At 44.8% G+C, this 230686-nt stretch carries 194 protein-coding genes, 4 tRNA genes, 1 pseudogene and 1 other annotated feature (2 of these 200 running past the window's edge); of the genes and pseudogenes, 156 read left to right on the top strand and 43 right to left on the bottom strand.

Features of this window, described 5'->3' with window-relative positions; genetic code table 11:
• The 24 genes from NST94_RS22545 to NST94_RS22430 form a co-directional block, all read left to right on the top strand.
• Positions 1-918, top strand: partial view of a penicillin-binding transpeptidase domain-containing protein gene (locus NST94_RS22545; RefSeq protein WP_076129051.1) — the end only. The gene continues 1317 nt to the left of window position 1, outside the view; only the last 918 of its 2235 coding nucleotides appear in the window; its start codon lies off the left edge, out of view; it ends in the stop codon at positions 916-918.
• Positions 919-997: 79 nt separating this feature from the next.
• Positions 998-2923, top strand: coding sequence for a stage V sporulation protein D (locus NST94_RS22540; RefSeq protein ID WP_076185250.1), 1926 nt, complete (start codon positions 998-1000; stop codon positions 2921-2923).
• Positions 2924-2978: 55 nt separating this feature from the next.
• A complete protein-coding gene (locus tag NST94_RS22535) occupies positions 2979-4466 on the top strand; it encodes a UDP-N-acetylmuramoyl-L-alanyl-D-glutamate--2,6-diaminopimelate ligase (protein WP_280753440.1) in 1488 nt (495 codons plus the stop codon).
• Positions 4463-5869, top strand: a complete 1407-nt coding sequence (gene murF, locus NST94_RS22530; protein WP_036683655.1) for a UDP-N-acetylmuramoyl-tripeptide--D-alanyl-D-alanine ligase — start codon at positions 4463-4465, stop codon at positions 5867-5869. Before NST94_RS22535 ends, murF begins: the two co-directional genes overlap by 4 nt.
• A gap of 21 nt (positions 5870-5890) precedes the next feature.
• A complete protein-coding gene (gene mraY / locus NST94_RS22525; RefSeq protein WP_036683653.1) occupies positions 5891-6856 on the top strand; it encodes a phospho-N-acetylmuramoyl-pentapeptide-transferase in 966 nt (321 codons plus the stop codon).
• A gap of 3 nt (positions 6857-6859) precedes the next feature.
• Complete coding sequence (gene murD, locus NST94_RS22520; RefSeq protein WP_280753439.1) at positions 6860-8281, top strand: UDP-N-acetylmuramoyl-L-alanine--D-glutamate ligase; 1422 nt, start codon at positions 6860-6862, stop codon at positions 8279-8281.
• A 49-nt stretch (positions 8282-8330) separates the two neighbouring features.
• Complete coding sequence (gene spoVE, locus NST94_RS22515; protein ID WP_036683647.1) at positions 8331-9428, top strand: stage V sporulation protein E; 1098 nt, start codon at positions 8331-8333, stop codon at positions 9426-9428.
• A 5-nt stretch (positions 9429-9433) separates the two neighbouring features.
• Positions 9434-10546, top strand: a complete 1113-nt coding sequence (gene murG, locus NST94_RS22510) for an undecaprenyldiphospho-muramoylpentapeptide beta-N-acetylglucosaminyltransferase (protein WP_339281315.1) — start codon at positions 9434-9436, stop codon at positions 10544-10546.
• Between the two features lie 205 nt (positions 10547-10751).
• Positions 10752-12035: a UDP-N-acetylglucosamine 1-carboxyvinyltransferase gene (gene murA, locus NST94_RS22505; protein ID WP_036683642.1), complete on the top strand. Its 1284-nt coding sequence runs from the start codon at positions 10752-10754 to the stop codon at positions 12033-12035.
• Positions 12036-12100: 65 nt separating this feature from the next.
• Positions 12101-12856: an FtsQ-type POTRA domain-containing protein gene (locus tag NST94_RS22500; protein WP_076129061.1), complete on the top strand. Its 756-nt coding sequence runs from the start codon at positions 12101-12103 to the stop codon at positions 12854-12856.
• Between the two features lie 343 nt (positions 12857-13199).
• The gene (gene ftsA, locus NST94_RS22495) at positions 13200-14462 is read left to right on the top strand and encodes a cell division protein FtsA (RefSeq protein WP_076136520.1); all 1263 of its coding nucleotides are present in this window, start codon (positions 13200-13202) and stop codon (positions 14460-14462) included.
• A gap of 61 nt (positions 14463-14523) precedes the next feature.
• Positions 14524-15645 (top strand): cell division protein FtsZ, encoded by a 1122-nt coding sequence (gene ftsZ, locus NST94_RS22490; RefSeq protein WP_076129065.1) that lies wholly within the window; start codon positions 14524-14526, stop codon positions 15643-15645.
• Positions 15646-15912: 267 nt separating this feature from the next.
• Positions 15913-16860: a sigma-E processing peptidase SpoIIGA gene (gene spoIIGA, locus NST94_RS22485; protein ID WP_076217866.1), complete on the top strand. Its 948-nt coding sequence runs from the start codon at positions 15913-15915 to the stop codon at positions 16858-16860.
• 92 nt (positions 16861-16952) lie between these two features.
• Positions 16953-17675, top strand: coding sequence for an RNA polymerase sporulation sigma factor SigE (gene sigE, locus NST94_RS22480; RefSeq protein WP_036683937.1), 723 nt, complete (start codon positions 16953-16955; stop codon positions 17673-17675).
• Positions 17676-17753: 78 nt separating this feature from the next.
• The gene (gene sigG / locus NST94_RS22475) at positions 17754-18536 is read left to right on the top strand and encodes an RNA polymerase sporulation sigma factor SigG (protein ID WP_036683631.1); all 783 of its coding nucleotides are present in this window, start codon (positions 17754-17756) and stop codon (positions 18534-18536) included.
• Between the two features lie 130 nt (positions 18537-18666).
• Positions 18667-19011, top strand: a complete 345-nt coding sequence (locus NST94_RS22470; protein WP_036683628.1) for a YlmC/YmxH family sporulation protein — start codon at positions 18667-18669, stop codon at positions 19009-19011.
• 104 nt (positions 19012-19115) lie between these two features.
• Entirely contained in the window at positions 19116-19973 is an 858-nt protein-coding gene (pgeF, locus tag NST94_RS22465) for a peptidoglycan editing factor PgeF (protein ID WP_339281314.1), read from the top strand.
• A 3-nt stretch (positions 19974-19976) separates the two neighbouring features.
• Positions 19977-20663 (top strand): YggS family pyridoxal phosphate-dependent enzyme, encoded by a 687-nt coding sequence (locus NST94_RS22460; protein ID WP_076302471.1) that lies wholly within the window; start codon positions 19977-19979, stop codon positions 20661-20663.
• 11 nt (positions 20664-20674) lie between these two features.
• Positions 20675-21115: a cell division protein SepF gene (sepF, locus tag NST94_RS22455; protein ID WP_036683619.1), complete on the top strand. Its 441-nt coding sequence runs from the start codon at positions 20675-20677 to the stop codon at positions 21113-21115.
• Positions 21116-21122: 7 nt separating this feature from the next.
• Positions 21123-21389, top strand: coding sequence for a YggT family protein (locus NST94_RS22450; protein ID WP_036683616.1), 267 nt, complete (start codon positions 21123-21125; stop codon positions 21387-21389).
• A gap of 9 nt (positions 21390-21398) precedes the next feature.
• Positions 21399-22181, top strand: coding sequence for a YlmH/Sll1252 family protein (locus tag NST94_RS22445; protein WP_076129071.1), 783 nt, complete (start codon positions 21399-21401; stop codon positions 22179-22181).
• A gap of 227 nt (positions 22182-22408) precedes the next feature.
• Positions 22409-22921, top strand: a complete 513-nt coding sequence (locus NST94_RS22440) for a DivIVA domain-containing protein (protein WP_051491297.1) — start codon at positions 22409-22411, stop codon at positions 22919-22921.
• A 185-nt stretch (positions 22922-23106) separates the two neighbouring features.
• Positions 23107-23381, top strand: a binding site (T-box leader).
• Positions 23382-24210: 829 nt separating this feature from the next.
• The gene (ileS, locus tag NST94_RS22435; RefSeq protein WP_076128823.1) at positions 24211-27303 is read left to right on the top strand and encodes an isoleucine--tRNA ligase; all 3093 of its coding nucleotides are present in this window, start codon (positions 24211-24213) and stop codon (positions 27301-27303) included.
• Positions 27304-27632: 329 nt separating this feature from the next.
• The gene (locus tag NST94_RS22430) at positions 27633-27929 is read left to right on the top strand and encodes a DUF5665 domain-containing protein (RefSeq protein WP_051491300.1); all 297 of its coding nucleotides are present in this window, start codon (positions 27633-27635) and stop codon (positions 27927-27929) included.
• 92 nt (positions 27930-28021) lie between these two features.
• Here the strand turns inward: NST94_RS22430 and NST94_RS22425 are convergent, their stop codons facing one another.
• The gene (locus NST94_RS22425; RefSeq protein ID WP_076098553.1) at positions 28022-28744 is read right to left on the bottom strand and encodes a TraR/DksA C4-type zinc finger protein; all 723 of its coding nucleotides are present in this window, start codon (positions 28742-28744) and stop codon (positions 28022-28024) included.
• A 246-nt stretch (positions 28745-28990) separates the two neighbouring features.
• Here NST94_RS22425 and lspA point away from each other — a divergent pair, with 246 nt between their 5' ends.
• The 14 genes from lspA (at position 28991) to NST94_RS22355 (ending at position 45642) form a co-directional block, all read left to right on the top strand.
• The gene (gene lspA, locus NST94_RS22420) at positions 28991-29503 is read left to right on the top strand and encodes a signal peptidase II (protein WP_036683603.1); all 513 of its coding nucleotides are present in this window, start codon (positions 28991-28993) and stop codon (positions 29501-29503) included.
• Positions 29496-30467, top strand: coding sequence for an RluA family pseudouridine synthase (locus tag NST94_RS22415; protein WP_076128826.1), 972 nt, complete (start codon positions 29496-29498; stop codon positions 30465-30467). Before lspA ends, NST94_RS22415 begins: the two co-directional genes overlap by 8 nt.
• Before the next feature lie 205 nt (positions 30468-30672).
• Positions 30673-31926, top strand: a complete 1254-nt coding sequence (locus NST94_RS22410; RefSeq protein ID WP_076098555.1) for an LL-diaminopimelate aminotransferase — start codon at positions 30673-30675, stop codon at positions 31924-31926.
• Between the two features lie 1003 nt (positions 31927-32929).
• Positions 32930-33493 (top strand): bifunctional pyr operon transcriptional regulator/uracil phosphoribosyltransferase PyrR, encoded by a 564-nt coding sequence (gene pyrR / locus NST94_RS22405; RefSeq protein ID WP_036683379.1) that lies wholly within the window; start codon positions 32930-32932, stop codon positions 33491-33493.
• 4 nt (positions 33494-33497) lie between these two features.
• Positions 33498-34403: an aspartate carbamoyltransferase catalytic subunit gene (locus NST94_RS22400; protein WP_036683376.1), complete on the top strand. Its 906-nt coding sequence runs from the start codon at positions 33498-33500 to the stop codon at positions 34401-34403.
• A gap of 109 nt (positions 34404-34512) precedes the next feature.
• Positions 34513-35796 carry a dihydroorotase gene (locus NST94_RS22395; RefSeq protein ID WP_076128828.1) on the top strand — a complete coding sequence of 428 codons (1284 nt, stop codon included), beginning with the start codon at positions 34513-34515 and terminating at the stop codon, positions 35794-35796.
• A gap of 115 nt (positions 35797-35911) precedes the next feature.
• A complete protein-coding gene (carA, locus tag NST94_RS22390; protein WP_051491286.1) occupies positions 35912-37093 on the top strand; it encodes a glutamine-hydrolyzing carbamoyl-phosphate synthase small subunit in 1182 nt (393 codons plus the stop codon).
• Between the two features lies 1 nt (position 37094).
• On the top strand, positions 37095-40322 hold the full coding sequence (gene carB, locus NST94_RS22385) for a carbamoyl-phosphate synthase large subunit (protein ID WP_076128830.1): 3228 nt from the start codon (positions 37095-37097) through the stop codon (positions 40320-40322).
• A 111-nt stretch (positions 40323-40433) separates the two neighbouring features.
• On the top strand, positions 40434-41180 hold the full coding sequence (gene pyrF, locus NST94_RS22380) for an orotidine-5'-phosphate decarboxylase (protein WP_339281313.1): 747 nt from the start codon (positions 40434-40436) through the stop codon (positions 41178-41180).
• A complete protein-coding gene (gene pyrE, locus NST94_RS22375; RefSeq protein ID WP_280753434.1) occupies positions 41177-41815 on the top strand; it encodes an orotate phosphoribosyltransferase in 639 nt (212 codons plus the stop codon). The genes pyrF and pyrE overlap by 4 nt, the downstream gene beginning before the upstream one ends.
• Positions 41816-43600: 1785 nt before the next feature.
• Positions 43601-45088, top strand: coding sequence for an extracellular solute-binding protein (locus NST94_RS22370; protein WP_076128836.1), 1488 nt, complete (start codon positions 43601-43603; stop codon positions 45086-45088).
• A 112-nt stretch (positions 45089-45200) separates the two neighbouring features.
• On the top strand, positions 45201-45365 hold the full coding sequence (locus NST94_RS22365; RefSeq protein ID WP_167347621.1) for a hypothetical protein: 165 nt from the start codon (positions 45201-45203) through the stop codon (positions 45363-45365).
• A gap of 82 nt (positions 45366-45447) precedes the next feature.
• Positions 45448-45524, top strand: a tRNA-Met gene (locus tag NST94_RS22360).
• 44 nt (positions 45525-45568) lie between these two features.
• Positions 45569-45642, top strand: a tRNA-Ile gene (locus NST94_RS22355).
• A gap of 439 nt (positions 45643-46081) precedes the next feature.
• On the opposite strand, the gene NST94_RS22350 is transcribed toward NST94_RS22355, so the two are convergent.
• Together NST94_RS22350 and NST94_RS22345 are read right to left on the bottom strand one after the other, a co-directional pair.
• Positions 46082-47218 (bottom strand): sialidase family protein, encoded by a 1137-nt coding sequence (locus tag NST94_RS22350; RefSeq protein WP_256717195.1) that lies wholly within the window; start codon positions 47216-47218, stop codon positions 46082-46084.
• A gap of 115 nt (positions 47219-47333) precedes the next feature.
• On the bottom strand, positions 47334-47699 hold the full coding sequence (locus tag NST94_RS22345) for a hypothetical protein (protein ID WP_042191062.1): 366 nt from the start codon (positions 47697-47699) through the stop codon (positions 47334-47336).
• Between the two features lie 506 nt (positions 47700-48205).
• Between NST94_RS22345 and NST94_RS22340 the strand changes: the two genes are divergently transcribed.
• Complete coding sequence (locus NST94_RS22340; RefSeq protein WP_076192030.1) at positions 48206-48709, top strand: hypothetical protein; 504 nt, start codon at positions 48206-48208, stop codon at positions 48707-48709.
• 725 nt (positions 48710-49434) lie between these two features.
• Here NST94_RS22340 and NST94_RS22335 read toward each other — a convergent pair.
• From NST94_RS22335 to NST94_RS22305, 7 genes and pseudogenes are all read right to left on the bottom strand, one after another.
• Positions 49435-50424, bottom strand: a complete 990-nt coding sequence (locus tag NST94_RS22335; protein ID WP_339281312.1) for a hypothetical protein — start codon at positions 50422-50424, stop codon at positions 49435-49437.
• The gene (locus NST94_RS22330) at positions 50421-50915 is read right to left on the bottom strand and encodes a sigma-70 family RNA polymerase sigma factor (RefSeq protein WP_076220021.1); all 495 of its coding nucleotides are present in this window, start codon (positions 50913-50915) and stop codon (positions 50421-50423) included. The genes NST94_RS22335 and NST94_RS22330 overlap by 4 nt, the downstream gene beginning before the upstream one ends.
• 333 nt (positions 50916-51248) lie before the next feature.
• Positions 51249-51386 (bottom strand): annotated as a pseudogene (locus NST94_RS22325) (phosphomethylpyrimidine synthase ThiC); the annotation flags it as partial.
• Between the two features lie 96 nt (positions 51387-51482).
• Positions 51483-51818, bottom strand: a complete 336-nt coding sequence (locus NST94_RS22320) for a DUF3139 domain-containing protein (protein ID WP_076192025.1) — start codon at positions 51816-51818, stop codon at positions 51483-51485.
• 365 nt (positions 51819-52183) lie between these two features.
• On the bottom strand, positions 52184-52345 hold the full coding sequence (locus tag NST94_RS22315) for a hypothetical protein (RefSeq protein ID WP_155288176.1): 162 nt from the start codon (positions 52343-52345) through the stop codon (positions 52184-52186).
• A gap of 66 nt (positions 52346-52411) precedes the next feature.
• Positions 52412-52963: an ImmA/IrrE family metallo-endopeptidase gene (locus NST94_RS22310; RefSeq protein WP_036683410.1), complete on the bottom strand. Its 552-nt coding sequence runs from the start codon at positions 52961-52963 to the stop codon at positions 52412-52414.
• Between the two features lie 163 nt (positions 52964-53126).
• Entirely contained in the window at positions 53127-53303 is a 177-nt protein-coding gene (locus NST94_RS22305; protein ID WP_076098563.1) for a YjfB family protein, read from the bottom strand.
• 149 nt (positions 53304-53452) lie between these two features.
• Here NST94_RS22305 and NST94_RS22300 point away from each other — a divergent pair, with 149 nt between their 5' ends.
• A complete protein-coding gene (locus tag NST94_RS22300; protein WP_155288175.1) occupies positions 53453-53602 on the top strand; it encodes a hypothetical protein in 150 nt (49 codons plus the stop codon).
• A gap of 81 nt (positions 53603-53683) precedes the next feature.
• Here the strand turns inward: NST94_RS22300 and NST94_RS22295 are convergent, their stop codons facing one another.
• Positions 53684-54121, bottom strand: coding sequence for a NucA/NucB deoxyribonuclease domain-containing protein (locus NST94_RS22295; RefSeq protein ID WP_339169277.1), 438 nt, complete (start codon positions 54119-54121; stop codon positions 53684-53686).
• Positions 54122-54221: 100 nt separating this feature from the next.
• On the opposite strand from NST94_RS22295, the gene NST94_RS22290 reads away from it, so the two are divergent.
• Together NST94_RS22290 and NST94_RS22285 are read left to right on the top strand one after the other, a co-directional pair.
• On the top strand, positions 54222-54638 hold the full coding sequence (locus tag NST94_RS22290; RefSeq protein WP_076103796.1) for a cytidine deaminase: 417 nt from the start codon (positions 54222-54224) through the stop codon (positions 54636-54638).
• A gap of 169 nt (positions 54639-54807) precedes the next feature.
• On the top strand, positions 54808-56283 hold the full coding sequence (locus NST94_RS22285; RefSeq protein ID WP_339281311.1) for a glycosyl hydrolase: 1476 nt from the start codon (positions 54808-54810) through the stop codon (positions 56281-56283).
• A 72-nt stretch (positions 56284-56355) separates the two neighbouring features.
• Here the strand turns inward: NST94_RS22285 and NST94_RS22280 are convergent, their stop codons facing one another.
• Complete coding sequence (locus NST94_RS22280; protein WP_076128858.1) at positions 56356-56844, bottom strand: PH domain-containing protein; 489 nt, start codon at positions 56842-56844, stop codon at positions 56356-56358.
• Positions 56845-56961: 117 nt separating this feature from the next.
• On the opposite strand from NST94_RS22280, the gene NST94_RS22275 reads away from it, so the two are divergent.
• Together NST94_RS22275 and NST94_RS22270 are read left to right on the top strand one after the other, a co-directional pair.
• Positions 56962-57522, top strand: a complete 561-nt coding sequence (locus NST94_RS22275) for a hypothetical protein (RefSeq protein WP_076128860.1) — start codon at positions 56962-56964, stop codon at positions 57520-57522.
• Between the two features lie 214 nt (positions 57523-57736).
• A complete protein-coding gene (locus tag NST94_RS22270) occupies positions 57737-58072 on the top strand; it encodes a YolD-like family protein (protein WP_076142249.1) in 336 nt (111 codons plus the stop codon).
• On the opposite strand, the gene NST94_RS22265 is transcribed toward NST94_RS22270, so the two are convergent.
• Complete coding sequence (locus NST94_RS22265) at positions 58069-58233, bottom strand: hypothetical protein (protein WP_169744799.1); 165 nt, start codon at positions 58231-58233, stop codon at positions 58069-58071. The genes NST94_RS22270 and NST94_RS22265 overlap by 4 nt on opposite strands.
• A gap of 117 nt (positions 58234-58350) precedes the next feature.
• On the opposite strand from NST94_RS22265, the gene NST94_RS22260 reads away from it, so the two are divergent.
• From NST94_RS22260 to NST94_RS22250, 3 genes are all read left to right on the top strand, one after another.
• Entirely contained in the window at positions 58351-59037 is a 687-nt protein-coding gene (locus NST94_RS22260) for a M15 family metallopeptidase (RefSeq protein ID WP_339281310.1), read from the top strand.
• Between the two features lie 75 nt (positions 59038-59112).
• A complete protein-coding gene (locus NST94_RS22255) occupies positions 59113-59589 on the top strand; it encodes a WGxxGxxG-CTERM domain-containing protein (protein ID WP_248549351.1) in 477 nt (158 codons plus the stop codon).
• Between the two features lie 159 nt (positions 59590-59748).
• Positions 59749-59834, top strand: a tRNA-Leu gene (locus tag NST94_RS22250).
• A 162-nt stretch (positions 59835-59996) separates the two neighbouring features.
• Here NST94_RS22250 and NST94_RS22245 read toward each other — a convergent pair.
• The 3 genes from NST94_RS22245 to NST94_RS22235 form a co-directional block, all read right to left on the bottom strand.
• Positions 59997-60191: a hypothetical protein gene (locus tag NST94_RS22245; RefSeq protein WP_339281309.1), complete on the bottom strand. Its 195-nt coding sequence runs from the start codon at positions 60189-60191 to the stop codon at positions 59997-59999.
• The gene (locus NST94_RS22240; RefSeq protein WP_339281308.1) at positions 60188-61357 is read right to left on the bottom strand and encodes a tyrosine-type recombinase/integrase; all 1170 of its coding nucleotides are present in this window, start codon (positions 61355-61357) and stop codon (positions 60188-60190) included. Before NST94_RS22240 ends, NST94_RS22245 begins: the two co-directional genes overlap by 4 nt.
• A gap of 80 nt (positions 61358-61437) precedes the next feature.
• Positions 61438-61638 (bottom strand): helix-turn-helix domain-containing protein, encoded by a 201-nt coding sequence (locus NST94_RS22235; protein WP_076103801.1) that lies wholly within the window; start codon positions 61636-61638, stop codon positions 61438-61440.
• Positions 61639-61988: 350 nt separating this feature from the next.
• Here NST94_RS22235 and NST94_RS22230 point away from each other — a divergent pair, with 350 nt between their 5' ends.
• The 3 genes from NST94_RS22230 to NST94_RS22220 all read left to right on the top strand — a co-directional run bounded on the left by NST94_RS22230 (position 61989) and on the right by NST94_RS22220 (position 64227).
• Positions 61989-63053: a hypothetical protein gene (locus tag NST94_RS22230; RefSeq protein WP_339281307.1), complete on the top strand. Its 1065-nt coding sequence runs from the start codon at positions 61989-61991 to the stop codon at positions 63051-63053.
• Between the two features lie 146 nt (positions 63054-63199).
• Positions 63200-63865, top strand: a complete 666-nt coding sequence (locus NST94_RS22225; protein ID WP_339281306.1) for a hypothetical protein — start codon at positions 63200-63202, stop codon at positions 63863-63865.
• A complete protein-coding gene (locus NST94_RS22220; protein WP_339281305.1) occupies positions 63862-64227 on the top strand; it encodes a hypothetical protein in 366 nt (121 codons plus the stop codon). Before NST94_RS22225 ends, NST94_RS22220 begins: the two co-directional genes overlap by 4 nt.
• Before the next feature lie 49 nt (positions 64228-64276).
• On the opposite strand, the gene NST94_RS22215 is transcribed toward NST94_RS22220, so the two are convergent.
• From NST94_RS22215 to radC, 6 genes are all read right to left on the bottom strand, one after another.
• A complete protein-coding gene (locus NST94_RS22215; RefSeq protein WP_339281304.1) occupies positions 64277-64405 on the bottom strand; it encodes a hypothetical protein in 129 nt (42 codons plus the stop codon).
• Positions 64406-64433: 28 nt separating this feature from the next.
• A complete protein-coding gene (locus NST94_RS22210; RefSeq protein ID WP_339281303.1) occupies positions 64434-64613 on the bottom strand; it encodes a hypothetical protein in 180 nt (59 codons plus the stop codon).
• Between the two features lie 74 nt (positions 64614-64687).
• Positions 64688-64915, bottom strand: a complete 228-nt coding sequence (locus tag NST94_RS22205) for a hypothetical protein (RefSeq protein ID WP_339281302.1) — start codon at positions 64913-64915, stop codon at positions 64688-64690.
• 35 nt (positions 64916-64950) lie between these two features.
• Positions 64951-65895 (bottom strand): hypothetical protein, encoded by a 945-nt coding sequence (locus NST94_RS22200; RefSeq protein ID WP_339281301.1) that lies wholly within the window; start codon positions 65893-65895, stop codon positions 64951-64953.
• A 14-nt stretch (positions 65896-65909) separates the two neighbouring features.
• The gene (locus NST94_RS22195; RefSeq protein WP_339281300.1) at positions 65910-66269 is read right to left on the bottom strand and encodes a helix-turn-helix transcriptional regulator; all 360 of its coding nucleotides are present in this window, start codon (positions 66267-66269) and stop codon (positions 65910-65912) included.
• Between the two features lie 189 nt (positions 66270-66458).
• Positions 66459-67067, bottom strand: coding sequence for a DNA repair protein RadC (gene radC, locus NST94_RS22190; RefSeq protein WP_339281299.1), 609 nt, complete (start codon positions 67065-67067; stop codon positions 66459-66461).
• Positions 67068-67547: 480 nt separating this feature from the next.
• On the opposite strand from radC, the gene NST94_RS22185 reads away from it, so the two are divergent.
• The 4 genes from NST94_RS22185 to NST94_RS22170 all read left to right on the top strand — a co-directional run bounded on the left by NST94_RS22185 (position 67548) and on the right by NST94_RS22170 (position 72102).
• Positions 67548-68897: an AAA family ATPase gene (locus NST94_RS22185; RefSeq protein ID WP_339281298.1), complete on the top strand. Its 1350-nt coding sequence runs from the start codon at positions 67548-67550 to the stop codon at positions 68895-68897.
• Positions 68884-69834, top strand: coding sequence for a DUF4435 domain-containing protein (locus NST94_RS22180; RefSeq protein WP_339281297.1), 951 nt, complete (start codon positions 68884-68886; stop codon positions 69832-69834). Before NST94_RS22185 ends, NST94_RS22180 begins: the two co-directional genes overlap by 14 nt.
• A gap of 313 nt (positions 69835-70147) precedes the next feature.
• A tRNA-OTHER gene (locus NST94_RS22175) sits at positions 70148-70240 on the top strand.
• A gap of 269 nt (positions 70241-70509) precedes the next feature.
• Positions 70510-72102, top strand: a complete 1593-nt coding sequence (locus tag NST94_RS22170; RefSeq protein ID WP_339281296.1) for a sensor domain-containing diguanylate cyclase — start codon at positions 70510-70512, stop codon at positions 72100-72102.
• Positions 72103-72364: 262 nt separating this feature from the next.
• Here the strand turns inward: NST94_RS22170 and NST94_RS22165 are convergent, their stop codons facing one another.
• On the bottom strand, positions 72365-73033 hold the full coding sequence (locus NST94_RS22165) for a hypothetical protein (protein ID WP_036683328.1): 669 nt from the start codon (positions 73031-73033) through the stop codon (positions 72365-72367).
• 303 nt (positions 73034-73336) lie between these two features.
• Here NST94_RS22165 and NST94_RS22160 point away from each other — a divergent pair, with 303 nt between their 5' ends.
• The 8 genes from NST94_RS22160 (at position 73337) to NST94_RS22125 (ending at position 77473) form a co-directional block, all read left to right on the top strand.
• Entirely contained in the window at positions 73337-73705 is a 369-nt protein-coding gene (locus NST94_RS22160) for a BlaI/MecI/CopY family transcriptional regulator (protein WP_036683325.1), read from the top strand.
• Between the two features lies 1 nt (position 73706).
• Positions 73707-74831 carry a M56 family metallopeptidase gene (locus NST94_RS22155; RefSeq protein ID WP_339281295.1) on the top strand — a complete coding sequence of 375 codons (1125 nt, stop codon included), beginning with the start codon at positions 73707-73709 and terminating at the stop codon, positions 74829-74831.
• Between the two features lie 175 nt (positions 74832-75006).
• Positions 75007-75504: a sigma-70 family RNA polymerase sigma factor gene (locus tag NST94_RS22150; protein WP_076187414.1), complete on the top strand. Its 498-nt coding sequence runs from the start codon at positions 75007-75009 to the stop codon at positions 75502-75504.
• Positions 75505-75682: 178 nt separating this feature from the next.
• Positions 75683-75883, top strand: a complete 201-nt coding sequence (locus NST94_RS22145) for a hypothetical protein (RefSeq protein ID WP_339281294.1) — start codon at positions 75683-75685, stop codon at positions 75881-75883.
• Between the two features lie 59 nt (positions 75884-75942).
• On the top strand, positions 75943-76239 hold the full coding sequence (locus NST94_RS22140; RefSeq protein WP_339281293.1) for a hypothetical protein: 297 nt from the start codon (positions 75943-75945) through the stop codon (positions 76237-76239).
• A 62-nt stretch (positions 76240-76301) separates the two neighbouring features.
• On the top strand, positions 76302-76724 hold the full coding sequence (locus NST94_RS22135; protein WP_076187410.1) for a hypothetical protein: 423 nt from the start codon (positions 76302-76304) through the stop codon (positions 76722-76724).
• Entirely contained in the window at positions 76718-76978 is a 261-nt protein-coding gene (locus tag NST94_RS22130; RefSeq protein WP_256717515.1) for a hypothetical protein, read from the top strand. Before NST94_RS22135 ends, NST94_RS22130 begins: the two co-directional genes overlap by 7 nt.
• A 204-nt stretch (positions 76979-77182) precedes the next feature.
• Complete coding sequence (locus NST94_RS22125; protein ID WP_076317110.1) at positions 77183-77473, top strand: helix-turn-helix transcriptional regulator; 291 nt, start codon at positions 77183-77185, stop codon at positions 77471-77473.
• Between the two features lie 141 nt (positions 77474-77614).
• On the opposite strand, the gene NST94_RS22120 is transcribed toward NST94_RS22125, so the two are convergent.
• Positions 77615-77902 (bottom strand): hypothetical protein, encoded by a 288-nt coding sequence (locus NST94_RS22120; RefSeq protein WP_076187406.1) that lies wholly within the window; start codon positions 77900-77902, stop codon positions 77615-77617.
• A 200-nt stretch (positions 77903-78102) separates the two neighbouring features.
• On the opposite strand from NST94_RS22120, the gene NST94_RS22115 reads away from it, so the two are divergent.
• The 13 genes from NST94_RS22115 (at position 78103) to ascB (ending at position 94593) form a co-directional block, all read left to right on the top strand.
• Complete coding sequence (locus NST94_RS22115; RefSeq protein ID WP_036683317.1) at positions 78103-79911, top strand: sensor histidine kinase; 1809 nt, start codon at positions 78103-78105, stop codon at positions 79909-79911.
• A 3-nt stretch (positions 79912-79914) separates the two neighbouring features.
• On the top strand, positions 79915-81546 hold the full coding sequence (locus NST94_RS22110) for a response regulator (protein ID WP_339244442.1): 1632 nt from the start codon (positions 79915-79917) through the stop codon (positions 81544-81546).
• 172 nt (positions 81547-81718) lie between these two features.
• Positions 81719-83101 carry an extracellular solute-binding protein gene (locus NST94_RS22105; protein WP_036683312.1) on the top strand — a complete coding sequence of 461 codons (1383 nt, stop codon included), beginning with the start codon at positions 81719-81721 and terminating at the stop codon, positions 83099-83101.
• Between the two features lie 104 nt (positions 83102-83205).
• A complete protein-coding gene (locus NST94_RS22100) occupies positions 83206-84108 on the top strand; it encodes a sugar ABC transporter permease (RefSeq protein ID WP_036683309.1) in 903 nt (300 codons plus the stop codon).
• A gap of 14 nt (positions 84109-84122) precedes the next feature.
• On the top strand, positions 84123-84959 hold the full coding sequence (locus NST94_RS22095; protein ID WP_036683306.1) for a carbohydrate ABC transporter permease: 837 nt from the start codon (positions 84123-84125) through the stop codon (positions 84957-84959).
• A 56-nt stretch (positions 84960-85015) separates the two neighbouring features.
• Entirely contained in the window at positions 85016-86026 is a 1011-nt protein-coding gene (locus tag NST94_RS22090; protein WP_036683303.1) for a glycoside hydrolase family 130 protein, read from the top strand.
• 330 nt (positions 86027-86356) lie between these two features.
• On the top strand, positions 86357-88315 hold the full coding sequence (locus NST94_RS22085; RefSeq protein ID WP_339281291.1) for a carbohydrate-binding protein: 1959 nt from the start codon (positions 86357-86359) through the stop codon (positions 88313-88315).
• 88 nt (positions 88316-88403) lie between these two features.
• Entirely contained in the window at positions 88404-88862 is a 459-nt protein-coding gene (locus tag NST94_RS22080; RefSeq protein ID WP_254857128.1) for a hypothetical protein, read from the top strand.
• Between the two features lie 352 nt (positions 88863-89214).
• The gene (locus NST94_RS22075) at positions 89215-91137 is read left to right on the top strand and encodes a BglG family transcription antiterminator (protein ID WP_076128885.1); all 1923 of its coding nucleotides are present in this window, start codon (positions 89215-89217) and stop codon (positions 91135-91137) included.
• A gap of 29 nt (positions 91138-91166) precedes the next feature.
• The gene (locus NST94_RS22070; RefSeq protein ID WP_038572728.1) at positions 91167-91505 is read left to right on the top strand and encodes a PTS lactose/cellobiose transporter subunit IIA; all 339 of its coding nucleotides are present in this window, start codon (positions 91167-91169) and stop codon (positions 91503-91505) included.
• Between the two features lies 1 nt (position 91506).
• On the top strand, positions 91507-91812 hold the full coding sequence (locus NST94_RS22065) for a PTS sugar transporter subunit IIB (protein ID WP_036683292.1): 306 nt from the start codon (positions 91507-91509) through the stop codon (positions 91810-91812).
• A 3-nt stretch (positions 91813-91815) separates the two neighbouring features.
• The gene (locus tag NST94_RS22060) at positions 91816-93114 is read left to right on the top strand and encodes a PTS transporter subunit EIIC (RefSeq protein WP_076302552.1); all 1299 of its coding nucleotides are present in this window, start codon (positions 91816-91818) and stop codon (positions 93112-93114) included.
• Between the two features lie 18 nt (positions 93115-93132).
• Positions 93133-94593, top strand: coding sequence for a 6-phospho-beta-glucosidase (ascB, locus tag NST94_RS22055; RefSeq protein ID WP_076191832.1), 1461 nt, complete (start codon positions 93133-93135; stop codon positions 94591-94593).
• A gap of 158 nt (positions 94594-94751) precedes the next feature.
• On the opposite strand, the gene NST94_RS22050 is transcribed toward ascB, so the two are convergent.
• Positions 94752-95405: a GntR family transcriptional regulator gene (locus tag NST94_RS22050; RefSeq protein ID WP_076128891.1), complete on the bottom strand. Its 654-nt coding sequence runs from the start codon at positions 95403-95405 to the stop codon at positions 94752-94754.
• Between the two features lie 219 nt (positions 95406-95624).
• Between NST94_RS22050 and uxuA the strand changes: the two genes are divergently transcribed.
• The 3 genes from uxuA (at position 95625) to NST94_RS22035 (ending at position 98875) form a co-directional block, all read left to right on the top strand.
• Positions 95625-96701, top strand: a complete 1077-nt coding sequence (gene uxuA, locus NST94_RS22045) for a mannonate dehydratase (RefSeq protein ID WP_076128893.1) — start codon at positions 95625-95627, stop codon at positions 96699-96701.
• The gene (locus NST94_RS22040) at positions 96702-98312 is read left to right on the top strand and encodes a mannitol dehydrogenase family protein (protein ID WP_280753427.1); all 1611 of its coding nucleotides are present in this window, start codon (positions 96702-96704) and stop codon (positions 98310-98312) included. It abuts the gene before it with no gap.
• Positions 98313-98536: 224 nt separating this feature from the next.
• Positions 98537-98875 carry a hypothetical protein gene (locus NST94_RS22035; RefSeq protein WP_339281290.1) on the top strand — a complete coding sequence of 113 codons (339 nt, stop codon included), beginning with the start codon at positions 98537-98539 and terminating at the stop codon, positions 98873-98875.
• Between the two features lie 780 nt (positions 98876-99655).
• Here the strand turns inward: NST94_RS22035 and NST94_RS22030 are convergent.
• Complete coding sequence (locus tag NST94_RS22030) at positions 99656-100492, bottom strand: DNA-binding protein (protein WP_339281289.1); 837 nt, start codon at positions 100490-100492, stop codon at positions 99656-99658.
• A gap of 371 nt (positions 100493-100863) precedes the next feature.
• Here NST94_RS22030 and NST94_RS22025 point away from each other — a divergent pair, with 371 nt between their 5' ends.
• From NST94_RS22025 to NST94_RS21985, 9 genes are all read left to right on the top strand, one after another.
• A complete protein-coding gene (locus tag NST94_RS22025; protein WP_339281288.1) occupies positions 100864-104796 on the top strand; it encodes a X2-like carbohydrate binding domain-containing protein in 3933 nt (1310 codons plus the stop codon).
• Positions 104797-105133: 337 nt separating this feature from the next.
• On the top strand, positions 105134-107344 hold the full coding sequence (locus NST94_RS22020; RefSeq protein ID WP_339281287.1) for a helix-turn-helix domain-containing protein: 2211 nt from the start codon (positions 105134-105136) through the stop codon (positions 107342-107344).
• A gap of 272 nt (positions 107345-107616) precedes the next feature.
• Complete coding sequence (locus tag NST94_RS22015) at positions 107617-108549, top strand: ABC transporter permease subunit (RefSeq protein WP_339281286.1); 933 nt, start codon at positions 107617-107619, stop codon at positions 108547-108549.
• Positions 108550-108564: 15 nt separating this feature from the next.
• A complete protein-coding gene (locus NST94_RS22010; RefSeq protein WP_036683268.1) occupies positions 108565-109467 on the top strand; it encodes a carbohydrate ABC transporter permease in 903 nt (300 codons plus the stop codon).
• 136 nt (positions 109468-109603) lie between these two features.
• Positions 109604-111229: an extracellular solute-binding protein gene (locus NST94_RS22005; RefSeq protein ID WP_339282156.1), complete on the top strand. Its 1626-nt coding sequence runs from the start codon at positions 109604-109606 to the stop codon at positions 111227-111229.
• 96 nt (positions 111230-111325) lie between these two features.
• Complete coding sequence (locus NST94_RS22000; protein WP_339281285.1) at positions 111326-112459, top strand: SGNH/GDSL hydrolase family protein; 1134 nt, start codon at positions 111326-111328, stop codon at positions 112457-112459.
• A gap of 66 nt (positions 112460-112525) precedes the next feature.
• The gene (locus NST94_RS21995) at positions 112526-114241 is read left to right on the top strand and encodes a right-handed parallel beta-helix repeat-containing protein (RefSeq protein WP_339281284.1); all 1716 of its coding nucleotides are present in this window, start codon (positions 112526-112528) and stop codon (positions 114239-114241) included.
• 11 nt (positions 114242-114252) lie between these two features.
• On the top strand, positions 114253-116637 hold the full coding sequence (locus NST94_RS21990; protein WP_339281283.1) for a glycoside hydrolase family 95 protein: 2385 nt from the start codon (positions 114253-114255) through the stop codon (positions 116635-116637).
• A gap of 249 nt (positions 116638-116886) precedes the next feature.
• Positions 116887-118941 carry an alpha-galactosidase gene (locus tag NST94_RS21985; protein WP_339281282.1) on the top strand — a complete coding sequence of 685 codons (2055 nt, stop codon included), beginning with the start codon at positions 116887-116889 and terminating at the stop codon, positions 118939-118941.
• A 55-nt stretch (positions 118942-118996) separates the two neighbouring features.
• On the opposite strand, the gene NST94_RS21980 is transcribed toward NST94_RS21985, so the two are convergent.
• On the bottom strand, positions 118997-119866 hold the full coding sequence (locus NST94_RS21980) for an AraC family transcriptional regulator (RefSeq protein ID WP_339281281.1): 870 nt from the start codon (positions 119864-119866) through the stop codon (positions 118997-118999).
• A 214-nt stretch (positions 119867-120080) separates the two neighbouring features.
• Here NST94_RS21980 and NST94_RS21975 point away from each other — a divergent pair, with 214 nt between their 5' ends.
• The 3 genes from NST94_RS21975 to NST94_RS21965 all read left to right on the top strand — a co-directional run bounded on the left by NST94_RS21975 (position 120081) and on the right by NST94_RS21965 (position 129572).
• Positions 120081-122402: a glycoside hydrolase family 95 protein gene (locus NST94_RS21975; protein WP_339281280.1), complete on the top strand. Its 2322-nt coding sequence runs from the start codon at positions 120081-120083 to the stop codon at positions 122400-122402.
• 242 nt (positions 122403-122644) lie between these two features.
• The gene (locus NST94_RS21970) at positions 122645-124186 is read left to right on the top strand and encodes a response regulator (RefSeq protein WP_076191788.1); all 1542 of its coding nucleotides are present in this window, start codon (positions 122645-122647) and stop codon (positions 124184-124186) included.
• A gap of 382 nt (positions 124187-124568) precedes the next feature.
• Positions 124569-129572: an S-layer homology domain-containing protein gene (locus NST94_RS21965; RefSeq protein ID WP_339281279.1), complete on the top strand. Its 5004-nt coding sequence runs from the start codon at positions 124569-124571 to the stop codon at positions 129570-129572.
• A 1347-nt stretch (positions 129573-130919) separates the two neighbouring features.
• On the opposite strand, the gene NST94_RS21960 is transcribed toward NST94_RS21965, so the two are convergent.
• On the bottom strand, positions 130920-132788 hold the full coding sequence (locus tag NST94_RS21960) for a sensor histidine kinase (protein WP_339281278.1): 1869 nt from the start codon (positions 132786-132788) through the stop codon (positions 130920-130922).
• A 113-nt stretch (positions 132789-132901) separates the two neighbouring features.
• On the opposite strand from NST94_RS21960, the gene NST94_RS21955 reads away from it, so the two are divergent.
• The 3 genes from NST94_RS21955 (at position 132902) to NST94_RS21945 (ending at position 136527) form a co-directional block, all read left to right on the top strand.
• Complete coding sequence (locus NST94_RS21955) at positions 132902-133858, top strand: ABC transporter permease subunit (protein ID WP_051491272.1); 957 nt, start codon at positions 132902-132904, stop codon at positions 133856-133858.
• 26 nt (positions 133859-133884) lie between these two features.
• Complete coding sequence (locus NST94_RS21950) at positions 133885-134775, top strand: carbohydrate ABC transporter permease (protein WP_036683186.1); 891 nt, start codon at positions 133885-133887, stop codon at positions 134773-134775.
• A 138-nt stretch (positions 134776-134913) separates the two neighbouring features.
• Positions 134914-136527 (top strand): extracellular solute-binding protein, encoded by a 1614-nt coding sequence (locus NST94_RS21945; RefSeq protein WP_038574721.1) that lies wholly within the window; start codon positions 134914-134916, stop codon positions 136525-136527.
• 71 nt (positions 136528-136598) lie between these two features.
• Here NST94_RS21945 and NST94_RS21940 read toward each other — a convergent pair whose 3' ends face one another.
• A complete protein-coding gene (locus tag NST94_RS21940; protein ID WP_076128941.1) occupies positions 136599-137450 on the bottom strand; it encodes a helix-turn-helix domain-containing protein in 852 nt (283 codons plus the stop codon).
• Positions 137451-137584: 134 nt separating this feature from the next.
• Between NST94_RS21940 and NST94_RS21935 the strand changes: the two genes are divergently transcribed.
• Entirely contained in the window at positions 137585-140050 is a 2466-nt protein-coding gene (locus NST94_RS21935) for a glycoside hydrolase family 2 protein (RefSeq protein ID WP_339281277.1), read from the top strand.
• Between the two features lie 235 nt (positions 140051-140285).
• A complete protein-coding gene (locus NST94_RS21930) occupies positions 140286-142475 on the top strand; it encodes an alpha-galactosidase (RefSeq protein ID WP_248548350.1) in 2190 nt (729 codons plus the stop codon).
• A 1002-nt stretch (positions 142476-143477) separates the two neighbouring features.
• Here NST94_RS21930 and NST94_RS21925 read toward each other — a convergent pair.
• From NST94_RS21925 to NST94_RS21915, 3 genes are all read right to left on the bottom strand, one after another.
• On the bottom strand, positions 143478-144356 hold the full coding sequence (locus tag NST94_RS21925) for an AraC family transcriptional regulator (protein ID WP_076130289.1): 879 nt from the start codon (positions 144354-144356) through the stop codon (positions 143478-143480).
• A gap of 75 nt (positions 144357-144431) precedes the next feature.
• Positions 144432-145787 carry a response regulator gene (locus NST94_RS21920; RefSeq protein ID WP_076186950.1) on the bottom strand — a complete coding sequence of 452 codons (1356 nt, stop codon included), beginning with the start codon at positions 145785-145787 and terminating at the stop codon, positions 144432-144434.
• Positions 145768-147498, bottom strand: coding sequence for a histidine kinase (locus NST94_RS21915; RefSeq protein WP_076130287.1), 1731 nt, complete (start codon positions 147496-147498; stop codon positions 145768-145770). The genes NST94_RS21920 and NST94_RS21915 overlap by 20 nt, the downstream gene beginning before the upstream one ends.
• A 228-nt stretch (positions 147499-147726) precedes the next feature.
• Here NST94_RS21915 and NST94_RS21910 point away from each other — a divergent pair, with 228 nt between their 5' ends.
• From NST94_RS21910 to NST94_RS21890, 5 genes are all read left to right on the top strand, one after another.
• A complete protein-coding gene (locus NST94_RS21910) occupies positions 147727-148683 on the top strand; it encodes an ABC transporter permease subunit (RefSeq protein ID WP_081382600.1) in 957 nt (318 codons plus the stop codon).
• A gap of 36 nt (positions 148684-148719) precedes the next feature.
• Positions 148720-149595: a carbohydrate ABC transporter permease gene (locus tag NST94_RS21905; protein WP_036683169.1), complete on the top strand. Its 876-nt coding sequence runs from the start codon at positions 148720-148722 to the stop codon at positions 149593-149595.
• A 41-nt stretch (positions 149596-149636) separates the two neighbouring features.
• Positions 149637-151310: a hypothetical protein gene (locus NST94_RS21900; RefSeq protein WP_339244414.1), complete on the top strand. Its 1674-nt coding sequence runs from the start codon at positions 149637-149639 to the stop codon at positions 151308-151310.
• Between the two features lie 86 nt (positions 151311-151396).
• Positions 151397-152821: a family 43 glycosylhydrolase gene (locus NST94_RS21895; protein WP_339281276.1), complete on the top strand. Its 1425-nt coding sequence runs from the start codon at positions 151397-151399 to the stop codon at positions 152819-152821.
• A gap of 50 nt (positions 152822-152871) precedes the next feature.
• Positions 152872-154851, top strand: a complete 1980-nt coding sequence (locus tag NST94_RS21890) for a beta-galactosidase (protein WP_339281275.1) — start codon at positions 152872-152874, stop codon at positions 154849-154851.
• Between the two features lie 76 nt (positions 154852-154927).
• Here the strand turns inward: NST94_RS21890 and NST94_RS21885 are convergent, their stop codons facing one another.
• The gene (locus tag NST94_RS21885) at positions 154928-157216 is read right to left on the bottom strand and encodes an AraC family transcriptional regulator (protein ID WP_339281274.1); all 2289 of its coding nucleotides are present in this window, start codon (positions 157214-157216) and stop codon (positions 154928-154930) included.
• A gap of 293 nt (positions 157217-157509) precedes the next feature.
• On the opposite strand from NST94_RS21885, the gene NST94_RS21880 reads away from it, so the two are divergent.
• The 22 genes from NST94_RS21880 to NST94_RS21775 all read left to right on the top strand — a co-directional run bounded on the left by NST94_RS21880 (position 157510) and on the right by NST94_RS21775 (position 185635).
• Positions 157510-158460, top strand: a complete 951-nt coding sequence (locus NST94_RS21880) for an ABC transporter permease subunit (protein WP_339282155.1) — start codon at positions 157510-157512, stop codon at positions 158458-158460.
• A 15-nt stretch (positions 158461-158475) separates the two neighbouring features.
• On the top strand, positions 158476-159345 hold the full coding sequence (locus NST94_RS21875) for a carbohydrate ABC transporter permease (RefSeq protein ID WP_076147925.1): 870 nt from the start codon (positions 158476-158478) through the stop codon (positions 159343-159345).
• A 44-nt stretch (positions 159346-159389) separates the two neighbouring features.
• On the top strand, positions 159390-160952 hold the full coding sequence (locus NST94_RS21870; protein ID WP_076279230.1) for an extracellular solute-binding protein: 1563 nt from the start codon (positions 159390-159392) through the stop codon (positions 160950-160952).
• A gap of 46 nt (positions 160953-160998) precedes the next feature.
• Entirely contained in the window at positions 160999-161778 is a 780-nt protein-coding gene (locus NST94_RS21865) for a glucosamine-6-phosphate deaminase (RefSeq protein ID WP_339281273.1), read from the top strand.
• A complete protein-coding gene (locus tag NST94_RS21860) occupies positions 161775-162935 on the top strand; it encodes an amidohydrolase family protein (RefSeq protein WP_339281272.1) in 1161 nt (386 codons plus the stop codon). The genes NST94_RS21865 and NST94_RS21860 overlap by 4 nt, the downstream gene beginning before the upstream one ends.
• 26 nt (positions 162936-162961) lie before the next feature.
• Entirely contained in the window at positions 162962-164767 is a 1806-nt protein-coding gene (locus NST94_RS21855; protein ID WP_339281271.1) for a DUF4838 domain-containing protein, read from the top strand.
• 167 nt (positions 164768-164934) lie between these two features.
• Complete coding sequence (locus NST94_RS21850; RefSeq protein ID WP_339281270.1) at positions 164935-167076, top strand: S-layer homology domain-containing protein; 2142 nt, start codon at positions 164935-164937, stop codon at positions 167074-167076.
• Between the two features lie 71 nt (positions 167077-167147).
• Entirely contained in the window at positions 167148-170078 is a 2931-nt protein-coding gene (locus NST94_RS21845) for an insulinase family protein (RefSeq protein ID WP_339281269.1), read from the top strand.
• A 156-nt stretch (positions 170079-170234) separates the two neighbouring features.
• On the top strand, positions 170235-170666 hold the full coding sequence (locus NST94_RS21840; RefSeq protein WP_036683144.1) for a MarR family transcriptional regulator: 432 nt from the start codon (positions 170235-170237) through the stop codon (positions 170664-170666).
• A gap of 18 nt (positions 170667-170684) precedes the next feature.
• Entirely contained in the window at positions 170685-172067 is a 1383-nt protein-coding gene (locus NST94_RS21835; protein WP_076130275.1) for an MATE family efflux transporter, read from the top strand.
• Between the two features lie 190 nt (positions 172068-172257).
• A complete protein-coding gene (locus NST94_RS21830; protein WP_036683142.1) occupies positions 172258-173163 on the top strand; it encodes a sugar ABC transporter permease in 906 nt (301 codons plus the stop codon).
• A gap of 63 nt (positions 173164-173226) precedes the next feature.
• The gene (locus NST94_RS21825; RefSeq protein WP_052097522.1) at positions 173227-174009 is read left to right on the top strand and encodes a carbohydrate ABC transporter permease; all 783 of its coding nucleotides are present in this window, start codon (positions 173227-173229) and stop codon (positions 174007-174009) included.
• A gap of 140 nt (positions 174010-174149) precedes the next feature.
• Positions 174150-175514: an extracellular solute-binding protein gene (locus NST94_RS21820; protein WP_076130274.1), complete on the top strand. Its 1365-nt coding sequence runs from the start codon at positions 174150-174152 to the stop codon at positions 175512-175514.
• A gap of 104 nt (positions 175515-175618) precedes the next feature.
• Complete coding sequence (locus NST94_RS21815) at positions 175619-177418, top strand: sensor histidine kinase (protein ID WP_076279224.1); 1800 nt, start codon at positions 175619-175621, stop codon at positions 177416-177418.
• The gene (locus NST94_RS21810) at positions 177393-178991 is read left to right on the top strand and encodes a helix-turn-helix domain-containing protein (RefSeq protein WP_280753412.1); all 1599 of its coding nucleotides are present in this window, start codon (positions 177393-177395) and stop codon (positions 178989-178991) included. Before NST94_RS21815 ends, NST94_RS21810 begins: the two co-directional genes overlap by 26 nt.
• A 24-nt stretch (positions 178992-179015) precedes the next feature.
• Positions 179016-180881: a DUF2264 domain-containing protein gene (locus NST94_RS21805; RefSeq protein ID WP_280753411.1), complete on the top strand. Its 1866-nt coding sequence runs from the start codon at positions 179016-179018 to the stop codon at positions 180879-180881.
• The gene (locus tag NST94_RS21800; RefSeq protein WP_280753410.1) at positions 180871-181986 is read left to right on the top strand and encodes a glycoside hydrolase family 88 protein; all 1116 of its coding nucleotides are present in this window, start codon (positions 180871-180873) and stop codon (positions 181984-181986) included. Before NST94_RS21805 ends, NST94_RS21800 begins: the two co-directional genes overlap by 11 nt.
• 220 nt (positions 181987-182206) lie before the next feature.
• Positions 182207-182872, top strand: coding sequence for an amino acid ABC transporter permease (locus tag NST94_RS21795; protein WP_076186917.1), 666 nt, complete (start codon positions 182207-182209; stop codon positions 182870-182872).
• A complete protein-coding gene (locus tag NST94_RS21790) occupies positions 182853-183530 on the top strand; it encodes an amino acid ABC transporter permease (protein ID WP_076130269.1) in 678 nt (225 codons plus the stop codon). The genes NST94_RS21795 and NST94_RS21790 overlap by 20 nt, the downstream gene beginning before the upstream one ends.
• A gap of 22 nt (positions 183531-183552) precedes the next feature.
• Positions 183553-184308 carry an amino acid ABC transporter ATP-binding protein gene (locus NST94_RS21785; RefSeq protein ID WP_076304644.1) on the top strand — a complete coding sequence of 252 codons (756 nt, stop codon included), beginning with the start codon at positions 183553-183555 and terminating at the stop codon, positions 184306-184308.
• Between the two features lie 19 nt (positions 184309-184327).
• Positions 184328-185203 carry a cysteine ABC transporter substrate-binding protein gene (locus tag NST94_RS21780; protein WP_036683125.1) on the top strand — a complete coding sequence of 292 codons (876 nt, stop codon included), beginning with the start codon at positions 184328-184330 and terminating at the stop codon, positions 185201-185203.
• A 120-nt stretch (positions 185204-185323) separates the two neighbouring features.
• Complete coding sequence (locus NST94_RS21775; protein ID WP_076304685.1) at positions 185324-185635, top strand: hypothetical protein; 312 nt, start codon at positions 185324-185326, stop codon at positions 185633-185635.
• An 85-nt stretch (positions 185636-185720) separates the two neighbouring features.
• On the opposite strand, the gene NST94_RS21770 is transcribed toward NST94_RS21775, so the two are convergent.
• Positions 185721-185933, bottom strand: coding sequence for a hypothetical protein (locus NST94_RS21770; protein ID WP_038572647.1), 213 nt, complete (start codon positions 185931-185933; stop codon positions 185721-185723).
• Between the two features lie 247 nt (positions 185934-186180).
• The gene (locus NST94_RS21765; RefSeq protein ID WP_076218438.1) at positions 186181-187626 is read right to left on the bottom strand and encodes a hypothetical protein; all 1446 of its coding nucleotides are present in this window, start codon (positions 187624-187626) and stop codon (positions 186181-186183) included.
• 85 nt (positions 187627-187711) lie between these two features.
• Here NST94_RS21765 and NST94_RS21760 point away from each other — a divergent pair, with 85 nt between their 5' ends.
• The 6 genes from NST94_RS21760 (at position 187712) to NST94_RS21735 (ending at position 192755) form a co-directional block, all read left to right on the top strand.
• Positions 187712-188323, top strand: a complete 612-nt coding sequence (locus NST94_RS21760) for a DedA family protein (protein ID WP_076130264.1) — start codon at positions 187712-187714, stop codon at positions 188321-188323.
• 160 nt (positions 188324-188483) lie between these two features.
• On the top strand, positions 188484-188837 hold the full coding sequence (locus tag NST94_RS21755; RefSeq protein ID WP_076186911.1) for a VOC family protein: 354 nt from the start codon (positions 188484-188486) through the stop codon (positions 188835-188837).
• A 292-nt stretch (positions 188838-189129) separates the two neighbouring features.
• Positions 189130-189849 carry an SDR family NAD(P)-dependent oxidoreductase gene (locus tag NST94_RS21750; RefSeq protein WP_076130262.1) on the top strand — a complete coding sequence of 240 codons (720 nt, stop codon included), beginning with the start codon at positions 189130-189132 and terminating at the stop codon, positions 189847-189849.
• A gap of 256 nt (positions 189850-190105) precedes the next feature.
• Complete coding sequence (locus NST94_RS21745) at positions 190106-190609, top strand: DinB family protein (protein WP_076186909.1); 504 nt, start codon at positions 190106-190108, stop codon at positions 190607-190609.
• Between the two features lie 322 nt (positions 190610-190931).
• Positions 190932-192077, top strand: a complete 1146-nt coding sequence (locus NST94_RS21740) for a hypothetical protein (RefSeq protein WP_076279220.1) — start codon at positions 190932-190934, stop codon at positions 192075-192077.
• 327 nt (positions 192078-192404) lie between these two features.
• Positions 192405-192755, top strand: coding sequence for a DUF6678 family protein (locus tag NST94_RS21735; RefSeq protein WP_217696514.1), 351 nt, complete (start codon positions 192405-192407; stop codon positions 192753-192755).
• A gap of 567 nt (positions 192756-193322) precedes the next feature.
• Here the strand turns inward: NST94_RS21735 and NST94_RS21730 are convergent.
• Complete coding sequence (locus NST94_RS21730) at positions 193323-193730, bottom strand: VOC family protein (protein ID WP_076279218.1); 408 nt, start codon at positions 193728-193730, stop codon at positions 193323-193325.
• 80 nt (positions 193731-193810) lie between these two features.
• Entirely contained in the window at positions 193811-194671 is an 861-nt protein-coding gene (locus NST94_RS21725) for a LysR family transcriptional regulator (RefSeq protein WP_339281268.1), read from the bottom strand.
• Between the two features lie 183 nt (positions 194672-194854).
• Here NST94_RS21725 and NST94_RS21720 point away from each other — a divergent pair, with 183 nt between their 5' ends.
• From NST94_RS21720 to NST94_RS21640, 17 genes are all read left to right on the top strand, one after another.
• Complete coding sequence (locus NST94_RS21720; protein ID WP_339281267.1) at positions 194855-196036, top strand: MFS transporter; 1182 nt, start codon at positions 194855-194857, stop codon at positions 196034-196036.
• A 276-nt stretch (positions 196037-196312) separates the two neighbouring features.
• On the top strand, positions 196313-197236 hold the full coding sequence (locus NST94_RS21715; RefSeq protein WP_076302675.1) for a helix-turn-helix transcriptional regulator: 924 nt from the start codon (positions 196313-196315) through the stop codon (positions 197234-197236).
• Between the two features lie 249 nt (positions 197237-197485).
• Positions 197486-198463 carry a phosphotransferase gene (locus NST94_RS21710; RefSeq protein ID WP_076302676.1) on the top strand — a complete coding sequence of 326 codons (978 nt, stop codon included), beginning with the start codon at positions 197486-197488 and terminating at the stop codon, positions 198461-198463.
• A 1120-nt stretch (positions 198464-199583) separates the two neighbouring features.
• Positions 199584-200402 carry a helix-turn-helix domain-containing protein gene (locus tag NST94_RS21705; protein ID WP_076194965.1) on the top strand — a complete coding sequence of 273 codons (819 nt, stop codon included), beginning with the start codon at positions 199584-199586 and terminating at the stop codon, positions 200400-200402.
• Positions 200403-200425: 23 nt separating this feature from the next.
• Positions 200426-201601 (top strand): MFS transporter, encoded by a 1176-nt coding sequence (locus tag NST94_RS21700; protein WP_339281266.1) that lies wholly within the window; start codon positions 200426-200428, stop codon positions 201599-201601.
• A gap of 253 nt (positions 201602-201854) precedes the next feature.
• Positions 201855-202313, top strand: a complete 459-nt coding sequence (locus NST94_RS21695) for a hypothetical protein (protein ID WP_339281265.1) — start codon at positions 201855-201857, stop codon at positions 202311-202313.
• Between the two features lie 735 nt (positions 202314-203048).
• On the top strand, positions 203049-203903 hold the full coding sequence (locus NST94_RS21690; RefSeq protein ID WP_339281264.1) for a hypothetical protein: 855 nt from the start codon (positions 203049-203051) through the stop codon (positions 203901-203903).
• A gap of 178 nt (positions 203904-204081) precedes the next feature.
• Entirely contained in the window at positions 204082-204525 is a 444-nt protein-coding gene (locus NST94_RS21685; RefSeq protein ID WP_076279211.1) for a GNAT family N-acetyltransferase, read from the top strand.
• Between the two features lie 95 nt (positions 204526-204620).
• Positions 204621-205061 carry a DUF6678 family protein gene (locus tag NST94_RS21680; protein ID WP_081383389.1) on the top strand — a complete coding sequence of 147 codons (441 nt, stop codon included), beginning with the start codon at positions 204621-204623 and terminating at the stop codon, positions 205059-205061.
• Positions 205062-205244: 183 nt separating this feature from the next.
• Entirely contained in the window at positions 205245-205826 is a 582-nt protein-coding gene (locus NST94_RS21675; RefSeq protein ID WP_076184227.1) for a TetR/AcrR family transcriptional regulator, read from the top strand.
• Between the two features lie 23 nt (positions 205827-205849).
• Positions 205850-206473: an HXXEE domain-containing protein gene (locus NST94_RS21670; protein ID WP_339281263.1), complete on the top strand. Its 624-nt coding sequence runs from the start codon at positions 205850-205852 to the stop codon at positions 206471-206473.
• 224 nt (positions 206474-206697) lie between these two features.
• The gene (locus NST94_RS21665) at positions 206698-207882 is read left to right on the top strand and encodes a glycosyltransferase (RefSeq protein WP_339281262.1); all 1185 of its coding nucleotides are present in this window, start codon (positions 206698-206700) and stop codon (positions 207880-207882) included.
• A 202-nt stretch (positions 207883-208084) separates the two neighbouring features.
• On the top strand, positions 208085-209149 hold the full coding sequence (locus NST94_RS21660; RefSeq protein WP_076184224.1) for a serine hydrolase domain-containing protein: 1065 nt from the start codon (positions 208085-208087) through the stop codon (positions 209147-209149).
• A 114-nt stretch (positions 209150-209263) separates the two neighbouring features.
• Positions 209264-210373, top strand: coding sequence for a hypothetical protein (locus tag NST94_RS21655; protein WP_339281260.1), 1110 nt, complete (start codon positions 209264-209266; stop codon positions 210371-210373).
• Between the two features lie 154 nt (positions 210374-210527).
• Positions 210528-210986 (top strand): GNAT family N-acetyltransferase, encoded by a 459-nt coding sequence (locus tag NST94_RS21650; RefSeq protein ID WP_076184222.1) that lies wholly within the window; start codon positions 210528-210530, stop codon positions 210984-210986.
• A 28-nt stretch (positions 210987-211014) separates the two neighbouring features.
• Positions 211015-212487, top strand: a complete 1473-nt coding sequence (locus NST94_RS21645) for an amidase family protein (protein ID WP_076184221.1) — start codon at positions 211015-211017, stop codon at positions 212485-212487.
• A 199-nt stretch (positions 212488-212686) separates the two neighbouring features.
• The gene (locus NST94_RS21640; protein ID WP_339281259.1) at positions 212687-213262 is read left to right on the top strand and encodes a dihydrofolate reductase family protein; all 576 of its coding nucleotides are present in this window, start codon (positions 212687-212689) and stop codon (positions 213260-213262) included.
• Between the two features lie 140 nt (positions 213263-213402).
• Here the strand turns inward: NST94_RS21640 and NST94_RS21635 are convergent, their stop codons facing one another.
• Positions 213403-213600 carry a hypothetical protein gene (locus NST94_RS21635; RefSeq protein ID WP_076130220.1) on the bottom strand — a complete coding sequence of 66 codons (198 nt, stop codon included), beginning with the start codon at positions 213598-213600 and terminating at the stop codon, positions 213403-213405.
• Between the two features lie 97 nt (positions 213601-213697).
• Between NST94_RS21635 and NST94_RS21630 the strand changes: the two genes are divergently transcribed.
• From NST94_RS21630 to NST94_RS21610, 5 genes are all read left to right on the top strand, one after another.
• Positions 213698-214321: a hypothetical protein gene (locus NST94_RS21630; RefSeq protein WP_339281258.1), complete on the top strand. Its 624-nt coding sequence runs from the start codon at positions 213698-213700 to the stop codon at positions 214319-214321.
• A gap of 23 nt (positions 214322-214344) precedes the next feature.
• A complete protein-coding gene (locus tag NST94_RS21625; RefSeq protein ID WP_076130222.1) occupies positions 214345-214695 on the top strand; it encodes an MmcQ/YjbR family DNA-binding protein in 351 nt (116 codons plus the stop codon).
• 77 nt (positions 214696-214772) lie between these two features.
• A complete protein-coding gene (locus NST94_RS21620) occupies positions 214773-214964 on the top strand; it encodes a hypothetical protein (RefSeq protein WP_339281257.1) in 192 nt (63 codons plus the stop codon).
• Between the two features lie 311 nt (positions 214965-215275).
• Positions 215276-215845: a GNAT family N-acetyltransferase gene (locus tag NST94_RS21615; RefSeq protein WP_339281256.1), complete on the top strand. Its 570-nt coding sequence runs from the start codon at positions 215276-215278 to the stop codon at positions 215843-215845.
• Between the two features lie 172 nt (positions 215846-216017).
• Positions 216018-217157: a 5-methyltetrahydropteroyltriglutamate--homocysteine S-methyltransferase gene (locus NST94_RS21610; protein WP_076302690.1), complete on the top strand. Its 1140-nt coding sequence runs from the start codon at positions 216018-216020 to the stop codon at positions 217155-217157.
• Positions 217158-217552: 395 nt separating this feature from the next.
• Here NST94_RS21610 and NST94_RS21605 read toward each other — a convergent pair whose 3' ends face one another.
• The 3 genes from NST94_RS21605 to NST94_RS21595 all read right to left on the bottom strand — a co-directional run bounded on the left by NST94_RS21605 (position 217553) and on the right by NST94_RS21595 (position 220754).
• Positions 217553-218494, bottom strand: a complete 942-nt coding sequence (locus tag NST94_RS21605; protein ID WP_339281255.1) for an NAD(P)H-binding protein — start codon at positions 218492-218494, stop codon at positions 217553-217555.
• A 78-nt stretch (positions 218495-218572) separates the two neighbouring features.
• Entirely contained in the window at positions 218573-219472 is a 900-nt protein-coding gene (locus tag NST94_RS21600; RefSeq protein WP_339281254.1) for a LysR family transcriptional regulator, read from the bottom strand.
• A 91-nt stretch (positions 219473-219563) separates the two neighbouring features.
• Positions 219564-220754 (bottom strand): coenzyme F420-0:L-glutamate ligase, encoded by a 1191-nt coding sequence (locus NST94_RS21595; protein WP_076130227.1) that lies wholly within the window; start codon positions 220752-220754, stop codon positions 219564-219566.
• A 147-nt stretch (positions 220755-220901) separates the two neighbouring features.
• Here NST94_RS21595 and NST94_RS21590 point away from each other — a divergent pair, with 147 nt between their 5' ends.
• The 3 genes from NST94_RS21590 (at position 220902) to NST94_RS21580 (ending at position 223703) form a co-directional block, all read left to right on the top strand.
• A complete protein-coding gene (locus NST94_RS21590) occupies positions 220902-222098 on the top strand; it encodes a macrolide family glycosyltransferase (RefSeq protein WP_339281253.1) in 1197 nt (398 codons plus the stop codon).
• The gene (locus NST94_RS21585; RefSeq protein ID WP_076130229.1) at positions 222095-223042 is read left to right on the top strand and encodes a YafY family protein; all 948 of its coding nucleotides are present in this window, start codon (positions 222095-222097) and stop codon (positions 223040-223042) included. Before NST94_RS21590 ends, NST94_RS21585 begins: the two co-directional genes overlap by 4 nt.
• A 67-nt stretch (positions 223043-223109) precedes the next feature.
• On the top strand, positions 223110-223703 hold the full coding sequence (locus tag NST94_RS21580; RefSeq protein ID WP_076130254.1) for a DinB family protein: 594 nt from the start codon (positions 223110-223112) through the stop codon (positions 223701-223703).
• Positions 223704-223720: 17 nt separating this feature from the next.
• Here the strand turns inward: NST94_RS21580 and NST94_RS21575 are convergent, their stop codons facing one another.
• Both NST94_RS21575 and NST94_RS21570 read right to left on the bottom strand, forming a co-directional pair.
• On the bottom strand, positions 223721-225337 hold the full coding sequence (locus tag NST94_RS21575; RefSeq protein WP_339281252.1) for a response regulator: 1617 nt from the start codon (positions 225335-225337) through the stop codon (positions 223721-223723).
• Positions 225338-225341: 4 nt separating this feature from the next.
• On the bottom strand, positions 225342-227081 hold the full coding sequence (locus NST94_RS21570) for a sensor histidine kinase (RefSeq protein WP_076130231.1): 1740 nt from the start codon (positions 227079-227081) through the stop codon (positions 225342-225344).
• A 347-nt stretch (positions 227082-227428) separates the two neighbouring features.
• On the opposite strand from NST94_RS21570, the gene NST94_RS21565 reads away from it, so the two are divergent.
• From NST94_RS21565 to NST94_RS21555, 3 genes are all read left to right on the top strand, one after another.
• Entirely contained in the window at positions 227429-228904 is a 1476-nt protein-coding gene (locus tag NST94_RS21565) for a carbohydrate ABC transporter substrate-binding protein (protein ID WP_339281251.1), read from the top strand.
• Between the two features lie 90 nt (positions 228905-228994).
• Entirely contained in the window at positions 228995-229936 is a 942-nt protein-coding gene (locus NST94_RS21560) for a sugar ABC transporter permease (RefSeq protein WP_339281250.1), read from the top strand.
• Positions 229937-229945: 9 nt separating this feature from the next.
• A protein-coding gene (locus tag NST94_RS21555; protein WP_312150139.1) for a carbohydrate ABC transporter permease crosses the window boundary here: on the top strand, positions 229946-230686 show its 5' portion. It continues 114 nt past the right edge of the window; only the first 741 of its 855 coding nucleotides appear in the window; the start codon lies at positions 229946-229948; its stop codon lies beyond the right edge, outside the window.

Here is a 230686-nt window from a genome sequence, read left to right as displayed (position 1 = left end):
GCCGTATCTGCTATAGCTAATGGGGGGAAGTTGATGACTCCGTATGTAGTTAAGGAGGTCACAAACCCTAACACTGGTGAGACAAAGGTTACTCAGCCTAGTGTAGTGCGTCAGGTGATTGATGAGGAAAGCGCCAAGAAAACGGGTGAATATTTGGAGCAGGTTGTTGCTGACCAAGTAAAAGGAACAGGCCGCAACGCTTATATTGACGGCTATCGCGTGGCAGGTAAGACAGGAACGGCTATCAAGGTTGAAGGTAAGGATTATGTGAAATCCAAAGTACTTGTCTCCTTTATTGGTTATGCTCCTGTTGATGATCCAAAGATCGCTGTTATTGTCATTATTGACGAACCGAACGTTGAGGTTGGCGGCGGTAAGGCAGCTGCTCCAGTATTTAAAGAGATTGTATCCCAGTCTCTGCAATACATGGGAGTACCTAAGCTGGCGTCTGAGGCTAGTGATAGCAGCAGTAAAAAGCCGGCTAAGACTGAAACAGTCGCACTTCGGACTACACCAGATCTAACAGACAAGACGATGAAGGAAGCAAGAGAAGCACTTTTGGATCAAGGCTTCGATTATGTAGTGGTCGGTGAAGGATCTACTGTAGAGAGTCAATATCCTGAGGCAGGTACTAAGCTTGCTACAGGGCAACGGATCTATTTATTAAGTCCGCAGGGGGCTCAGCCTACCATTCCAGATTTAAAAGGGGAATCCCTGCGTGATGCACTTGAAATTCTAACTCTACTAAAAGTAGAGATTGCGGTAGACGGTGAAGGTTACGTCTCAGAACAGATTGTAGGCACGCAAAATGGCAAGACCTTGGTCACTTTGAAAATGAAGCCATTAAATGATTATGGCGAAGATATTCCCGTGGCCCCGCCTGCTGATGAGGGGACAGATTCCGAGAGCGGAACATAGCTTGTTCTAACCCCTGTTTGTCCCGAATAGTCATGAAGATAAGAGCTCATGTCTATTGTTGAAAGTGGGGGAGAACGGAATGAAGGTTTCCAAAGTCGTAACACGGCGGAGAATGCTGTGGACATTGCTGGGACTGGCAGTGTTATTCGGTTCGCTGGTCGTGCGTCTTGCGTATGTGCAATTATCTCAAGGCGAGGAATTGACTGCGAAGGTAGAAGATTCCTTGCGCCGCAATATTCCTTTTACCGCTAAACGTGGTGAAATTATGGATCGTGAAGGTGTGCCGCTCGTTTCTAATATCACCACACCTACAGTGTATGCAGTACCGGTGCAGGTAAAAGAGAAGCAAAAGACAGCACAGCAATTAGCTCCACTGCTTGGGATGACTGAGGAGAAGCTGATGACATTGCTGTCCAAAAAAGAAATGTCGGTGAAACTTCAGCCCGGCGGCCGCAAAATTACGATGGATCTTGCCGCGAGCATCCGTGATTTGCAGCTGCCGGGCATCGTTGTCGCTGAGGATAGCAAAAGGTATTACCCTTACGGCGATTTAGCCGCGCATATTCTAGGCTTCACAGGTATAGATAACCAGGGCATTACAGGAGTAGAGAGTATATATGACAATCTGCTCAAAGGCATAGCCGGTAATATTTCTTATTTGTCTGATGCAGGTGGAAGACTTATGCCTGGCTCATCTGAGAAATATTCTGCCCCTCAAGACGGACTTAATCTGCAGCTGACGATTGATAAACAGATCCAGTCCATTATGGAACGTGAGCTTGATCAGGCTATGGTAAAATATCAGGCGCAGGGTGCTTGGGCTATAGCTATGAATCCGAAGAATGGTGAGATACTAGCCATGGCTAGCAGACCGGGGTATGAACCAGCATCATACAAGGAATATGATGCGCAGATTTACAACCGGAATCTGCCTATCTGGATGACCTATGAACCTGGTTCAACGTTCAAAATCATCACTCTGGCTGCTGCGCTGCAGGAAGGTAAAGTAGATCTTCAGAACGATCATTTCTATGATCCGGGTTTTATCGAGGTGGCGGGCGCAAAGCTGCGCTGCTGGAAAAAGGGCGGTCATGGTAGTCAAACCTTTCTACAGGTAGTTGAGAACTCTTGTAACCCTGGGTTTGTCGCCTTAGGGCAACGGCTGGGAAAAGAATCACTTTTCAAATATATTAGGGATTTTGGTTTTGGGAGCAAAACGGGAATTGATCTGAATGGGGAAGCTAATGGTATTCTGTTCAAGCTTAATCAAGTAGGTCCGGTAGAGCTTTCGACTACAGCCTTTGGTCAAGGGGTTTCGGTTACGCCTATTCAGCAGATTGCTGCGGTATCCGCGGCTATCAACGGCGGTAATCTCTATAAACCTCATGTAACAAAAGCATGGGTTAACCCGGTTACTGGAGAGACTGTATCAGAGGTGAAGCCAGAGCTTGTGCGGCAGGTCATTTCGGAGGAAACATCCAAGAAGGTGCGGGCAGCACTTGAGAGCGTGGTTGCCAAAGGCACAGGACGGCCGGCTTTTATTGACGGCTATCGTGTAGGTGGCAAGACGGGTACTGCACAGAAGGTTGTAAATGGACGTTATTCTCCAACAGAGCACATTGTTTCTTTTATTGGCTTTGCGCCAGCGGATGATCCTCAGATCGTTGTGTACACTGCCGTGGATAATCCGAAAGGGATTCAATTTGGGGGTGTGGTTGCAGCTCCAATCGTGCAAAATATTTTGGAAGACTCGCTGCACTATATGAAGATTCCGGAGCGCAGTGATCAGCTTCCCAAAACTTATAAGTATGGCGAAACTCCGATAGTGACCGTACCTGATCTTACCGGAGCAACGGTGCAGGATATCTATGAGGATTTAAATATGAATTTTAATCTTGCACGTTCAGGCACAGGAAATACGGTCATCAATCAAGCTCCTAAGGCTGGGGCCAGAGTAGAACAGGGCTCAACCATCAGGATTTATATGGGAGCATCTAGTGAATAATGATTAAGGTATAAGGTTTTAGCTCGTATCCGAAAATGTAGAGTGAGGGATTACTATGAAAGTTAACGAATTATCTGCTTGTCTTGCTACTTCGCAACTATACGGGGATGGAGATGTGGAAATTACTGATCTTCAGACGGATTCCCGCCGTGTAGGCCCGGGAGATGTATTCATTTGTTTGCCTGGCCACACCGTGGACGGGCACAAATATGCGCCGCAAGCAGTAGCCTCCGGAGCGGCGGCTATTGTATGTGAGCACAAGCTGGAGCTTGATATCCCGCAGATTGTTGTAGATGACTGCCGGTTTGCGATGTCTGTCATGTCGAATGCATTCTTTGGCTCACCTAGCAGCCGGATGAGAATGATCGGGGTGACGGGCACAAACGGCAAAACAACAACGACTTATCTCATTGAGCGGATTATGCAGGATCAGAATATGAAGACAGGTCTGATTGGAACAATTCAAATGCGCTATGACGGCAAAAGCTACCCTATGTCAGGCACAACTCCAGAATCGCTAGATCTGCAGCGTTCCCTTCATGATATGGCTTCCAAAGGTGTGGAATGTTGCGTAATGGAAGTATCCTCTCACGCACTTCAGCAAGGACGTGTGAAGGGTGCGGACTTCCGTACGGCAATTTTTACGAACTTAACCCAAGATCATCTGGATTATCATCATACAATGGAGGAGTATCGGGCGGTTAAAGGGCTCTTTTTCTCCAGATTGGGAAATGTGATCTCTCCGTGGAAGGAAGAACGCAAATATGCGGTGTTGAACGCGGATGATGAAGCCAGTCAATATTTTGCAGCCCAAACTGCGGCGGAAGTGATTACATATGGCATTGATAACAACGCTAATGTCCGAGCTTCGCAAATATCGATCACCGCAAAAGGAACTTTTTTCCATGTGGATACGTTTAAGGGGAAGACGGACATTTCACTCCGTATGGTTGGTAAGTTCAATGTCTACAATGCACTCGCGGCGATTACAGCTGCTTTATTGGAAGATGTCTCTCTGGCTGATATCAAGACTAGTCTTGAGGCAATCGATGGTGTAGCTGGACGGGTGGAGTCAGTGGACGAAGGTCAGGAATTTGCTGTTATCGTTGACTACGCACATACACCAGACGGGCTAGAGAATGTATTAAAAACGGTCTGCGAATTTGCTACCGGCAAAGTGCTTACAGTATTTGGCTGTGGCGGTGACAGAGACCGGACGAAACGTCCATTAATGGGGAAGATCGCTGCACGATATAGCGACATGGTATTCGTAACTTCTGACAACCCCCGGACGGAGGACCCTCAACTAATCTTGAAGGATATAGAAGCAGGACTAGTAGAGGATGGAGTCACCTCTGACCGGTATCATATGATTGTTGATCGCCGAGAAGCTATCGGGAAGGCTATTGAAATGGCAAGCCCTGGCGATGTAGTATTGATTGCGGGGAAAGGTCATGAGACCTATCAACTGATTGGCGGAGTGGTTCATGATTTCGATGACCGCATCGTCGCTAAAGAAGTTATAAGGGGCCGAAACTATTGATTACAAGAACGCTTGAAAATATTGCTGCCATGTGCGCAGGGGAACCTGCTGCTGTCGAAGCTATGAATACAACCCTTACGGGAGTCGTTACCGACTCCCGTAAGATCACACCCGGTTGCCTGTTTGTGCCTCTATCTGGAGACAAATTCGATGGTCACCACTATGCTGCCGCAGCACTGGCTGCTGGTGCGGGTGCAACCTTGTGGCAACGCGATAAAGGACCGGTACCTGAAGGTGGCGGAGTTATTATTGTTGAAGATACACTAGAGGCTCTTCAGAAGTTGTCCGCTGCTTATCTGAAGGAAGTGGCTCCACAGGTTGTCGCTGTTACGGGCAGCAACGGGAAAACAACAACAAAAGATATCATTATGTCTCTGCTTGAAGTGCAGTTCAAAGTGCATAAGACAGCAGGGAATTTCAATAATCATATCGGTCTTCCGCTTACTATTTTATCCATGGCTGAGGATACAGAGATCGCTGTACTTGAAATGGGGATGAGCTCGCGGGGAGAAATTGCTCTGCTGGCTTCTTTGGCTGAACCAGACGTAGCGGTAATTACTAATGTAGGCGAGTCGCATTTACTGCAGCTGGGGTCACGTAAAGAAATAGCCCGCGCCAAGCTGGAGATTGCTGAAGGGCTGAAGCCGGGGGGATTGCTGATTTATAATGGTGACGAACCGCTGCTGACTGAGGTAATGCAAGAGTCCACTTTTAAGGCTCCAGAAGGGATGAGAACCTTCCGATTTGGTCTAAATGAGGATAATGATGATTATCCAACAGGGATGATGTCCCATACTGGTGGCATGACGTTCACGTCAAGCCGTCATAAGGAACATGCTTTTACATTACCGCTGCCAGGTCAGCATAACGTTGTTAACGCTCTGGCTGCACTAGCGGTTGCTCGTCATTTTGGGGTTACGGAGCAGAATATGAAGGACGGTCTGAGCAAGCTCAAGTTGACGGGCATGCGGATTGAAGTGATTCGGACTTCCTCCGGACTTACGCTTTTAAACGATGCTTATAATGCCAGCCCTACTTCTATGAAGGCGGCTATAGATGTCCTGCAATCTATGAAATGCAGTGGCAATAAAATCGCTGTGCTCGGGGACATGCTGGAACTTGGGCCGGAGGAAGTAGAATTTCATCAAGAAATAGGCTACTACCTTGACCCTTCCTTAACTGATTTTGTATGTACTTACGGACCATTATCCGTTCATATTGCCAAAGCAGCAGAAGAGAAATTCGGCAAAGAGCGCGTCAAAGCTTTTACAGATAAAGCGGAACTAACCGCTGTCCTTCTAGAGAAATGCAGTGCTAAGGATATTGTTCTATTTAAAGGATCAAGAGGGATGAAGCTCGAGGAAGTGCTTCAGAGCCTAAATAAAGATATTCAACAGACCTAAATCATTGGAGGGGGTGTACCCATGGATTATCAACTATTGTTATTGACTATTGCTGTTTCCTTTATCCTTGCGGTCATTGCCGCTCCGCTCTTCATTCCGCTTCTGCGCAGGATGAAATTCGGACAGCAGGTGCGAGATGACGGACCGCAAACCCATTTGAAGAAAGCGGGAACGCCGACTATGGGCGGTATCGTGATTATCGTAGCTTTTACCTTGTCTTATCTGAAATTTTCTGTGGTGAATACAGATTTTTATGTACTGCTTGTAGCTACGCTTGGTTTTGGATTGATTGGATTTTTGGATGACTATATCAAAATTGTATTTAAGCGTTCCTTAGGGCTCACAGCTCGTCAAAAGTTATTTGGACAGCTGCTGGTTGGTGCTTTAATGTGCGGTCTTCTGATCTATGCCGGACACAGTACAAGTATCAGCGTTCCAGGTACTGATTTCAGCTTTGATTGGGGTGGCTGGTTCTATTATCCATTCATCATTATTATGATGATGGCAGTGACGAATGCCGTTAACTTTACAGATGGAGTCGATGGACTGTTGTCTGGGGTTAGTGCCATTGCTTTGGCCGCATACGCGGTGGTGGCAATGCAGGCTACGTCTATTGCGGCAGGTGTATGTGCTGCGGCCATGATTGGTGCTGTACTTGGCTTTCTTGTGTTTAATGCCCACCCTGCTAAAGTATTTATGGGGGATACGGGTTCGTTTGGTATTGGTGGCGCGATAGGTGCTATTGCTATTGTCACGAAGAGTGAGCTGCTGTTTCTCATCATTGGCGGTGTTTTTGTAATTGAAATGTTGTCCGTTGTGATTCAAGTCGTTTCATTTAAAACCCGTGGCAAACGTGTATTCAGAATGAGCCCGATTCACCATCATTTTGAGCTTGGTGGCTGGTCGGAGTGGCGTGTGGTAATTTCGTTCTGGGCGGTTAGCTTGGTGTTGGCTGCTGTGGGACTATTTATTAGCAAGGGGTTGTAGAGAATGAAACATCCAGATAAGTATCGTGGTGAAGAAGTTGTGGTTCTTGGGCTTGCTAAAAGCGGTGTCCAGGTGGCTAAAGTGCTGCATGAACGCGGCGCTGTAGTTACGGTGAACGATAAAAAAGAAAGAGATCAAAGTCCCGAAGCTTCCGAATTGGAATCTTTGGGAATTTGTGTTATATGCGGTGGGCATCCGGAAGGTCTTATTCATGAAGGTGTAAGTCTGGTAATCAAGAATCCAGGCATTCCTTATTCTGCGCCCCCTGTACAAAAGGCAATTGAGCTTGGAATTGAAGTGGTCACAGAGGTAGAGGTGGCTTATCGACTTTGTGCAGCGCCGATGATCGGGATCACGGGTTCCAATGGTAAGACGACAACGACGACCTGGGTAGGCCATATGCTGGAAGCTGCGGGAATGAACCCTATAGTTGCGGGCAACATTGGTACGCCTCTCTGTCAGGCTGCACAAGAGGCTACAAAGGATGATTGGATGGTAGTTGAGCTTAGCAGCTTTCAACTTAAAGGAACGGAGACCTTCCGGCCTAAGATAGGCTGTCTGCTGAATATTGCAGAGACCCATCTGGATTATCATGGAAGCATGAAAGATTATGTGGATTCCAAAACCAAGCTGTTCGCTAATCAATTAGCTACGGATACAGCAGTGCTGAACTGGGATGATCCTGTCTGCCGGGAACTTGTACCCTATATGAAGGCTTCGATTCTTCCATTCTCCTTGTTTGAGGAGCTGCCTCATGGAGTATTTGTTAGCCCGTCCTACATTACGGGGCAAGATGATGAGCTGAAGCGCCACATTATCTATCGCGAATCTGCGGACAAGGAAACGATAATCGCCGATGTAGATTCCATCGCCCTTCCGGGTCGCTTTAATGTGGGGAATGCGCTGGCTGCCTGTGGAATTGCTATTGCCGCTGGAGCGGACCCCTCTCTATTAAGCGAAGTGCTTTCTTCTTTTCGCGGTGTGGAGCACCGCCTGGAGTATGTAGCTGATAAGGCTGGAGCCGCTTATTATAACAATTCCAAAGCAACGAACTCCAAAGCGACAATTACGGCTTTGACATCGTTTCAGCGGCCGGTGGTATTGATTGCTGGCGGATTAGACCGTGGCTCCGATTATATGGAGCTGCTGCCTGTCCTGAGCGGACGCGTCAAAGCTTTGGTGGCGTTAGGACAAACCAAGGACAAGCTAATAAATGTAGCACAGCTGGCAGGATTAAAGCAGATTATCTCCGTCGATAATGGGGAGAGCGCCGCCGCCGTGCTGCAAGCAGCTGTGCGGGAAGCTTCCGCTCTGGCGGAAGAAGGAGATATCGTTCTCCTGTCTCCTGCATGTGCTAGTTGGGATATGTTTACATCCTATGAAGAGCGCGGGTGTATTTTTAAAGAGGCGGTGCATAACCTTTAAGTAGGGGGGTGGATAAGCCCCTACTACGGATGCAAGAGGTGTGCTCCTGATGAACAAAACTCGTCATGCTCCCGATATTTGGTTGCTGATTCCCATTCTTTCTTTGCTGGTGATCGGCATGGTGATGGTATACAGCGCCGGATCTGTTTTAGGCTTCCGCAATTATGGAGATTCGTTTTACTTTGTAAAGAGGCAGCTTTTGTTTGCAGGACTGGGACTTGTTGCAATGTTTGTTACAGCGAATACAGACTACAAAGTGTTAAAAAAGCTGGCTAAGCCGGCACTGATTGTCTGCTTTATTTTGCTCGTTATGGTGCTTATTCCCGGCATTGGTGTAGTTCGCGGGGGAGCGCGCAGCTGGCTCGGAATCAGCTCCTTCGGGATTCAGCCCTCCGAGTTCATGAAGATGGGGATGATTCTATTTCTGGCGAATTGGCTGGGAAAAGAAGAGTATGATATCACCTCCTTCACTCGTGGCTTACTTCCCCCGTTAGCGCTTATCGGATCAGCTTTTGCACTGATTATGCTCCAGCCGGATCTGGGTACAGGTACCGTTATGTTTGGCGCGGCCTTAATGATGGTCTTTACAGCTGGAGCAAGAATGAAACATCTACTCTCACTAGGAGTAGCTGGGGTGGCTGGGTTTGTTGCTTTGGTTGCCGCAGCACCTTACCGGTTGCAGCGTATAACCGCTTTTCTTGATCCTTGGTCCGATCCCCTCGGTGCAGGCTACCAGATTATTCAGTCGCTATACGCGATTGGGCCTGGAGGGCTCGGGGGTCTCGGACTTGGAATGAGCCGGCAGAAGTACAGTTATGTACCTGAGCCGCAGACCGATTTTATTTTTTCTATATTGGCCGAGGAACTGGGGTTTATCGGTGGTTTGGCTGTGTTGATCCTGTTTCTTATTCTAATCTGGCGCGGAATGAAGGTGGCGATGAGTCTGCCTGACCGTTTTGGAAGCTATTTGGCCGTTGGCATCGTCTGTATGGTGGCTGTGCAAGTCATTATTAATATTGGTGTGGTCATCGGTCTAATGCCTGTAACAGGCATCACACTTCCTCTGATTAGCTATGGAGGTTCTTCACTTACACTGATGTTAACCTCCCTGGGCATTCTATTGAACTTATCCCGTTATGCGAGGTGAAAGACATGCGTATCGTATTAAGCGGCGGAGGCACGGGTGGTCATATCTATCCCGCAGTCGCTGTTGCTAGACAACTGGAATCAGAAGATAGTGAATCTACCTTCCTGTATATTGGTGGAACGCGTGGCTTAGAGAGCAAGCTCGTTCCCCAAGAGAATATCCCTTTCAAATCTATCGACATCACTGGCTTTCGGCGCAAGCTGTCCATGGACAACGTCAAGACGGTGATGCGTTTTTTAAAGGGCGTTAAGGCTTCCAAAGAAATGTTAAGAGAGTTTAAGCCTGATGTTGTAATTGGTACAGGCGGTTATGTATGTGGTCCGGTCGTTTACGCTGCATCCCGGCTGGGTATTCCAACCTTGATCCATGAACAAAATGCTATCCCTGGTTTAACAAATCGTTTTCTAAGTCGTTACGCGAGTACAGTGGCCGTAAGCTTTGAAGGGACAGAATCTGCTTTTCCGGGGAGCAAGCACGTAATCTACACAGGTAATCCTCGGGCAACGACGGTTACTACGGCTAGTCCACAACGGGGGTTTGCCTCGCTGGGCATTCCGGATAACAGCACGGTTGTTTTGGTTGTTGGCGGCAGTCAAGGGGCTAAGGCTATTAATAAAGCCATGATTGAAATGGCCCCATTTGTGGGTAAGGGTAATGGTGTTCATTATGTTTACGTTACAGGTGAGCCTTATTTTGAGGATACCCGTGCTGAATTGCGTCAGAAGCTGGGTAGCACACCGAACTGGCTGCATGTCCTACCTTATGTTCACAATATGCCGGAGGTCTTGGCTTGTACCTCCTTAATCGTAAATCGGGCGGGGGCATCCTTTCTCGCTGAGATTACAGCGCTGGGTATTCCTTCTGTACTTATCCCTTCTCCTAATGTGACGAATAATCACCAAGAGGCGAATGCAAGACAGCTGGAACGCGAAGGAGCCGCTGTGGTGCTGCTTGAGAAGGATTTGAATGGTAAGGCGCTTTATGAAGCTGTGCAAGCAATCATTGGAACTGAAGCTGTACGCCAAAAAATGTCCGAGGCTTCCAAACGACTGGGCAAAAGGGATTCTGCTGCCATTGTCACTAACGAACTCCGAAGACTAGCTAGTAAACAGTCTTAAGCCATTAACCTTTGAGAGGTTTTTCCTTATTGGCAGCTCTCTGTCACACACTTGGAGGAACGAACATAGGATAATCCTATAATCGTGACAATCACCCAGGACACTTCCTAACCTGAAAGGTAGTGCAGGATAATCTTGTACATTTCATATGACCTTGTATCGGAAGTGTTTGTGGTGGGTGAGCGGTAATCTCGGAGGTGATACATTGGACAAATTGGTGATTGAGGGTGGAAGTCCCCTGTCAGGCACCATTCGTATCCATGGAGCAAAAAATGCGGCGCTGCCGATTCTAGCGGCAAGCCTGCTGGCCGAAGGAGTTCACTCACTGCATAATGTGCCGAAGCTGCTGGACATCGAGACTATGCTAGACATCTTGGATCGGCTGGGCTGCAGGTGCGTGCATCAAGAGGATACGGTGACGATAGATACGTCAGCCGTGGGGACATCTCATGTACCTGAGGATTTGATGCGGCAGATGAGATCTTCCATTTTTTTAATGGGACCGCTGTTATCCAGATTTGGTGAGGTAACGATCTATCAGCCTGGTGGCTGTGCGATCGGGGAGCGTAAAATCGATCTTCATTTGCAGGGTCTTAAAGCACTGGGGGCGGAGATCGAGGAAAGCAACGGACGAATATCCTGTCGGGGCTCAAAGCTTGTAGGGAGTGATATTCATCTCGACTATCCAAGTGTTGGAGCCACGGAGAATATTATGATGGCTGCCGCCAAGGCAGAGGGGACAACTACGATATCGGGAGCAGCAAGAGAGCCGGAAATACAGGATCTACAGCAATTTTTGAATAGTATGGGTGCTCAGATTATCGGTGCAGGCACGGATACCATTACGATCCAGGGTGTCAAAAACTTATATCCCTGTACGTACGAGGTAATCCCAGACCGGATAGTGGCTGGAACTGTAATGATTGCTGCGGCAGCTACACGTGGGAATGTGACCTTGACACATACGAACGCCGGGCATCTGACTTCGCTTATTCATGTGCTTAAGCGGGCTGGTGTTCAAATCACAGTATGCAATGATATAATTAATGTCAGCTGCATGGGGCGTCCGCGTGCGGTTGAGAGAATTGTAACCTCTCCTTATCCTTCTTTCCCGACGGATCTGCAATCTCAGGTCATGGTGCTGCTGTCGCTCGCCGATGGTTTTAGTGTGATCAAGGAGACGGTGTTTGAGGGACGGTTCAAACATGTGGAAGAAATGGCCCGGATGGGTGCTGACATTTCTATCGATTTGAATCGTGCGTTTATTCGCGGCGTTCAGAGATTGTATGGTGCTACTGTGGAAGCTACTGATTTGCGGGCGGGTGCAGCTCTGGTCATTGCCGGGCTTGCTGCACAAGGGACTACGGTCGTTGAGCAAGCGCATCACATTGACCGTGGTTATGATGGAATAGAGAAGCTGTTTCAGAAGCTTGGCGCGCGTATAAGCCGTAAGGTGCCTGTAACGGATCCACTTGATTTGGCCAATTAAAGCTCCCTGTCTCCTTCCAGATCTCCCAGAGAAGGAGACAGGGCCTTATTACGGAGAATATGAGAATGACTACAACCCGATTACCTCTTCTTAAAGAGGACAAGCCTAAGAAAAAAATGAGCCGTAAGATTACGGCGATCCTGCTGCTGCTGTTCACTGCGCTTCTTGCTGTGATTTTTTTTAGATCGTCTATTAGCCATATTACAGTGATAGATTTTCAAGGTAGTAAGTATTCTACTAGTGAAGAGCTACTCTCACAAAGTGGAATTAAAATAGGTGGGCAATTCTTTGCTGTATCAACGAAAGCTGTGGAAGAATCTCTGCTGAAGCTTAAGACGATTAAAGACGTCAGCGTGCAGAAGGATTTCCCCGGGGTGATCACAGTGAAGATTGAGGAATTTCCAGCGGTAGCCTATGAACTGGAACAGGGAGGCCTCTTGAAGGCAATTCTATCCAGTGGAGCTGCAGTCCCTGTTAATGAGACAGGAATTGCCGTTGAGAAACCCATATTAACGAACTGGGACCCGGAAGATCCGAATAAGGCTAAGCTATGTCAAGCATTAGCAAGCATTCCTAATGAATTGACAAGTGATATCTCTGAGATTGTTCCCTCGCCGACCTTGTCTTTTCCAGACCGGATCAAGCTCTATACTAGATCCCGTTTTGAGGTGATTACAGCCATCTCATTGCTAAAGAGCAAGGTGTCCTATTTGAATCAGATTATAGAGACTGAACAGCCTGGACTGATTAAAATGCTAGAAGCCGATTCATATGTTCCCTTTCAGGTTGTAAGCGATGAAGAAGATGTTGCGCAAGAGTAGTGTGGAGGTAAATAGTCCCTACTAATAGAGTTAAAAAAATGCTACAATCGGAGTTACGGGCAATAAGCTATATCCCTCTTTTTTCTTCGATTTTTTTGAGATATAGTACTATATTTGGTTGAAATGACCAATTAGACCGATATTTCTTGTGATAATTGCTATTTTTACAATAACATATGAGTAACTATTCACATTTGGGGATGTTGGAATATTATTCCGTTCAAAAAATTTGTAGAAAAAAGAGGGAAAGGATTAGGTATGTTGAATATGTACAGAGAAGTTTCCCGGGACCGGGATAAGGTAATGCAATTAATTATGATTATAACAGGAGGTGCCATAGGACTTGAGCAACAATGACATCATTGTTAGTTTGGACATCGGTACATCCAAAGTTCGGGCAATAATTGGGGAAGTTACCAATGGAACCTTTAATATTATTGGCGTTGGATCTGCCGATTCGGAAGGAATACGTAAAGGCGCGATTGTAGATATCGACCAAACTGTGCAATCGATCAAAAGTGCTATAGATCATGCAGAGCAGATGGTGGGTATTCAAATATCAGAGGTTTATGTAGGCATTTCCGGTAATCATATTGGCCTGCAATCCAGCCACGGTGTTGTGGCCGTTCAGAATGAGGATCGTGAAATCGGCGATGATGATATCGATCGCGTAATTAAAGCTGCGGAAGTCATTGCTATGCCTCCGGAGCGTGAAGTGATTGATGTTGTTCCCAAACAATTTATCGTCGATGGTCTTGAAGGAATTCAAGACCCGCGCGGAATGATTGGTGTTCGTCTGGAAGTTGAGGCAACAATCATTACGGGTGCTAAGACGCCAATACATAATCTACTACGCTGTGTTGAGAAATCAGGGCTGAAGGTAAAGGATCTTGTGCTGATGTCTCTTGGAGCTGGTGGATTGGCGCTGTCCAAGGACGAGAAATCGATGGGATCTGTTCTGGTTGATATCGGTGCGGGCTCAACAACAATAGCCATATACGAAGAGGGTTCTCTTAGTGCAACCTCCACGATTCCGATCGGAGGAGAATTCGTAACCAATGATATTGCCTACGGACTTCGGACACTTACTGATCAAGCGGAGAAGGTAAAACTTAAATATGGTTGTGCTTGGATTGACGATGCAGCCTCAGACGTTGTCTTCAAGGTATTGCGCATTGGCAGTAACGTGGAGAAGGAATTTAACCAAGAGGATCTGGCGGCCATTATCGAGCCAAGGGTGCAAGAAATATTCCACCTGATTCGTCAAGAAGTTAAACGGCTTGGTTACAGTGAACTGCCTGGAGGTTATATACTAACAGGTGGGACTGTCTCGATGCCGGGTGTATTGAAGGCTGCTCAGACCGAGCTGGCTGCATCTGTACGCATCGCCGTGCCGGATTATATCGGTGTACGGGACCCTGGGTTTACCGGCGGTGTCGGTATTCTGCATAATGTTGTCCGTAGTTTCCGTGGAAGAAACAGTGGTGGAAGCAGCAACAAAAAGACGGTCAACCGGAGCAAGCAGAACGCCACTCCGAGTCAGGAAACTGTTCAGAAGCCCGGATTTGTGGAGCGTCTAAAAAATATGTTTAGCGAGTTTATATAAGTGTAAGTCCAGATATACTTGGACCGGCCATCCAAGCACATTGAGGGGGAGATGGAACAATATGTTAGAATTTGATTTTGAAATGGAGAGCTTGGCGCAAATAAAAGTCATCGGCGTGGGCGGCGGAGGTAGTAATGCTGTCAACCGGATGATTGAAAACGGCGTTCAGGGTGTAGAATTTATTACGGTTAATACAGACGCCCAAGCGTTGCATATGGCCAAATCGGAGCACAAGCTGCAGATTGGGGACAAGCTGACCCGCGGTTTGGGTGCAGGCGCCAACCCTGAAGTCGGTAAGAAAGCAGCGGAGGAATCCCGTGATCTGATTTCGAATACCCTTAAAGGTGCAGATATGGTATTTGTTACTGCAGGAATGGGTGGCGGTACAGGTACAGGTGCGGCACCAGTTATAGCTGAAATTGCTAGAGAGTGTGGAGCCCTGACTGTGGGTGTAGTGACTCGCCCGTTCACTTTTGAAGGAAGAAAACGTTATAACCAGGCAATGCTTGGAATCGAAGCTTTGAAAGAAAAAGTCGACACACTAATCGTCATTCCAAATGACCGTTTGCTTGAAATTGTTGATAAGAAAACACCGATGTTGGAAGCTTTCCGTGAAGCAGATAATGTTCTCCGGCAGGCTGTTCAAGGTATCTCTGACCTAATTAAGGTTCCTGGTCTGATTAACCTTGACTTTGCGGATGTAAAGACGATCATGACAGAGCGCGGTTCAGCGCTTATGGGTATTGGTATTGCAAATGGTGAGAACCGTGCGTCTGAAGCAGCACGTAAAGCCATCATGAGCCCACTCTTGGAAACGTCTATTGAAGGCGCCCGCGGCGTAATCATGAACATTACGGGAGGATCTAACCTCTCTCTATACGAAGTCAATGAAGCGGCTGAGATTGTTACATCCGCCTCTGATCCTGAAGTGAATATGATCTTTGGTGCGATAATTGATGAGGGCCTGAAGGATGATATCAAAGTAACAGTAATTGCTACTGGCTTTGAACATAAACCATCGCCTGAAGCTCCAGGACGCCGTCCGGTCTCGACGAATAACGAGCCAGCGGCAGCACCGGATAAGAACGCTGCTAATCTGCGTCCGTTCGGGAATCAGAACACGTCAGATCAGTTAGATATTCCGACGTTCCTGCGTAACCGTAATCGTGGCAACAATGACTAATTAAATATTTTATTAAGAGATATGAAGCACCGTATTCCCCAGCTAATAGAGCTAGGGCAATGCGGTGCTTTTTTTATGTGAAATGCTGTTCAGTAGGAATAAAACCCTCCCGCGCTATAACTCGACAAAAAAACCTTAAGAATGCCCCCCAAGTTTAGACAGACTTTGAATGCGAGACTTTTTATACTAATCATATCGTCCAAAAAAACAGAGCCTGATCTATTTTGGCTACAGGATAGATTCCGCCATAGTAAGCAGGTGAATGCACTGGTTGTTTATATTGACTTGATATTCGCCGCCAATCTAGTGATCGACGGAATTCTTTTGTGGCTGACAGGCTGGATGGTCAAGCTGAGGATATCATGGTGGCGCTTAGTTCTCTCAGCTCTGGTTGGTGCGCTGTATGTGGTGATGATGTTTGTGCCGGAGTTGTCTTTCATGTATACCTTCCTCATTAAGTTTGGATTGTCGGTGGTTATGCTATGGATTGCCTTTGGTTTTGGAAGTCTGCAAAGCTACCTTCGCACTATGGGAGCTTTTTATATTATCAATTTCGCAGCGGCTGGTGGGATTGTAGGTATTCACTATTTGCTGCAGAGCTCCGGTGATATTTGGAATGGTATTATGTTCACTGCTTCAGGAGGGCATGCTTACCGCCTAAAGATTGGCTTTTGGTTTGTAATTGCAGTATTTCCCCTGGTGTTAATCTGCTTCAAGGCAGTGCACTCCTCACGAATCAGAAGGGAGCAGCTTGAAACCTATATCGGTGAGGTGGTAGTAGAAATTGATGGAGTGACTGTTTCCTGTCCCGGCCTGCTAGACACAGGTAACCGGCTTTGTGATCCTTTGACCCGCATACCGGTGATGGTTATGGAATCTTCGCTCTGGGAGGGACATCTGCCTGAAACATGGAAAGGTAGACTCACTCAGGACGGAGCGGACAAACTTTTACTAGAAACGGACGGGCAGTCGTTTGCTTGGCAGGACAGGATGCGACTGGTGCCTTACAGGGGAGTTAACCGGGGGGCATCATTTATGCTCGCACTGAAGCCTGATCAGGTGACGATAAAGCTTGGTGAAGATATCTTTTATTGTAAAAGAGTCTTGATTGGGCTGGATGGTGGGACATTGTCGGGGGATGGAGCCTATCGGGCTGTAATACATCCTGATTTGGCTCAAAAAGAGAGCGCTACTGTTGCAGCACTGCCTTCCTAATCTTTAAAGCTAGCTGAACCAAACTTCTGATGGCTGAAAGCGGGATTTGAAAGCTTCACACGCGAACCGTGCACTTCTTGGAGGAGGAACAAATAATGGTCAAATGGAAAATTGCTCTGCAGCTGCAATATTACCGCATGCTGTTTCTACTAGGGCTGAAGAGTCAGGAAATCTATTATATTGGCGGGAGTGAGGCACTTCCTCCACCGCTGACACGGGAAGAAGAAGAATATCTGCTTCAGCGGCTGTCTAGCGGCGATGCAGCTGTTCGTGCGATGTTGATTGAGCGCAATCTTCGCTTGGTAGTATATATCGCTCGTAAATTTGAGAATACCGGCATCAATATCGAGGATCTGGTTTCGATTGGCGCTATTGGCTTAATTAAGGCTGTGAACACTTTTGATCCTGAGAAAAAAATAAAACTGGCTACTTATGCATCCCGCTGCATAGAGAATGAAATCTTGATGTATCTGCGGCGGAACAGCAAGACACGGAGTGAGGTTTCTTTTGATGAGCCGCTTAATATTGACTGGGATGGCAATGAATTATTGCTTTCTGACGTATTAGGAACGGAAAATGATACCATTTATCGGAACATAGAAGAACAGGTTGATCGCAAGCTGCTGCAAAAGGCACTGGAAAAGCTGAGTGACCGGGAAAGACTTATTATGGAGCTGAGATTTGGCCTGCGCGGAGGCGAAGAAAAGACACAAAAAGATGTGGCTGATCTGCTTGGCATCTCCCAATCTTATATTTCGCGGCTGGAGAAAAGAATTATCAAGCGGCTGCGCAAGGAGTTTAACAAGATGGTGTAAGGTGAAATTAGCAAGGAATAAAATGGCGAGCCCGGGAGATAATGTACAGTAATGTTTCTCCTTGGGAGGTAAATCATCATGACCCGTAATAAAGTCGAGATTTGCGGTGTGGATACTGCTAAGCTGCCTGTTCTAACGAATGTGGAAATGCGGCAACTGTTCACTTCGCTGCAGCAGCAGGGCGAGCGATCCGCCAGAGAGAAATTGGTAAACGGTAATCTTAGACTTGTTCTAAGCGTTATCCAGAGGTTCAATAATAGGGGAGAATTTGTTGACGATTTGTTCCAGGTGGGTTGCATCGGTCTGATGAAAGCCATCGATAATTTCGATTTATCACAAAACGTTAAATTCTCCACATATGCAGTTCCGATGATTATCGGTGAGATTCGGCGTTACCTGCGTGATAACAACCCGATTCGGGTATCACGTTCTCTCAGAGATATCGCCTACAAGGCGCTCCAGGTACGTGATAGTCTGACCAATCAGAACTCACGGGAACCGACGATATTCGAAATATCAGAAGCGCTGGGTGTGCCGAAGGAAGATGTTGTATTTGCTCTTGATGCCATTCAGGATCCAGTGTCCTTATTCGAGCCGATCTATCATGACGGCGGCGATCCTATTTATGTAATGGACCAGATTAGCGACGATAAGAATAAGGATGTGTCGTGGATCGAAGAAATTGCATTACGTGAAGCGATGCGTAAGTTAGGACAAAGGGAGAAACGAATTTTATCCATGCGGTTTTTCGAAGGGAAAACACAGATGGAGGTCGCAGATGAGATTGGCATTTCACAGGCACAGGTCTCACGTCTTGAGAAATCTGCGATTCAGCAAATGCAAAAACACGTGAAATCTTAGAGCAGTAGCCATGAGGAGATATTCCAGAATCCGGTTTAAGGATTTTGGGCTGTCTCCTCTTTTTAATGCATGTTGACAAGCTTCCGGATCATATATTGGACTATAGGTCGGATTGTACAGGGGTGGTGAGATGAACGAGGATTATCAAGGGTCTGCCAAAAAAATGAAAATCTCTGATTTTCAGACGAAGGATGTTATCAACATTGTAGATGGCAAGCGGTTGGGGCAGATTAGTGATCTGGAGCTTGATTTGCGCCGTGGTGTCATTGATGCCATCGTTATACCCGGATACACTCGGTTTATGGGATTGTTCGGAGGCGGGACAGATCTGATTATTCCATGGCGGAATATAGTCAAGATCGGGTCCGATGTTGTGCTCGTGAAGATTGAAGAGTCGCGGATGTCTCCGGGACAGGAAGAGCGTGAAACGATGTATCTGGAACGGGGAGATCGCAGCGAACGGCGCACTTATTAATTAGGTGCGTTTTTTGTTTTTTTATTTAAGAATTTAGGCGATCAGGCTTAACCGTCACTTTGTACGGGTATTTACATGTGGTACACTAAGGCGGAGGTGAGGAAATGGAACCGTTTGTGCAGGGGAAAGAAATGCTTATGCTGCTCCATCTGGAGCCTTGGCTGGTGGAGCATAACGAAATTACAGCGGGGTTTACTGGTAGACAGGGAGGGGCTAGCAAGGCGCCCTATGACAGCCTGAATTGTGCGTTTCACGTTGGGGATGCTCCTGAAGATGTCCTGAGCAATCGGAGAGCGCTTGCCGAAGCTCTTGATTTCAAGCCGGAAGCATGGACCTGTGGAGAACAAACTCATGGGGCAGAGATAGCTGTAGTAAGGGAAGTAGACCGTGGGCGGGGACAACAGGACAGAGCATCGGCATTTCAAGCTACGGATGGTCTGCTGACGGATGTGCCTGGGGTTTTGTTGACTTCTTTTTATGCGGATTGTGTGCCCCTTTATTTTTATGATCCCGTGCGTAGAGTCGTCGGTCTTGCGCATGCAGGCTGGAAAGGAACGGTGGCTCAGATTGCCGCAGCTATGGTGAGTAAGCTGCAAACGGTATACGGCAGCCATCCACATGATATTGTGGCAGCGATCGGTCCATCCATTGGCGACTGCTGTTATGAGGTGGATGATTATGTGATGGAGCATGTTCGGCAGCTGGAGGGCAGCTTGAATGAGGGGATAGAAACTTTCGATGCTGTGGAGCTTTACAGAGCCTCAGAGACTGATCAGAGTAAATACTTGCTAAACTTGAAAGAAATGAATCGACGCATTATGATAAAAGCAGGAATATTGCCGACTCATATCGAATGTACAACATGGTGTACAAGCTGTAATCGTGATTTGTTTTTTTCTTATCGCAAAGAAAACGGTATTACAGGCAGAATGACGAGCTGGATCGGAATAAAGGAGAGTTGAAAGTTGTCTTTAACACTGCAGGAGAGAATTGCTGAGGTAGAGGAACGTGTAGCACGTGCCTGCGCGGCAAGCGGCCGGGATCGTAATGACGTCAAGGTAATTGCAGTGACGAAATATGTTTCTCTGGGAATGGTATCCTCCGTATTGGAGGCAGGCCTAGAGCATGTTGCTGAGAGTCGCTGGCAGGATGCTGAGCACAAATGGAAGGTTTTAGGGGACAAAGGGACATGGCATTTTATCGGGCATTTGCAAACCAATAAGGTTAAAGACGTTATTGGCAAATTTCAATATATACACTCTTTGGACCGGATGTCTCTGGCGCAAGAATTACACAAAAAGGCGCTTGCTGCTGATCAGGAAGTGAATGTGTTTCTTCAAGTGAATATCTCTGGCGAAGATACGAAGTTTGGTCTGTCACCTGAGGCAGTACCTGGATTTTTACGTGAAATCGCTAGTTTGGACCGCGTTAAGGTAATTGGACTTATGACGATGGCACCTTTAGAAGGTGATCCGGAGCTTACCCGTCCTGTATTTCGCGGACTTCGTGAGCTGCGCGATGAGCTTAATCAACTTGCTTTGACACCTGAGCCGATTACGGAGCTGTCCATGGGAATGTCGAATGATTTTGAAGTGGCGATACAGGAAGGAGCCACCTGGGTACGCCTGGGTACGGTGTTAGTAGGCCATTAGGAGGGATCGTGATGAGCGTTATGAACCGATTTATGAGTTTTTTGGGCTTGCAGGAGGAAGAGGAAGTTGTGGAGCGGGAGCAAATCCACGAAGAGGATGAGTATGAGCCGGCCCCTGTAGAAACCCGCAAAAATCAGAGGGGCAACGTTGTCAGTATCCATTCGCAAAAAAATGTCAAGGTTGTATTATATGAACCACGTTCATATGATGAGGCACAGGAGATTGCTGATCATCTCCGTTCGCATCGGACGGTAGTAATTAACCTGCAGCGTGTTCGCAATGATCAAGCAATGAGAATTATTGATTTTCTCAGCGGAACTGTTTATGCCCTTGGGGGAGGAATCTCTAAAATTGGGGGCAATATATTTATGTGCACTCCAGATACTGTTGAAATTCAAGGCTCCATTACAGAAATCCTAGGTGACGATCAAGACTATAACAGAATGAGGTGAATGGGCTTTGCTTCAAATTGATTACATTATCGATATTTTGTTTAACATTTATTTTTACATGATTATTTTCTATGTGCTAATGTCCTGGTTACCCAACGTTCGTGATAACTTCATTGGAGAACTGCTAAGTAAACTCGTAGAGCCGTATTTAACACCTTTCAGACGGTTTATTCCACCGCTCTTCGGTACACTTGATATCTCTCCAATCATTGCATTACTTGTCTTGGAATTCGCGGCAGGCGGACTTAAATCTATCCTGCATTTGATTTTTTAGGCAACTGTGATGAAGAACGAAGTTTACGGGCATTTTCATCCCGATGAACGTCAATTTGTGGACAAGGCCTTCGAATGGGTTACCAACGCTGGAGAATATCATGAGACTAAATTAACTGAATTTCTCGATCCCCGCCAAGGTTTTATTCTGCAAACTTTAGTTAACCGCCATCCTGATGTAATTGTTAAATGGGAAGGTGGACATGCTGAGGCAGAGCGGAAGCGAGCGCTTGTCGCTCCTGATTATCGTGACCTGGATCAGGAAGACATGGAGCTGAAGGTGCTTGCAATAACCTCAGGGGAGCAGAAGTTTCTGGCTCTGGAGCACGGGGACTACATGGGTTCTATTCTGGGGCTGGGCGTTAAACGAGGCAAAATTGGTGATATTCATGTTCTGGACGATGGTTGTCATGTTGTAGTCGCTGCTGATATTGCAGATTATTTAGCTATGAATTTAACTGGAGTGCACCGGATACAGGTAAGTACGGAAGTATTACCCCTTTCCGCCTTGCGTAATAGTGAGGTTAAGCTGGAATTGATGGATTTGACTGTAGCATCCCTGCGATTGGATGGCATTGCCGCAGATGTAACACGGCTTAGCCGAAGCAAAATTCTTGCTCCCATCAAGGCTGGACGCGTTCGGGTAAACTGGAAAGTGGAGGAAGACCCATCCTGCAGTCTTAAGGATGGTGACATGGTATCTATTCAAGGCTTTGGTCGCTTCAAGGTTCTAGAGGTCGGCAGTTTGACGAAAAAGGGCCGATACCGTGTTCAGATTGGTAAATTTGTGTGAATCCCTTGCAGGAATACGGTCTTACTTGTCGAAATTGATTATTTCGAGGGAATCAAACATTTTTTAAGCTGGACGCCGATACTTTTAAGAAGAGGCGGACCATGAATGGCAGGCGGAACACAGGAACACCTTCTGCCTTTACTTGAAGTACAGTCTTTCTTCTTTGTCTGCCGCTTAGTTGCGATTTAGAGATAAAGAAGGTCCGAAATTTCTAGGAGGTGCACAGCATGCCATTAACACCGCTCGATATACATAACAAGGAGTTTTCTCGGAGACTTCGCGGTTATGATGAGGACGAGGTCAACGAATTTCTGGATCAAGTGATCAAGGATTACGAAAGCGTCATCCGTGAGAACAAGGAACTGCAGAATCAGCTTTTGTCTATTCAAGAGCGTCTGGATCATTTTGTGAATATTGAAGAAAGTTTATCGAAGACGATCTTAGTCGCTCAGGAAGCGGCGGATGATGTGAAGAACAACTCCAAGAAGGAATCCCAGCTCATTATCAAGGAAGCGGAGAAAAACGCCGATCGGATTATTAACGAAGCGTTATCCAAATCCCGTAAGGTTGCTATTGAGACTGAAGAATTGCGCAAGCAAGCTTCGATCTATCGCACTCGTTTCCGGACATTAGTGGAGGCTCAGCTGGAGCTGTTATCACAGGATGACTGGAATGCCTTAGAGAGTCGTGAGGCGAGCGAGAATGTAGCTTTCAAGGATGATGTTCTTCATCGCATCTAAAGGTTTCAGACGATAATTGGCTAAATAGAGGGAGCTATTCCCTCTATTTTTATTTTCCGATAAAATAGACCATAATAAAGTGAACTCCATGCGCAAGTACGCTCATAATAGCTAGATTGGGCGAATGGTTGTTGACATTTAGATTCAAAAAGTCTATAAATAGAACATATCTGTATAATGTTTATATGTATTCGATGACGGGACAAGTACGACAAGGTAACGTTCTCCAGAGAGTCGGCGATTGCTGCGAGCCGATTGTTCGAACCCTGCCGGAAGATCTTCCCCTAGAAGTTAAGCTGAAGCGTTGATCGTGCGTAAGCCTAACCGTCTGCCGGACGTTACACCGGACCTGTGCACAAGATTTACGCGCAGGACTGAGATTGTGCTGAATACACTCCCCTTAAGGATGTGCTCATGCGCAGAATTAGGGTGGTATCGCGAGCGTCGTCTCGCCCCTTTGGGGGTGGGATGACGCTTATTTTGTTGTTCCGGGGCGGCCATCCCCCTAAATCCCCCTTTCTAAGGGGGACCCCAAGGGCTGCTGCCCTCTGGACACCCGCAAAGTAAAGCCTCGTGCAAACTAGGTACGGTGGTGGAAACGAACGGATTCATGTGGCTGAAGGAGCGGCCCTTCTTAGGCTCCCCTGGCGGGTTCGCCTGCGGGGCCTTTACGGCAAGAGCGGTGCGCGACCAGCTGCGCAAGGTCGCCCATGGCGCCCCGAGCGATTGCTGCCCTACGGGATCGCAGCTCGGGAGCCCGGGCAAGAGCGGTGAGCGACCAGCTGCGCAAGGTCGCGTATGGCGCCCCGAGCGATTGCTGCCCTGCGGGATCGCAGCTCGGGTGCCAGGGCAAGAGCGGTGCGACCAGCTGCGCAAGGTCGCCCATTGGCCCCTCGAGCAATTGCTGCCCTAACGGGATCGCGGCTTGGGAGCCAGGGCAAGAGCGGTGCGACCAGCTGCGCAAGGTCGCGGAATGGCGCCCCGAGCGATTGCTGCCCTGCGGGATCGCAGCTCGGGAGCCAGGGCAAGAGCGGTGCGACCAGCTGCGCAAGGTCGCGAAAATGGCGCCCCGAGCAATTGCTGCCCTAACGGGATCGCGGCTCGGGAGCCAGGGCAAGAGCGGTGCGACCAGCTGCGCAAGGTCGCCCATGGCGCCCCGAGCAATTGCTGCCCTAACGGGATCGCGGCTCGGGTGCCGGGGCAAGAGCGGTGGGCGACCAGCTGCGCAAGGATCGCCCAAAGATCGAAAAGAGCTTTATAGACTAATCCATGAAAGGATTGACCATCACATGCAAAAAGTAGATGTCAGAGAAAAGGCGCGGGCAAGAGATGTCCGCATATTAAAGAAATGGAGCGACGAAAATACGTTCCGCAAGTCCATGGAGAACCGTGAGGGACGTCCAAATTATGTATTCTATGAAGGTCCGCCTACAGCAAACGGTGCGCCGCATATCGGACACGTGCTGGGACGGGTAATCAAGGATTTCATCGGTCGTTACCAGACAATGAAAGGTTACCGCGTGGTACGTAAAGCAGGCTGGGATACACACGGTCTGCCAGTAGAACTAGGCGTACAAAAGAAGCTTGGCATCTCCGGTAAACAAGAGATCGAGGAATATGGCGTAGAAAAATTCATCCAGGAATGTAAAGACAGCGTCTTTGGTTATGAGAAGCAATGGCGTGAATTTACAGAAGCGATTGGATACTGGACAGATCTAGATAATCCTTACGTAACCTTGGATAACACCTATATCGAAAGTGTATGGAACATCTTGGCTACAGTGCATGAGAACGGGTTGCTTTACCGCGGACACCGTGTTAGCCCGTATTGCCCGAGCTGCCAGACTACACTAAGCTCGCATGAAGTTGCTCAAGGCTACAAAACCGTTAAGGATCTCAGTGCAACCGCGAAGTTCAAGCTGGATGACAGCGGAGACTACGTATTGGCTTGGACGACAACACCTTGGACCTTGCCAGCCCATATGGCGCTAGCTATGAACCCGGACATGGATTATGTACGTGTGCAACAAGAAGATGGTGTGTACATCGTTGCTAAAAACTTGGTCGAAGAAGTAATGAAAGGCGAGCACACAGTCCTTTCTACACATAAAGGTTCCGAGTTTATCGGTAAAACTTACGCACCTCCATTCGGATATATTAAGGCAGAGAAAAGCAATGTTATCGTAGGCGCTTCTTTCGTTACAGATTCCAGTGGTACAGGGATCGTACACATGGCACCAGCACATGGTGAAGATGACTACAAGACTTGCCGTGAGAATGGCATCAGCTTCGTAAATGTGGTTGATAATTCCGGTAAGTATACGGATGTAGTCTCTGATTTTGCGGGACGTTTTGTTAAGGATTGCGATCTGGATATCATTAAGGTTTTGTCTGAAAAAGGATTGCTTTACGGTAAAGAGAAATACGAGCACAGCTATCCGTTCTGCTGGCGTTGTGATACACCACTTTTGTATTACGCAACAGACAGCTGGTTCATCAACACTACAGCGATCAAAGATCAGCTGATTGCTAACAACAACAGTGTAACTTGGTACCCTGAGCATGTACGAGAAGGCCGTTTCGGGAAGTTCTTGGATGAACTGGTTGACTGGAATATCAGCCGTAACCGTTATTGGGGTACACCCCTCAATGTCTGGGTATGTCAAGAGACGGGTAAAGAGTTTGCTCCACACAGCATTGAAGAGCTAAGAGCGATGGCGATTGGTGATGTTCCTGAAGATATCGAACTGCATAAACCTTTCGTGGATAAGATCAAGCTGCGCAGTCCGTTTAGCGAAGGTGCAGAGATGGTTCGTACATCGGAAGTGATCGACGTATGGTTCGATAGTGGCTCGATGCCTTTTGCACAAAGCCATTATCCGTTTGAGAACGAGGATAAGCTGAATGATCAGTATCCGGCAGATATGATCTGTGAAGGGATCGACCAGACCCGTGGATGGTTCTATAGCTTGCTTGCAGTATCCACCTTGTTCAAGGGTAAAGCACCTTATAAAGCGGTAATTGCTACAGGCCATATCCTCGATGAGAATGGTCAAAAAATGTCCAAATCCAAGGGCAATGTTATTGATCCTTGGGAAATCATGAATGAGTATGGTACGGATGCTTTCCGTTGGGCTATTTTGTCCGACAGTGCACCGTGGAATAATAAACGTTTCTCGCGTGGTCTTGTAGGTGAGACGAAATCTAAAGTAGTGGATACGCTGGTAAATACACATGCCTTCTTGACGCTGTATGCGGGCATTGATGGTTACGATCCAGCCGATCATCCTTTTAAAGTATCAAAACATAAGCTGGACCGCTGGATTCTGTCCCGTCTGAACAGCTTGATTCTTTTGGTGGATAAAGGACTTGCGGTAAATGACTTCGTGAATACATCTAGAGCTATTGAGAACTTTGTGGATGAGCTGAGTAACTGGTATATCCGTCGTTCCCGTGACCGTTTCTGGGGGAGTGGCCTAGGTGAAGATAAACTGGATGCTTACCGTACGTTGACTCATGTGCTTTTGGCGACAGCAACTTTGATGGCTCCATTTACACCGATGTTGTCCGAAGATATCTTCACGAACCTTGGCGGCGGAGAAAGTGTGCATTTGGCAGACTACCCGGTTGCTGACGAGAACTTGATCGATAAAGAGCTGGAAGAGGATATGGAAAGTGCAAGACAGATCGTTGAGTTGGCGCGTAACGTACGTAACGAAACAGGCATTAAGAATCGTCAACCGCTGTCCGAGCTGATCGTTTCGATGAACCGTGACTTCCATTTGGCTGAGTATGAAGAGATCATCAAAGATGAGATCAACATCAAGAACATCGTGCTGGAGAACAGTGACAGCGGATTTGTTGATTTCACACTCAAGCTGAATCTTAAGGTAGCCGGTAAAAAATACGGTAAAAATGTAGGCTTCCTGCAAGGCTTCCTGAAAAGCCTCGACAGTGATTCTACCCGCAAAGCGGTACAGGACGGTAAAATTGCAATTGCGACACCTGAAGGTGAAGAGCTTGTAATCACTTCTGAAGAGCTGCTTGTTGAAAAACAAGCCAAAGCAGGTTTCGCCGCAGCTTCCGGATATGGAGTTACGGTTGCGCTCAATACCGAAATCACGCCTGAGCTTGAACAAGAAGGCTGGGTTCGTGAGATCATTCGCGCGGTTCAAGATTACCGTAAACGTCTGGATCTGCCGATCGAGAAACGGATCGCACTCACCTTGAAATTAGATGATGAGCTAAAAGCAGCTGTTACAGCATTTGACAATGTATTGCGAGACAATGTTCTTGTGACTACGGTTGATTTTGATGGAGAACATGCTTTTGAGACGGTAGAAGTCGGTGATAAATCCATCGGTATCCATATCGAAGCATAATTCTGCATTACCTGTCCCAAAACAGCATATACTAGCGGCATAAGTGTAAACGGAGATCTTCCGTTTATGCGGGAAATATAGTCTTTATATTTCGGCGCAAAACTAACGAGTCCCGAGCTTAAGGAGATGAATTCTCTTTGGCCGGGCTCGTTTACTTTGTAGCGAAGGAAAGACATATGAGAGGAGCCGTAGCTGTGGAGGGAAATAAGAGGAGAATCTCCATTAAGACATCCGGCAATAAGAATAACCCAGACAAGGAAAAGGAGAATAAGGCTTTTCCTGAAGTTAATCCTGAGTATCTAACAGCAGATCCGCGTAATCCCGAGGATATTCCGCTGGAAGAAAAAATGAATACGATGTACCGTTTGACCTTTGAGTGGGCTCATATTTTGGAAAAATCCCGAATTTATCAATATACGGATCTGCTATATTCACCTTGGCGGTTGATTTGGAGAAATATTTTATTTGGAGCAGCTCGGGGAGTTGGGATTGCACTGGGTTTTACTTTTTTTGCGGCAACGATTATTTATATCCTTCAGGGACTAGGCGCGCTCAATCTACCGATCATTGGTGATTATATTGCGGATATTGTGCGGATCGTACAACGTCAGCTAGAGTTCAAATAGTCATCGAAACGTTAAGATTAAAAACAGCGAACCATTCCTCAAAACTGGAACAGTACGCTGTTTAAATGTTTTTGTATAGGGGACATTTGTGTTTAGTCTTCGTCGAGAGGATCAAGACTATGGGTTGCCTCGTCACTGTCCAAATAACGCTGGTAGCTCCGTCCCGGCACTACAATTAGATTGTTGCCCGTGATATCAGTGGCGATAAAGTTCTCCCAAGGCTCTACGCAGCCTTCCAGCTCATCGGCTTCAATCTCCATATCATTATAAGAATCAATATTGTTGCCCTCCGCCATGGCGGGAGAATTCGAGGTACCCCAGCTTTCCACAATCTGCCAGGCATCCTCGCCGTCAAAACCGTTTTGATCGTCGCGCTCATCCAGACTGGTGCGTCCAAAAGGTGGAGATAACAGCTCCTCTTCTACTGGTCGAGTGAAAGGTGCGTTTTGCCGCGGGTTGTGCTCTTTACAATAAAGTGTGGAAGGGATGGCAGATAAACGTTCAAAAGGGATCGGCTCACCACTAGCCTTGCATATCCCATAGGTGCCATTATCCATAGCAGATAAAGCAGCTTCAATATCGTCCAGCTCATGCTCGTCCCGCTCTAACAGTGAAATGTCCATGGAGCGATTATACAAATCGGTGGCTGCATCTCCTGGATGGTTGTCATTCTCGGAAAGTTCTCCGGAGCCATCCCGCATGGATTCATCTAAGCCGTAATGTTCATTATTCTGAAGCCTGTGCTGAATCGTATCCCGATCTTTTTCCAATCGTGCGCGTAGCTCTGAGAGCTGCTGTACTGTCAGGTGCGTCATAATGAGAAAGCTCCTTTCTGTACCTTTTATAAGAATCATTCCGACTTGCCGGATAACACCGGATGGTTCTTCTGTTAGGTTGACCGGAGAGCAGGGATTTTAGCGCTGGAAAATAGTCCCCAAGATTGAACTTAGCGGATGTCCCGCAATAGACGATTCTTTAAGGGCTGTGCTACAATATACAAGTCTTTAAACAGTATTCGTACCGCATTTAGCGGGAAAAATAAGAACGGAGTGACAACTTCTGTGGTGTACTATTTGATTGCTCTTATTGTATTTTTGGTGGATCAAGGGACAAAGTATCTCATTGCTACACGTCTGGAGATCGGAGAACAGATTTCTGTTATCGGAGATTTTTTCCTGATTACCTCTCATCGCAATCGCGGGGCTGCTTTTGGGATTCTCGAAGGTCAGCAATGGTTCTTCTTTCTAGTTACGGTTGTAGTGGTTAGTGGTATCGTTTGGTATTTGAACAAGACTAGACACTCGCGGAAGCTGTTATCTGTTGCCCTAGGGCTTGTACTGGGTGGAGCTATCGGTAACTTCCTGGACCGGATAATCAATGGTGAGGTTGTTGATTTCCTTCTGTTCAATTTTGGGAGCTATAGCTTCCCGATTTTTAACGTGGCGGATTCTTGTATTGTCATTGGGGTTGGATTGATTCTTCTGGATTCTTTTCGTGACCTTAAGAACGGCGAAGAAATTACGGAAATAAAAGAAGTGAAAGAAGCAAAGGAAGTAAGAGAAGGGAATGAATGATTTGAATAAAGACGTCAATCACCAAGCGGCATCTACGAGCGAAGAAGAGAGGGACGTCACGGAATGGACCGTTTCGGCAGAGAACGCGCGGGAGCGAATCGATAAATATATTACGGAATCATGGGAAGAAGAAATTTCCCGTTCTCAGGTGCAGCTGTGGATCAGCGGCGGTAACGTTACGGTTAATGGCAAGCCAGTGAAAGCCAACTATAAGTTATCGGAAGGCGACGTGGTTAGCATTGTTGTCCCTGAAGCAGAAGTAACGGATTTGATCGCGGAGAACATTCCTCTTGAAGTTGTATATGAAGACAGCGATGTCATTGTGATTAATAAACCCCGGGGCATGGTTGTGCACCCAGCTGCGGGACATCCGTCAGGCACCTTAGTAAATGCGCTGATGTATCACTGTAAGGATCTGTCCGGCATTAACGGTGAGATTCGTCCAGGTATTGTCCATCGGATCGATAAGGATACCTCTGGTCTTATCATGGTGGCTAAGAATGATGCCAGTCATGCCTCGCTTGCCGCACAGCTTAAAGAGCATAGTGTTACGCGCCGATATATTGCAGTCGTACACGGCAACTTGTCGCATGATAAGGGAACTGTTGACGCACCGATTGGCAGAGATCCACATGATCGCAAGCTATACACAGTAACCGAAAAGAACAGCAAGAAATCCGTAACCCATTTTACAGTAATGGAACGTTTCGGAGATTGTACACTGCTGGAGCTGCAGCTGGAGACTGGCCGCACGCATCAAATCAGGGTACATATGAAGTTCATTGGCCATCCACTTGTAGGTGATCCGATATATGGACGCAGCAAGGGCACTACGATGAATGGACAAGCGTTGCATGCGGCGGTGCTTGGATTTGTTCATCCTACCACAGGTGAATATAAAGAATTCAGCAGACCTATTCCAGAGGATATGGAAGAAGTGCTGTTCACACTACGCAGCAGATAAGTACAAATGAAGTGATAATTAGTCTATGGTATTGAACACTACTTTACGGCATATTTAAAAACATAAGGATAAAGAAAGGGTAATGCCTTATTCTTTATCCTTATTTTTATAATGAAACGGATATCCGGAAACATACGCCATCCAAGGGACGGCGAAGCCGTTTCTTTTAAAAGTAGAATAGATATTCAGGAGATGAGATGACAGTATGAGTATTGAACAATACCAAGATAGCTTCATTCAGACTAATTTTGCAGACCGCATCGGCGGTGCCAATTATGGCAAAGACACTTCGATTTATAAATTCGAGAAAATCAAACGTGCTAAAGCATCCGCAAAACAGGATTTTCCTAACATTGAACTAATTGATATGGGCGTAGGCGAGCCGGATGAGATGGCTGATGCGGGTATCGTAGCAAAGCTTGCTGAAGAAGCAGCGAAGGAAGAAAACCGAGGATATGCGGACAATGGAATTGCCGAATTCAAGACTGCTGCTGCTGAATATTTGCGGGAAGTTTTCCGGGTGGAAGGAATTGATCCAGACACGGAGGTAGTTCACTCCATCGGATCGAAGCCTGCGCTGGCTATGTTGCCATCTTGTTTCATCAATCCAGGTGATATCACGATTATGACCGTGCCGGGTTATCCAGTCTTGGGTACACATACTAAATATTTGGGTGGACAAGTATTTACAGTGGAGCTGAAGAAGGAGAACAAATTCCTTCCAGATCTGAATGAAATTCCGGAAGACATTGCTCGTAAAGCTAAGCTTCTTTATCTAAACTATCCAAACAATCCAACGGGCGCTAGTGCCACTCCTGAGTTTTTTGCTGAGGTCGTTGCATGGGCGAAAAAATACGATGTAGTGGTTATTCATGACGCACCTTATGCTGCCTTGACCTATGACGGTTTGAAGCCACTTAGCTTCCTCTCCGTTCCAGGTGCAAAGGATGTGGGTGTAGAGCTGCATTCTCTTTCTAAGTCTTACAATATGACGGGCTGGAGAATTGGTTTTGTGGCTGGTAATCCGCTAGTGGTTAAAGCCTTCAGCGATGTGAAGGATAACAACGATTCCGGCCAATTTATCGCGATTCAAAAAGCAGCGGCTTATGGTCTTGCTCATCCGGAGATTACTGAAGCGATAGCGGATAAATACTCCCGTCGTCACAACCTGCTGGTTGATGCACTGAACAGTCTCGGCTTTAAAGCTGAGAAGCCAAAAGGTTCCTTCTTCCTGTATGTCGCTGCACCTAAGGGAATCAAAGACGGCCGTCGCTTTGAATCCGGTGAAGATTTCTCCCAATTCCTCATTCGTGAGAAGCTGATCTCCACTGTGCCTTGGGATGATGCAGGTCCGTTTGTTCGTTTCTCCGTTACCTTTATTGCTAAAGGTGAAGAGGAAGAGAGACGTGTCATCTCTGAAATTCAAAGACGTCTTAGCGATGTGGAATTTGAGTTTTAAGCATTGTTATTGAAATTAATGAGGCTGTCCCAAAAGTAGTGAATTCTACTTGGGGGCAGCTTCTTTTTTATGGAATAGGAAATGTTGTTGATGTTACTGTGCCGTATGACTATATGCCACGTGTTGTGTATTGTAGTGCATTTTAGTGTAGTGTTCTGTTATTCGGGTGGGTGGTGGTTGACTGCAATATTTGATTTTCGTACAGCTTGCAGTAGATGATTTGTGGTAGCTGTGACGGTGGAATTTGTGCAGTGGACTTTCTGCGGTGGGCTTGTGTGGTGAGCGATATGCGTTCTGTGTTTGTGCGAAGTAAAGAGTGGGTTTTAAACTAATTAGGGAAAAACTCCCTGAAATTAGCCGATCTTCGCTCTAAATGTACGAAATCAGGGAAAAACTCCCTAATAATTAGGTGGTTTTCTATATTAATCACTGAATCGGCCAACAATTAGGGAAGTTATCCCTAATAACAAGTCTGATGAACAGAAATCACTGAATTTCAGGGAGAAATTCCTTAATTACTATATAAGTACCTCACCGATTGCATCATTTTCAGCATTACTAGGTGCGCCTTTTAATCATTTGGACATTAAGTAGTGTTAAGAACATAAACGAGGCTGTCCAAAAAGCGATGAAAGGCTATTTGGGACCAGCCTCGTTTTTTATGCAGATATACTGAGTACCGCCTCCCCCTTGTTGTTAATAGAAGTAAGGAAGAGAAGTGCAAAAGTTTAGGCAGAGAAAGTTGACATGAGGGGGTTGTTCTGTCATAATTCTTGTTAAATGAATAGCGCCTTTAATTCAGTCCTGTGAGGCTGGCAAGGTAACGTGAATCGAGGTTCGCGACTCTTAGAAAGGTATCCGTGTGTAAATACGGAACTGTCTTTTTATGCGCGCGGCCGTCATCTTCCTCATCTGCGGATTTCACTCCTTGCCTGTTATAGGCAAGGAGTTTTTTGATTTCCGGGAACTTGAATAGGCGAACAAGCTGGAGGGTGACAAGATTATGGTTACTGAGAAAAATGTCATTATGGATGAAACGGCGATCCGCCGGGCCTTATCGCGTATTGCTCATGAGATTTTGGAGAAGAACAAAGGTATCGAGAATTGTCTGCTGGTCGGCATTCGGACACGAGGTGTGTATCTGGCACAGCGTATCGCTGAGCGCATCAAGGAGATTGAAGGCGTCGAGATTCCATACGGTGAGCTGGATATCACACATTACCGGGATGACCGTGAAGTGGAAGGCAGTGAAGCAGTAGTGAAGAGCAACGTCGTTATTACTTCAGGAAGTGCTGGCATCCATGATCAGAAAGTCATTTTGTTCGATGATGTACTTTACACCGGACGCACCATCCGCGCGGCGATGGACGCTTTGATGGATTGCGGACGCCCACGAATGATTCAACTGGCAGTACTGGCTGACCGCGGACACCGCGAGCTGCCGATCCGGCCGGACTACATCGGTAAGAATGTACCTACCTCAAAGCACGAGCAGATTGAAGTGGCGCTGAAGGAATACGACGGCAAAGATGAGGTCTACATTATTTCAAACCGGGAGGAACGATAACATCATGACACTTACCAAGGTAAAGGAACGTAGTCTGCTGGGAATCAAAGAGCTTGACCGGTCGGAAATTATCCAACTGCTTGACAGAACAGCATTTTGGGACAATCAAAGTGAAAAGCTAACGCCCATCTTGAACTCCCATTTTATTTCTAACATGTTTTTTGAGAACAGCACACGCACACGCTTCTCTTTCGAGATGGCAGAGAAACGACTAGGTGCGCAAGTACTTAATTTTACGGCTGCAGCTTCTAGTGTAGAAAAAGGGGAGTCGATCTACGATACAGTGCGCACACTGGAATCGATGGGGATCGATGCCGGAGTTGTGCGTTTGAAGCCTGCAGGTGTGCTGCAGCAGTTAGCTGAGAAGGTGTCCATACCGCTTATCAATGCGGGCGACGGCAACAATGAACATCCTACGCAGGCGCTGCTTGATTTATACACCATGACCAAAACCTTTGGGGAACTAAAGGGTCTGACAGTCTCCATCATTGGGGACATTATGCATAGCCGCGTAGCGCGCTCTAATCTCTGGGGGCTTACGAAAATGGGAGCCAAGGTGCAGTTCTGCGCACCGGATAATATGAAGGCTCCTGAGCTTATGGAGTATGCGCCTTACGTAACTATGGAAGAAGCTCTTAAAGCGGATGTAGTAATGATGCTTCGAGTACAGCTTGAGCGCCATACTTCCGGCATTAAGCTGTCTGCTGAAGATTACCGTAGCCACTATGGTCTAACAGAAGAGCGGGCAGCTAAGCTGGCCAAAGACACAATCATTATGCATCCAGCTCCGGTTAACCGGAATCTAGAGATTGATGATGCAGTAGTTGAGTGCAGTCAATCGCGGATTTTCCCGCAAATGTCTAATGGCGTACCGGTCCGGATGGCGGTTCTCGAAAGAGCTTTACTATAAGCTTACAGAATGCTAACGTATAGAGACTAATAAATATACACAAAGATGAATTTTTATTATATAATAACGAGAGGGCCCGCAGCTGTGATCTGAGGGTAAAGGTAGAATCATGACAGTGATTATTAGAAACGCCAGCGTATTGAATAAGGAAGGCTTGCTTGAGCGCAAACACATCGAACTTCAGGAGGGTGTGATCTCGGCTATAATCGACGGAAATGAAGCTATCGGAGAAGCCACGGAGATCATTGATGCTGAAGGTAAGCTGCTCATTCCGGGACTCATTGATATGCATGTGCACTTGCGTGAACCGGGATTTGAACACAAGGAAACAGTGGAAACCGGAAGTCGCTCAGCTGCTAAAGGCGGATTTACAACCATTGCATGTATGCCAAATACTCGTCCGGTGACAGATAGCCCGGAGATCGTGCAATTTGTGAAAGACAAGGCGCGTGAAGCAGGACTAGTTAAAGTGCTTCCTTATGCAGCCATTACAAAAAATGAGCTCGGACGTGAGTTGACGGATTTTGCGGCGCTCAAAGAAGCTGGAGCTATTGGTTATACAGACGACGGTGTGGGCGTACAAAGTGCTCAAATGATGAAAGATGCAATGAACATCGCAGCATCGCTCGATATGCCAGTCATTGCCCACTGCGAAGATAATTCGCTGGTTGAAGGCTGCTGTGTAGCTGAAGGTGAGTTCGCTAAGAAGCATGGCCTCAAAGGAATTCCGAATGAGTCAGAAGCGATCCATGTTGGACGCGATATTTTGCTGGCAGAAGCGACAGGCGTTCATTACCATGTATGCCATGTCAGTACTGAACAGTCGGTGCGGCTGATTCGCCAAGCAAAAGAGATCGGCATTAAAGTAACTGCTGAGGTATGTCCGCATCACTTGCTTCTTGCTGAAGACGATATTCCAGGCCTGGATGCCAATTGGAAAATGAACCCGCCGCTGCGCTCCCGCCGCGATGTTGAGGCGTGTATCGAAGGGTTGCTTGATGGCACACTAGATATGATTGTTACAGATCATGCGCCACATAGTGAAGAAGAGAAGGCGAAGGGAATGCAGCTGGCACCTTTTGGTATCGTTGGATTCGAGACAGCTTTCCCACTCTTATACACAGCGTTTGTAGAAACCGGAAAATGGGATTTATCCTTACTAGTACAAAGAATGACTGCCGATCCTGCACGGGTATTCAGATTGAACACCGGGGTTATGGAGATCGGAGCTCCTGCAGATTTGACACTGATCGATCTGGAGCAGGAAAAAGAAGTAGATCCAAGTTCCTTCGCAAGCAAAGGACGTAACACTCCTTTTGGCGGCTGGAAGCTTAAGGGTTGGCCAGTAAAAACTTGGGTGGACGGCAAAGCCGTATGGACTGAGAAAAACTAGCGGACTGGTGAGGCGAAATTGCTGATCTTTACAGATCAGCAATTTGAACGCGTACACTCCGGAAGGCATGCAAGGCATACGTATCAGACTACAGAACATGAAGGAGTGGAAGGGAATGCAGGCGAGATTGCTGCTTCAAGACGGAACTTTATTTACAGGTACCGCATTTGGCGCTGAAGGTGAAAAGACAGGCGAGGTTGTTTTTAACACAGGAATTACAGGATATCAAGAGGTGCTGTCTGACCCTTCATATTGCGGACAAATCGTTACCATGACGTACCCATTGATCGGGAACTACGGGATTACGCGGGATGATTTCGAATCTGTTCGACCTTTCGTACACGGTTTTGTAGTGCGTCGTCATGAAGAGGTTCCAAGTAACTGGCGCGCAGAATACAGTGTGGACGACCTGCTGAAAGAATATGATATTCCTGGAATCAGCGAGATTGATACCCGGATGTTGACGCGGATTATTCGCCACTACGGAACAATGAAGGCGATCCTGACTACCTCTAACAAACGTGTTGAGGAATTGATGGAAATGATGGGCGACACCTCAATTGAAGAATTGCGCAATCAGGTAGCTCGCACATCTACTCCAAGCATGTACAATAGCCCAGGAACTAAAGAGCGCATCGTCTTGGTAGATTACGGCGCGAAGGCTGGCATCTTGCGCGAGTTGAACAATCGCGGTTGTGATGTTGTAGTTGTACCTCATGACGTAACCGCTGATGAGATTCGTCGCCTCAATCCAGATGGTATCCAGCTGTCCAACGGCCCTGGGGACCCGAAAGACGTCCCACACGCAGTGAAGACGATCTCGGAATTGCTTGGTGAATACCCAATTTTCGGCATCTGCTTAGGTCACCAGCTGTTTGCACTGGCTTGTGGCGCGGATACAGAGAAACTGAAATTCGGGCACCGTGGAGGTAACCATCCGGTTAAAGAATTGGAGAGCGGACGTTGCTTCATTACTTCTCAGAACCATGGCTACACAGTGAATGAAGATTCTGTGAAGAGCACGGATCTAGAAGTTACTCACATTAATAATAATGATAAGACCGTTGAAGGACTTAAACATACCCGTTACCCTGCATTTTCAGTACAGTACCATCCAGAAGCAGCACCGGGACCTCATGACAGCAGCTATTTATTCGATCGTTTCTTACAGATGATCGCTGATCATAAAGCTAACACACCTGTAAGCTCGCGCCAGGCGCAGCTTGCGGCAAACGCCAGAATCACGGCGCCAAAACCTACAGTAAAACAGCTTGAAGCCGTGAAAGGAGCTCTATAACATGCCTAAGAATGAAAAGCTTAAAAAAATATTAGTAATTGGTTCTGGACCGATTGTTATCGGGCAAGCCGCAGAATTTGACTATGCCGGAACTCAGGCCTGTCAGGCCCTGAAAGAAGAAGGCGTGGAAGTTGTACTGATCAACAGTAACCCGGCGACTATTATGACTGACACCAATATGGCTGATAAAGTTTATATCGAGCCGATTACCCTTGAATTCGTAACTGGTATCATCCGCCAGGAGCGCCCAGATGGCTTGTTGCCAACTTTGGGAGGACAGACAGGTCTTAATATGGCTGTAGAATTGGCTCGTGCAGGAGTACTAGAACAAGAGAATGTTAAGCTTCTAGGTACCCAGCTTGAATCCATTGAAAAAGCAGAGGATCGCGATTTGTTCCGCGATTTGATGCGCGAACTGGAACAGCCTGTACCAGAGAGCACTATTATTACCACAGTAGATGAAGCGATGAAATTCGCTGAGGAAATTGGTTTCCCACTGATTGTACGCCCAGCCTATACGCTTGGCGGCACCGGCGGCGGGATCTGCGACAACGAAGAAGAGCTGCTTGAGACTGTCAAAGCAGGTATTCGTTATAGCCCAATCGGACAATGTTTGGTGGAGAAAAGTATTGCCGGCATGAAGGAAGTTGAATACGAGGTTATGCGTGATGCGAATGACAACTGTATCGTTGTCTGCAACATGGAGAACTTCGACCCGGTAGGTGTGCATACGGGTGATAGTATCGTTGTGGCACCTAGCCAAACGTTATCCGATCGTGAATATCAAATGCTGCGCAGCGCTTCACTCAAAATCATTCGTGCGCTGAATATCGAGGGTGGCTGCAACGTGCAGTTCGCACTGGATCCGCAAAGCTATCAATATTATGTAATCGAAGTAAATCCACGTGTCAGCCGCTCTTCGGCTTTGGCTTCGAAAGCAACCGGTTATCCGATTGCCAAAATGGCTGCCAAAATCGCGCTTGGTTACACACTCGATGAAATCGTCAATCCAGTTACTGGACAGACCTATGCTTGCTTCGAGCCTACACTTGACTATATCGTAAGCAAAATCCCACGCTGGCCGTTCGACAAATTCATTCATGCGAACCGTAAGCTGGGCACACAAATGAAAGCAACTGGAGAAGTTATGGCCATCGGTCGTACCTTTGAAGAGTCCATTCATAAAGCAATTCGTTCCCTGGAAATCGGTGTACACCGTTTCCGTCTGCCGGGCGCTGAGGATCTGGAAGAAAGCGTCCTGCGTGAACGTCTGGCAAAACCTGATGATGAGCGGTTGTTCTTGATCGCTGAAGCTTTCCGCCGCGGATTTGGCTTGCAAGAGATTCAAGACATTACTAACGTAGACTGGTGGTTCCTGTCCAAAATCGAGGGACTGATCAACTTTGAAGAGGTCATCCGTGGGGATGAAAGCTTATCAGAAGAAACCTTGTATCAAGCTAAACGCAGAGGTTTTACAGACCGTGCGATTGCTGAGATACGTGCAGAAGGACAAGCGAACGGTAAATACAGCAAAGAAGCTGATGTACGCGCGCTTCGTTTAGAGCGAGGATTAACGCCTGTATTCAAAATGGTAGATACCTGTGCAGCTGAGTTCGAAGCTTCTACACCTTACTACTACTCTACTTATGAGACTGAAAATGAGGTCATTCATTCCGATAAACAAAAGGTTATCGTGCTTGGATCGGGTCCAATCCGGATCGGCCAAGGGATTGAGTTCGATTACTCCACTGTGCATGCAGTGTGGGCGATTCAGAAGGCAGGTTATGAAGCGGTTATTATCAATAATAACCCTGAGACTGTATCTACGGATTTTAATACTTCGGACCGGTTGTATTTCGAACCGTTATTCTTTGAAGATGTAATGAACGTAATTGCGCAAGAGAATCCGATTGGGGTTATCGTACAGTTCGGAGGCCAAACAGCCATTAACCTTGCTGCACCACTAAGTGCGGCTGGCGTTAAGATTCTCGGAACTAGCCTAGACAGTATTGACGAAGCTGAAGACCGGAAGAAATTCGAAGCTTTGTTGGCTCGTCTGGATATTGCCCAACCAAAAGGGAAGACGGTTATCAACGTAGATCAAGCAGTAGAAACTGCACAATCGCTTGGATATCCGGTGCTGGTACGTCCTTCCTATGTACTGGGTGGACGCGCAATGGAAATTGTATATAATGATGCGGAATTGCTTAGCTACATGGTAGAAGCGGTTAAGGTAAATCCGGAGCATCCGGTATTGATTGACCGTTACATGTTAGGTAAAGAGGTTGAGGTAGACGCAATTTGTGACGGTGAGACGGTAGTTATTCCAGGGATCATGGAGCATGTTGAGCGTGCAGGCGTTCACTCCGGTGACTCCATCGCTGTATATCCTCCGCAATATCTGGATGAAGGTCTGAAAGCAAAAATTGCTGAGATCACAATCAAGATTGCTAAGGAACTGAAAACGATTGGTCTGGTCAACATCCAGTTCGTTATCTATCAGAATGAAGTGTACGTAATTGAAGTAAATCCACGTTCATCGCGTACGGTTCCATTCTTGAGTAAAGTAACTGGAATTCCAATGGCGCATCTGGCAACCAAAATCATTCTCGGCGGCAAGCTGAAAGATGACGGTTATACAGAAGGTCTATGGCCGGAAAGTGATTATGTATCGGTTAAAGTGCCGGTGTTCTCTTTTGCCAAGCTGCGTAGAGTAGAACCAACGCTCGGACCTGAAATGAAATCGACGGGTGAGGTTATGGGCCGCGATAAATTGTATGCAAAAGCTTTGTATAAAGGTCTAATCGGAGCAGGAATGAAAATTCCAGCAACCGGCGCTATCATCGTTACAGTGGCAGATAAAGATAAAGCAGAAGCTGTAGAGCTTATGAAAGGCTTCCACTCGCTGGGTTACAAGATCATTGCTACCGGAGGCACCGCTCAAGCGCTTGAAGAAGCAGGTCTCAACGTAATGAACGTAAACAAGCTGGATGAAGGTGCGCCGAACATTCTCGACTTGATTCGTGGTGGGCAAGCCAACTTCGTCTTTAATACACTGACTAAAGGGAAAACACCAGAGCGTGATGGATTCCGTATCCGTCGTGAAGCGGTTGAGAATGGTGTCGTATGTATGACATCACTCGATACAGTAACGGCACTGCTCAGAATGCTGCAGACGATCAATTTCTCGTCACAGTCCATGCCTGCTTTTGTCGGTCAATTAAACTAATCTCATAAAGATGTATAGGGCGGTTTGCGTTTACGCAGACCGTTCCGCTATGCCTAGGGGCTAATAAATGAAGAGTGTGGATTTAAGTCTGCACTGGATGGGAGAACGGTTATGGGACAGGGAGATGCGAAGTGGAATGAAATGGCGAATCGCTTGATGATCGCCTTGGATTACCCTGATGTTGCAGGGGCAAGAACCTTGATTGACAAGCTGGAAGGGATTCCTTGTTATATGAAAGTGGGAATGCAGCTCTTTTATGCAGCGGGACCGGAATTCATTAATGAACTGAAATCTCGGGGGTATTCTGTATTTGCAGATGTCAAAATGCATGATATTCCTAACACGGTAAAAGGCGGGGCAGAAAGCCTTACGAACCTCGGTGTGGATATGTTTAACGTACATGCCGCAGGAGGCTCAGCGATGATGGCTGCAGCCCGGGAAGGCGCTGCTTCAGTAGTTAATGCGAATGCTTCGCTTAAAATGCCTTTGATTATCGCAGTTACACAGCTGACCAGCACGAGCCAAGAAGTGATGAATAACGAAATTGGAATCGCAGGAGAAGTAGAAGATACTGTGGTCAGATACGCTAAGCTGGCAGCCGCTGCAGGTCTGGATGGGGTAGTGGCTTCACCGCAAGAGTCTTCAGCGATCGCAGAGGCTTGTGGGCCCGCATTTTGTACAGTTACACCTGGTATCCGGCCAGCAGGTGCATCCCTAGGTGACCAGTCCCGGGTGATGACGCCGGGCAAAGCGATTCAGCAAGGCAGCCACTTTCTGGTGGTGGGCCGTCCTGTTACAACTGCGGCTGATCCACGTCAAGCAGCACTAAATATTATTGAGGAGATGACCCTAGCATGAGTACATTAAATAGAAGTGAACAAGTAGCAAGTTATCTGCTTACGATAGGAGCAGTGGCACTGCGTCCGCAGGAGCCTTTTACCTGGACCTCTGGTATTAAATCCCCGATCTATTGCGATAACCGTCTGACTATGGCTTACCCAGAGGTACGTAACTATATTGCTGATGCCTTCGCTGAGCTTATTAAAAACCAGTATCCAGACGCAGAGGTGATCGCAGGTACAGCAACCGCAGGCATTCCTCACGCAGCTTGGGTAGCTGATAAACTTAATCTGCCAATGGCTTATATCCGCGATAAAGCTAAAGGTCACGGCAAGCAGAATCAGATCGAAGGACTGATTAAGCCGGGGCAAAAGGTAGTCGTTATCGAAGACCTGATCTCCACTGGCGGAAGCTCCATCAAAGCAGCTCAAGCTGTGCAAGAAGCAGGCGCAGAAGCGTTGGCTGTATTGGCAATCTTCAGCTACGAGCTGGACCGTGCGGTGGAGGCTTTTGCCGCAGCTGAAATGCCATTACAAAGCTTATCCAACTACAGCACATTGATTGATGTGGCTCTTACACAAGGCAAGATCGCAGCTACAGATGTGGAACTGCTGAAATCTTGGAGAAAAGATCCTTCCGCATTTGGCGTTTAAACTAAATATCTGATTATAGTTTGGACGGGCCTCTCACTTTTTGGTGGGAGGTTTTTCTTTTTAACTACATTGAGTGTAATAAAAAGGAAAAGCTTAAAGCACACTCTGCTGTATAGGTGCATGAAGTACGTTGTTATTTATTGCAGAAAGATACAATGATCCAGCCGCGGCAGGTGTAAACTCTGACGCTCTGGAATACTATACTCTGCCCCGGTGATTCCATCGTGCTGTCGTCACACACGCCGAATAGTTGCAGTTTGTGCACTTAAACTAACCTTCCTTAGAGGATCTGGCGATATAGTTGCATTTTGTGCAATTATATCACCCAGATATCCGCCGAAAGCACCTAATAACGTTTTTTAACTGCACATAGTGCAATTAAAAGGAGAAGCACAACACACTCCGCTGTAATAGTTGCACAAAGTGCAATTATCCTGTCGTAGAAGAGGCGATTTGTGCCGGTCACAGGAAAGGTGCAGGTTAGTTAGTAGGTTAGTTAGTAGGGAAGACGAATGCTGTATTGGTAAAAGGAAACGTAGAGTGGAGAGTAGGGTTTTGGTGTTTGGATTTACATTTACATTTACATTCACGTTGTGACACTTGGCTGACCTGCGCTCTGTCGTTCTGGTATATTGCGTTCTGACACTCTGGATTCTGAAACTCTGCTGCTATGCGCTAACGCTCTACGCTTTGAACACTCTGATACTCTGCTGCTATGCGCTAACGCTCTGCGCTCTGAACGCTCTGCGCTCTGAACGCTCTGCGCTCTGAACGCTCTGCGCTCTGAACGCTCTGACACTCTGGAATACTATACTCTGCCCCGGTGATTCCATTGCGCTGTCGTCTCAAACGCAGAATAGTTGCAGTTTGTGCACTTAAACTAACCTTCCTTAGAGGATCTGGCGATATAGTTGCACTTTGTGCAATTATATCACCCAGAAATCTGCCGAAAGCTCCTAATAACGTTTTTTAACTGCACATAGTGCAATTAAAGGAGAAGCACAACACACTCAGCTGTAATAGTTGCACAAAGTGCAATTATCCTGCCGCAGAAGGGGCTATTTGTGCCGGTCACATGAAATGTAGTAGGTTAGTTAGTAGGTTAGTTAGTAGGGAAGGCGAATGCTGTACTGGTAAAAGGAAAAGTAGAGTGGAGAGTAGGGTTTTGGTGTTTGCATTCACATTTCACATCTACATTTACATTCACGTTCTGACACTTGGCTGACCTGCGTTCTGTCGCTCTGGTATATTGCGCTCTGACACTCGGGATTCTGAAACTCTGCTGTTATGCGCTAACGCTCTATGCTCTGGCTCTGAACACTCTGATACTCTGATACTCTGACACTCTGGAATACTATACTCTGCCCCGGTGATTCCATTGCGCTGTCGTCTCAAACGCCGAATAGTTGTAGTTTCTGCACTTAAACTAACCTTCCTTAGAGGATCTGGCGATATAGTTGCACTTTGTGCAATTAAATCAGCCAGAAATCCGCTGAAAGCACCTAATAACGTTTTTTAACTGCACATAGTGCAATTAAAAGGAGAAGCACAACACACTCAGCTGTAATAGTTGCACAAAGTGCAATTATCCTGTCGCAGAAGGGCATTTCAGTATCCTCAGGGAACTCGCGGAACGTTTTTTATAGAAATAATATGAAGAAATCGTAGCATAACTTTAAACAGCCTGTAACTTCCCCTCCTGAATAAAGCTATATACTGTTACTAGAATTATGGGTAATTATTCATAAGGTGGATGGATTGAGTATTTTATGGGAGGGTTCAAGAATGAATCATATAAATAATAATAGAAGGCTATGGCGGCGCTGGTTAAGCTTTGGAATATGTGCAGCACTCCTATTGCCTTTAATTTCTGAAAGCAGGCATACAGCTTGGGCGGAGGCTTCTAAGCCATCTACAGAACAGCGCGTGTTACGTATTGGCAGCCTCTGGTCTGGAGAGGACGATTCTTCTTTTCGTCAGCAGTTTACAGATATGTATGAATTGCAGCATCCTGAAATCAAACTTGAGATTATTCCAGCCATCAATATGAATGAGCTTCGTTTTGACAGCACCTATCCAGAGGTTAACCCAGATAATCTGGAGAATATCCGAGATATTATGGGCGGTGCAGAGCCAGTTGATGTAATCGTCGGTGATAGTACATTGGTGAAGAGTTTGGTGGAACATAATCTGGTGCAACCGCTGGAGCCGCTTATCGCACGAGATCAATATGATTTAAGCAATATGGCGCCTACGATGCTAAGTGGAGTTCGTGAGCTGGGTGGAGGAAGTCTTTACGCGTTAGCGCCGACTTTTATGTCGAGTGCGTTATATTTTAACAAAGGTATTTTTGATGCTGCTGGTGTAGGTTATCCGACAGATGGGATGACTTGGGATGAAGTGTTCGCGCTGGCCGAAAAGGTGACCAAGAAATCGACAAATAAAGATAAGCGTATATATGGCTTTTCGATGAACCGTTATATGAGCGATCCTTTCTGGGATATGCAGACCTATGTCTCACCGCTGGAGCTTGCTATGTATGACAACAAGGGACATAAGATGGAGGTAAACCAAACACAGTGGAGTCAAGCTTGGACGACCTACAGCCAATTGGTGAAAAAGCAAATTACACCTGGGTTAAACGGTATGGATTTTATAGAAACAGAACGGAGTACCTATAGTCCTGTCCAAGGGGATCTCTTCCTTACCGGAAAAGCTGCAATGGTAATTGGAGAATACGATTATCTTAATGAGCTTGCAGGTGTGAGCCGCAATGCAGCAAAAATTAAAAATTATAATCCTGTCGATTGGGGTTTCGTTACCGTACCTACTTTTAAGGAGAAACCAGGAGTGGCTGTAGGTACTTGGGTAGGTAATATGATGGCTATCAACACTATGGCTGCTAATAAGGAAGATGCGTGGGATTTGATCAAATTCGTCAACAGTAATGAAGTAGCTAAAATTAAAGCCCATACCCGCGGGGAACTAACTTCCCGTAAGGATTACATTACCACGAAAGTACCTTCAGTAAATCTGGAGTCCTTCTATACGCTTAAACCATTACCAGCCAATGATCCTTTGATGAACGTCCTACAAACACAGAAGCCTGGAATTAGCCGTATTAACGATGTTGGGCGTCAACTGTTCACAGAAGTTTATCAGGGCAAGAGAACGGTCGAGAGTGCACTTAAAGCTTGGGAGAAGCAAGGGAATACGATGCTGGGTACGCTCGAAAAAGATCCCACATATTATTTTGACTCCATAGGGGATTGAGTTTTGGAATATGTAGAAGCCACCGGATTTCCGGTGGCTTATTTTGTGGAACTTGGGCATGATAAGTTCAGAGCAGCGTAAGATTAATTTGCGAAAAGGAGAAGAGGGCATCATGAATTGGATATACTTCGCGAAACTGTTCAGAACGAGATTTCAAGCAGGCTGTTTGGCAAAAAGACTGGAGCAAGATGGCTGGATTTATGGCTATCATGACCCAAGTTTTGTGGAGATTTATCGATCCCGCAAAGGAAGATATGGGGTTAGATTTTTGCCTTGAGAACTTTTACAAATTCATCCTTGACGTAGACCCATTTTGTACTGTATATTATTTATTGTCGCTGTTTGAATATTATTTCTGACGCGGGGTGGAGCAGCCCGGTAGCTCGTCGGGCTCATAACCCGAAGGTCGCAGGTTCAAATCCTGCCCCCGCAACCAATTTTATTACAACAGCAATTGTACATTCGGATATTTTTAGATCCGGGCCCTTAGCTCAGTTGGTTAGAGCGGTCGGCTCATAACCGATTGGTCGGGGGTTCGAGTCCCTCAGGGCCCACTTATCAAAAACCCTTACCTTGTAAGGGTTTTTTGCTGTCTATAGGCTCCTTGTAAGTAGAAGTGGAAGAGTTGGAAAAGCGACAAAATAGAAAATGATCACATTTTGGTCACGGCGTTGTTAGATCCACTGGTTTTATCATAGATCATCTGGAAAACGGTAAAAAGTATGTATTCTGTGGAACTGCCCTACTCTTGTAGAGGAAAGGGGACAGTCATGACATATAGACTATTAAGTAGCAAGCACCATACGCCGTAGATTTTGATTGAATTAAAAGCATGTCCAATACGCTGAAATTGATGATTTCTTTGAAAAGGTTAATGCTGAATTTTGATAAGAAGCAATAGAGGATGCCGCATATTCGCTCGGCATCCTTTATTGCAAGTAGATATACTAACTTAACAGCCTTTTAATTTATCATCAGAAGTTGATTAATAGCTTATTGATTATCACCAAACCAGATGTTCTCTGTACCGGTCCGCGTGTCTGTCCATACGCTCACTAGACGGCCTGTTTGAGGGACGATGGCATTACCGATGTAGTCCCCAATTAGGGGGATGCCGGTGACGTCAAAGGAAGTTGTTGTTATCCGGGTGTTTGTATACGTCATACCGCCATCTCTAGATGTTGCTAGATAAACATCAAGGTTGAGGGGGTTGACTCGATTAGTGTAATAGGTAACGAATATTGCACCATCCGCAGGGGATACGGTGATGGCTGGGAAAAAGTTTTGGGAGCCCACAGGACTACCTGTAATGGATATTGGTGCCCCCCAATCCACACCAAAATTAGTGGAGATAGCAAGAAAAATATCAGAATAACCTTCTCGAAAATCTTGCCATACAGCATAGACATTCCCTCGCGTCGTCGGTGCATTAGAAATATCTGCTGCGAGGGAAGGGTATGTCAGACATCTAAATGTATATCCCGGCAATGGATCTGGTGGGACTACAACGCTGGCGACCATGGTTTCAGGAGTAAAAGTGACCCCACCGTCTGAGGATGTGCGAATTTTAAGATCAGTATTACCGGGAGGCTGATTGATCCATCCCACGATAACAATCCCATTTAATGTAATTGCTATACCGGGGAATTCTTCGAATTCTTCGACCGAAGACAGCAGGGAGGGACTGGAATAGGTACTACCGTTATCTAGGGAACGATTGAAGAATATCGTATTTCCCGGTATGAATTGTGTGTTGTAATCATGCGTATAACCAGTATATACATTTCCAAAAAAAGGACTTGATCCAGCTTTGTCGGTGACAACGACCACCTGATCATCATTTACAAACTGCCCAAACCCTTGATTCACGATGACTGGCGGTCCGAATGAAGAGGCATTGTCGGCAGATGTATAGGAGACGATCGACCCGCTGAGACCGTCTGAATCGAAGGCGTGGGCTAATACTACGAAAGTGGTCGGGAAAATATAATCAATATGTGGTGCTTCGATGCCTGCAAATCCTGTCGGTAACGGCAATAACGTTGTTGTCCAAGTGGCACCTGCGTCAATAGATTTGTATAAACCTATATTAGGAGGGCCTAATCGAAGATCTACAGCTACGGCAACCATAACTGAAGGATTAAGCCAATTTACCGCGATGGTGGGCTCAAACTGAACGCTTGCGCTCGGTGAAAGTTGAATATTAACCATGCAAAGCTCCTTTCGTCATAGAGTTTTTTGGTACTTACGGGTTCAGCTGAGCTATGAAAGTAAGTTCGGATTGCAGCACTCTTTGATGGGGGATGACGTTTCCTGACGAATCCGTTCCGAACACCGTGATAATCGTGTCTGCCGGTGCGTTTCCAGTTACGAGAAATTGGACTTCATAAGCTGAATTGCCTGCGATATTAAAACTGAGAAACTGGCTGGTGTTAGCATTAACATTTAATGAGTTGGAGTAGACTAAACCTTTACTAACCAAGGTATTCCATACGTAAACGTGATAGACTACGTTAGATGAAAAACTAAGGTTGTCATTATCGATATTAATGACCACGTTGGATGCTGGGGTAGTCCCTGTGTTCGTAATAATGCCTGTTGTTGTTGCCATGAGCTTCACCTCTTTATTAGTTTGCTATATATATATGAATTGAGATTCATTGTGTTTGGACAAGGGAATCAGAAAAATCGCGGAAATGATACTGAGGGGTCTTATTAGGTGGGGAAATACATATAAAATTTCAGCATGATCTGAAGGTAACTTGATTATAAGTTGAACAGCAATAGACGATTTTTACGTGCTACTATGAGGGTGTAGAAAACAGGTTAGAGTCGCACGACCGAAGCAATGGCGATTTACCGGGGCGTAACTCTTGGATGGGATTTCGGGATTTGGTGTCTTACGTTTGGAATGAAAAAGCCGCTGAACGTGGAGTAACTATTCGCTATCCGCAGGAGAATTTTAAGAATTTTGAATAGAAGGTCTGACATTCATTTTAAATAAATGTTATAATTATAATATCAGTGTGTAGAGATATTGGTCTTTTTTATTGGGCCAAAAATATATGTCTCATGATACGTCTGCCATCTGAAATATTATTCACGGAGATGACAAACATGCATGGAGACACAAGACTGCCCAGAAACGGAAAAGAAGGTATATTATTTTTACTCATTATTTCAATCATTTCAGTTAACACTATTGCCCCTATTATTGTGGGGTTGGAACGCGGCTTCAGTAAGGAAGTGTATATAGATACACTAAAGGTTATTCCGTTTATGTGGATGATCGTAGTTTTATCCGTTAGATTAGTTGCAGGTCCGATTGTCGGGAAAGTGATGCCGAAATTCATGGGACAAACCGATGGATTTAATGCAAGGATTCTGTTGAATACTTTATTAAATGTCACAGTGTTATCTATTTTACTATCAATTATCGGCACATGGGTTGGGACAAAACAAATAAGCCTGGATCCACTTAAAAACTTTCTTCACATCTGGCCGAGAAACTTTGGAATAGCATTTTGGATTGAACTGTTGGTTGCGCAGCCGATAGCAAGATTTGCAATGAAAACATTACACGCAAGACAGGATCGAAAATCGGAAAGTGTAAATGCGTAACTAGCTAGAATTTTGTAGACGAATAAGAAAAAAAGGAGCGTCCATGGTGGGCGTTCCTTTTTTGTAGCAATCGGAAGTACCGAGAGGGACCCCTGTGTTCCTTTGAAATTTGATTCGATAACAATTACGTGAACGAGGCTGCTCCTATCGGACACAGCTGACCCTTAAAGCGGTTTTTTTCCACATTTGCAATTCTAACGGACTCCATAGTCGCTAATGGCATAAAAAGTACCGCATTTGAGCCTCTTTCTGGGCATTAGCGTCCATGGAGTCCGAAACCATGCTCTTAAGGCTGAAAATCAGCAAATAGCGACATCTGGGTCCGATAGCTCGAGGTGGAGAAGGTTAGTTCGTTAGCTCGTTAGTGCCGTGCTCCTCACAGATTTAGTTGCAGAATTTACAGCGAGAATCGTCCTTTAAAGTAATAACAGTAGTCTCACCTCTACAACCAGCATATCTAGTATGCGAGTTCATAAACCATACAGTAAAGCACAAAACGGCACTGCTCCAAACCATGAAATGGTTTTGAAGCAGTGCCGTTTTTGTTAGCAGCCAGCTAAATTGTCCAATGGAGAGCAGGGCGACCGAAACGAGGTACTCAATTACTTCCGATCGCAGTCCTAGTCGCAGTCCCGATCGCAGTCCCGATCGCAGTCCCAGTCGCAGTCCCGATCGCAGTCCTGACCGCCGTCCCAACCGCCGTCCCTGGGTTTCCACCAACATCCTTAAAGTTTCATACTGTCCCACAGCTGCTGGAATGCCCCGGATTCGACCTCGAAGAATGCCGGTGCTTGACCGTAGCGTACAAGTCCTTGACCGAACAGCGTCAGCTCTACTCGGGCGTTGTCTTCCAGCTGCAAATAGATGATCTTACGGTCTTCGCTGTCGTAGATGCCTTGCTCGATCAGCGGCTCTGCTGCCAGCGGTTTAGCAGCTTGGAGGGCTGTCAGGAAGCCATCAAGCGCCTCGCCATTGGCAAGTGGCGCCTGCTGCTGGAGGCCGTTGTTCCAGCTGTTGAAGCTTTCCCATTGTGCAGAAGTAACTCGGCCTTCAAGATTCAGCTTGCCGAACAGGTCGGCGCCGCTGTTTATGGTGATGCCGTTGGTGTGCTCATACAGTTCGGCGAATACCTCGCCGTTGATTTCCGAATAGGACATAATCAGAAAGCTGGAGTCATAGCCCTTCACGGAATAGAGATCCGTTTCGCCGATGTTCGAGGCTAACTCAATATATTCGTCGCTACCGCTCCATTCGTTGATGCCGCCTGTAGTGCGTCCCAACTTATCACCGCGCAGAGCAGCAGCATCGGCAGCGTCAATGCGAGTCGCTGACTGTGTATAAATATTATTTTTATACACGACCAAGGCGATCATATCTGCCTTCACGCCAGACTCCTTATCTGGCAGTTTCAGCTTGGGAATGACAATGCTGCCGGATGTAGCTGTGCCTGAATTGCCAGCATTGCTTGCTCCCGGAGTTACCTGGGCAACCTGCCCTGGGGAGCTCTGACTGTTCAACTGCTGCCATATACTAGGCCCAGCCAGACCGATTCCTGCGGCGAGCACGACACTTGCTGCGATATAAACGGTTTTGCGCGGACGCTTCCGCTCCTGCCGCTGCTCTATTTTATTGAACAATTCTTTTTTCATCTCTTCACCTGGTTTCATCGAATCCACCGCTTTCTTATATGTTGTTCGAAACTGATCTTCCTTCACTGTGGTTCCGCTCCTTCCAGCTCCAGTTTTAACAGTTGCCGTCCCCGCTGAAGTCTCATCTTCACGGCAGACTGACTAATCTGCAGAATCTTGCTGATCTCCTGGATGGGATAGTCCTCGTAATAATAAAGATGGATTACGGTTTTATACTTCATGGGCATCGCCATAACTAACTGCAGCAGAGCCCAATCCTCGGGGCTGTCTGCCGCAATTGGCTCAGCGCTCTCCAGCTTAACCTCGCGCTTGCGCCAGCCTCTGCCCAGTAGTGTTTTACAATGGTTGGTGATTACCCGGATCAGCCATGCCTTCTGATGTTCGGCATCTTTGAACTCCGGCGCTTTTTCTATTAGCTTGATGAAGGTATCCTGAGTGGCTTCTTCGGCATCTTGCCGGCTGCCTAGATGGACCAAAGCGATCCGGAACAGCATATCTGCGTAGATTTCGTAACTCTTCATCACATGATTTCCCGGCCGGGTCATGGATCGCTGCATGATACTGTGCCCCCCCCCTTTACCTATAACACCATTTAGGACGGCATTAGGTCACATTTTGTTCCTGAGAAAATTCCTTTGTGTTTGAGCGTAAAGAATACCTATTCATAAATTATCTCCAGAGGCTTACGGACTCAGAAGTCGTTATTTGCATATTTATAGGCTTTTGAGCAGGTTCGCGGACTCCAGTGACGCTATTCCTTAAAAAGGAGGTCTTATATGGTGTTTTTCATGCCAATAAAGGCTATGGGGTCCGCTACACTTTGAAATGGAGGGTTATACCGCGCATAAGATCAACTGTGTCCGATAGCTGCTAAGAACCACGCCAATGTTATCTGTAGTCAGTGGATCTAATGTATAAAAAGGGGCTTCGTTACAAGTTTCAAGTTGCTTATCCATACTCTCTTTAATCAAGTGCATCGGCACATGTCCTGAACCCTCTACCATCACCTGTCTACGCAAACGATGTTTACCTATTTAGAGCAGGGAAGATCAAAAAAACACGGTTGCCCAAGCAGCCAAGTGCTGACTGCTGGACAAACGCGTCTTTTTTATAGGGCAACTCCTTCACGGGAGATTCTCCTCGATATGTTTATATGTATAGCTAGGATCATTACCTTTAACAGGAGCCCTGCTGTATTGAAAGATCCTTCCATTTTCTTTTCGATAAAAGTATCTTGCGTAGGGTTCGTCTGCAAAAATCACCGTGGTACTTACGAGGGGAGCTTTGGCAATCTGGGTGTATACTTTATCAAAATCTTCTTTCTTATAATTTCTCGTCTCTACTAGATAATGAATGACTTCTCTGTTCATATGATTTTGGAAGTAGTGGAAGGCTAAGGATGTTATTCCATAGATTAAAAGGATTAGAACGATGAAGATTAGTTTTGTTTTTTTCTTCATTAATTCCCTCCATATAAATAATTTGTATATAGTATAAGATAATATACTGAGACTGGTATGTCATTCATAGATATATGACGCAGGAGGAAGAGAAAATACTGGAGCTGGAGCAGCAAATTAAGATGCTGGAGGACCAGGCAAGTCCGAGGCTGCCGGGGGTGAAAATCTTATAGTTTTAAAATATGGGGTTTTGTCGGTGTATTTGTTATTCTAATTCTTATTGGTGTGATACAGTTTGTATTTGCATAACAGATTATACAAAAAGGCAGCAAATAACGATAGTAATCCAGGCGTAAGCGAACGAAGAATTGCCGGGACATACTATATTTGCTGCCTTTTAACTTATGAAGAATAATGATTCTCTTTTAGTCCTCTTTGGGTTCTTGCAATAAAATGGAGAAGGTCCCCGTTTCGTGATCCACCTCAATCGTCTCAATGCCCACGAAATCCGGGATTTCGGGGTGTACTGCATCTACATTATAATCCGGATGAGTCAGTAATAATTCAATTACTTTAATGGCTTCCATGTCGTTCCCCCTCACGAGAAATTCCACCATAAATGAATATGCAGAGCACTATTGCAACTAAGCTTATTATCTCCGTGATCCGTTGCGAATATGTGTCAGTCGTTCTTCGTTTCTTCCCATCACGGCCAATAATTGCCCTTGGAACACACGTCTTTGGATCTGATCAATCCGCTGTAAGGCCAGCTCGGCAGGAACTTGAAATTCTGCTGCGAGATAGGAGATGGCATCCTCCCGTTGCTCAGGCAATGTCATGCGGGAGATCATGGAGTAAGGCATCGCCGCATACAAGATAAAACGCTCGGATTCATCCTCCTGTGCCCGCGTGAAATGCTCTGGCATCAAGGTCTGATTATCACTGCCATGGCGAAGGAGGTGACACAGTTCATGAAGAAACTCTAGCCGTTGAAGATTGGCTGGAAGGCGGTTGTCGATAAACAGGCTGTACATCCCTGCAGACGCTTCAATGCTCTTGCTTCTCACATCCAAATAATGAACCCAGATATTAAGCCGCTCTGCAATATACGATATTGAAATTTGTGAGGGCTGATGAAGATTTAATCGCTTGTATAAATCCTCCGTCCATTTCTCAAGCACAGTCATTTGATAATATGATTTCATGTTCTCCAACTTATTCACCTCGTTTAAAATCACTAATAAATCACTAATGGGATCGTATGTTCGCATAAATACGCAAAAGAAAAGCCCGAAGGGCTATGTAGAGTAAAAAAATGCTAAGGATACACAGGAACATTCGTTCTCATGTATCCTTAGCATAAAGCAATTACACACTAATATCAAGTGTTTTTCCCAAATTAGGAGCAACGCTTTTGCCCAGCATTTCCACCATGGTTTGGCTCTGGGTTTCAGCCTGATTCTTGGCAATATTCATGACCTGTATCCCAACATTTTGAGCTAAGGATGCTTGGCTCATTGCCATTGATAATGCAGCTATATCCATATTGCACCTCCTTTGTGTATATCCTGTTTATCGACTGTCCACCTTCAATTCATTAGGTGATTGGCATTTGTTTGCCAATTCGCCCAAACGGCTTATCTCCTTTTTACATATCTTGTGCTGTAGTCATTAATCATTAGGAGGAATTGAAAATGGGAATGGAACATGGTTGTGGTTGTAACGTAGGTCCGGTAGTAAGTCCAGCATCAGTAGGTCCGGTGTGTAGTCCTTGGACTTCAACAGGAGCAATTCTGGTACTTTTCATCTTGCTGGTTATCATCACTAAAGCTTGCTTATTCTAAGTTAGCTGATGTGCAGTGTAGCCCCATCTGGCGAATGCCAGGTGGGGCTATTCTGTTGCCTGGGGCTGGTCAGACAGACCGTTATTTAAACATAAATTCTACCCGCGTTCCGTCTGCATAATCCTCCAGCTGATTGCCAACCCAGCTTCCTGCCCCGCGGTTATCGCTTGGCGTTATGTATTCAATGTCGGCACCAATGCCGCCTTCCTTACACATAGCCATTGGCCATTCATCCCGGTCATACCCCTTTTTAGTGGGAATCCCTTTTAAGGACTCTTTACGGTTCTCTTCAGCCTGCTCTCGGTTAATCGTACATGTGGCGGATTCACCTTTCGCAATGGCATCCTGAATATGTTTGGCGGTCTCAGGATAGCGGTCTGATGGGAAGGTTAGCTGAACAACACTCGAATCGGATGGAGACGAGGGGTCTGTAGGCTCTCCGTTTTGTTCAAACCAGTAACTAGCCAAAGCAAGTAATACAACAATGATGAGACTGGAGATCCATTTTTTTACTTTCAATTCTGCTCCTCCTTTTTTGGCACTTAAAATAGTATATCTTATATCATAATTCAGTGCGATTTAATATAATTAGGTAAAATAAAGGAGGACGGAACTGGATATGGAGTACATAATTACCATTGAGGATCAGACGCTTATTGCGGCTGCCGAAGATATAATTACCAGGCGTTATGAATGGGGACGGCACCATGTGGGTGCAGCGCTTCGTACTAAAACAGGAGAGATTTTTACAGCGGTACATGTGGAAGCCAGCATGGGGAGGATTACAGTCTGTGCAGAAGCGATGGTGATTGGCAAAGCGATATCTGAAGGTTATAAGGAATTTGATACGATTGTTGCGGTAAGGCATTCTGACCCAGACAGCGAGGAAAAAGAGATTAAAGTAGTCTCTCCCTGCGGCATGTGCCGAGAGTTAATTGCGGATTACGGAATAGACTGCAAGATAATTGTATCGGAGGATGACCGATTAGCTAAATATGAAATCACTGAACTATTGCCTTTAAGGTACACAAGATAAGAAATAATGAGGAGCCGCGGAGCTCCTTTTTTTGTTGAGCCGTGAATTTATTCAGCAGTTCCTTATATCGTCCCAACTTATTTTACAACTTCATGTCCATTCGCTGAGTTCATGTCATTATTGTCCCCATACTATAACTTAAAAAGATTTAAAAGGATGGTGAGAATAGATGGAGCAGCGGATTATTCGTCAGATGGTTGATTCAGCATCAAGGTTCGTGGGCGATGTGCAGTGGCAGATGGCTTTTCGCAGATTACAAATGGCTCCGGCGGATTCGGGGCTGTCGTCCTCGGCTCAGCTATTGCTGAATACCCTCTATTACTTGCAGGGAAAGGGTGTGATAAGCGGCCAACATGATTATTTGGAAAGTGCAGACGAGCTCATGGAGAAGCTTAAAAATAGCAGCGGGCAATATGCTGCGCTGCATGGCTACGAGCTGGGCGCAATCAATAATCAGTCACAGGCTCTAATTGACAATCAACGGAATTGGGTCGTCAGCAGTGCGATACGCTGGTCTAGGGCCGGCGGGATCGTAACGATGTGTTATCACGCTGCATTACCGGGGACAGCGCCAACTTGGGGGAATGTAAATACGAGCCTAAACAATGCTGATTTTGATAAATATATAACCCCAGGTACCACCCAGTATAATGCTCTGTTAGCTGATCTGGATAAGATAGCCCTGTCGCTGAAAAAGCTTAATGACGCAGGGGTTCCTGTACTTTGGCGGCCGTATCATGAAATGAATGGTGGATGGTTTTGGTGGGGGCAAAAGAGCAATTACGCTGCATTGTGGAGCCTTATGTTCGATCGTTTTACCAATTATCATAAGCTGCATAATTTATTGTGGGTTTGGAGTCCAAATGCAAAAAATCAGTGGTGTGATGAGCCGGCAGAATACTATCCGGGCAGTGATAAGGTAGATGTGCTGGCGCTCGACATTTATGACGCGGATTTCAAGATTAGTCATTATGATAATTTATGGGATCTGGGTCGTGGCAAGCTGATTGCGATTGGTGAGAATGGAGAGCTTCCGTCTGCTGAACTGTTGTCCAAAACACAGCCCAAATGGTCTTATCAGCTGACCTGGGGGAAACTCCTCTATGAGAAGAATACCGATGCTGTGATAAAAGCTTTTATGAACGATAAAATGGTATTCACACGAGAGGAGTATGCTGCTGAGGCCGCCGCTTTCGCTGCTATCGGGGATAGTGTGCTGGAGAGTGGACTCTGTGGCCAATATTACAATAACATGACGCTTAGCGGCACGCCTGCACTGTTGCGTACGGATGCCAATATTAACTTTTCATGGAGACAAGGTTCGCCTGATCCTGCCATTCGTGTAGATGCGTTCTCTGTGCGGTGGAGTGGGAAGCTGACGGCTGCTTTTAGCGAGGTGTATACCATTTATTCCTACTCTGATGATGGGATACGGGTATGGATTGATGGCGGGCTAGTCATTGATAGTTGGGTGAATCAGAGCGGCCAGGAACGAAAAGGCAGCATAAACCTGATTGCAGGTAAGCCGTATGAAATAAAGGTGGAGTATTATGAGAATGCGGGCGACGCCCGGGTTGTTTTGCAGTGGGAGAGTCCGAGCCAGATCAAGGGGGTTATCCCAGCGGGGGCATTTTATCTTCCATAAAAAGAGTACTTCAAGTGTGCAAGCGCAAGCAAAAAGCCCCGGTTTTCCGGGGCCTTTTTACGTATGAACGTCTTAAATTTGCTCGCGGTAGCTAATGTTGTTGGCGATCTTCTCGTCACGAACGGCTTTGCGCAGAACATCTTTGACGGTTTGGGCATCATGGATTTTTCGAAAAAGAAGCTGAGGCGCTGAGGCATCATCAGAAAATACAGTTAATGATCCAATGCCAAGCATCCGGTCCATGATAGACTGTTTTACGGATAAATCGCGTACGCGCAGCAATTCGATTTCTTCAACATTTTTACCGATAAGTCCGGTCTTTACCATAATACGCTGACTTGTAATGGTATATGAAGTTGTGTTAAGTCCTACGATTCCTTTGAGTCGATCCGAGATGCCGGCAGGTTTGCCTTTCCAGAGGACAACTTCTTGAATGACATGATTATCTACTGCGGGTCGATGAGCGGTTACTGGAGCAGTACCGTCAAGGCTGGTTCCACATTCTCCACAAAATTTAGCGCCCTGCTTGTATTCCGCTCCACAGGTGGTGCAATAAGGCATAAATACTCTCCTTTCCTGATCACAATTAAAATAATTATAACATAACAGTCATTTTACATATATTTCATTTGCGCTTTACACAAACCGACATTATCCTGTTAAGTGGAGGGATAAATAATGAAAAAAGCTTTACTAATAGGAATGCTGATGATGACTGTCATCCTTAGCGCCTGCAGCAATAATTCAACTTCATCGGCACCTGCCACGGAGGAAGAAGTGCAGGAGACCGTGCAAAACTTCTACAATGAAATGTCTAAACTTGAAGAGTCAGGAAAAACTTCTTTAGCGGAGTTCAACGAAGCCATTGCTGGTTATTCAGCAGGAGAACTCACGGACAAGCAGTTGGAGAAGAAAATTAAGCAATTCCAGAGTACCGCAACTGATTTATCGAATCAAGCCGAGAAAGTAAAAATTTCCTCCAGCTTGCCTGAAGACATTCGGAAGTTGCTCGAAGAGTCTAAAGTTGCCTTTGAAAGTGCTTATTCTTTAAAAGAAGAGGCCTCTCAAGGTGCTGATTCCGCAAACGTTACGGCTGAGCAATTTAATGAATTGAATCAGAACGCTGATGTAGCGATGTTATTCGGTATTTCCAAGCTTAACGAGGCAAGAGAAGCAACAGGACTTATAGACTCCGAAGGTCAGGCTACCTCAGAGTCTGGGGACGTTGTTCAAGAATAAATCAAATCAGGCGCTGCGCAGTTTATCTGTCAGCGTCTTTTTGCTGCGAATTTTAGCTTGAATAGATATACATTAATATACATCTTTTGAATAAAGAGTGACCCTTAAAAAGGTATCTTTTTCCTGATTATTGATTAATATGCGAAGATGCGGATATAATACAAACATACGTTCGTGTTGAGAGGAATAGATATATAATTAAGGAGGGGTTACCATGGGCAAAAAGCTGGAGAAAAACGGGCTGTGGGAAAGCAGCCGCATGATGCTGCCGGAGCATAAGATACGAATTATAAGAGATGAACGGGAAACGCTGCGCCGCATCAAGCCTATTCTGGATGAGCAGAAGCTGGAGGAGATTGAATGTACACTGGCTTTGTCGTTGCGGAGTCATATACGAGTGACAGTTGTTCTTTTTGACCCTTTTGAAAATACGATGTTAAGTGGTTTTGTGACTTCCATTCACACCCACTCGCGTGAGTTTAAGCTGCAGTGGGCGGAGGAATGGAAGTGGATCGATGTGGATGATATTGTCGAGGTCTACATCGTTTAATGCTGAGAACCGTTGCCTTCGCTTTTCTCATAAGCGATTAAGGTAACGGTAGGATTACCGGTCAGATGTGCAATGGAAGCTTCAGCATTCCGAATAATTTCCAGTGCTTCTTCCTGTTCACTAAGGGCTGCAACTTTATAGCTATCGCTATGAATATCCATATGTCTCCCACCTTTCGTTAAATATTTTGTCCTTTTTTGTGGAAATCATCCTAAAGGGGACAGGGGTGCAGGCAAATAGGGCAGCGGCATCATTGAATATACCAAAGGGGTGATTCTATGCTGACTTTGGAGCAATTGAGGGAAAAATCCGCGGCGCGTCTGGTCGGGCTTCATCCTGTCTTGGCGGCAGGTGCGAATGTTTTGATTCAGCAAAGCCATGCGAGAGGAGTCCCTATCGTTATTACTCAGGGTCTACGGACCATTGCTGAGCAAAATGCTTTGTATGCGCAGGGTAGAAGCAAACCAGGACCGATAGTTACCAACGCTAAAGGCGGTACCAGCTATCATAATTATGGTCTTGCGTTTGATTTTTCGCTTTTGCTGCCGAATGGCACTAGCCTTTCTTGGGATATCAATCGTGATGGTGATAAGGATAAGACAGCGGATTGGCAAGAGGTTGTACAGGAGGCTAAGCGGCTTGGTTTAGAATGGGGCGGGGACTGGACCTCTTTTAAAGATTATTCACATCTGCAAATGACTTTCGGTTTAACTATAGATCAACTTCGGGCAGGTAAACGTCCAACGACGGACCAAGCCAAGGAGGCTTTAAAAAAGATTACCGGAGGGGATGATCAGGTGAACAAAGACGTTACAGTGACCATTAACCTAAACGGCCGCAAGCTTACCGATGGCGTTCTCGATACCGGAACAACTTATGTACCCATACGTGCGCTGGCTGAGGCGCTTGGAGCAAAGGTTACTTATGATGCTGTGACAAAGACAGTTAATGTAGTAAAAGAGTAAATCCACCATGCATAGACAGTGCCGTCCAAGGGGAAATTATCAGTGATAACTAACCTTAAAGGGAGGCATAACACTGTGAACAAGCTGATAACAAGCCTTGCATGCGGTACTGTATTATCAATGAGTCTAATGGGAGCTAGCTATGCATCAAATGCCGTGGGATCAGCAGCATTGGGCGGTATCCCCGCCGCGAATACCGGGATGGATGGGACTGCGGAACACACTCGGATGATGAATACGGAAGGCAATTTAATGAACGGCACCACGGGAACAATGAATCAGCATGAGAGCATTATGAAAGATAAGATCCGCATCGATGATAATTACAGACCTAACAACTACAACACCAATAACTACAATGGCACCCGGAACAACTACAGAACCAACAGCACTGTCAACCCGGCAACCAACACCACACAGACCGGCAAATACCGTGCAACTAGTACAACAACGAATGCTGCAACTAACAAAGGATCTAATTGGGGCTGGCTCGGTCTGCTTGGACTTTTGGGTCTTGCCGGAATGAGAAGCAGAAGTGACGAGCGTAGATAATCCGCGTTTATAATAACCCGTATCGGTTCTGGCTGAACGGGTTATTTTTATTGTGAATAAATTTTTTTCGAAAAAGGATTGCGCGTTATCGATATTCATGATATTATATTTCTTGTCGCGTTATATGTGAACAACGTATGAAGCTTCAACACATAATATGCCGGGGTGGCGGAACAGGCAGACGCACAGGACTTAAAATCCTGCGGTACGTGAGTACCGTACGGGTTCGACCCCCGTCCTCGGCACTAGAAGAACAAGGGTTTCAGCTCATTAGAGCTGGAACCCTTGTTTGTTTTTAAGATGGTTTGCTATCATTTTGCTAACGGTGCCTCTATTTTGTGTGGATTCGAGGTTTCCGGTACGCTCGGAATGATGCTTGTACCGACTTTACGATGAGTGGTTCTTGTTCAGACTCTGCGTTCGAGAATTCTGTCACGCTCCATTCTCAGTCGCTGGATTTCTGCTCTAATGACTTCTTTACGACAAGATAAAGTATTCTTGTTGCTATGCTCCAAAGCAAGCTTTACGTGGAGTATGGCAATGCCCAGCAGCGCAGATTGGATTTTCGCATCATCTAATGCTCCCCAAGCGGTGTGCTTCATTGAGCGGCCCCTTTTGTTTTCTTAGAAAATATATCGTTGATCTTTTGTGCGGTATCCTTTTTCGTCTCCATGTCGATGTGCGTATAGGTATTTGCTGTAATGCTGATGGTTGAATGTCCCAGCCATACCTGGATTTCTTTCAGGCTTACGCCATTTTTAATCAAGTAACTGGCTGTCGAGTGCCTGAGATCATGGAATCGGATATGCGGCAATTCATTCTTTGCGAGTATGTCCTTGAATTTATGATTCAGGTATTCTGTCTTCATGGGACTGCCGTCAGGCCAGCAGCATACAAGATCGCTATCGACGTAATCTTTGCCATATAGCAGTTTGTTTTTCATCCGTTGTTTCTTTAGATGTAATAGATAATCTTCGAGTTTTTCCATCAAAGGCAGAATGCGCTGGCTGCTCTCGCTTTTAGGTTTCTTTACCACAACTTCTTTACCGTACTTCACGCGAACCTCTTTAATCGAGATTGTCTTTTCTTCGAAATTGATACAATCCCACTTCAATCCAAGCACCTCAGAACGTCGAAGCCCATAATGAGCAGCGAGATATACTGCCGATTCTATCGGTGTACCCAAGCAAACCTCAAACAGCTTTTCGAGCTGTTCGACAGTGTAGTAGCTGGCATTGAATTTCTCCTGCTTTGGAAGCACGATTCGATCAGCAGGATTAAAAGGAATCAGGTTCATTCGCAATCCAAATTTCAATGCACTCCTGATATTGGCGTGATGTCTTCGTAATGTTTTAGCAGATAATCCTTTTTTGCCTGTCAGTTGATCATCTTGATGTTTGGTCTCGTAATATTTTTGCAGATGCATTGGTTGTAATTCTTGTAGTAATATATCATTCTTACTCTTAAAGTAAGGGATGATATGCTTGGTTACGATCATCTCATAACCTTCCCAAGTCGTTTCTTCCACCTCACTTTTAATAACGTTATGAAGCCAATCTAGCATAAACTCAGTGAATTTAAGTTTTCGCTGTGGTAAAACGAAGTTGTTATTATCTATCTTTGTAAGAGTTTCTCGTAAAACTTTCTCAGCATCCGTTTTTTTCTCACACTTGGTATTAATCCACTTTTGCTTTCGCTTACCGGACTCGTCCTTCGTTTCAACAATGATGTACCAGTATTTATTGCGTTTAAGTAAGCTTCCCTTCATATGCTTCGACCTCCAATAGTTTTTTTGGAAATGAAAAAAGACAGGAGCGTAATTACCCCTGTCTGTGAACTACTATTTGATTACAAGTATTTAGAAGAGTCCATTTGAGCCTTGCTTAGAATATATTCTTTTACACTTAGTATTGGAATTCTATACGTATGTCCAATTTTAATAGATTTAATTTCACCAGATTTCAGTAACCTATAGGCAGAGTTTCTGCCAATTAACAATATGTCTAAAAGATCTTCGACTGTTATAATTTCTGGATAATCATGTAGCATCAAGCTAATCACCTCCTGTTCATGGTAATAATATATAATTGTCAATTTGGACAGTACGGTTCTGAAATTGTTATCCCGTACCTTATGATATTTGTTCATGCCTTTCGTTGTTGTTCTTCACCGTTCTCGGCTATTGTTTGTATGTCATGGACTTCAAAAACATATCAAGTTATAGTGAAAATGCGGATTCCCAAAAATCCCAAGTATCCCGGAATTCCCAAAAAGATTTGTGCATCTGCTATTGCTGTAAAATGTATACGATAATATGCTTACAGACGTAAATTTGATTCGATTATCTTAATGTAAGAGGATATATTCTTTTTTACTCATGACGACAAAAGGGTGACATTATGGTTAATGATGTAGGTATCCATTGCTCTAAAAAGTATGTGCATTATATCAATCGGAAAAAGAACCGAGAAGGATTCGAAAGAATCGAAGAAACCTTGGCGGAGATGAATGCTATCTTTTCGGAAATGTGCGAGGATTTTCTTGTGAAAGACGACAAGATGATGAAAGTGGCGCGAAAAAGAATTAATCAAGCAAAGAATGAAATGGAGAGCGAGGAAACAAAATCGGATGAAAGGCGAGAAGGGAAGGAAACAACACGAGGTGCATTCATTTGCAACTTCTTTGTTGTTCCAACAAACTGTCTTCGCGTTTACGATTTGCAGAAGCAGAAGACTACAGAAGTTGGGCTTAATGTTAAAGTCTACACCCGGATCAACAAAAAAGAATATAAGTGTATTGAACTTGACTTGCTTAACGAAACGTTAGCTAATTCAAAATGGATTGACCCTAATTTTCTGGACTATGACTTCTATCTATATAAAGACAGTTTATATTCCTACCTATTACGAGCAATTAGACTCGCTACAAGATTAATAGATGACGATGATGAAAAAGTTATATTTAATGATGAAATTGGTTGGGTAGACAACTTTTATGGAAGAGACAATTCGGGCTATTTGCGATATATAAAAGATTCCAGAGGTTATAAATGGATGGAATCAGAAGATAGGCCAATTGAGATTGATCCTATGAAATTCAATGCGGTTATTTTTTTAAACTCTGTTCAAGGGCTTATTCATAAATCTGAATTCCTTAACATGGATAATAACTCAAAGCTTCAGGAAGGCTTTATTGGATGGAGAGATGAAAACATCTGGGCAATAAAATATAGTTTGATTAAGCCTCATGTTACAAACGAACTGAAAAGGACAGGACGGAATTTCAAGATCGACAACAAGCTTTACGCGTTCCTTTTTAAACAAGGCATACTATTTATTGATGGGGATATTGAAGGCGATTTTCGACCTGATAAAAAAATTGGGAATAGTAACAATAGGGCTTTTGTTCTGGATAAAATTCGGTTCCGTGAGTTTTTAGAGGAAAACCAACATATTATAGAATGAAAAATGAAGTACATGACAGCAACCACCTGCTGAAATGTACTTTTTTATTTTTCTAGTAACAGTACCTTGACTTAGATAATAATACCCCTCCGCCAACTAGTTGTTATTATGAAGGCTTTTGGGGGTGTTGGAGGTGCTGTTCATTCATGGTAGATATGTTGTATCTGGTACACTCAATGAATAAAGGAGAGTATGATGAAACGTTTAAGTTAGTACAGGCATACTTAAAAAAATACTTCAGTAAGGGCCAACTTCGTAAAGATAAGTATGATAAAAATGCCCATATTACAAATGCATTTTCTGAGTTTGGATTTCAAGAAATTCGACTGCGTTCTGCCTCTTGGGGTCACTATTCCATAGAGGTGCGTTTACGTCCCCAGCTCACTATTGATAAAGATGGATATTATTTCGTAACAAAAGTATCTGAGTTTATAGGAGTTCAAAATGTCTTTAATTACGTGCTAAAGGATATTCTTTCGTTAAAAGTCCCCGATTTTTTTGATTGGACAGCCAAGAGGATAGAAGCTGCTGTAGATATAAGGCTGCCTGAACAGCTAATCCCACAATATTTATCATTATATAAAAAGGGATTCATTCCAGAGTATTTTTGGAACAATGATAGAACCAAGGAATACATCTCTTCCGTCACTAACTGTTACTTGATGTCAGAGAATAAAACAGTCAATTGGTATAATCGTTATGAGACTCTATTAATTAAAGAGAAAGAATCGGGTAAGAAATTTAGAGATTTTACACTGACAAAAGGAGTACTTAGATTTGAAACTCAAGTTCGGATGGAAAGGAAAAAGTGAAGGGATTATTAAACCAACAAAGATTAAAAAATGAAGTAATGAAGTTTTATAAACTGATTGTTGGGAAAGGCGACTATCATTCTTTAAAAAGAGCAGAGCAAATAATAAATCAAAGAGTAGGTAATTCTCAAAAACGTCAAACACTAATTTCTATGCTTAAATTCATTGAACAATGTGGAGGAGTTACTAACGCTAAAGAAGTCTATGTTAAAGGTTTGAATGCGAAGGCATCTGCTGATAAATTTGGAAAGATTCTTAAGAAAATTAGGGATTTGAATATTAATCCTGTTCTAATTCCTGAAGACTGGGAAATTGATTACATTGAGAATCCTTATGCTAAAATTGAAGAAGAATTTGAATGAAATGAAGCCCGCCAAATTAATTTACGGGCTTCAAATGAGCCATTTCTCGTTATTCTTCTTCTTTTCTATACTTATCGTACAAATCTTTTGCGGTTTCGACCACATCATATTTACTTTCAATTGTTTGGCTTACAGCATCTACAGCAGATTCTGCTATACGTTCCCAAAAGTCACTCATCGTTTAATTCCTCCATAAATTTATTTGATTAATGTTTCCAGGATTTAAGGCTGCTGAGTGTTCCATATCCAACACCGAATAAATAGCCAATGGCTGTTCCTGCACCGGGGAATATTGCAGTGCCAAGTGCTGCTCCTGCTCCTCCTCCGATTAGTGCGCCCGCTGCGGTCAGCGCTGTCTTCCCGGTAGTTTCAATTACTTTATCCATGATTCTCACCTCCTCTCAGGGATTAACGCAAAATAAACGGGAAGAGCGCTGCTCTCCCCGTTGCATTGATGATTCTATTTTGTTTGCTTCTTAGCGCTTGAAGGTGGATTAATCATTCGAACTAACTTAAAGAGAAAACTAATCAAGTAAAACGGCGTTACCGCCCAGCCAACAAATACAGACAAGATGATTTTGTAAACGATATAATTAGAGATCGTCGTAAATACGGTGATGTTACGTTGTAGCTTGCTTATGAATTTCCAACCAAATGGAATAGATAGAAGAACGTACAGTTCTATCATTTTTCGCCTCCCCCTATAGCCTTATGCACTAATTCTTATTCTTCAGTAGCATTCACTTGGATGTAACCGATCTTGGTGCCGCTATCAATGCTCAAAACAACGGTTGTCGGGATTGCACCGCTATTATAGTTATAAGAATATTGAGTGGTACCTAGCACCCCAGCAGATATACTTATAGGCTCACCAAATACTTGATTTGCTTTATCCAAGCTATCAGAGGTTCGAATACCATGGATGTTGAAAACAGAATTTGAAGAAATTATGAGTTGTTTCATCAAATTATTTTCATCAACAAGTAATTCAAAGCCTTCTTCCAAGGCATACATTGTTTCTCCTTGAGAACTGCTTTTATCCTTAATTGTATAGAGTGACATTAATTCGTCTTCAGTGGCCGATAATCCCAGAAGACTTGAGAGGTCGAGTGAAAGAGACTCCATACTTGAATCATAAGCAGAATACTGGATGGTGCTGATCTTGTCAGCATCTGATCTTGTGGAGAATACAAGCAGATAATCTTCTTCAGTCAGGTACATGACGCTTTTCTTGCCATCCTTTTCTTGAGTAAGATTTGGTTTACCCAAACGTGCAATATTATCAGCAAAGGACGAACCCAACGTTACATCGAAAATTTTGTATGTATCCTTCGAGCTTTCCTTAACAGCATCCTCTTGTAGTGTGATCTCGCTTGCACCTCGCTTGTCACCACTAACCATAAACCCAGAATTATAAGCAATGGCATAACCGTCTGAATCATCTCGAATAACCTCATTTGGTTCTCCAAACTTCGTTATGATTTCTTCCATAGTCATCGTTTGCATTTTTGATAGCTCGTAAGCCGTTGATTCTTCTCCTGAAGAAAATATGCTAACAGCAATGATTACAACAATTAGAGCAAGAATCCAGAACCACCAACGCTTAAGAAGGGGCTTCTTCTTTGATTTCTTGATCTTGTCGGATTGGATAACTTCAGTTGTAGACATGATTAATTGCTCCCTTATTCTTCTTTTGTATTCAGCGATTTTTGCTTATCGACAATCATGTTAGTATTGTCAATCAAGACTTCCAACAAGCATTGCTTGATCTGCTCAGGGGTAAGAACCGCAGACGATTGACTGCAAAACGTTTTTGACCCTCCTCCCCTGGAATCCACCAGAAATAACAAGTCAATCAGAGCAATTCCTAAAGCCTTGGATATTTTCTCCAAGGTTTTTATAGTGGGGTTCTTTTCTCCTCGTTCAATCTGACCGATGTAGGATGTGTTAACTCCTGCATTTAGTGCAAGCTGCTCCTGACTGAAACCGTTTTTCAACCGTAAAATCCTGATATTTTCCCCAATAGATTCGATGCTGTTCATTTCCCTTCACCCCTAATCAAACGATAGAATTTTTTGGTAGGAGGCTCAACAGGATATAGTGCGGATTTCAATGCTTATAGTAGAGAATTGATACGGAGTGTGGTTAAACCGTGGATAAAAGCATTTAAGAGTAGGATTTTTACATCTCATTATCTGAGGGACATACAAATAAAAGCTGTTTAGTGAAATTTAGAAATGACCATGCTCTTTCAAACTATAGAAGCGATTACCGCCAATGATTACATGATCAAGGACTTCTATTCCTATGATTTCCCCAGCGGCTATGAGTCGTTTTGTCAGATTCACATCCTCAATTGACGGCTCCGGGTCACCGCTCGGGTGGTTGTGAGCGCATATGAGTGAGGCGCTACAGCGTCTAATTGCTGCGTGGAATACTTCTCTGGGATGGACTATGGTGGCGTTTAGAGAGCCTACGGAGATGACTTCTTTGAATATGAGGTGGTTCTTAGTATTGAGGAATAGACAGATGAAGTGTTCTTTTTGTTCAAAACGTAAGTCTGATTCAAGCGAGGTGAAAACGTCTTTGGGACTACGAATGATATGTTGATCTTGATCAGGTAAGGTCAGTGCCTTTGCAAGTTTTAATATGGCGGTGATTTGCCGAGCTTTTCCTTTGCCGATACCCTTTATAGTTACTAACTGCTGTTCTGATACATCTATTAGTTCTGTAACTGTAGGGAAACGTTCGAAAAGCTCTTGAATTGTGTAGCTGTCGTTGCTTTCTCTTAACGATTCCGATACTAATTGTCTCAAATCATCCTCTTTGATCTGTTGCATAATGTTTTACCTCCCAAGTAATATCTGATTACCGTATGTATAATATAGATTTCAAATTTTCGAATTTGCGACATATTTAGACAATCCCTTTAAACAGAACGCGTGTTTGGAATAAAATGGTAAAATATTAACGAATTATGTATTTTGACTTAGTTCTAAAGTCTAAATTAGTACTTAAGAAGGGGGAAATAAATAATATTCTAAAGAGATTCCTATGCTACTCCCTCTTCCTTAGTGTTCCTCTTGCATGTCGATGACTCGACTTCGATTAGGGGCTTAAGAGAAAACATGTTTGATAATTCCAATAATTTGAATGATTTTCGAAAACTCTATAAATTGGAATTATTCAAAGGAATAATTTATATTTTTGTAGAATAATTATAGTGGTGCTATATTTTGAGATTCATTTATTATTAAAATTTCCGAATGGGAGGTAGCTATTAAAAAAAATTGCAGTCTAACTATAAAGGAGCGGGTATTATGTATTCAGAATTGAAAACAAGTATATCTCAATTAAAAATTACTCGATTATTTGGCTCGGAAAATGTGGATATTTCCTTTGATAATAATGTGAAAATTCTGATGGGTGAAAACGGAACGGGAAAAACTACAATACTTAACATTCTTTACTATTCTCTAACCTTAAATTATAGCAAATTAGTTAATTTACCCTTTGAAAGTGTCGAAATTAATTTTACATCAGGAGATTCACTTAGGTTGGTTAGAGATGAGCTTGATAAGCTTTTTATTCCAGATAATGACAGTTTCTTGTTTCATCGTCTTTTTAGTAGAATCCAGCCACAGGAGTTTACTAAGTTAGTTCATCTTGCAAGGAACCGGAAATTATCTGAATTCGAAAAATTCTTAGATGAGGAAATTAAGTTTCATGATATTCCAGCTAGATTGGTTTATAGAGAATTAAGAACAATATCAAGAGGAAAAGGCAACGAAGTATCAGCTAGGCATCAAGAGATTATTGATTCGTCCATTAAAGATGAAATTCTTTACTTTCCTACATATAGAAGAATAGAAGAAGATCTAATTAACCTGGGCATGTCAAGACGAACAAATATTGATGATGAATTATTAATAAAATTTGGCCTTACAGATGTAGAAAAATTAATTGAAAAATTAAAAAGTGAAATAAAAGATATTTCTATTAAATGGTTTTCTAAAGTTAATGGAGAAATGCTGTCACAATTAATTACAGGTATTGAAGTAACTGAAGAAATGAGAGAAAGTATAAAAAATCAAGATACTTTAAAAATAGTATTAGGAAGAGTAGGGAGTAATTTAAAAAAAGAAGATAAAGAAAAAATCTATAGTTTAGTTTCTTCAGATGATTTTTATCTTAGTGCAGGACATGATCCTCTTCTCTATTTTTTGTCAAACCTAATTAAAATTTATGATCAACAAAAAGAATTAGATAATTCAATAAAGAATTTTGCAGAGGCTTGCAATCAATATTTAAAAGTTAGTAAGAAAGAGTTTATTTATGATGAAAGCAACGTTGAATTAAAACTCTTCCGTATAAAAAATAATCAAGAAAAGGAAGAACTTGCATTAAGTACTTTATCATCTGGAGAAAAACAAATAGTTTCTTTATTTTCTCGTTTATATTTAGACTCTACTGATTCAAGATTTATAATAATTTTTGATGAACCAGAATTATCACTTTCTACTGAATGGCAAAATAGACTTCTACCGGATATTTTAAACTCGAAGAAATGTTCTTTATTGTTTGCTGTCACACACTCTCCGTTTATATTTGAGAACGAACTAGATATTTTTGCTAGAGGTTTAGAAATGTACATACATGAAGCAGATTAAAGGAAGTGTTCACATGGACCCTAAAATAGAAAAAGAACGTAGTAAAAGAAAAAGTTTCTCTGTTCACTGGGCAAGATTTATCAAACTATATGCTAAGTTTAAAGATGAACCTGTATGCTTTGTTGAAGGTGAAGATATTAAATATTATGGTATGCGTATAGAAAATATAATTGGTACTATAAACTTTATTGAGTCAGGAGGGAAAAATGGTGTTTTGAAATTTAGAGAAAAATTAAAGCAAAGTGAAGATTTTCATGAACTAAAATCATTTTTTTTCATTGATCGTGATTTTGATGCCTTATTAAATGATATTGAGATATATGAAACTCCATGTTATTCCATCGAGAACTTTTATACTTCTACTTATGTACTTGAGAGAATTCTTTTAAGTGAATTTAAACTAACAAGAGCTGATGAACCTTTTGTTAATTCTATGCAGCTTTTTCAAGCTCGACAAGCAGAATATCATGATGCTAGCTTTTTATTGAATGTATTCATCGCTTGTCAAAGAGAAATTGAGAATTCGGATAAAGAACTTAAAATCAAATTAAATATAGGTGATTTTAAAATAGGTGACTTTTTTGAACTCAATTTAGAAAAGGTTTCTTCAAAATACACACTTGAAGCCCTTTATAAATACTTTCCATCTGCTCAAACTATCAGTGACGATTTATTAACAATGAAAATGAAGGAATTTTCACAAGTTTCTGCGAGGGAACGTTTTAGGGGGAAATTTGAAATTGAGTTTTTCAGATGGTTCTTAACTGCAATGATTAAAGTAGCTAAGGAAGGTGAAAATGTGTGCTTTCCTGAAAAAGTAAATATCAAATTGAATTTGACGAAAATCAATATTTTATCAGACCTTTCGCGTTTTGCGGATAATTGCTCGATTCTCGAAGAATATGTTAAAAATAGATATAATTTGATAACTGCTTAAGAGTTTATAGATTGAGGGGAGGATCAAACTACGTATTTGATTAATACCTTTCAATGTATAGTATTCAGCTTTCTCTGAGAATGGAAGATTGTGAATGTCTGTAGGGTTGTATTTTAACTCTATTCAGATCAAATAATTCTTTTAGTAAGAATGATTGGACATAAAAAAAGAACAAGAGCATAATACTTCTGCCCTTCATTTTGCTAACATTTTTGCTAACATGGCTGCATATCTAAATCTCTGCACGTAGAGAGTATAGAAAATGAAAAAGTGCCTTAAACCCGCATGGCTAAAGGCTTTTTGTCCTATCTTTCCGTGGTGTAGAAAAGGAACTAAAGGGTCTACTTCAAGACTTAAAATCCTGCGGTACGTGAGTACCGTACGGGTTCGACCCCCGTCCTCGGCATCATAGTGAAAACCTTGAGAAATCAAGGTTTTTTTGTTTTTCTTGAGTAAAACTTCCGTCAAAAGCTAAGGTTCACTCCTTTTCAGTGCTTGTCTAATCACAAGCTCTGGAGGGAGTTTTTTAATATGTAAGATTTCATGAACCGCCGTATATCAAACGGTAAGCAGAGTGGTATGAGAGATCCGAGCCTTTTGATTACTGTCGAATAACATCTTAATTTGTTGTATTATTGATTAAGCTAGTTTTCAAGAACCAAGGAGGGTTAAGGTTTGCTTACACTGAGAAGAGCTGAGCCGGGTCAAAGTAAAAAGCTCAGTCTTACATCGCTGCTTACGGGCTTGGTTACGCTGGTGGTTCTACTAACCTCAAGCATCCTTCTGATTGGCTCTTACGAGTCCAAAAAACAGTCCTTGATGGAGACTACACTCCATCTGAATTACTACAACGCTGACCGAATGACCAAAACAATGGATTCCTTATTTCAGTCCATGCGCAGCAGTTTGGAATACAGTGCTGACACACTCTCCGATGACGAAACCTCAACGCCGAAGCAAGTGGATGATAATTTGGAACTGATGCGCAATAGTAGCAATTACTTCAATTCTATCGCCGTGCTCGATGCCGACGGGCTGATCCGCAATGTAGTACCGGCTAGTTTGGGGTCAGTAGGAAACCATATTACTTCTAAGGTCGGTTTGGAAGCTCTGGCGTTAAAAAAACCTTACATATCCTCCCCCTACATGACCCAAACCACCAATAGACTAATCGTTTTTATGAGTCAGCCGATTTTTAGCAAGAATGGTACATATCGCGGTATTTTGAGCGGCACATTTTATCTGCAGGAGAACAATATTTTGTCTATGATTTTTGGCGACAATAACGTGGACGATTCTGGCTCCTATTATTATATTGTGGATTCCAGCGGGCATCTGTTGTACCACCCGGATAAGCAGCTCATTGGGGAGGATGTCAGCAATAACAAGGTTGTGCAGAAACTCATGAATGGGGAGAGTGGGGAACAGCAAGTGCGTAACACCCGTGACGTTGAAATGCTTGCCGGATACTCCAGCGTTCCAGCCAACGGATGGGGAATTGTGGTCGTTTCGCCGATTAGTGTCATTCATCATCAACTGATGGGGCACCTTCGGACCATTCTCTGGTATTCGTTGTTTCCGTTCATTATCCTCCTGATGGGCGTCATTCTCGTAGCACGCAAGCTGGCCCGGCCTTTTGTGTACCTGGCAAATCTGGTGAGCAGGATGGGCAAGGAGAAGATTGAATTGCCAGAAGCGAAGCCGCAATGGAGCCGAGAGGCAGATCTGCTGACCAAGGCTGTGTTGCTTGCCGTGACGGATATTCAGAAGCAGACGGATCAACTGACCCAAGAGGCTACGACGGATGCTCTGACCGGTTTAATGAACCGGAGATCGTTAGAGTATACGATGAGTCAGTGGATGGACTCAGGACAACCGTTTTCGCTCATTGTACTGGATGTAGACAAATTCAAACTCGTGAACGACACTTACGGTCATCTCATCGGCGACGAAGTGCTGAAACATGTAGCCAAAGTTATAGTTACCTCGGTTCGTCCAGACGATGTTTGCTACCGCTACGGCGGTGAAGAGTTCATCATCTTGCTAGCCCACACAAGACCTGAGGAAGCTTTCATCATAGCTGAAAGAGTCCGGCGGGCAATGGAACAAAGCAAGGGGCCAATCGAGACACAGGTTACAATCTCTCTAGGAATCGCCCATTATCCTTTTCATACATTGGAGCGGGAGGGGCTGCTGGAGAAGGCGGATCAGGCGTTATACTTGGCCAAGAGCAGGGGAAGAAACCAGACGATGGTCGCTGATGTTTGAAACAAATGCTCGAAATATAGAAGCATATAAACCTCCTTTGCTATATCTGACTAAATCAGATGAAGTAGAAGGAGGTTTTGTCAATGGCTATACGTTTAACAAAAGTTAAAAAGGCAGCAATAGCAATAATGGAAGAAGCATTAAACAGTCTATCAATTAGAAGAAAGCGAATAACCTCAATGAACAAGCAGTCCTTGATTACCCATACATATCAATCTACGTTTCAAACATCTACCCGACACTACAGAATCAGATGATGAGTTTAGCCGTCAACTACGCTCATTTGCGCATATCCTGTTGTGCTGTACGTGCTAGCCCGAGCCCCATATGCAGTGTTTGAATTCAGTTTAGTGAGATATAGTTTTCCACCTTGCGGTAAGTTATTTGCATAACCTACATCCGAACCAGTGTTAAGATTTGTGAAACCGGCATTATAGCTTGTCCCTGGTAAAGAATCACCTATCATTGTGACTCTATTAGCGCTGGAATAAAAGGTGTAAAACGGTAGTGACGCTCCAGAATTTGAGGGTTCAAATAAGTAGACAAACCCAACATAATTCGCGGCTAGGGTATGAAAATCATAAGTTTGAGGCTTAGTTAACTGTTCTTTTCGTACATCTTCTTTCAATTTAGGAACATCCCAACCTGGAAAAAGGTCCGAAAATTCTGGAAGTTCTACTAACATTCCATCGGGCAACTCATAGCCAACCTGACCATCAACAGTCCAAGAAGTACTGTATATTATAGAATTCCTTGCATTCAAGATGTCGTCTTTCCATTCCGTAGGAGCTGCGTCAACATCCTGATAAGCGAGCTTCTCTTCCGACAGGGAAGCGAAGTAGTTCTGCTGATTACTTGCAAGCGCAAAGCTTGGAGTGAGGAGGAGGAGGAGAGCCAGGGCCGAGAAAACAAAGAGAGATTTCTTTTTCATTAATTAGTAGCCTCCATTCTAAAATTGGGAATTTGGTTTTTCGTTCAACGTGAAAGTATTCGTTAATTGTTCATCGGAATTGCCTCCGTTTCATTAGTGTTAAACTATGAAAATGCTTCTTCATAATATATATGTCTTAATGTATCGAATTGGGGACAAATATTTTCAAAAATATCCCAATATTGTTTTTGTGTGTGATAAATAGGATAAAATATTTCTATTTTATAGATTTGACATGAATTCAAGACAAATGTAGAATATCATTGTAGACAGTTGTCTTAAAGGAGTTGATTAATAGAAATAATGAGAAAATTGCCAGATGCAGAGTTTGATATCATGAAAGTTGTGTGGGCCAATGATTCACCTATAACGACTAATGTTATTATGCAACAGCTTGGAAATGATAGGAAATGGAAAGCGCAAACGGTCATTTCTCTTATGTTACGGTTGGTTGAGCGTGGCTTTATTCGAACTGAAAAAAAGGGAAAAGAGCGCACTTATTTCCCCTTAATTAACAAAGAGGAGTACCTGAAATTTGAAACAGGCGACTTTATGGAGCGTTTTCATGCGAATTCATTCGTTAGCTTGGTTGCTACGCTATATGCTAGTAACAAAGTAAAGGACAGTGACCTCGATCAATTGGAAAATTGGCTGAAAGATAAGAGGGAGTGATATGCAGGGATTTTTAGTTACCCTGCTCCAATGCTCTGTATCTATGTCATTGCTGACGCTTGTGTACGCGGCAATACAGCCCTTTATATCCAAACGATATGTCGCAAAGTGGAATTATAGGGTTTGGCTGCTGCTTGCGGTAGGCTGGATATTCCCCTTTCGTCCACGGATTGACCTATTAGTTCTCCCTGTGACCATGCCGGATCTTCCTGCAACGCTTGTTCCATCCATAATCCGTACTGTCCCCTTAATGGACTTTGGGGATAGGGGGGATGCTTGGGCAACAATCTCTTTATGGTGGGTGCTTACAGCGATTTGGGGGTGCGGTATTGTAATCATAATACTGTATCATGCTCTACGGCATAGTCGTTTTATGAAGACGATACGTCGTTGGAGTGATCCTGTAACCGATGCGAAGGTTCTAGGGATTTTAGACAGTGTAAGGTCGGAACTCGGGATTAAAAAGCATATAGGTTTATGCGTATGTGAAAGCGTTACAAGTCCTATGTTCATTGGCTTTATACAGCCTGTCATTTTACTGCCGCGAGTGAAACTATCAGATGATGAAGTGTATCTAATTCTAAAGCATGAGTTGATTCATCTTAAACGGCATGACCTCTGGTGCAAGGCCATGATCTTGATTGCAACCTCGTTTCATTGGTTCAATCCAGTTGTCTATCTTATGGCAAAAGCGGCAGCGGAACAATGTGAAATCTCTTGTGACGCATTGGTTTTACAAAACGCAGATCATCAACGGCGAATACAATATGGGGAAATCATTATTACTGTTGCGAGGAATGGGGCGAAGCTCCAAACAGCATTATCAAGTAATTTTTATGGAGGGAAAAAAGGTTTGAAAAATCGCATTTCTTCAATCATGGACCTAAAAGAGAAGAAAAATGGTGTTCTATTCCTTTGTGTGGCGCTGATAGGAATTATATGGATAGGGTCCGCGTTAACCGTTTCAGCTAACGCAGATGAACCTCAAGCATCTACTACTACCGAAGTTGTTACTTCGTCGTATGACAGAAATGACAATATTGATAGCGATAGTGAAATTGTTAATGAGGTAACACGCCTCAAAGAGCTATTGCGCCGCTATGCAAAAAACCTAGGATATAAATGATGAATAGGAAGAAGGCAACCTTTTAGAGGGTTGCTTTTTTATTTTAAATTTTTTTTGAAAAAGTGTTCCTATTATCTGTTTATAGGGTAGTATTGAAATACCAATATTTATATGTTTATATAAAATTATAACTAAAGTAGATTGTATTTCATAAAAAGGAAATGGTGGTGAGAAGGTGGTGCTAAATGATAATCAACGTCGCACCATAAAAGTATTATATACGGAAATGTATAGTTCATTGTTGGCATATGCACAAAGCAAGTTGAATGACCGCACACTGGCCGAAGAAGCCGTTCAGGACACATTTAGAATCGCATGTGCTAAAGCCGACAAATTTCTATTTAGTTCCAATCCGAAAGGCTGGCTATTTAATACATTAAAGAATGTTATTAAAAACAAAGTTCGCAATCGGGCATACCTTAAAAATATAGTAGTAACTTCATTCGAAATAGATGAAAACGTTATCTTTGAGGATAGTGGCGTACTTGATGTTGACTTTATATTTTTTGACTTAACCAATATTGAAGACTATAAATTACTTAAAAAAATTACTCTGGAGAAGTATTCAATGATGGAGGCGGCTAATGAAATTGGGATTTCTGTAGAGGCCTGTAAAAAACGGGTTCAGCGAGCAAAGAAGAAGTTGAAAAAAGTTTTGAAAAACATAGTTTAACCAGCCAGCAATCATGAAAATAATATAAGTGTTCTGGCGCAAAAAAACAGTGGCGCAGCAAGTATTGTATTCAACCTTGTTATGCAGGAGAGGTTACGGCTATCGTGGAGCTGCTTAATAAGCAGAGAAATGGATAGGACCGGCAACATTTGTTCATCATCTGAAGGATGCGTTCATTATGCCTGGTGTACATGATAACCATGTATTTTTTACCGGTTACATGTCCATGCACCGTGGAGTGGATCTGACGAATGTCGCTACAATCCAAGAGGCTTTAGAGTTGCTAAAACAAGAGGAAAAAAAACCTTATAGCAAAATGTATACGCTTACGGGTGGAGTGAAGAGTGTTGGGGCGAGCTTCCGGGGCAAAGCTTATTAGACGAAGCTTTTACTGACAGGGCTGTAATCGCCATTAATTTGACGAAAAGCTATTGTTGGATGAACAAGCTTGCCCAGGATAAGTATCAGTTTCTCCCTAACCAATGCAGCGCGGAATCACGCGCCCGTCTCCTTCATGACATGATGCAGGATCAGGAATTAGTCAGACAAGAGTTTTTGGACTTTGCCCGAATGCTTGCTAAGCGGGGTGTAACTTCGATAAAAGATATAGGCTTTGACAGGCATAGCGGTTTGCTGCCGGTCCTTGAAGAGCTGAAAGCAGCGGGAGAGCTGCCGTTGCAGGTCCATTTCGCGCTTGGATGCTTATATGGCTGCTGTGGCCGGAAAAGAAAATGAAAGCCGGTTTTATAATTACAAGTCCATGCTTGAGGCCAATGTTCCGATTACGATAGGTACAAATGGAAACGGTTAAACTTAAAATAAAATGGTCCCTTCCTCATAGTTATACATTGATTTTTCTGATTATCGTGGCTATTGCCGGATTAACCTGGATTGTCCCGAGCGGCCAATTTGACCGCCAGGAAGTGCTGGTGGATGGTTCCTCCAGAACAGCCATCATCCCGGGAACCTATCATACCGTTCCTAAAATCAGTGAGCAAGGGGATTTGCGACAAGGATTCGCTCAAATTGCCAGTGCGCCGTTGGAGGGAATCATCAATGCTGCTGATGTCGTCGCCTTCGTCCTGATTGTAGGGGGAGCTTTTGGAATTATTCTGCAGACGGGGGCGATTGACCGGGCACTGATGGCTTTAGCCGGAAGACTCAAAAGTGATTCCGATAGCCATGGTGATTTTCAGCGGTATTCCAAAATGATATTCTAAACCGCCAACACTTCATCAAGGAGAACGATGGGATAGAAGTAAGTTTCTCGAATCGGGATAAATTAATTATTGGCGGCTTCATCTTTACCTTGGGGCTTATTGTCTGGGGAATACTGAGCAAAGGCTGGTATATGACTGAGATCGGAGCGCTTTTTTTTGCACTTGGTATTTTTTCAGGGATTGTCACCCGGATGAGTCAAAAGGAAATTGCCGAGAATTTTGTTAAAGGTTGCGGAGAATTTATCTACGTGTGAGTTGTAATTTATCTTGTTGCGTTTGTAACGATTTTTGGCACAAGTATCTTAGTCCTGATGGTCAAGAAACCCTTGATTTATCAGGGCTTTTTTAATGGTTTTCCTTGAGTATTATTAAAGATACTCTAAATGGCTAAAACTGATTTTAGGTTCAAAAGCTCGTGGATCAATTGTTGGCACAAATCGTAGTGTGGAGGCGGTTAAATGAACACTATTGGGGCAAATATTAAACAACTACGAAAAATACATAATCTTAATCAAACGGATTTAGCTAATAAAATCGGTGTTTCTCAAGGCAGCCTTAGTGATTTGGAATCTGGAAAAGGTAAGCCGGCAATAGAGACGGTTTTCTCAATTTGCTCTGAGTTCGGTTGTTCTTATGAATGGCTTTTAACCGGGAAGGAGCATTCAACTATTGGTGAATTAAGTGGTACAGTAGTGGAGTTATTGCAGACTGTTAAGGGGCTTAACCCTAGAGAACAGCTAGAACTGTGACAGATCGCAAAAATTAAGCGTGATTTACTGTAAAGATGATCAAGCGGAAATAAAAACGTAAAATTGAAATTTTGACGTAGTTTTACATCTTCACATCCAGATGTCGAAGCAGCAAATGGAAGCAGTATATTGTTACCAGACCTATACATGGAATACCACATGAAGCAGACCAGATTGCCCGCCGCCATAATAAGTGAACACTGCGTTGCCGCCAGTATTCAGTTGGGGCAGGACTTCGCTCAACGTCCCCCCCATCTCTGTTTCATGCTTCATAGAATCGCCCTTGAAACCGTCAGTTTGGCTAATTGTATTATTTTTTACGTATGAGGCAACAAAATCAGTGAGCTCTGCTACTGTTGGATTGTTCAACATTTGCCGCAGAAAGGCATCAAACGGAATGGACTGACCGTCACAAGCATAATTACTCAATCGCGCAGCTTCCCGTCAACTTGAGCCATGATTAGTGAATCCGCACCATGTTATGCGGAGGGCCCCCTGCCTATTGATAATAAGGGACGGAATCCGCTAAATAATCATGCCCTGTCTTGACACCGGACTGGAGCAGCCATATGGTACAAGTGACAAGAACATACAAACATAGGGAGATACATGCTCAAGAAGGGGGAACTATGAATACATTCACAGCCTATGGCCGTAAGATCCGGCAGCAGATCGCCGGCAGGTATTACCGGATATCCATCAAACAGAGGATTCTGTTCTCGTTCATCGTGCTGATTACGCTGTCCATCGGTGCAATGGGCAGCTTCTCGTATTGGATTGCCGCGCAGGAGATCGAGGATAATGCCTACGCCGGCAGCCGGGAGACCGTAAGCAAGACGGCACAGCTGCTGGATTCCCGCCTGAATGATGTGGCGCTGTCTGTGCAGTCCCTGATGCTGAGCGATGCGTACCGCAAGATGATGCTCGATGTGTTCAGCCATGATGTGTCGAATTACTATGTCCATCTGTCGGATCTGCAATATGTGCTCTCCCAGGTAACGTTCAATCAGCCGATCATCGAAAACGTGCTGATCGTTACCCCGATTGGCGATTTCTATTCCACTACGCAGATCCGGGCGCAGGACAACTCGTTCTACGGCTCGGAATTATATGATCTGAGCAAGGAGCGGCCGGGCGGCTACTGGGCCAAAGGACATTATGACCGGTTGTTCACGGGCAGCCAGCGGGTGGTCTCCTTCGTAGTCCGGGGGATTTATGAATACCCTTACACGCCGATCAGCAATGTATTTATTGTGGTCAATATCAGGGAGAGCCGGATAGATGAGCTGCTGAATACAGGCGGAGAACAAGCAGGGAGAAATTATTATCTGGTGAGCGGGGAAGGAGAGGCGGTGGTGGAGTCCCGCTGGCCGTTCCGGGGCAGGTTCCCCTGGAAGCCGGTGCTTGCCGAAGCCGGGAAAGCGGCCGATCCGCAGGACCACTACTACAGCTATGGCGGCAAGAAGTATCTGGTTAATTATACAAGCTCAGCGGTATCACCCGACTGGATCATCTCCGGCATGCAGTCGCGGGACCAGCTGCTGGGCAAGCTGCAGCGGGTGCAGCGCATTACCCTCTATGTCATCGTTGTTTTCCTGCTGGCCACCTGGCTGATCTCCAACCAGCTGACATCTGTGCTGCTGAAGCCCCTGTTCAAGCTGCGGCGGCTGATGCGCAGAGTCGAAGAGAACCAGCTCAGCGTGGTGTATGAGAGCCGTTATGAGGACGAGGTTGCCCAGGTCGGCTTTCAGTTCAACCGGATGATGTCAGAGATTAAGACGCTGATCGCGGATGTGAAGACCAAGGAGGAGGACAAGCGGCATGCAGAGATCCGCGCGCTTACGGCCCAGATGGAGCCGCACTTTCTGTACAATACACTCAATACCATCTATTGCAAATCGGTCATGGGGGAGAATGACGATGTAAATGAGATGATCCTGTCGTTGTCGCAGATGTTCCAGATCGGGCTCAGTGGCGGCAAGGATCTGATTACCCTTGCGGATGAGCTGTCCCACGTGCGGCAGTATTTCGCTATTCAGCAGAAATGCTATGAAGGTCTGTTCGAATACACGGTGACGGTAGAGGATGAGGCACTGCTTACCTGTCTGATGCCCAAGATTATCCTGCAGCCGGTGGTGGAGAACAGCATCCAGCATGGATTCAGCGACCGGACTTTAGGAGGCAGGATAGACATCACGGTCAGCCGGGAGCAGGGGCTGCTGCATATTTGCATTACCGACAATGGACGGGGACTTGATGCTGTACGGGTCAAGCAGGGGATGCTCAGTGCTCCGCAGTCGAGGAAAGGTTATGCCCTGTTCAACATCAGGCACCGGCTGGCGCTGTATTACGGGGACGAAGCCCGTATGGATGTGGGCGGCGAACCAAGTAAGGGATCACGGACGGATCTGTGGATTCCCTCAGAAGAGGAGAGATGAAGGATGGACCGGAAGCTGGAGCTGGAAAGGTTCAAATTATGTGTAATCGACGATATTAAAAGTGTGGTGGAGATGGTCTCGAGCAAGCCGCCATGGCAGGAGCACGGTATTGAGGTAGTCGGTACAGCGCTGGACGGTGAAGCGGGGCTGCAGATTATCCGCGAGACCCGGCCGGACATTGTGCTGACTGATATCCGGATGCCAAGAATGGACGGCCTGCAGATGACCCGGGCGATTCTGGAGGAACTGCCGGACTGCAAGATTATTATCCTCAGCGCCTACTCGGAGTTCTCTTATGCCCAGGAAGCCATCCGACTAGGGGCGCTTGATTTCGTCAAGAAGCCCTTTTCCCTGAACGAGATTGTGCAGGCTGTGCTGAAGGCCAGGGAGTTGTGCCGGGAGGAGCGTCAGGAGACCACCAGACTTGCTGTGATGGAGGCCAAAATTAGAGAAAGTCTACCTATTCTCCGCCAGGAATATCTCATCTTCCTGCTGCACCACCAGACGACAGAATGGGATGCACGTTCTCGTTGGGCCTATCTCGATATCCCTCTGGACCAGCATGATTTCTTCGTATTTGTCGCCGAAATCGATCATTTCACGGAGAAGCTGAGCGGCCAGCCTGTGCAGGAGGTCGAGCTGCTGCGGTTCAGCCTGCATAATATTCTCGAAGAGACGATTTCCGCCTGGACCCGCGGCGTCATTATCCGGGAGGCGACAGACCGGTACGTCTGCATCATGAACGGCTCGGACCCGGATACGGCGGCGCTGGTTACGGAGACCTGCTGCACGAATGTAAGCCGATTCTCCAGGCATACGCTTTCCATTGGCGTGGGGCTGGGCGTAGCGGCGATCCAGGAGCTGGGTGTAGCGTACAGGCAGGCGATTAGCGCGCTGGGTTATCATTTCTACACCGGAGGAAACGGGGTCTACATTTACAGCAATATTGAGAATAAACCGCTCGCACTTCACAGCTACTCCGCCGCCGTTGAGCAGGAGTTACTGTTCGCCCTGCGTTCCGGCAATTCTGCCAAAAGCCTGCAGATGCTCGATCAACTATTCGCGGAGCTGCTGGACAGCGGGCATTTGCCTGAGCCGCGTTATGTGGAAAGCGTCGGCTATGAGCTGGGCTACAGGATCTGCCGGGTCCTGCTGGAGCAGTTCCCCTACGGGCAGGTGGAGCCGCTGGAGCACAGGATTGCCGTCTTGAAGAACCGGGTGCATCCTTCCCTGCAGGATATCCGGGACCTGCTGTCCGGGCTGTGCCGGGAGGCCTGTGCGCTGGTTACGGAGGCCCGTTCCCTGGAGTCCACGCGGATTATCCGCCAGGCCGCCGCTTATATCGATAGCCATCTGGATACGGGGCTGTCGCTGGAGCAGGTGGCGAAGCAGATTAACCTCAGCCAGGGGTATTTCTCCAACCTGTTCAAGAAGGTGCAGGGGATTTCGTTTCAGCAGTATGTGATGCACGAGAAGATGGAGAAGGCTAAGGCGATGCTGATCAGGGGCCGGCAGGTTCAGGAGATCGCCCAGGATCTCGGGTATGAGCACAGGCGCTATTTCAGCGAGGTGTTCAAGAAATATACCGGAATGACCCCGTCCGAGTTCAAACTGCATTATCTTGGAAAAGAATAAAAATGCGCAGGGGAGGCATGTCCGCAGGGCGGAGGTGGCCTCCCTTCACTGTATAAAGCTCCTGCAGAAATCTGCCCTTAAAGTGGGCTTACCCGCCTTATCCGGATGCGCCAATCCGTCTATAATCAGGTTGTAAGCGAATACAACAGGGATATATAAGGGGGAACTACCAATGATGAAGCGTATGCTAATAACATCTCTGAGCCTGGTCCTGGCACTTGGCCTGACAGCCTGCGGCAACGGTAACGGTGGCAATGCTGCAGAAGGTAAGGGAGACGGGAAGACAGGCGGCTCGGGGGACAAGACCAAAATCAGCTACTGGACCGGCGACCGTCATGATGCGGATTTCGTGAAGGACAAGGTAGCCGAGTTTAACGCAACCAATACTGACGGGATTGAGGTGGAGCTGGTCGTCAAGGGCGACGACTTCGATACCGCACTCGATCTGTCCTTCCAGACCTCCGATGCGCCGGATGTAATCCGGGTGAAGGAGAATACCATCCAGACCTTCTACAAAAAAGGCTTTCTCGCTCCCATTGACGAGTTCCTCACCGATGAGCTGAAGACGAAATTCCCGGTCATGCCGGATCTGAATGAATTTGACGGCAAGCGTTACAGTCTGCCGAATTATGGAACAACCATGCGTCTAGTATACAACAAGGATCTGTTCGCCAAAGCAGGCGTTGAGCATCCGCCAGCTACCCTGCAGGAGCTGGTGGATACCGCCAAAAAATTGACGGAAGCCGGTAAAGCGGACGGCGCTTACGGCTTCGCCCAGAACTTCAAAAGCCCCGGAAGCGCGTTTGCGCGTTCGGCGCGGGTGATTGCGGAGATGAGCGGCTACGGCGGTTTCGGGTATGATTTCAAGACGGCCCGCTACGATTTCAGCGGCTTCGAGTCGATCATCAATGCCTTTAAGCAGATCCGGGACAACGGCAGCATGCTGCCGGGTGTGGAATCGCTGGATATTGATCCGCTGCGGGCGCAGTTTGCAGAGGGCAAAATCGGAATGTATATGTCCTACTCCTCGGAGCCGGGCGTCTACAAGAATCAGTTCCCGGCCAAGATTGACTGGGCAGCCGCTCCGGTTCCGACCATCGACGGCACCGTGAAGGGGGCTTCGGGCTTCCTCGGGGGCCAGTGGCTGGCGCTGAGCTCGAAGTCGGAGCACAAAGGAGCAGCCTGGAAGTTCATGGAGTTCATGTACGGCGATCAGGTGCTGACGGATTATCAGGAAAAAGGCTTTGGCATCTCCATGGTTCCATCCGTCAGCGCAGTAGCCAAGACACCGGATGTGAACGGCATTGAAGGCTTCCTGCCGAACAAGCACGATGGAGTGTGGCCGGTCTATCCGTCTGTAGCACCGGAAGGGATGAAATCGGATGACGCCTTCTTCAAGTATATGCTGAACGGCGGCGATCTGAAGGCAATTATCGCCGATCTGAACAAACGCTATAACACTGCACTGGACAGCGTGATTGCGAATGATGGCGTGAAGGCCGAGCCGGATGCCGGCTTTGACCCCGCCGCATTGGGCGGCAAGTTCGCCAAGTAGATGGAAGGTCAGGAATAGAGATATAGGCCAAAGCAGAGGGATGAGGAAGCAGCTTTCCCATCCCTCTGCTCTGGCCGCAAGGGAGAGGAGCCGGAAGAAACCAGATGAACAAAACAAAACAAGCCTTATTTTCATACAGCTTTATCTTTCCAAGTGCCTTGCTCACGTTGGTCCTCGGGATTTATCCGATTGCCTGGGCGTTCCGCTATATGTTCTATGATTACAAAGGGTTCGGAACGGCCCGGTTTACCGGGCTGGCCAATTTCAGCCGCATCCTGAAGGATACCCAGTTCTGGGATTCGGTGGTGAACACGTTTGTCTATGCAGGCGGCAAGCTGCTGATCACTATTCCGCTGGCTCTGCTGCTGGCCTCCATATTGAATCGGGGGCTGCGGGGCAGACAGCTGCTGCGGGGGATTTTCTTCATGCCGACCGTCATCAGTACCGCCGTAATGGCCGTAGTCTTCTTCACGATCTTTAACTCGTATAACGGGATTCTCAACCAGTTCCTGATCCGTTCGGGCCTTTCCGATTCCGGTGTGGACTGGCTGGGGCCGAAATATGCCATGCTCACCGTCATTTTGGTTGCGGCTTGGGGGGCGGTCGGCAATTACATGCTGCTCTTCCTCGCCGGTCTGCAGAATATCCCGGAGGATGTTTATGAAGCCTCTTCCCTGGACGGAGCAGGCAGACTCCAGCAGTTCCGCTATGTCACCCTGCCGATGCTCGGGCCTGTCATGCAGATGGTCATTATGCTGGCGATCATTACAGCTTTGAAGGGATACGAGAGCATTATGGTGCTGACCGAAGGCGGTCCTGTAGGCAAGACAGAGGTGATGTTCCTGTATTTGTACAAATTATTTTTCCCTGTCGGCGGAGGCAGCGCGGCGGTCCAGGTCCAAGAGTTCGGATACGGCAGTGCGGTCGCCTTCGTGTCTGCGGTCATCGTCGGGATCATATCGCTCATTTATTTCTACGCATCCAGACGTATGAATCAGACCGATTGAGGAGAGAGGCTATTATGAGAATAAGAACCATACTGGGCAATATCATCCTGTGGATTTTTTTGCTGGCATTTGCTTTTATCACCCTGATTCCGGTTGTTATCACCATTCTCGGCTCCTTCAAGACAAATGCCGAACTGACTGCGGGAGCCACCTTCCTGCCGGATAGCTGGCACTTCTCGAACTATGCCGAAGCCTGGGCGCAGGCGAATTTCTCCAGATATACGCTGAACAGCCTGATTGTCTCTCTGGCGGCGGTGGTTGGCACGCTGCTGGTATCATCCATGGCGGCTTATGTGGTGGACCGGATGGATTTTGCAGGCAAGAAACTGTATATCGGCCTGCAATCCTTTACTATGTTCGTGGCAGTAGGGGCGGTCGTGCTGCGTCCGCAGTTTGATCTGATGGTCAAGCTTCATCTGCACAGCAGCCTGTGGGGGGTCATATTGATTCTGATCTCCGCCCATGCTTCGATCTTCTTCATTCTGTCCAGCTTCATGAAGGGGATTCCCCGTGAGCTGGATGAGGCGGCGCTGATGGACGGCAGCTCCCCCGGCCGCACCTTCTGGCGGATTATTCTGCCGCTGCTCGGACCTGGACTCGGCGTAGGTGCGCTGTTCACCTTCCGCGGCGCGTGGAATGAATATCTGCTGCCACTCGTGTTCACGATGACGAAGCCGGAGCTGCAGACGCTGACTGTCGGGCTGGCGAACCTGAAATACGGGATTTCGGCCGCTTCCCAGACCCACTATATGATGGCAGGCGCCTGCTTGTCCATTCTGCCGATTCTCGTAGCCTATCTGTTCGCCAACAAATCCTTCATGCAGATGACAGCCGGTTCCCTCAAAGGGTAGCGGTCCGGCCCTGCGCAACCCATATTCCATATTTAAAATTCAAGGAGGTACATCCCATGACTCAACACGCTCCGGCAATTCTGCAATCTGCCCCGTTCATCCGGCGGTATCCGGGCAATCCTGTGCTGGATGCAACGAAGGTTCCTTACCCCACCGCACTGGTATTCAATGCCGGTGTAACGAAATTTAACGGCAAGTATGTGATGATCTTCCGTAATGATTACGGCTCACTGGTAGATCAGACGCTTGAGCCGCACCACACCACGGATCTCGGCATTGCTTACAGTGACGACGGGCTGAGCTGGACCGCCGGCCCGAAGCCAGTGTTCAAAATTCATGACGAGGAAATTATCCGCGCCTACGACCCGCGCCTGACCGTGATCGGCGGCCGTTGTTATATGTGTTTTGCCGTGGATACGCACCATGGCATCCGCGGCGGAATTGCCGTTACCGATGATCTGGAACACTTCGAGGTGCTCAGCCTGTCTACACCGGACCTGCGCAATATGGTACTGTTTCCCGAGTTGATCGGCGGCAAGTATGTCCGGCTGGAGCGTCCCTTCACGGTATACAGCCGCGGCGGCCGGGACCGCTTCGATGCCTGGATCTCCGAGTCGCCGGACCTGAAGCATTGGGGCAACTCCAGCCTACTGCTCGCCGTCGAGCAGGTGCCGTTTGCCAATGACAAGGTTGGCCCGGCCGCACCTCCGGTCCGGACGGATAAGGGCTGGCTGACCACCTTCCATGCGGTGGATGTGGACCCGGCCAGAGGCAAGCAAGGTTGGGAGGACACCTGGAAGAAGCGCTATACCGCCGGAATTATGCTGCTGGATCTGGAGGACCCCCGCAAGGTGATCGGCATGAGCAGGCAGCCCCTGCTGGTACCGGAGACAGACTATGAGATTGGCGGGGGATTCCGCAATCATGTGATTTTTCCGGGAGGGATGATTCTGGAGGAAGACGGCGAGGTCAAGATCTATTACGGCTCTGCGGATACGGTGGAATGTCTGGCAACGGCCCATGTGGACGATCTGCTCCGGCTCTGTCTGGAGCCGGAGCATAGATAAGATTGGAAGCAGGCTGAGGGCGGAAATGCGGAGTAACAGTAGGGCCATGTGCCATGATTGGAGCGGCTTGCGCGGAGATTGTGCATAAAATGCAACAATACAGCTCAGTAGTAGCGACCAACGCAGAAATCCTGCACAAGGTGAACAAAACCGGGGCCGTATTTTAAAAGGAAACTTTGCTGATGCAGAAAAGGTTAGTATTACTCTGCCACTTCCGAAGCTGAACAGGAATATGTCGACTTTATGAAAAGAGTAATAGAGCATCACTGGTGAAATCATTATTCACTGATGACAGAGTATTTTCTGAAGATATGAAAGAGGTGTTTATTTATGCTAAAAAGGTTAAAACTATTAAGTTTAATTGTTTGTATGCTCGCCAGTCTTTTAGCTGTCGTTCCTTTGACAGCAAGAGCGGCGGGCACAATTGTAAGCTATCCATTACCGTCGATCTATACCACGACCAGTCAATACACGGTAACAGCAGACTCTACAAATATACCGGTAATCGACACTTCGGCGGTATTTGTAAACTATAATTATTGTAATTTCTCTTTTTCAGGTACTACTACAATCACAATAACAGCAAGCGAGACAATCAATACCTATAATATTTCTCCCAAAGCTTTGGGAATCACTGCAACAAAGAGCGGAAATACACTTACATTTACACTTTCATCACCAACATATCTTATAGTTAAAATCAATAACCTGAAAGATCTGGTTATTGCGGCAGATGCTCTTGAAACCAATGTTCCGGCTTCATCCGGTACAGGTATATACAATGTTAAAACCGGGTACGGTGCCGACAGTACCGGTGCCGATATGGCTACAACTGCAATACAAAACGCCATAAATGCGGCTAACGCAGCAGGTGGCGGTATAGTATACGTTCCAGCCGGTGTTTATAAGTGCGGAAACCTTGTTTTAAAAAGCAATGTTTCGGTTTATCTGGAGGGTGGTTCTGTTATAAGGGGTTCAGGAAATCCAAGCGATTACACTACCCATTTTCATAAGAATTCTCTGGGTAAGGATGGAACATGGTTTATTTATACTGAAACAAATGCAAACAATATTAAGATATACGGCAGGGGGACTATTGACGGCAATGGCCATTATATGAGAAATACAAACAATTATTTGAACAATATTCTTGTACCCTTGCAGTGCAGCAACTTCACGGTTGACGGCATAACAATAAGAGACAGCGGTGGCTGGGCTACAATAGTTACAAGATCTAATAACGTAACATTCCAGAATACAAAGCACTTCAACAACAATGAACTTGATTATGAAAATGATGCAATCGACATTCAAGAGAGCCAGAATGTACTCATAAAGCACACTGTAGCAGTATCGGAGGATGACACATACTCATTTAAGACATGGGATGTAGAAACTACGGATATAGCTGCAAACTGGCCTGGAAGTCCTGAAAGCCAGTCAAATGTAGTTGTGGATGATGCTTTGGCTTGGAGCAGATGTGGAGCATTTAAGGTTGGAGATGGAGTGAAACAGCTTCAGGATGGCATAGTTGTTAAAAACTCTTATGTATACCGGTGCTGGCGTGCTTTAGCAGTAGGTCATCTTTATGGAACTCCAGCAGCACAAAACATCATATTTGACAATATAGATGTAGAAGGCTTCTGGCCAAGATCCGGTGTTCACTCCAGATGGTTTGATCTTTCTGCGAAAACCGGTCCGATAAAAAATGTGGTCTATAATAATATAAATTTACGCGCTTTAGGTGAAGTTTCAATAATGAAGGGTTGGAGTGACACATCTACTGTCTCCGGAGTTACATTAAACAATGTTCGCGTCGGTGGAGTTGCGGCAACTACATTGGCAGAATTGAAAATAACAGATACTAACAGCTATGCTGCAGCTCCAAAATTCAACACATTGAAATTTGAAGCGGAAGGCTATAACCTTAGTTCAGGTGTTATTTCCTATGAGGCAAGCACTGATGGTGGGCTGGATGTTGGTGGAGGGAGTAATGGCGACTATATAGCATTTAAAAATGTAGATTTTGGTAGTACAGCTAAAACAAGTATTGATTTGAAGGTTGCATCCGCTAATTCCAGCGGAAGAATAGAATTCCACTTGGACAGTCCTACGGGCACTATGCTGGGTTATTGGACAGCAGAAAGCACAGGCGGATGGCAGACATGGTCAGTCAAGAATATCCCGCTTAATGCCGGGACCGCTGTAGGGACCCATACCGTATATGTAACTTTTGTTAAGTTAGATTCAACCACAGTTGCAAATTTAACCTGGTTCCAGTTCAAATAGAATGGAAACGGTTTGATTTAATTGCAATAAGATGGATCTAGCTATTGTTGTGGCAGAATCGCCGAATTGAGGCCTTTTTAATGCCAAGATGAAATATAACTCACACTACGCTGCTGTGATCATCGGTTTGGCCCGGGGGATCCTCGTCGTTGCAGAGAACGGGATGATTATCGATACCATTTTGAATGGCCTGGCTACTATGCTTAAGGGTTTGCCGAATTACTTGTTCACCACCATCATGCTGGTCGTGCATAATATTATTACGTTCTTGGTTCATTCTTCATCAGGAGAGGCGGCCTTGACGATGTCTGTGCTTGCACCATTAGGCGATCTTGTGGTTGTTAACCGCGAAGCGGTAGTAACCGCATACCAATTTGGAAATGGATTAACGAATCTCATTTCGCCAACAGGCGGTGTGCTGCTGGCAGGTTTGGCCATCGCCCGGATCAATTTTGGACAATGGTTAAAGGTAATACTCAAGCTGTTTCCGATTCTTTGGCTGGTGGCGGCAATCTTTGCCGCAGTTTCCTCAGCTGTGGGCATGTAGTGGATAACATATTGCAAAGCCATGCGGGATTTCCCGCAGAAGATAATCAAAATCCCAAGGTCATACTGACCTTGGGATTTTTGATTAGTAAAAGATACTTCTGGTTCCAACCTACATATTGATCCTATTACCCTCACATCACACTCTCCTCTTTGTTGTATATTTCCTCCTGATTTGTGGCCACAAATAATGTATGCTAAGAATTTAATCCGTTATTTACCTATCCGTCAGTTTCTGCCGTTCCAAACAGCAGAATACAAACTGTTCAGAAGATAACGCTTCCACGTATGATGTATTCATAACCAGCTGAGTGCTTCATCCGATACTAGTATCACAAATGAGGGAATTTAAGGTGAGAGAATATACGATTGTTAATATTTTATATACCCGCAAGAGTCCTGTGCGCATGAGTGAGCTGATTGCCGAAGTGGGGTTGTCCGAACGGACTCTCCGTGACGTGATCCGTGCACTCGACAAAACAGGAGAGGCGAATGGTTTCGGTATCCGTATGATCCGCGGCCAGGGTTATCTACTGGAGATTGGCGATGAAGCCAAATTCAGTAGCTACCAGGAAAAAGGAATGCTGCAGCTGGATCAGGTGGATCTCGATAATAAGCAATCACGCCAGCAGTATTTACTATTCTATCTCTTGCAGAACGATAACTATCAGTCTATGGATAACATGGCGGAAGAAATCGGCGTTAGCCGTTCTACTATTATTTCCGATCTGAAGGAAGTAGAGCAGCGACTTGCCGCTTTCCGGCTTAGCTTGAAACGCCGGGCTCATTATGGCATGAAAATCGAGGGGGAAGAGCAAGACTTCCGTAAAGCCTTTTCTTACTTTATCTTGCAATCGGGTCATACGCTGCAGCATACGGAGGATTTTCATGCTTTTAGTCAGGACTTCGATGCTGAGCAGCTTAAGGGATTTCTACTGCAAATCCTCAAGGAAAAAGAACTGAAGATCTCGGATGTGTTTCTGGATAATATCTTGACCCATCTGTTCATTCTTCTTTACAGAGTTTCCAAGCACAATTTCATTGTGGCTGGACAAGCCTTGCAGGGAACACCTGAGCCGCTGTATCAGGATATTGCCGGGAGTATTGCAGATTTCATCTCCTCTCAATACCAGATTAAGCTTCCGGCGGATGAGATTGATTATTTGGCGCTGCACATTTCTGGCAAGACCATTATGGAGCGGATGTCGGAAGAGACCAAATCGCATCTGCGGGAGGGAATCACGGCTATTCTGGAGCGCTTGGACCGCGAGTTCCTTACTGGATTCACTCAAGATCAAGAGCTGCGCGAAGCACTGCTATTGCATATGTTCCCGCTGCTGAACCGGTTGTATTACAATCTTCAGCTCGGCAACCCATTGGTGGAGGATGTTTACAGCCAGTATGCCAATGTGTTCGTCATTTCCTTCCGCTTCGCTGAGATTGTAGAGGAGCAGTACGGGTTTCGGATGTCGCGGGATGAGGCAGGGTATGTCGCGTTGCATTTTGCCACCCATCTGGAACGGATGCAGCAGCGCAATCTGGAGAAGTTCAAGCGGATTGCCGTGATCTGCTCGACAGGAGGGGGCAGTGCCCAGTTAATCCGGCTGAAGCTGGAAGCGGTATTCCCCAAAGCGTCGGTGATCACAGCCTCCATCACGGAGGTGGAGGAGATCAGCAGCAAGCCTGTGGATCTGATTCTCTCTACTGTACCGCTGGCAACAGAGATTAAGGAAAAACCGGTGATCCATATCAAACAGCTGCTGGATGATCAAGAGATTCAGCGGATCAAAGAAATATTGTCTTTGCAGATTAATCGCACAGAACCGTCCTACAAGCTGATGGATTTCAAGGATTTGTTCCGCAGGGAGCTGTTTCATCTGTCTGGTTCGGACGAAGATTACATGGAGCTGTTAAAGCAGCGCTGCCGGGAGATCGTGGGCAATCATTATGCAGCTGACGATTTTCCCGAACAAGTGCTGCTCAGAGAGCAGAAATTCACCACCATTTACAAAAATGGGGTGGCCGGCCCGCATCCGATGCGGATGAGCGCGATCCGCGACTGTATCAGTGTAACCGTGTTGAAGAAACCGCTGATCTATGAGGGGAAGCCGGTCCAGTTGATTTTTCTGATCAATCTGGGTCCGGGGCAGTTGTTCCTGCACAAAGAGATCAGCAAGCTGCTACTGGTTCTAATGGAGAAGGAAGACAGTCGCAATCGGCTGCTAAACACGAATAGTTATGAGCAATTTATGAATGAGATAGAGAACCTACTATAAATAAAATGACGATACGGAGTGGAGAACCCATGGATTATGAACAAACGATTATGCAGATTATTGCCAGCAGCGGAGAGGCAAGAAGCCTTAGCTTAAAAGCGGTAAGAACCGCGCGCGCCGGAAACCTGGAAGAAGCGGGCGAGATGATTAAGAACGCCAAGACCAGCTTGACCAAAGCACATAAAGTACAAACGGGGCTGATCCAGGCTGAAGGCCGGGGCGAAAAGACAGAAATTACGCTGCTGATGATTCACGCGCAGGATCATTTGATGAATGCCCTGACGGTTAGAGAACTGGCTGTGGAACTGATCGAAGAAATCAAAGAACGCAAAGCGCTCGAACTAGAATTGAAAGGATCGGTGAACTAAGATGAAAAAAATATTACTCGCCTGTGCAGGCGGATTCTCGACAAGTATGCTGGTGGAACGGATGAAAGAATCGGCACGGACACAAGGGGTTGAAGTGGTTATTGATGCGGTGGCGGAGAGTGACATCGCCGATCAAAAGCCTTTTGACATCATTATGCTTGGACCACAAATGGGACATGCCGAAGGCGATCTGGCCGCAGAATATCCGAACATTCCAGTAACTACGATCGATATGATGGACTATGGCATGATGGATGGGGACAAGGTGCTGGCTACAGCACTTGAACTGATGGAGAAGGGGGCTTAAGTCATGGCAGGCGGCGCAGAATGGAGAGCCAAGATCCAGAAAGTCAGCACGAAAATCCAAAAAAACACCTATATCAGCGCTATTTCCAACGGTCTGATGGCCTTGATGCCAATTTTGATTCTGGGCGCTATTTTTTCCCTGATTAATGCACTCAAGCTTGATCCTTATCAGAATTTCCTGGAAAGCACTGGACTCAAAACTTATACTTCGATTCCGGCAACTGTAACCACCGATTTGATCGCACTCTACGCGGTGTTCTCCATCGCTTACAATTTCGCTACCCAACATAAGCAGCAAGGTTTTTCGGCAGGGATTTTGGCGCTGATGAGTTTCTTGCTAGTTACACCAAAAGGACTGCTGGATGATGGCGTGACCAAAGCATTTGGTTACTCCTGGTTAGGCGCCAAGGGATTGTTCGTGGCAATCATCCTGGCACTGCTGGTAGGTAAGATCTATACCTTTGTATTGGAAAAGAAATTCTATATCAAAATGCCGAAGGGTGTTCCGCCCACGGTTGAGAAATCTTTTGCCGCGCTTACGCCTGGTTTTATCGTAGCGGTTCTGATGCTGGTGCTGACGGCGATTTTCGCCGCAACGAAATATGGCAATATGCACGAGTTTGTCTTCTCGATCATCCAACTGCCACTGACTAGTCTGGGGGGTACCTGGTGGGCGATGCTGATCTGCATCTTCGTAATTCACCTGCTGTGGTTCTTTGGAGTTCACGGCACCTTGGTAGTCTATTCCGTTGTCGGCCCGATTTGGGTGGCTTTGGGACTTGAGAATCTGGACGCTTACCAAAGAGGTGTGGAAGGTACGCATATCATTGGTTCACCGTTCTTCCCGGTTTATGTACTGATCGGTGGTGCGGGGGCAACGTTAGGTCTCATTATTGCGATGTTGTTCGCCAAATCTACACGTTATAAGACACTTGGTAAACTGGCAATTATTCCAAGTCTGATCGGTGTCAATGAGCCGGTGATTTTCGGGATGCCATTGGTGCTGAATGTTCGGTTTATGATTCCGTTTATCCTGACTCCGCTGGTGAGTAGTGGTCTGGCGATTCTTCTGACGACTCTGGGTATCCTTCCTGTGCTGCACGGGATTCAGGTGCCGCTGGGCATTCCGGTGCTGGTTAATGGCTGGATGAACGGGGGCTGGCGCGTAAGTGCGTTCCAGCTGGTTATGATTGGTGCAAGCTTCATGATCTACTATCCATTCTTTAAAAAAGCCGATGCCGAAGCGCTGGAGCAAGAACAGCAGGCTGAAGCTAAAGCGGTAGCAACCGCTGCCGCCAATTAATAAAAGGAGGCTCAACCGATGACTTATCCATTTCCGGAAAACTTCCTGTGGGGCGGTGCGGTAGCCGCCAATCAGGTCGAAGGCGCGTATAATGAGGGCGGGAAGGGTTTGTCCACTGCTGATGTAGTCAAATATTGTCCTCCTAAGGAACGGCAGAGCCTGGAACAGCTATTGTCCATGTCCGGTCCACAGCTAGAAGAGGCCATACAGGATGATAATCAGGGGAATTACCCAAAACGCAGAGGGATTGATTTCTACCACCGCTACAAAGAAGATATCGCCTTGTTCGCTGAGATGGGTTTTAAGGTATTCCGTATGTCCATCTCCTGGCCACGTATTTATCCGAATGGCGATGAGCAGGTACCTAACGAGGCAGGACTGCGATTCTACGACGATGTTTTTGATGAGTTGCGCAAATATAATATCGAGCCGCTGGTCACCATTTCCCATTATGAAATGCCGGTGCACCTAGTCACCAAATACAACGGCTGGGAATCCAGAGAACTGGTTGAACTGTTCGTCCGTTATGCGGAGACTGTGTTCACCCGTTACCGGGATAAGGTGAAGTATTGGCTGACTTTCAACGAAATCAACTGTACGCTCAAAGCGCCGTTTCTGGGCGCAGGGATTATTCTGGATGGCAAGTCAAATGAGAAGCAGGTTGCTTTTCAGGCTTTGCATCACCAGTTCGTAGCCAGTGCGCTTGCGATTAAGCGGGGCCGGGAGATCAATCCGCAGTTCCAGATCGGCTGCATGCTGGCCCGCAAGCTGCTTTACCCATATTCCTGTCATCCCGGTGATGTACTGAAAGCGCAAGCGGAGAACCAAATGGCAATGTTCTGCTCCGATGTTCAGGTTAGAGGCTATTATCCTTCTTATATCCGCCGGCATTTGGAGCAGCATGGAGTGACAATAACCATGTTGCCGGGAGACGAAGCTTTGCTGCGGGACAATCTTGTAGATTTTCTTTCCTTTAGTTACTACATGTCCTCAGTAGTCAGTGTAGATGAGAGTATCACGGCTACGACGGAAGGTAACCTGTCCTCAGGGCTGAAGAATCCCTTCCTGAAAACTTCCGATTGGGGCTGGCAGATCGATCCAAAGGGGCTGCGGTTTGTGCTCAAGGAGATGCATGACCGCTACCAGCTTCCTTTGTTCGTAGTAGAGAATGGTCTGGGTGCTGCAGATGTGCTCGAACTGGATGGCACTATCCGTGATCCATACCGGATAGAGTATCTGGCCCAGCATATTGAGCAGATGGCGGAAGCCATTGCCGATGGCGTGGAGCTGATGGGCTACACCAGCTGGGGCTGTATTGATCTGATCTCGGCTTCCACCTCGGAGATGCGCAAGCGGTACGGCTTCATTTATGTTGATCAGGATGATGCAGGCAATGGAACGCTGCTGCGTCTGCGTAAGGACAGCTTTTACTGGTACAAAAAGGTCATAACCTCTAACGGAGCAAATTTAAGCTATTAGTGCGGCGTTATAATCCTTGTTCATTTTTTACGAAAACCTTGAGAAATCAAGGTTTTTTTGTTTTTTTAATAGGGAATAGAGATCGTGTGTGCTTCTTCTTATAACGAAGTTTTATCCGGGAAGGCACTTAACTTATGGGCAAGCTGCCTTTTAGCTGACTATTTCTTTAAATATTCCGAGAAATTCTCCTGAAAATCCAGTGAATGAATATCTTCCCGGAGATGGTGGTGGATTAGCGGGCCGATTTTGGCGGTTTCTTTTTGCACCATAAGCTCAAGAATGGATTGGTGTTCGTTCCAGATTTCTTCCAGCTTGTCGGTCTTAAGCATGTGCAGTCTGCGGTACCTGAGATAATGTACATTCGACTGCTGGATCAGAGTCCACAGATACTCACGTCCAGCAAGCCTGTACAAGGCCCGGTGAAACTCGTCGTCTAAATTAAGGAAAGAATCTACAGCATTCTCCTGCCCGATGACCTCTTTCTGTTTCTTAAGAATTTCTTTAAGCTCGTGCACTCCTGGTAGTAAAAGCTGTGCAGAAAGATCCTTGAGGATCTCCTTTTCCAGTGTGCAACGCAAGTATGTGATTTGTTCAACAGATTCAAGATCAATAAAGGAGACAATATTACCTTTTTTCGGATAGATATCGGTATAAGATTCCAGTGCAAGCTGTTTGAGAACATCACGCAACGGCGTACGTGAAATCTGAAACCGCTCAGACAAGGCTGTTTCACTCAGAATGGTGCCTGGCTTTAACGCCAGCGTGAGGATTTCTTGCTTCAGTGTGTTTAGAATTTCAGCTTTAATTGACATTTCTGTTCCTGCTTTCAATTGTTAATGACAGATACAGTACTAGTATACATGATAAGTTAGTTCATTAAAATCATTGGGATGAAAATAGGGTGGATATTCCTTGATTTCAGGATAAAATTCCTGATCAAATTGTGATTGACAAAGAATTGTTCTTATTCTATGATCAAGTAAATCTTGTATACAAGATAGTTGAAAACGAATTCACAGGAGGGTTTATCAATGAACATGACGTGGAGATGGTATGGCGAGGGCAATGACAATATTACGCTGGATCATATTCGGCAGATTCCGGGTGTTATGGGGATTGTCTGGTCTTTGCATGAGAAAGTAGCCGGAGAAGTGTGGGAAATGGAACGGATCCAAGAAGTGGCGGATCAAATCACCAGCAAGGGTTTCAGCACGGCTGTAGTAGAAAGCGTCAACGTTCATGATGATATCAAAATCGGCTTGCCGACCCGTGATAAATATATCGATATTTATATCGACACCATTCGTAAACTCGCCAAGGTTGGCGTTAAGGTGATCTGCTATAATTTTATGCCTGTTTTCGATTGGACCCGCACAGAGCTGTATAAAGAGTTGCCCGATGGCTCGAATGCTCTCTTTTATGAAAAGGCTGCCATTACCGATAATCCGCGTGAGATGGTGGACCGGATTCTGAAAGGAGCTGGAAAGTTCACGATGCCGGGCTGGGAGCCGGAGCGGCTGGCAAAGCTGGATGAGCTGTTTGCGGCTTATGCGGATGTGACGGAAGATAAACTGTTCGACAACCTCCAGTATTTCCTGGAACGCATTATTCCAGTATGCGAGGAAGTGGACATCAAGATGGCTATCCATCCCGATGATCCGGCTTGGCCGATCTTTGGACTGCCGCGTATTATCCGCAATCGGGATATGATCCGCCGCTTTCTGGATTTGGTGGACAGCCCGTACAACGGTTTGACGTTCTGCACAGGGTCACTCGGCACGAATCCGGATAACGATCTGCCAGCGATGATCCGCGAGTTCCATGATCGTATTCATTTTGCCCATATCCGCAATGTGAAGGTATTTGAGAACGGTGATTTCATTGAGGTGTCGCACCGTGGGCGTGACGGAAGTGTTGATGTGGCCGAGGTGGTCAAAGCCTATCATGAGAACGGATACATTGGTTATGTACGTCCGGATCACGGGCGGCATCTGTGGGGGGAAGAGAAGAACTGCCGACCGGGTTATGGCTTGTATGATAGAGCTATGGGCATCATGTATTTGCTTGGTGTTTGGGATAGCTTGGATAATGTCAAGGAGGCAAAATAAATGCTGCATCTGACCAGAGGCAGTATCCAAGGGGAAAAAGCAGCTTGGAAAGCTGCTGGTGTGGAGCTTCCACAGTTCGACTATGAGCAGGTAGCAAACAATACACAGCTTAAACCGGAATGGATTCATTTCGGTGCAGGTAATATTTTCAGGGGATTCGTGGCAAATGCTCATCAGAAGCTGCTGGATAGCAGGAAGTCGGATACAGGTATTATTGCGGTGGAAACCTTTGATTTCGAAATGATTGATAAAGTCTACAAGCCCTACGACAATCTGACCCTTTTAGTACTGATGAATGCTCGTGGTGATTTCCAAAAAAGAGTAGTCAGTAGTATTGTGGAGGGAATCGCAGCGGACAAAAACCGCGAAGCGGAGTACCGTCGATTGATCGAGGTGTTCGAGAATCCCAGCCTGCAAATGGCCAGCTTCACCATCACGGAGAAGGGATACTCGTTGACGGATCCGCACGATAAATATCTTGGCATTGTGGAAAAGGATATTGTGAGCGGACCGGAGCATCCTGTTCATGTCATGAGCATTGTAGCTTCGCTTGCTTATCGAAGATATCTGAAAGGCCAATATCCGATGACCTTTGTCAGCATGGACAACTGCTCACACAATGGCGACAAGCTGAAGAATGGTGTTGTGTCCATCGCTAAGGAATGGGCCCAAAGAGGACTTGTTATAGAAGACTTCGTGCGTTATCTGGAAGATGAACGAGTAATAACCTTTCCATTGTCCATGATCGATAAAATCACACCACGTCCTTCGGAGAGTGTACAGGCAGCGCTTCTGGAACAGGGAATTGGTGATATGGATGTGATCATTACCTCCAAAAACACATATACCGCTCCTTTCGTAAATGCTGAGATCAGCGAATATCTTGTAGTGGAGGATAACTTTACGAACGGACGTCCACCACTAGAGGAAGCCGGAATTATTTTTACGGACCGGGAGACAGTCAACAAGGTGGAGACGATGAAAGTAACGACCTGCCTTAATCCGCTGCATACGGCGCTTGCTGTTTCCGGTTGTCTGCTTGGCTACACCTTGATCGCGGATGAGATGAAGGACGATACTTTGCGGAGGTTTGTGGAGATAATCGGTTACAAAGAAGGCCTGCCCGTCGTAGTGGACCCGGGGATTCTCAGTCCAAAGCAGTTCCTGGACGAAGTCCTTACGGAGCGTTTTGCCAATCCATTTATCCCCGATACTCCGCAGCGGATTGCTACAGATACTTCGCAGAAGGTGGGTATACGGTTCGGTGAAACTATTAAATCCTATATTCGACGGGAGGAGCTCGATCCAGCGCAGCTAACGGCGATTCCACTGGCTATCGCTGTGTGGTGTCGTTACTTACTTGGAGTGAATGATGCTGGAGAGGTCTTCACATTGAGTTCAGATCCGTTACTAGAAACACTGCAAGGTTACCTGCAGGGAGTTTCGCTTGGAGACCAAACTGCAAGTGTGCGCCCCATTCTTGAAGATGAGCGACTTTTTGGGGTTCCGTTGTACGAGATTGGTCTAGGTGATAAGATTGAGATTATGTTCCAGGAAATGATGGCAGGTCCAGGAGCGGTACGGAGAACATTAGAGAACTATTTAAAGTGAAAGCTAGGCAGTTAAGTAGATTTGAATTAATATAGGAGAAAATAAAGCGAAAAAAGTCCCGAGGCAATCAATCGGGGCTTTTTTTTGTATGATTTTAAAAAATCCAAACAAAGTGTGAAAAGAATCTTATGTAAAATGAGAAGGACGAAAGTTAAACTAAACACATGACGAATAACCGGTGTTCGTCAACTGGGCGACGAATTTTGAGGGGGTTCAACACCATATTGTGGGGCGGGCAGAAAGGCCGGCTGGAGTGGAAGTGGCGAAATGAACGGTATAAATCCCGCAGAATGCAGCTGATCGAGCGAATGTGGCGAAAAGAACGGTATAAATCCCGCAGAATGCAGCTGATCGAGCGGATGTGGCGAAATGAACGGTATAAATCCCGCAGAATACAGCTGATCGGGCGAATACGGAGAAATCTACGGTATAAATCCCGCAGAATGCAGCTGATCGAGCGAATGTGGCGAAAAGAACGGTATAAATCCCGCAGAATGCAGCTGATCGAGCGAATACGGAGAAATCTACAGTATAAATCCCGCAGAATGTACCGGATCGAGTGAAGGTGGCGAAAAGAGAGGCATAAATACCCTAGAAAGTGGAGGATGGAGTGGAAGCAGCGAAAAGAGAGGCATAAATGCCCTAGCATGTGGCGGATCGGGCGAATGTGGTGAAAAGAGAGGCATAAATGCCTTAGAATGTGGCGGATCGAGCGAATGCAGGGAAAAGAGAGGCAAAAATGCCCTAGAATGTGGCGAATCGAGCGAATGTGGGGAAAAGAGAGGCAAAAATGCCCTAGAATGTGGCGGATGGAGTGAATGCGGGGGAAAAAGAGGCATAAATACCCTAGAAAGTGGAGGATGGAGTGGAAGCAGCGAAAAGAGAGGCATAAACGCCCTAGAATGTGGCGGATCGAGCGAATGTGGGGAAAAGAGAGGCATAAATGCCCTATAATGTTGCGTATCGAGCGGAAGTGGCAAAAAGAGAGGCATAAATGCCCTATAATGTGGCGGATCGAGTGAATGCGGAGAAAAGAGAAGCATAAATGCTTTAGAATGTGGCGGATGGAGTGAATGCGGGGGAAAGAGAGGCATAAATGCCTTAGAATGTTGCGGATGGAGTGAATGTGGGGGAAAGAGAGGCATAAATGTCCTAGAATATGGCGGATCGAGCGAATGTCATCAGATCGAGCATATACGGTGAAATAAACGGTATAAATCCCGCAGAATGCACCGTATGGACCGGGACCAATACACCCTAAATGAGTGATTCCCCCCATTAACCGGAGAACCACTCCTTTTTTATAACCAACTTTATAATCCAATCAACGATCTCCGTGATGCTTAACTGTGTATTTTGCTGAACTCGATTCGCGAGCTGAAGGACCTGGTAAACTCTTTTTCGATTATTGTTTTCATGATATTGTGATGCACTTTGAGTTGTGATTGATCGGCGTGGTCTCTAAGGAGTTCAAAGAGCGCTGCTGATTTTTTGAAGCCTGTATCATCGTCTAGCTTGATGCTCAATAACAAGATTTCTAGAATAGTGTTGATTGTATCGTACATATTCTCTTGTTTATAGTAATACATCGCCAGCAAATAAATGTAATCCTCATGGTATTTGATATTCACAATAGTCTCATGTTCTCCTATGTCATCAACATTGATTTTGAATTCCTTCAGAATCCAATCAACGGAATAATCATGTATTATCGAAGATTCTAAGATGGTAATGAGTCCCGGCAATAATTCTTCATCATCACTTTTTCTAATATACTCAACGTATTTATGTAGCACTCCCATTTTGCCTTCCAGCAGATCGATAACGTATGAATTGGCTTTTGCTATATTGCGGTAATATTCGACTTCATAAATACCCTCTTCATCTAAACCTACTATCCAGCCAAGGTCAGCATACTTCTGAATACATAGTTTTGCCTCGTCAAACTTACCGGACTTTTGTAGTGCTATACCTTTTGCGCATGAGCTATATCCAAAATAATAGGGGATACTCCGCTTCAGTTTAGGACCTCTTATGAGGTTACTATTGTTTTCATATATGATGGAAATTTGTTCATGTAGCTTGTCTGCAATTTCAATCATGGCATCCCAATTCTCAAATGAAAATGATGCCTTAAGCATCTGAATCAAGGAATCCACATTCAACTCTTCCAAATCCAACTTCAATCCTATCTCCCTTTCTAGAGCATATCATGCATCGATTAAGATAATTGTATTTCATTTCTAAATTATTCATTTATTTTACATTAAATCATGTGATTTCCATCACGTTACATAAGGTCAAAAGGGTCTTTATTAATAATTTTCAAAATACATCCAGCTCACATTATCTTCCTTAAGTTTCTAGTGTTGGAGGAATAATGTTTGTTCCGTTGTTCATTTGTCCCCTTGTTTTTGGGTTATTTGTACGTAAAATGCGGAAATGTACCTATCGTGGAACTCGTTCTTCCTTTATGATCATCCCGTAAAGAAAGCGCTATCAAAGAAATTTTAACCACATTTCATGAGGGGGTAAGGATGATTTGAAGCGAATGGGAAAAAAGCTGGGAATGAGCCTGTTGGTATTTATAATTGCAGCAGCGCAGTTCGGTTTCACAGGAACGCAGGGCAATGTGGCACTAGCAGCTGAGAAAAGTATGGCGCAAAAGCCGTATATGGGCTGGAGCAGTTACAGCATGCAGGTGTACGACGGTGCAGGTAACTGGACCTCGGCCGAAAGCATTAAGAAACAATCGGATGTTATGCATGAGAAGTTGCAAGCCCATGGATATGAATACATCAATATTGATGCGGGCTGGAATGGCGACATGGATGAATACGGCAGACCGATTCCAAGTGAGACCTTATATCCTAACGGATTTCAAGAGGTCATTGACTATGTTCATAATAATGGGCAGAAAATTGGAATCTATATGATTCCGGGGGTATCCATCGATGCCTATAATCGGAATCTTGAGATTTACGGGACTGGTGACCAATGCCGTATACAGGACATTACAGCCAAGCCGCTTACCATTATGGATTATTGGAATTCCTACACTTATAAAATTGATTTCACGAATCCATGTGCCCAGAAGTATGTGGATTCTATTGCCGATATGATTGGCGAGTGGGGCATTGATTTCGTCAAATTTGACAGCGTGACTCCTGGCTCGGGGATTGATAACTTGAGCCGTGATGCGCGCGGCGATGTTGAGGCATGGTCTAAGGCTTTTGACAGAAATAACATCTGGTTTGAGCTGTCCTGGGCGCTCGATCACAATTACGTGGATTTCTGGAAAAAGTATGCCAACGGTTGGCGAATTGACTGGGATGTGGAAGCTTACGATGGCAGTGGGCTGACAGCCTGGCCGAGTATTTCCCGCTTGTTCCCCAAAGCAGCACTTTGGTGGAGGGATGCAGGTCCTGGGGGTTGGAATGATTTTGATTCGCTGAACGTTGGTAACGGATCTATGGATGGTCTGACCAAAGACGAGCGGAAATCCGCGATGACATTCTGGTCAATCTCTTCCGTGCCACTGTATACAGGGAATGACATGACTAGGCTGGACAGCTATGGTCTAGAACTGCTTACCAATGATGAGGTAATTGCCGTAAATCAGGCAGGACGTCCAGGCCATCCGGTATCTATGGATACCCAGCAGCAGGTTTGGTATGCCAATAATGGAGATGGCACTTACAGCGTAGCTCTGTTCAATCTGGGCAGTCGGAGTGCGGAGGTGAAAGTCAAATGGAGTGATCTCGGCCTTGAAGGCCCGGCATCTGTTCGCGATTTATGGAGTCACACTGAGCTGGGAGACTTTGAGAAGGAATTTAGCGGAGGCATACTTGAACCTCATGCGTCACGGATGCTTAAAGTTACAGCATTAGGTGGCACCTCTACAGTCAATGATGATGATACAGGTATGCGCTACAGCGGGGATTGGAAGCGTAATGGCGGCAAAGAGCTGCTAGAAGGAAAGCAGGATTTGAGCATTACGATCAAGGATTCCTCGTTTGCTCCGTCGATGGCTTCACAATCGGATGTTACGTACTATGGGACTGACCCGTCTGAGAATTCGTCTGCTGCGAACAAGGCAACGGTCACCAATGTAGTTTACATTAATGATAATGACAGCGGCATTAAATATAATGGCGCATGGCAGGTAAGCTCATCTCGAGGATTGGGTGATTATAGAGACGATGTGCATTATGCCGAGAAGAACGGGGATTCCTTTGAGTACACCTTTACGGGCACTGGCATTGACCTGCTGACCGAAAAGCATGAATCTCAGGGAGATATGATTATTACGCTGGACAATGAGGCTGCACAGACCGTTAGTGCTTATAAAACTGGATCAAGAGAGGTACAGCAAAATCTGTACAGTGTCTCAGGACTGGCTAACGGCTCTCACAGGCTTAAAGTGGTCAAAAGCTCAGGTGATTTTATGCTGCTTGACGCATTTAAGGTGACTACAGAAACTCCAGCAGGAGAACAGAATAGTACCATTACTCCGACATCTGCTCGATTCGACCAAGCAATAGAACAACAAGAGGATGTTACTGTCACTCTGAATTTGAATGGTAATACACTGAGCGGTATTGAAAATAATGGCGAGGCACTTTCGGAAGACGATTTTACGGTGACGAATGATAAATTGACCATTCATAAGCAATACCTTGCGCAGCAGCCGGCAGGCACAACCGACTTGATTTTCATTTTTAACACTGGTGATCCACAGACCCTGTCGATACAAATTAGTGATTCTACAGGCATTCGTTATGTGATGATTAATAACGATGATTCGACAGTTAAGTACAATGGCACTTGGAACCGCAGCAGTGGCAGAGGATTGGGTGACTATAAAGACGATGTGCAATATACGGAGCAGAATGGTGATTCTTTTGAATATACCTTCAGAGGAACGGGGATTCAGCTGTTCACAGAGGTAGATGAGTCACAGGGTGATATGGATATATATGTTGACGATCAATTTAAGGAAACCGTCAGTGCCTATCATCATGGACAAATGTCACTTCAGAACCTTTACAGCATTTCTGGCTTACCGGATGGAATGCACACGCTCAAGGTTGTGAAGAAATCAGGCAGATTTATGCTCCTTGATATGCTTAAGGTAGAAATTCCGAATATGATTAATCCGATCGCTGCCAGCTTTGATAAAGCTGCTTCCGCTCAGGAAGATATTGAGGTGACATTGCTGCAGCAAGCGGAAAGCTTTGCCGGTATTACTAACGGATTATATGATCTGGTTCTCGGGACTGATTATTCAGTAGCAGGTAACCGTGTTACACTGAATAAATCTTATCTTGCTGCACAGCCAGTGGGGACGCTGAACCTTAAGTTTACTGTGGAGGGAGATTATCTTAACGATGTTCACTCCACATCAGTGGACGGTGATTTCTTTGAATATACCTTCAAGGGTACCGGAATCAGCCTGATCACACCTATGGGTCCAGAGCAAGGTGATATGGATATTTATGTGGATGGACAACGGGTCCAAACCGTGAATGCGTATAGTCAGAGCCGCCTGACCCGTCAGGGAATTTATAGTATTTCGGGATTGGAGGGCGGGATACACACGCTTAAAGCTGTGAAGAAATCTGGTGATTTCATGCTGACGGATCAATTGAAATTCACAGTTTCAACGAGTCCTGCTGTATCTCCGACACCAACGCCAAGTCCGACACCGACATCAACTTCTACACCGACACCAACACCAACACCAACACCAACACCAACATCAACGGATTCGGGTGGCTTATACATTCCAGCTCAGCCATCTTCTACACCTGCCCTGACTCCGACGCCAACTCCGGCAACTGGAAATGAGGATGGATCTGCAGGGAATGGCGAGCCTAATCCAATCCGTCATACCGCATATATCAAAGGTTATCCGGGTGGGTTCTTCCAGCCGGAGCACGAAATTACGCGTGCTGAGATGGCAACGATTCTTGCCAATGTTGCTGAGAAGGAGGCTACTGGAGCAGGGGTTGTGTTCAGTGATGTGCCTTCTGGTTACTGGGGTGCTGATGCCATAACCAAAGCAGCGAAGATGGGACTAATGAAGGGTTACAGCGATGGCACCTTTAAACCTAATCAACCATTGACGCGTGCAGAAATGGCCAGTCTGGTGACCCTGCTTAGAACGGATTCGACGCAGAAGGGCTCCGGTTTCTCTGACATCAATGGACATTGGGCACAGGCGGCGATTTTGCAAGCCCAAGGTACGGGCATTTTGACTGGTTATAATGACGGGACTTTCCGTCCTAATGCCAAGCTTACTCGTGCCGAAGCTGTTGTGGTTATGAATAGGGCTTTGGGCAGAGGTCCTCTAACCAATGTAACAAATCCACAGTGGGCAGATGTTCCGGCAACGCATTGGGCCTTCGGCGACATTGAAGAAGCTTCGACGGATCATGTCTTTACATCTGGATCAGAGGCCAGAGATCAGAAGAAGAACTAATTGTCTAGCCAAAGCATTGAAGAAGGGGGGCCGTTACTGGCCCCTTTTTTCTAAATGACAGGAGGGCCACGCACTATAGATAAAATATCGGAATTGCCGATAAAAGGCAGTGATAACGGCGTAGATCGCTGTTTTTTTCCATTTCTGAAGAGGTGCAGAAGGGTGAAGTGAGTTCAAACCCTTGACTATGAAGCAAAATGTTTTAATCTATGGTAATGATAGCGCTATCGAAATGTCATATTGAGGGAGGCTAACTACGCTGAAATATTCCAATATCTTTCGTAAATTTCTAATCTCTTATGTGGTCATTTTGGTCATACCCAGCATTGGCGGGTACATGTCCTATCTAACCTCGATCTCCGTGACACAGTCCATCTCGATTGAGAATGGAGTCACTCAGCTTCAGAAAAGTCAGGAGATATTGGAGCGCCGTATGGCGGAGGTTGAAGGCTTTACCAGGCAATTGGCGGTCAACCAGGAGCTAAATGTTCTTATGAATGAAAGTGAAAATGAGACGAATGTGTATGGGATTTGGAAAACGATGCGGAATGTTTTGACCTTCGGCCAGACTAATGATTTTTTGCAAAACTATTATATTTACCTCGCCAACTATAATCTTATCCTAACCCCAGGTTCGACCTATCGTCCGGAGCATTACTATTCTAATTTCAACTATAAGGATCTTTCGTTACAGGATTGGAGAAAAGAAGTGCTTGAGACAACCCACCGCAGCGAGATCAAGCCACTTAGTGATTTTGTCAGCAGGGGGATGCAAACCTCGGTCATTACCTATATGCAGTCACTCCCCTTGGATAGCTTTAATGATTCCTCGCCGGCCGTCGCAGTAGTGATTATTGATGAAAAAAATATTTCCAGCCTGCTTTCAGGCCTGACCGAGCGATATGGGGGTTGGGTGCATATTAGTGATGCTAAAGGGAATACGATTGTTCTGCAAGGAAGTGATGAGCAGAAAATGGTCAAAATGCTCGACGATCCAGCTTTTGATAAGAACAAGGTCAGTCAGTTTTACAAGGATGATCTGGTGATTACTACCCGTTCCGATTCCAATGGCTGGGTGTATCAGACCGGGATTCCTCAAGATATTTTGATGGAGAATGCTAACAAAATCAAGAGAATCTCCATACAAATTACGGGAGGCACTCTAATTATCGGTTTGATTGCCGGACTGATATTAGCTTACCGTAACAGCGCGCCAATCAACCGTATGCTCAGTGTCATGAAGGAGCAATTCGGCAAAGAAGAAGCCTCGGAGAGAAATGAATTTGACTTTTTGAGCGGCAATATAGCCGATATGATTACCAAAAATAAGCTGCTCGAGTCCGAGCTTAACCGCCAGCTTCCTCTGGTCCGAGATGCCTTCCTGAAACGGCTGATTGCCGGTGAATTCAAAACGCGGGATGAAATTATCTCTGCCGCCAAACAGGCGGATATCAGCATGAATCAGAATACTGGCTACGTAGGAATTGTTCAGATTAACGGTTATGCGGGTATGGACAGTGTTGAAATTCTGAACGAGCTGAGTGCTTCCCGGCTGCTGCTGAAACAGACCTTGGCTGATCTTGGCGTGGATGTCCTGATGACGGATATGGGCTCTGATAAAGTTGTAACGCTGTTCTTTTCTAGGGAAGAAGGAGCTGACAAGGAACAGGAAGCAGCGAATATCACCCAGACGATGGAGGAGCTCGCTATAAATGTCTTTAATGAGTACCGCATTACCATTCTGGCGGGGTTCGGGGATCTATTCACAGAGGTAACAGAGGTTAGCCTTTCGTATGATCAATCGAAGCAGGCACTGGAATATGCTGTTTACATGAATAAAAAAGGGATTATCTGGAGCAGTGAAGCTCAAATTGAGAATACAACTTATTATTATCCGCTGGATTCGGAGCAACGGTTAATCAGCACGATTCGAGCCGGAGAGCTAGAGGAAGCCAAACGGATTGTGCGTGCGATTATTGTCCAGAATATGGAGCAGCGAGAATTATCCATCGAAATGAAGCACCAGCTTGTCGGGGAAATGAAGGGGACTTTTCTCAAGCTATTGGATCAAAAGGCATTTACCGAATATTCAGATATCGAGAGTGTCAAACGGCGGGTCATAGACATTGGCTCATCAGAGTCGCTTGAGACGATCCAGAACGAATTTTTTGACATTATGGAAGAGCTGTGCGGACTCATTGCGAATAAAAAGAAAGATATTCATATTCAAATCATCAAGCAGATTAAGGACTACACAGCAAAAAACTATTCGGATACGGAACTAACCCTTTACCGGGTGGCGGAACAGGTGGAGCGGCCGGAAAAATACATTTCCCAGCTGTTTAAAGAGGTCACGGGTGTTAATTTCTCCGACCATTTGATAAAAGTCAGAATGGATCAGGCCATCAACCTGCTCAAAGAGAGCGGATTAACGGTGGATGAGATTGCCGTTCGGGTGGGCTACAACAGTTCACATTCCTTCAGACGCGCATTCAAAAGGTTGATGGGTGTTTCCCCGAGTGCCTACAGACAATCTGTGGATGAATAAAAAAATATGCCATAACATAAGGCTGCACTGTCCACTTTGGACGATGCAGTCTTTTTTCTGATTTCAACCCTACAATTCGGAAAAATGGCCGTTCTACTGCTATTTTGTGCTCCTCAGATAGGGCGATTTGTACGCTGAAGCACCCAAGTGTACCTTTCTTTTGGAGATAAAAGTCATCTATGATCAATCCGTAGAAAGCGCTATCACAAATCACAGACATCTGCTTAGGGGGAATTGTTCTGGAGAAAGAATTAGTACTACATCGCAAGTCGTTGCCGAAAAGCAAAGGCCCCGTATTCTTACAAAATGCTCGCAAAAGCATAAAAAAGCACTGGCAGTTACATCTGCTTGTGATTCCGCCTTTGCTGTTTTTTATCATCTTCAAGTATTATCCGATGCTGAACACTGTCCTAGCCTTTAAGGACTATAACGTCATAAAAGGGATATGGGGAAGTCCATGGGTCGGATTTAAAAACTTTCAGCTCTTCTTTGAGAATCCGCAGTTTTGGACACTGCTCAAGAATACTATTATGCTTAGTGGCTATCAGCTGCTGGCGGGTTTTCCAATCCCGATTATTCTTGCGCTCATGATTAATGAGGTACGGGGAGGAAGGTTTAAGAAATTCGTTCAGCTTGTATCGTTTGCCCCTTATTTCATCTCGACGGTTGTCATGGTGTCAATCGTTATGCTCTTTCTGGCCCCACGGCTCGGTTTTGCCAACATTGCACTCAACTTCTTCGGACTGGATTCTATTAACTTCCTAGGTGAACCCGGCATGTTCCGTTCGATTTATGTATGGTCTGATATTTGGCAGACAGCGGGCTACAGTGCAGTCGTATATTTGGCAGCGCTTGCAGGGATAGACCCAACACTTTATGAAGCTGCCAGAGTTGATGGAGCCTCGCGGTTCCAAAAAATCCGCCACGTCGACCTGCCAGGGATTGTGCCAACCATCGTTATCATTTTGATTCTGAATGTAGGGAATGTAATGGCGATTGGCTTTGAAAAAGTCTACCTGCTACAGAACCCGCTTAACCTCGTTAATTCTGAGATCATTGCCACCTATGTCTACCGGGTCGGCCTGTTGAATGCCAATTACAGCTTTGCAACTGCGGTGGGCCTGTTCAACTCCATCATCAACTTGGTTCTCTTATTTACAGTAAACGGTCTGGCGAAAAGAATCACTAAGAACAGCATCTGGTAGGAAAGGAGCTCATCTATGGCAGCAGCAGTTCAAAAAAAGATTAAAGAATCCGTCGGCGACAAAGCGTTCCTGATCACAATCTATATCGTGCTTACTCTTGTGGTGATCGCTGTACTTTATCCGCTTATTTTTATCATCAGCAGCTCAATCAGTAGTCCGGCAGCCGTGACCTCTGGTCGTGTCTGGCTCTGGCCTGTAGATATATCCTTCAAAGGTTTCAAAGTATTGCTGAATACGCCTGAGATTATCACTGGTTATGGAAACTCAATTTTCTACACCGCAGCGGGAACGCTGATTAGTATAACTTTAACGGTCATGATCGCTTACCCGCTGTCTCGAAAAGGTTTTTTCGGACGAAATACACTGATGATGATCATTACCTTCACCATGATCTTCAGTGGGGGGCTAATTCCCACCTATTTGGTAGTGAAGGAGATGCATCTGATCGACACTCGCTGGGCGCTGCTGATTCCGAACGCCATTTGGGTCTGGCAGGTCATTATTGCCCGCTCCTTCTTTCAATCCTCGATTCCGGAGGAGCTTTTGGAAGCTAGTGAAATCGACGGCTGTAGTGATATGAGATTCATCTGGAGCGTGGTACTCCCGTTATCCAAACCGATTCTCGCAGTGTTGGTGCTTATGTACGCGGTAGGTCAATGGAATGCCTATTTCGATGCGCTGATATATCTGAAATCAGCAGATTTGTTCCCCTTACAGCTTGTCCTGCGAAGCATCATCATTCAGAACAACAGCGCTGGTGGGGCCATGGACGTGGGGAAACTGGTCGAGAAACAACAGCTTTCCGAGCTGCTGAAGTATTCCTTAATTGTGATTGCCACCTTGCCGGTACTTGTTATCTATCCTTTCGTACAGCGTTATTTTGTACAGGGGATGCTTGTTGGTTCCGTCAAGGGTTGATCTTAGGAGTCTCTTTTTTGGAAAGGAGGTATGCCCGGAGTACACACTTAAGGTATCATCGTATCACCTGCTAAATTACAAAAGGGAGTGATAATATTTGAAGAAGCAAAGCTTGATAACTTTACTAATTCTGGTCATGGCATTTACGGTTGTAATTAGCGGATGTGTAAATAAAAATACAGATAACGCATCCAGCACGCAGCAGGGTTCTGGTTCGGGTTCGTCTGGCAAGCCGGTTGAGATCAGCGTGTTCTCAGTTCAGGAATCCGGCATCGACCTTCCGACCAATAAATTCACAAAACATGTAGAAGAGAAATTTAATTTCAAATTCAACTGGCAGATCAACCCATCGGATGGTGCTCAGGAAAAACGCCAGATCTCACTGGCGAGTGGTGACTATCCGGATGCTTACCTGCTTACTCACTATATTGATCAATTCTCACAGGCCGATCTACTGAAATACGGTAAGCAAGGTGTACTCATTCCTCTAAATGATCTGATTGATAAATATGCTCCAAATATTAAAGCAGCCATGGAAAAGAACTCTGACCTAAGAACGCTTAATACTGCACCTGATGGCAACATTTACGGACTTGTAGCTTATACAGAATGTTTCCACTGTTCCTATCCTAGCAAAATGTGGCTGAATACTGAGTGGATGAAAAAGCTTAACTTGGAGATGCCGAAGACCACTGAGGATTTCAAAAATGTACTGAAAGCCTTTAAAACGCAAGACCCGAACGGCAATGGCAAAGCCGATGAAGTGCCGCTAAGCGGTTCCATCGAGGAGTTCGGCGTACGGATCGTACCTTTCTTGATGAACGCATTTGTTTATGATGATGATCGTAATTACCTGAACATGAAGGATGGAAAGGTGCAATCTGCTGCCATTACTCCGGAGTGGAAAGAAGGATTGACCTATATTAAATCCCTGTTTGACGAAGGGTTGATTGATCCGGGTGCCTTTACACAAAACGCGGAAGCTTTTAAGAAAATCGGTGAAAATGCTGATGCAGAAATTCTAGGTGCAGGTGCAGGTATGCACCCAGCGATCTTCGTAAACATCGACCCGGGGAATACCCGTTCAGCACATTACAACCCGCTGCCTCCGATTTCGGGACCTCAAGGAATTTCCTATGCGACTCATGATGGAGGCGGCGTAGTCCCGGGTGCAAAATTCGTGATCACAAACAAAGCAAGTGAAGAAGCACAAATTACACTGATCAAGATGGTGGATTATATGTTCACACCAGAAGGCCAAACGAATGGCGCAGCTGGCCTGAAGGGAACCGATTGGACAGATCCGGTCGAAGGTGATGTGGCGTTGGGTAAAGATGTTAAACCGATGATCAAACTAATTCCAGGTGAAGAAGGCGCAGCACCACGTAATGCAGGCTGGAGTGGTATGGCTCACTTCTATGAGCCTAAAGAATACCGTGATACTTACGTTCAAGGTACCGACATCTTTGCTTCTGATGGTTATGAACGTAGACTGTATGATGCGACTCTGCTATACGAAGGTCATGAGCCTAAAGAGTTATTCCCCATCTGGTCGATCTGGATTGATCCAAGTGAGATTGATGAAGCCAGCTTGCTGCAGACAAATTTGAAAAATTACATCGAACAAAATGAGCTGCAATTCATCACAGGCAACAAGGATCTGAACAAGGACTGGGACGCTTATGTAAAGGGATTGCAGAACTTGAAGCTTGACCGTTATCTCGAAATTTTACAAAAGGCTTATGATACTTCAAAAAAATAAATATTGAAATCAGAATCAGGTGCTGTATGATAGACCCCGCACCTGATTTCTTGATTTCAGGGGAAAATATGGGTTTTTGTGGATGGAGGTTGAGTTATGACAGACGAGAATCATTGCAATCATTCATTTGTAGTTCCGCGCCGTGGACTACCTCAAATTAACGGCAGGCTTACGGAAAAAGGGACTGTAACCGTTGCCTTTTTAGGCGGCTCAATTACGGAGGGGGCAGGTGCTTCCGAAGCAGACACATATAGCTGGAGAGCACTCACTGGTAAGTATCTTCAGGAGCGGTTTGCGGATCAGGAGTTCCGCTTCATCAACGCGGGAGTGGGGGGGACGAACTCAACTTTAGGTGCTCATCGATTACAGGAGCATGTCCTGCAGCAGGGCACAATTGATTTGTTATTCGTTGAATTTAGCGTCAATGACGGCAATGACCGGGAAGAATCCATTAGAGGGATGGAGGGCATTGTCCGCCAATGCAGGCGGTTGTCACCGGGCACTGATATTTGCTTTTTGTATACAGCAGCAGAGAAGAATCTCTCCGGGAGTAATCCCTTTAATATTGCTGTCCATGAAGAAGTAGCTGAACATTATCAGCTTCCCTCTGTTAATTTTGCAGCTAGAGTCTATGCGCAGCTAGAGGCGGAACAAATGGAGTGGACTAAGCTGGCACCGGATGGATATCATCCCAATGATGAAGGTCATGCGCTGTATGCCTCTTTTTTGCGAGAGTATCTGGAGACAGCGCTTGTTCCTAACAAGACGAATTTGAGTAGCGAAAGCTCTTTAGATATTCCACCTTTGGCGGAGCAAAATTATGAATACGGCAGCCTGCTTGATTTCCGTGCGGCTGATCTTGTGAACGGTTACGAACTTCGCGAACTGGCTGCAGGAGATTCGCTGATGAACTGGCGTTTTGGAACAGAGCATCTGTATACCCATAGCAAGGAGGCTGTTTTTTCTTTTACAGTGACCGGGCAAAGCGCAGGCTTGATGCTGCTCTACGGACCGGATAGCGGGATTTTTGAATATTCGCTAAATGGCAGTTCTTATAAAGCTGTGAACTTATTCGATGAATGGTGTCCGCTTGCCTTTCGGCCTATTATCGCCATGTTTCCGATCCAGGAACAACGTCAAGAATTGCATGTTTCAGTACGCATTACGGGGCTGAAGGATGAACAGAGTAAAGGCACCAGTCTGCGTATTCTGAAACTGCTGCACAATTGATTATTTTAAGCGGAGAGATTATACTGCCAAATATTAAGCGTTTACAAAAAAAGAAAGGCGGTGCCGATGATTACTTCTGCTGAAAATAACGCCTTAACTACTCCTGCTGTAATCCGCCTGACGGATTATGGAGTGCTGCCGGATTCTGGTTTAGACGCGCAGCCAGCCATGGTTCGGGCTATACAGGCTGTCGCTGAAATTCCCGGTCCAGTACTACTGGATTGCCCGAAGGGCTGCTATCATTTCTATCCGGACGAGGCCATCCGCAAACCTTATTTTATCTCTAATACTGCCAGTGAAGAAGAGAACAGGGATGTCACTAAGACCATCGGTATTTTGCTGAAGGGACAATATAATTTAACGCTGGAAGGCAATGGTTCATTATTTATTTTTCACGGCAAGCAAACGATGCTCCTGCTGGATGGCTGCAAGAATGTGGAGATCCGTAATTTACATACCGACTATGCCCGGCCAACTGTGACGGAGATGACGATTACCGAAAGCGGTGACCATTCGTTCGATGTCCAAGTACATCCCGATTCACGTTATGAGATTAGGGAGGATAAGTTGGTCTGGATCGGTGAGGGCTGGAGCTTTTCTGAAGGCCCAATGCAGACTTATGATCCGCAGCGCAATACGACTTGGCGGATGGATAACTGGCTGGAGCAGGCAGACACTGTCGAGGAACTGGAGCCGATGAAGCTCCGTCTGCATTTTAATTTTCAGCCTGAGGTTATTCCGGGGCATGTTCTACAAAGCCGTGACGGCATCCGTGATCAGGTGGGCGTATTCATTACGGAAAGCTCGAACATCACCTTGAGCGATATTGGGCTACATTTTCTGCATGGACTTGGCATCGTTGGCCAGTTCAGCGAGAATCTCAGCTTCCGCCGTATGGATCTCTCACCGCGTCCGGAAACGGGACGAACGGTCACAGGCTTTGCGGACTTTATTCACATGTCTAGCTGCCGGGGAAAAGTGATCATTGCCGATAGTAATTTTTCCGGTTCACATGACGATCCCGTTAATGTCCATGGTACTTATCTGCGGATCGTAGAGCAGCCATCGGCGAATGTAGTAAAGGTCCGGTTCATGCATCATCAGACCTACGGATTCATGGCTTTCTATCCGGGGGACGAAATTGAATTTGTTCGCTCCGGTTCATTGACCACTTATGCGGCTAATGAAGTGGTCGAAGTGAAGCGGCTAAATACACGCGAGCTTTTGTTGACGTTGGCTCATCCGGCTCCTGATGATATAGGCAGCCATGATGTTATAGAGAATGTTACCTGGACTCCAGAGGTTGAAGTCACTAATAATCACTTCGCGAGAGTACCCACCCGCGGTATTCTTGTGACAACCCGGCGCAAAGTGGAAATTAAGGGTAACATTTTTGAACGGATGCATATGAATGCCATTCTGATTGCAGTGGATGCTGAGTCCTGGTATGAATCCGGCAAGGTGGAGGATGTGATCATCAGCGGCAATCATTTTCTGGAATGTGGAAGTCAAAAGCATCCGGTTATCTATATTTCGCCGGAGAATGTGGAGATAGATAAGCGTGCTCCCGTTCACCAGAGAATTGTCATCACGAATAACAAGTTTGAAAGTATTGATGTGTTGGCCCTTAGTGCCAAGAGCACCTGCGGACTGGTCTTTAAGTGCAATGGAATTCTGGCAGGCAGTGGTGAGGCGAGTCTTTCGAATCTTGATGATGCGATTGAATTAAATGCCTGCAGTGAGGTTGAAATTACTGATAATTTATTAAATGACAGATGGTGAGGAGAGCGCGTATGAAACTTCAATATGACAAGCCAGCAAATGTATGGACGGAAGGACTTCCAATTGGGAATGGACGTCTGGGCGGTATGATCTTCGGTGGTGTGGAACAGGAGAAAATTAGTCTGAACGAGGATACGCTTTGGTCAGGATACCCAAAAGAGGGTAACAATCCCGGTGCTAAGAACGTTCTGCCAAAGGTGCGACAGCTGATTCAAGAAGGTCGTTATGTTGAGGCGGACACGCTGACCAGAGAAATGATGGGGCCGTATACTCAATCTTATTTACCTTTTGGTGATCTATTGCTTCGTTTTGAACATGGCAACGTCTATCATTCTTATCAGCGTACATTGGATGTGGAAAATGCGCTGCATCGCATTGAATATCAGATTGGCAATGTTACTTATACCCGTGAGATGTTCGCTTCTCATCCTGATCAGTTGCTTGTTCTTCGTTTGACCGCAAGTGTGCCAGGCGCATTGAATGTGCATGCCACGCTGGAAAGTCCACTCCGGCACAACCTTTATTCGCAAGGTGACAGCTATGTTCTATCGGGAACGGCACCGGAGCATGTAGATCCAAGCTATTTCGGGAGCGACAATCCCATCCGATACGGTGAATCAGGCAGCAGCAAGGGAATGGCTTTCGAAGGACAACTCTCCGTGACGGCGGATGACGGCCAAGTAAAGGTTGATGGCAGTGGGATTCATTTGCTGGGTGCGACATCGGCAACCTTTTATTTCAGTGCGGCTACAGGTTTTAACGGGTATGACCTAATCCCGGGAATTGAAGGAAAAGATGCCTCCACCATTGCAGCCTCCTTCTTGGCAAGTGCTCAAGGCAAGTCTTACACCAGCCTGCTTCAAGCGCATATCACTGATTACCGGGCACTTTTCGATCGGGTGAAGCTTCGGCTGGGCAAGCCGCTGGCACCGGAAGGAATGTCAACCGAGCAGCGGATTACGACTTACTCCGCGCAAGATCCGGGTCTAGTTGAGCTGCTGTTTCATTTCGGACGTTATTTGCTGATCGCAAGCTCGCGTCCCGGAACGCAGGCCGCCAATCTTCAGGGAATATGGAATGCCTCTACTCGTCCGCCTTGGAGCAGTAACTATACACTGAATATCAATACAGAAATGAACTATTGGCCCGCTGAGATTTGCAATCTGGCAGAATGTCATGAGCCACTTTTGGATTTCGTCGGCAATCTGGCGAAGAGAGGGGCGGATACCGCTCGGACCAACTATGGCACCCGGGGCTGGGTAGCTCATCATAACTCGGATCTTTGGGCACACACTGCACCGGTAGGTGATTATGGCGATGGAGATCCAAGCTGGGCTTATTGGCCAATGGGCGGCATCTGGCTGACCCAGCATCTTTGGGAACATTTTGCTTTTGGCGGAGATACTGAATACTTGCGGACTTCGGCTTATCCTGTCATGAAGGAGGCGGCTCTGTTCGCATTGGATTGGCTGATTGACGACGGCAAGGGTAATCTTGTGACCTCCCCGTCCACTTCACCAGAGCATAAATTCCGGACAGCGGAGGGTGTGGCTGCGGTCAGCCCGGGTGTCACAATGGATATATCACTGATCTGGGAGTTGTTCACGAACTGTATCGAGGCATCAATGATTCTTGGAACGGATGAAGCTTTGCGTGAAGAGCTGAAAAGTACCCGTGAGCGTCTATTGCCACTGCAGGTTGGCAAGTACGGGCAACTGCAGGAATGGTCCTCTGATTTTGAGGATGAGGACATGTACCACAGACATACCTCGCATCTGGTTGGAATTTATCCGGGCCGCCAGTTGTCAGAAGAAGAGACCCCTGAGCTATTTGCTGCGGCAAGAACCTCGCTGGAGCGGCGCGGGGATGAAAGCACAGGCTGGAGTCTGGGCTGGAGAGTCGCTTTATGGAGCCGCTTCCGGGATGGAAACCGTTCCTTGCGTCTGCTCTCCAATATGTTGCGGCTGGTGAAGGACGGGGAGTCGGAGCAATATAATCACGGCGGAGTTTATGCCAATCTGCTCGGTGCGCATCCGCCGTTCCAGATTGATGGCAACTTTGCAGCCTCCGCCGGGATTGCCGAAATGCTGCTGCAATCTCACCGCGGCTATCTCGAACTACTGCCTGCATTGCCGAATGAATGGCAGGAGGGAAGAGTTGCAGGTTTACGTGCCCGCGGTGGCTTTGAAGTCAGCATTCAGTGGGACAACGGCAAGCTAGTGGAAGCGCAGATCACTTCCCTGCTGGGCACAGAATGTGTGATCCGCATGGATACCCCACTTAAGGTAACCTGTGGTAGTCAGGATATACAGTGTGAACGTTCCGCCGAAGGAAGGGTAAGTTTCGCTACAACCGCGGGACAATCCTACAAGCTTATCATTGGTGATCAGCAATAATCCGTTTTATAAGCGTATGAACAGCAGTAGGACCTGAACGTTTGGTCCTGCTGCTGTTTTTTGCATTTTCAGCATGAAGCTTCAGGACCAGCAGAGTTTAGGTAGGATGTGTTAAATCGCGGTATGGATCGGAAGATTGTTGTATAGAAAACGCTTTATCCGCTCTTTATAATGAGGTCATACTTGGGGGATACAGCTACTGAGACTGCGGCCCTCAAGGTCCAAAATGCAGCAACAAGGAGGCAAATTATGCTAACTGACAGTAATACAACCGTAAACGTGAATACAGACACAACGTCTCTTATCCGTGTAACCAATGGCTTGGTGAATCTGGAGATTGATCTCGGAACGGGTGAGTCATCCGTTGTCGGCGGGACTTCTGCACATGTAAAGGGGATTCGCAGCGCCTTTCGCTGGCAGGGCCGGGAATATAATACTGAACACTATCAGAGCCACGTGCTGAAGTTGCAGGAAGAGGTCGTTCGTGAAGGTTTTGGCAAAGGTGTTCATCTAGTGATTGTGCATGAAACATCCCTGCTGCCACAGCTGGAGCAGCATTTTTATATTTATGAGTCCTCCTCATATGTGTTGATGCAAAGTGTGATCGCAAGCGATGAGGATATCAAAGCGAACCGCATGGCGGTCATTCAGAGCAAATCGGTATCCCTCGGCGGCGAGTCAGGTCAACCGGATGAACCAAGCATCCTGCGTGTGCCTTACGACAACGATAAATGGGTCAGATATACAGTGGTGAAGCCACCTATGGATACAGAGAGCTACGAGGTAACGGCAGTGTTCGCGCCGGATAGCCGGCGAGGAATTATCATGGGTTCCATAACTCACAAGGTGTGGAAAACGGGTATTCGTATCAAAAGCGAGCGAAGCGGCCAGATCGAGGAGCTGGATCTTTACGGTGGGGCTGTGAGTGAATTAACCCGCGACTTTCAGCCGCACGGTTATGTAAAAGGCAAAAGAGTGGAGTCTCCGCTCGTATTCGTAGGTTTTTATGATGATTACAGAGAAGGTCTTGAAGCTTACGGCCGGGCCAATACATGGATTGAAGCTCCACTCGCTTGGGAGGGTGGCGTTCCTGTTGGCTGGAATAGCTGGTCTGCTGCAATGGCTGATCTGGATTATGATTTGTATACGTCGACCAGTGAGTTTTTGAAAAAAGAAGTGCAGCCGTTAGGATTCCAGAATGAGGATACGCTGTACATCAACTTTGACGCTTTTTGGGATAATTTCACAGCAGAAGAAATGAAAAATGCACTTGAGCTAGTGCGGAAGAATGGTCATAGACCGGGAACTTACTGGACCCCTTTCGCTTTCTGGGGAAGTCCTACTCAGTTCAGAGATGTCGTGGAGGGTACGAACGGTAAATACACCTATGGCGATATCCTGCTTCGGGACAGCGAAGGAGAGATTCTGCCGGATGTTGATGGAGGGCTAGCCATTGACCCCACACATCCGGGGAACCTGCAAAGAATAGATTGGTATACAAAAAAATTCATCTCGGAAGGATTCGAGTATATCAAGCTGGATTTCCTGGCACATGGCGCACTGGAAGGCCAGCATCACAATCCGGAGATTACGACGGGCATTGCGGCGTATCACTACGGTATGTCCTACTTGCAGAATAAGCTGTCTCCAGAGGTTATTGGTCGACCGTTCTTTATTAATCTGTCCATCGCACCGTTGTTCCCTTATGCATTTGCACATAGCCGGCGTGTCTCTTGTGATGTTTTTGGCACGCTGCAGGACACAGAATATATGCTCAACTCTTTGACCCATGGCTGGTGGATGAGCGATTCATTGTACCGTTTCAATGATCCCGACCATTCCGTACTGTACAAGAGCCATAACCAGGAAGCTACGGGCTGGCATGAAGGCCGGAGCCGGCTAACCGCTTCGGTGATCGCGGGAACGGTGCTGCTGCTAGGGGATGACTTCCGAAAAGAGGAAGCCGCCGCCCGGGCTAAAGCTTGGCTGAGCAATAAGGACATTATGGATGTTGCTCGTCTTGGCAAAACCTTCAGACCGATAGAAGGGGACCTCGGCAAGCAATCCTGTGATACTTTTGTGCTCGAATCTTCAGAAGAAAATGCCTTTTATATAGCTGTCTTCAATTACGATGTCACGAAATCTGCTCCTAAATCCCTCTCACTAGAACGGGCAGGGCTGAATGCTCAAGCTGCTTACCAGTTGCTGGACCTATGGGAAGGTGTAGAAGGGGAAATCTCAGGAAAGCTGGAAGTTACGCTTGAACCCGCAGAATCTAAAATCTTCAAATTGACGGCAAAATAACAAAAGAATACGCGCCCTCTGCTTCTTGCGGATAGCGCGTATTCTTTTTTACAACCTATATTTGTATTCGGCTTTGCGGATTAAGGCGATATTGTGTGGGATTTATGCCGTAGCAGGCACTGAAATGTCTGGAAAAGGGATGGATTGAAGGATAGCCCAATTTCTCAGCAATGGCAGTAACACTTAGCTCGCTCTCCAGAAGCAGACCTGCCGCCCGCCGCATAACGAGATTATGATGATAAGCGCGCGGCGTCATTCCGGTTTCTCGCAGAAACAGCTCATGAAAATAAGTTCGCTTGAGTCCGCAGAGCTGTGCCCAGTCTTCGATAGATTTACCACGTTCGGGATGAGTGTTCAAATACTCCAACAGGCGGACAATCCGATAATCGCTTGGCTGATGCTGATGGAGGGCATTATACCAGCTTAATATCCAACCGTATAACAAGCTATGAACCGCTTCATTCCGGTAGAATATCGCTTCATTGTATATTTTGGCAATCATCACAAGACTATCGTATAGCTGTGGATATTTAGCTAGCGGGAAAACGCAGGGCAATTCTTTCAGCTCGGCACAGGGGACTTCGGTGGCCTTTTTCTCAAGCCTAAAGGGTTCAGGCGCATGGATAAAAGAAAGATTAGTAGACATAGGCGACTGCTTGTCCCACAAATCAAAATAGACATTGTAGGACGAGAGTGGATGAGAAGGGGAAATATGAAAGGCATGTGGCTGGCCGGGGCGCAGAAACACCAGTGTTCTACGCTCAATCGGATAACGAACTCCGTCGATTTCCATCTCACCGGGGCCATCGGTAAACAGATGAAAGGCGTAGGCATTGCCGACGCGCAGATGCTCATTGCTGCTTCCGTCGTACAGATAAGGCATGATTGCTCCAACATACGGTGTGATTTCAGATAGTTTGTTCATACTATACCCCTTTGCTAGCAGCATTTCTTAATTTTGGCCTGTAGTTAAATGTTTGGGATTACGGATAAATTGTCAAATGAATGAACGAGTCAACAAAGACTAGTAGTACTGATGATGTTACGATAAATGCGATAAATATACAATGTTAATAACAGAGAAAGCGGATTAATTAACAACAACTTTTGAAGGTCTATTACAGACAGGAGACGATCAAATGAGCGATTTTAAATTGTGGTATTCAACCCCTGCAACAAGCTGGTCGCAAGGGTTGCCGTTGGGTAACGGAAGAATAGGTGCTGTTGTAATGGCGGCGCCGCATCGTGAGGTGTGGAGCATGAGCGAGGTGACCTATTGGTCTGGGCAAACGGATCCCGACCCTGCTCCTGCCGGAGGTAGAACTGCGCTGGAAGAGATGCGAAGTCACTTTTTTGCCGGCGATTATGACAGCGGTGATCGTTTAGCCAAACAGTATTTACAGCCTAAAAAACAAAATTTCGGTACGAACCTGGGATTATGCGAGGTGGTTATTGATTTTGCCCAGGATGCGGATGTTAAATCAGGCGGTGTGTTTCGGCGGGAGCTGGAATTGACAAGTGCAGTGTCTGGGGCGGTCTATGAGAGCGGCGAAACAACAATCCGTCGAGAGGTCTTCGCTTCACATGCCGATGATCTGGTAGTTTCAAGAATTTGGAGCGATAGGCCTGGAGGTGTATCCTTTACGATTGCCATCGAAGGTGGGACAGAATCGTTTACGACTGAGGTTGTGGATGGCGACACTATTGAATTCAAGGGGCAAGCTACAGAAAAGGTGCACAGTAATGGTAAATGCGGGGTATGGGCAAAAGGGCAGCTCAAAATAAGTCTATCCGGCGGTACGATCTACAGGGGGGATGGCCGATTAAGAGTTTCCGGAGCTAATGAGGCCCGGATTTATTTTGGGGTCAGTACCGATTATCGCCGGAGCAATCAGGATTGGGAGACGGAGAGCTACAGCAACCTAAGGCAGGCATTAACCAAAGGTTATGCACAGTTAAAAGAAGATCATATTCAAGATTACCGTCAGGATTATGCAAAGGTGGATATTCAATTGGGTAGCTCCGGGAAAGAAGGTCTGCCTACCGATCAGCGGATTAGGTTACTGGCACAGGATCAGGCTGAGGACCCTCAGTTGTTCGCATTGTTCCTCCAGTATGGCCGCTACCTAACCATTGCCGGATCACGAGAAGATTCACCTCTTCCACTGCACTTGCAGGGAATCTGGAATGACGGTGAGGCTTGCCGTATGGGCTGGAGCTGCGACTATCATCTCGATATTAATACACAGATGAATTATTATCCGACAGAAGTCGTGAACCTTGCAGACAGCCACCTTCCATTGATGCGATATATTGAAGATTTATCTCAGGCGGGAAAATCAACTGCACGCGATTTATATGGCAGCAAAGGATGGGTAGCGCATGTATTCTCTAACGTCTGGGGGTTTACAGCTCCGGGCTGGGAAACCTCATGGGGGCTCAATGTCACAGGCGGATTATGGATTGCAATCCATCTGATGGAGCATTATGAATATAGTCAGGATCGTGTATTTCTAGAGCGCCAGGCATATCCTGTGCTAAAAGAAGCCGCAGAATTCTTCCTCGACTATATGACGATTCATCCGAAATATGGCTGGCTGGTGACGGGTCCTTCTAACTCGCCAGAGAACAGCTTCTATCCCGCAGATAGCAGCGAGGGTGCACAGCAGCTGTCTATGGGCTCGGCCATGGATCAAGTGCTCGTGCAAGATCTTTTCGAGTTCTGCCTGAAGTCTGCGGTGTTGCTCGATACAGATGTGGAGCTTCAGCTGAAGCTTAAGGAAGCTATGGCTAAGTTACCCCCGCTACAGATTGGTAAAAGAGGTCAGCTGCAGGAGTGGCTTGAAGATTATGAAGAAGCGCAACCTGAGCATCGACACTTGGCTCATTTGTTCGCTTTGTATCCAAGCAACCAGATTACACCGGACAGAACACCGGAGTTAAGCGCGGCAGCAAGGGTAACGCTGGAGAACCGGATGGCTCAGGAAGAACTGGAGGATGTAGAGTTCACCGCCGCCTTATTCGGTCTTAGTTTTGCCAGACTATATGACGGGGAGAAGGCGTATAAGCATATCTCTCATTTAATTAGCGGACTGTGCTTCGATAATCTGTTCAGTTTCTCCAAATCAGGGATTGGTGGGGCAGAGTGCAATATCTTTGTCGTGGATGGCAACTTTGGCGGGACGGCTACCATTGCAGAGATGCTGCTGCAAAGCCACGCGGATGAAATTCATCTGTTGCCAGCGCTTCCGCAAGCCTGGAATACAGGATCGGTGTCTGGATTACGAGCCAAAGGAAAGGTAGAGGTAGACGTAGTTTGGGAGAAGGGGCAGTTGACGGAAGCTACGCTTCGCACCTACGCACCGGGAACGGTGACCCTTCGATGGGGAGATCAGAGAACTACCTTCCAAGCAGAAACAGGAGGAAGCTACTATTTCAACAGCCAATTGGAGCTGTTATAATGATTCGGCGGGGGCGATGAGCCTCCGTTTTCATTATGCGTCCGAATAATGATGAGTAGGTATCGAAGGGTTATCTGGTCTGCTTAGGACCCGATAGCCTTTTTACGAGCACGTTGGGATTAGATCTTACAAAGTAACGATTCATGCCTGAAAATGACTTACATTTATTTGGTCGATGATCGACTAAGGGGAAAAGAATATAATAGGAGCAAATACAGACAACAAGAAGGAGGGAACCTCAGGTGTATAGTATTTTTTTGGTAGATGATGAAGAAATGGGTCTTGAGATGATGAGAGATTATATCCGCTGGGAAGAGATGGGCATCTATGTAGTCGGAACAGCGAGCAATGGTAGAGAAGCTTTGGAGAAAATAGAGGCTTTTCAACCGGATATTATTCTTACAGATGTTCAGATGCCGATAATGAATGGAATTGAGTTGGCTAAAAAAATACATGAATGTTATGACCAGATGCAAATTATGTTCCTCACCGGACATGATGAATTCCACTATGTTAAATCGGCCCTTAATGTAGGAGCTGTTGGATATTTACTGAAGCCGCTAGATTTGACTGAAATTGAAAGCGTTATCGAAAAGGTTAAAGCACGCTGCGAAGAGGTTCAGATGAAACAACGTTCTATGGAGGCTGCTAAAACTAAGATTCTTAAGGAGCTTTCTTTTGAAAAAAATGCGGAGCAAGCCGCAGAGCTGGCAAATAACTTCAATAGGCTGACACGTCTCCCAGAGAGTAATCATTATACCATGGCACTGTTCAGCATCGATCCCAAAGAGGCGGAGGGTGAGCAGCAGAGTCTGGAAGAGTGTATGAGCCGGTTGATTTCTTATCTGGATCACTTTTTTAAGGCGAAAAATATAGAGGTTGTTTTTGTTCCTTACAAGGATGGCGAGACAGGTGTATTCATGGAAGCGACTCAACAGCCTGGCTATTATGCTTGGGAGGATTTAGCTGTGGCTATTCGTAGTGCGCTGGATTTTACGGTGACGGCAGCAGTCGGAGCGCAGGCCGCAGAATTAGCGCTGGTCCATAATCTGTATAAGCAGACGCGTGTGATTTTAAATGAACGTTTTTATAAAGGCACGGGCTTAATTATTCATGCCGCGGCTATTTCGAATCAGTTCGACAGTGAACATATGCCACCTTTTGAGAGAAAAGAGTGGTTTGAAGCTATCCATCAGCTGGACTTCGAGCAGGCCGCACAAAAGCTGCATCAATATTTCGTGGGATTGGCCACACTGAGAATCAAGAAAAAAATCATCTGTGATTGGGCGATTGATCTTGTTGATGAACTGCTAGAGCAGCTGCATCAGTCTGTTCCCGAGGGTTTTAAGCGGGCGGAGCTCTATCATTCCATCTATAATGCGCTGACTTTACATGAGATCGAGGATTTAATCCTGGGCACTGCGGGTGATGCCGTGAGCATGCTAGGTGAGCGACTTATGGATAAAAATACAAAGCTCGTCCACAAGGTTCGCACCGTGATTGAACAAAATTACGATCAGCCGATTACGATTAATAGTCTGTCTGATCAGGTTTATCTGTCACCGAACTACTTAAGATCTATTTTTAAGGATAAAACAGGCATCACGATCCACGATTATTTAACCCGTATTCGGCTTGATAAGGCCAAGGAGCTGCTCGCAGACGGGTCACTGAAGATTCAAGATATTGCCCAGAGAGTGGGGTACGAAAGCACGTCTTATTTTATTTCTCTATTTCTGAAGAACCTTGGGGTCACACCTAACGAGTACAGGAAAAATATTTAACCTTCCGCACTTCTGCTTACTGAATAGAAAGAAAAGTCGCTTTCCTTTATGAATTGTAAACTTGCGATATGGAAAGATGCCCCTTTGCTTTTTACAATAAGCATGTATTACAACTCAGCACATGTGAGGGGCTTGATTCATTATTGCGATTAAAGGAAGCTTTTTTACACATCTAATTGCGATAGCGCTTTCAAGAAATCCAGACGGCAATAGTTGGATACAGCATTCTTGAGAGAGTAATCGGTACGGGCCGTACATTCCTTACATGACGTTACTTACAACAAGGAGAGGAGTTCTGAAGACGTTATTTGGAAAGAGGAACAACTGATGAATTGCAACCGGAAGGCTTTTCTTATATCAGAAAGTTAAATGGAGGGATTAAATGTTTGGACGTGTAATGAAAAGAGGGTTCTTGTTCTTTCTTATGATCAGTTTAGTGTTAGGCAGCGGTGGTCAGTTTGCCGGCAAGGTCTACGCCGAGGATATAAATAGCTATGAAGCTGAAGCGGATGGGAATATTCTGACGGGTAATGCGTCAATTTCTGACCACCCAGCGGCTTCCGGAGGGAAAAAAGTTGGCGGCATGTATCAAGGCAGCTCCTTGTTGTTCAATAATGTGACCGTAAACGAGCCAGGGAATTATAAAATTACAGTGTATTATATTTCTGGCGATTCGCGCCCGTTTAATATCAGTGCCAATGGCGGTGACAAGCAATTTGAAGAACCGTCCAAGACTGTGGACTGGGATACGGTAGGCACTTATGATGTGACGCTTCCGCTGAACGCGGGTGCTAATACCATCTTGATCGATGACAACAACTGGTATTCTCCGGACATCGATAAGATCGTAATCCGTGGACTGGACGACAGCGATCCAGGTGAAGGACCCGGGGGTGACTGGAAGGAGAAGCTGCATGGGGTGATCCTGGAAGCCGAGGCTACTGAGAATATGCTTACAGGCAACGCCAAAGTGGCGGACAGCAGTGTGGGCTCTGGCGGTAAAATCGTAACGGATCTGAACAAAAACAGTTCCTTACAGTTCACAAATGTTGCAGTACCAGCAGCGGGAACGTATTTAATCCGCATCTCCTATATTTCCGGCGATCAACGTCCTGTCTATATGCAGGTTAACGATGGACTGGATGAAATGATCGACCTGCCAAAGACGGCAAGCTGGAGCACCGTGGGAACCTATGATGTGGAGGCCTCTTTGGTAGAGGGTTTGAATACTATCACCTTCTCAGATCATGATTGGTATTCTCCAGATTTCGACCGGATAGAAATTATTCCTTATACCCTCAGCTATGAAGCAGAATCTCCACTCAATGATTTGACAGGTGAGGCCCAAGTTTCCGAAAGTCCGAATGCTTCGGGTGGTCAGAAGGTAGGGTACTTGAATAGCGGCAGTTCCATAACCTTCAACAAGATTACAGCCCCTATGACTGATGATTACCGAATCACAGTCGCCTATATTTCAGGTGACCCACGCAGCTTCTACGTTAGTGCGAATGGTGGAGCAGAGCAGTATTATGAGCTGCCCAAGACACCGGACTGGGATACGGTTGGAATGTATGAACTTACACTGTCACTGAACGAAGGCGAGAATACAATCAAATTTACAGATGGCAACGGGTATGCGCCAGATCTGGACCGAATTATAGTTGAACCAGCCATGGGTGTGGATCCTAATCCCCCAGTAGAGGAGGACGGTGATTTAGGAACACCGGGCGCTTCGAAGAACTACGGAGCTATCACAGTTACCGAATATACTTACGGATTGCTTGTATCAAATGGCCAATATGAAGTGTCCTATAATACCAAGTCTGGATATGCAAGCTATAACTGGGCTGACGGACAGAAGCTGCATGGGATCTATAGCAGTATCAAAATCGGCGATACGCTCGTTGAGACTACAAGCTATGAGAGTCATACAAGTGTTGGTGCTCCGGTAGACATTCAGGATGGTTTCGGCAAAGGCGTGGAGCTAACTTTTGTCCACACTTCCACAGGAAAACCGACGTTAAAGCAGGTCTACAAGTTTTATGACGATCAAAAGTATTTTCTGACCCGTCTGGATGCGGCCAGCGATACAGCGGTCAAGACCAACTATATGTCACCTATTACCGTAAAACGTACAGGTGGTGTGGATATCGGAGCTAGTGCGGATAATCGTGTGCTTACGGTTCCTTTTGACAATGATGCTTGGATTCGTTATAAATCTCAATCTATGAATCGTGCAGATACCAGCTATGAGATGACGACTGTGTTTAACAACTCGACACGCAGCGGCCTTGTGCTTGGCTCTGTAACTCATGATACCTGGAAGACAGGCATCGACTGGAAAGGTTCCTCCAATCGGCTGAATGAGCTGGTCGTATATGGGGGTGCAGCTAGTGATGTTACCCGGGATACCCAGCCTCATGGCAGCTTAAGTGGAACAAACTTGTCCTCACCTATGATCATGGTAGGGGCCTTCAGTGATTACCGTACAGGGCTTGAGGAGTATGGCAAAGCTAATGCGATCATTACACCTGCACTTGCGCTAAACCCCGAGCTGCCACAAGGCGTACCGGTTGGTTTTAATAGCTGGGGAGCTTACGAGGGTACGCTTTCGTATCAAGATGTAGTGGATGTCTCCAATTACTACAAAGAGAATCTGCAAAATTTCAATAATAACGGCAATGTATTTATTAACATGGATTCTTATTGGGATAATCTGAATGATAAGCAGCTGACTGACGCCGTATCGGTTATTAAAGGGAATGGCCAGCATGCGGGTATTTATTGGGCACCGTTTGTATACTGGGGCAACAATATGGACCAGATTGTAGAGGGATCTGACAATAAATATACTTACGGCGATATTGTCCTTAAGGATGCCGCGGGTCAACCGCTGCCGACTCTGGACGGGGCTTTTCCTTTGGATGTAACACATCCTGGTGCCCAATTGCGCATGAACTATTTTTTGGACAAATTTAAAGCTCTGGGCTTCACCTTCATCAAATTGGATTTCTTAACGCATGGTTCGCTTGAGGGGCAACATTTCGATCCAACTATAACGACAGGAATCCAAGCTTATAATGAAGGAATGCGTTATGTGAAAGAACGTCTGGATGGAAAAATGTTCATTAGCGCATCAATTGCGCCAATTTTCCCGAGCCAATATGCGCATAGCCGACGAATTTCCTGCGACACCTACGGCAAGATCAATGAAACCGAATATATGCTGAATTCATTAACCTATGGCTTTTGGCAAAATGGCACGATCTACACCTACACCGATCCTGATCATTTGGCATTGGCCCGTGCTACCAGCTTGACTGAAGCGCGTACCCGTATGAACTCTGGCGTTATCGCTGGAACAGTACTGCTTGGCTCTGACGATGTTAACGATCCAAAAGCACAGGAGTACATGACCGCTTTGTTCAACAACAAAGATGTTCTCGATTTAGCTTTAAAAGGAAAAGTGTTCAAGCCACTTGAAGGAAATACAAACGCCAATGCCGCCGATACTTTTGTTATGAAGGATGGCAATGATTATTATCTGGCCGTATTCAATTACAGTGCATCTGCTTCGGCAGATAAGCAAGTTGATCTTGGCCGCGCTGGATTGGATACTGCAGAGATTTATACTAAGCAAGATCTCTGGACAGGAGAGGTTTCCTCTGCCACAGGAGCTATGAAATTGTCCTTACAGCCGACAGAGTCGAAACTGGTAAAATTGACGGCTGCACCTAAGAAAGTAACCGGTATAACACTGGATAAGACAGAGCTTGCGTTGACCGCTGGTGAAACCGGTAAGTTGACGGCTACAGTATCGCCGGATGATGCGACGGATAAAGCAGTACTTTGGACTTCGAGCGATACCTCTGTAGCTACCGTAGTGTACGGAACAGTAACCGCTGTAGAAGCTGGAAAGGCCACCATTACTGTGGAGACGGTAGATGGTGGGTTCAAAGCATCGGCAGAAATCACAGTCAAAGAGGCCTCTACAGGAGAGCCGGGAAATCCGGGAGAGCCTAGTAATCCGGGAGAGCCGGGAAATCCGGGAAATCCGGGAGAGCCTAGTAATCCAGGAGAACCGGGAAATCCGGGAGAGCCTAGTAATCCAGGAGAACCGGGAAATCCAGGAGAGCCTAGTAATCCTGGGAATCCAGGAAACAATGGGGGTACCTCTGACAGTACTTCGGGTCAAGAGAATGCTGCGGGCACTTTGATTCTCATGCCAGATATGCTGAAAGTGGACAGTGCTTCTGGTCAGGTAGTGGTTGAGATTAAAGGGGATATTCAGCAAGTTCAGTTATCCTCTGCTGTAGTCCGACAGTTGGCGAACCACACCCTAGTTTTGAATGCGGGTAAGCTCTCCTTGCAGGTACCAGCGGAGCTAATTCACCAGCTACAAAACAAGCTGCCAGAGGGACAGTGGGAAGATAGCACGATTGCACTGAAGATGGTGAACCTCAGCAGCAAGGCCGATGAGTTGGTTGCTACAGTGGCTAGTTCTACTAATGCGGCTGTTGTACTCAAGGGAGACATCTATGAATTTAGTCTTTCTATTACCACCAAGTCAGGCATTACAGACACACTCGCTACATTTGATAAGCCAATAACACTCATCATGCCAGTGGCAGAAGGCTTCAATGCTAAACGAGGCGGTGTTTATAATATCGCGGACAATGGCAGGCTGGAATATATTCAAGCTGATTATGCTAACGGTGTATTAAAAGCTGAGGTCAGCCACTTCAGCAAATATGCTGTGCTGGAGTTGAACCGCATCTTTGTCGATGTTCCGGCCAATCACTGGGCTAACCCAGTAATCCAAGAGCTGGCGTCCAAGCTATATGTGCAGGGCACAAGCAAAGTAAAGTTTGAACCAAGCCGGGCAGTTACACGTGCCGAGTTCACTTCGATGCTTGTTCATGCCCTTGGACTGACCGCGACAGGAAAAGAAAGCTTTGCTGATGTTGCTCCATCTGCCTGGTATGCGGAGCCTATCTCAATCGCTTACAAGGCGGGAATCGTGAGTGGCAGAAGTGTGTCCAAGTTTGAGCCGGGCGCACCAATCACCCGTGAAGAAATCACGGTGATGCTAATGAAGGCTTACGAGCTGAACAACGGCGTAACAGCCAATGGTGCAACAACCAACGGTGCAACAACTAACGGTACAACAACTAATGGCGCAAAAACCAATGGTGAAACAACCAACGGTGCAACTGCCGCAGCGTTCACCGACATGAATCAGGTGTCTGCTTGGGCCACTTCTTCTGTAAATGAAGCGGCCAGCCTAGGACTGATTCAAGGTCAAAGTCATGAACGGTTTGCACCAAAAGGAATCGCTTCGCGCGCAGAAGCGGCTCAAGTGATCTATAATTTGATTTTGAAGTAAGCTGAAATGACTACAAAAGAGCGACTCTCCATTAACCGGAGAGTCGCTCTTTTTGATAGATCAGTTAATGAAATTAGCTACTTTATCGAACTTTACTAATAGATACTACATTACTATTAGGTACATTGCTATTAGGTACATTACTGTTTGGCAGTTACTAATACCACACTTTACTATCTATCGGAACTTACTCCAGTAAAGTAGAATCCCGTGCAAAAGTCGAGCACACCCCAGCAAAGTAGAATCCCGTGTAAAAGTAGAACACACTCCAGCAAAGTAGAATCCCGTGTAAAAGTAGAACACACCCAGCAAAGTAGAATCCCGCGCAAAAGTAGAGCACACCTCAGCAAAGTAGAATCCCGCGCAAAAGTAGAACACACCCCAGCAAAGTAGAATCCCGCACAAAAGTCGAACACACTACGGCAAAGTAGATCATAGTTAGAACACATCGGACCGTATCGCAGCTATTTTGGATATTTGAGTCATTTTACAAAGATTTCGGACTGTATAGCTCTTATTGCTATAAAAATGTCCAGAATTACTGTGCAAATGAGTCAATAGCTGCATCTGAGTCCGATAGCCGAGCAAAATGCCCTGATTCATCGAAATAGGGTCCCCTCGGTCCGATGCGTATGAGGAAGGAGTATAAGTAGAGCACACCTCAGAAAAGTAGAATCCCGCGCAAAAGTAGAGCATACCCAGCAAAGTAGAATCCCGCGCAAAAGTAGAGCATACCCAGCAAAGTAGAATCCCGTGCAAAAGTAGAACACACCCCGGCAAAGTAGATCATAGTTAGAACACATCGGACCGTATCGCAGCTATTTCGGCTATTTGAGCTATTCTACAAAGGTATCGGACTGTATAGCTCTTATTGCTATAAAAATGTCCAGAATTACTGTGCAAATGAGTCAATAGCTGCATCTGAGTCCGGTAGTTGAGCAAAGTACCCTGATTCATCGAAATAAGGTACCCTCGGTCCGATGCGAATGAGGAGGGAGCATAAGTAGAACACACTCCGTCAAATTAGAATCCCGCGCAAAGTCGAACACATCGGACCGTATTGCAGCTATTTCGGATATTTGAGCTATTCTACAAAGGTATCGGACTGTATAGCTCTTATTGCTATAAAATTGTCCGGAATTATTGTGTAAATGAGTCAATAGCTGCATCTGAGTCCGATAGTCGAGCAAAATGCCCCGAATCATCGAAATAAGGTCCCCTCGGTCCGATACGAATGAGCAGGGAGCAATACTACCGAGCGATCTAAACGATCCCATCGATCCCATCAAATCCAAGGAGAAGCGACCCAAACGATCCCCGCAATGGAGAATCCCCTCGTCACCGCTCCTACACCTCTTTTTGGGGTAAACGAATCTGCACAGTGGTGCCTATTCCTAATCTGCTAAACACTTTAACGCCGTAGTGCTCACCAAATTTCAGTTTGATGCGGCGATCAACGTTAGTGATTCCGTACCCTCGTCCAGGCTTATCCTCAAGCAAAGAGCTGAGGGTCTCGCGGCTCATCCCCATGCCATCATCGATTACTGACAAAATAATATCGTTCGCTTCCATGACACCTTTGATATGAATATTTAGCGGACTTTCTTGGCTCCACACGGCATGAAGCACTGCATTCTCCACAAAAGGCTGTAAGGCAAGTTTGACTGTAGAGTAGGGCAGAATCGCTTCATCCACTGTGTAGGTAATGTTCAGTTGTCCTTTAAAGCGGATTAGCTGAATGGCGTTGTAGCTCTGGGTCAGCTTTAATTCCTCGTGGATGGTCAATATACTTTTCCCTTTATTCAGGGAGATTCGATAAAACTTGGCTAGATGAAGCACCAAATCTTGTATACGCGTATCTTGATGTTTTAGGGCAAGCGACGAGATGGAACCCAGTGTGTTGTACAGAAAATGAGGGTTGATCTGCGCTTGCAGCAGGTCAAGCTCGGCTTCCTTGCTCTGCAGCTCCTTCTGATACACCTCGGTAATGAGACTTTTGAGCCGGGTGGTCATTTGCTTGAAGGCAAAATGCAGCTGGCCAATCTCATCATTTCCCAAATGTTCTTCTGTACTATGATTGAAATCCCCCCGTTCCAGGCGGCGGATCATCCGGATTAAAGTACGGATACGCTTGCTGAATAGCGACGCCGTAATGTAAATCAGCAGGAGGGCCACGCCAATAAAGCCCAGTGAGATTTTGATAATCAGATCTGAGAGTGATTTAGCATCCTGAATAATGCTGTCATAAGGGAAGATGGACACGGTTTTCCATCCATTTTTGAGCGTGTTATAGACGGCGAAAGCCTTTACCCCTTTGTAAGTTGTGTCAAATCTGCCCGATGGCGATTCATCGAATTTCTGATCAAGCAATTCCGGCAGGCTCGTATTTAATAAGTGCTTGTCTGCTGCTGAGAGAATAAGCCCTTTGTCATTAATAATAAAAATATCTTTCCCGCCCGCTTCTTCCTCCATTAAAGAATAGATTACCGATTCGGAGATTCTGAAGACTAGAATACCGTAGGGATATTGATTGCGGTTATTGTTCAAAAATCTTGCTAAGGTAAACATGGCCGGACTATCTTCGGTTTGCGGTGAGGACAGATGAATGATATTCCCGTGTGACTGCTGAAGCTGCTTGAACAGCTCGGTCTTTTTAACCTCAGCTGTTACCGGCTTGATATAATAATCATCTTTGGGAAGTGATTCATTGTCCGAATAAATGAAAACGCTATCAAAATCAGGATAGGCAGTCATTATCGTGTCCATGCGGTTGCCTATATATTGATAGACATCCAGATAAGAAGGATCATCCTGGTATTCACTCGTGAGGTAGCTGGCAAGTCTGTTATCCAGGTAGATGGAAGCTGAAATATGTTCATAGCTGTCCAGCTTGTTTTCCAAATTTTTATTAATCTGAGCTGTTGAATTCATCATATTGCTGTAAATCTGATCCGTTAATTTTGATTTTGTTAATTCGTAGGAAAGGTAGGCGAAAAGCATCATCGGAACAATGGTCACTAGCACAAATACGCTGAACAGCTTGGAACGAAAGCTCAAATCAATAAAAGGCATATAAATATATTTCCTATATATATGGCGCATAGAAGAAGTCCCTTCTTTACTGTAAATTCGCTGTTTGCCATGTTCATCATAGCAGACTAAATATCGAAATCCAATGCTCGAATCTGCCGAAACTCCTTTAAAAAGCGCTATCATTCGGAGGATTGAAGTATAGAAAGCCACCTGTTGCGGACTTAAGATGAATAGGAGAGAAGTTGAATCGAGATGTGGCTCGACATGCTGCACTAAATAAAAAGGGAGGGTATTTGATGCATAAAGCAAGCGCTATCAAAACAGTCAGAGGCAATAATCTGTGGTACAGATTAAAAGAGCAGAAATGGTTATTTTTGCTGATGCTGCCTGCCTTAATTGCGACATTGCTATTTTCTTATGGTCCTATGTTTGGGATGTATATGGCGTTTACGAATTATCAGCCGGGCGGAGGAACGTTTTTTCAACAATTTTTCCATGCAGAGTTTGTAGGCTTCAAGTGGTTTGAGTATTTCTTTACTACCGGAGATTTCTACCGTGTAATGCGTAATACGCTCGCTACAAGCTTGCTGACCTTGTTATTCGGATTTCCAGCGCCGATCATACTCGCACTTGTACTGAATGAAGCTAGGCAGGGATTTTTCAAAAGATTTGTACAGACGGTTTCTTATCTGCCGCATTTTATCTCATGGGTTATCGCTGCAAACATCGTGATTACGCTGCTGGCTTCCGATGGGATGTTTAACAATTTACTGGTGACGTTGGGCATTGTTCAGGAACCGGTTGCTTTTCTACAAAATGGACCACTATTCTGGTGGATTATCGCTTTGTCTAACATGTGGAAGGAAATGGGCTTCAGCGCCATTATGTATCTTGCTGCAATTTCCGCTATTAATCCAGAGCTCTACGAAGCAGCAAGAGTGGATGGAGCCAGTCGCTTCCGGCAAATGTGGCATATTACGTTGCCAGCCTTGCGTCCAACCATTGTTATTTTAGGGATTCTAGCCGTCGGAGGCATTTTGAATGCGGGCTTTGAACAACAATACCTGCTGCAAAACAATACCGTGCTTGAGTATTCAGAGGTTATCGATATTTATGCATATAAATACGGGCTACAAAACAGCATGTTCTCCTACGGGGCGGCCGTTGGGGTATTTAAATCCGTGATTGCCTTTATACTTGTTGTAATTGTGAATCGTATTTCTAGAAAAGTGAACGACCAAGCGTTGTTCTAAACACGAAAAAGAGAGGAGCGCTTGTGATGATTTCGAATAGATACGGGGATCATATTTTTAAATTTATAGTTTATTTCATTCTTATACTTGTGTTGTTAGTTACCTTTCTGCCTTTTTGGAATATTCTCGTTCTTTCATTAAATGCTGCTGAGGATACCGTACGTGGTGGCGTCTATTTATGGCCCAGAGTCCTCACCTTTGATAGCTACAGTCAAATCTTAAAAGATAGCGAGATTTTGAATGGCTTATGGGTTACTGTCAAACGTACCGTAATTGGAGCGCCGCTATCTGTCCTTGTCATTACGATGCTTGCTTATCCGCTAAGCCGCCGGAATTTGATGGGACGTAAAGGATGGAATCTATATTTTGTCTTCACGATGTATTTTGGAGGCGGACTGATTCCTTATTACATGGTGCTTAAAGCGCTGAATATGATTGACACGTTTTCCGTATTTATTTTGCCAGGGTTGATGAATGTCTTCTATATGATTATTGTCCGTACCTTTATGGAGGGGCTGCCTGGTGAGATCGAGGAGTCGGCGAAGGTAGACGGGGCGAATGACCTGACGATTTTCTTCCGGATTGTTCTACCTTTGACCACACCCGTGCTTGCGACTGTAGGACTTTTTCAGGCAATCTCACATTGGAATTCGTGGTTTGACTCCTATGCGTTTACCTATAGTTCTGACTTAAAGACCTTGCAAGCCGTACTCGTGAAAATATTAAGTCAATTCCAAACCGGAGGCATGGTATCGCAATCGCAAATGCTAGCTAACTCGGCTAAGCGGAATGCGGTTTCAAGTGATACTATCCGGATGGCAGCGACGATGGTGGCAACATTGCCTATCGTACTGGTATACCCATTCCTGCAAAAGTACTTTGTTAAGGGTATGACTTTGGGAGCGGTTAAGAGTTAATATGATTAAATAAACCGAACGTCAGCTGGAGAAATCTTGTCCGGCTGGCGGCCCTGAAGGGGGGTGAGCGGACAGACTTGCTTGGTTGCTTGATAGACTTATGAAGTAACTTACTTAATGGGAGGAATTAGGGTGTCTATGATAAAGAAAAACAAATGGTTGAACGTGAGTATTACTGCCGCATTAGCCGTTGGTGTATTAGCGGGTTGTGCTTCAAATGATGGAAAAAACAATACAAACCAAACGGCCGGAGACGATAAAAAACAAGAGCCGATTACATTGACCTGGTTTGATTCAAATACCAAGGGTGAGCCTTTCACTGATGCTATTGCGCAGGAAATCACCAAAAAAACGGGCATTTCGATCTCAATCCAGCAGCCAACGGGTAATCCTACGGAAAAGCTGAGCTTGATGCTAGCCAGCGGTGACTATCCAGATGTAGTTGTAATGAGCCGGGGTGATGCTTCTCTCGATAAATACATTACAAGTGGCGCATTTATAGCACTCGATGAGTTAATTGAGAAAAGTGGACCAGACATTAAAGAAATGTACGGCGACACATTGATCAAAACACGTTATAAAGATGGAAAAAACTATTACCTAGCTAACTGGTATGGCCTGGATAGTGATCCTGTCTTCGGTATGCTGATGAGAAAAAATCTGGTTGCTGACCTGGCTCCAGATAAGGCAGATGGCTCCACCCCACTCACAACGGATGAGTTTGAAGCACTTTTAAAGAATTTTAAAGAGAAAAACAAGACAATTGATGGAAAAGAAACTGTTCCAATGACGATGAACGGTGAAAATATGGGCGCCAACCTGGGTACATTTAAAGGGATGTGGGGTCTGAGAACCTACTACGATAATAATGGAACATTACAATATGATGTTAAGGATCCAAAGTATCGCGAGATGCTGCTTTATGTGAACAGTCTGTATAGAGAAGGTCTAATCGAAAAAGAATTTGCCATCAGCAAAACACAAACCTGGATTCAAAAGCTGGCTACCGGCGCAGTGTTCTCCACACCAGGCGCATACTGGGACCCAGGTAACGCAAATGGGACTCTGAAGAAGGATGGCGGAGATGATAATCAGTTCTTCCCGTACAAGGTTGTAGCACCAGGCACAGAGACCTCCCAAACAACATTCGGACCAAGAAGCTCACTTGGATGGGATGCTATTGCCATTACGAAAAATAACAAACACCCTGAAGAAACTATCAAGCTGTTCAACTACCTAGCGAGTGACGAAGGACAACATTTGCTGCTATGGGGTAAGGAAGGCGAGCAGTACACCATGGTGGATGGAAAGAGACAACCAGACCCTGCATTCCTGCAAAGCTTCAAGGATAACTGGGACGATGCTGTGAAGAAGAGTGGTGTTCGTAAATGGTTGTGGTTTGTTAAAAATGGTCTGGATGCCAATGAACAGCCATACGATATGGCCGTTAAATACCAACGTAGTGAAATTGACGAAATGGCCATTAAGAGCCTTGGAGATTCCGTATGGGATACAGCAGAATTTGATAACTTAGGTCCTGACGGCGGAACGCCTGAAGCGCTGACCGCGCAAAAAGTAAAAGATATTATGGACCAAAGCATTACGAGAGTAATCATCGCTCCTTCTGAAGCCGAAGCCAATTCTACATTCGACAAGATGCTTGCGGATATGAAAAAAGCTGGGGATGAAAAAGTAGAAGAAATCTTCAATCAGAAGTATAGCGAACGTATGGAATTGTGGAACTCAAAATAATATATTTATCTATGTAAAAGCTTCCTCTCTGCATTTCAGCAGAGAGAAGCTTTTTTTGTTGTATAAAAAAACTAAACCAGCCGATTAACATGTGCATTCCTGCGGAAATCAAGCGGGGCTTGATGATAGAATTTTTTGAATTGATGATAGAAATGACTGACATTCTCGAAGCCGGATTCCAAAGCGATATCGACCACACGCAGCTCGGTAGTGAGCAGTAGGTTGCGGGCTACATTGAGCTTTAGCTGGTTGATATATTCCGTAGGTGTCTGGTTCAAGTATTGCCGGAAGGCACGGTTCACATGGCCGGCGCTTCTCCCTGACAGCTCGTACAAGGCATGAAGTCCACGGTGCAAATTATCCTTTAAATGCATTTTGGTTATGGCATGCTCTAGCCAGAGCGGGAATTCTGGTTGAGCGACTGTCTCTGCGGAGAAAAAATGCTGGGTGAGTGTATCGACGAGCAGGCCTTTTAGAAAAATCCGGGACTTAACCTTGTCTAGGGTTGATAGGATGCGAATGCGTTCCATAGAACGGATGAAACTAGCCATTTCCAGCTGAGATAACATGGCGATTCGGGGGAGAGGCGTGTTCAGCAATCCGTGCAAAAACTCCTCTTCATTCAGATAAGTTAAAGCATCTTCAATGAGGCTTTTGCGGCAGGGAATGTTCAGGAAACGGCAATCGCTATCACCATCTGCTTCATATCTGTGGGTATCACTGGGCCGAATAAAGACAAGGCAGCCCGTCTGAAGCAGCTGCGCTGTCCCGTTAACAATATGCTGACATCTGCCTTCTGTGAGAATGAAAAATTCATAGAAATCATGCGTATGCTCTGGAGATACCTGACTTAAGGACTCCACCCAGAAAGGGTCTGCTAGTAGTTCAGGATTCATATGGCTTGCCTCGGTGTATTTGAGCATGTTCGTCCTCCAGGGTATTAGTGATGTTAAAATAGCACATGATTCTCGAGAACACAACACAAGAAATATAAAGATATTATTGATAGACTTGATCTTTAAGAAGGCAAAATAGCACATTTTGGAGGCGGGAGAAAATGCATCTTGTAGATCTAAATGGAAAATGGAAAATGAGACGTCTGCATGAGCCGAGCTGGCTGGAGGCTAGTGTGCCAGGTTCTGTCTATCACGATTTATTGAATGCCGGAGAAATGCCGGATCCGTTCTATCGTGAGCAGGAATATGAGGTTCTGGAATTATCCAATGACGATTACGAATATCAGCGTTGCTTTCAAGTGGAAGCTGAAGTGTTACAGCATGAGCGCGTATTTCTGCTGTGTGAGGGGTTGGATACGTTATGCGAGCTTTTTGTGAATGGAAATAACATTCTGAACAGTGATAATATGCACCGGACGTATGAAGTGGACATTAAGTCAGTGTTGAAGCAAGGCGATAACACCATTCACGCGATTTTCCGTTCCCCAGTGGAATTTGCTCTGCGGAAGCAAGCGGAGCTGCCGCTTAGCAGTTGTGCTGATGCAGTGGAGGGAATATCCCATCTGCGCAAAGCACATTCCATGTTCGGCTGGGACTGGGGTCCGAAGCTGCCCGATCTTGGAATCTGGAGAAGTCTCTCCATTCAGGGGTATGACAGTGCCCGTGTTGACGATGTTTATATTACACAATTTCACGAGCCGGATAAGGTTACTCTGGATGTTCGGGTAAGAACAGAGAGCTGGCAGGAGGTTGAACGGGAAATCGTAGTCAGCGTTCACACTCCAGCAGGTGTGGCCGTTGAACGTCGTGTGTTCGAAACTGCCGGAGAAGATCATCATATTACACTGGAAATTATCGAGCCAGAGCTGTGGTGGCCGAATAATCTGGGTGCACAACCCCTGTATAACGTCGAGGTTGTGCTGTTACAGAAGGGACAGGAGCTGGATCGTCGAGAACTGCGGATTGGATTAAGAACGATTTCTGTGAAGCAGGAAGAAGACCAGTGGGGACAATCATTCGCTTTTGAAGTCAACGGCGTGCTTATCTTTTCTACAGGTGCTGATTATATTCTGGAAGATAATCTTCTGCCTCGCGTGACTATGGAACGCACGGATCGCCTGCTCCAAAGCTGCGTGGCTGCTAACTTTAATACTATTCGCGTATGGGGTGGCGGTTATTATCCTGACGATTATTTTTATGATCTATGCGATGAATATGGGCTTATTGTCTGGCAGGATCATCTGTATGCCTGTGGAATCTATGCTCTGACAGAATCTTTTGAGGACAATATCACACATGAGACGATCGACAACATGAAGCGCCTGCGCCATCACGCATCGTTAGGCTTGTGGTGTGGCAACAACGAACAGGAGATGGCTTGGGTCGATTGGGATTGGGAGAATCATTATTCGCTCCAGCTAAAGGCCGACTATATCAAGCAATATGAAGTGCTTCTGCCGGCTATCGCTAAGGAAGTTGATCCCAATACCTTTTACTGGCGTGCCTCTCCTTCCTCTAAAGGAAGCTTTGATAAGCCGAATGACGAGAACTATGGAGACATGCATTACTGGGGAGTTTGGCATGGCAAGGAGCCTTTTACCGATTACCGGAAGCTCTATCCGCGTTATATGTCTGAGTTTGGCCTGCAATCCTTCCCAAGCTTGAAGACGATTGAATCCTTTACGCTGCCGGAGGATCGCAATATTTTCTCCTATGTCATGGAGTCCCACCAAAAGAACAATACCGGAAATGAGAAAATTCTCTATTATATCGGCGAGACCTACAAATATCCGAAGGATTTTGAATCTATTCTCTATGCGTCCCAGCTTATCCAAGCCGAAGGCATGCGCTGTGGCGTAGAGCATTGGCGTAGACATAGAGGGCGCTGCATGGGCGCATTGTATTGGCAGTTGAACGATTGTTGGCCGGTTGCCTCTTGGTCTAGCATCGATTATTATGGCCGGTGGAAAGCAATGCATTATACGGCTAGACGTTTTTTTGCTCCAGTTCTTGCTTCTGCACATGACGAAGGAACCGTAGTTTGTCTGCATGTCTCTAATGAGAGCCGAGAGAAAGTGAGCGGTGAATTAAGATGGAGACTGCTTACTCCGACATCAGAGGTTCTAATGGAAGGTGCGAAGTCGGTGAAGATTGAGGCTTTAAGCAGTGCCGAGTTCGATCGGCTTGATTTTGGTCATGTCTTGGATACAAAAGAGAAGAAACGTGAAGCCTATCTGGAATATGTATTTGAGGTAGAGGGGGAGACGATAAGCGGGGGAACCGTCTTGTTCGTTAAGCCGAAACACTTCAGCTTTGTTGATCCTGAGCTTGAAGCCGTAGTCACAGAGGAAGCAGAACAATTCGTTATTACTGTGAAGTCAAAAGCATATGCCCGTTTCGTTGGACTTGATTTCAAGGAAAGAGATGCGATCTTCAGTGATAACTATTTCGACCTGTCAGCTGGCATTTCAAGAATCGTTACGGTTGCCAAAAAAGATCTCGACAAACCAGCTACAGCTGAGGAACTGCGTGCCCAGCTTACTGTACGTTCCGTCTTTGATATTTAAGCAAAAGGTTATTTTCCTACTATATCCTAGGCTACCAATCTCCAAATGACAGTTTGATGATATATATTCTAGTGGTTTAGATCCTGTGTATAGATAGATCAATATTTTACTATAATAGGTATAGATATTAAGATTGTATACCCTTCCATTTCACTCTAAAATAGACTTCGAAGAAGCATTAACTACAAACAATAAACGTTCTATTGAGCTACCTTAAGGAGAGTGCAAACATATTATGGGTATTTATTATGACGACAACCGCAAGGTGTTTCATTTACAGTCAGAGAAATCCAGCTATATTATTGAAATGATCAAAGGTGTTATTCCAGCGCATGTCTACTGGGGCCCAAAATTGGCAGGGAGAGAATTTCAACACCCGTTGAATTTGGTGGAACGTTGCTCTTTTAGTCCAACTTATTTGCAGGAGGATAAAAATATCTCCCTCGACACCTTGCCAAGCGAATTCCCTTCCTATGGAAACGGGGATTTCCGCGAACCGGCACTGGAGGTTCACCTAGTAGATGGCACGACCGTAACGGATTTCCGTTATAAGAGCTACACCATTAATAAAGGAAAACCTGCACTCAAAGGTCTGCCTGCTACTTATGTTGAAAGTGATGAAGAAGCAGAGACCTTGGAAATTATACTGCAAGATGATAAAACAGGATTGATCGCTGCCTTGAGCTATACTGTATTTAACGATCAGGATGTTATAACACGTTCCGTGCGGATTGAGAATCTGGGTAAGGACAATCTGGTTTTGAAAAGAGTATTAAGCGCGAATGTTGACTTCCATGATTCTGACTATGACATGCTGCAATTATCCGGTACTTGGACTAGAGAACGCCATATTCACAAAAGACCCCTCGTTCCTGGCATCCAACGGATTGACAGCAAACGCGGCTCCAGCAGCCATCAGCAGAATCCTTTTATGGCCTTGCTTGCAAAAGATGCGACAGAGGACCATGGCGAAGTTTATGGATTCAGCCTTGTGTATAGCGGGAGTTTCCTCGCCCAAGCAGAAGTGGATCAATACGGAATTTCCAGAGTAGGGATCGGTATTCAACCTTTTAACTTTCAGTGGTTGCTTGAACCGGGCGAATCCTTTCAGGCACCTGAAGCAGTATTAGTAAGATCCAGTGAAGGGCTTGGCGGTTTATCGAGAACCTATCACCGTCTGTATCGGACCCGGTTATGCAGAGGTGAATTCCGCGATAGCAAGCGTCCTATTCTGATCAACAACTGGGAAGCGACTTATTTTAATTTTAACGCGGATAAAATCAAAGAAATTGCTAAAGCAGGCAAAGAGCTAGGCCTGGAGCTGTTCGTGCTGGATGACGGCTGGTTCGGCAAACGTGATAACGACGACAGCTCCCTGGGAGATTGGGTAGAGGATCGTCGCAAGCTGCCTGAAGGTCTTGGAAAGCTAGGCGAAGATATCACGGCAATGGGCATGGAATTCGGATTATGGTTCGAGCCAGAAATGGTATCGCCTGAAAGTGATCTTTACCGTGAACATCCAGACTGGTGTCTCCATGTACCTGGGCATAAAAGTTCATTAGCCCGCCAGCAGCTAGTGCTGGATTTATCCCGTAAGGATGTATGTGATTATATCGTCGAGTCAGTTAGCTCGGTATTATCATCCGCTCCGATTACTTATGTGAAATGGGATATGAACCGGAATATGACGGAGATTGGATCAGCGCTTCTTCCAGCCGAACGTCAACGTGAAACGGCACACCGTTATATCCTTGGACTTTATGATGTGCTGGAACGTATCGTTTCCCGTTTCCCTCATATTTTGTTCGAAAGCTGCTCCGGCGGGGGCGGACGATTTGACCCGGGAATGCTGTATTATATGCCACAGACCTGGACTAGCGATGATACGGATGCAGTGGAAAGATTGAAGATCCAATACGGAACAAGTATGGTGTATCCTGCGAGTTCAATGGGTGCCCATGTGTCGGCTGTTCCTAACCATCAGGTACATCGTATTACACCTTTGGAGACACGTGGTCATGTCGCGATGTCGGGTAATTTCGGCTACGAGCTGGATTTGACCAAGCTTACTGAAGCTGAGCGCGAGGATATCCGCAAGCAGGTTTCGGAGTACAAGGAACTGAGAATGCTGATTCAGTACGGTGATTTCTATCGACTGCTTAGTCCTTTTGAAGGAAACGAGACGGCATGGATGTTTGTTTCCGCTGATAAAAAAGAAGCCTTCGCCACCTACTTCCAAGTTTTGGCCGGGCCTAATCCACCGTTGCGCAGATTGCGTCTGAAAGGACTCGACCCTGCGAAATCGTATAAGCTTGAGTTTAACGGCGGAGTATACAGAGGGGATGAGCTGATGCACTTCGGACTCACGCTTCCACAGCTCGAGGGCGATTTCAGAAGCTTACTTTTCGTGCTTAGAGAAGTTTAATCAAAAAAGGAGGGTGCCCCAAAAGCCATTGGCTGCTGAGCACCTTCCTTTTTTTTCTCCTTTTTTGAGTTCTTTTGTGACTAGCTGCGCGCCCGAAGCTGTTATTGGATGGGGTGTTTAGCAGAATGTTTACCTAGCCTTAGCCGGGGATAGCGGGCTCGAATAAGGGTGTTTAGCAAGATGCTTTGCTAGCCAGGTGCTGCCGTACGCGAATTAGTGCACCTTGTAAGTAGCTTGACGCCACTGGAATTGAGTGTTTATAACTCGAAGTCGGCGGGCTCAAATTGGTGCACCATGTAAGTTGCTTCCCCAGCCAACACGGTGCTATCGGACTCAAATGCCGCTATCCGCTCGCTTTTCAAACATTTAGTGTTTTATCGGACCGCATAGTCGCTATTGACTCTAAAAAGTACCTAATATGCACCTCTTTCGGAGGAATAGCTGCACTGGAGTCCGAAACTGTGCTCAAAAGGCGGAAAATTGGCAAATAGCGTCATCTGAGTCCGAAAGCGGCGGGGGAAGGGGGACTCGGTGCTTTCGGACGCGAATTAGGGTGTTTAGCAGGATGTTTACCTAGGCGGGGGCTGCCGTACGCGAATTAGGGTGTTTAGCAAGTTTCTTCCCTAGCCGTGGGCTAGCGTACGCGAATTGGTGCGCCTTGCAAGTTGCTTACCCAGCCAACACAGTGCTATCGGACTCAGATGCCGCTAACCGCAGTCTTTTCACACATTTGGAGTTTTATCGGACCGCATAGTCGCTATTGGCTCGAAAAGTACCTAATATGCACCTCTTTCGAAGGAATAGCTGCACTGGAGTCCGAAACTGTACTCAAAAGACGAAAAATTGGCAAATAGCTTCATCTGGGTCCGAAAGCGGGGGAGGGTGCTTGTGAGTTGGCACCACCAGATCTGAATGGTTACTACTTGCATCCACCGGCCCCGAATTCGCCTGCCACGCCTGCCACTCAGCTCTATCGAAGCCGAATAGACATGCCTAGCAACATCAATTTTCAAAAAACACATGTTTGGACAGGAACTCTAGGTCCTGCTCGCGGTAAGTGGAGGGGCTAACTCCAAAGTAGGAACGAAAAACTTTGCCGAAATAGCTGGCATTGTCAAACCCGGTGTCCACAGCGATCTGGTAGATCGTCTGATCTGTTGTTTTCAGCATAGATGCTGCCAGCTCGATCCGTCTCCTTCTTAAATACTCAAAAGGCGAGAGATTGATGTTTTTTTGAAATAGCCTGCAAAGATGATGTTTAGAAATTCCAACATGTGCGGCGACATCGTCTAAGCTAAGGTTATTATTGTGCAGATCATTTTTCATGAATTGTATAGCGGCATGGAGTTTGTCATTTTTTATATAGGTGGTTAACAAACTTGGTTTCTTGAGGTATTTCTCCATGGACAATATCCACTGAAAGGCTTTCCCCGTTAGAAAATGCAAATCTCTTTCTTCATCAACCTGGATGTCCTTGAACATACTCCACAATAAATCCATCGGAACCGATTCCTGAGGGAGTTCTATAATAGGACCGCCATGTGCGATCAGTTGGTTCCAGAGTGAAATAGCTAGAGGTCCTCGTACATTCAGCCAAATGAATTCCCAGGGCTCTGTACCTTCCTCCGGATAATAATATCTGTGTATACTGGGGACAGTCACTAGGAAAGCTTTGCCCTTCGTTAATGGGTGAACAACCCCGTCTATTTCAATTCTACCCTCTCCAGATAAGGTGTACTGAAAAATAACACAACTTCTCTCCGTCCGGTTCTGGCCGTTGAATGAATATGCCGGAGTTTCGGCTTGTTCCCAGCCAATAGAATCAAACAGAAGCATAGAAGCTTGTTCTTCCGAGCGAATGGTGTAGGAGGAGCGCAACATTAGCAGGTTTCCTTTCCATGGTTCGTTACTTCATTCAAAGTGTAAACTTTTTTGTTGATCTGTTCAATTTTTGTTTCATTTAATCTGCTGTCTTCGATATTGATAAGGCGTAATGCCATACTGATCTTTGAACAGCTTAATGAAATATTGTGGCTTTTTGTAGCCGACTAGATGTGAAATATCGAGCACATGTAAGTTGGAATCGATCAATAACTTGGAGGCCTTTTCCAAGCGTTTAGAAGAAATGTAGCTCGATAAATTTTCACCCGTCTCCTGCTTATAAAATTTGGACAGGTAAACAGGATGTAGGTGAACAATTTTCCCTAAGTCCTCCAGGCTCAAGCAATCACTAATATGATTGGAGATATAGGCTTGAATGGTATGAACAATGTTTTGATTGGAAAATTTAGCGCTTCTATCTAATTGGGTGAGACTCTGCAAGATGGATTGAAGAGCCGTATCTGGTTCTGATAATTGATTGAAAATCCAGTCTGCGACCTCACCTGATTGGATTTTATCGGTTGTGGAATACAGCAAATTAATGAATTCGAGCAGGTAGAGGAGCTTTTGTTTTTTGACAGTGAGCTTGGCAAAGTTTTTTAAAATGTTTTTTCTGGTTTGTTCCCATTCTCCAAGCTCTAATTTAGGGAGAGCACTAGAGGCACTCAGCATAGTAAAGTCACTGGCCCCAATATTTTCATTAAAAAAGAAATGATAAAAAATATGCCGAACAGCATGCTTTTGAGAAAATTCAAACGGCTCGGAAAAAGAAATGGAATCGACGCTGCTTGCCACAGTTTCGGTATTGGATTCTGGAATAATTCCAGTAATGGCTGATGGAGTGATCCAAATAAAGTCCCGTCCACCATTATGATCTTTTAACATCATTTCATCTTTCCCTCTAGGCCCTGAGACGTGAAAAAAGCAAAAGTGCTCATTCCGTAAAGCAGTATCGAGTGTGCTGTGATCATAACGTAGTGGGGAAGGTCCGCTAATAACAGAAAGCAAGTAACCTAGCCCATCTATCTTTTTCTCTGCCACTGGGGTTTTTGGGGGTTTCTCAGCGATACTCTTAATAACTTGACTCATGGCTTTTTCCATATCCTCTTTATCAACCGGCTTGAGTAAATAATCGAGTGCACCCAAACGAATGGCTTGTTGTGCATAATCAAATTGAGAATAACCGGAAAGGAAAATTACCTTGGTATTGAGCTTTTTCTCATGAACATGATGCAGTAAATCAATGCCGGATACCTCGGGCATACGAATATCTGTAATAAGGATATCTATATGATTCTGATTCAATAGCTCCTTGGCTTCAATCGAATTTGTTGTCGTCTCAATATGCTCAATTCCAAATTTGCTCCAATCCAGCAGGTGTTTTAAATATTCAACGATGTAATGTCCGTCATCAACTATCAATAATCGCATATTGTCCTCCTTCATCCAGCGAGAAATCTATGAATGCCAGCACGGATAAACCACCCCAGTCATTGATGAAGAACCGCAGTCCGCTTAATTCACCATACGCATTTTTGAGGCGATGATGAATGTTCCAAAGACCAATTCCTCTTGATCCTTCAGGTGGGGATTCATTCTCAAGTCTGGCCATTAGCTGGTGTATTTCCTCAGCAGTAAGCCCCTTACCGTCATCGGCAACAATAATTAATGCTCCAGTATCAAGTTCTTTTACATCTATAGTAACGCGATGAGCCCCTTGCTGTTCTTCAATCCCATGCTGAATTGCGTTCTCGACCATAGGCTGGATAATCAGTGGCATAATCAGATGCTCTCCCAGTTCAGGAGGCAGGTTGATTTCATAATTTATTTTTTTGGAAAGTGACATGATGGATAAAAAATGATCGGCAAGCTGCAATTCAGAAGCCAACGTAACATTATCTGAATTCATTTTTGTTAAATAACGATAGTACTCTGCTAAATGCTTGCTCATCTGCATTACGGCTTCCGGTGAAGTTTTTGCCACTGCCATAATAAAAAACAGATTATTGTAAAGAAAATGTGGATTGATCTGAGCCTGTAGCTGTTTCACTTCGGCGTTTCTGCGCAGCTCGGTTTCTATTTTTAATGAAGCGAATAAAGCCTGTATTTTGGCGACCATGTGGTTAAAGCTTTTAAATAGACTATAAAATTGATTGTCCGGGTTCTCACTAATTCTGGTGCTGTAATTCCCTTGTTCCACTTGGTAGAATTTCTTGTCGAGCAGATATACATTGCGATAATAGTTTCGATAGAACATAAAAATCACGATAAGACCAATGATCAAGATCATTAAGATGCTGACAAAAAACACCTGTTTATTCCGGTTAAGCGGATTCAAAAAATCACTCATTCGCGTATAGGTAACAAGATACGTATCAATCGGCTCAATATACTTTGATAAAACATAATAATCGTCATCGTTGATATGATAGTCAAACTTTAAAATTTCATGTGCATTGGGTGTTATCGTCTCCTTGGCTTTTTCCTCGATTCGAATATCCACCGCTTTATTGCTAATCATTAAACTCTTGTTCACAAGTAAAAAGGCATTGGAGCTCTCGCCGCCACTCACTGCTTTTTCTAAAAGACTTGTTAAATACTCCTTTTTCAGCTTAACGCCCACGATGTACTGAATATTGGCAGGATTTTTAGGTTCATGAATATAAGGATAGATTGAAAAATAATACAAATTGTTATTAACAATCTGCCAGCCTCGCTGCGTGACTTTCTGAAAGGGCTGTTTGGCAAGCGAATCATGACCCGTAAAAATAAAAGTGCCGTCCGATTTCCAGTAGATACCGATAGATTCAATCGCCTGACTGGAGAGAAGTGGTGCTGATATGCGGTCATAGATATCGTTTTTTTTCATCTGGGCATCGTAATTGTTCATCTCTTGTATTTTGCTTTGATAGAAACGTACGGAGGTGTCGGCTGTATATTGGATGCCATACAAACTTGCCTCAGAGATGATGCCATCCAGAATGCTTTCCGTATAGGCTAGCTGATTTTTGGAGGAGTTAACCAAGCTCTCTTGAATGGTTTTGGAACCTAGGGAGTTCATTACGAAAAACAAACTTAAGGTAAGTAAAAGGAAAAAAACGAAAAAATATATGAATCGTTTCATATTTACTTTTTTAATCATAAGCATTACTCCTGTCGCTAGGACTCGTGTGAATTCATCATAAGCCATATATTCCAAAAGAAAAAGAGAAGAGCTCTCGCAAAATGAAAGCGTTTATAAAGATGTTTAGCGAGTGGTTATGATATTTAATTTGAGACATTTTCGAATGAAAGCGCTTTTGTTAACATTAAACCAGAAAGAAATTAGCAGCCAAGAATGTAAAAGGGGGTAAGCACAATAGCACAGATAATGAATACCCAGCTCAAATGGAGTGAGAAAGCCAACGTTAAAAAAAGCAGAAAGAATCCTTGGAAAAAGGAAATCAAAAAAAATTGGCCATTGTATGTTTTATGTATCCCAGCTTTGGTATTCGTTCTAATTTTTGCCTACGGTCCTATGGTCGGATTAGTGATGGCCTTTCAGGATTACAAGCCCTGGCTTGGAATTACAGGTTCAACTTGGATTGGTTGGGATAACTTCGCAAGAATCTTCCAATATAAAGAGGCAACACAATCCATTATCAACACCCTCATTATTGCTGTAATCAAAATTATAGTCGGAATTATTGTTCCTATCTTTATGGCGATTCTGCTAAGCGAGATTAGAAACATGGGGATTAAAAAGAGTATTCAAACCTTGGTCTATTTACCGCATTTCCTCTCTTGGGTAACCGTTGCCGGAATCATGATTGATATCTTAGGTCTGGATGGGGGCATAAATCATTTTCTTACGAATTTCCTCGGACTGAAACCGATTTTCTTTCTGGGCGATCCTACGCTGTTCAGACCGACGATCATCATCAGTGATTTATGGAAAAACTTCGGATTTGGCATGATTGTCTACTTAGCGGTGATTACAGGGATCGATCCTTCTTATTATGAGGCAGCTGAGATCGACGGCGCGTCACGCCGCCAACAAATAAGACATGTTACCTTACCGAGTATGATGCCGATGATCATCGTAATTGCAACGTTAAGCCTTGGAAATATCCTGGATGCAGGATTTGATCAAATCTTTAACTTATACAATCCACTCGTATATAGTACGGGGGATATCATCGATACTTATGTTTACCGGTCATCCTTATTGAATGGCCAATACGGTTTTGGTACTGCTGTTGGATTATTTAAATCCGGCATCAGCTTCATATTAATCGTAATTTCCTATCGAATTGCTTACAAGGTAGCTAACTATAAAATATTTTAAGCCGAAGTTGTTAAGCTTACAAAACTGTTAGGAGGAATGGGAGTGTATTATAAATCCAAGGGATATAGGATATTTTCGATTTTCAATCATATCCTCCTGATTCTAGTAGCCTTATCGTGTTTATTGCCTATGCTTCATTTGCTAGCACAATCATTTAGTAGTAAGACAGCGGTAAATGGGAATTTGGTATCCTTTTGGCCGGTGGACTTTAATATCGAAGCCTATGTGAAAACTTTTAAAAACACGAATTTTACAGGCTCCATGAGAATCTCAGTGGTCCGGACGGTACTGGGGACGTTAATCAGCATGTTCATTATTACAACGGCGGGGTATGCCTTGTCCAAAGATTTCCGTGGGCGTAATGCTTTAATGTGGATTTTTATATTCACGATGTTGTTTTCCGGTGGATTGATTCCTTCTTATATATTGGTTACGAAACTTGGGCTCAAGGACACGATCTGGTCGCTCGTGCTTCCCGGTGCCTTCGGAGCTTATAATTTGATTCTGATTATGAATTTCTTTAAAACAATCCCTAAGGCGCTTGAAGAGGCGGCATTTATCGATGGGGCTTCGTTCTTCGTCATTTTCCGGAAAATCTATCTTCCGCTTTCCCTTCCCGGTCTGGCAACCGTTGGATTGTTTATCATGGTGGGGAGCTGGAACGCATGGTTTGATGGGATTTTGTATATGTCGAATACAACGGACTATCCGTTAGCTTCATTCTTACAGACTGTAGTGGTGCAAGGTTCAGCGCAGAGTATGGCACTTAGTCAATCAGAAGCAGCCGCGTTGTCAGAACAGAGTATCAAAGCTGCGCAAATTTTTATTAGCACACTGCCCATTATCCTTGTGTACCCTTTTCTACAGAAGTATTTTGTCAAAGGCATCGTTCTGGGTGCTGTAAAAGAATAACGTGACCAACACATAAAACTTTAATTCAAAGGAGCTTATTGATGAAAAAAACAGGGGCCTTAATAACGACTACTGTATTGATGGCAGGATTGCTAGCGGGCTGCGGCTCAAACGGTAAAGAATCTACTGCGGCAGAAGCGGTTCTCAAAGACGGCAAATACGTTCCTCCTATTACTATCAACATCGCCAAGCAACAAGATGAGAATGCCGGTAAATATATCAACGGGGAGAGCTTAAATGATAATGTGTTGACCCGCTGGGGTGTCGAGAATCTAGGGATTAACATCCAAACTACTCTTTTGGGCGGTGATGCCTCCCAATATAATACGAAACTTCGTTTAGCGCTCACTGGTTCCGAGAAGCTTCCGGATGTTTTGCCAGTGTATGACACCTCATTAGAAAATGATCTGATTCAATCTGGACTTGTAAAAGATATTGCGGAAGACATTAACAAATATATGCCTGAGCGTCTGAAAGAAATATATAAACAATATCCAACAACGTTCAACCCGGTTATCCAGGACGGCAAGGTTTATGGGATGGCGATCTCGCCCAATCTCACTGAAGGTGAAGTCATGCTTATCCGTCAAGATTGGTTAGATAAATTAAATTTAAAAGCGCCAACAAATATAGATGAATTTGAACAGGTAATCGCTGCTTTTACGAATGATGATCCGGATGGTAACGGAAAAAATGATACTTATGGATTTGATTTCTCGGGAAAAGATTCTTACAACACGGGCTGGGTAAGCGACTCTGTAATGATTTTTAGTGCTTATACAGGGAAGAGTCTCCCCGGCCAATGGTATAACGACAATGGAAAACTCACTTACGGTTCCGTCGCTGATGGGACAAAAGATGCGTTAGCTAAACTTCGCGATTGGTACTCCAAAGGGTATTTAAATAAGGAGTTGGCTACACAGGGTGCATGGGATGCACTGGCGGATTTCACTGAAGGTAAAGCAGGGATTATTATTGGCCGTCCTTGGCTGTACGGCAGTGTTAAAGATGTGGAAACTAACGTAAAAGGGGCTAAAATCAAAGCTTACCCAACAATTAACGGTGTAAGTGGGGATCGAACCTACCAATCCGGTCAACAGAACGATGGTGTCTTTATGTTTAATAAAGACTTTAACAATATGGAAGCTTTCTTCTTGTATTATGACAAGCTTTACGATGCAGCATTTGGTACCGGAGATTTCAAATATGGTTATGCTCAGGGATATGATTATGACATCGTTGGCGATGAAGTGGTATTCGATTCCAAGAAATTCAATACGCCTTTGGATGCCGCTCAAGGTGTAGGGAAAATGGCTTTTACCAAAAATACACCAAGTGTGGATGGCCCAGGTAAATCTTTTTATGATCTTTCCAAAGGTGCAAAAGCTGAGAATGGGGTCTTGATCAGATCGGCATCAAATGATGAAACAGCCAAAGAGGGATATGTGATTTCCTATGAGAATAGAGAGTCACTGCTTCCAAATGCATTTAACGGTCCACCTACCAAGACCATGCAGACAACTTGGGAGCAACTGAATACGATGGAAAAGGAAACCTTCACCAAAATTATTTACAGTAAAGAGCCGCTAACTGCGTACGATGACTTCGTGAAGCAATGGCATGACAAAGGCGGTACGAAAATTTCCGAAGAAATCAACGAATGGTATAACAATGCTAGCAAGGTGGATGTGATGTCTCAGATGGGATTGAAATAAGTTCGCAAGAACAGCAGGTTCAGTTAAGGTCATCCTTGGCCGGACCTGCTTTTTTGTCTAAAAATCTGATCCTCTGGAGGTTAATCATGGACGAAAATGCGAGTACAGTCACCCTACTAAATAGCGCTCCACTTCTGGATATGAGCGGAAATCCTGTACATGCACATGGTGGACATATGCTCTATACGGATGGATATTATTACTGGTTTGGTGAGAACCGGATGGATCGGCGGAGAGTGAGCTGCTACCGATCTGTGGATCTAGTGAATTGGGAATGGCGCAATGATGTGCTCACACTCGATTCACCGGTACAGCCGATTTATCATCGCACCACATTAGAGCTTGAACCCTTGGACAGGGAGGGGCGCCCAACGGGTGCGGTAATTGAGCGCCCAAAAGTACTCTACAACAAACTTACAGGGAGATTTGTTATGTGGATGCATTGGGAAAATGGACGCGACTACTCTGATGCGCGCTGCGCGATCGCTGATTGCGGGACGGTAGATGGGGATTATGTTTACCGGGGCAGCTTTAATCCGATAGGTAACATGTCTCGGGACTGCACCTTGTTCCAGGATGACGATGGGACGGCATATTTTATCTCCGCGGCAAGGGAAAATGCTGATCTTATTATGTATCGTCTGTCACCTGATTACCTCAGCATAGAAGAACAGGTCAAGACCTTGTGGCCCGGACAAGCGCGTGAAGCACCTGTATTAATGAAACGTCAGGGTGTATACTTCCTCATCTCGTCCGCCTGTACGGGCTGGTTGCCTAACCAAGGAACCTATGCCTGGTCCGAGGAATTATTTGGTCGTTGGTCACCCTTGCTGCCTTTGGGCGACATCACTACATACGACAGCCAGCCTGCTTTTATAGTTCCTATTGTAGGAACAGACAATGACCAGTGCTCTTACCTGTATGTTGGGGATCGCTGGGACCCTGCGGATTATTATGCCTCTTCCTATGTATTTCTGCCGCTCAGCTTTCCTTCTGACCGGGAAATGAAGCTTGACTGGGCAGAGCGAACGGTGATTGACCTAAGGAAGGGAATCGTAGCTGTGGAATGCGGCTCTGGTAGTGGTCTGTTCAGATTGAAAAGCTTAGGAATGGGGCTTTATCTGGCGGCGGGAAATCAATCCATTGAACATGAGGAGACCCTGAACGTCGAAGTCCGGACGCTTTCGTATGAAGATCAGCAGCAGAGATGGACGGTTGAATACGGGGAGAAGGGTAGGGTGAGAATTCGAAACAGTGAAAAGGCCTTATCTATTGGCCTGTTGAATTCCTTGCTGCTGGAGCCTATTCGTGACAACGAAGATCAGTTTATATGGTTGCTTACAGAGACAGAAGCAGGTTCACTGACTATTGGGAGCAATGACGGAAGAGTTCTTACCGTAGCAGGAGAACAGCGTGGGGGCTGGGGTTGTGTGTTTCTTGAATCCAAACGCTGCCATGATCCCCGTATAGGTGCAGACCCGCAGCTTTTTCAACTGATTTCAGTAAGGTAAACAGTTTAGAGAAAAGAGGTATACCGATGAGTTTATCTGTCTCCTTCCCTATGGAATGGTTTAAAAGTGACCCCCATACACAACTTACTGCGACTTCCTCTGAGACGTTTCAGTTCATCACTACACCAGAAGGTGGTGGATTTGAGCTTCAGTCAGGGCATCTGGAATCCGCCGCTTGGTGCGATTATGGTTTCGTTAATGCGGAGGTTTACCATGAAAGCCGTGACGTTCTGGTGCTGTTATTCAGTTTTTATGATCGGGATCATCGCGTCATTACTTATCATGTAGGAATTTTACCCGGTGTGCGCACGAAAATTTGTTTACCCTTGATTCATTTAAATGGTGAGAAGCTGTTCCTTCCCCGTTATCCGGGTGTGATGCAGACAGTACTGAGGGGAGATGCAGGCATCGATCGCAAACATATCACCCGATTCTCTATCGCTACTCTCCCTTCAACAACAAGTAGAGCTGTGCAAATTAGTGGCTTGGCTCTAAGTCTAACTGAGCCCGTCTTTGAGTATGAACAGCAACCATATATAGATGATCTGGGCCAATTAAAGGGAAGGGATTGGCCAGGGAAAACGGTTGATGCAGAAGCGATGACGGATCGGCTGCGCACAGAGCGGAAACTTGCGGAACATGCTGATCACAATGGAGGTGACCTCAGCAGGTACGGAGGTTGGAAGGCGCTGAGATTCGCGGCAACTGGATATTTCCGCACGGAGTTTGACGGCAGCCGCTGGTGGTTCGTTGATCCAGAGGGTTATGCCCTGTTCAGTACGGGGATGGACTGTGTGGGTCCAGCTTGTTCTATGCATGTAACTGGCATGGAACACTTGATACCCTCATTGCCGGAGCGGGAAGGAATCTATCAAGAAGCTTGGTCACAGGATGGTGAGGAATTCAGCTTCGAGATTGCTAATCTGATCACTGCTTTTGGGGCGGAGTGGCGCTCTAACTGGGTGGCTATGACGGATTTTCGCTTACAACAATGGGGATTCAACACCATCGGTAACTGGTCCAATGATAGATTTATCAACGAATCCCAGCTTCCGTATGTTTATCCTCTAGTGGACTTTCCTATGACGGAGCAAACTATTTTCCGGGATTTCCCGGATGTGTTTAGCCCGGAGTATGAGCGGAATGCCGGGAGCTTTGCGGAGCAGCTTCTTCCATTAAGGGAAGACCAGAGAATGGTCGGTTATTTCATGCGTAATGAGCCGCATTGGGCATTCGTGGATGGGTTGAATTTGACCGGGCAGATGCTGAAATCTCCGGTCCGTTATGCCAGTAAGAAGGAATTCATTCGCTGGCTTGCAGAAAAGTACAAAACAGTGGAACGATTAAACATGGCGTGGGATAGCGTTTTTGAAGAATTCGAGGATTTATACGATGTATCGAATGTGAATGTAACCGGGGATAATCTCACTTCTGCCCGAGAAGTGGATTATAACCAGTTTAACCGGATCATGATTCGACGGTATGTAGAAGTGCCAGCCCGTCTTTGCAAGCAGACGGATCCGAATCATCTGAATTTGGGAATGCGTTATGCCTGGGTTGGCAGTGATGAGGTGCTGGAGGGCTGCGAATGGTTTGATGTATTCTCTATGAACTGCTATCAGTTCAGTCCTGACAAGGACCAGATCGCCCAGATCAGCGGACGACTGAACAAACCAGTCATGATTGGGGAATATCATTTTGGTGCGGCTGAAGGCGGCATGTTGGCTTATGGGATCCGTGCGGTGGCAACCCAGAAGGAGCGCGGTGAGGCTTACCGTTATTATGTGGAGCAGGGGGCAGCCATCCCGCAGCTCATCGGAGTTCATTATTTTCAATGGAATGATCAGCCTGTGCTCGGACGTTATGACGGAGAAAACTATCAAATCGGTGTAGTGGATGTCTGCAACCGTCCATATGAACCTTTCGTGCAAGCAGCGAGAAAGGCCCATGACCAGATGTATCAGGTGCGGACGGGTATGACAGCGCCCTATAATATTGTGCCAATGGAGATTCCGAAAACGGGATTCTGATTGCAAATCTTTACAACAAAAAGGCCCCCAGCCAATGGGGGGCCTTTTTTGTCCTCTCCTCTGCAATGTAGCCTCTTTACAAGCCAAGGCCGGAGGAGGGGAGTGAATCATCACGGGAATAGCGCTTGCGGTATTCGCCCGGAGTTATTCCGGCACAACGTTTGAACATACGGATGAAGGAATTTACGTTCTGATAACCGACCTGAAGCGCGATATCCTGAATCCGCAGTTCCAGATTCATTAGCAGCTCTTTGGCCCGCTCAATCCGCAGATTGTTCAGATATTCACTGAAGTTGATGTTTGTTTTCTCTTTAAAAATGCTGGACAGGTAACCTGGAGTTAAATTTAACTTGTCTGCTACTAGGTTGAGGTTGATGTCCTCGCCGTAATGTTTGTCTAAGTAATCCAGCACAAAGCTGATAATGGGGTCGCGCGACTCCGAGCGGCTACTGATGACCACGAGCACAGGACGAACCAGATCACGCAGCCATTCCTTGTATTGATCCATTGAGTGGAAAGCGTTAAATGGCTCTAGTCGGGGTGGTAAGAGACGCTCCGCTTCCGCTTGGGACAGATTCAGCCTCGTCACCGTTTTGCTCGTCTGTTCCGCTGCTCCCAAGGCAAATGCCCGAAAATCCGCCGCCGCCGCGTCCTTGTGCTGCAGCTGCTCCAGCTGACGATCCAACCAAGCGAATACAGCCTCCTCATTGGCAGACTGCAGCAGATTGTGCAGCTCCTCTCCGTGTGTCACCTTTAAATGAAAGGATTTGGCGGATGAGGCTCTAGGTTCTACGATAATTTGTGTTTCCCCGTTCAATCTACGCTCATTTAACAACATCGATAGATTATTGTAGGCATCGGTAAATGAGGTTTCGCCTGAATATACCGGACTTACAGCAATAGTCAGATATAAGGATGTCTCCGAATCCAGCAGCTCCTTAAGGGTATCAAGAGCCTGCAGAAAACTGCTCTGCGGTCCGGGATTGAACAGGAGCAGCATGAGCTGATCATGTTCCGGCTGGAGTGCGACGCTTTCGCTTTCACCACCAGTGATCAAGTTTTGAACCAGCTTCCATAACATCAGTGTGTGTTTTTCCAATTCGTCCGGCAAGGTTTTGAAGCTGACCTTGAACAGAATGGAGGCATAGGGCTGTTCGGATTGCCTTACATCTTCAAGCTCCGCGAGGCTTTTACTCAGCGGGATATTTTTCACTTTATGAGTATAGGCATATTGGCGCACCAGTGAGTTCTTATGATCAAGATCGGTCTGGATGAAGCGGTTACTCTCCAAAATGGAGCTCAGGCGTTCGCCGATAATGGCGAATTCCTTCACACTGCTCAATTTTTCAGGCCGGCTGCCTGCCTTACGGTCCAAGGCGGCAATCAGGCGCTGGAGCGGTTGGTTAAGCCGGTGGCTGAAGATTAGGGATGAGAGAACACTGATCAGTACTGCGGCAGAGAGTAATACAGCCAGCAATAGCTGCATCCCCCGCATTTCCGCAGCAATAGCCGCCACCTGGGTCACTCGGATATAGGTGAATCCAGTCTGTTTACCTTTTTCATAGAAGTAATATTGGTCTCCGACCCGCTCATGGGCATTGCCACTTTCCGGAAGCTGGCTTGTTTGCAGTTTACCCTCTGATGTAGAGAACAATAGATTCTTCTGCGCATCCAGGATATAGAACGGGGTATTGCCGGCATCTCCGTAGGCGGCCTGCATCAGCTGCGGATTCAGCATGACAATGCCGTACACTTCCTCATAAGGAATCGCTTTGACCAGCACTGGCATTAACCTTCCGAGCGTACGGGTGGAATGTATGGTTTTCTCGGTAAAGGTTACGGCGGGCATGACTTTTAAAAATTGATTGTCCATCGTTTGCCGGCTCCAGTACTCCGGAGGGTATTCTGCACTGAAGTAGTATTTACCGAACATATCTGCGGCGCTGCTTAGGCCCTCCCTCTCCAGTACATAATTTTCCTTTTTAAAATAGAGAATGAAATTTTCGATATGCAGAAAAGGATTAGCATACAGCGTTGAGAGATCCGATATCACTTCTGCCGGGATATCATATCGACGGTTCTCTTTCAGGTGGCTTAGAATGCCCAGATTGGCAGTCCATGAATCGGATTGGGTGAGGGCAAGAATGATGTTCTGGGTCAACCGGAAATGATTTTCGTAGCCTTCGACCGTTTGTGCGAGGCCAAGCTCATTTTGCCGGATCATCTCCTTATAGATTTTGCCGCTTAAATACAGATGGGAGAACAGATTAAATGATGCCAAAATCAAGATGACACTGAGGAAGCTTAGCATCAGCTTAACGAACAGGGCATTCAGCGCAAATTTGCCTGTAACGGATCCCTTCATATGTATCCCCCTTTGGATGCACCCGTAAAAGAATTGGATTAATTCTATCATAGCGGCAAAAAGCTAACACCAACAATATGCAATTTTGCTGATTTGTACGCTATTCTATGGAAATCCGCAGTTAAGGCGAAATGTTATATAACATGTAGATAGCGCTTTCCAAAGAAATGCAGCTATAATTCGGAGACAAATCCCGGAAAAAAGGGGGAAGTAATCTGACATCTATATGAGTTATGATCATTTTAACAAGAGGAGACATGCATATGGCTCAAGCTAGCGTAGTGCAGGACAAAATGCGAAAGAAAGTGCACCGGCGACCCCAACGACCTCAACGCCACAAAGCGGGAATCCTTCGAACTTGGAATAAAAACAAGGCGCTCTGGCTGCTGTTCCTGCCGTGCCTGTTGTATTATTTGATCTTCCGCTATGCACCGATGTTTGGATTAGTTATCACTTTCAAGGATTACAATCTTTTTAAAGGGATTTGGGCCAGTGATTGGGTGGGACTCAAATATTACAGGATGTTTATAGAGAATCCCGATTTTTGGCCGCTGATGCAAAACACTTTTCTGCTTGGTTTATATAAGCTGTTTTTTGGCTTCCCGGCACCCATTCTACTGGCGATTCTGCTTAATGAGGTGCGCAAGGCTGCTTTCAAACGAGTTGTGCAGACCGTAAGTTATCTTCCACATTTTATCTCAAATGTCATTGTTGCCAGTATGGTGATCATGTTTTTATCCCCAACCGGAGGGCTGATTAATAATCTGCTTGGTGCCATAGGGATTGGACCGATCAATTTCATGAACGATCCTGGATTGTTCCGCGGTATTTATGTCCTGTCGGAGATCTGGCAGCATATCGGCTGGGAGACCATTATCTACTTGGCCGCGTTGACCGCTATCGACCCGCAGCTGTATGAAGCCGCTGATATGGACGGAGCCAGCCGCATGCGTAAAATATGGCATGTCACCTTGCCCGGCATTTCACCCGCCATCGTGATCACCTTGATTCTTAATATCGGTAAAGTGCTCGAGATTGGCTTCGAGAAGGTGTTCCTGATGCAGAACCCGGCGATCTACGACACAGCGGATATTATCAGTACTTATGTCTATAGGGTGGGTATGGTGCAGGGGAACTTCAGCTATGGCGCTTCTATTGATCTTTTTATGGGCGTGATTAGCTTGATCTTCATCTATACAGCAAATTACATCAGCCGTCGTGTAAGCGAGACAAGTTTATGGTAGAAAAGAGGTGTGGTGATGAGATCACCCCGTTTATCCTGGTTTAATGTCGTGAGCACTTTTATCCTTCTCGTGGTTGTGGTGGTCACGCTTTATCCGTTCCTGCATATGCTCGCTGTCTCTCTCAGTAGTGATGTGCATGTCATGAAGAATACCGTTTCTTTTTGGCCTAAGGGATTTAACCTGAATATGTATAAGCTTGTACTCGGAGATTCGCAAATCTGGGTGGCTTACAAAAATACACTCATTTACACCGTGCTTGGCACCCTTATCTCGCTGGTGGTCACCTCCACGGGTGCCTATGCACTCTCACGCAGTGATATGGCGCTGCGCAAGAGCTTCACCCTGTTGATTGTGGTGACGATGTTTTTCAGCGGAGGAATGATTCCCACGTTCCTCGTGGTTCGCTCCCTGGATATGGTCGATACCGTATGGGGCATGGTGCTGCCGGGTGCGGTTAGCACTTGGAATCTGATTCTGATGCGGACCTTTTTCTCCGGCATTCCTAAAGAGCTGGAGGAGTCTGGCCGCATCGACGGACTGAATGATATCGGCATATTTATCCGTATTATTGTTCCGCTTTCCAAAGCTTCCTTCGCCACCATAGCGCTCTTTTACGCGGTTGGCATGTGGAATAACTTTATTTACCCGCTGCTCTACCTGCGCTCACCGGATTTGTTCCCGCTGCAAGTACTGCTGCGCAATCTGGTGCTGGCTGGCAGTGCTAGCTCAGGGGATGTTACTAGCATTGGAGGTGACAACATGGTGATAGAAGAATCGCTGAAGTACGCGACGATTATGGTCTCGACGCTTCCGATTCTGATTGTGTATCCATTTGTGCAGAAGTACTTCGTTAAGGGGGCCATGATTGGCGCGGTTAAAGGCTGAGGCGGGTGGAACCGTCACAAATTCAGAATAAGGGAGAGATCGTAATGAATAAATGGAAATCTGTACTGCTGCCACTGATGATTGCAGCAACCGTAGTAACTGGCTGCAGCGGAGGGGGCAATGACACCTCGCCGCAGAGTAATACTCAGGGCAGCAGTACCGCTTCACCTGCTGATTCGTCCAAAACGGAAAAAACCTTCACTGCGCTCTTAGACAACAATGCTACGTTCCCTTATTCGAAAAGCTGGCCTATTTGGAGCTGGCTGAAGGAGAAAACCGGTGTCACACTCGAGGTACAGACCCCTTCCGGAAAGCTTGAAGAGAGCTTGAACCTGGCGATTGCCTCGAAGGCAATGCCGGATCTGATGTATATGCCTAACCGCAAAGAATCGAATAAATTCGGGCAACAGGGTGCGTTGGTGGATTTGATGGAGTATATGGACAAAATGCCGAATCTGACCGCCTGGGTAAAGCAGTATCCACAGGAAGCGAAGGCTGCACTGTCTGCTGATGGCAAAATGTATATGTTCCCGAATCAGGGCTTTGGCGAGACGAACCGCATGATCTGGTTATACCGTAAAGACATTTTTGACAAAGAAGGAATCCAGGCACCAGCCACATATGAGGAGCTGCATACAGCTCTAAAAACCTTGAAGGCGAAATATCCGGACAGCTATCCGCTTTCGATCCGCTACGGACAAATTCCCGATGAAATGAATGCCAATATGACAGTGAATTACGGGACGGGTGAAGGGGCTTATTATGATTTTGATAAAAAAGAGTGGCTTTTTGGACCCACGGAAGATAGTTACAAGGAAATGGTGGGTATGTGGAAAATATTTTATGACGAAGGGCTGATTCCGCCCGACTTTCTATCTCTGCAAACTAAGCAATGGCAGGACATGGTGTCCACGGGCAAATCGTTTGTGACCATTGATTACATCAGCCGGATCGATTTTTTTAACAATGCGATGCAGCAGGAAAATCCGGAGTTCAACATGCAGTTCATGGCTCCTCCAGCGGGCATTGCCGGCGGCAAGCAACTGAACCCGTATTTTCATTATATGGAAGGTGGCCTAACCGTGGCTTCAACCTCGAAGAACATCGATGATGTGATGAGTTATATGGACTTTTTCTATTCCGAAGAGGGACGTACGCTCAGCAGCTGGGGCGTGGAGGGTGAGACATATGTGAAGGAAGGCGACACGATCAAGTTCAAACCAGAGTACAACGATGTGATCGAAATGCGGAAACAGACAGGACTTCAGACTAGCGGAACGTACACCTGGATCGACTTTGGTGCACATCTGTCGTTGTTCTCAGACAATTTGAAGTACGCCTTTGAAGAAGCGACGAAATATGATCCGTCCATGATGCAGCCACGGCCTGCATTTACGGAGAAAGAGAATGAAATTATTGCGATTACCGGCCAGGCGATCCAAAAACACCGCGATGAAAGCTTTGCCAAGTTTGTTACCGGCTCCCGAAAGCTGGCCGACTGGGACAAATATGTGGAGGAGATGAACAATCTCGGCGTGGATAAGCTGCTGGCTACTTATAGGGAAGCTTACGACCGTGTTCAGAACATTCAGTTAAACGGGAATTAATCTGTCTGGTGCCAAGGACAATAGTTGCCCGGAAAGGATGAGCGGGATGAATGACATCATTAAGCCTTTAGAGACACACAGAGTAGAGCAGATGTCCGTTCAGGTTTACGAAGATCGTAACCTGATGGGCGCTGCGGCGGCATCGCAGGTCGCGCAGAAAATTAGAGCTTTGCTTCAAGATTCTGCGCGTCAGGTCCGAATTGTGTTTGCTGCCGCACCTTCGCAAAATGAACTGTACGAGGAGCTGGTTCGGGAGCAGGGGATGGATTGGTCCCGGGTCAATGCTTTTCATATGGATGAATACATCGGCCTTGCGGCTTCGGCTCCCCAGCGGTTCGGCCGTTTTTTGACAGATCGTCTATACAGTCGGGTTAACCCTGGCCGGGTAGAACTGCTGGATGGTCTCGCCGCTGATGTGGTGCAGGAATGCCAGAGATATTCGGCTTTGTTGAGCGAGGCGCCTATTGATATCGTTTGCCTCGGGATCGGGGAAAACGGGCATATCGCGTTTAATGATCCGCCAGTCGCTAATTTTACCGACCCGCAGCTGGTCAAAGCGGTCGAACTGGAGGAAGCCTGCCGCCGCCAGCAGGTGAATGACGGTTGTTTTACCTCGCTGGACGAGGTGCCAACCCATGCGCTGACGCTTACGGTACCAGCCTTGCTAGCTGGCCGTCACCTGTACGGAATTGTACCGGGAGTGTCCAAACGCAAGGCTTTACACGCGGCACTTCATGATTCGATCAGCACGGCATGTCCAGCTACTATTCTGCGCACCCATCCGGAGATCACGATGTTCACGGATCGGGCTGCCTTCGGCCTATGAACGCGCCAATTAAGGGAAAGCACTATAAAACTGGGCTGCCGGTTGAGGTTAGTGTCGAGCAGGGACGAATCACTTCGGTCACCGAACTTGCGGAGAGTCCAGCCAGGGCCGATTGGCCCTGGCTGGCACCCGGGTTGGTGGATCTGCAAGTGAACGGAGGCTGGGGACTGGATCTCAACACGCTGCCTTTACAGCCTGCCACGGTATTGGAACTGTCCCGACTTTTGCTAGGAAACGGGGTAACCAGCTATTGTCCAACTCTGATTACTAATGGCAAAGAAGCGCTGGCTCAAGCGGTCTCCGCCATTGCGGAAGCCGCTTCGCTGTATCCGGAAGATGCTGGGGGGATTGTAGGAATTCATTTGGAAGGCCCCTTTCTGTCACCAGAAGAGGGTCCGCGCGGCGCCCATCCAAGGGAACATATTGGCCCGCCGGATTGGGATAGGTTATGCCGCTGGCAAGAAGCGGCTGAAGGGCTTATCCGTATCCTCACCGTCTCCCCGGAATGGCCAAACGCCGCTGCATTTATCGCCCGGTGCAGTGAATCAGGCATCCTTGTTTCCATAGGGCATACAGCAGCTTCCCCCGAGCAGATTAGGGAGGCGGTTGCCGCAGGAGCGGTGATGTCTACGCATCTCGGCAATGGCACACATCTGACGCTGCCCCGTCATCCCAACTATTTGTGGGAGCAGCTGGCGGCGGATGAACTATACGGCTGTATGATTGCAGATGGCCAACATTTACCACCCGCTCTGTTGAAAGTAATCCTACGGATGAAGCGCAGCCGCACCATCTTGGTCAGCGATGCTGTATCACTGAGCGGAATGCCGCCGGGAACTTATCACCTGCACATTGGTGGGGAAGTTGTATTAACAGCAGAAGGGCGGCTGCATCTGGCTGGCAATCAGCAGCTGCTTGCAGGTTCCGCCATGATGCTTCCAGATCAGGTGGCCTATCTTGCGGAGGCTGGATTAGCCCGGCTGGATGAAGCCTGGGATTGTGCTTCTGCTCATCCGGCTACTTTGCTGGGGCTGGAGCAGGCGGCAGGGCTTAGGGCTGGAGCACCTGCCGATCTCGTGAGCTTCTGCTATGACGACAGGACACTTACCGTGCTGGAATGCTGGAAAAAGGGTCATAGCAAGGCTTGCAGTAATTAATTACAGCAAAGATTAGGAGGAGAACGATGCAGAGCTTGATACCGCAACCGAAGCAGATCCAAGTGAAAGAGGGCGAAGCTTTTCAATTCAGCGAGGATGTAAGCCTGAGCCTCTACATGGAGCAGCATGATCCGAGACTGGTGGTTCATTGCCGCCGCTCGTTTCCGGAGCTGGAATGTACACATGTTATCTCGGGAAAAGGATATTCACTTATTCTTCAGAGTCTCTCGCAGCCAGAAACGAAAGGAGCACAGCCAGATGAAGTGGATCTGAAATTGCTTAACGGCCGGGCGGAAGGGTACAGGCTGGAGGTGTCGGAGCGCCGGGTGGTAATCCGTGCACTGGATGCGCCGGGTCTGTTTTACGGGCTACAAACGTTACTACAACTGCGTAAGTCAGTAGGGGAAGTTCCTGCTGTGTCTATCACGGACTGGCCTGACACTACCTTGCGGGCGATGAACTTTGATCTTCGCCAGACATTTTCCAAGCCAGAGCTGCTGCTATCGTATTTGGCGGATTTTGCCCGGTATAAAACGAATGCGGTTCTGATTGAATACGAAGATAAATTTCCATTTCAAAAATACCCGGAATTCGTGCATCCACAGCATTCGTTAAGCCTCACACAGCTAGAGGAGCTGAAACGCACAGCCCAAGAATATTTTATTCAGATCATTCCGCTGCAGCAGAGTTTTGGACATCTGGAGTATGTACTTCGCCACGACACCTGGCGGCACTTGCGCGAAACGGAGTTATCCCTCGGGGAGATCTGCCCGTCGCATCCGGAATCCTTCGAGCTGATTACCGATCTGTTACAGGAGATGATGGATGCCCATCCGGATTCCCGCTACATCCACCTCGGCTGTGACGAGGTATACAGCTTATGTGAATGCGAACGCTGTAAAACGTTGTTCGGAGGGGTACGGGAGCGGGCGTTTATCGCTTTTTTGAACACTTTGATTGAATATACAGCCAGCCGTGGTAAAAAAGCGATTTTCTGGCATGACATGCTGGACAAATGCCCGCTGGAGGAACTGGCAAAGCTGGATAAGCGGAGTGCGGCGATGATCTGGATATACAACGGACGTAATATTGAAGCTGAGGTTTCTTCTCTTGCGGATAAATTCAGGTCACTAGGCATCGAGGTTATGGGAGCACCGGCGGTTCGCAGTTTTGACTGGGCTGAACATCAGAATTATCCGGTACTATTGAACCGAACGGATAATCTGCTCCAATGGGCGGAGACAGTGGATAAGCTGGACCTCGGTTGCATGGTCGCCACGAACTGGACAGGGCCGTTCAGCCTTGGTGTTCCTTATGGGATCTTTGAGACGACCTGGTATCCGATGCTGCTGCACGCCGATTTGGCCTGGAACCGTAAAGCGGACTCAGCAACATTTATCGATCGATTCATGGAGCAGTTTCATGGCATCGGTCCTAGAACAGGTCACGCTCAGCTCGGGAATTATCAGCTGGAAGATTATTATGATGTTATCTGGAAGCTGTTGGACAAGGTGAAGGATCATAAGGATGAAGCAGAGCTGATTGCCATTATGCATGATTTTGAAGCGGCGACGGACCGTTCGCGGGCGATCCACAAATATGTCTACCGCTGGGAGCTCTATCCGGGAGACGAAGCGGAAAGGCACTCGCTGCTGAACAATTACATGCGAAATCGCCGCGGACGTGAGAACGTTTTGCCTCGCATGAAAGCGGCTTTGGAGCGTTACCAGCCATCCGATATGGCGGAGCATTTTGTGAAATCCCGCTTCTATCTTCACGATTATCTGGAGCGGACATTATACCGTGAGCTGGGGTTTGCTCAGGCTGAATAAGAGTTTTGAAAAGATCGTAGGGCTATCGTGTGAGCGGGTAGCAGTGCGGTCTTTTTTTAATTCATAGCTGGATGAAGCTACATATTACAACATATTCAGGAACAAAATCCCAGTTCGCTGCGTCTAACTTATAAAGTTCTAGCAAACTACATTGGAGGAGAATGAATATGAGAGCTACACCCATAAACCGGACTATAAGGAAGGTTACACTTACCGCATTATGTATTTTGCTTGTATTGCTGAGTGACAGGGTAATGGCGGAGCCGTCTCCGGCACAAAAGACAACCGCGGTATTCACAGCGGAGATGCAGAGTGCCTTGGAAGGGGCACAGAATGTGCTGCTGACGATACAGCCATTCCCGGACGAAGCAGCCGTAGGTTTCTTCAAGAATGGGCGCAGTCTGCCCAAGGGATATCTGGAGCAGACTGCCGATAAGATTCTGGAACAGCGGGGCAAGTTCACCAAGGTGGCAGAGCTAACTCGAACAGCGCTGGCTTACAGTGCTGCGGGGGGCAACATCAACAACATCGCTGGTATTGATCTTTATCCATTCCTGATGAATCATGCCGGAATTGATTCGGAAGGGGCAGCAGCGGTAGCAGCCGCCTATATTACCTCGAAGAATTCCATTTCAAATTCATTGGAGCGGACAAACCGTTACCCCGATTTGCTGTTTTATCAGTTGCTTGATATGCAGCTAGCGGATGGCAGCTGGCCGCTGGCCGGGCAGAAGCAAGGAGATCTGGTAGCTACTGCCTGGGTACTAACCGCACTTGCTTCGGAAGTGAGTTCAGAACAAACAGCGCAGCCGATCGAGAAGGCTTTGTTGTGGCTTAAGAGCAAGCAGCAGCTAGACGGAGGGTTCGATGGTAATACTGCGACGACAGCGCAGGTGATTGTTGCTTTATCCTCGCAGGGGGTCGATGCAGCAGATTTCACCAAGGAAGGCGGAGCCTCGCTGCTGGACCATTTGCTGGCGCGGAAGCTTCCGGGTGGCGGCTTTACACAGACAGCAGGCGGAGGAAACGATAGTCCCGCAACTGTTCAAGCCTATCTTGCCCTGACTTCCTATAAGCTGCTGTCCAAGCAGGCTGGCATGCTGTATAGCGGACTGCATCATGCTGGACTTGACCGGGCAACAATTCAGGTCGAAGGACCCGGTGGCACCGTTGCCGGGGGGCATATTGTTGGCGGAGATGCTGTGAAGGCAGCGGCAGCTTTTTTACAGGCGAAGGGTCTGGCGTATAAGCTGAATGCGGATGCAGCTAAACCGGCCTTCACAGCTATCGAGGGGATTCAGAACGGGCGATACAATGGACGCGGAGAATGGAAGATTGCTGTATTCAGCGGGGGCAGTGCATGGATGTATCCTGAGAATAGCCCGTACAGACTGACGATAGGCAATGGGGATCAGCTGCTTGTTTACTACGCGGACGATACAGAACTGCTTGACCGGATGGAAGTGAAATGGAAAGATAAAAACGGCCAGGAAATGGGTGGATACGCAAGCGCCAATATGCCGTTTTCCCTCCATATCACCAAGTCAAACGGTCAGCTGGGCGGTCTTCCGGCTTTCGGCGCTACTGTGACACTTCAAGGAAAAAGCGTAGTGGCTGACAGCACGGGAAAGGTGTCATTTGCCGACATGAAGCCCGGTGTCTATCCTGTGCAAGTCACCAAATACCGTAAAGATGCCGCTCCAGCACTTTCCAAACGGACGTTTGCGCTGCATGTCTCTTCCCCGGAATTGGCCAGCTTTACGGATGCCAATAAAGTCGCAGCTTGGGCACGTTTGGATATCGCAACAGCGCTCAGCAGCGGATATATTCAGGGCGTAAGTGCCAGCGGAAATGTGCTGGCTCCTAAGCAGAAGCTGACCCGGGCTGAATTTCTGACCCTGCTGCTGCGGCTATTGCATGAGTTCCCCGATGCCAAGGCCACTTCTAGCTTTAAGGATGTTCCGGCGGACAAATGGTACAGCCGTACCATCGCCAAGGCTGAGGAGCTGGGCATTATCAGCTCTCCAACCGGTAAGTTCGAGCCGGACCGCGGTATTACGCGGGAAGAAGCGGCGGTTATGGTAACCAAAGCCGCCCGGTTGTCTACGTACGGCAGCCCGGATCGTGTGAAGTTTGCCGATACTTCCAGTTTGTCAGAGGCGAGCCGCCAGGCGATTCAGGCCGTGAATGAACATGAAGTAATGACCGGCAGCGGGGGCCGCTTCGATCCAAAGCAGATTCTGGTGCGTGAGCAGGCAGCGGCAATTTTAGTCAGACTGCAGAAATTAATCCCGGAAGCCTTCTATTAATGGAATAAACGTCCAGGGATATGATAAGCTTCAGATAGAGTTATCACATCCAGTGCAGAGGAGGCAAATCTATGAGCCGCTTGATCACAGGCAATATATATTATGGATTTCAGGTCGTTAATGAGGAATTTATCCGGGAGATCGATTCCGCCGTATTCACGATGGAACATCTGAAGAGCGGCGCCAGGCTGCTTTTCGTGCAGAATCAGGATGACAACAAGGTATTCAGTGTGAGCTTCAGGACCCCGCCTGAAGATAGTACAGGGGTCTTTCATATTTTGGAGCATTCTGTATTATGTGGTTCGGAGAAATATCCGGTGAAGGAACCTTTTGTAGAATTGCTAAAGGGTTCGATGCAGACATTCCTGAATGCATTTACGTTTGGGGATAAGACGATGTATCCGGTGGCAAGCCGGAATGAGCAGGATTTCTCCAATCTGATGGAGGTCTACCTGGATAGTGTTTTTCAGCCGAATATTTATAAGCAAAAGGAGATTTTTGAGCAAGAGGGCTGGCATTACGAGCTTCAGCAAACAGAAGCTGAGCTGATCTATAAAGGCGTGGTTTACAACGAGATGAAGGGTTCCTATTCCTCGCCGTTTACGGTACTGATGGACAGGATCAAAAAGTCGTTGTATCCAGACACGATTTACCGTCATTCTTCAGGTGGAGATCCGCAGGAGATTCCTGCGCTTACGTATGAGCAATTCCTTGAGGCGCACAGCAATTATTATCATCCGTCCAACAGTTATTTTTATCTGTACGGAGACGTCTCTATTGAAGAGAAGCTGCAATTTATAGACCAGGAATACCTTAGCCGTTATGAAAAAAACAGCTTTGATACCTCCATTCCCCTACAACAGCCTACCGGAATGACGGAGCTGGTAGCGGATTATCCGATTCTGGAAGCAGAAACGGCCGACGACAAAACTTATTTGAGTCTGAACTATGTAATTGGAACCTCTACGGATCGGGAACTGAATCTGGCTTTTGATATTTTGAAAAGCATGCTGATGGACAGCAATGCAGCTCCGCTTAAGCAAGCCCTGCTGGAAAGCGGTCTGGGTAAAGATGCCTTTGCTTTTTATTCCGACAGTATGGTTCAGCCGCTGCTTGGCATTACCCTGACACATTCGAACGCCTCCGCCAAAGATGCCTTCGTGGAGCTGGTGAAGACCACATTAAGCAGCTTGGTTAAGAACGGGCTGGATGAGAAGCTGGTGCTGGCGGCGGTCAACAGCAAGGAATTTGAGCTGCGGGAAGCGGACTTTAGCCGATATCCAAAGGGACTTACTTACAATATCGAAGTGATGAAGTCCTGGCTCTATGACGGTCAGCCGTCTACTCATATGCTTTATGAAGAGGTATTCACTACCATTCGGGAAAAGATAACGGATCGTTATTTTGAGAAGCTGATTGAGGTCTACTTACTGAACAGTGATCATTGCAGTCTGGTGGTGCTGAACCCGTCCAAGACGATTGCAGCTGACAAGGAAGCGAGCACCCAGCGTCAATTAAGTGAATACAAATCATCACAGCAACCAGACCAGCTGGAGCAGCTTGTGCAGAGTACACGGCATCTTCTGGCGCGGCAAGGTCGTGCAGATGCAGCCGAGGATTTGCAGAAGCTGCCAAGTTTATCTCTACAGGACATTAACCGCAGTGCTGAACCTCAGGTGCCATCCCATGAATATAACCTTGAGGGTCTAAAGCTGATCCACCATGACGTATCTACTCAAAAGATTGCGTACTGCAAGTTTTATTGGGATACGAGTGTTGTGGCTCCTGAGCAAATTCCTTATCTTGTGCTGCTGGCAGAGGTATTGGGCCAAATGGAGACAGCTTCTTACAGCATTGAAGAGCTCACTAGTGAAATTGGGATCAAAACCGGAGGCATTCATTTCAAAAATGAGATCTTTGGCGCTGCAAAAGATACTGGGACCAGTTATCAGCCTAAATTCACTGCGCAGGTTAAGGTGATGGCGGGGCATATTGGCGAATCGCTGGATCTGCTGCGTGAGATGCTCTATACCAGCGCGCTCGATAACCTGACGAAGCTACAGGAAATCGTCCGGCGGGAAGCCTCACAGATGGAATCAGTCCTGAATCAAAAAGGTAATGAAATCGCGGCCAGCCGCCTGATGTCTTATTTTTCGGACATGGGAGCGTATCAGGAGCAACAGGGTGGCGTGGCCTATTACCGCTTTATCCGTGAGCTTGCCGAGAAGATCGATCAGCAGGGAGCAGAGGTGGCAAACACGCTGAAGGATATCTGTACGGTTTTATTCAATAAACAGAATTTGATCATCAGCGTGACGGGTACCCCTGATTTGTATGAAGAATTCGCCGCTAATGTAGCGAAGCTGGATATTCAGGATCAGCCAGTGGTGAATAAACCTAAGATTACGGCGCAGGGGCATGCGGATAATGAAGGTTTTATGTCTTCCAGCCAGGTGCAATATGTGGTTAAAGGCTACGACTTCAACAAGCTAGGATTTACGTATTCCGGCAAAATGCAGGTGCTCAAAAAAATCATGAGCCTCACCTATCTGTGGAATGCCGTGCGCGTGAAGGGCGGAGCTTATGGCGGCAGCCTGATGCTGCGCAGAGATGGGATATTGATGTTCACTTCCTACCGTGATCCCAATTTGCAGGAGACGCTGGAGGTTTATGATCAGGCGTACCGATTCACCGAAGGATATGAAGCGGATGCCGACGAGATGACCAAAGCAATTATCGGCACCCTGTCCATGTTGGACCAGCCGCTGAGCCCAAGCGCTCAGGGACGGCGGGCGGACCGGCATTATTTTGAACAGGTGACCGGGGCCGAGCTGCAGCAGGAACGGGATGAAATCTTGTCGACCACACCGGAAGACATCAGACAGTATGCCGATTTGCTTAAGGCTGTGACGGAACAAAATTATTTCACAGTTGTCGGCAATGAATCCAAACTGAAATCAACAAAAGTCTTATTTGGAAACCTAGAAGAACTTGTGATGTAATTCTCTCTATAAACTCCTCTTCAGTACCTGTCTACTCGACAAGTGCTGGAGAGGAGTTTTTTGTATTTAGTTAGAACCTTGACAGTTAGAGTTCTATCTATTATGATAATGATGTTACTTAGAGTTCTAACTAATCCGCAAGAGGAGGAAATAACAATGAACAAACCCGTTGTAGACACACCATTTTCTAATTTAATACGAGAGATTGGGATAAAAATAAAAGGTACAGCTGACACCAGGTTAAATGAGTTAGGTCTGAACTCACAACAAGGCCGCATGATCGGCTATATTTTTGAGAATCAAGCAGAAGGGGTTATTCAGAAGGATTTAGCGGAGGTCTTTAACAGGAAGGGGGCGAGCATTACCAGTATGCTTCAGGGGTTGGAGAAGAAAGGGTATATCCAGCGTGTCACTCCTGAAAATGATGAACGTCAAAAGAGTATTTTTGTATTGGAAAAAGGTGCTCTTTTAGTGGAAGAGTTCAATGAGATTTTCTCTGAGGTAGAAGCAAGCATTACTAAGGCGCTTAGTCCGGAAGAAACTGCAACCTTAAAGTCTTTACTTCAAAAAGTTAGTTCAAGTTTATAAACGTTCGGAGGTTCACTTATGACAAATGAGTTCTCAAATCAATATTATTTAGAGTCGGCGCCCATGAAAAAAGCGATCGCTCATTTATCGATTCCCATGATGATTGGGATGTCTGTGGGTACTATTTATAATGTAATCAATGCTTACTTCATCGGCTTATTACACAATACCAGTATGCTGACCGCAATCACGCTGGGCCTGCCTATTTTTACCGTTTTAATGGCTTTTGGAAATGTGCTGGGGGTAGGCGGAGGAACATTTATAACTCGCTTGGCGGGGCAAAAAGAGACGGAAAAAGGGAAAAAGGTTGCCGGATATACTTTTTACGGGAGTATTGTAGTGGGGCTTCTTATCGCGCTCATCGCTTGGTTAGCTATAAATCCAATCACGCGAATGCTTGGTGCAGATGCTGCTACCTTAGACTTTACGAAGTCTTATGTGCTCACTCTTTTTGCAGGCGGATTTGCTGTTGTGCTTAATTTTGCTTTGGAACAACTGGTCCGTTCGGAAGGTGCCTCGAAGGAATCGATGTATGGTATTTTTATCAGTACGGCATTAAGTTTGATTTTTGATCCTTTATTTATTCTCGTGCTGAATTGGCATGTTGCCGGAGCTGCTTTGGCTATGGTTTTAGCAAATTTGGGCTCTGCCATTTATTATATTTACTTTTTGGAAACGAAAAGTGAGCATTTAAGAGGATTTTTGAAGCATTTCAAGATATCTGTACGAGATCAGCTTGAGGTTTATAAAATAGGTACAGCCGAGCTATTGCAAGCCAGTTTTTTAATTGTCAGCACGCTTTTGTTAAATAACTATTCCATTCAATATGGGGAGAGTGTGGTCGCCGGATTTGGGGTGGCTTTAAGAATTGTGCAGATTCCAGAATTTTTATCGATGGGTTTATTTTTGGGATTGATTCCGCTATTTGCTTTTAACTTTGCTAGTAAAAATACGGAGAGACTTAAATCCAGCATCAAATACGCTTTTGCATATATAGGCAGCATTGCAGTTGTTTTTGTAAGTCTAGTATATGTGTTTAGAGGAACGATTCTTCATTGGTTCTCAGGCGATCCTTCTGTGTTAAGCATGGGAACTTATATTTTGGCAGCGATGCTGATCTCCGCTTTATTTAATGGATTTACCGGATTATTTATGAGCATTTTTCAAGCAACGGGGCAAGGCACACCCACCACTATTATGGCGATAAGCCAAGGTGTATTATTTATACCGATGATTATCGTATTGCATTCTATTTTTGGCCTGCATGGTGTGATTTGGTCGATGACTGTGACTGAGGTAATAACGAGTGTGATGGGTGTGGTTTTGTTTATGATTTTTCGGAAAAAGCTGAATAGTGCGGGCGTTGATGGAAAAGGGGCTGTAGAGGTTACGCCGGTATAACGCGATTGCTTTATGTAAAACTCAATATGGATTTTGTTTACTGCGGGAGCTTGGCTCGCGCTTTTTTTGCGTTGTGCAAAAGAATTCATAACTAAAGGATCGGTAAAATTCGTTCCAAAATGAACAATTCTAGTTCTTATGAAGACTGCTTACTTTTTCTACAATTATGGATAAGTAAAGGAGGAGAACTATGATACGCAAAAAAAGGTTTCATCTTAACATGGACACACGCGAAGCGATGGCGGGATATCTATTCGTTGCTCCGCTTATGCTTGGGCTGATCATCTTGACGTTGATCCCGGTGCTGGGCTCACTGCTGTTAAGCTTCACGGACTGGAACTTTGTGGCTGGGTTAGGGGGGATTAAGTTCGCGGGCGTAGATAATTTCATCAGGCTGTTTCATGATGATGCTTTTATGAAAAGCTTGCTGAACAATTTGCTCTTTATTATCACAGTACCGGTTACGATCATCGTTGCCCTGCTGCTGGCTATCCTGATTGATAAACAGGTTTTTCTGAAGGATTTGTTTAAAGTGATTTATTTCCTTCCGTACATTTCCAGTGTAGTTGCCATCGCTATGGTTTGGCAGGTTATGTTTCACCCTTCGCTGGGACCCGTCAATCAATTCCTGATGTCACTGGGGTGGAACAACCCACCCAAATGGTTAGCGGATATCCATTATGCTCTGCCGTCGCTGATGTTGATTCAAGTCTGGATTCAGCTCGGTTACAACATTATTATTTTTATTGCAGGTTTACAGAGTATTCCTAAGGATCTTTATGAAGCGGCTGATATTGACGGTGCCAACGTCTGGCGCAAATTCCGCAACATCACGGTTCCCTGCATTTCGCCAACTACCTTTTTCCTGCTGGTAACAGGGGTTATCGGCTCATTTAAAATCTTTGATCTGATACAAGTATTGACCCAGGGTGGGCCGGCTAACTCCACGACCGTTATCGTCTACGAGTTATATGATACAGCCTTCAATCAGCTGAAGACAGGTTACGCCTCTAGCATGGCACTCGTTCTGTTCCTTATTTGCCTGATCATTACAGCCTTGCAGATGTTGGCGCAAAAAAAATGGGTCAACTATTAAAGGCGGAAAGGAGAAATTACAGTGAAAAAAGAGCTTTTATCCAGAACCTTCTGGACCATCGCCATGGGACTGCTAGGTATCGCATTTCTTTTACCATTCCTATGGATGTTATCCACTTCCTTTAAGCTGGAGAAAGATGTGTTTAACTTTCCGATTCAATGGTTGCCACAGCAGTGGAACCTCATTGAAAATTATAAACAGGTGTGGTCGGGTGACTTTGCTCGCTATTATGGAAATTCCATTTATATTACGCTGGCTACGACTATAATTAATGTGCTGATATGCGCACTTGCTGCTTATGGGTTCTCCAAGCTACGTTTTCCGGGCAGGGATGCGATGTTTATAGTTGTATTGGCACTTTATATGGTTCCTCCGCAGGCATCGTTGGTTCCACAGTTTCTACTGTTTAACTGGCTGAATTTGATTGACACACATTTGGGATTAATCCTGATTAACAGCTTTAGTATTATTGGAGCGTTTATGCTCAAGCAATTTTTTATGGGGGTAAACAACGAGTATCTTGAATCGGCGCGGATGGATGGAGCAGGGCATTTTCGCTCTTTTCTACAGATTGCCTTTCCGCTGATCCGTCCCGCTGTAGCTACTTATGCTATTTTGCGCTTTATTTGGACCTGGAACGACTATCAATATCCACTCATTTTTTTAAAATCCAAGGAGCTGTTTACGATTCAGCTGGGGATCCGGTTGTTCGGCGACCAATACGGGGATGTCTATTCACTCATGATGGCTGGTGCGGTATCTGCAATCCTGCCGTTGCTGATCATTTTTGCACTCGGACAGAAGCAGGTTATTGAGGGAATTGCCCTCGGAGGTGTGAAAGGATAATAAAAGTCAAAATAGTTTCTCTTCGGTAGAATATGAGAACTTTCCTCGTCAATCCTGCATGTTAGGATGTTCTTGTAAGCAGTTACATAGTCACTGGTTATTAAGCAAGTGATGCCCAACACATTTATAGGAGGGTCTAAATGAAAAAGAAATTATTATCTGCATTCATCATCACATCGATGGCGTTATCATTGGCCGCTTGCGGCGGAAATGCGAAAACCAATAATGCAGGAGCGACTAATGCACCCGATGCTGGTGGAAATTCAAAGCCTGCAGCAGAGAAGGTTACCCTGAAGCTGAGCACCTGGCAGACAGAAGCCAAAGCGAAATGGAGCACGATTATCGCGGAGTTTGAGAAGACGCATCCCGATATTCATGTGGAAGTAGATTTGCTGAACGAAAAAGGTGATTCGGTTGCCTCTATGCAGAAGCTGGATTTGATGGCGGCTGCGAGCGATCCGCTGGATATTGTCGAACTGCCTTATACCAACTATTCACAGCGTGCAGATATCGGTTTGTTGGAACCGATGGATGACTATATTCAGAAGGAAGGTTATAAGCTCGCAGATGAATATCTGGTGGACACTACGGTCAATGGCAAAATCTATGCATTACCGTCTTCCATGCAGCGCTGGTTCGTGCTCCTTAACAAAGAAATGTTAGATGAGGCGGGCCTACCGGTTCCGACCGACTGGACATGGGCGGATTTCGAAGAGTATGCCAAGAAATTGACCAAGGGTGAGGGCGCAACGAAACGTTTTGGCGCATATCTGCATAATTGGCCGGATTATTTCCAGCTCCAGCTGATGAGCAAGTCTACGGATAATACTTTTCTAAAAGCTGATGGAACCTCCAATGCACTTGACCCGCAATTTAAGGCTAATCTGCAGATGATGAAGAAAATGATGTACGAAGATAAGAGTGCCACTCCTTATGAGGATATTATTTCGCAAAAACTAGCCTACCGAAATCAGTATTTTAACGGTTTAGCAGCGATGCTTCCGATGGGCGACTGGATGGTTGCGGAATCGGGTGGAACGGATGCCATTCCGGCAACCTTTGTTACCGCGTTTGCGCCGATCCCCCGACTTGACAGTGAGAGCAAACACTACTCACCCGTACAGCCGACCTACATGGGAATAGCCGCTAAATCCAAGCATAAGGAGGCTGCCTATACCTTTGTGCGCTGGTATACCTCAGAAGGACTGGAAATCGGTGGACGCGTTTTCTCTGGCTGGGCCAAATCGGATACGAATAAATTAGTGGATACAATTGTGAGTGGTTCTAAGGATTCCTCTAAGATTGATGTAGATTCTCTGAAATATACGATGGAGAACTCGACACCTGGTGCAACGCAGGTTCCGGCTAAATATGCGGATGAAGCTAAGAACAATGTTATTCCAGAAGCGGAGATGTATCTCCTTGGCCAACAGGATCTGGATGTCACAGTTGCCAATATCGATAAAAAAATAACGGAAGTTGTTCAGAACAATAGCGGAAAGTAAGCGGAGGCTGATTGTACGCTTTTCAAAGGGGGCTTATAATGTGGGGGCAGGAAAGCATTTCTGCCTCCTGCTCCAAATTCAAACAGATGTGGGGCCTGTAATCCGTGTTTAGAAAGCATCAATCCCTCCGTAAGAAACTTGTCTGGTCATCGCTGATCTGCGTGCTGATCCCGCTTGTCTGCATTTACATGGTTACAGATTATTTGACCCGGGATCTCATTCTGGAGAAAGCGGTTGGTAGCGCAAGAGAATCTTTAAATGCAGCCAGCGCCAATATGAATGCCATATTTGAACAGACACTGGAACAGTCCAACTTTGTGCTCCAGAACAGCGAGATCAGGCAGATGATGTCTGCCGATTCAGAGTCGCTCCGTGCACCAAAGCAGATCATTCAGTATAACCGTATGTCGCGGATGCTGGATGATATGTTTGTTTTAACAGAATATTTGAAGGTGACGTTAATCGGAAAAAATGGTTTGATTTATACCAGCTATCCTTACAGTGACTTTAACCCGAAAAATTTCTACAACAAAAATTGGACATCGTTGCTGAAACAAATTCAACCCATTTCGACTTATTGGAGAGCGGAGCACGATACGTACTACAATTATTCTGATAAAGGCTCAGCTGATTGGGTAACCATTGCGAGGCCGATTCAATCGACCTCCAGCAGTACCATCGGATATTTAATTATTAATATCAATGAGCGTAAGCTCCGTCCTTATCTAAATAACGATAATGATAAAGAGATGATGCTTTTGGATGACAAGGGAACTGTAGTTTCCCATGCTGACAAGACCCGAATCGGAGAGACGATGACGTGGTTGAAAATGGATGGCGAGCTTGACACTGTGGAAATCGACGGAGAGAAGTTTTTATATGTTGATCAGGAGCTGAGCAGTAACAAATGGCGGATGGTCAGCATTATCCCGCTGAAGGCAGCCTTGTCCAAAAATAAGCAGATTTTATTTATCAGCCTGGCGGTGCAGATTCTTTTCTTTACCTTGTTTTCCGTTCTCTTAACCGTTCTAATCTCAAAGCTGACTCAGCCAATCGTAAAATTAAGCGCTTTTGTAAAGCGAATAGGTCGTGGTCAGTTGGATGAACGTTCGTTTATTCGAGGGAATAATGAGGCAGCACAGCTCGCCCGCACCATTGACCAGATGCTGGATCGGATCGAGTCTATGATTGAACAAATCACTTATGAACAGACGGGAAAAAGAAAAGCCGAACTAGAGATGCTGCAAGCGCAGATCAATCCACATTTTATGTTTAATCTGCTGAATTCGATTCGCTTAAATATCCTGATGCAAGGCGATCGGGAGAATGCTGAGTTGATTGGTTCCCTGTCGTCTTTGCTCCGGATGACCTTTAACAGGGACAATGAGTTTATCCCGCTTCGTGAGGAGACAGATACGATATCGCATTATGTCACTTTAATGAATTTCCGCCATGCCAATCAGGTCAGGCTGGAAATGAATTTAGCGGACGGGAGCGCTGAAGCACTGGTGCCTCGATTTATGATTCAACCCATGATCGAGAATGCCATCATCCATGGCTTCGAGCAGTTTGGTGGCGAGATTTTTATTGAAGCTCGTATTGTTGCAACTACGGAAAGCTTAGTTATCACCATTAAGGATAATGGGATCGGGATGTCACCGGAAACTTTAACAAGACTTCGTGAAACCGCATACAGCAGCGAACAAATTACAGAAGAGGACAGAAAAGGGTTCTCCGGCATAGGTTTACGCAATGTGGCCCAACGCCTCAGTATGATTTATGGCGCTTCTTTTAAGCTGAATATTCAAAGTGAACCTGATGTGGGCACGGAGATTTGTCTGGAGTTTCCTCTGGATTACGGAAAGGTGGGTGTGGAAAATGCTGACGGCAATATTGGTGGATGATGACTATCCGGTTATCCGTTATTTGTCGCAGGCCGTACCTTGGAGTGAGCTCGGTATTGAACTCATCGGATGTTATTATAGCGGTCTCGAGGCTTGGGAAAAAGCACAGCAGAGTCCACCAGACCTTATTATTACCGATATTGGCATGCCCAAGATGAACGGGCTGGAGATGCTGGAGCTATTCAGAGCTGTGCAGCCCGGAATCCGTGCGATTATTCTCTCCTGCCACAACGAATTCAAATACGCCCAGCAAGCGCTGAAATTAAACGTAGGAGAATATATTTTAAAAGAATCACTGGATATTGAGCAGTTACAGCAAGCGATTAGAACCCTTGTAGCGGAAGTGGGACTGAATAGGCAGCAGCATACGGAGATGCTGGTTTATAAGCAAAAACAGTCTCAAAATCGCGCCGCGCTGAAGGAAAAGTTTCTAAAAGATACCTTGTATCAATCCTGGGATAAGGGGGCTTGGATCGAGCAGGCCCGATCAAACGGAATTATGATCCACGCCAAAAACTATATCCCGCTGGTTATTGTAATTGACCGTCCAGAGGAAGCTTCAAGGGTGCGCCGGATGAGTGAATATACGATTTCTTTTGCGGTTGAGAATATTATGCAGGAAGTGCTTGAGGCTGATCACAGTCTGTTTATTTCGAGATACAGCCATAAGGAGATCGTCATTCTCTTTTGCAGCGACCAGCCTTCTAAAGATCACCAGGCAATCTATCACTCCATTCAAAATGCAGCCTCTGCGGTTCAAAAATATCTTAAACTCTCTGTCTCTTGCTTATTTGGCGCTGAGGCGCGCAGTCCTGAGGAAATTCGTGGAACATTGCAGCGGATGCTGAGGGAGAAAATACAGCGCTTTTATCTCCCTGCGGCGGGAATCCACCGTTTTGAAGAAGTCTGCTTTTCCGGAGAAGATATTTATGCTGAATATGGAACCTTATACGCTGTTATCAATGATGATATTGCCTTGAACAGGAACACGGAGCTTCGCGTTCATGTAAAGGAATGGAGGGAATGGGTGGCCTCGCAAAAATTCCATCCGAATGAAGTCAAGGAATGTGTGCTTCGCTTGCTGATGGACTTGCAGATGAAGACGAAACAGCTTCTGCAATCTCCATTGCCTATAACCGAAGAAAAGCTTTTTAGCGTGGTTGGTGACATTGAAACTCTGGAGTATTTGGAACAATGGCTGGTGCAGTACTTGGAGGAATTAGCGCGGAAAATAAGTATGTTCTCCATCAAGTCTAAACGGAGTGAGGTCATCAAAGCCCAGCAGTTCGTGATTAGTCATGTGACGGAGAAAATAACGCTGGAGGACATGGCAGGCCGCCTTAACTTAAATGCCAGTTATTTCAGCCGCTTATTCAAACGGGAAACAAACCAGAACTTCATCGAATATGTAAATATGCTAAAGCTTCAGAAGGCAAAGGAGCTGCTTAACCAATCTGAAAAGACAGTGGAAGAGATCTCCGAGTATCTGGGATATGCCAACAAAAGTTATTTCATCAAGCTGTTTAAACGGGAAATGGGCATGAGGCCTAGTGAATATGCCGCTTGGCATTGAGTGTGGACAGGAGGAAACATTGCTGTGGGAATAAAGGGCACTAAAAATGAATTACAGATGTTCCTAAATGAACTATATACTCCACTGGAGCGCAGATTTACCTCTGGTTGTGCAGGAATTAATATGGGCGCTACAGGATCGATTTACAATGAAGCTACAGCGCTTATGGAAGCTTTTGCCCGTCCTCTATGGGGCCTTGTTCCTCATGCCAGCGGTGGAGGGGAAAGTGCACTCTGGCCGATGTTTCTGGAAGGAATCATCAACGGGACAGACCCGGAGCATGAAGAATATTGGGGGCAATTTACTTCCAAAGATCAGCGTATGGTAGAGCAGGCCGTGTTGGGACTGGGGCTTGCTCTTGCACCACATAAAATGTGGGAGCCGCTGAGTGACACGCAGAAAATAAATGTATATAACTGGCTAAATCAGATTAATCATGTGGATCGTTCCAATCCGAATAACTGGCTGATGTTCACGGTTCTTGTGAATGTGGGCTTCAAGAAAGTCGGATTACCTTATGATCAGAGCATAATGGATGATTATCTAGCGCAGATCGATAATTACTATCTTGGTGACGGTTGGTATTCCGATGGATTGACCGATCAGAGGGACTATTATATTGCTTTTGCTATGCATTATTATACGCTGATATACGCTAAGTTGATGGCGGATGATGATCCTCAGAGAGCTGCTGTTTATCGGGAAAGATCCGCACGATTTGCCGAGGATTTCATTTATTGGTTCGCTGAGGACGGAAGCGCACTTCCTTTTGGTCGTAGCCTGACCTATCGTTTTGCACAGGTTTCATTCTGGAGTGCGCTGGTGTATGCAGATATGGTTCCTTTTTCATATGGCGTTCTTAAAGGAATCATTATGCGCCATTTTCGTTGGTGGTTTGAACAACCTATTATGGGATTAGACGGACTGCTTAGCATCGGATATGCTTATCCGAATCTAGTCATGACAGAGAACTACAACGCCCCCGGATCTCCGTATTGGGCCTTTAAAGCTATGCTTATTCTTGCCTTGCCAGATGATCATCCTTTTTGGCAGGCGGAGGAAGAGCCGTTGCCTATTTTGAAAGAGGTACGGGCTCTCCAAGAGGCGCGAATGCTTGTGAGTCGTCCGGAAGGAAACAGGCAGGTTATTGCCTATACCTCTGGCCAGATGGCTAACTTTGATATGGCCCATAGTGCAGCCAAATATTCTAAATTTGCATATTCCACTCTGTTTGGCTTTAGTGTCCCGAAAGCGGGTTACGGGTTGGTTCAAGGCGCTTACGATTCTACACTCGCACTATGCGAATGTGATGAACACTATCGGGTACGCAGATTCTGCGAGATCTGGGAAATCGGGGACAGCTATGTATATTCCCGCTGGCATCCCTGGAGTGATGTACATGTGGAGACATGGATTATTCCGGCAGGTCTATGGCATGTTCGTGTTCACAGCATTCATACTGCCCGGCGGCTGGATGTAGCGGAGGGTGGATTTGCCATTGGCCAGTCAGCTGGCTTCTCGCACAGTGAACGGGAAATCATTAAGGTATCGAACACTGCTGTTTCGGTGCAGCTGCCCTGGGGAATCAGTGCCATACATAGGCTAAGCGGCTTTGATCGGGGAGAGTGCGTATATCCCGAGCCAAATACCAATCTGCTGAAGCCGCGGACACTTCTTCCGAGCTTGTGCTCCAGACTGGAACCGGGAGATCAAGTATTGATATCTGCTGTCTTCGGAGCGACGAATACTCCGGAGAACCAGGCAAGTCTTGCTTCACCGCCGCTTATTCAATGGCACTCGGACGGAAGGATTGCTGTATACGAACCTAGTAACGATACACTTTTGCATACTGTTGATTTAAGGGGAGGGAGAAACAAAGATGTGGAATAAGGCTATTGAGGATGCGATTCACAAAGTTGGGAGCAATATGGCTAACCATCCGGGCAAACTGCCTCATATCGCTGAGGGGCAACAGTACGAATGGGGAGACAACGACGACTGGATAGAGGGTTTCTATGTTGGGATGATGTGGCTTGCTTATGAATATAGTAAGGATTCATGCTATAAGGAGGCGGCAGCCTCTTGGTTAGGGGACTTCAAGCATCGTCTGGATCAGCACATCGCCCTGGACCATCATGACATTGGTTTCTTGTATACACTGACCGCAGTAGCGGAGTGGAAAATAACGGGCAGCGAAGCGGCGCGAGCTGTCGGTCTGCAAGCTGCGGACACGCTGTGCAAGCGCTGGCGTGAACCAGCAGGGGTTCTTCAGGCCTGGGGACTGGAGAGTGACCCGGAGAATGCGGGACGTATCATTATTGACTGCTTGATGAATTTACCTCTATTGTTCTGGGCAGCGGAGGAAACAGGAGATAAGCGCTATTATGAAATAGCGCTCGAACATGCGTTTAAGAGCCGGAAATTTCTTGTGCGTGGGGATGCCTCCTCTTACCATACTTTTTATTTTGATCCGGCTACCGGAAATGCAATTCGTGGGGGAACACATCAAGGTTATGAGGACGGATCGACCTGGACACGTGGTCAAGCTTGGGGAATATACGGTTTTGCTCTGGCGTATCGCTATACGCAGAATGAGGATTTTCTTAAGACTTCTAAGAGCCTAGCGGATTATTTTATCAGCCATCTACCGGAGGATAGTGTGGCTTATTGGGATTTCGATGTGATAGTGGGAGCGGAGACCCCTCGCGACAGCTCGGCTTCGGCGATTGCCGCAGCCGGTCTTTTGGAACTGCTCGATCACCTAGGCGTAGACGATCCGGACCGGGCCATTTATGAAGTTGCTTTACACCGTAGCATGAAATCTCTAGTGGAACATTATGCGACATCTGGAAATCCGGAAGCAGAGGGACTTCTAAAGCATGGTTCTTATCATGTGAGAGGTGGACGTGTGCCTGATGGTCATATGATTTGGGGAGATTATTATTATATGGAAGCGTTGATCCGCTTGCAGACCGGCATCCGAGGCTATTGGTAGTGGGATGTTAGGGTGGGGCAAGGTTTATCCTATAGAAGAAGGAAACTGCTAAGACTAATCTCTTAGCGGTTTTTTTTTTTGTGGACTATTATACAAGAGTTTTAAAACGTAGTTATTTACTTGGAATAGTATGAATAAAATCATATCACCACGCGTAAGGTTTAATGTAAGATTTTGATAATTATTAGAAATTAAGAAAAGGGGATCGGGTTACTCAGATATGAATTTAGACTGGGAGTTTATCTACGAGAGTTTGCCGCTTTATGGTGAGGCGATGTGGCTGACAGTGAAGCTAGCGTTGTTAGCTATTGTATTCTCACTCCTTATTGGATTACTGTTCAGTATCGTCTTGTACTATAAGGTCAAAATCGTCAGTGATGTTATTAAGATCTACATTGAGCTTTCACGGAACACCCCTTTACTTGTGCAGCTCTTTTTTCTTTACTATGGCTTACCTAAGATCGGAATTCACTTTAGTGAAATGACCTGTGCGATTGTAGGCATGACATTTTTGGGCGGGAGCTATATGACGGAGGCTTTTCGAAGTGGGTTCGAGGCAGTTAGCCAATCGCAGATTGAATCAGGTCAGAGCATTGGACTGTCTAAGCTGCAGCTGGTCAGATATGTTATTTTTCCCCAAGCCTTTGCGATAAGTATTCCTTCTTTAGGGGCAAATGCGATCTTTCTGCTGAAGGAGACCTCTATTGTAGGTGCCATTGCTTTAATGGATTTGATGAATGTGGCAAAAGACTTGATCGGCATGCATTACAAAACAGCGGAGTCTCTGCTCCTTCTGGTACTCGCCTATTTGGTGTTAGTCCTGCCCTTATCGCTTTTATTGACTTGGGTGGAAAGGAAGGTGAGATATGCAGAATTCGGGGATTGAGGTGCTTTTTGAAGGTTCTAATTTCGAACGATTATTAGGGGGCTTACTTGTAACGATTGAAATTTCATTTCTCTCTATTGGAATCGGTACGTTATTAGGGATCGTTATGGGATTGCTCCGGACGCTGGGATCGAGGCCATTAAGGTTTATATTACGTCTTTATTTGGAGACCTTTAGAATTATTCCGATTCTAGTGTGGCTGTATGTAGTACATTTCAGTTTCTCTCCATTACTTCATATCGATATCAGCGGGGAGGCTACCTCTATATTGGTGTTCAGCTTATGGGGAGCTGCGGAAATTGGCGATCTTGTTCGTGGAGCTTTGCAATCTATGCCAAAACATCAGGTGGAATCTGCTAGGGCGCTAGGTCTGAGCAGCAGTCAACTTTATCGGCATATTTTGATCCCGCAGGCTGTACGCAGAATGCTGCCGGGAATGATTAATCTTGCCACACGAATGATCAAGACAACATCACTGGTGGTGCTGATTGGAGTGATTGAGGTGGTAAAGATCGGGCAGCAGATCATTGAACTCGGCGTAATAAAAGCGCCCACCGCTTCATTCTGGGTATACGGCTTTATCTTTATATTATATTTTTCTGTATGTTTTCCGTTATCCAGACTTTCGAAAAAAGTTGAAAGCAGATGGCAAAATTAAGGCTTAGGAAGGAACGGTTGTAATGGCAGATTCCGGAGAACTCCTGCTGGAGGTTACACAATTACACAAATATTTTGGAGAGCGAAAGGTTCTGGACGGCATTGAATTGCAGGTCGAAAAAGGAGAAGTAATCGTTATTCTCGGTCCCTCTGGCTGTGGAAAAAGTACGTTCCTACGTTGTCTTAACGGTTTGGAACCGGTTCAGGAAGGCGCGATACAATATCGTGGGCAGAACCTCGCGGGGGCTGCTGTAGATTGGCGTGAAGTTAGGCAGCATATCGGAATGGTCTTTCAAAATTATGAGTTATTCCCGCATTTGACGGTTATGGATAACATTCTTCTAGGCCCTCTGAAAGTACAAAAGAGAGAGCTTAAAGAAGCAACGCAGCAAGCGGAACAGCTCTTAGAGCGGGTTGGGCTGCTTGAGCGTAAACTGGACTATCCACGCCAGCTTTCCGGTGGACAAAAGCAGAGAATAGCTATAGTAAGAGCTTTATGTATGAATCCGGAGATTATGTTATTTGATGAAGTGACAGCATCCTTGGATCCGGAAATGGTTCGGGAAGTGCTTGATGTCATCTTAGGGCTTGCTCAGCAAGGAATGACGATGATCATCGTGACTCATGAAATGGGGTTTGCCAAATCGGTTGGGGATCGGATCGTGTTTATGGATCAAGGCAAGATATGTGAGATCGCTGCCCCGCAACAATTTTTTACCCACCCTGCGACAGAACGTGCCCAGCATTTTCTGGATATATTTCAGTACGAAAAATTATAGAAATAGGAGAGGAAGAGAAATGAAGAAAAGTTTGAAATGGCTAACGATGCTGGTAGGTGTAAGTATATTATTGATGGGATTGGCTGCTTGCGGAAATAGTTCGGATAACAACGGAAACTCAGCATCTTCTAAATTCACTTCTATTGAACAGCTAAAGAAGAAAGGGAAGATTAAGATCGGCGTATTTGCAGACAAACCACCTTTTGGTTATGTGGACGCTGAGGGTAAAAACCAAGGGTTTGATGTGTATATTGCCAAACGCTTTGCCAAGGATCTGCTAGGGGATGAATCGAAGGTTGAATTTGTGTTAGTTGATGCTGCCAGCCGCGTGGCATATCTTGAATCGGGTAAGGTTGATATCATTATGGCTAACTTTACGGTCACCGAGGAAAGAAAAGAAAAAGTGGATTTTGCTAATCCGTACATGAAATTGTCCTTTGGGATCGTATCCCCAGACAGTGCTCCAATCACTTCCATTGATCAATTAAAAGGGAACAAGCAAAAGCTCATTGTAGCTAAAGGTACGACAGCGGAAACCTATTTTACCAAAGAATATCCGGATATTGAATTGCTCAAATTCGATCAGTACACCGAGATTTTTGCAGCGCTTAAAGATGGTCGGGGGGCGGCAATCGCTAACGATAATACAGAACTCATTGCTTGGGCTAAATCAAATCCTGGATTTACGGTCAGCATTCCTGCTTTCGGGGGTCAGGATACAATAGCTCCAGCAGTGGCAAAGGGGAATAAGGAATTGCTGGACTGGATTAATACAGAACTTGATACCCTTGGTAAAGAACAATTTATCCATCAAGCCTACAAAGAAACCTTAAATGAAATTTACGGTGAAGGATATACTGATGAGCTTGTCGTTGAAGGCGGGAAAATCCAGTAACGGATTGGGAATAACATTGCGGGGGCATCTGAGAAGATGCCTTTTCTACAGATAGACTATTGCAATTTCTATAATGCCGAGTATAATACTGGGTATACACAGAATAAGGAGTCGGTGAAAATGTCTGTCGATGATTATCTGGATCTTCTAAACTACGCAAAAGCAATTAACGATGGACAGTGGCATGCTGACATCATAGACCGTTTGAATAAGCTGAGTAAGGCTTCTCATGCTGAGACAACAGAACAAAGTGTGAAAGAGCTGTGGATTCAATTCGACGATATAAATGCAATATTAATGGATTTATTTAATAAGCTGAGGGAAAGTGCGGATCCAGTAGAGCAGTACCGGTGGAAAGAGAAAGTCTGGGAGTTAAAGCAGGAACGGATTAATCTATCGAAGAAGATTCAGAGTAGATATATCAGGATATAATTTAAGCTCACATTGTAATAATAAATAGAAAATAAAAAAAGGCATGCAGTTAGTCTGCTCTGCCAAACTTACGATGGTCTATAGGCTACTTAGACATTTGCATTCCTTCGCGCATCATTGTCATACACATAGTCATCATTTCATCGCAGTCCTGCATTTTTTTCATCATCATATCCATGTTCATATCCATCATGCCCATTTCAGACATTTTTTCCATGCCCATCTTCATACAGTTCATCTTAGACATCATATCATCCATACACATGTTCATCATCATTTCCATACACATCTTGTCCATTTTTAATTCCTCCCTTCTTTTAAATTACCTTTCTTCCATAAAATACTATACAATTAAGGAACAATCAACGCTAGATTTGATATTTTACTAACTTATTTTTCTTATTTGTCGTAATTATGTATATCCTTACCATGCGGATGTTATTAATCAGAATACTTATTTGCGGATCGGTGACTATAGGCTAGATTGCCTCAGGTCAGCGTTTTTTTTTGCGTTCTACAGAGTGAGGAATTAATGAGCCGGATCATCACTCTGGGATAAACGAGAAGACACTGCCATAGGTCCCCGTAAATACGGGCTGACCGAATTTTTGTGTCCATTCCTTGAGTAGTTTATATGAGACCTTTTTGCTCGTAATTACATAATCGGGCTGATCGTAATTAACGATCTCGGGAAGGTATTCAGAGAATCCGTGCATCGAGCGTTCAAAAGCAGTCCAACCCAATACGCCAAGAGAATCTTTTGTCACGAAGGGATCTTGTCTGCCATCACATAACACATCTCCCCCTCGAAACATGACATAGCCAGATGAACCGTAGTGGGCGAGAACTTTGGGACGTGTACCTTCAGATGTATGCTGCAGAATATAGTCCATTTCATCTATAGGATATTTTTTGGCGTCAATAACTGGTGGTACAAGGAATAGATAAGCAATGTTTAGCAGCAGACCAACTGCCAGTAACCCGCGTAATGTACTTTGTCGGACTAGAATACCTGTTTTGGTGAACTCAGGAAGCGCATCAAAAAATACAGCCGCAAAATAGGGGATGAACAGCCACATAAACAGGTTTTGCTTGAAGTTTGATACACCGAGGTATAGAATCCCAAGCATAAGAAAAAAACGGAACGGTTTACGCTGGAGTGCAAAAGGAAGTGTGCAGGCAAAGAACAAAAGCAATAGTAAGATGGGCAAGTTCTCCAAGCTATTGAACCGAATCGGCTGCCATTCATTGATCAGCAGGTTAAAGTTTTTCTTCGTAACTGTCAAAATAAACAAGAGACTTTTTACGCCGCCTGGATTTAGAATGCCAACGAACCAGACGAGACTGAAGACTATGATTTTACGCCCATTCAGCGTTTTTTGGATCAAGGATTCAAGCAGAGCCATCCCTGTAAATACAGCAATTACAAGCCATACTCCTGCATGGAAATTGGCAATGGCAATAGAAAGGGCAATCATCGCAGCGGCATATTTCTTTTGAGAACTCATTTGATATTCACGTAAATATACGAAAAACCAGACAATCATAAACGAAGAGATCATCTGTGGACGGCCTTTGAAATAATTATAATAAATCCAGCAAGAAATTAGCAGCACAAAAGGGAGCAGGAGAACATGGTCTTCTTGGAGTCCCAGTTCTTTGCGTGAAACCTTGCCCAGCCGAAGCAATCCGAGCACTAAAAAGAACAAGCATACAGCGGTCAAAATATACACACCCGGCCATCCAAAAGCTGCATAAAGCGGGGCAACGAGCAGTTGGAATCCGAATTCATGAGGGACGTAGGGCAGCTTATCTCCGTAAAAAGTATGTATGGCATGATGTAGAACTTGTCCGTGCCCGATCATATATTGTCCTAGCTCTATATGCCAGAAGGTATCGGGATCATTGTAAGAAAATTTAGGGAACATCAGCAAGATAGCGGCTATAACGAATATGCCATACAAAAATTTGTGTATATTGAATTTCATCATTATTTTGTTTTCCCCCCGTTTTTTGTTCAATTATAACGAGACTTTCTTAAGGAATAGTAAAATTTATGAAGCGGAGTGAACACTCATGCATCAACTATTTACGTGGATATCTGAATCCGCGCTTCACCTTGTTAATTCTATGGGTATTTGGGGCATATGGTTAGGGATGATTCTAGAGAGTGCCTGTATCCCCATTCCCAGTGAAGTGATTATGCTCAGCGGTGGGTGGCTGATTGCGCAAGGCTCGCTTACTTTTATGGAAGTTGCTGTTGCTGGGATATTCGGAAACCTACTGGGTTCCATCATTGCCTACTATATTGGTAAGGCTGGTGGACGCCGGTTATTAGAAAAATACGGAAAATATATTCTCCTAAATGAGCATCATTTGGAGCAATCGGAGCGTTGGTTCGAGCGTTATGGCGAGAGTACCGTATTTTTTACTCGTATGTTGCCCTTTATTCGTACTTTTATCTCACTGCCCGCAGGGGTTGCTGGAATGAAAGCTTGGAGATTCATAACATTTACAGCACTCGGCTGTATCCCGTGGAACTTAGCTTTGATCTATCTGGGATACCGCTTAGGTGACAACTGGGGTATCGTGGAGCAATTTATTCGCCCAATCAGTTATACCATTTGCGGAATCGTGGTGCTTCTTGTGTTGAGGTGGTTAGTACGGAGATTTCGTAACCAGACTTAATGCCAGTTCTTCGGGTGTTTTCTGGTGTTTTCTGCTCGGTGAGCCTCCGCAGCTAAATATGGATAAATAAAGGTCAGGAACGTCGAGGCTAGAATTAACTGTTATATGTTGAATGCATTTTATATTCAAGGATAATCTACTTCTGTCTGGGAGGTTTGAAATGAAGGTCAAACGAATCGTCGCCAATATAAACACGAAGGATCTCACGGCAGCTAAATGCTTCTACGAGGATGTGCTCGGTCTTGATTTAATGATGGATCATGGTTGGATTAGAACTTATGGTTTAGACGAGGAGATGAGCATTCAGATTAGTTTTGCCTCACAGGGTGGCTCAGAAACGCCTACGCCTGATCTATCAATTGAAGTAGATGATGTCGATGCTACATTTGAAAGCATGAAGAAAGCTGGATTTCCGATAGAATATGGTCTTGTTGATGAGCCTTGGGGTGTTCGGCGATTCTATGTCCGCGATCCGTTTGGCAAACTTATCAACATCCTTGAGCATAGACATTAGAAGAGTGGTCACGGCGTGCAGAAATCTTGATTGTTAAACTATCGAATAGCGATAGCTAAATGATGACATAAGGCAGCCGGTCAGTGGATCAGCTGCCTTTATTCAACTAACGGGCAGGATAGTTGAACATAATCATGCTTAACCGTATTATAAGTAAGTATAAATTCATTGTTGAGGGAAGCGTCATATAAAAATTCAATGTTCTTGGTGATTCTTATATTGAATGATTTTCAGCATTCACTGTGAATTTAATGATTAAATGCAGAGATAAATCATATCGAAAGGATAACTTATGAGAAATTTTATTATCTTCGGAGCAAGTAAAGGATTAGGTGAGGCATTCTTCAAAGGATTGCCAGAAAAAGGTGATCGTGTTTGGGTGGTTTCTAGAACTTATCCTAACAATTTAAATCTTGAAGATGGTGTACAGAAATATTGGATTGAGGCTGATTTAGCGAAATCTGATGCAAGCAAGCTGATTGCGAATACAGTAAATGACGTTACAATAGACGTATTAATATATAATGTAGGGATATGGGAGAGCAAAGGCTTCAGGGATGACTATGATTTTGAAAAAGATGACCCAGCTGAAATCGTCAACATCATTAATGTAAATGTTACTTCAGCTATTACCTGCATACAGAAGCTTTTACCGAATCTAAAAAAGTCAGATAACGCAAAAATTTTCTTAATTGGTTCTACGGCAGGTCTTGAACATAATGATTTTACGCAAGTTTCATTTGTAGCTTCTAAGTTCGGTTTGCGTGGTATTGGAAATTCTATAAGGGAGCATGTAAAAAAGTATGGGATCGGTGTGACTTGTATAAATCCTGGTGAAATTGCAACCCAAATTCCATTGGAAGATGGAATTGAGAAAGTCTTGTCTGCGTATGGCGGTACACAGATTCCTCTTCAAGATATTGTTTCTTTAGTTAAATGCTTAATGAACCTTTCCAAAGCCTCTTGTGTAAAAGAAATAAATATTCCAGCAATGTTGGATACAAATGCGTAATCAACTCCATTGAGAATGATAGTGCAAAAAAGCGAGATTCTAAGAAACCACTCCATAGTAAGGAGTGGTTTTCGCTTTATACAAGAATGTGTAAAGTTTGGTCAAACTCTAATTTATGCTTAGATATACTACGGTGAGCCGTATCATAAATAACGGTTGAGTTAACGGGGGTAGTTTAAGTAAATGTAAATATTTACTTGCGAACTAATGTTCGGTACAATAAACTTGATTCCATTACAAAAAGGAGATGTTGGATATGTATAAACACATTAAAGATTTTGCCGCAACTTGGCAGAATGAAACGGAAGCAACAATGCGGACACTGGAGATGCTGACGGACGAGTCTCTTGGTCAACAGATAACAAGCGATCATAGAACGCTTGGACGTGTTGCATGGCACCTTGTACAGACGTTGCACGAAATGCCATCTCGGACGGGACTGTCTTTCGAAGGACCAGGCGAAGATATGCCGGTGCCAGCTTCGGCAGCAGACATCGCGTCAGTCTATAAGAGGACCTCACAAGCGCTCCTTGATGCTATACAGTCCAGTTGGAAAGATGAGAATCTGCTTATCATGAGCGATATGTATGGTGATCAATGGCCAAACGGCTTAATGCTGGAAATTCTCGTAAAGCATGAGATTCATCATCGTGGTCAGATGACAGTACTGATGCGTCAGGCAGGCCTTAGTGTGCCGGATCTTTACGGCCCGACAAAAGAGCAGTGGGCCGAGTATGGAGCGCTACCTCCAGTAATTTAGAGTAAGATTATATCCGCTTTGGCCGTTTGGCTATAGTGGGATTTATAAGTATTTTATCATAGGATTGAAAGTGGTGGCTTGAATCATAGACAAGAGGATACCATCGGACTGAAACTGTTGATTCTATTGAACTAACGGGAAACAATAGCTTAATCTAAAACGAAGGTAGCTGGTCTATATGAACGGCTACCTTCGTTACGCTAAAGGACACATTTCCCCTTAATCTATATAGAGTTGAGGATGAGAGAGCAGGAAATCTCACATCAGCTAGGGAATACCAATTATGGATTTATAAATGTACATGAAAGGTTGATCTAAGTTTATGAATGACCATAATCTCACCTTCGTAGCCAAAGCGAAAATGATGCTTGTATACCCTTTGCTGCTTGCCCTGATCGTTATACTTGTGGTCAGTAGCCTTACTGCCTGCGATAATTCCACCGCAGGCAAGACAGCAAGCAAATCTGCGCAGCCGACTATAGTGACACCTGTGGTAGCGCAAGCATCGGGCAGCATTTATTTGTACGGTGAAGCACACGGCGTAGCCAAGATATTGGACAAGGAATATAAATTGTGGTCTCAATACTACCACAACGAGGGCATGAGGCACTTATTCGTCGAGCTGCCCTATTTTACCGCCGAATACTTGAATCTATGGATGCAGTCGGACAATGACGATATTTTAGAGGAGATTTATGATGATTGGGAACGGACACGTAGTCACAACCCTGATGTCAAAGAGTTCTACAAAAAAATAAAGAGCGAGTGTCCGGAGACGATTTTCCACGGCACAGACATCGGGCATCAATATGAAACTACCGGGAGCGGCTATTTATCTTATCTTGTGGCAAACGATCTGGGAGAATCGGAGAAGTATACTTTAACAATGGAAGCGATCCGGCAAGGCCGTGTTTTTTACAGCAAAGAAGACGGCGTATATCGGGAAGACACGATGACGGAAAACTTTATTCGCGAATTTGAGAAGTTGGGCAATGAGAGCGTTATGGGCATTTACGGCTCAGCGCATACCGGGCTTGATGAAATGGACTATAAGACCCAATCCATCCCTTGTATGGGCAATCAATTACAGGAGCATTATGGCGATAACATTTATTCTGAGAACCTAAGTTGGATTGCTAAAGATATTGAGCCATCCAGAGTAGATTACATCTCCTTACAGGGCAAGGAATATGCAGCATCTTATTTTGGTAAGCAGGATTTGAACGGGTTCAAGGATTACGCCTATCGAGAATTTTGGCGATTGGAGGACGCCTATGAAGATATCCAAGACCTTCCACTGGTGGACAATTATCTTCCTTACGATAACTATCTGATGCCGATAGAAGTAGGCCAGGTCTTTGTGGTCAAAAGCACCAAAACAGACGGTTCAGTGCAAAGAGATTACTATCTGTCTAGCGGCCAAGTTGTGGAGGGTGTGAACTCAACACAACAATTCACAGCAGAGTGACGATCAGTAATATGATGATTATCTCAAGTACAACACGCTCGCTCATGCATCGGGCGTTCATAAAAGCTAATTGGGAAAATTGTCACGTGCCGAAAATGAGTGCTCGGTTGATATAAGAGTGGCTCCAAAATTCACCGCTTCAACCAAAGTGGTGAACCGTAGGTATGGGTAAGTTTTTTACTGATTGCATTACGCTAACGGGACACGTTAGTTCAATAAACATGATAAGGCAGCCCGTCAGTCAATGCGATCAGCTGCCTTCATTCAACTAACGGGCAGTTTTGTACAAGAAAAAATGATGAACTGGAATAAACACGTGCAGTACTGATGGATGAAAAAGGTGAATATATGGATTCAAATGAACTAAAACCTTTAATGAACAACACAAAATGGGAAGAAATAAGACAAGCAATGCTCAACTATGCCTTTCCAACCAAATGGAGGATTAAAGACATTGATACTGGCTATATCAGCCTTTGGGATGGAGATTGGTATTACCATTTTTCAGATGGTGGTTACAAATTTATTGAGTGGTTAGAAATTCATGCTGAAGATGACTCGATAAATGCTGATTTAATTCAAATCTTGAAAAAAATACATGTTCCAGGTGAAGTAACTACCGACTCCATCATAATTTATGGATATAACAAAACTAATGAATTCATTGATTATATATAATACGCTTCACCTCAATGCTTCCAAACACAAAGTACAGTTTGACCATTAAATGTATATCTGAATATAAAAGAAAAAACACTCCTGACAATGGAGTGTTTTATTATTATTCAAATTTATTTGAAGTCCATGTAGCAATTCCATTCATTGGACATGCAACAACTAGCCAGTTATCAGATTCTACTCCCACCTGCCAACATTCATACTTCTCATGAAAACCAATAACAAATAGTATGCTACCTGATTCAAAGCTTATAATTAAATGTGGAGTGCTGTCTCCCAATTGTATATCTATAATCTTTTCACGTCTCATCTTTATGATCTGACTGTATTTTTCTTCCTCAGAAATATCTGCAATTTGACTTTCGTTACTAGGGTATTGAGAGGGAACTAAATCAAATATAGTCCACTTTGATTCAATGTTCAGGTACAGTTGAACAGCTAAATCATCGAACTCGTTCAGCGAAGTCCCTATTTTCTTTATTCATTCCGTTCCCCAGCTCTTTTCATCAACGTATACGCCCGAATCATTACACCATATCTTGGATTTGTTGGTGTTGGCTTTTCGCTTCAAATTTCGCGTTTTGGCATTTTGCTCTCATCCATGTACAGCAGATTCCAGCGGTGACCGTCCAGGTCGGCAAATCCTGCGCCGTACATCCAGCCGTCAGTTTCACTTGGCTTGCCAAAGATGTTTCCTCCGGCAGACTCTGCTTTTTGGATAAAAGCATCTACTTCTTCTCTGCTTTCAGCACCAATGGAGAAGATTACTTCAGCGCTATGGGAAGTATCTGCGGTTTTTGAACCAGTAAATTTCTCAAACGCCGCATCCGGGAACAGCAGAATTGTTGTTTGACCTATTACAAGCTTAGCTCTCTCGTTCCCAACACTCACCGCTTGGAATCCAAGCTCATTGAAAAAGGCAGTTGACCTCTCAACATCTTTGACTGGCAGGTTAATCCAAATCTCCTGTGACATGGCTGTAGCCTCCTAATATATTTTCATTCCTACTATACTCTACTTCTGGCAGCAGAAGCGATCTCTTTCGCAACTCACCTTTAATTGAAATACTCGATAGTTTTCTCAATAAATGACTTTGCCGATTTTGTCAGAAAACGGTCGGACCGATGAATGATCTCAAAGTGACGATATGGCGGATCGTCTGTAATTCGGATGCAGCGTAATGTTGGTTCATTCATTGCCTGGATCAAACGGTAAGGCAGCAATGTTCCTCCGACGTTGGCTTTCACCAAGCTAATAATGGAAGTTGCCGAACTGGTCTCCATGATCGTATTTAAGCTGAATCCATATTTACGGCAATAGCCATCAACCAATTCTCTGCCTGTAAATCCTTCGGGGAACATCACAGTTTGGATATTACACAGTTCCTGGATTACAATCGTGCTTCGTTCAGCCCAATCATGATTCTCAGAAACGACAAGTACATATTCTTCACTGCACAAGGGAATGCGTACAAGCCGATCATCTGGAGCAGAGGTGATCTCGATCCCGATGTCTACTTCATTATCCAGTACTTGATTCAAGACGTAGATCGATGAGATAAGCTTCAGCTGCACCTTGGGGAATCGCGTATGAAAATTCACGAGCAATGGGGTGAGCCGGTAGTCCAGATCGGAAGGGAGAACACCAATTACCAACCGACCTCGTTGATCATTGCGTAATTCAGCTAACGCATCCTGGGTATTCTGTAAATGCCGAATCATCTGTACACAGTGCTCCAAAAACAGATTTCCTGCTTGAGTCATCACAATCTTTTTGCCGACTCGGTCAAATAAGGGAACTCCGAGTTCATCCTCAAGTGCGCGTATTTGTTGACTCAACGTAGGCTGAGATATGCCAAGCTTCTCAGCTGCTCGTGTAAAATGAAGCTCCTCACACACAGCAATGAAGTTTTCCATCTGACGAATCTCCATATGAATGACCTCTAATCATTGGTTTTAGTAATCATTTTAATAGAAACTATAGTATTGTTCAATCATTGTAATGATTCTATACTTAATCGTGCACCTCCCAAAGATCTGTTATTAACAAATAGGATCATGGGAGAATGCATCGATACTACTACCATGAGGTGATTCATAATGAAACTTTTTTATATCGTCTTGGCGCTTATCCTGGCTTCACTGAATTTACGACCACCCATTACATCCATTTCTCCTCTAATGAGCATCATTCAGAATGATTTGGGTATAAGCGGGATTACCGCCAGTTTGTTAACCGCACTTCCGGTATTATGCATGGGCATATTTGCTCCGTTCTCCGTACGATTAAGCAGAAGGTGGGGAAATGAGGGCGCAATTGTTCTGGCTTTAATCCTCATTGGGTTAGGTACGGGATTACGATGGTTTGTTGGTACAACTCCTTTGATGATGTTCACTTCTTTTCTTTCCGGTGTAGGAATTGCATTGGCAGGGCCGCTGTTGTCCAGCTTCATTAAGCAGTATTTCCCTGACCGAGTGGCATCCATGGTGGGTATTTACTCTACAGCGATGGTGATGGGGGCCAGCATTAGTGTGGGACTATCGGTTCCGCTACAGCATACATTGGGTGGTTCGTGGAGAGGCTCGTTGGCTGTATGGGCATTACTGGCAGCCATTGCGTTGCCGATTTGGTTGAGATTAGCCTGGTCTGCGCGCACAGATCGACAATCCGGTAAAATCTCGAGTGTACTTAATGCACCACTTCCGGTGAACAACAAACGTGCCTGGGTGCTGACATTATTCTTCGGGCTGATGGCAGCGATCTTCTATTCGTTGACCGCCTGGCTTGCGCCAGCAATCCAAAGCCAGGGGTATAGCCAAGAAACTGCCGGCAAAATCCAAACTTTATTTACATTGATATCGCTGCCCTCTACTTTGTTCATTCCGATGCTTGTACATCGTTACCAAAGACGTGTATTCTGGCTTGTCGGGTGTGCTTTTTTGGAGTTGATGGGTGTCCTGATGCTGAACCTATCCGTTAGCCCCTGGCTCGCGGCGATTCCTCTCGGTATTGGGGCGGGTGGGCTGTTCCCGATTGCACTGATGTTGCCCATTGATGAAACAAGCAATGCTCAGGAAGCCAGTAGCTGGTCCGCAATGACCCAATCTGGTGGCTACATTCTCGGAGCGCTTGGGCCGCTAGCGATTGGCTGGCTCCACGATGCAACAGGCAGCTTCGTTCAAGCATTCTATGGTTTGGCTGTAATCATCGTGCTTCAGATTATCGTTCAAATGGCTATAGGAAATAAAAAAAGTTCTCCATCCATTTCTCGTGTCCATTAAAGATTCCGTGTGATAGCTTCATGTTGATCAATTAGTGAAGTTGTGCTTGCATGGACCTATGAACGTACGTGGTGTAATTCAACTAGCGGGCAGGATAATGGAAATGAACTGTAGAAAAAACCTATAAATGAAAGTGACAAAAGTGGAGAATTCTACCGACAGTTGAATAAAGCGCCTATGAAAATTCAACCACCGCTTGATAGGATTGCGTTTGAGGAAATGCTATGCTGTTTTCGACAGTGCGCACTGTACATTTTGTTTTATTGGAGGTATACAATGCTCGACTTGCGTAAAATTGGAGCTTATATTTCGAAGCTTCGCAAAGACCAGGATTTGACCCAATTGGAACTTGCCGATCAACTGAATGTAAGTCATCAAGCGGTATCGAAATGGGAACGGGGCGACTCGCTACCGGATATCGGAACGCTTCCGCAGTTTGCGAGGTTATTCGGCAAAACGGTAGACGACATTTTAAATGCAGGAGACAACTCAGAAAATCGGGAGCACCAGCACCTAGGAACGATCGTTGAGGAGATCGCAGAGAACAGGCCGGACCAAGTTGCAGAGATGGTCAATACCGGTGAGATGAAGGTGGAAGAGCTTGTAGAAGTAGCACCGTTTGTAAAAGCAAGCGCTCTGCATAAGGTTACAGAACGATTAGACAGCAGCGTCCTTAAGTTAGACGTGATCATGCGGCTGGCTCCGTTCCTTGGAACAGATACATTGGATGAACTGGTTCGTCAGGCAGAAGAGGGCGAAATTGTGTGGAATGCCATTACTGGACTCGCTCCGTTCGTCAGCAGCGACACATTAAGCCGACTGGTAGATAAATCGATTGACGGTTCCTTAGAAGTGCACAATCTTGTTGGAATTGCCCCGTTTCTTGAAAGAGAACATGTAGATCGGTTGGTTCAACAAGCAGAAGAGGGTAGCTTGAGCTGGCATTTCGTTCAAGGGCTGGCACCCTTTATTAGCAGAGAAACGTTAAGCCGCTTGGTAGACCGGGTTGCAGATGGCACTATTGATGCGAACCGGATCATAAGCCTCGCACCTTTTCTGGACAGTGAAAATCTCGAGAAGTTAATTAGTGGAGTCGAAGCTGAACATCTTAGCCCAGATCTGCTGGCAAGCCTTGCTCCTTTCGTCGATCAAGGGACATTGAGTAGAATGGTGACAAACTTATTAAATAAAGTAAAGTAGACTCGTATATCGGAGATTGGTGATGCATAGGCAATGGCGTTAAGCTAACTGGAAACGCTAGTTCAATAAACACGATAAAGGCAGCCCTTCAGTAAATGTGATCGGCTGCCTTTATTCAACTAACGGGCAAGTTACCTTAATAAACTAAGTGGTGGATAAAATATAAATATAAGAGTTCTCTCCCGAACTATTAGAAAAAGTCATGGTACGATGTCCTTATTCGGTTGTTTCAGGGGGAGTGAGGAGAACATGTTAAATACTCATGATGTTGCAATAGAAGCATTAACTTGTTATTCAATTACTTATCAATCAATAGCTCATATTGGTCAAAATGCAAACACTATCTATAAAGTGACAGATAAAGAAAGTAACTGCTATAGTTTGCGCTTACATCTATCAAAAAATGATTCGATGGAAAGTATTTGGTCTGAGGAAAAAGTCATTCATTCAGAAATGATTTGGCTGGAATCATTAATAAATGATACTGATCTGGTGTTACCGTCACCTATAAAAAATAACATTGGTGAATATGTTACTAAGATAGCTGACATGAACTGTACATTGGTAAAATGGGTAGAGGGTGAGCAAAAACAATTTGTTCCAACAGTCAATGATGCCGAGTACGTAGGCGAATTGATCGGAAAGCTTCATAAACAATCATCTATTTGGAAGGTTCCGCAATCATTTACTAGACCATCCTTTGATAATACTAGAATTTCACAATCATTAGAAAAGCTCAAACAGCTTGCTGACGGTGGTGAGCTCAATAAAAATGATGTGGAAATTCTGCAATTGGCCGGTGAGCGTGCAATTTTAATGATGAACGATATAGAAAGAACACCTGGCAACTGGGGGATAATTCACGCAGACTTGATTCCAAGTAATTATGTGTTTCATAAACAAGAAGCTAGAGCCATTGATTTTGGAGCTTGCGGGTTCGGATATTATTTATTCGATTTAGGTTGGGCACTTTCTTATATCCACCCAGCGTTCAGAAGCCAGTTGCTAGAATCATACGCCAAACAATTCGACCTGCCTCATAACTATGTTCAACAGTTAGAAGGCTTCTTTGTAGCTGCCCAACTCGAAACAATGAATTTTTGGCTTGGGTTGCCTGAATCTAATGAGTGGTTACCCAGTCATATTAGTAAATTAGCAAGTCGGGAATTTAGGTTATATGTAAATAAAGAAGAATTTCTTTTTAGTGGGACTCCTTACTGGGAGTAGTTTGTTCCACTAACGGGAAACGTTGGTTCAAATCACGATCAGCCAGCTGCGTGATCAGCTGTCCTTTGCTCGATCTTGATCGTATCGGACCGTATTGCAGCTATTTCAGCATATGGGTACATATTGCGAAGGTTTCGGACTGTATAACTCTTATTGCCCTTGATTTGCGTAGAAAAGAAGTACATTTGAGGGGATAGCTGCAACTGAGTCCGATAGTTTGGCAAAACGAGCTGAATTGTGGAAATAAGAGCTACTGAGTCCGAACAGTTGGTGAAAAGAACGCCGCCTGCCAAATTTGCTCCTAAACTTGCTACCCAGTGTTTAAACTAGCCGTCTATAGCTCAAGCTATCTACACCGTGCGCGGAATTAGCTACCTTTAGCTCAACCTAGCTGCACCGTGCGCGGAATTAGCTACCTATAGCTCAACCTAGCTGCACCGTGCGCGGAATTAGCTACCTATAGCCCAACCTAGCTACTCCGTGCGCAGAATTTGTTACCTGTTGCTCAACCTAGCCGCCTTTTGCGCGATCTTGATCGTATCGGACCGTATTGCAGCTATTTCAGCATATGGGTACATATTGCGAAGGTTTCGGACTGTATAGCTCTTATTGCCCTTGATTTGCGCAGAAAAGAAGTACATTTGAGCGAATAGCTGCAACTGAGTCCGATAGTGTGGCAAAACGAGCTGAATTATGGAAATAAGAGCAATTGAGTCCGAACAGTTGGTGAAAAGAACGCCGCCTGCCAAATTTGCTCCTAAACGTGCTACCCAGTGTTTAAACTAGCCGTCTATAGCTCAACCTATCTACACCGTGCGCGGAATTAGCTACCTATAGCTCAAGCTATCTACACCGCGCGCGGAATTAGCTACCTATAGCCCAACCTAGCTACACCGTGCGATAATTGAAGGATGGGCAAAGGTGAAAACGTTTATTGGCTTATAACGCACCAATTAAACCTTGGAAAGAAGCTTAATATAAATAAGAAGGCAGCCGATCAACACGATCAGCTGCTTTTGTTCATCTAAGAGTAATTTCTCAAATAAATAAAAGCATCCTTGACTTTCCCCTGCACGGGAAACTGTATACTCACTTTATGTTATAGATTGGAGATGATATTTTGTTCAAAATCAGTGCATTTTCTAGGCTAAGCAAGGTATCCTTAAAAACACTGCGTTATTACGACCAGATTGGCATACTAAGGCCGAAAAAAGTGGATCAGGATACGTGCTACCGTTACTATTCCGCAGATCAGCTCCTTGAGCTCAACCGAATTTTAATCTATAAGGAATTGGGTTTTACATTGCCTCAAATTAAACAGCTGCTTCAGGAAAATATTTCATTAGAAAATATTCAAGGCATGTTTAAGCTGAAAAGAAGCGAAATCCAGCATATCATCGATACGGAACAAGCTAAACTTGTCAGGATTGAGGAACGTATGCAGCTTATAGAAAAAGAGGGGCAATTCGAAACGGGTCAAGAAATCAGAGTCAAAGCAGAGGGTGCTCAATTGTTTCTTTATCAGAAAGCATGCGGGAAAGAAGAGGACATTCCGGATTTGCTTCGTCAATTTGATCAGTTTATAACGACGGAAAATCGTCAATTCATTCAAGGCCCTCAGGTTGTTTTGTGGAAAGAAGTCGAAGGAAAAGAGGATGAGTTTGAGTTTGAAGTCGGGTATTTTTTAACCTGTGAGCTGCGATCATTTCCAGAACCGTTTCAGCTACGGACTCTTCCTCCTGAACCGATGATGGCCACAATGGCTTTTCATTCAAATACTAGTTTTGATTGTGCGGCCTGTGTTCATTTAGCTAAATGGATTGAGAAAAACAACTATCAGATCAAGGAGAACGAACCGGGCAGGGAGTTATATTTACCGTTATCTCCAGAACGAGATGCACAATTCATAGAAATACAAATTCCCATTATAAATAGATAACAGAAGAAGTGGAGTGGGGGAAATTGAAAAATAAACGGATCATTTATATTCTGGCACTGGCTGTTTTTCTGATTGGAACCATTGAATATATTATTACAGGAGTTATTGAGATGATCGCTGTGGACTTGGGAGTATCTACTTCTGAAGTTGGATTATTGGTGACTGTGTTTGCCCTCTCTGCAGCCATTGTCGCTCCGGTTTTGATTGCATTAACGATCAATGCAGACCGCAAGAAACTACTAATGACCACCCTAGGTGTGTTTATTGCCAGCAACGGACTTATGTTTGTAGATCTTGCTTATGAAACAGTACTATGGATACGTATTATCCAAGGGGCTAGCGGAGGAATCGCTACCGTTGTAGCCATGGCAATAGCGACCCGACTCGTTGAAAAAGAAAAAAGGGGCAATGCCATCGGTATCATTTTGATGGGGCTTAGCAGTTCACTAGTGCTTGGTGTTCCTGTGGGAACATTTTTTAGTGAGCTGTTTGGATGGAGAGTGCTATTTGTTTTAATCGGATTATTAAGTATTTTTCCATTACTTATCATCTATAAAAAGGTACCGGCAATCAAAGAAGAGGAGAAGGTTACCCTCAGAATGCAGCTCTCTATTTTAAAAAATCCAACCATTCTGATGGCCTTGGTTATTACGTTATTTTATGTCGGCGGCTATTCTACACTGTTTACTTATATTACGCCTTTCTTGCAAGCCACGTCCTCTCTTTCCATGACCGAAATTAGCGGTGTTCTGTTCCTGGCGGGCATTTGCAGCTTTGTCGGATCAAGGCTGGGCGGACAACTGGCAGATGCAAAGGGATCGAAATTTACCATTTGTCTCGGGCTTCTGTTACAAGGAGCGACTCTGCTTTTATTTGCTCTAGCCGGAGTCAATCTGTTGCTTTTAATCTTGGTTTTAATGATTTTTATGTTAGCAACGTGGAGTATTTCCCCGGCCCAGCAACTATATCTGGTTACTCTGGCGCCTCGAAATCCGGACATTGCTCTTAGTGTAAATACTTCGTTCATCCAATTTGGCTTTGCACTGGGATCTGGATTAGGCGGGTTAGTCATCAGTCGTACATCTGTCCTATATTTGAATTGGCTGGGTTTTGCCGCTGTATGCATAGCTTTACTTCTTGCCCTCTTACTATTTAAAAAAATGAGCAGTAGGACTAAAACTACTTTGGTTATTAAATAAGAAATGGATTGGGAAACGACAAAGAGAACCTTTTCGCTGATTTTTGGTTTGACTGCGATAACCTCGAAGAATTTATTTTTGAAGTCGAATCACATGTCGATTCATTACCTGAACTTTACGCTAACGTGAAACGATAACTCAATAACGACACACAGGCAGTCGGTCAATGGATCGGCTGCCTATGTTCAACTAACGGGCAGAATACTTCCAATATGTGGTATTCTAAGGTATGGGATTTGAACAGGGGGGAGCCATGTTGACGGAAATAAAATATCCAGTTAAGAATCCATCCAGAATTGGAACTATTATAGGCATGATTGCTCTTATATCGAGTCAATCTATTCTTGGATTGAGATTATGGAATCAGAGGGGGGTATTCTACACTTCGTTAACTGTGGTTCTTTTGTGTTTAGTTTTATTGTTACTCGCATTGTACAGAACATTTTTTAAGAAACCAACGGAGTTATGCCTATCCAATGAGCAAATTATATTAAATGGAAATATGATTAATCCAAAGGATATTAAAGTGATAATGACCAGGGGGTACTTTAAACCTGTTATTGGGATATTACCTTACAGGAGGAAGATCGTCCCATTAGATATGGCATTTAGGTATTCAAAGGATGAAGATAAAGGTATCTCGGATTTAAAGAGTTGGGCAAAAATGAACAATGTTAAGATGGTCAATAAATCGTTTCAAACGTGGATATAAGTGTATTCAAAAGCACTATTCGGCAGTTAAATGCGGTATATATAGTACGATTATCCATAAGAGATGAGGTGCCTTTATCAAGAAGAAATATGCTTTTCTAATCGTTTCCATATTATTATTTGTGATGGCTTATACAAAACCAAGTAGTCAATATTATGATAATTACCTCCATAAGGTTCACGGTCTTAAATGTGACAGTTCCGAAAGCTCAAATTGCTTTCATACTATTAATGACTTGAAATCATCAAGTCTCACACATCAGATTATTTTTATGACAGCAGAAACAAAAATTTTTGGAGAGGCAGATAACAAAATACGAGTAATAGGTATTTTCAATCATTTTTTTGTGATAGAAAATCGTCTTCATCCTAAATCAGATAATAACAATAATATCGAAGTTCCGTTAAGCTAACGGGCAGGATTGTTTAGAAAGTCCCTGATTGTATTTACCTATGCTTACTGTTAATCTAAACAATAGAGATGCTAACAAAGGAGCATAAACCTTATCATGTGGAATACTCTGTAAAGATTAACAATTTGAAAGAATGCCTGAAATAGTGATTACACTATTTTATTAGGTGTGCTTTTCTTTAATCTTACAGGGTATGCAGGGAAAGGTGTATCATATACCCATCCTGCGGATACCTGATGGTATTCGCTTTTATTCGGGGGAAACCGCATCTCTATTGATTCCTACCTGTTTATCCTTCTACTAGCGAGTGGAGGAACTTTATTATGCGATCGAAATTAGTCTTGATTGAGGGAATGCCAGGATCTGGTAAAACAACAACTGCTCAGCTCGTTCATGAAATTCTTACGGAAGTGAACATTACATCCCAGCTATTTTTAGAAGGTAATTTGGAACATCCTGCTGATTATGATGGAGTCGCTTTCTTTAAGAAAACTGAATGGGATGAATTATTGAATACCCATAAAAAGTTTAAAGATTTGTTGAGTAATCTAATGATTCAACAAGATAACGATTACTTCCTAGAATATCGGAAAATAAAAAGTGAAGTCTGGTCAAGTTTTCCAGATGAATTGCATCGCGCAGTTTTTAAGCATGATATTTATGAATTGCCGCTAGATCAGAATAGGAAACTGATAACAGAACGATGGACGAAGTTTGCGGATCGTGTTTTGTATGGCGCAGACACCTTTGTTTTTGATTGTTGTTTTATACAAAACCCTGTAACTATAGGCATGATTAAACATGGTACGAAGAAGGAAGACGTTATAAGTTATGTTATTGAACTGGCAACAATTGTAGAGCGGCTGAATCCATTGTTGATATACGTACAGCAGAATGATCTTGATCATTCTTTCAGAAAGGCTGTAAAGGAAAGATCTCAGGAATGGTCAGAGGGATTTATTGAATATTACACGAACCAGGGGTATGGAAAAATACAAAATTATAAAGGGTTAGATGGAACACTGCAGGTTCTTAAAGTAAGAAGGGAATTAGAAGAAGAGATTTTTAACAGATTAAACATTACCAAGATAAAAGTTGATAACTCTTCTTATAATAAAAACGAGTATAAGCAAGTTTTAGAGGGCATTTTATCAGAATATTATAAATCAACAAACTAATGAGAGATTGGATTCTAGGGATTGCAGGCTGAAAAAGAGGCAATCTATAAAGCTTACGGGAAACGATAGCTGAGGAGCATTGCCATGGCAATGCTCCTTTTTTATTTGTTGAAGTAACGGGCAGGATTGCTTCATCCACTGTCGAATCCTTTGCTTGAATATTTCTATAAAGGAGGGGATGGAAATTAAGATACGAGAAGTTGTAGCAAATGATTATGCTGAAGTTGTTTTTTTATGGAATGATGTACTTGGTGTTCGCAATGTTAATATTGAAAATTTTCGAGTTACTATGGAAAACATGAATAAGGCTGGGAATTATAAAACATTCGTTGCATTATTTGAAAATGAAGTGGTTGGTTTTGTCACTATAGTTCAGGCGTTATCCGTAGGGTCTTCGAATGGTTATCTACATATTCAAGGGCTTGCCGTTAAAAAGGAATTACAGCATAGTGGGATAGGTACAGAACTACTAAGACACACTGAGAATTATGCTAAAGAAATGGGAATATCAAGTATTATTTTATGTAGCGGATTTAAGCGAACCGACGCCCATGCTTTCTATGTGCATAATGGCTATGACAAAGATTCATACTGCTTTGATAAGATTATTAAACTTGACTAATTTTGAATTAATTTACCGGGAAACGTTAACTCAATAATGACACACAGGCAGGTCAGCGTGGGATTTATGTTGTTTATTCAGGAGGATTTTTGATTGTGGGTTATGAACAGGATTTTAAAAAAAGGGTACATGAAGTTATTAAACAGAAACAATTATGTTCAGTTATGAATGACACTAAGTGGGGAAACTTACAAAGTGATGTACTAAATAAACTACCTTTTACCCCTCCATATCAAGCTAAGTATGTCTTAGACGATATACCTTATCCAGAGAACTTCGAAAACGACGTCTGGTATTTAGGGGATTGGATAGAAGGACTTTCACCTTTTTTTTCTGTAGAATGGATACGGGTTAGACCAAGGTATCAGAAGCACAAGGGGAATCTGCTTCCTCCTGAATTAATTGACATAAGTAAAGAATTTCTTTCGATTTTACATGAATTAAGAATTCCGTATAGAGAAGAAAATAATACATTTTTCATTTATGGATATATATCAAATACAGACACACTTTTCAAAGGTAATCAATTAAGCTAACAGGAAACATTAATTTAATAAAAACATGTAAGCAGCCGCTCAAACAACCGGCTGCTTTTTCATTTAAACTTGGTTTGATTTCGGATAAATAAAAGTTGCAAAAAGGAAAAAGATTGCTATACTAAATTTAAACGTTATTTTAAATGTCATTTAAATTAAAGGGGATATACTTGGAGGTTGCGTATGGAGACAGACAAAAAGTTGGAAACAAAAGAGAAGATTATGCGTGCCACACTGGAGTTGACTAAACAAGAAGGCTTTGAAAGGATTACTATAAAAAAAATTGCAGAAGCCTCAAGCACGAATGTCGCTCTAGTTAACTATTACTTTGGGTCCAAAGAAAATTTGTTTAGCGAGTCCATCAAATTGATATTGAACAGCTTTCAGCATACCTTTGCCATACTTGACGATTTCTCTATATCCTCACGAGATAGATTGAGGCAATTTTTACTGGATTATTTGCAAGTGATCCTTCAATATCCCGAATTGCTCTCCAGAATCATCCTGATGGGCAAGACCGTTTTCTCCTCCCAGCATGAATATGGATCATTTTTGAATCTATTGGGGTTTCCTAAGATACAAAATACTTTAAGAGAGTTAACCGATGAACAGCAACCAGAGCACCTGATGACCATGACGATGCAGATTTTTGGAGCGCTTTTTCTACCGGCACTTATGAGTCCTATTCTAGAAACAGGAGCTTCCGTGAAGATTGCACCTATAGAGGAACAGATTGACCTGCTCTTTGCAAGATACTTTCATTAATAAACTCAGATTGAGGTGATTAAATGAATTTTTTAAGAAAATATTGGCAGGATATAGGACTATTCATTGGCATTGTTATATGCATGTATCTTCTAATGAATTGGCAAACAATACCGTGGATCAACAGCATATTATGGTTAAGCTTTGTGGCGATCCTTCTTCATCAATTTGAGGAATACCGCTGGCCAGGGTACTTTCCAGGCATATTCAATATAGCCCTTTTTAAAAGTGAATCCCCTGACAACTATCCATTAAATAAACAGTCGGCAATGATTATTAATGTGGTCATCGCCTATGTGTTCTACTTGCTCCCTGTATTCTTCCCGTCAGTAGTATGGCTGGGGATGGCACCTGTTTTAATGGGCTTTTTCCAAATCATTTTCCATGGAGTCGTCATTAATATAAGAGCAAAAAGCATGTATAATCCAGGATTAGTCTCCGCAATTTTTGTACATTTGCCGGTGGGGATCTGGTACATCAACTACTTATATGAGCATCATTTAATAACCCTCTCAGACTGGATTTGGAGCGCAATTTATTTTGCCATAGCTGTTTATATTTTAATAGTGAAAGGAAATACATGGATGAAAAACAAAAACTCCATTCACAAATTTTCGCAAAAGCAATTATGGTCTTTTCATAAGTAGCTCCTCATAACCCACCAGAAGGTCCAGTTGGCCTTTAACTAAACACAGAACATTAATCCTCTCGTTACTGGAGGTTGATACACTGTGTTTTTTTCTGCGGATTTCTTCGTTTGCTTCGCGCTATAGAAAATGTTGAAGTTAATATTCTGTTGAGGATCTCATCACTATCTGTTTACGATTCAGAGTTAGAGTTAGAGAAGGCCAAGCGAAAAAGGAGCTTTCTCATGAACACAGATCCTAAAGTGCTTATTGTAACTTCGGCATTTGGAGACGGGCATCTCAAAGTAGCAGAAGCGATTGATCATTCATTTAAACGTAGAGGGATCAGCCGGATTGTCACCTTGGATCTTTTCGCTGCAGTCTACCCTACTCTGAACGAGCTGTCCCGCAGATTCTACCTGAACAGCACAGGTTATACTCAAGAATTTTATGGATTAGTGTACAAGTTGACGAGCAAGATGAACCCAGACCAGTTCATGGGCAGATGGATTCATTCTATGGGCAAGCGAAAAGTGCAAAAGATCATCGACGAGATCGGACCGGATATTATCATTCATACCTTTCCTTATTTGGCCGCTGCAGAGCTTGCATCAACAAAGGGGAGACGGATCCCCCTTTTCACTGTCATGACGGATTATGTGGTTCATGGCAGATGGCTTCATCCACAAACCACAAAGTATTTTATCGCTACGGAAAGCATGAAAGCAGAACTGATGTCATTAGGTATTGCTGAAGAAAAGCTTGTGGTTAGCGGGATTCCGATTCGTGAAGCTTTTGAACAGACTCAGGAACGTGAAGCCCTTTTACGTAAGCATGGACTAGATGGAAATCGGCATTATCTATTACTTGCGGCAGGGGCTTACGGCGTGTTGAGTGATATTAACCATTTAATAATAAAGGCGCTGCAGCAATCAAACTTTGATGTAATGGTATTGTGCGGGAATAATCATAAGCTCCAGAAGGCTACGGAAGAGCTTTTTCAAGAGAATCCTCGGGTTCACATACGGGGTTATACAGAAGAAATGCAGGAGCTAATGTGCATATCCTCCTGTCTGTTGACCAAAGCAGGGGGGATTACCTTGACTGAGGCGATGGCTCTAGCACTTCCTGTAATTGTCTATCGTCCGCTCCCCGGTCAGGAGGCAGGCAATGCAGAATGGTTGTCTGAGCACAATTTAATAGAGATTGCCCGAAACGGGGAGCAGTTAGTAGAGCAGCTTCAGAGATTGGAACATCTTGGGTACAAGGATGAAAAGGTACAGGGTATGAAGAGTTTTTCCCGGAAATCAGCCGCGGATGCTATTGTTACTGAGGCTTTAGAGGTTATCAAGCTGCGGCAGCCGTCTGTTTCAGCCGTAAAATCTATGATTGTTGAAGGGCAGGCGAAGACGATTCATGGATATTATTAGCAAGGTAGAAAGACCACGCATTGTGGGTCCTCTAATTGGAGGCTGGCTCGGAAGCTCGGGGAATGAATTGCTGCCTTTTCAAGTAAGCACCTGTTTATTTGATTATAATTATTTATTACCAGATAAAGGGTCGATAAGATGTTATTATTTGTATGGGTGAATTTATTGGAAATGGTGCTTTATTGTCATTGGGGAGGTCAAAATGTACACGAATCAGAAGATAGAGGATATTTTGCATGAAATGCTAATCAAGTCTGTGGAAAATGAAAAGTTTCCGGGATTAGCGGCCGGAATCGTAAAGGACAACCAAGTTCTGTTTACTGGTGAATATGGGACGGCAAATTTATCGACGGGTGATCCTGTTGTTCGTGGCACTTTGTTTCACCAAGCCTCTGTCTCCAAAACCTTCGTAGCAACCGCCATTATGCAATTAGTTGAGCGTGGTAAGGTAGAATTGGATGCTCCCATCACTAAATACCTGTCATATTTTAAGTTAGAGGATGAGCGGTATCAAAATATAACAATAAGACAGCTTATGAATCATACCTCCGGTATGCCTGATGAGGAAGATTACGCGTGGGACCGCCCTGAATACGACGAGCAAAGTCTTGAACGATATGTAAAAGGGATAGGTCACCACAAGCTGTTAAGCCAACCGGGAGAGAAATTTGCCTATAGTAATATAGGATATGAGATCTTGGGAGATATGATAGCAAAAGTCAGCGATATGAGCTTCGAGCAGTATATGGAAAAAAATATTCTGAAACCGACAGGAATGCAGTCCAGTTCTTTTCTTAAACAGGAGGTTGAAGCTTATATTGCTGCACCTCATGTGCTTGGAGCTACCCATGAATGTGGTGGCTGCGTTAGTAGTGTTTTTCCATATAACAGGGCCCATGCACCTAGCTCCACTTTATATACCCATGCCGAAGATATGTGCCAATATCTGCTGATGCATCTAAACGGTGGAACAGCCGGGAACGGCAATGAAGTCCTCCAGCCAGGTAGCTATAATGAAATGTGGAAACCTCATGCACAAACGGGCTATGATCCGGAAAATGCACAGATAGGGTTAGGCTGGTTTCTAGGAGAATATAAGGGTTCTCGTATTCTCTCACATTCCGGCTGGGATACTGGATTCTTGAGTAATTTGTTCCTGCTTCCCGATAAAAAAATCGCTATTTCTGTTATGAGTAATTGTGACTATGTCAACATGGGCAGCGTATGCTTCCCAATTCTTGATCTGTTGCTTGGCTCCAATATTTAAAACGAGTCTGTAAATGATTTTACAACTTCATAACAAGGGGCTTCGTACTTTATAACATTCGTATCTTAAAGTACATGTAAGTCAAGCCCACTTACACTATGGAGGTTATGAGAAATGAAGAGTAAAAATGTGAAATCAGCCCTCGGGGTGATCGCGATTTCCGGTGGTCTGCTAGCCCTCACTGCTTTGGCAGTGCCCAAAATCGTCGCTTATACTACAGTGAACCAGAATGTGTCTCAAGCGGACGTTTCCTACACGCAAGAACTCAACCAGAAGCCAGCTGTTCAACTGGCGAGCAGCCAGATCCCGGTACTTAAGGTTGCAACCAAAACACCGGTCTCGACGATCAAGTCGTATTTTGAGCGCACAGTCACTGCTGAAGAAATTAAGCAGATTAATGAGTATGCAGAGAAGGCCAGGCTCACTGGCAAGGATGAACAGCTTACGCGGCAATTTACGGACCAGGAGAATAAGCGGCGGATGTTATTGGATGATCAATACAAGTACGATGGCTTACGGCCCCAGCAGAAGCTACCTTTGAAATCAGGGAGTTCCGAATTTTATCTGGATCAAAGCAAATTTACCTATGTAATTCCTAAGCGCGAACTGACTGATGAAGAAATGCTGCAATTGATCGACTGGAATTATCGCTTTAATTATGTGGTAAGCCTCAATCTTGTCGTGGCACAGCCAGATAAGAAGGACATCAGTCAGGATGAAGCCCTACGCAGAGCAGAAGAGAGCGTAAGCCGTCTATTCGGTGTCGATCTCTCAAAGTTGCAGGCTCAGACCTCATATTATAAACCTTTTCCTGATTCGAAAGGGCAATGGTTCGTTAATTTTCTACCTTACCGTGCAGAGACACTGCGGGCTCAGGATAAGTCTTATTTCATGTATAATACGTTCGTGGATGCAAAGAGCGGGACCGTACTTGATACCACGATAGTGGACCTGTCCTATAAGAGAACGCCGATTACAGCAGCTATGAATAAACAGATTAGCCAGGATTCCAGCTGGCTTCAAGCCGCTAAATCCATTGTGGTGGACAAGCAGGGCGAGACCCGTGCGATAACCAGCTCATCTATCATTAAAGACAGTGCATATGACAAAAGCGGAGTAGTAGCGGTCTTGGTCAAACTGAAAGACGGTAGCTCCTACACGGTAGAGCTGCGCTATCCGGAGAAGACTCTGCGCTGCCTGATCTATACACCGGTTTCCAAGTAATGAAGTGAACCAGCGTTATAAACTACTTTAGTATTTACAACCTACAGCAAGCCCCACTCGGGGCTTGCTGCTCTGCATTTTGAGAGCTGGTGGATGACTATTGTGAGAGCAGGCATGGGTATAGGAATTTCTTTTTACAAGAAGGGATGGTTAGATGCTAGATATTAAATCCTTACAAGAATGTCCTCTTCGTCAAAATGAGCTTATTGAGTATGTCAAAAAACGGTGGCCAAAAGTACAACAAGCTGTGCTCCCCAATATACAAGAAAGTTTAATCTCAAAAGATGAGGAGTTCCCTTTTACATTTTTGCTGTTGAAACATGATGTAATCATCGGGTTTTATCAATTAATTGAGCAGGAATTTATAACTCGAAAAGATTTATCACCTTGGATTGCGCCATTGTTTATTGACGAAAGTGAGAGGGGCAAAGCACTGGGAGCCGTTTTGTTGGAGCATGCCAGAAAAATAGCTGGGCAACTAGGTTATGCAAAAGTCTACTTGGCGACGGATCATATTCTTTATTATGAGAAATATGGATTTAAGGAGATAGGTCTGGATAACTTCGAGTGGGGACGGCCCACTAAAATATATGAACATGACACTATTACATAAATGACCCAAATGGAAAGCAGGAGTTATCATGGAACATATCTTCGAATTAGCAAAAATAAAGAGTGAAGAAATAACGATACTCGAACTGCAGGATGCAATGGATAGAGGGGATGTTAGTTCTAGGGAACTTGTTATGTATTACATGTATCGGATAGCAACGTTTGACCAGAGTGGTCCCATGATAAACTCTATTATGGAAATGAATCCAGATGCGATTTATATTGCCGAGGCATTAGATCAGGAAAGGAAATTAAGCGGAGCACGAAGTCTTCTACATGGTGTGCCTGTATTATTGAAAGGAAATATTGAAACGAATGATAAAATGCATACAACTGCGGGCGCATTAGCTTTGGAAAACCATGTTAGCTCGAACGATGCTTTTCTTGTCCAAAAACTAAGGGATGCTGGGGCCATTATACTTGCAAAAACAAATATGACGGAATGGGCAAATGGGATGTCATCATCCATGTGGGCTGGGTATAGCTCAATAGGAGGACAAACCAAAAATCCATACGGTGATCATTTTCCGGGAGGTTCCAGTACGGGTTCTGCCGCTTCCGTTGCAGCCAACTTTTCAACAGTAGCCGTGGGGACAGAGACGTCTGGCTCTATTTTAAGTCCAGCTGTGCAAAACGCAATTGTTGGTTTAAAGCCAACTGTAGGTCTAATAAGTAGATCAGGCATAATTCCATGGTCATATTCTCAGGATACAGCTGGACCTATGGCAAGGAATGTGACAGATGTTGCGATCTTATTAAATGCGCTTACGGGAAAAGATGAAAGTGATCCTGCTACTTGGAAAAATGAATATTCTACTATGGACTACACAGCATTTTTGGATAAAGACGGATTAAATAAAGCGACCATAGGCGTTTTTAGAAATGCTCTACCTAAGAATTATTGTGACATGGGTGAATATGATGAACATTTATTTAATGATGCTGTGGCTAAATTAAAAGGTTCTGGAGCCAACATAATAGAAGATATAGATATTCCATCGTTCCATAGAGAGTGGAAATATAACAAAATGAATCTTGAATTTAAGCATTCCGTTGAAAATTACTTATATAACCTTCCGGCTCAACTTCCTGTCCATAACCTAAATGAATTGATGGAATGGAACGAGCGGAATTCGGAAAAGGCTTTGAAATATGGACAAGATATGCTGAACTATCGATCACAGCTAGATAAACCGTTGAATCATTCGGAATATATAGTAGAGTCTATCTCTGACTTATATTATTCGCAAAATATGGGGATCGATCATGCTTTAGAAAAGTATGGATTGGATGCAATCCTGTTTCCTGCTTATGTCGGAGCTGATTTAAGTGCTAGAGCAGGTTATCCAACTATAGCAGTGCCCGCAGGCTTTCAAGAGAATGGAAGAGCCTTTGGGATCACATTTGCAGGAACGGCATTTAGTGAACCGACACTCATTCGGATTGCATTTGCATTCGAACAACAAACGAAACACAGGAAAATGCCGGCTCTAAAGAAATGAAAGATGAATTGAAAATTAGAAAAAGGTGCATTTACAAACGAACGTACGTTTGCTAATATGTTAATGTGGATAAAAATACCAAAGTGAAGAAAAAAGCGTTTGAGATTAGCAATCCATAAGAAACAACCCAAGTAGAAATCTGCTAAAATGTAGTTAATGTCTAATGTAGATACCCCTCATGAATAAAGGAGAACTGAAAATGAGAAAACTCGTTCTATTTCTTCACGCATCGCTTGACGGTTTTGTAGAAGGGCCGAATGGTGAGATGGACATTGGCTGGGTTTCCTACGATGCTGATTTGGAGAACCATGCGAAAGAAATTCTGAGTACTGCCGACACTGTCATTTGGGGACGCGGGACTTATCAGATGATGCACAGTTACTGGCCATCAGTCCCTTCGAACCCATCAGCTTCGCAGTATGAGCGGAATCATGCCGAGTGGATCGAAAAGACAGCCAAAATCGTTTTTTCCACGACGCTGGAGAAAGTCGAATGGAATAATTCCAGACTTGTGAAGGAAGCTGTCGAGGAAGAGATCAATAACCTCAAACAGCAGCCCGGCAAGGATATGGTCATCCTCGGCAGTCCTAGATTCGCACACTACCTTATGCAGCTTGATTTAATTGATGAGTATAAAATTACGGTTTCTCCCGTCCTGATCGGTAAGGGATTGCCATTATTCCAAGGTCTCAAGGAGAAGAGAAATCTTAAGCTAATTGAAAACAAGACCTTTGATTCTGGAGCCATAGGTCTCGTTTACCAGACGGTAAGATGACTTTTCACTTAAGGTGATTACGCTCACGTGGAACGTTAATGGAACGACAACAGCGGCAGTCTAAGACTTTATTTATCAAGTCTTGGTCCGCCGCTGCTTCTTTTAATGGATCCAGTCTAATACTTTATTTCTACCAAACACTAATCAGATGTTGGTTCTTTCATAAACCATGAAATATGGGTGCATCGCTTACAAATAAGGATGGCAGCGTTTTTGTTCGCCCAGTCAAAGCCTAAAAATGATGCGCCGCTTGTGTTAAGCAGTTTATAATCCAGATCAAAAGTATCGTTTTGACAGCAAGGACAGATTATTGGTGCGCCTGCAGCACTGTATCTCATTTTAAAAACCTCCTGTGGATTTGTATAATACTTTAACGTATTTGAGGTTATTCAGGTTTCGTGCACTTGAACTTACTAGTTAATTTGGGGTGAAGTTATGTATAGCTGGAAAAAAGCTTTGTCAAAGGTATGTGAACTTTATTTTTCATCCAAAATGAATTCGAATTTAGAATGGATCTTGGTTGGCTCGGTCGGTTCGGTTCTTCAGGGCTGTGAAATGACCCCAGGAGACGTTGATATTTATACAAGGAATAAGGAAGGGATTGACCAATTTGCAGAACTTCTTAAAGGATTTTCCCTTTTGGATAAATGTGAATTTCCTCATGGGGATAACTGGTTATCTTCTTTAGAAGAACCTACATTCACTCAAACCTTTTCTTCGGGATTTTCTTGGACAAAAGGGAGTTGGATAATCGATGGATTTAAGGTGGAGGTTGTTCATATTTCCAATTCAGCTGGAATTCCTGATTCTATGGATGGTGATGGGATATGGGAAGGTGGACAATTCATTTGGAGCCATTTCAAAAACGTGGATATCGGACCGTATACTATTCCTACGGTTCCGCTAGAAATACAGTTGGAATCTAATTTAAGACGAAAAAGATCAGATAGGACACAAGCGATTATCGCTGCATTACAAAAAAATAGCTATGATAAAGAACTAATCGATAAAGCCTTATCAAAGGAACACTTATCTTATTTTTATTCCCAAATTGGTTAGGCTGAGAAGGCGAGGGACTGATTTTGACCCATAATATTATTGAATACTGTTTAAAAAAGAGCGGAGCAACAAAGGACTATCCTTTCGGATTCGATCCATTGGTGATTAAGATTGCCGGTAAAATGTTCGCGCTTATTTTTGAGAATAAGGGGAATTATGCTTACATAAATCTAAAATGTGATCCGGTGATTGCAGGGAACTTGCGAGAGCAGCATGAGAGCGTTCGGCCAGGATACCACATGAACAAAAAACACTGGAATACGATTGTTTTGGATGGCTCCTTACCAGAGTCGGATATCTATTTAATGATTGATCACTCTTACGATAGGGTTGTCAAAAATCTCCCTAAAGTCCTCCGACAAACGATATACTGAATGTGGCATTAATTTGTCGTTTAAATGGTAATGGACTGGTATAATATGGTTTATAATCATGGAAAGGAGTTGTTTTTATGTCTGATTTTTTTAATTCAGGACCTAATCCCAATATGACGGACCCTGGAGGCCATAAAGCAAACCATGATGTAAATGCGCAAAAATATCATACTGAAGGCGTTCCTGGATTTTGGAGCGAGGTAACCAATCTGTTGATCGTTGTGGTTATAATTGCAGTCATTTTTTTAGTTATAAGGTTTGTTTTATGATTACCCTGGTTTAGAGTGAAGATATTGACTTTTAGGAGGCGGTTCCATTGGTAACTATCATTAAGTGGACAGAATTTAGAAGGATAACGCCTACTCGTCCATAAACTGCGTATTTCCTTCTTAATGAGGGTACTGGATGCAAGAATATAACATTAGTACAATGAGTGACTTTTCAAAGCATTACATTGACCAAATCCGAATATTAGAACACCTTTGCAAGACGTCCGACAAGTCAAGTTTGAGGGTGGGTGTAGAAAGCCTTAAGGAGATAGACGGAGATGAGGCATTCTTGTGCCACATCAGATATGCAAATGCAAGGCATACAAACTTGCCGTTTTAGGATACCTTCTAATTCTGAATCAGGGATGGATTATATACGGTATTTAGGGGCAAGTGCTGCACCGTCTGAATTCCTCATGGTTTTTAATCGGGCACAAATCGCTGGATCAAGCCACTCCGGTTTAGTTGTGCGATTGGAAGAAGATCTGGATTTAGAGTTCATGGTTAAATGTTCATCACAAGCCTTTGGTGATTCAGAGTCCTGGACTAGGAATTATTTAACTCGTACAAGAGAACCGGCACGGATTACTTACATTGCTGTGGACAACATGATTCCGGTTGGGATGATCAGAGTCAATGATTTAGATACAAATACTGCGGTTATACATGATTTTTGTGTGCTTCCTTCGTGTCAAGGCAGAGGATACGGTCGTGAAATTCTTTCAGAGGTAGTTAAAATCTTGCGAGATCAGAAGAATACTCAGATTCGTCTTAGCGTGGTCACTCAAAATAGAAATGCATTATCCCTATATCAGTCGGTTGGGTTCGAGGTTACTGCGGAGTTTAATTACTATGTAATATCCGTCGATATGATTTGTTAAAGAAGAGGCGCTACTCATGCGCCTCTTTCTTTTTTGGCATGCCCTTCTAATTATCACGCTGAATCTAGCTATAGTTAATACTTATAACCTGCCATAGCGCATTGGTAGATCGGTATAGTCAGTCGGTTATGCTATATTAATTCTAATAATTTGTTTACGAGGAGATTAATATATGAGCATTCAGACCAAACCCCAAAAACGAACCGTTACTCCATTTCGATATGATATCGTGGGCAGCTTCCTGCGCCCCCAAGCGTTGAAAGAGGCTAGATTAAAATTCAAGAATGGTGAAATTACTGCCGAGCAGTTGAAGGAAGTAGAGAACGACGAAATCGTTAAGCTCGTGCAGAAACAAAAAGAGGTGGGTCTTCAAGCGGTAACCGATGGTGAATTCCGCCGCTCTTGGTGGCACCTCGACTTCTTCTGGGGACTTGACGGTGTAGATCGGACAATTATTGATCAAGGTTACCAATTTAACGGTGCAGAGTCCAGACCAGAAACAGCCCGACTGACCGGGAAAATAAGCTACAGCAGCCATCCTTTTGTTTCGCATTATGAATTTTTAAAAGATGCTGCTGGTGAGGACGTTGTTGCGCGTCAATCGATTCCTGCGGCTGCACAATTCCTGTTCGAGCTAGATCGGGCGGAAAACAAAGAAAGCACAAATGAATTATACCCGAATCGCGAAGAGCTTATCTCGGATATTGCCAAAGCATACAAAGCATCGATTCTTGCCTTCTATGCAGCGGGCTGCCGCAGTATTCAAATCGACGATTGTACGTGGGGAGCGCTTTGCGACGAACAGTTTATAGCGTTTATGAATCAGATTGGCGTGAACGTAGCTGAATATGCAAGCGAACTTGCAAAATTGAATGAGGAAGTTGTAACCGGTCTGCCGGAAGATCTTGTTGTAACGACCCATGTATGCCGGGGCAATTATGTTTCGACTTATGCTGGAGTAGGTGGAGGCTACGAGCCTATCGCGCAAACGCTTCTTAATATCAATAACTACTCGGGTTATTATCTGGAGTTTGATACCGAACGTGCAGGCGACTTCAAGCCATTGCGCTTCTTGAAAGACAATCAGCAGGTTGTGTTAGGTCTGTTCTCATCCAAATTTGGTGAGCTTGAAAGCAAGGAGGATATTCTGAAGCGTATTGAGGAAGCGAAGCAATATGTTGATCTAAACCGGATTTGCCTTAGCCCGCAATGTGGCTTTGCTTCCACGGAAGAAGGCAACCACCTGACTGAAGAGCAGCAATGGCGTAAGCTTGCTTATATTAAAGAAATTGCTGAAGAGATCTGGAACTAACTCTAATTAAAAAGTAGACAGAGATAAAGATAATGCACCTTTAGCCATTCGGATGTTCATCCGTACGGTTAAAGGTGCATTTTGTTCTACAGCGAGTTTACCGATATACTTGGCCAGTTCTATCTATACTGTGATGGAGGATTAGGGAAAACTTCCCTAATAAAAGCCGATAATTGCTCTAAATGAATGAAATTAAGGAATAACTTCCTAAAAACAGAGCAATATCAAGATTTACCGTCAAATCAGTCGAATTTCAGGGAGGAATTCCCTAATTATCTCCAGGGCGAGCATATGATTGAGCTTTACGGAGTTTTTGTGCCACGCTCAATATAAAAGAAATCACCTCCGTTAAATAAACGGGGGTGATTTAGCCTAAGAAGTAAGAGTGGCAGCTTTTAATTGTCTTTAGAGTGTCTTTCGCCAACCTGGAATTCATCGGCATGTTCAAACATATATTTCACGGTCAAAGGGTCTTGACCAGTAAGTTGTTTGAAGTCGTCCGTATAAACATCCATTTTTCCTTCACGAATAGCTTGTCCAAAAGTAACCATACCTTCTGAAGAAAAGGGGGCTTCGGAGCCTTCTTTAAATGCACCATCGGTGGTTCTAGGCACGCCCATTGCTTCGAATACGGCATAATTTTCTTCGTCCGTGTTTTCTTTGTAGGTGATATGATTGCCCGTTACTTCATTACCAATCTTAATGAAGTCGGTAATTGTCATCAATTCAAGCCCGTTGATATTTAGAATCGCTTCCTGATAGTTATTGGAGGCTAGGGCATACGCAACGGCTTTTGCGCAATCCTTCCGCGAGATATAAGCCATTTTACCGTCACCTTGATTGTTTGTTAATACCCCGTCACCCTTCACATACGTAAAGTAATTGGTTATCATGGCTTCCGCATATTGGGAATTCCGAAGGAAGATATAATCTAGCTCAACGCTTTGAATATAACGTTCGGTATACACATGGTCAATTTTTTCTACGCTTGGATTGCTTTCATCGGCTGCGTTGACCAAAGAAGTATAAATGATCTGTTTGACTCCAGCTTCTTTGGCAGCATCAACCACATTTTTTTGTGCATTTTGACGTTTCTCTCCAACAAAAGGCATGGAGATTAGAGCGAGTTTATCGGCATGAGCAAAAGCTTCGGCAAGGCCTTCCTTGTTATTAAAGTTGGTCACATGTGTTTCAATCCCTTGTTCCGCATATTCTTTCAAACATGCCGGATCGTAAGCGCAAAAAATGATTTGGTCTTTATCTACCAGCTCCAACAAGTATTCCGCAGCTTGCTTCCCTAGATTTCCATCGACACCAGTCAACAATAATTTACCCATGATCGTTGTCACTCCTTGTGGATATGATTTATACCCTTATAGTATGTGAAAAAAAGAACATAGTCTAACACATAAAACTTATGGTCGATTGCTAAATCCAATTTGGATTTGTTGCAGGAAGGAGGGCAAGGCCGGGTTTGTATTATTTTTGAGATAACCTGCTTCGATTGCAAAGGTATGGTGTGAATCATCTAAAGGAATTAGCCGGACTTCATCTTGAAGATAAGCGAGCTGATAGTTATCCGGGAAAAAGCCAATCAAATTCTCTGTGATGATATAAAACAATTCTGTCTCCACATCGTCTGCGGTTCGAAGAATGTTCGGCTGATAGCCGTCTTCAATTGCATGCTGGATCATTAGATGATAAGAGTTTCCAATAACTGTTGGATTCAGCATGACTAGCGGATGTTCATATAACTCCTCTTTGGCGATCGATTCATGATGAAAGAGAGGATGGTGATGACTCACAGCCGCACAATAACGTCCCATATATAAGGGATAGGTTACAATGTCCTCTTTTCCCTGAAACTCGGAATCAAAGGCAATAGCCACGTCGTAAATCCCTTTTAGCAAGTATTCTGCAATATCTTTTAGCAATACTTTATTCAGTTCCAGCTTAATATTCGGATGATGATCCTGAAACGAGGGAATCAATTTCAACAAACTTTGGATATCCGTCATCGCCGCATATTCGATACTCAGGGATTGCGTATTATACTTTTGAAAGTTTTCCATGCTCAGCTTCATATGATTATATTGCTTCCAGAGGATGAGGGCTTCGCCATAGAAAAGCCATCCGGCTTTGGTTGGCTCAATAGGGATCTGCTTTCTGTCAATTAATTGAATGTTGAATTCCTCTTCAAGCGCGGCGATTTGTTGACTAATGGTGGTCTGCGAAACATAGTTCTTTTTAGCTGTTTCCGTAAAATTTCTGCATTCCACGAGATCGATAAAATATTTAATCCTTCTTATGTTCATAGTATCCTCCGCCTGCCGCTGTTTGCTTTTATTATAACCCAGAAAGTAAAAAAGAGAGCCTCGTTTAGAGACTCCCTTTGTTGTACTACTCTTATTTTGTATAGTTATCGAAATAACCTTGGATATAAATCATTGGTGTTCCTTTATCGCCACTACCAGAAGTCAAATCAGATAATGATCCAATCAGGTCAGTTAATCTACGAGGTGTAGTCCCTTGGGCTTCCATCGCACCAACTAGATCATCATTTTTATTCTGGATGTATTTAGAAATGGCTTGTTTTAACTCTTCACCACGAAGATGAGAGAAGTTGTTATCGGCCAAGTATTTCAATTTTACTTCATTTGGTGTTCCATCAAGTCCGGCAGTGTAAGCAGGGGAGACAACTGGATCTGCGAGCTCCCAGATTTTTCCGACTGGATCTTTGAATGCTCCATCGCCATAAACCATAACTTCTACAGTTTTACCTGTAATTTCTTTGATTTTTGCTTGGATACCATCCACGATAGGCTGGCAGTTGTTTGGAAATAGCTTTACACTTTCTTCTGTAGCTTTGTTTGATCCTAGCAGACCATAAGCTTCGTTAAAGCCGCTGCCATCGATTGATTGTGTAAGAATATCATCCAAACCAAATACTTTTTCAGCACCATTGTTTGTGAGAATGCGTTTGGTTCTGAAGCGAGTGTGAATATCGCAAGTTAATACATTTTTTGTATAGTTTAAAATGGTTTTTGGGTTGTTGGAGAAGATGACTTCACAAGCCACACCTTCAGCTTCAATTAAACCTTTATAATATTCAATATAGTCAACACCTGTGAATGGGTGCTTAATATAGCCGAAAAACTCACGGAACTGAGCTTCTGTTAATACATCTGTCCATGGATTGATACCTTTAGCATCTAGTTCGTCGATGTCTACAAGGTGGTTGCCTACTTCATCAGCTGGATAGCTTAACATTAGGACTACTTTTTGTGCCCCTTTGGCAATACCGCGTAAGCAGTTAGCAAACCGGTTACGGCTAAGGATTGGAAAAATGACCCCTACAGTTTCTTCGCCGAATTTCCCCTTTATATCAGCAGCAATATTGTCGATCGTTGCATAGTTTCCTTGCGCCCGAGCAACAATGGATTCAGTTACGGTCACAATGTCACGATCTTCGATCGAAAAACCCTCGACTGTTGCTGCATTCAATACCGTCTGAACTACGATTTCTTCAATGTTATCCCCATTGTTAATGATAGGTCCGCGAAGTCCACGTACAACTGTTCCAACTACTCTTTCCAATATGATCTCTCCTCTAATAAGGGTATACTCTATATTATTAAAATGGTTTTAAAACCTATATTACTATACCCTTTTAGAGCGATATAAGTAAAATTAATGTTTATAATATCTAATATAAAAATGATTTATAGTTAAGGAGGATTACAATTGGCGCGTGTGTTATTTATTAATGGTGGATCAGAGGGACATATTAATCCCACGATTGGCGTTGTGGAAGAGCTTATTTCTCGTGGCGAAGAGGTAGTGTACTTTTGTATAGAAGCTTATAGAGAACGTATGGAGATGACGGGGGCTACAGTACGAACATTTGACGATCAGAAATTTATACAAGCTTTTATCTCAGGTGGAAGAAATTATGTACTCGAAAGAATCAACGGTCTTTTACTTACGGCAGATATAGTTATTCCAAGCGTTCTTGAACAGATCAAAGGGGAGCATTTTGATTACATCATCCATGATTCTATGTTTGGTTGTGGACGTTTGTTAGCTCAAATTCTTAGGCTTCCGGCCATTAGCTCCTGTACTTCTTTTGCGCAGACAAAAGCAGCATTCGATGAAATGTTAGAACAATTTTATACTACAGTTCCTGCAGAAGTAACTAATCCTATAAAGGATAAATTCCAAAGCTTGACGCAAATGGTGAAGGGCAAATATGATGTGGACATCCAATCCCCTTATGAAGTGTTTTGTAATCCTGCCCCACTTACTATCGTTTATACAACTAGGGAGTTTCAACCTGAGGGAGAAGCTTTCGACCCGTCTTATATCTTTGTAGGACCCTCCATCTCTTCACGATTAGCTCCAGAAAACTTCGACCTCATGGCAATTAAGGGGAAAAGTCCAATTTACATTTCACTCGGCACAGTTTTTAACCAAGCCATTGAATTCTATAAACTTTGTATTGAAGCATTGGGGAACACGGAGCACACTATTGTGATGTCAATTGGAGATAAAGTCCAAATCACTGATTTAGGGGGAATTCCGCAAAACTTTTTCGTGAAAAATTATGTTCCACAAACGGATATACTGCAATACACAAAGTTATTTATTACACATGGTGGAATGAACAGTATCAATGAAGGGCTTTATTACGGGGTTCCGCTAATTGTAATTCCACAAAGTGCGGATCAGCCAATAATTGCGGATCAAGTCGTCCATGTCGGAACAGGCATTAAGTTACAAATGCAAAGTTTAACTGCAACTCAACTACGAGAAGCAGTAGATCATATATTAAGCGATTTATCTTATAAAAAAGCTGTCTCCAATATCAGTGAATCGTTTCGGAACTCGGGTGGGTATCGACGAGCTGTTGATGAGATTGTTCGGGGAGGGGGAGTCGTATGAACAAAATGGACCGGTTGTTAGCTATAGTGCTTGAACTGCAGCGTAACAAAATGTTGCGGGCGGAGGATTTGGCTGCTACGTTTGAAACGAGCGTAAGAACGATCTATCGGGATATTCAGGCACTGAGTGAAGCGGGCGTTTCCATTATAGGAGCGCCAGGGCAGGGTTACTCCTTAATCGAGGGGTATTTCCTGCCACCCGTTAGTTTCACGCTGGACGAAGCAGTGACATTGCTTATCGGAACTGATTTTATCGAGCAGCGGTTTGATGCACACTATGGTAATAAGGCTAGAAGTTCTAAAGCAAAGATAGAAGCCATCCTGCCGGAAGCTATCCGCAGTGAAGCATCACAGATTCGCAAAAGTTTTCGTTTATTTGCATCCGCAGAAGATATAGCACCCATACAAGAGAAGGCATGTTTGGAAGCCATTCGTGGAGCGATATTGGAGGGAAGGAAAATAAGATTTCGTTATTCCAAAAGAATCGCCGAAGCCGATGGGAACCGTCAAAGTATTCGTACGGTTGCTCCTTATGGACTTGTGCTTCATCACGGGTCATGGGTACTCATCGCCTGGTGTGAATTGCGTCAAGACATCCGTCATTTCCGGTTATCCCGAATGAGGGAGCTTATTAATCTGGAAGATGAATTTATACTGCCAGCAGATTTTCATCTGGAGGTATACCAACCTCCTGATGATCGCAACGTTCATGTGCTTATCTTAGTCCAAGCTGACATAGCCGATAAGGTAAGGGAATCAAATAATTTCTATATGGAAACTATTGAGGAGCATGCGGAGGGGGTACTTGTTACTTTTCGCGTTCGCGAGCCAGGGGAATTGCTGCAATGGGTGCTTGGCTGGGGAGGCGGTATGGTTGTGCTGGAGCCCGAATCTTTCCGTGATCAGGTTAGAAATGAAATAGAAATAATGTTAAAACGCTACTGACATAACGCTGTCAGTAGCGTTTTTGTATACTTGGACCATCAATGACTACAGGAGCTGATATATGATGATTACAACAAAAGAAGTCTTACAACGATTTGAAGAAACTGCGACATACTATATTCAAGAATTGGAGCGATTCAATCTGGAGCAGTTGAAGCAAAAGCCGAGTGAAAACGCCTGGTCCATCGGACAGATGTTTCAGCATCTCATTAACTCGGCGCTGTATATGCAGCTTCGTAATATTGATCAATGCCTTGTGCTAGACCAAGATCCCTTAGTAGCTCATGTGGGGAAAACTGAGGATGGTGCGGCTATATTTGCGCAAGGAAGCTTTCCGCCCATTCGTATTCAGGTTCCGCCTTCCGCCCAATATACGCCGGAGCAGCCGGAGAGCAAAGAACAATTAATTCAAGGGTTACGTACAGTCATTCAAAGAATGAGAGAGATCGAACCCTCTCTTGAAAAAGCGTCCAAACAAAATACCGTATCTCACCCGCGATTTGGTGGACTATGCGCGGAGGAATGGTTCCTACTTATTGAAATGCACTATCGTCATCATCTTCTGCAGCTGGAGCGGTTAAACAAAGAGTTGTTGTTTAATTCCATATTTGCACCTAAAGAAGGGTTCATCAATAACATTCAGGTTGTGAAAGGATCATAAAAAGAGTTTGAATGGTCTTAATTTTCTGAACCAAGCGTGGCCTGAACGTGATTCTTATACTCACTAGGATTAACACCAAAGTGTTTTTTGAATAACCGGGTGAAATAAAATTGATCGTGTATACCGATTTGCGTGGAAATTTCTTTAATGTATGGATTCCCTTTAAGTATTAATTCTGCAGCTTTTTCCATTTTCACAGTATTAATGTAGTGAATGATGCTTTGCCCCACTTCTTCTTTGAAGATTCTGGACAGATAGTTCTCACTTAAGTTGACATGCTTGGCAATCAGAGATAAGGTGAGCTTCTTCTGATAATGTGTGTTGATATAGTCAATCGCTTGTTTAACATCTCTATTGTGTGTAGTTACGATCTGTTGCTTTTGATGGGAGAATAGTTGGAACACAAGCTCCATTATAGATAGAACGTCAGTGGTACGTTTACTGCTGGCGATATTTTCTATATAGGTCTTCAAAAGCTTCGGATCCTCGACAATGAGATGAGCATCGCATAAGGGAAGATAATGCAGACAATTTACGATGAACTTTTTGGTTTCAGCAGGATTAATTTGCTTGGATTTACAGGTGTCGAGAAATTGCTGAGTTGCTTGATTAACGGCTTCAACCCCTGAAAGCTTCCAGTACTGAATTAATTGCGTCGAGAAATCATGTACATCCTCGAAGTCCAGCGTATCCTTTAAATGGACATCCTTTGGATCTATAATCGTTATTTCGTTGTAAAATTGGATTTGCAAGGATTCTTTACATCGCTCTAGAGTTCGTTTTGCTTCAGCATATCCCCGTACAGGATCAGAAAAAACAATAGTAGGGGTGATAGAAATATACATTTTGATTAACCGAATGACCCTCTGGATAAAGTCTGTGCGGATAATTTGATGATCGTCTAAGGTATCACAGGAGATTAGAAGCAGCAGCCCATTAGATTCTAGCTGAATAATTTCTAACTGATCTACGGTCTCCAAGATATCCAAGATAATGTTTTCAATAAAGGATACGGAGATGTGATTTTGTCTTTCGTTTTGGGTGGCGTTATTCTGCTCAAAAGTCACGTAGAATAAATAACAGCTGCTTTCGCTGAAAGCGAAACTTATAGCATCATGCTGATCAAGCTGCTGCACATCGTAATAAGGATCGGTGAAATAATCTTTTAGCAGCGCATTTTTCACGCTTTTTAAATTGTGCTGTAATAACTGTGTTTGGGTCTCCTGCTGCTGCCTAGATTGAAGCTGCTCTTGAATTAGCTTCGTAGATTTCTCCAGCAAATGGATCAAATCCCCCGTTTTCATACTAATCTTCAGCATATAATCTATAGCCCCAAGCACTAAGGCTTCACGAACTAACTCATACTCCCCGTGGTTGCTCGCCACCAGAATTTTTCCTGCAAACCCTCTGTTATTCAGTTCTTTTATCAGCTGCAGACCATCCATATTAGGCATTTTGAGATCTGTAATGATGATATGGGGATTAAACTTGTCTACAAGTGTTAAGGCTTCAACTCCGTCAGAGGCAGTAGCACAGATCATGTATCCAAGCTCTTCCCATGGAATCATGGTTCTGAGCGCGACTTTAACAATAGGTTCGTCATCCACTAGCATTACATTATACATAGGATACATAGTATCACCCCTTAAGTTCGTATGTTTGTTTAGGGATAATTAGGCGGCAGCAGGTTCCATGACCCATTGAGCTTGTGATGAACAGCCCGTAACTCTCACCGTATTGAAGTTTAATGCGATCGGCCACATTTGAAATTCCGATACCCGACAGATTGTCAGCTTTTTCAGATTTGGTGGTGTCAAACCCTTTTCCGTTATCGATGATCTCAATAATAAGGGTGTATTCATTTTTTGCGTATACCTTAATTTGGATTAGAACTTTTCCTCCTATATCTGTAACTCCATGAAGAATCGCGTTCTCTGCGATCGGCTGCAGGATGAGCTTGGGGATCATGCTCTGTAATAAAGACTCATCCAAGTCATATTCAATGTCAAACCTGTCGGCATAACGTATTTTTTGAATGGCAAAATAATGATCCAGATTGTTCAGCTCCTGCTTGATGGTGATTTGCTCATCTTGATCGATAATGGTACTACGCAGCAATTCAGCTAGTGAGGAGATGCCGTCGCTAAGGACGGGAACCTGGTTAATCATCGCCAGCCATCGTAAGGAGTTAAGTGTATTAAAAAGAAAGTGAGGATTAATCTGCGATTGCAGCATTTGCAATTCGAGCGAACGTCTTCTTTTCAGATCTTTCTTTTGATCCTTCATCAGCTGTTCCATTCTACTGACCATGCTGTTAATTCTATTGGCCAACACGCCCATTTCATCGTTGCTGTGATCTTCGATCCGGCTCGATAGATCACCATAAAAAATTTGATTGCAGAAGACGATGATTTGTTTGATTGGTTTCAGGATGCTTTTATACAATACGATAATAATTAGAATACACACGACTACAATGATGCTGACAACAATAAGTAGTCCAGTGGTGATTTTACTTGTCTCTGAATTGATATAAGAGAAGGGCACGGTAGAAATCATGTACCAGCCTAATTGATTATTGTTAATATAGGAGATTTGCTGCATTTTGCCATTGACCATGCCTTGGAAGGAATGGTTTTTCTTTGCCTCTTGTGTCTTGATTTGCTTAAAAAGCTCATCTTTATAATAGGGTTCTCCTAGCGGAGTATCCTTTTGATTCGAGGACATTACTTTTCCCTCCCTATTCATAATAAGGAGACTGGAACCTGTACCTAAATCCACACTGGAAAGAATGACTTTTGAAAATAACTCCCCACCAATAAAAACAAACACATGACCTAAGGGAACGCCAATGTCATCTTGATCAAAAATTTTCCGGCCCAGGACAATGGTATTGTAAGCGCGATAGCTTTTTGCGTAGTTAAGACTGTCATAAGGGGCATTGAGCTCTACTTGTTTCATAATTTCTTCATACTTAGGATTGGGGATGCCATCGTAGCCTAATTCATAAATAGGTTGGTTCTTGGCGTCGATGACCCGAACGTTCTGGACATATCCGGGATAGATGGTTCTATATAAATTGTCCATGGCATGATTAATGGCAGCATTGCTAGGAGCGGGTTCATTTGGTGCTGCCGATAAACGCTCCTGAATAATACTATTGGTAGAAACAGAGCCTGCAAGATATTGATAGTTGTTAAGTTCACTTAACATCGTTCGATTAAGCAGTGTTAAAGCCTGAAATGTGGATTTACTTAATTTATTGTTAATAGATTTGGAGTAAATGGTGTAGGAGTAGAAACCTATAAAGATGATTGGGATCACGGATACGATTAAGAAAATGACGGTTAAGCGATTTTGAATTTTAACCTTGCGCATGATTTGCGGAGGATTAGGAAAATGCAGCTTCCCTTTGCGTCGACTCAGGTGGATGACCTCCCATTCACTATCTTTTACTTACAAGTTAACATAAAAAGAACAATGGAATATATATGCAGCGGCGAAAAGTGAGAATAATCTATGGAATGGATAATATTATCCATTCCGTTAACGGCTAAGTTTACAGGTTATGTGACCCTGATGAATAAGCTTATACGAGCTTGCATTGGAAGATGGATAAGATAATACATAGGTAGGTTTGTATTGTAAATGTAAATATAGCGTAAATCCTTCTATACTTAGATTATTAAAAAAGCGTTTACAAGAATATCTTAAGGAGGGCGTTTATGAAAAAGACTATGAGTACATTATTAGCAGTAATGCTGCTAGGTGTGGGGTTGCTCGGCTGTGGGAACAGCAATAATAAACCTGCTGCCTCGAATGAATCTGATTCAACGAAAGCTACGAGCACCGCGCAAGCTACAAGTACAACGAACGCCGGGAAGACTAAAGAAGAACCTGCTAAAGATTTTGATAACAAGGAACTTAGCATTGCTGTATTCCAAGGGGGATATGGTGCGGATTATTGGAATGAAATTGTCAGCAAATTCGAAAGTGCTTATCCAGGTGTGAAAGTGAACATGACGATTAATCCTAAAGTTGGTGAAGTAATCCGGCCGCAGATTGTTGCGGGTAATCCTCCCGACTTCCTATCCGTTACAGATACAGAGCAAAGTGGCATCGTGCTTTCACTGATTAAAGAAAAAGGACTGCTAGATATCAGCGATGTATTTGAAAGCAAAGCGCTTGATAAAGAGGAGACGCTTAAGGATATGATTCTACCGGGGATGCTGGACAGTACAAGATTTCAGCCCTATCAAGATGGAAAGACGTACCTCGCACCTTTTAATGCTGGACCGATGGGCTTGATTTACAATAAAACACTGTTCACAGAAAAAGGCTGGAGTGTTCCTGAGACTTGGGAGGAGTTCTTTGCTTTAGGGGATGAGCTGAACAAAGAGGAGAACTATCTGGTTAATGCAGATGGAACCAAAACGAAGCGGGCTTTATTCACTTACCAAGGCATCTATCCGGATTATTTGGAGGAAATTCTCTACCCGGCCATTGCGAGTGCGGGGGGAAAAGAAACGCTGGATAAAGTCTTTGCTTATGAGGAAGGTTCATTTAAGAACGACACGATCAAAAAAGTACTGGATATTTTCTATAAAATCTCTAAAGACGGTTATCTGATGGACGGCACGGTTGCCTTGAACCATACACAGTCGCAGACCGATATGATGATGGGTAAAGCTTTGTTTATCGTAAACGGCAACTGGATGGAAAATGAAATGAAGGATTCACCTAGAGAAAATGGGTTTGAATTTGGGATGACAACTGTACCTGTGTTCAATAAAGGCGATCAGAAGTATGTGCTTTCCAGCTACGAGCAATTCTCCATCCCTGCTAAGGCCAAGAATCCTGAGCTCGCTAAGGAATTCTTGAAGTTCCTGTATACCGATGAGTCTGTGAAACTATTCGCGGAAAAAGCGAATGGGGCGTATGCTCTTAACGATGCGAAGGAGCTGTCTAAGCCATTTTTGACTAAAGGTGTCTATGACATGTTCGAGGCTTATAATGGTTCCATTTCTATTTTACAGGGCTGGCAATCATTACCGAAGGGTTCCAAGGTTAGTGTAGTCACTGAAATGTTCAAGAATACGGTCACACCAGTGATGACAGGCCAAATGACCACAGATCAATGGATGGATAATGTGGAAAAAGCTTTTGCACAGATTCGTAAAGAGAAAGCGGCTAGTAAATAATCTATAGTATCTCATGCAAATGCATCCTGTTAAGAATGGATAAGGTTATCTATGAACGGGATGCATTTTGTATGAAGGGGAGTGTGAAAGATGTCTGAAATGCAGCTGGCAGAAGTAGCTCCTAGACAGAGGAAATCAAAGATTAGGATAGCGAAAACCAGAAATCCTAAGCTATTCATAGCGGTATGCACGATTCCAACGCTCCTGTTAACCCTCGTATTTATGATTATTCCAACCTTTCGGGCATTTTTTATGTCTTTTACGGATGCTACTGGGATGAGTGATGAGAACAAGTTTATCTTTTTGGATAACTATAAATATATGTTTCAGGATGAGATGTTCCTCAAAGCTCTGAGTAATACATTTAAACTGATGCTGGTCGTGCCAGTGATTACGTTGATTTTTGGGCTGGTGCTCGCTTTTCTATTAACGCAGACGAAGCTGAAGGAAAGAGGATTTTACCGAACCGTATTTTTCTTTCCTAGTATCATCTCTTTGACGGTAGTCGGAATTATCTGGTCCTTTGTGTTTCATCCCAATATGGGCATTTTGAATAATATTCTGGGGAGCATCGGATTAGATCAACTGAGCAGACCCTGGCTTGGAGATAGCCGAACAGCATTGTGGTGTGTAGCCGTTACACTGATCTGGCAAGCGGTTGGTTATTATATGGTCATGTATATCGCTGCGATTGATGGGATTTCTGCGGATGTGTTTGAATCGGCGACTATTGATGGTGCGGGATATTTCCGGAAGCTTACCAGTATTACGATCCCTCTGCTAAAAGATATTATTGGCATTACGTTTGTGTTGTCTCTGGCAGGTACGATCAATTTAAGTTTTATAGTTGTAACTGTAATGACTGGCGGTGGTCCGGCAGGTGGAACTACTGTTTTACTCCACTACATGTACACGCAGGCCTTCCAGAATGCGAACTTTGGTTATGCCATGGCTATAGCTATATTTACGCTGGTGTTCGCCTTTGTGCTTTCTTTTCTGTCCAGACTACTTACAAATCGAGCAGAAGGGTAGGGGAGAAGGATGACAAGCAATCAACAGAGTCTTCTAAAAATGAATATTGCTAACTGGATCACGCGGCTGTTTCTGATTGTAGCCACCATTGTTTTGTTATATCCGTTTATATGGAATCTCTTAGCCTCATTTAAAAGCAATACAGAATTTCTGACCGACCCCTTCTCCTTTCCACAAGCCCTACACTTCGATAACTATGTACGTGCTTTTCAGAAATCCAAGATGGGGAGTTATTTCCTGAACTCTATCTTTCTTGTGGTGTTATCCACGGCGATTTTAGTTATTTTTGTGGTTCCTATGGCTTATGTCTTAACGAGATTTAAGTTTTGGGGCTCCAAACTAATCCTTAACCTTTATATGGCCTGTATTTTTCTGCAAGCCTCCTATATTATGGTTCCTTTATTTCTGCAGGTGAATTCGTTCGGGATGTTAGACAATCGCGGGATGCTCAGTTTAATCTATGCTGTTCTGCAGTTTCCCTTTGCCATCTTTGTATTAAGTGGATTTCTGAAGTCCGTCCCTAGAGATTATGAAGAGGCCGCTAAGATTGACGGTTGTGGCAACACAGGAGTGCTCGTCAGAATTGTTGCGCCGCTTGCTAAACCGGGCATTGTGACGGTCTGTATGCTGGCAGCGATGGGCTTTTGGAATGAGTATCCGCTGGCATTGGTCTTAATTCAAAGTGATAGCAAAAAAACATTGCCAGTAGGTTTAGCCAATCTTTTTGAGGTACAACGTTATGCTACTGAT

The sequence above is a fragment of the Paenibacillus sp. FSL H8-0282 genome (assembly GCF_037963825.1).
GTDB classification, from domain to species: domain Bacteria; phylum Bacillota; class Bacilli; order Paenibacillales; family Paenibacillaceae; genus Paenibacillus_AQ; species Paenibacillus_AQ odorifer.
This window is presented reverse-complemented; position numbering and strand designations above follow the sequence as displayed.

Coding starts and splice junctions, on each gene's coding strand:
- sigG (WP_036683631.1), top strand. CDS start 17,754: ATGACCCGTAATAAAGTCGAGATTTGCGGTGTGGATACTGCTAAGCTG.
- radC (WP_339281299.1), bottom strand. CDS start 67,067: ATGCAACAGATCAAAGAGGATGATTTGAGACAATTAGTATCGGAATCG.
- NST94_RS22285 (WP_339281311.1), top strand. CDS start 54,808: ATGGAGCAGCGGATTATTCGTCAGATGGTTGATTCAGCATCAAGGTTC.
- NST94_RS21865 (WP_339281273.1), top strand. CDS start 160,999: ATGAATGACATCATTAAGCCTTTAGAGACACACAGAGTAGAGCAGATG.
- mraY (WP_036683653.1), top strand. CDS start 5,891: ATGGATTATCAACTATTGTTATTGACTATTGCTGTTTCCTTTATCCTT.
- NST94_RS21660 (WP_076184224.1), top strand. CDS start 208,085: ATGTACACGAATCAGAAGATAGAGGATATTTTGCATGAAATGCTAATC.
- NST94_RS21755 (WP_076186911.1), top strand. CDS start 188,484: ATGAAGGTCAAACGAATCGTCGCCAATATAAACACGAAGGATCTCACG.
- NST94_RS22185 (WP_339281298.1), top strand. CDS start 67,548: ATGTATTCAGAATTGAAAACAAGTATATCTCAATTAAAAATTACTCGA.
- NST94_RS21790 (WP_076130269.1), top strand. CDS start 182,853: ATGCAGAATTCGGGGATTGAGGTGCTTTTTGAAGGTTCTAATTTCGAA.
- NST94_RS21725 (WP_339281268.1), bottom strand. CDS start 194,671: ATGGAAAACTTCATTGCTGTGTGTGAGGAGCTTCATTTTACACGAGCA.
- NST94_RS22125 (WP_076317110.1), top strand. CDS start 77,183: ATGAACACTATTGGGGCAAATATTAAACAACTACGAAAAATACATAAT.
- NST94_RS21575 (WP_339281252.1), bottom strand. CDS start 225,337: ATGTATCCTATGTATAATGTAATGCTAGTGGATGACGAACCTATTGTT.
- NST94_RS21710 (WP_076302676.1), top strand. CDS start 197,486: ATGTTAAATACTCATGATGTTGCAATAGAAGCATTAACTTGTTATTCA.
- NST94_RS21900 (WP_339244414.1), top strand. CDS start 149,637: ATGAAAAAAACAGGGGCCTTAATAACGACTACTGTATTGATGGCAGGA.
- NST94_RS21765 (WP_076218438.1), bottom strand. CDS start 187,626: ATGATGAAATTCAATATACACAAATTTTTGTATGGCATATTCGTTATA.
- NST94_RS21940 (WP_076128941.1), bottom strand. CDS start 137,450: ATGCTCAAATACACCGAGGCAAGCCATATGAATCCTGAACTACTAGCA.
- pgeF (WP_339281314.1), top strand. CDS start 19,116: ATGGAACCGTTTGTGCAGGGGAAAGAAATGCTTATGCTGCTCCATCTG.
- NST94_RS21630 (WP_339281258.1), top strand. CDS start 213,698: ATGTATAGCTGGAAAAAAGCTTTGTCAAAGGTATGTGAACTTTATTTT.
- NST94_RS22230 (WP_339281307.1), top strand. CDS start 61,989: ATGGTTAATGATGTAGGTATCCATTGCTCTAAAAAGTATGTGCATTAT.
- NST94_RS22345 (WP_042191062.1), bottom strand. CDS start 47,699: ATGGCAACAACAACAGGCATTATTACGAACACAGGGACTACCCCAGCA.
- NST94_RS22090 (WP_036683303.1), top strand. CDS start 85,016: ATGACTCAACACGCTCCGGCAATTCTGCAATCTGCCCCGTTCATCCGG.
- NST94_RS21600 (WP_339281254.1), bottom strand. CDS start 219,472: ATGAACATAAGAAGGATTAAATATTTTATCGATCTCGTGGAATGCAGA.
- NST94_RS21920 (WP_076186950.1), bottom strand. CDS start 145,787: ATGCGATTATTGATAGTTGATGACGGACATTACATCGTTGAATATTTA.
- NST94_RS21925 (WP_076130289.1), bottom strand. CDS start 144,356: ATGTTGCGCTCCTCCTACACCATTCGCTCGGAAGAACAAGCTTCTATG.
- NST94_RS21995 (WP_339281284.1), top strand. CDS start 112,526: ATGATTACTTCTGCTGAAAATAACGCCTTAACTACTCCTGCTGTAATC.
- NST94_RS21955 (WP_051491272.1), top strand. CDS start 132,902: ATGCATAAAGCAAGCGCTATCAAAACAGTCAGAGGCAATAATCTGTGG.
- murG (WP_339281315.1), top strand. CDS start 9,434: ATGCGTATCGTATTAAGCGGCGGAGGCACGGGTGGTCATATCTATCCC.
- NST94_RS22215 (WP_339281304.1), bottom strand. CDS start 64,405: ATGAGTGACTTTTGGGAACGTATAGCAGAATCTGCTGTAGATGCTGTA.
- NST94_RS21850 (WP_339281270.1), top strand. CDS start 164,935: ATGAGAGCTACACCCATAAACCGGACTATAAGGAAGGTTACACTTACC.
- NST94_RS22235 (WP_076103801.1), bottom strand. CDS start 61,638: ATGCTACATGATTATCCAGAAATTATAACAGTCGAAGATCTTTTAGAC.
- NST94_RS21875 (WP_076147925.1), top strand. CDS start 158,476: ATGAGATCACCCCGTTTATCCTGGTTTAATGTCGTGAGCACTTTTATC.
- NST94_RS22410 (WP_076098555.1), top strand. CDS start 30,673: ATGAGTATTGAACAATACCAAGATAGCTTCATTCAGACTAATTTTGCA.
- NST94_RS21820 (WP_076130274.1), top strand. CDS start 174,150: ATGAAAAAGAAATTATTATCTGCATTCATCATCACATCGATGGCGTTA.
- NST94_RS21795 (WP_076186917.1), top strand. CDS start 182,207: ATGAATTTAGACTGGGAGTTTATCTACGAGAGTTTGCCGCTTTATGGT.
- NST94_RS21715 (WP_076302675.1), top strand. CDS start 196,313: ATGCTCGACTTGCGTAAAATTGGAGCTTATATTTCGAAGCTTCGCAAA.
- NST94_RS22500 (WP_076129061.1), top strand. CDS start 12,101: ATGACTACAACCCGATTACCTCTTCTTAAAGAGGACAAGCCTAAGAAA.
- NST94_RS22270 (WP_076142249.1), top strand. CDS start 57,737: ATGGGCAAAAAGCTGGAGAAAAACGGGCTGTGGGAAAGCAGCCGCATG.
- NST94_RS21760 (WP_076130264.1), top strand. CDS start 187,712: ATGCATCAACTATTTACGTGGATATCTGAATCCGCGCTTCACCTTGTT.
- NST94_RS21905 (WP_036683169.1), top strand. CDS start 148,720: ATGGGAGTGTATTATAAATCCAAGGGATATAGGATATTTTCGATTTTC.
- NST94_RS21605 (WP_339281255.1), bottom strand. CDS start 218,494: ATGGGTAAATTATTGTTGACTGGTGTCGATGGAAATCTAGGGAAGCAA.
- NST94_RS22415 (WP_076128826.1), top strand. CDS start 29,496: ATGAATGATTTGAATAAAGACGTCAATCACCAAGCGGCATCTACGAGC.
- uxuA (WP_076128893.1), top strand. CDS start 95,625: ATGAACATGACGTGGAGATGGTATGGCGAGGGCAATGACAATATTACG.
- NST94_RS22180 (WP_339281297.1), top strand. CDS start 68,884: ATGAAGCAGATTAAAGGAAGTGTTCACATGGACCCTAAAATAGAAAAA.
- NST94_RS21990 (WP_339281283.1), top strand. CDS start 114,253: ATGAAACTTCAATATGACAAGCCAGCAAATGTATGGACGGAAGGACTT.
- NST94_RS22200 (WP_339281301.1), bottom strand. CDS start 65,895: ATGTCTACAACTGAAGTTATCCAATCCGACAAGATCAAGAAATCAAAG.
- NST94_RS21945 (WP_038574721.1), top strand. CDS start 134,914: ATGATAAAGAAAAACAAATGGTTGAACGTGAGTATTACTGCCGCATTA.
- NST94_RS21745 (WP_076186909.1), top strand. CDS start 190,106: ATGTATAAACACATTAAAGATTTTGCCGCAACTTGGCAGAATGAAACG.
- NST94_RS21610 (WP_076302690.1), top strand. CDS start 216,018: ATGAGCATTCAGACCAAACCCCAAAAACGAACCGTTACTCCATTTCGA.
- NST94_RS21800 (WP_280753410.1), top strand. CDS start 180,871: ATGTGGAATAAGGCTATTGAGGATGCGATTCACAAAGTTGGGAGCAAT.
- NST94_RS21935 (WP_339281277.1), top strand. CDS start 137,585: ATGCATCTTGTAGATCTAAATGGAAAATGGAAAATGAGACGTCTGCAT.
- NST94_RS21855 (WP_339281271.1), top strand. CDS start 162,962: ATGCAGAGCTTGATACCGCAACCGAAGCAGATCCAAGTGAAAGAGGGC.
- NST94_RS21910 (WP_081382600.1), top strand. CDS start 147,727: ATGAATACCCAGCTCAAATGGAGTGAGAAAGCCAACGTTAAAAAAAGC.
- ileS (WP_076128823.1), top strand. CDS start 24,211: ATGCAAAAAGTAGATGTCAGAGAAAAGGCGCGGGCAAGAGATGTCCGC.
- NST94_RS22320 (WP_076192025.1), bottom strand. CDS start 51,818: ATGAAGAAAAAAACAAAACTAATCTTCATCGTTCTAATCCTTTTAATC.
- NST94_RS21675 (WP_076184227.1), top strand. CDS start 205,245: ATGGAGACAGACAAAAAGTTGGAAACAAAAGAGAAGATTATGCGTGCC.
- NST94_RS22470 (WP_036683628.1), top strand. CDS start 18,667: ATGAACGAGGATTATCAAGGGTCTGCCAAAAAAATGAAAATCTCTGAT.
- NST94_RS22340 (WP_076192030.1), top strand. CDS start 48,206: ATGCATGGAGACACAAGACTGCCCAGAAACGGAAAAGAAGGTATATTA.
- pyrE (WP_280753434.1), top strand. CDS start 41,177: ATGAGTACATTAAATAGAAGTGAACAAGTAGCAAGTTATCTGCTTACG.
- NST94_RS21740 (WP_076279220.1), top strand. CDS start 190,932: ATGAATGACCATAATCTCACCTTCGTAGCCAAAGCGAAAATGATGCTT.
- NST94_RS21870 (WP_076279230.1), top strand. CDS start 159,390: ATGAATAAATGGAAATCTGTACTGCTGCCACTGATGATTGCAGCAACC.
- NST94_RS21950 (WP_036683186.1), top strand. CDS start 133,885: ATGATTTCGAATAGATACGGGGATCATATTTTTAAATTTATAGTTTAT.
- NST94_RS22305 (WP_076098563.1), bottom strand. CDS start 53,303: ATGGATATAGCTGCATTATCAATGGCAATGAGCCAAGCATCCTTAGCT.
- NST94_RS21640 (WP_339281259.1), top strand. CDS start 212,687: ATGAGAAAACTCGTTCTATTTCTTCACGCATCGCTTGACGGTTTTGTA.
- NST94_RS22135 (WP_076187410.1), top strand. CDS start 76,302: ATGGAAACGGTTAAACTTAAAATAAAATGGTCCCTTCCTCATAGTTAT.
- NST94_RS22065 (WP_036683292.1), top strand. CDS start 91,507: ATGAAAAAAATATTACTCGCCTGTGCAGGCGGATTCTCGACAAGTATG.
- NST94_RS22000 (WP_339281285.1), top strand. CDS start 111,326: ATGACAGACGAGAATCATTGCAATCATTCATTTGTAGTTCCGCGCCGT.
- NST94_RS21845 (WP_339281269.1), top strand. CDS start 167,148: ATGAGCCGCTTGATCACAGGCAATATATATTATGGATTTCAGGTCGTT.
- NST94_RS22245 (WP_339281309.1), bottom strand. CDS start 60,191: ATGAAGCACACCGCTTGGGGAGCATTAGATGATGCGAAAATCCAATCT.
- NST94_RS21780 (WP_036683125.1), top strand. CDS start 184,328: ATGAAGAAAAGTTTGAAATGGCTAACGATGCTGGTAGGTGTAAGTATA.
- carB (WP_076128830.1), top strand. CDS start 37,095: ATGCCTAAGAATGAAAAGCTTAAAAAAATATTAGTAATTGGTTCTGGA.
- NST94_RS22155 (WP_339281295.1), top strand. CDS start 73,707: ATGCAGGGATTTTTAGTTACCCTGCTCCAATGCTCTGTATCTATGTCA.
- NST94_RS21810 (WP_280753412.1), top strand. CDS start 177,393: ATGCTGACGGCAATATTGGTGGATGATGACTATCCGGTTATCCGTTAT.
- NST94_RS21750 (WP_076130262.1), top strand. CDS start 189,130: ATGAGAAATTTTATTATCTTCGGAGCAAGTAAAGGATTAGGTGAGGCA.
- NST94_RS22010 (WP_036683268.1), top strand. CDS start 108,565: ATGGCAGCAGCAGTTCAAAAAAAGATTAAAGAATCCGTCGGCGACAAA.
- NST94_RS22040 (WP_280753427.1), top strand. CDS start 96,702: ATGCTGCATCTGACCAGAGGCAGTATCCAAGGGGAAAAAGCAGCTTGG.
- NST94_RS21930 (WP_248548350.1), top strand. CDS start 140,286: ATGGGTATTTATTATGACGACAACCGCAAGGTGTTTCATTTACAGTCA.
- NST94_RS22445 (WP_076129071.1), top strand. CDS start 21,399: ATGAAGAACGAAGTTTACGGGCATTTTCATCCCGATGAACGTCAATTT.
- NST94_RS21840 (WP_036683144.1), top strand. CDS start 170,235: ATGAACAAACCCGTTGTAGACACACCATTTTCTAATTTAATACGAGAG.
- NST94_RS21965 (WP_339281279.1), top strand. CDS start 124,569: ATGTTTGGACGTGTAATGAAAAGAGGGTTCTTGTTCTTTCTTATGATC.
- NST94_RS21960 (WP_339281278.1), bottom strand. CDS start 132,788: ATGATAGCGCTTTTTAAAGGAGTTTCGGCAGATTCGAGCATTGGATTT.
- NST94_RS22020 (WP_339281287.1), top strand. CDS start 105,134: ATGTCCTATCTAACCTCGATCTCCGTGACACAGTCCATCTCGATTGAG.
- NST94_RS21785 (WP_076304644.1), top strand. CDS start 183,553: ATGGCAGATTCCGGAGAACTCCTGCTGGAGGTTACACAATTACACAAA.
- spoVE (WP_036683647.1), top strand. CDS start 8,331: ATGAACAAAACTCGTCATGCTCCCGATATTTGGTTGCTGATTCCCATT.
- NST94_RS22160 (WP_036683325.1), top strand. CDS start 73,337: ATGAGAAAATTGCCAGATGCAGAGTTTGATATCATGAAAGTTGTGTGG.
- NST94_RS21585 (WP_076130229.1), top strand. CDS start 222,095: ATGAACAAAATGGACCGGTTGTTAGCTATAGTGCTTGAACTGCAGCGT.
- NST94_RS21860 (WP_339281272.1), top strand. CDS start 161,775: ATGAACGCGCCAATTAAGGGAAAGCACTATAAAACTGGGCTGCCGGTT.
- NST94_RS22400 (WP_036683376.1), top strand. CDS start 33,498: ATGACACTTACCAAGGTAAAGGAACGTAGTCTGCTGGGAATCAAAGAG.
- NST94_RS22085 (WP_339281291.1), top strand. CDS start 86,357: ATGCTAAAAAGGTTAAAACTATTAAGTTTAATTGTTTGTATGCTCGCC.
- NST94_RS22425 (WP_076098553.1), bottom strand. CDS start 28,744: ATGACGCACCTGACAGTACAGCAGCTCTCAGAGCTACGCGCACGATTG.
- NST94_RS21655 (WP_339281260.1), top strand. CDS start 209,264: ATGAAGAGTAAAAATGTGAAATCAGCCCTCGGGGTGATCGCGATTTCC.
- NST94_RS21635 (WP_076130220.1), bottom strand. CDS start 213,600: ATGAGATACAGTGCTGCAGGCGCACCAATAATCTGTCCTTGCTGTCAA.
- NST94_RS22275 (WP_076128860.1), top strand. CDS start 56,962: ATGAAAAAAGCTTTACTAATAGGAATGCTGATGATGACTGTCATCCTT.
- NST94_RS21720 (WP_339281267.1), top strand. CDS start 194,855: ATGAAACTTTTTTATATCGTCTTGGCGCTTATCCTGGCTTCACTGAAT.
- NST94_RS21645 (WP_076184221.1), top strand. CDS start 211,015: ATGGAACATATCTTCGAATTAGCAAAAATAAAGAGTGAAGAAATAACG.
- NST94_RS21895 (WP_339281276.1), top strand. CDS start 151,397: ATGGACGAAAATGCGAGTACAGTCACCCTACTAAATAGCGCTCCACTT.
- NST94_RS21975 (WP_339281280.1), top strand. CDS start 120,081: ATGAGCGATTTTAAATTGTGGTATTCAACCCCTGCAACAAGCTGGTCG.
- NST94_RS21570 (WP_076130231.1), bottom strand. CDS start 227,081: ATGCGCAAGGTTAAAATTCAAAATCGCTTAACCGTCATTTTCTTAATC.
- NST94_RS21770 (WP_038572647.1), bottom strand. CDS start 185,933: ATGGACAAGATGTGTATGGAAATGATGATGAACATGTGTATGGATGAT.
- NST94_RS21735 (WP_217696514.1), top strand. CDS start 192,405: ATGGATGAAAAAGGTGAATATATGGATTCAAATGAACTAAAACCTTTA.
- pyrF (WP_339281313.1), top strand. CDS start 40,434: ATGGGACAGGGAGATGCGAAGTGGAATGAAATGGCGAATCGCTTGATG.
- NST94_RS22540 (WP_076185250.1), top strand. CDS start 998: ATGAAGGTTTCCAAAGTCGTAACACGGCGGAGAATGCTGTGGACATTG.
- NST94_RS21835 (WP_076130275.1), top strand. CDS start 170,685: ATGACAAATGAGTTCTCAAATCAATATTATTTAGAGTCGGCGCCCATG.
- NST94_RS22370 (WP_076128836.1), top strand. CDS start 43,601: ATGAATCATATAAATAATAATAGAAGGCTATGGCGGCGCTGGTTAAGC.
- NST94_RS22350 (WP_256717195.1), bottom strand. CDS start 47,218: ATGGTTGCCGTAGCTGTAGATCTTCGATTAGGCCCTCCTAATATAGGT.
- NST94_RS22280 (WP_076128858.1), bottom strand. CDS start 56,844: ATGCCTTATTGCACCACCTGTGGAGCGGAATACAAGCAGGGCGCTAAA.
- NST94_RS21775 (WP_076304685.1), top strand. CDS start 185,324: ATGTCTGTCGATGATTATCTGGATCTTCTAAACTACGCAAAAGCAATT.
- NST94_RS21685 (WP_076279211.1), top strand. CDS start 204,082: ATGGAAATTAAGATACGAGAAGTTGTAGCAAATGATTATGCTGAAGTT.
- NST94_RS22025 (WP_339281288.1), top strand. CDS start 100,864: ATGGGAAAAAAGCTGGGAATGAGCCTGTTGGTATTTATAATTGCAGCA.
- NST94_RS22050 (WP_076128891.1), bottom strand. CDS start 95,405: ATGTCAATTAAAGCTGAAATTCTAAACACACTGAAGCAAGAAATCCTC.
- NST94_RS22535 (WP_280753440.1), top strand. CDS start 2,979: ATGAAAGTTAACGAATTATCTGCTTGTCTTGCTACTTCGCAACTATAC.
- NST94_RS21560 (WP_339281250.1), top strand. CDS start 228,995: ATGTCTGAAATGCAGCTGGCAGAAGTAGCTCCTAGACAGAGGAAATCA.
- NST94_RS22145 (WP_339281294.1), top strand. CDS start 75,683: ATGCCTGGTGTACATGATAACCATGTATTTTTTACCGGTTACATGTCC.
- NST94_RS21890 (WP_339281275.1), top strand. CDS start 152,872: ATGGAATGGTTTAAAAGTGACCCCCATACACAACTTACTGCGACTTCC.
- NST94_RS22310 (WP_036683410.1), bottom strand. CDS start 52,963: ATGAAATCATATTATCAAATGACTGTGCTTGAGAAATGGACGGAGGAT.
- NST94_RS21885 (WP_339281274.1), bottom strand. CDS start 157,216: ATGAAGGGATCCGTTACAGGCAAATTTGCGCTGAATGCCCTGTTCGTT.
- carA (WP_051491286.1), top strand. CDS start 35,912: ATGCAGGCGAGATTGCTGCTTCAAGACGGAACTTTATTTACAGGTACC.
- NST94_RS22060 (WP_076302552.1), top strand. CDS start 91,816: ATGGCAGGCGGCGCAGAATGGAGAGCCAAGATCCAGAAAGTCAGCACG.
- ftsZ (WP_076129065.1), top strand. CDS start 14,524: ATGTTAGAATTTGATTTTGAAATGGAGAGCTTGGCGCAAATAAAAGTC.
- pyrR (WP_036683379.1), top strand. CDS start 32,930: ATGGTTACTGAGAAAAATGTCATTATGGATGAAACGGCGATCCGCCGG.
- NST94_RS22105 (WP_036683312.1), top strand. CDS start 81,719: ATGATGAAGCGTATGCTAATAACATCTCTGAGCCTGGTCCTGGCACTT.
- NST94_RS21620 (WP_339281257.1), top strand. CDS start 214,773: ATGTCTGATTTTTTTAATTCAGGACCTAATCCCAATATGACGGACCCT.
- sepF (WP_036683619.1), top strand. CDS start 20,675: ATGAGCGTTATGAACCGATTTATGAGTTTTTTGGGCTTGCAGGAGGAA.
- NST94_RS21730 (WP_076279218.1), bottom strand. CDS start 193,730: ATGTCACAGGAGATTTGGATTAACCTGCCAGTCAAAGATGTTGAGAGG.
- NST94_RS21825 (WP_052097522.1), top strand. CDS start 173,227: ATGGGACTGCTAGGTATCGCATTTCTTTTACCATTCCTATGGATGTTA.
- NST94_RS21830 (WP_036683142.1), top strand. CDS start 172,258: ATGATACGCAAAAAAAGGTTTCATCTTAACATGGACACACGCGAAGCG.
- NST94_RS21650 (WP_076184222.1), top strand. CDS start 210,528: ATGCTAGATATTAAATCCTTACAAGAATGTCCTCTTCGTCAAAATGAG.
- NST94_RS21565 (WP_339281251.1), top strand. CDS start 227,429: ATGAAAAAGACTATGAGTACATTATTAGCAGTAATGCTGCTAGGTGTG.
- NST94_RS22115 (WP_036683317.1), top strand. CDS start 78,103: ATGAATACATTCACAGCCTATGGCCGTAAGATCCGGCAGCAGATCGCC.
- NST94_RS22300 (WP_155288175.1), top strand. CDS start 53,453: ATGGGAATGGAACATGGTTGTGGTTGTAACGTAGGTCCGGTAGTAAGT.
- NST94_RS22315 (WP_155288176.1), bottom strand. CDS start 52,345: ATGGAAGCCATTAAAGTAATTGAATTATTACTGACTCATCCGGATTAT.
- NST94_RS22210 (WP_339281303.1), bottom strand. CDS start 64,613: ATGGATAAAGTAATTGAAACTACCGGGAAGACAGCGCTGACCGCAGCG.
- NST94_RS22005 (WP_339282156.1), top strand. CDS start 109,604: ATGGCATTTACGGTTGTAATTAGCGGATGTGTAAATAAAAATACAGAT.
- NST94_RS21695 (WP_339281265.1), top strand. CDS start 201,855: ATGTTGACGGAAATAAAATATCCAGTTAAGAATCCATCCAGAATTGGA.
- NST94_RS21670 (WP_339281263.1), top strand. CDS start 205,850: ATGAATTTTTTAAGAAAATATTGGCAGGATATAGGACTATTCATTGGC.
- NST94_RS22070 (WP_038572728.1), top strand. CDS start 91,167: ATGGATTATGAACAAACGATTATGCAGATTATTGCCAGCAGCGGAGAG.
- NST94_RS22330 (WP_076220021.1), bottom strand. CDS start 50,915: ATGCAGCGATCCATGACCCGGCCGGGAAATCATGTGATGAAGAGTTAC.
- NST94_RS22110 (WP_339244442.1), top strand. CDS start 79,915: ATGGACCGGAAGCTGGAGCTGGAAAGGTTCAAATTATGTGTAATCGAC.
- NST94_RS22440 (WP_051491297.1), top strand. CDS start 22,409: ATGCCATTAACACCGCTCGATATACATAACAAGGAGTTTTCTCGGAGA.
- NST94_RS21690 (WP_339281264.1), top strand. CDS start 203,049: ATGCGATCGAAATTAGTCTTGATTGAGGGAATGCCAGGATCTGGTAAA.
- ascB (WP_076191832.1), top strand. CDS start 93,133: ATGACTTATCCATTTCCGGAAAACTTCCTGTGGGGCGGTGCGGTAGCC.
- NST94_RS21915 (WP_076130287.1), bottom strand. CDS start 147,498: ATGATTAAAAAAGTAAATATGAAACGATTCATATATTTTTTCGTTTTT.
- NST94_RS22095 (WP_036683306.1), top strand. CDS start 84,123: ATGAGAATAAGAACCATACTGGGCAATATCATCCTGTGGATTTTTTTG.
- NST94_RS22290 (WP_076103796.1), top strand. CDS start 54,222: ATGGAGTACATAATTACCATTGAGGATCAGACGCTTATTGCGGCTGCC.
- NST94_RS22140 (WP_339281293.1), top strand. CDS start 75,943: ATGAACAAGCTTGCCCAGGATAAGTATCAGTTTCTCCCTAACCAATGC.
- NST94_RS22265 (WP_169744799.1), bottom strand. CDS start 58,233: ATGGATATTCATAGCGATAGCTATAAAGTTGCAGCCCTTAGTGAACAG.
- NST94_RS22205 (WP_339281302.1), bottom strand. CDS start 64,915: ATGATAGAACTGTACGTTCTTCTATCTATTCCATTTGGTTGGAAATTC.
- NST94_RS21985 (WP_339281282.1), top strand. CDS start 116,887: ATGCTAACTGACAGTAATACAACCGTAAACGTGAATACAGACACAACG.
- NST94_RS22195 (WP_339281300.1), bottom strand. CDS start 66,269: ATGAACAGCATCGAATCTATTGGGGAAAATATCAGGATTTTACGGTTG.
- NST94_RS21980 (WP_339281281.1), bottom strand. CDS start 119,866: ATGAACAAACTATCTGAAATCACACCGTATGTTGGAGCAATCATGCCT.
- NST94_RS22395 (WP_076128828.1), top strand. CDS start 34,513: ATGACAGTGATTATTAGAAACGCCAGCGTATTGAATAAGGAAGGCTTG.
- NST94_RS22165 (WP_036683328.1), bottom strand. CDS start 73,033: ATGAAAAAGAAATCTCTCTTTGTTTTCTCGGCCCTGGCTCTCCTCCTC.
- NST94_RS21615 (WP_339281256.1), top strand. CDS start 215,276: ATGCAAGGCATACAAACTTGCCGTTTTAGGATACCTTCTAATTCTGAA.
- murD (WP_280753439.1), top strand. CDS start 6,860: ATGAAACATCCAGATAAGTATCGTGGTGAAGAAGTTGTGGTTCTTGGG.
- NST94_RS21665 (WP_339281262.1), top strand. CDS start 206,698: ATGAACACAGATCCTAAAGTGCTTATTGTAACTTCGGCATTTGGAGAC.
- NST94_RS22080 (WP_254857128.1), top strand. CDS start 88,404: ATGAAATATAACTCACACTACGCTGCTGTGATCATCGGTTTGGCCCGG.
- NST94_RS22100 (WP_036683309.1), top strand. CDS start 83,206: ATGAACAAAACAAAACAAGCCTTATTTTCATACAGCTTTATCTTTCCA.
- NST94_RS22260 (WP_339281310.1), top strand. CDS start 58,351: ATGCTGACTTTGGAGCAATTGAGGGAAAAATCCGCGGCGCGTCTGGTC.
- NST94_RS21880 (WP_339282155.1), top strand. CDS start 157,510: ATGCGAAAGAAAGTGCACCGGCGACCCCAACGACCTCAACGCCACAAA.
- NST94_RS22365 (WP_167347621.1), top strand. CDS start 45,201: ATGAATTGGATATACTTCGCGAAACTGTTCAGAACGAGATTTCAAGCA.
- NST94_RS22225 (WP_339281306.1), top strand. CDS start 63,200: ATGGTAGATATGTTGTATCTGGTACACTCAATGAATAAAGGAGAGTAT.
- NST94_RS22240 (WP_339281308.1), bottom strand. CDS start 61,357: ATGAAGGGAAGCTTACTTAAACGCAATAAATACTGGTACATCATTGTT.